The 230,686-nt window shown below is 47.9% G+C and carries 199 protein-coding genes and 4 riboswitches (1 of these 203 cut by a window edge); of the genes, 59 read left to right on the top strand and 140 right to left on the bottom strand.

Features of this window, described 5'->3' with window-relative positions; translation table 11 throughout:
- The 4 genes in view from ACM6JA_RS31040 to ACM6JA_RS31025 are tightly spaced (at most 6 nt apart) and all read right to left on the bottom strand, a layout consistent with a single transcriptional unit that may run on beyond the window.
- On the bottom strand, positions 1-756 hold the 5' portion of the coding sequence (locus ACM6JA_RS31040; protein WP_414855505.1) for a carbohydrate ABC transporter permease. The gene continues 201 nt to the left of window position 1, outside the view; only the first 756 of its 957 coding nucleotides appear in the window; the start codon lies at positions 754-756; its stop codon lies beyond the left edge, outside the window.
- Positions 756-1,823, bottom strand: coding sequence for an ABC transporter ATP-binding protein (locus ACM6JA_RS31035; RefSeq protein ID WP_007720513.1), 1,068 nt, complete (start codon positions 1,821-1,823; stop codon positions 756-758). Before ACM6JA_RS31035 ends, ACM6JA_RS31040 begins: the two co-directional genes overlap by 1 nt.
- Positions 1,824-1,829: 6 nt before the next feature.
- The gene (locus ACM6JA_RS31030; protein WP_414855504.1) at positions 1,830-2,492 is read right to left on the bottom strand and encodes an HAD family hydrolase; all 663 of its coding nucleotides are present in this window, start codon (positions 2,490-2,492) and stop codon (positions 1,830-1,832) included.
- Positions 2,470-3,069, bottom strand: a complete 600-nt coding sequence (locus ACM6JA_RS31025; RefSeq protein ID WP_007720024.1) for a glycerol-3-phosphate responsive antiterminator — start codon at positions 3,067-3,069, stop codon at positions 2,470-2,472. The genes ACM6JA_RS31030 and ACM6JA_RS31025 overlap by 23 nt, the downstream gene beginning before the upstream one ends.
- Positions 3,070-3,367: 298 nt before the next feature.
- On the opposite strand from ACM6JA_RS31025, the gene ACM6JA_RS31020 reads away from it, so the two are divergent.
- Positions 3,368-5,092, top strand: coding sequence for a SulP family inorganic anion transporter (locus ACM6JA_RS31020; RefSeq protein ID WP_414855503.1), 1,725 nt, complete (start codon positions 3,368-3,370; stop codon positions 5,090-5,092).
- A gap of 24 nt (positions 5,093-5,116) precedes the next feature.
- On the top strand, positions 5,117-5,443 hold the full coding sequence (locus tag ACM6JA_RS31015; RefSeq protein ID WP_414855502.1) for an ArsR/SmtB family transcription factor: 327 nt from the start codon (positions 5,117-5,119) through the stop codon (positions 5,441-5,443).
- 343 nt (positions 5,444-5,786) lie between these two features.
- Here the strand turns inward: ACM6JA_RS31015 and ACM6JA_RS31010 are convergent, their stop codons facing one another.
- The 7 genes from ACM6JA_RS31010 to ACM6JA_RS30980 form a co-directional block, all read right to left on the bottom strand.
- Positions 5,787-6,512 carry a nucleoside phosphorylase gene (locus ACM6JA_RS31010; RefSeq protein WP_414855501.1) on the bottom strand — a complete coding sequence of 242 codons (726 nt, stop codon included), beginning with the start codon at positions 6,510-6,512 and terminating at the stop codon, positions 5,787-5,789.
- Between the two features lies 1 nt (position 6,513).
- Entirely contained in the window at positions 6,514-7,179 is a 666-nt protein-coding gene (locus tag ACM6JA_RS31005; RefSeq protein WP_414855500.1) for a sulfite oxidase-like oxidoreductase, read from the bottom strand.
- A gap of 41 nt (positions 7,180-7,220) precedes the next feature.
- Positions 7,221-8,135, bottom strand: a complete 915-nt coding sequence (locus ACM6JA_RS31000; protein ID WP_414855499.1) for an ABC transporter permease — start codon at positions 8,133-8,135, stop codon at positions 7,221-7,223.
- Complete coding sequence (locus tag ACM6JA_RS30995) at positions 8,122-9,192, bottom strand: ABC transporter permease (RefSeq protein ID WP_414855498.1); 1,071 nt, start codon at positions 9,190-9,192, stop codon at positions 8,122-8,124. The genes ACM6JA_RS31000 and ACM6JA_RS30995 overlap by 14 nt, the downstream gene beginning before the upstream one ends.
- Complete coding sequence (locus ACM6JA_RS30990; protein WP_414855497.1) at positions 9,167-10,696, bottom strand: ABC transporter ATP-binding protein; 1,530 nt, start codon at positions 10,694-10,696, stop codon at positions 9,167-9,169. The genes ACM6JA_RS30995 and ACM6JA_RS30990 overlap by 26 nt, the downstream gene beginning before the upstream one ends.
- Before the next feature lie 138 nt (positions 10,697-10,834).
- Positions 10,835-11,863: a BMP family lipoprotein gene (locus ACM6JA_RS30985; protein WP_015893739.1), complete on the bottom strand. Its 1,029-nt coding sequence runs from the start codon at positions 11,861-11,863 to the stop codon at positions 10,835-10,837.
- Positions 11,864-12,063: 200 nt separating this feature from the next.
- Positions 12,064-12,186, bottom strand: a riboswitch (SAM riboswitch).
- Positions 12,187-12,461: 275 nt separating this feature from the next.
- Positions 12,462-13,937, bottom strand: coding sequence for a methyl-accepting chemotaxis protein (locus ACM6JA_RS30980; RefSeq protein WP_414855496.1), 1,476 nt, complete (start codon positions 13,935-13,937; stop codon positions 12,462-12,464).
- Between the two features lie 155 nt (positions 13,938-14,092).
- On the opposite strand from ACM6JA_RS30980, the gene ACM6JA_RS30975 reads away from it, so the two are divergent.
- Positions 14,093-14,710, top strand: a complete 618-nt coding sequence (locus ACM6JA_RS30975) for a DUF3298 and DUF4163 domain-containing protein (protein ID WP_017252478.1) — start codon at positions 14,093-14,095, stop codon at positions 14,708-14,710.
- A gap of 201 nt (positions 14,711-14,911) precedes the next feature.
- Positions 14,912-15,325 (top strand): MarR family winged helix-turn-helix transcriptional regulator, encoded by a 414-nt coding sequence (locus ACM6JA_RS30970; RefSeq protein ID WP_414855495.1) that lies wholly within the window; start codon positions 14,912-14,914, stop codon positions 15,323-15,325.
- A 50-nt stretch (positions 15,326-15,375) separates the two neighbouring features.
- On the opposite strand, the gene ACM6JA_RS30965 is transcribed toward ACM6JA_RS30970, so the two are convergent.
- From ACM6JA_RS30965 to ACM6JA_RS30955, 3 genes are all read right to left on the bottom strand, one after another.
- On the bottom strand, positions 15,376-15,651 hold the full coding sequence (locus tag ACM6JA_RS30965; RefSeq protein ID WP_414855494.1) for a hypothetical protein: 276 nt from the start codon (positions 15,649-15,651) through the stop codon (positions 15,376-15,378).
- Positions 15,626-15,976, bottom strand: a complete 351-nt coding sequence (locus ACM6JA_RS30960) for a hypothetical protein (protein WP_414855493.1) — start codon at positions 15,974-15,976, stop codon at positions 15,626-15,628. The genes ACM6JA_RS30965 and ACM6JA_RS30960 overlap by 26 nt, the downstream gene beginning before the upstream one ends.
- Before the next feature lie 173 nt (positions 15,977-16,149).
- Positions 16,150-17,583, bottom strand: a complete 1,434-nt coding sequence (locus tag ACM6JA_RS30955; RefSeq protein WP_414855492.1) for an NAD(P)/FAD-dependent oxidoreductase — start codon at positions 17,581-17,583, stop codon at positions 16,150-16,152.
- Between the two features lie 52 nt (positions 17,584-17,635).
- A riboswitch (purine riboswitch) is annotated at positions 17,636-17,735 on the bottom strand.
- A 292-nt stretch (positions 17,736-18,027) separates the two neighbouring features.
- Between ACM6JA_RS30955 and ACM6JA_RS30950 the strand changes: the two genes are divergently transcribed.
- Together ACM6JA_RS30950 and ACM6JA_RS30945 are read left to right on the top strand one after the other, a co-directional pair.
- Positions 18,028-19,215 (top strand): amino acid deaminase/aldolase, encoded by a 1,188-nt coding sequence (locus ACM6JA_RS30950; protein WP_414855490.1) that lies wholly within the window; start codon positions 18,028-18,030, stop codon positions 19,213-19,215.
- Positions 19,203-20,519 carry a D-arabinono-1,4-lactone oxidase gene (locus ACM6JA_RS30945; RefSeq protein WP_414855489.1) on the top strand — a complete coding sequence of 439 codons (1,317 nt, stop codon included), beginning with the start codon at positions 19,203-19,205 and terminating at the stop codon, positions 20,517-20,519. The genes ACM6JA_RS30950 and ACM6JA_RS30945 overlap by 13 nt, the downstream gene beginning before the upstream one ends.
- Before the next feature lie 64 nt (positions 20,520-20,583).
- Here ACM6JA_RS30945 and ACM6JA_RS30940 read toward each other — a convergent pair whose 3' ends face one another.
- Both ACM6JA_RS30940 and ACM6JA_RS30935 read right to left on the bottom strand, forming a co-directional pair.
- Entirely contained in the window at positions 20,584-21,993 is a 1,410-nt protein-coding gene (locus ACM6JA_RS30940; RefSeq protein WP_414855488.1) for an amino acid permease, read from the bottom strand.
- A gap of 72 nt (positions 21,994-22,065) precedes the next feature.
- Complete coding sequence (locus tag ACM6JA_RS30935; protein ID WP_414855487.1) at positions 22,066-22,830, bottom strand: dimethylarginine dimethylaminohydrolase family protein; 765 nt, start codon at positions 22,828-22,830, stop codon at positions 22,066-22,068.
- A gap of 352 nt (positions 22,831-23,182) precedes the next feature.
- On the opposite strand from ACM6JA_RS30935, the gene ACM6JA_RS30930 reads away from it, so the two are divergent.
- From ACM6JA_RS30930 to ACM6JA_RS30910, 5 genes are all read left to right on the top strand, one after another.
- Positions 23,183-23,923 (top strand): IclR family transcriptional regulator, encoded by a 741-nt coding sequence (locus ACM6JA_RS30930; protein WP_414855486.1) that lies wholly within the window; start codon positions 23,183-23,185, stop codon positions 23,921-23,923.
- Positions 23,924-23,981: 58 nt separating this feature from the next.
- Positions 23,982-25,619, top strand: coding sequence for a M20/M25/M40 family metallo-hydrolase (locus tag ACM6JA_RS30925; protein ID WP_414855485.1), 1,638 nt, complete (start codon positions 23,982-23,984; stop codon positions 25,617-25,619).
- Positions 25,620-25,713: 94 nt separating this feature from the next.
- Positions 25,714-26,097, top strand: coding sequence for an OsmC family protein (locus tag ACM6JA_RS30920; RefSeq protein WP_414855484.1), 384 nt, complete (start codon positions 25,714-25,716; stop codon positions 26,095-26,097).
- Positions 26,094-27,740 (top strand): helix-turn-helix domain-containing protein, encoded by a 1,647-nt coding sequence (locus ACM6JA_RS30915; RefSeq protein WP_414855483.1) that lies wholly within the window; start codon positions 26,094-26,096, stop codon positions 27,738-27,740. The genes ACM6JA_RS30920 and ACM6JA_RS30915 overlap by 4 nt, the downstream gene beginning before the upstream one ends.
- 67 nt (positions 27,741-27,807) lie before the next feature.
- The gene (locus ACM6JA_RS30910) at positions 27,808-28,782 is read left to right on the top strand and encodes an ABC transporter substrate-binding protein (RefSeq protein ID WP_414855482.1); all 975 of its coding nucleotides are present in this window, start codon (positions 27,808-27,810) and stop codon (positions 28,780-28,782) included.
- Positions 28,783-29,124: 342 nt separating this feature from the next.
- On the opposite strand, the gene ACM6JA_RS30905 is transcribed toward ACM6JA_RS30910, so the two are convergent.
- Entirely contained in the window at positions 29,125-30,474 is a 1,350-nt protein-coding gene (locus tag ACM6JA_RS30905) for a uracil-xanthine permease family protein (RefSeq protein ID WP_048035203.1), read from the bottom strand.
- A 205-nt stretch (positions 30,475-30,679) separates the two neighbouring features.
- Here ACM6JA_RS30905 and ACM6JA_RS30900 point away from each other — a divergent pair, with 205 nt between their 5' ends.
- The gene (locus ACM6JA_RS30900; protein ID WP_414855481.1) at positions 30,680-31,660 is read left to right on the top strand and encodes a Rieske 2Fe-2S domain-containing protein; all 981 of its coding nucleotides are present in this window, start codon (positions 30,680-30,682) and stop codon (positions 31,658-31,660) included.
- 79 nt (positions 31,661-31,739) lie between these two features.
- Here the strand turns inward: ACM6JA_RS30900 and cls are convergent, their stop codons facing one another.
- A complete protein-coding gene (gene cls / locus ACM6JA_RS30895; protein ID WP_414855529.1) occupies positions 31,740-33,188 on the bottom strand; it encodes a cardiolipin synthase in 1,449 nt (482 codons plus the stop codon).
- Between the two features lie 82 nt (positions 33,189-33,270).
- Complete coding sequence (locus ACM6JA_RS30890; protein ID WP_414855480.1) at positions 33,271-34,215, bottom strand: aminopeptidase; 945 nt, start codon at positions 34,213-34,215, stop codon at positions 33,271-33,273.
- 290 nt (positions 34,216-34,505) lie between these two features.
- Between ACM6JA_RS30890 and ACM6JA_RS30885 the strand changes: the two genes are divergently transcribed.
- The gene (locus tag ACM6JA_RS30885) at positions 34,506-35,789 is read left to right on the top strand and encodes a haloacid dehalogenase-like hydrolase (RefSeq protein WP_414855479.1); all 1,284 of its coding nucleotides are present in this window, start codon (positions 34,506-34,508) and stop codon (positions 35,787-35,789) included.
- Between the two features lie 38 nt (positions 35,790-35,827).
- On the opposite strand, the gene ACM6JA_RS30880 is transcribed toward ACM6JA_RS30885, so the two are convergent.
- The 8 genes from ACM6JA_RS30880 to ACM6JA_RS30845 form a co-directional block, all read right to left on the bottom strand.
- Positions 35,828-37,294, bottom strand: coding sequence for a DUF4179 domain-containing protein (locus ACM6JA_RS30880; RefSeq protein WP_414855478.1), 1,467 nt, complete (start codon positions 37,292-37,294; stop codon positions 35,828-35,830).
- On the bottom strand, positions 37,287-37,859 hold the full coding sequence (locus tag ACM6JA_RS30875) for an RNA polymerase sigma factor (RefSeq protein ID WP_414855477.1): 573 nt from the start codon (positions 37,857-37,859) through the stop codon (positions 37,287-37,289). Before ACM6JA_RS30875 ends, ACM6JA_RS30880 begins: the two co-directional genes overlap by 8 nt.
- A gap of 146 nt (positions 37,860-38,005) precedes the next feature.
- Positions 38,006-38,413 carry a hypothetical protein gene (locus tag ACM6JA_RS30870; protein ID WP_414855476.1) on the bottom strand — a complete coding sequence of 136 codons (408 nt, stop codon included), beginning with the start codon at positions 38,411-38,413 and terminating at the stop codon, positions 38,006-38,008.
- Between the two features lie 346 nt (positions 38,414-38,759).
- Positions 38,760-39,725 (bottom strand): hypothetical protein, encoded by a 966-nt coding sequence (locus ACM6JA_RS30865; protein WP_414855475.1) that lies wholly within the window; start codon positions 39,723-39,725, stop codon positions 38,760-38,762.
- Positions 39,726-40,420: 695 nt separating this feature from the next.
- Positions 40,421-40,885 carry a hypothetical protein gene (locus ACM6JA_RS30860; RefSeq protein ID WP_414855474.1) on the bottom strand — a complete coding sequence of 155 codons (465 nt, stop codon included), beginning with the start codon at positions 40,883-40,885 and terminating at the stop codon, positions 40,421-40,423.
- Between the two features lie 321 nt (positions 40,886-41,206).
- Complete coding sequence (locus ACM6JA_RS30855) at positions 41,207-41,935, bottom strand: hypothetical protein (RefSeq protein ID WP_414855473.1); 729 nt, start codon at positions 41,933-41,935, stop codon at positions 41,207-41,209.
- Positions 41,936-41,988: 53 nt separating this feature from the next.
- The gene (locus ACM6JA_RS30850) at positions 41,989-42,447 is read right to left on the bottom strand and encodes a hypothetical protein (RefSeq protein WP_414855472.1); all 459 of its coding nucleotides are present in this window, start codon (positions 42,445-42,447) and stop codon (positions 41,989-41,991) included.
- A 70-nt stretch (positions 42,448-42,517) separates the two neighbouring features.
- Positions 42,518-42,922 carry a hypothetical protein gene (locus ACM6JA_RS30845; protein WP_414855471.1) on the bottom strand — a complete coding sequence of 135 codons (405 nt, stop codon included), beginning with the start codon at positions 42,920-42,922 and terminating at the stop codon, positions 42,518-42,520.
- Between the two features lie 389 nt (positions 42,923-43,311).
- Between ACM6JA_RS30845 and ACM6JA_RS30840 the strand changes: the two genes are divergently transcribed.
- Positions 43,312-44,265 (top strand): hypothetical protein, encoded by a 954-nt coding sequence (locus ACM6JA_RS30840; RefSeq protein ID WP_414855470.1) that lies wholly within the window; start codon positions 43,312-43,314, stop codon positions 44,263-44,265.
- 115 nt (positions 44,266-44,380) lie between these two features.
- On the opposite strand, the gene ACM6JA_RS30835 is transcribed toward ACM6JA_RS30840, so the two are convergent.
- The 24 genes from ACM6JA_RS30835 to eutL form a co-directional block, all read right to left on the bottom strand.
- Positions 44,381-44,890 (bottom strand): DUF4309 domain-containing protein, encoded by a 510-nt coding sequence (locus ACM6JA_RS30835; protein WP_414855469.1) that lies wholly within the window; start codon positions 44,888-44,890, stop codon positions 44,381-44,383.
- 420 nt (positions 44,891-45,310) lie between these two features.
- Entirely contained in the window at positions 45,311-45,763 is a 453-nt protein-coding gene (locus ACM6JA_RS30830; RefSeq protein WP_414855468.1) for a hypothetical protein, read from the bottom strand.
- 387 nt (positions 45,764-46,150) lie between these two features.
- Positions 46,151-46,654, bottom strand: a complete 504-nt coding sequence (locus ACM6JA_RS30825) for an SMI1/KNR4 family protein (protein ID WP_414855467.1) — start codon at positions 46,652-46,654, stop codon at positions 46,151-46,153.
- A gap of 718 nt (positions 46,655-47,372) precedes the next feature.
- Positions 47,373-47,954 carry a hypothetical protein gene (locus ACM6JA_RS30820; protein WP_414855466.1) on the bottom strand — a complete coding sequence of 194 codons (582 nt, stop codon included), beginning with the start codon at positions 47,952-47,954 and terminating at the stop codon, positions 47,373-47,375.
- 96 nt (positions 47,955-48,050) lie between these two features.
- On the bottom strand, positions 48,051-48,353 hold the full coding sequence (locus tag ACM6JA_RS30815; protein ID WP_414855465.1) for an aspartyl-phosphate phosphatase Spo0E family protein: 303 nt from the start codon (positions 48,351-48,353) through the stop codon (positions 48,051-48,053).
- A 255-nt stretch (positions 48,354-48,608) separates the two neighbouring features.
- Positions 48,609-49,940: a helix-turn-helix domain-containing protein gene (locus ACM6JA_RS30810; RefSeq protein ID WP_414855464.1), complete on the bottom strand. Its 1,332-nt coding sequence runs from the start codon at positions 49,938-49,940 to the stop codon at positions 48,609-48,611.
- A 220-nt stretch (positions 49,941-50,160) separates the two neighbouring features.
- The gene (locus tag ACM6JA_RS30805) at positions 50,161-50,448 is read right to left on the bottom strand and encodes an aspartyl-phosphate phosphatase Spo0E family protein (RefSeq protein ID WP_414855463.1); all 288 of its coding nucleotides are present in this window, start codon (positions 50,446-50,448) and stop codon (positions 50,161-50,163) included.
- 253 nt (positions 50,449-50,701) lie between these two features.
- Positions 50,702-52,072 carry a helix-turn-helix domain-containing protein gene (locus ACM6JA_RS30800; RefSeq protein WP_414855462.1) on the bottom strand — a complete coding sequence of 457 codons (1,371 nt, stop codon included), beginning with the start codon at positions 52,070-52,072 and terminating at the stop codon, positions 50,702-50,704.
- Between the two features lie 196 nt (positions 52,073-52,268).
- Entirely contained in the window at positions 52,269-53,186 is a 918-nt protein-coding gene (locus ACM6JA_RS30795; protein WP_414855461.1) for an acetamidase/formamidase family protein, read from the bottom strand.
- Between the two features lie 140 nt (positions 53,187-53,326).
- A complete protein-coding gene (mdh, locus tag ACM6JA_RS30790) occupies positions 53,327-54,268 on the bottom strand; it encodes a malate dehydrogenase (protein WP_015893779.1) in 942 nt (313 codons plus the stop codon).
- 20 nt (positions 54,269-54,288) lie between these two features.
- Positions 54,289-55,212, bottom strand: coding sequence for an ethanolamine ammonia-lyase subunit EutC (gene eutC, locus ACM6JA_RS30785; protein ID WP_414855460.1), 924 nt, complete (start codon positions 55,210-55,212; stop codon positions 54,289-54,291).
- A 20-nt stretch (positions 55,213-55,232) separates the two neighbouring features.
- Positions 55,233-56,594, bottom strand: coding sequence for an ethanolamine ammonia-lyase subunit EutB (locus ACM6JA_RS30780; RefSeq protein ID WP_007720091.1), 1,362 nt, complete (start codon positions 56,592-56,594; stop codon positions 55,233-55,235).
- A gap of 20 nt (positions 56,595-56,614) precedes the next feature.
- Complete coding sequence (locus tag ACM6JA_RS30775) at positions 56,615-58,075, bottom strand: ethanolamine ammonia-lyase reactivating factor EutA (RefSeq protein WP_414855459.1); 1,461 nt, start codon at positions 58,073-58,075, stop codon at positions 56,615-56,617.
- A gap of 142 nt (positions 58,076-58,217) precedes the next feature.
- Positions 58,218-58,808 carry an ANTAR domain-containing response regulator gene (locus ACM6JA_RS30770; protein ID WP_414855458.1) on the bottom strand — a complete coding sequence of 197 codons (591 nt, stop codon included), beginning with the start codon at positions 58,806-58,808 and terminating at the stop codon, positions 58,218-58,220.
- Positions 58,780-60,240 carry a sensor histidine kinase gene (locus ACM6JA_RS30765; protein ID WP_173603967.1) on the bottom strand — a complete coding sequence of 487 codons (1,461 nt, stop codon included), beginning with the start codon at positions 60,238-60,240 and terminating at the stop codon, positions 58,780-58,782. The genes ACM6JA_RS30770 and ACM6JA_RS30765 overlap by 29 nt, the downstream gene beginning before the upstream one ends.
- A gap of 93 nt (positions 60,241-60,333) precedes the next feature.
- A complete protein-coding gene (locus ACM6JA_RS30760) occupies positions 60,334-60,777 on the bottom strand; it encodes a EutP/PduV family microcompartment system protein (RefSeq protein ID WP_173619836.1) in 444 nt (147 codons plus the stop codon).
- Complete coding sequence (gene eutS / locus ACM6JA_RS30755; protein WP_007720097.1) at positions 60,774-61,115, bottom strand: ethanolamine utilization microcompartment protein EutS; 342 nt, start codon at positions 61,113-61,115, stop codon at positions 60,774-60,776. Before eutS ends, ACM6JA_RS30760 begins: the two co-directional genes overlap by 4 nt.
- Positions 61,116-61,117: 2 nt before the next feature.
- The gene (locus ACM6JA_RS30750; protein ID WP_007720099.1) at positions 61,118-61,405 is read right to left on the bottom strand and encodes a EutN/CcmL family microcompartment protein; all 288 of its coding nucleotides are present in this window, start codon (positions 61,403-61,405) and stop codon (positions 61,118-61,120) included.
- Positions 61,406-61,409: 4 nt separating this feature from the next.
- Positions 61,410-62,243 (bottom strand): hypothetical protein, encoded by an 834-nt coding sequence (locus tag ACM6JA_RS30745; RefSeq protein WP_414855457.1) that lies wholly within the window; start codon positions 62,241-62,243, stop codon positions 61,410-61,412.
- Positions 62,244-62,258: 15 nt separating this feature from the next.
- Positions 62,259-63,035, bottom strand: a complete 777-nt coding sequence (gene pduL, locus ACM6JA_RS30740; RefSeq protein WP_414855456.1) for a phosphate propanoyltransferase — start codon at positions 63,033-63,035, stop codon at positions 62,259-62,261.
- Between the two features lie 9 nt (positions 63,036-63,044).
- Positions 63,045-63,332, bottom strand: a complete 288-nt coding sequence (gene eutM, locus ACM6JA_RS30735) for an ethanolamine utilization microcompartment protein EutM (protein ID WP_007720104.1) — start codon at positions 63,330-63,332, stop codon at positions 63,045-63,047.
- A 49-nt stretch (positions 63,333-63,381) separates the two neighbouring features.
- Positions 63,382-64,875, bottom strand: a complete 1,494-nt coding sequence (locus tag ACM6JA_RS30730; protein WP_414855455.1) for an acetaldehyde dehydrogenase (acetylating) — start codon at positions 64,873-64,875, stop codon at positions 63,382-63,384.
- A complete protein-coding gene (locus tag ACM6JA_RS30725) occupies positions 64,875-65,360 on the bottom strand; it encodes a BMC domain-containing protein (RefSeq protein ID WP_289675068.1) in 486 nt (161 codons plus the stop codon). The genes ACM6JA_RS30730 and ACM6JA_RS30725 overlap by 1 nt, the downstream gene beginning before the upstream one ends.
- 35 nt (positions 65,361-65,395) lie before the next feature.
- A complete protein-coding gene (eutL, locus tag ACM6JA_RS30720; protein WP_173603969.1) occupies positions 65,396-66,046 on the bottom strand; it encodes an ethanolamine utilization microcompartment protein EutL in 651 nt (216 codons plus the stop codon).
- A gap of 331 nt (positions 66,047-66,377) precedes the next feature.
- On the opposite strand from eutL, the gene ACM6JA_RS30715 reads away from it, so the two are divergent.
- From ACM6JA_RS30715 to ACM6JA_RS30705, 3 genes are all read left to right on the top strand, one after another.
- A complete protein-coding gene (locus ACM6JA_RS30715; protein ID WP_414855454.1) occupies positions 66,378-67,073 on the top strand; it encodes a hypothetical protein in 696 nt (231 codons plus the stop codon).
- A gap of 206 nt (positions 67,074-67,279) precedes the next feature.
- Positions 67,280-67,957 (top strand): response regulator transcription factor, encoded by a 678-nt coding sequence (locus ACM6JA_RS30710; protein WP_414855453.1) that lies wholly within the window; start codon positions 67,280-67,282, stop codon positions 67,955-67,957.
- Positions 67,947-69,503 carry a sensor histidine kinase gene (locus ACM6JA_RS30705; RefSeq protein WP_234125896.1) on the top strand — a complete coding sequence of 519 codons (1,557 nt, stop codon included), beginning with the start codon at positions 67,947-67,949 and terminating at the stop codon, positions 69,501-69,503. The genes ACM6JA_RS30710 and ACM6JA_RS30705 overlap by 11 nt, the downstream gene beginning before the upstream one ends.
- A 46-nt stretch (positions 69,504-69,549) precedes the next feature.
- Here the strand turns inward: ACM6JA_RS30705 and ACM6JA_RS30700 are convergent, their stop codons facing one another.
- Positions 69,550-70,446 carry a LysR family transcriptional regulator gene (locus ACM6JA_RS30700; RefSeq protein WP_015893794.1) on the bottom strand — a complete coding sequence of 299 codons (897 nt, stop codon included), beginning with the start codon at positions 70,444-70,446 and terminating at the stop codon, positions 69,550-69,552.
- Positions 70,447-70,574: 128 nt separating this feature from the next.
- On the opposite strand from ACM6JA_RS30700, the gene ACM6JA_RS30695 reads away from it, so the two are divergent.
- Positions 70,575-71,642, top strand: a complete 1,068-nt coding sequence (locus ACM6JA_RS30695) for a YeiH family protein (protein WP_414855452.1) — start codon at positions 70,575-70,577, stop codon at positions 71,640-71,642.
- Positions 71,643-71,779: 137 nt separating this feature from the next.
- Entirely contained in the window at positions 71,780-73,456 is a 1,677-nt protein-coding gene (locus tag ACM6JA_RS30690) for a sulfatase-like hydrolase/transferase (RefSeq protein ID WP_414855451.1), read from the top strand.
- Between the two features lie 66 nt (positions 73,457-73,522).
- On the opposite strand, the gene ACM6JA_RS30685 is transcribed toward ACM6JA_RS30690, so the two are convergent.
- From ACM6JA_RS30685 to ACM6JA_RS30590, 20 genes are all read right to left on the bottom strand, one after another.
- On the bottom strand, positions 73,523-73,780 hold the full coding sequence (locus tag ACM6JA_RS30685) for an HPr family phosphocarrier protein (protein WP_414855450.1): 258 nt from the start codon (positions 73,778-73,780) through the stop codon (positions 73,523-73,525).
- Positions 73,781-73,798: 18 nt separating this feature from the next.
- On the bottom strand, positions 73,799-75,520 hold the full coding sequence (gene ptsP, locus ACM6JA_RS30680; protein ID WP_414855449.1) for a phosphoenolpyruvate--protein phosphotransferase: 1,722 nt from the start codon (positions 75,518-75,520) through the stop codon (positions 73,799-73,801).
- A 17-nt stretch (positions 75,521-75,537) separates the two neighbouring features.
- Complete coding sequence (locus ACM6JA_RS30675; protein ID WP_414855448.1) at positions 75,538-76,698, bottom strand: mannitol-1-phosphate 5-dehydrogenase; 1,161 nt, start codon at positions 76,696-76,698, stop codon at positions 75,538-75,540.
- A gap of 6 nt (positions 76,699-76,704) precedes the next feature.
- Positions 76,705-77,139, bottom strand: coding sequence for a PTS sugar transporter subunit IIA (locus ACM6JA_RS30670; RefSeq protein WP_007724990.1), 435 nt, complete (start codon positions 77,137-77,139; stop codon positions 76,705-76,707).
- On the bottom strand, positions 77,136-79,241 hold the full coding sequence (locus ACM6JA_RS30665; protein ID WP_414855447.1) for a BglG family transcription antiterminator: 2,106 nt from the start codon (positions 79,239-79,241) through the stop codon (positions 77,136-77,138). Before ACM6JA_RS30665 ends, ACM6JA_RS30670 begins: the two co-directional genes overlap by 4 nt.
- A 63-nt stretch (positions 79,242-79,304) precedes the next feature.
- Entirely contained in the window at positions 79,305-80,735 is a 1,431-nt protein-coding gene (locus ACM6JA_RS30660; protein WP_414855446.1) for a PTS mannitol transporter subunit IICB, read from the bottom strand.
- A 190-nt stretch (positions 80,736-80,925) separates the two neighbouring features.
- The gene (locus ACM6JA_RS30655; protein ID WP_007724997.1) at positions 80,926-81,249 is read right to left on the bottom strand and encodes a PepSY domain-containing protein; all 324 of its coding nucleotides are present in this window, start codon (positions 81,247-81,249) and stop codon (positions 80,926-80,928) included.
- Between the two features lie 150 nt (positions 81,250-81,399).
- Positions 81,400-82,962 (bottom strand): DEAD/DEAH box helicase, encoded by a 1,563-nt coding sequence (locus tag ACM6JA_RS30650; RefSeq protein WP_173619853.1) that lies wholly within the window; start codon positions 82,960-82,962, stop codon positions 81,400-81,402.
- Positions 82,963-83,216: 254 nt separating this feature from the next.
- On the bottom strand, positions 83,217-84,074 hold the full coding sequence (locus ACM6JA_RS30645; RefSeq protein ID WP_414855445.1) for a transporter substrate-binding domain-containing protein: 858 nt from the start codon (positions 84,072-84,074) through the stop codon (positions 83,217-83,219).
- Positions 84,075-84,191: 117 nt separating this feature from the next.
- Positions 84,192-86,165 carry a methyl-accepting chemotaxis protein gene (locus ACM6JA_RS30640; RefSeq protein WP_414855444.1) on the bottom strand — a complete coding sequence of 658 codons (1,974 nt, stop codon included), beginning with the start codon at positions 86,163-86,165 and terminating at the stop codon, positions 84,192-84,194.
- Between the two features lie 72 nt (positions 86,166-86,237).
- Positions 86,238-86,338: riboswitch (cyclic di-GMP riboswitch) on the bottom strand.
- A gap of 138 nt (positions 86,339-86,476) precedes the next feature.
- A complete protein-coding gene (locus tag ACM6JA_RS30635) occupies positions 86,477-88,105 on the bottom strand; it encodes a formate--tetrahydrofolate ligase (RefSeq protein ID WP_414855443.1) in 1,629 nt (542 codons plus the stop codon).
- Positions 88,106-88,252: 147 nt separating this feature from the next.
- The gene (locus tag ACM6JA_RS30630; protein WP_414855442.1) at positions 88,253-89,617 is read right to left on the bottom strand and encodes an FAD-binding oxidoreductase; all 1,365 of its coding nucleotides are present in this window, start codon (positions 89,615-89,617) and stop codon (positions 88,253-88,255) included.
- 16 nt (positions 89,618-89,633) lie between these two features.
- A complete protein-coding gene (locus ACM6JA_RS30625) occupies positions 89,634-90,908 on the bottom strand; it encodes a TRAP transporter large permease (RefSeq protein ID WP_414855441.1) in 1,275 nt (424 codons plus the stop codon).
- Positions 90,909-90,915: 7 nt separating this feature from the next.
- Positions 90,916-91,383 (bottom strand): TRAP transporter small permease, encoded by a 468-nt coding sequence (locus ACM6JA_RS30620; protein WP_414855440.1) that lies wholly within the window; start codon positions 91,381-91,383, stop codon positions 90,916-90,918.
- Positions 91,384-91,447: 64 nt separating this feature from the next.
- A complete protein-coding gene (locus tag ACM6JA_RS30615; RefSeq protein ID WP_414855439.1) occupies positions 91,448-92,503 on the bottom strand; it encodes a TRAP transporter substrate-binding protein in 1,056 nt (351 codons plus the stop codon).
- Between the two features lie 59 nt (positions 92,504-92,562).
- Entirely contained in the window at positions 92,563-93,333 is a 771-nt protein-coding gene (locus ACM6JA_RS30610) for an SDR family oxidoreductase (RefSeq protein WP_414855438.1), read from the bottom strand.
- On the bottom strand, positions 93,330-94,754 hold the full coding sequence (locus ACM6JA_RS30605) for an aldehyde dehydrogenase family protein (RefSeq protein ID WP_414855437.1): 1,425 nt from the start codon (positions 94,752-94,754) through the stop codon (positions 93,330-93,332). Before ACM6JA_RS30605 ends, ACM6JA_RS30610 begins: the two co-directional genes overlap by 4 nt.
- A gap of 20 nt (positions 94,755-94,774) precedes the next feature.
- Entirely contained in the window at positions 94,775-95,851 is a 1,077-nt protein-coding gene (locus ACM6JA_RS30600) for a tartrate dehydrogenase (protein WP_414855436.1), read from the bottom strand.
- A gap of 34 nt (positions 95,852-95,885) precedes the next feature.
- A complete protein-coding gene (locus ACM6JA_RS30595; protein ID WP_414855435.1) occupies positions 95,886-96,026 on the bottom strand; it encodes a hypothetical protein in 141 nt (46 codons plus the stop codon).
- Between the two features lie 43 nt (positions 96,027-96,069).
- Positions 96,070-97,803, bottom strand: a complete 1,734-nt coding sequence (locus tag ACM6JA_RS30590; RefSeq protein ID WP_414855528.1) for a sigma-54-dependent Fis family transcriptional regulator — start codon at positions 97,801-97,803, stop codon at positions 96,070-96,072.
- 244 nt (positions 97,804-98,047) lie between these two features.
- Here ACM6JA_RS30590 and adh point away from each other — a divergent pair, with 244 nt between their 5' ends.
- Positions 98,048-99,568 (top strand): aldehyde dehydrogenase, encoded by a 1,521-nt coding sequence (gene adh, locus ACM6JA_RS30585; protein ID WP_414855434.1) that lies wholly within the window; start codon positions 98,048-98,050, stop codon positions 99,566-99,568.
- A gap of 3 nt (positions 99,569-99,571) precedes the next feature.
- Positions 99,572-99,922, top strand: a complete 351-nt coding sequence (locus ACM6JA_RS30580; protein WP_017252554.1) for a DUF779 domain-containing protein — start codon at positions 99,572-99,574, stop codon at positions 99,920-99,922.
- Between the two features lie 58 nt (positions 99,923-99,980).
- Here the strand turns inward: ACM6JA_RS30580 and ACM6JA_RS30575 are convergent, their stop codons facing one another.
- Both ACM6JA_RS30575 and ACM6JA_RS30570 read right to left on the bottom strand, forming a co-directional pair.
- Positions 99,981-101,774, bottom strand: coding sequence for a DEAD/DEAH box helicase (locus tag ACM6JA_RS30575; RefSeq protein ID WP_414855433.1), 1,794 nt, complete (start codon positions 101,772-101,774; stop codon positions 99,981-99,983).
- An 18-nt stretch (positions 101,775-101,792) separates the two neighbouring features.
- Positions 101,793-102,413 carry a class I SAM-dependent methyltransferase gene (locus tag ACM6JA_RS30570; RefSeq protein ID WP_414855432.1) on the bottom strand — a complete coding sequence of 207 codons (621 nt, stop codon included), beginning with the start codon at positions 102,411-102,413 and terminating at the stop codon, positions 101,793-101,795.
- A gap of 174 nt (positions 102,414-102,587) precedes the next feature.
- Here ACM6JA_RS30570 and ACM6JA_RS30565 point away from each other — a divergent pair, with 174 nt between their 5' ends.
- Entirely contained in the window at positions 102,588-103,280 is a 693-nt protein-coding gene (locus tag ACM6JA_RS30565; protein WP_390306199.1) for a response regulator transcription factor, read from the top strand.
- Entirely contained in the window at positions 103,258-105,429 is a 2,172-nt protein-coding gene (locus ACM6JA_RS30560; protein ID WP_414855431.1) for a histidine kinase dimerization/phospho-acceptor domain-containing protein, read from the top strand. The genes ACM6JA_RS30565 and ACM6JA_RS30560 overlap by 23 nt, the downstream gene beginning before the upstream one ends.
- A gap of 69 nt (positions 105,430-105,498) precedes the next feature.
- Here ACM6JA_RS30560 and ACM6JA_RS30555 read toward each other — a convergent pair whose 3' ends face one another.
- The 9 genes from ACM6JA_RS30555 to ACM6JA_RS30515 form a co-directional block, all read right to left on the bottom strand.
- On the bottom strand, positions 105,499-105,762 hold the full coding sequence (locus tag ACM6JA_RS30555; RefSeq protein WP_007724557.1) for an HPr family phosphocarrier protein: 264 nt from the start codon (positions 105,760-105,762) through the stop codon (positions 105,499-105,501).
- Positions 105,763-105,790: 28 nt separating this feature from the next.
- Complete coding sequence (locus ACM6JA_RS30550; RefSeq protein ID WP_414855430.1) at positions 105,791-106,630, bottom strand: Cof-type HAD-IIB family hydrolase; 840 nt, start codon at positions 106,628-106,630, stop codon at positions 105,791-105,793.
- A 13-nt stretch (positions 106,631-106,643) separates the two neighbouring features.
- Complete coding sequence (locus tag ACM6JA_RS30545; RefSeq protein WP_414855429.1) at positions 106,644-107,966, bottom strand: 6-phospho-beta-glucosidase; 1,323 nt, start codon at positions 107,964-107,966, stop codon at positions 106,644-106,646.
- On the bottom strand, positions 107,963-108,289 hold the full coding sequence (locus ACM6JA_RS30540) for a PTS lactose/cellobiose transporter subunit IIA (RefSeq protein ID WP_039960970.1): 327 nt from the start codon (positions 108,287-108,289) through the stop codon (positions 107,963-107,965). The genes ACM6JA_RS30545 and ACM6JA_RS30540 overlap by 4 nt, the downstream gene beginning before the upstream one ends.
- A gap of 12 nt (positions 108,290-108,301) precedes the next feature.
- Positions 108,302-109,048: a chitin disaccharide deacetylase gene (gene chbG / locus ACM6JA_RS30535; protein WP_414855428.1), complete on the bottom strand. Its 747-nt coding sequence runs from the start codon at positions 109,046-109,048 to the stop codon at positions 108,302-108,304.
- Positions 109,049-109,069: 21 nt separating this feature from the next.
- On the bottom strand, positions 109,070-110,413 hold the full coding sequence (gene celB, locus ACM6JA_RS30530; protein ID WP_414855427.1) for a PTS cellobiose transporter subunit IIC: 1,344 nt from the start codon (positions 110,411-110,413) through the stop codon (positions 109,070-109,072).
- Positions 110,414-110,426: 13 nt separating this feature from the next.
- Positions 110,427-110,729 carry a PTS sugar transporter subunit IIB gene (locus ACM6JA_RS30525; RefSeq protein WP_007724569.1) on the bottom strand — a complete coding sequence of 101 codons (303 nt, stop codon included), beginning with the start codon at positions 110,727-110,729 and terminating at the stop codon, positions 110,427-110,429.
- Between the two features lie 208 nt (positions 110,730-110,937).
- Positions 110,938-113,616, bottom strand: coding sequence for a sigma 54-interacting transcriptional regulator (locus tag ACM6JA_RS30520; RefSeq protein WP_414855426.1), 2,679 nt, complete (start codon positions 113,614-113,616; stop codon positions 110,938-110,940).
- 175 nt (positions 113,617-113,791) lie between these two features.
- On the bottom strand, positions 113,792-115,537 hold the full coding sequence (locus ACM6JA_RS30515) for a methyl-accepting chemotaxis protein (RefSeq protein ID WP_414855425.1): 1,746 nt from the start codon (positions 115,535-115,537) through the stop codon (positions 113,792-113,794).
- A 227-nt stretch (positions 115,538-115,764) separates the two neighbouring features.
- On the opposite strand from ACM6JA_RS30515, the gene ACM6JA_RS30510 reads away from it, so the two are divergent.
- The 4 genes from ACM6JA_RS30510 (at position 115,765) to lplT (ending at position 121,211) form a co-directional block, all read left to right on the top strand.
- Entirely contained in the window at positions 115,765-117,144 is a 1,380-nt protein-coding gene (locus ACM6JA_RS30510) for a HAMP domain-containing sensor histidine kinase (RefSeq protein ID WP_414855424.1), read from the top strand.
- Positions 117,145-117,163: 19 nt separating this feature from the next.
- Positions 117,164-117,802 carry a response regulator gene (locus ACM6JA_RS30505; RefSeq protein ID WP_414855423.1) on the top strand — a complete coding sequence of 213 codons (639 nt, stop codon included), beginning with the start codon at positions 117,164-117,166 and terminating at the stop codon, positions 117,800-117,802.
- Between the two features lie 108 nt (positions 117,803-117,910).
- Positions 117,911-120,019 (top strand): AMP-binding protein, encoded by a 2,109-nt coding sequence (locus ACM6JA_RS30500; protein ID WP_414855422.1) that lies wholly within the window; start codon positions 117,911-117,913, stop codon positions 120,017-120,019.
- 1 nt (position 120,020) lies between these two features.
- On the top strand, positions 120,021-121,211 hold the full coding sequence (lplT, locus tag ACM6JA_RS30495; RefSeq protein WP_414855421.1) for a lysophospholipid transporter LplT: 1,191 nt from the start codon (positions 120,021-120,023) through the stop codon (positions 121,209-121,211).
- 69 nt (positions 121,212-121,280) lie between these two features.
- Here the strand turns inward: lplT and ACM6JA_RS30490 are convergent, their stop codons facing one another.
- From ACM6JA_RS30490 to ACM6JA_RS30465, 6 genes are all read right to left on the bottom strand, one after another.
- The gene (locus tag ACM6JA_RS30490) at positions 121,281-123,224 is read right to left on the bottom strand and encodes a bifunctional metallophosphatase/5'-nucleotidase (RefSeq protein WP_414855527.1); all 1,944 of its coding nucleotides are present in this window, start codon (positions 123,222-123,224) and stop codon (positions 121,281-121,283) included.
- Between the two features lie 198 nt (positions 123,225-123,422).
- Positions 123,423-125,198 carry a DNA helicase RecQ gene (gene recQ, locus ACM6JA_RS30485; RefSeq protein ID WP_414855420.1) on the bottom strand — a complete coding sequence of 592 codons (1,776 nt, stop codon included), beginning with the start codon at positions 125,196-125,198 and terminating at the stop codon, positions 123,423-123,425.
- Between the two features lie 398 nt (positions 125,199-125,596).
- The gene (locus tag ACM6JA_RS30480) at positions 125,597-126,142 is read right to left on the bottom strand and encodes a VanZ family protein (protein WP_414855419.1); all 546 of its coding nucleotides are present in this window, start codon (positions 126,140-126,142) and stop codon (positions 125,597-125,599) included.
- Positions 126,135-126,320 carry a hypothetical protein gene (locus tag ACM6JA_RS30475; protein ID WP_414855418.1) on the bottom strand — a complete coding sequence of 62 codons (186 nt, stop codon included), beginning with the start codon at positions 126,318-126,320 and terminating at the stop codon, positions 126,135-126,137. Before ACM6JA_RS30475 ends, ACM6JA_RS30480 begins: the two co-directional genes overlap by 8 nt.
- Positions 126,321-126,434: 114 nt before the next feature.
- A complete protein-coding gene (locus tag ACM6JA_RS30470; protein WP_414855417.1) occupies positions 126,435-127,544 on the bottom strand; it encodes a sensor histidine kinase in 1,110 nt (369 codons plus the stop codon).
- The gene (locus tag ACM6JA_RS30465; RefSeq protein WP_414855416.1) at positions 127,534-128,223 is read right to left on the bottom strand and encodes a response regulator transcription factor; all 690 of its coding nucleotides are present in this window, start codon (positions 128,221-128,223) and stop codon (positions 127,534-127,536) included. The genes ACM6JA_RS30470 and ACM6JA_RS30465 overlap by 11 nt, the downstream gene beginning before the upstream one ends.
- 199 nt (positions 128,224-128,422) lie before the next feature.
- Here ACM6JA_RS30465 and ACM6JA_RS30460 point away from each other — a divergent pair, with 199 nt between their 5' ends.
- Positions 128,423-129,190 carry an SDR family oxidoreductase gene (locus tag ACM6JA_RS30460; RefSeq protein ID WP_414855415.1) on the top strand — a complete coding sequence of 256 codons (768 nt, stop codon included), beginning with the start codon at positions 128,423-128,425 and terminating at the stop codon, positions 129,188-129,190.
- 63 nt (positions 129,191-129,253) lie between these two features.
- Here the strand turns inward: ACM6JA_RS30460 and fumC are convergent, their stop codons facing one another.
- From fumC to ACM6JA_RS30435, 5 genes are all read right to left on the bottom strand, one after another.
- Positions 129,254-130,642 carry a class II fumarate hydratase gene (gene fumC, locus ACM6JA_RS30455; protein ID WP_414855414.1) on the bottom strand — a complete coding sequence of 463 codons (1,389 nt, stop codon included), beginning with the start codon at positions 130,640-130,642 and terminating at the stop codon, positions 129,254-129,256.
- A 614-nt stretch (positions 130,643-131,256) separates the two neighbouring features.
- Positions 131,257-131,952 (bottom strand): MgtC/SapB family protein, encoded by a 696-nt coding sequence (locus tag ACM6JA_RS30450; RefSeq protein ID WP_414855413.1) that lies wholly within the window; start codon positions 131,950-131,952, stop codon positions 131,257-131,259.
- Between the two features lie 155 nt (positions 131,953-132,107).
- Entirely contained in the window at positions 132,108-133,463 is a 1,356-nt protein-coding gene (locus ACM6JA_RS30445) for an MATE family efflux transporter (RefSeq protein ID WP_414855412.1), read from the bottom strand.
- A gap of 168 nt (positions 133,464-133,631) precedes the next feature.
- Positions 133,632-135,116, bottom strand: coding sequence for a lytic polysaccharide monooxygenase (locus ACM6JA_RS30440; RefSeq protein ID WP_414855411.1), 1,485 nt, complete (start codon positions 135,114-135,116; stop codon positions 133,632-133,634).
- A 329-nt stretch (positions 135,117-135,445) separates the two neighbouring features.
- Positions 135,446-135,613 (bottom strand): hypothetical protein, encoded by a 168-nt coding sequence (locus tag ACM6JA_RS30435; protein ID WP_414855410.1) that lies wholly within the window; start codon positions 135,611-135,613, stop codon positions 135,446-135,448.
- A 112-nt stretch (positions 135,614-135,725) separates the two neighbouring features.
- Between ACM6JA_RS30435 and ACM6JA_RS30430 the strand changes: the two genes are divergently transcribed.
- Both ACM6JA_RS30430 and ACM6JA_RS30425 read left to right on the top strand, forming a co-directional pair.
- Complete coding sequence (locus ACM6JA_RS30430) at positions 135,726-136,898, top strand: hypothetical protein (RefSeq protein WP_414855409.1); 1,173 nt, start codon at positions 135,726-135,728, stop codon at positions 136,896-136,898.
- 82 nt (positions 136,899-136,980) lie between these two features.
- Complete coding sequence (locus ACM6JA_RS30425; RefSeq protein ID WP_414855408.1) at positions 136,981-137,595, top strand: hypothetical protein; 615 nt, start codon at positions 136,981-136,983, stop codon at positions 137,593-137,595.
- 550 nt (positions 137,596-138,145) lie between these two features.
- On the opposite strand, the gene ACM6JA_RS30420 is transcribed toward ACM6JA_RS30425, so the two are convergent.
- The 7 genes from ACM6JA_RS30420 to ACM6JA_RS30390 all read right to left on the bottom strand — a co-directional run bounded on the left by ACM6JA_RS30420 (position 138,146) and on the right by ACM6JA_RS30390 (position 145,338).
- Complete coding sequence (locus ACM6JA_RS30420) at positions 138,146-139,855, bottom strand: adenine deaminase (RefSeq protein ID WP_414855407.1); 1,710 nt, start codon at positions 139,853-139,855, stop codon at positions 138,146-138,148.
- An 18-nt stretch (positions 139,856-139,873) separates the two neighbouring features.
- Positions 139,874-140,935, bottom strand: coding sequence for an ABC transporter ATP-binding protein (locus ACM6JA_RS30415; protein WP_414855406.1), 1,062 nt, complete (start codon positions 140,933-140,935; stop codon positions 139,874-139,876).
- A 15-nt stretch (positions 140,936-140,950) separates the two neighbouring features.
- Complete coding sequence (locus ACM6JA_RS30410; protein ID WP_017252586.1) at positions 140,951-141,739, bottom strand: ABC transporter permease; 789 nt, start codon at positions 141,737-141,739, stop codon at positions 140,951-140,953.
- A 5-nt stretch (positions 141,740-141,744) separates the two neighbouring features.
- Entirely contained in the window at positions 141,745-142,566 is an 822-nt protein-coding gene (locus ACM6JA_RS30405; RefSeq protein ID WP_414855405.1) for an ABC transporter permease, read from the bottom strand.
- Positions 142,567-142,592: 26 nt separating this feature from the next.
- Positions 142,593-143,522, bottom strand: coding sequence for a nucleoside hydrolase (locus tag ACM6JA_RS30400; RefSeq protein WP_007724618.1), 930 nt, complete (start codon positions 143,520-143,522; stop codon positions 142,593-142,595).
- 188 nt (positions 143,523-143,710) lie between these two features.
- Complete coding sequence (locus ACM6JA_RS30395; protein ID WP_414855404.1) at positions 143,711-144,784, bottom strand: ABC transporter substrate-binding protein; 1,074 nt, start codon at positions 144,782-144,784, stop codon at positions 143,711-143,713.
- A gap of 197 nt (positions 144,785-144,981) precedes the next feature.
- A complete protein-coding gene (locus tag ACM6JA_RS30390; protein ID WP_015893853.1) occupies positions 144,982-145,338 on the bottom strand; it encodes a hypothetical protein in 357 nt (118 codons plus the stop codon).
- Positions 145,339-145,558: 220 nt separating this feature from the next.
- A riboswitch (SAM riboswitch) is annotated at positions 145,559-145,661 on the top strand.
- A 101-nt stretch (positions 145,662-145,762) separates the two neighbouring features.
- Between ACM6JA_RS30390 and ACM6JA_RS30385 the strand changes: the two genes are divergently transcribed.
- The 7 genes from ACM6JA_RS30385 to ACM6JA_RS30355 all read left to right on the top strand — a co-directional run bounded on the left by ACM6JA_RS30385 (position 145,763) and on the right by ACM6JA_RS30355 (position 151,103).
- Entirely contained in the window at positions 145,763-146,593 is an 831-nt protein-coding gene (locus ACM6JA_RS30385) for a MetQ/NlpA family ABC transporter substrate-binding protein (RefSeq protein ID WP_414855403.1), read from the top strand.
- Positions 146,594-146,635: 42 nt separating this feature from the next.
- Positions 146,636-147,673, top strand: coding sequence for a methionine ABC transporter ATP-binding protein (locus tag ACM6JA_RS30380; protein ID WP_007724631.1), 1,038 nt, complete (start codon positions 146,636-146,638; stop codon positions 147,671-147,673).
- Positions 147,673-148,335: a methionine ABC transporter permease gene (locus tag ACM6JA_RS30375; protein WP_414855402.1), complete on the top strand. Its 663-nt coding sequence runs from the start codon at positions 147,673-147,675 to the stop codon at positions 148,333-148,335. The genes ACM6JA_RS30380 and ACM6JA_RS30375 overlap by 1 nt, the downstream gene beginning before the upstream one ends.
- A gap of 149 nt (positions 148,336-148,484) precedes the next feature.
- Complete coding sequence (locus ACM6JA_RS30370) at positions 148,485-148,919, top strand: hypothetical protein (protein ID WP_007724637.1); 435 nt, start codon at positions 148,485-148,487, stop codon at positions 148,917-148,919.
- Entirely contained in the window at positions 148,907-149,200 is a 294-nt protein-coding gene (locus ACM6JA_RS30365; protein WP_414855401.1) for a YxcD family protein, read from the top strand. The genes ACM6JA_RS30370 and ACM6JA_RS30365 overlap by 13 nt, the downstream gene beginning before the upstream one ends.
- 177 nt (positions 149,201-149,377) lie before the next feature.
- Positions 149,378-150,241 carry an ABC transporter ATP-binding protein gene (locus ACM6JA_RS30360; protein WP_414855400.1) on the top strand — a complete coding sequence of 288 codons (864 nt, stop codon included), beginning with the start codon at positions 149,378-149,380 and terminating at the stop codon, positions 150,239-150,241.
- A gap of 205 nt (positions 150,242-150,446) precedes the next feature.
- On the top strand, positions 150,447-151,103 hold the full coding sequence (locus tag ACM6JA_RS30355; protein ID WP_173619899.1) for a DJ-1/PfpI family protein: 657 nt from the start codon (positions 150,447-150,449) through the stop codon (positions 151,101-151,103).
- An 85-nt stretch (positions 151,104-151,188) separates the two neighbouring features.
- Here the strand turns inward: ACM6JA_RS30355 and ACM6JA_RS30350 are convergent, their stop codons facing one another.
- From ACM6JA_RS30350 to ACM6JA_RS30330, 5 genes are all read right to left on the bottom strand, one after another.
- Positions 151,189-152,178 (bottom strand): siderophore ABC transporter substrate-binding protein, encoded by a 990-nt coding sequence (locus tag ACM6JA_RS30350; protein WP_007724648.1) that lies wholly within the window; start codon positions 152,176-152,178, stop codon positions 151,189-151,191.
- A 104-nt stretch (positions 152,179-152,282) separates the two neighbouring features.
- On the bottom strand, positions 152,283-153,041 hold the full coding sequence (locus tag ACM6JA_RS30345; protein WP_414855399.1) for an ABC transporter ATP-binding protein: 759 nt from the start codon (positions 153,039-153,041) through the stop codon (positions 152,283-152,285).
- A complete protein-coding gene (locus ACM6JA_RS30340) occupies positions 153,038-153,979 on the bottom strand; it encodes an iron chelate uptake ABC transporter family permease subunit (RefSeq protein WP_007724652.1) in 942 nt (313 codons plus the stop codon). Before ACM6JA_RS30340 ends, ACM6JA_RS30345 begins: the two co-directional genes overlap by 4 nt.
- Positions 153,976-154,929, bottom strand: a complete 954-nt coding sequence (locus ACM6JA_RS30335; RefSeq protein ID WP_007724654.1) for an ABC transporter permease — start codon at positions 154,927-154,929, stop codon at positions 153,976-153,978. Before ACM6JA_RS30335 ends, ACM6JA_RS30340 begins: the two co-directional genes overlap by 4 nt.
- Positions 154,930-155,178: 249 nt before the next feature.
- Positions 155,179-155,934: a DUF4097 family beta strand repeat-containing protein gene (locus ACM6JA_RS30330; protein ID WP_414855398.1), complete on the bottom strand. Its 756-nt coding sequence runs from the start codon at positions 155,932-155,934 to the stop codon at positions 155,179-155,181.
- Between the two features lie 198 nt (positions 155,935-156,132).
- Between ACM6JA_RS30330 and ACM6JA_RS30325 the strand changes: the two genes are divergently transcribed.
- From ACM6JA_RS30325 to ACM6JA_RS30315, 3 genes are all read left to right on the top strand, one after another.
- Positions 156,133-156,807, top strand: a complete 675-nt coding sequence (locus ACM6JA_RS30325; RefSeq protein ID WP_414855397.1) for a Crp/Fnr family transcriptional regulator — start codon at positions 156,133-156,135, stop codon at positions 156,805-156,807.
- Positions 156,808-156,982: 175 nt separating this feature from the next.
- Positions 156,983-157,150: a carboxymuconolactone decarboxylase family protein gene (locus ACM6JA_RS30320; protein ID WP_414855526.1), complete on the top strand. Its 168-nt coding sequence runs from the start codon at positions 156,983-156,985 to the stop codon at positions 157,148-157,150.
- A gap of 196 nt (positions 157,151-157,346) precedes the next feature.
- Positions 157,347-157,703 (top strand): response regulator, encoded by a 357-nt coding sequence (locus ACM6JA_RS30315; protein WP_007724662.1) that lies wholly within the window; start codon positions 157,347-157,349, stop codon positions 157,701-157,703.
- A gap of 235 nt (positions 157,704-157,938) precedes the next feature.
- Here ACM6JA_RS30315 and ACM6JA_RS30310 read toward each other — a convergent pair whose 3' ends face one another.
- A complete protein-coding gene (locus tag ACM6JA_RS30310; protein WP_414855396.1) occupies positions 157,939-163,848 on the bottom strand; it encodes an AAA family ATPase in 5,910 nt (1,969 codons plus the stop codon).
- Between the two features lie 131 nt (positions 163,849-163,979).
- Between ACM6JA_RS30310 and ACM6JA_RS30305 the strand changes: the two genes are divergently transcribed.
- Positions 163,980-164,606 (top strand): cupin domain-containing protein, encoded by a 627-nt coding sequence (locus ACM6JA_RS30305; protein ID WP_414855395.1) that lies wholly within the window; start codon positions 163,980-163,982, stop codon positions 164,604-164,606.
- 107 nt (positions 164,607-164,713) lie between these two features.
- Here the strand turns inward: ACM6JA_RS30305 and ACM6JA_RS30300 are convergent, their stop codons facing one another.
- The 9 genes from ACM6JA_RS30300 to ACM6JA_RS30260 all read right to left on the bottom strand — a co-directional run bounded on the left by ACM6JA_RS30300 (position 164,714) and on the right by ACM6JA_RS30260 (position 180,286).
- Positions 164,714-165,448: an MBL fold metallo-hydrolase gene (locus ACM6JA_RS30300; protein ID WP_414855394.1), complete on the bottom strand. Its 735-nt coding sequence runs from the start codon at positions 165,446-165,448 to the stop codon at positions 164,714-164,716.
- A gap of 201 nt (positions 165,449-165,649) precedes the next feature.
- Entirely contained in the window at positions 165,650-168,148 is a 2,499-nt protein-coding gene (locus ACM6JA_RS30295) for a hypothetical protein (RefSeq protein WP_414855393.1), read from the bottom strand.
- Complete coding sequence (locus ACM6JA_RS30290) at positions 168,148-169,413, bottom strand: TRAFAC clade GTPase domain-containing protein (protein WP_414855392.1); 1,266 nt, start codon at positions 169,411-169,413, stop codon at positions 168,148-168,150. Before ACM6JA_RS30290 ends, ACM6JA_RS30295 begins: the two co-directional genes overlap by 1 nt.
- A 13-nt stretch (positions 169,414-169,426) precedes the next feature.
- The gene (locus ACM6JA_RS30285) at positions 169,427-170,062 is read right to left on the bottom strand and encodes a hypothetical protein (protein WP_047070094.1); all 636 of its coding nucleotides are present in this window, start codon (positions 170,060-170,062) and stop codon (positions 169,427-169,429) included.
- Positions 170,063-170,079: 17 nt separating this feature from the next.
- Positions 170,080-171,354 carry a vWA domain-containing protein gene (locus ACM6JA_RS30280; protein WP_414855391.1) on the bottom strand — a complete coding sequence of 425 codons (1,275 nt, stop codon included), beginning with the start codon at positions 171,352-171,354 and terminating at the stop codon, positions 170,080-170,082.
- Positions 171,351-173,699 (bottom strand): hypothetical protein, encoded by a 2,349-nt coding sequence (locus ACM6JA_RS30275; RefSeq protein WP_414855390.1) that lies wholly within the window; start codon positions 173,697-173,699, stop codon positions 171,351-171,353. The genes ACM6JA_RS30280 and ACM6JA_RS30275 overlap by 4 nt, the downstream gene beginning before the upstream one ends.
- 162 nt (positions 173,700-173,861) lie before the next feature.
- Complete coding sequence (locus ACM6JA_RS30270; RefSeq protein WP_414855389.1) at positions 173,862-174,971, bottom strand: RNA-guided endonuclease InsQ/TnpB family protein; 1,110 nt, start codon at positions 174,969-174,971, stop codon at positions 173,862-173,864.
- A gap of 118 nt (positions 174,972-175,089) precedes the next feature.
- Positions 175,090-178,479 (bottom strand): tubulin-like doman-containing protein, encoded by a 3,390-nt coding sequence (locus ACM6JA_RS30265; protein ID WP_414855388.1) that lies wholly within the window; start codon positions 178,477-178,479, stop codon positions 175,090-175,092.
- A gap of 13 nt (positions 178,480-178,492) precedes the next feature.
- Entirely contained in the window at positions 178,493-180,286 is a 1,794-nt protein-coding gene (locus ACM6JA_RS30260) for a vWA domain-containing protein (RefSeq protein WP_414855387.1), read from the bottom strand.
- Between the two features lie 197 nt (positions 180,287-180,483).
- On the opposite strand from ACM6JA_RS30260, the gene ACM6JA_RS30255 reads away from it, so the two are divergent.
- The 6 genes from ACM6JA_RS30255 to ACM6JA_RS30230 all read left to right on the top strand — a co-directional run bounded on the left by ACM6JA_RS30255 (position 180,484) and on the right by ACM6JA_RS30230 (position 190,112).
- Positions 180,484-180,633, top strand: a complete 150-nt coding sequence (locus ACM6JA_RS30255) for a hypothetical protein (protein WP_007724683.1) — start codon at positions 180,484-180,486, stop codon at positions 180,631-180,633.
- Positions 180,630-181,565: a hypothetical protein gene (locus tag ACM6JA_RS30250; protein ID WP_414855386.1), complete on the top strand. Its 936-nt coding sequence runs from the start codon at positions 180,630-180,632 to the stop codon at positions 181,563-181,565. Before ACM6JA_RS30255 ends, ACM6JA_RS30250 begins: the two co-directional genes overlap by 4 nt.
- 14 nt (positions 181,566-181,579) lie before the next feature.
- Positions 181,580-183,343 carry an SH3 domain-containing protein gene (locus ACM6JA_RS30245; RefSeq protein ID WP_414855385.1) on the top strand — a complete coding sequence of 588 codons (1,764 nt, stop codon included), beginning with the start codon at positions 181,580-181,582 and terminating at the stop codon, positions 183,341-183,343.
- Positions 183,344-183,493: 150 nt separating this feature from the next.
- Positions 183,494-184,126: a LysE family translocator gene (locus tag ACM6JA_RS30240; RefSeq protein ID WP_414855384.1), complete on the top strand. Its 633-nt coding sequence runs from the start codon at positions 183,494-183,496 to the stop codon at positions 184,124-184,126.
- 282 nt (positions 184,127-184,408) lie between these two features.
- Positions 184,409-185,026 (top strand): class D sortase, encoded by a 618-nt coding sequence (locus tag ACM6JA_RS30235; RefSeq protein ID WP_414855525.1) that lies wholly within the window; start codon positions 184,409-184,411, stop codon positions 185,024-185,026.
- Positions 185,027-185,081: 55 nt separating this feature from the next.
- A complete protein-coding gene (locus ACM6JA_RS30230) occupies positions 185,082-190,112 on the top strand; it encodes a collagen binding domain-containing protein (RefSeq protein ID WP_414855383.1) in 5,031 nt (1,676 codons plus the stop codon).
- 53 nt (positions 190,113-190,165) lie between these two features.
- Here the strand turns inward: ACM6JA_RS30230 and ACM6JA_RS30225 are convergent, their stop codons facing one another.
- Positions 190,166-191,116, bottom strand: a complete 951-nt coding sequence (locus ACM6JA_RS30225; protein ID WP_414855382.1) for a lipase/acyltransferase domain-containing protein — start codon at positions 191,114-191,116, stop codon at positions 190,166-190,168.
- A 218-nt stretch (positions 191,117-191,334) separates the two neighbouring features.
- On the opposite strand from ACM6JA_RS30225, the gene ACM6JA_RS30220 reads away from it, so the two are divergent.
- A complete protein-coding gene (locus ACM6JA_RS30220; RefSeq protein WP_414855381.1) occupies positions 191,335-192,957 on the top strand; it encodes a family 10 glycosylhydrolase in 1,623 nt (540 codons plus the stop codon).
- A 69-nt stretch (positions 192,958-193,026) separates the two neighbouring features.
- On the opposite strand, the gene ACM6JA_RS30215 is transcribed toward ACM6JA_RS30220, so the two are convergent.
- From ACM6JA_RS30215 to ACM6JA_RS30195, 5 genes are all read right to left on the bottom strand, one after another.
- Positions 193,027-193,992 carry an iron-hydroxamate ABC transporter substrate-binding protein gene (locus ACM6JA_RS30215; protein WP_414855524.1) on the bottom strand — a complete coding sequence of 322 codons (966 nt, stop codon included), beginning with the start codon at positions 193,990-193,992 and terminating at the stop codon, positions 193,027-193,029.
- Positions 193,993-194,248: 256 nt separating this feature from the next.
- Positions 194,249-194,653: a hypothetical protein gene (locus ACM6JA_RS30210; protein ID WP_414855380.1), complete on the bottom strand. Its 405-nt coding sequence runs from the start codon at positions 194,651-194,653 to the stop codon at positions 194,249-194,251.
- A 201-nt stretch (positions 194,654-194,854) separates the two neighbouring features.
- Entirely contained in the window at positions 194,855-195,703 is an 849-nt protein-coding gene (locus ACM6JA_RS30205; RefSeq protein ID WP_414855379.1) for a hypothetical protein, read from the bottom strand.
- A 55-nt stretch (positions 195,704-195,758) separates the two neighbouring features.
- On the bottom strand, positions 195,759-196,346 hold the full coding sequence (locus tag ACM6JA_RS30200; RefSeq protein ID WP_414855378.1) for an RNA polymerase sigma factor: 588 nt from the start codon (positions 196,344-196,346) through the stop codon (positions 195,759-195,761).
- Positions 196,347-196,446: 100 nt separating this feature from the next.
- Complete coding sequence (locus ACM6JA_RS30195; RefSeq protein WP_414855376.1) at positions 196,447-197,544, bottom strand: nitric oxide synthase oxygenase; 1,098 nt, start codon at positions 197,542-197,544, stop codon at positions 196,447-196,449.
- 242 nt (positions 197,545-197,786) lie between these two features.
- On the opposite strand from ACM6JA_RS30195, the gene ACM6JA_RS30190 reads away from it, so the two are divergent.
- A complete protein-coding gene (locus tag ACM6JA_RS30190; protein ID WP_414855375.1) occupies positions 197,787-198,644 on the top strand; it encodes an S-layer homology domain-containing protein in 858 nt (285 codons plus the stop codon).
- 121 nt (positions 198,645-198,765) lie between these two features.
- Here the strand turns inward: ACM6JA_RS30190 and ACM6JA_RS30185 are convergent, their stop codons facing one another.
- From ACM6JA_RS30185 to ACM6JA_RS30150, 8 genes are all read right to left on the bottom strand, one after another.
- On the bottom strand, positions 198,766-199,332 hold the full coding sequence (locus tag ACM6JA_RS30185) for a glycerol-3-phosphate responsive antiterminator (RefSeq protein ID WP_414855374.1): 567 nt from the start codon (positions 199,330-199,332) through the stop codon (positions 198,766-198,768).
- Position 199,333: 1 nt separating this feature from the next.
- Complete coding sequence (locus ACM6JA_RS30180; protein ID WP_414855523.1) at positions 199,334-200,155, bottom strand: sugar phosphate isomerase/epimerase family protein; 822 nt, start codon at positions 200,153-200,155, stop codon at positions 199,334-199,336.
- A gap of 18 nt (positions 200,156-200,173) precedes the next feature.
- A complete protein-coding gene (locus ACM6JA_RS30175; protein ID WP_414855373.1) occupies positions 200,174-200,977 on the bottom strand; it encodes a carbohydrate ABC transporter permease in 804 nt (267 codons plus the stop codon).
- Between the two features lie 13 nt (positions 200,978-200,990).
- Positions 200,991-201,878 carry a carbohydrate ABC transporter permease gene (locus ACM6JA_RS30170; RefSeq protein ID WP_414855372.1) on the bottom strand — a complete coding sequence of 296 codons (888 nt, stop codon included), beginning with the start codon at positions 201,876-201,878 and terminating at the stop codon, positions 200,991-200,993.
- 27 nt (positions 201,879-201,905) lie between these two features.
- Entirely contained in the window at positions 201,906-203,222 is a 1,317-nt protein-coding gene (locus ACM6JA_RS30165) for an ABC transporter substrate-binding protein (RefSeq protein WP_414855371.1), read from the bottom strand.
- Between the two features lie 25 nt (positions 203,223-203,247).
- The gene (locus ACM6JA_RS30160; protein WP_414855370.1) at positions 203,248-204,348 is read right to left on the bottom strand and encodes an ABC transporter ATP-binding protein; all 1,101 of its coding nucleotides are present in this window, start codon (positions 204,346-204,348) and stop codon (positions 203,248-203,250) included.
- 61 nt (positions 204,349-204,409) lie between these two features.
- Positions 204,410-206,488 carry a glycerophosphodiester phosphodiesterase family protein gene (locus tag ACM6JA_RS30155; RefSeq protein WP_414855369.1) on the bottom strand — a complete coding sequence of 693 codons (2,079 nt, stop codon included), beginning with the start codon at positions 206,486-206,488 and terminating at the stop codon, positions 204,410-204,412.
- A 21-nt stretch (positions 206,489-206,509) separates the two neighbouring features.
- Complete coding sequence (locus ACM6JA_RS30150) at positions 206,510-207,298, bottom strand: HAD-IIA family hydrolase (RefSeq protein ID WP_414855368.1); 789 nt, start codon at positions 207,296-207,298, stop codon at positions 206,510-206,512.
- Between the two features lie 370 nt (positions 207,299-207,668).
- Here ACM6JA_RS30150 and efeO point away from each other — a divergent pair, with 370 nt between their 5' ends.
- From efeO to ACM6JA_RS30110, 8 genes are all read left to right on the top strand, one after another.
- Entirely contained in the window at positions 207,669-208,574 is a 906-nt protein-coding gene (gene efeO, locus ACM6JA_RS30145; RefSeq protein ID WP_414855367.1) for an iron uptake system protein EfeO, read from the top strand.
- Positions 208,575-208,578: 4 nt separating this feature from the next.
- Positions 208,579-209,856: an iron uptake transporter deferrochelatase/peroxidase subunit gene (efeB, locus tag ACM6JA_RS30140; protein WP_414855366.1), complete on the top strand. Its 1,278-nt coding sequence runs from the start codon at positions 208,579-208,581 to the stop codon at positions 209,854-209,856.
- A gap of 27 nt (positions 209,857-209,883) precedes the next feature.
- Positions 209,884-211,668, top strand: coding sequence for an FTR1 family iron permease (locus tag ACM6JA_RS30135; RefSeq protein ID WP_414855365.1), 1,785 nt, complete (start codon positions 209,884-209,886; stop codon positions 211,666-211,668).
- 222 nt (positions 211,669-211,890) lie between these two features.
- Positions 211,891-212,820, top strand: a complete 930-nt coding sequence (locus ACM6JA_RS30130) for a decaprenyl-phosphate phosphoribosyltransferase (protein ID WP_007717841.1) — start codon at positions 211,891-211,893, stop codon at positions 212,818-212,820.
- Positions 212,821-212,884: 64 nt separating this feature from the next.
- A complete protein-coding gene (locus tag ACM6JA_RS30125; protein ID WP_414855364.1) occupies positions 212,885-213,241 on the top strand; it encodes an SMR family transporter in 357 nt (118 codons plus the stop codon).
- A 23-nt stretch (positions 213,242-213,264) separates the two neighbouring features.
- Complete coding sequence (locus tag ACM6JA_RS30120) at positions 213,265-213,705, top strand: divergent PAP2 family protein (RefSeq protein ID WP_414855363.1); 441 nt, start codon at positions 213,265-213,267, stop codon at positions 213,703-213,705.
- A gap of 27 nt (positions 213,706-213,732) precedes the next feature.
- Positions 213,733-215,421 carry a hypothetical protein gene (locus ACM6JA_RS30115; protein ID WP_414855362.1) on the top strand — a complete coding sequence of 563 codons (1,689 nt, stop codon included), beginning with the start codon at positions 213,733-213,735 and terminating at the stop codon, positions 215,419-215,421.
- A 178-nt stretch (positions 215,422-215,599) separates the two neighbouring features.
- Positions 215,600-216,067, top strand: coding sequence for an OsmC family protein (locus ACM6JA_RS30110; protein ID WP_173621327.1), 468 nt, complete (start codon positions 215,600-215,602; stop codon positions 216,065-216,067).
- 42 nt (positions 216,068-216,109) lie between these two features.
- Here the strand turns inward: ACM6JA_RS30110 and ACM6JA_RS30105 are convergent, their stop codons facing one another.
- The 9 genes from ACM6JA_RS30105 to ACM6JA_RS30065 form a co-directional block, all read right to left on the bottom strand.
- On the bottom strand, positions 216,110-216,943 hold the full coding sequence (locus ACM6JA_RS30105; RefSeq protein ID WP_414855361.1) for an undecaprenyl-diphosphate phosphatase: 834 nt from the start codon (positions 216,941-216,943) through the stop codon (positions 216,110-216,112).
- 443 nt (positions 216,944-217,386) lie between these two features.
- A complete protein-coding gene (locus ACM6JA_RS30100; protein WP_414855360.1) occupies positions 217,387-218,451 on the bottom strand; it encodes a glycosyl hydrolase family 18 protein in 1,065 nt (354 codons plus the stop codon).
- Positions 218,452-218,478: 27 nt separating this feature from the next.
- A complete protein-coding gene (locus ACM6JA_RS30095; protein WP_414855359.1) occupies positions 218,479-220,239 on the bottom strand; it encodes a polysaccharide deacetylase family protein in 1,761 nt (586 codons plus the stop codon).
- A 36-nt stretch (positions 220,240-220,275) separates the two neighbouring features.
- Positions 220,276-222,159, bottom strand: coding sequence for a glycosyltransferase (locus tag ACM6JA_RS30090; RefSeq protein WP_414855358.1), 1,884 nt, complete (start codon positions 222,157-222,159; stop codon positions 220,276-220,278).
- A 26-nt stretch (positions 222,160-222,185) separates the two neighbouring features.
- Positions 222,186-223,499, bottom strand: a complete 1,314-nt coding sequence (locus ACM6JA_RS30085; RefSeq protein WP_414855357.1) for a nucleotide sugar dehydrogenase — start codon at positions 223,497-223,499, stop codon at positions 222,186-222,188.
- A gap of 33 nt (positions 223,500-223,532) precedes the next feature.
- A complete protein-coding gene (locus ACM6JA_RS30080; RefSeq protein WP_414855356.1) occupies positions 223,533-224,987 on the bottom strand; it encodes a polysaccharide deacetylase family protein in 1,455 nt (484 codons plus the stop codon).
- Positions 224,988-225,248: 261 nt separating this feature from the next.
- Positions 225,249-226,673: an aldehyde dehydrogenase family protein gene (locus tag ACM6JA_RS30075; protein ID WP_414855355.1), complete on the bottom strand. Its 1,425-nt coding sequence runs from the start codon at positions 226,671-226,673 to the stop codon at positions 225,249-225,251.
- A gap of 26 nt (positions 226,674-226,699) precedes the next feature.
- Positions 226,700-228,049 carry a 4-aminobutyrate--2-oxoglutarate transaminase gene (gene gabT, locus ACM6JA_RS30070; RefSeq protein WP_007717871.1) on the bottom strand — a complete coding sequence of 450 codons (1,350 nt, stop codon included), beginning with the start codon at positions 228,047-228,049 and terminating at the stop codon, positions 226,700-226,702.
- Positions 228,050-228,251: 202 nt separating this feature from the next.
- Positions 228,252-229,655, bottom strand: a complete 1,404-nt coding sequence (locus ACM6JA_RS30065; RefSeq protein WP_414855354.1) for a sigma-54 interaction domain-containing protein — start codon at positions 229,653-229,655, stop codon at positions 228,252-228,254.
- Positions 229,656-229,790: 135 nt separating this feature from the next.
- Between ACM6JA_RS30065 and ACM6JA_RS30060 the strand changes: the two genes are divergently transcribed.
- Both ACM6JA_RS30060 and ACM6JA_RS30055 read left to right on the top strand, forming a co-directional pair.
- Complete coding sequence (locus ACM6JA_RS30060) at positions 229,791-229,937, top strand: hypothetical protein (protein WP_414855353.1); 147 nt, start codon at positions 229,791-229,793, stop codon at positions 229,935-229,937.
- Between the two features lie 25 nt (positions 229,938-229,962).
- Positions 229,963-230,370, top strand: coding sequence for a hypothetical protein (locus ACM6JA_RS30055; RefSeq protein WP_414855352.1), 408 nt, complete (start codon positions 229,963-229,965; stop codon positions 230,368-230,370).
- A 77-nt stretch (positions 230,371-230,447) separates the two neighbouring features.
- Here the strand turns inward: ACM6JA_RS30055 and ACM6JA_RS30050 are convergent.
- Positions 230,448-230,686: hypothetical protein (locus ACM6JA_RS30050; RefSeq protein WP_414855351.1), on the bottom strand; the 239-nt coding region annotated here is incomplete at its 5' end.

Genomic DNA, 230,686 nt, shown 5'->3' with positions numbered 1-230,686 from the left:
TTGAAAGGATGAGATCGTATTGATAATGAGCAAAAAGAAAATCGTCGGCGACAGCATCGGTATGGTAATCCGCCTCAGTGTTCGCCACCACGGTGATTGATCGAGCGCTGCTGCCTCGTATATATCGCCCGGGATGCTTTGCAAGCCTGCGATGAAAATGAGCGTGTTATAGCCGACACCTTTCCAAATGCTCACGATAATCAGTGACAACAAGGAGCTTTTCGGGTCAGTCAGCCACGTATACGCAGGCAATCCGACCGCTTCCAGTCCTGCGTTCAATAGGCCAAACTGCGGGTCCATCAGCCACATCCACAGCATCGAGACAGATACCAGCGAAATGATGTGAGGACTGAAGACAGTCGCCTGAATAATGCCGTAAACCTTCGCCTTTTTGTTCAGCCATAGTGCGAGCAGGAAGGATAGCGTCAGGCCGATCCCCACTGTCGCAATGGTAAAGACCGCAGTATTTCCCAATACTTGATGAAAATCTCCGTCTACCATCAAGTCCTGATAGTTTTGCAAGCCTACCCATTCCATTTGCTCCAAATTGATCAATGACCAGTCCTGAAAGCTCAAATAGATGATCGAGCCAATCGGGTAAAAGAAGAACAGGACAAAGCAAATCAATGCGGGTGCCAGATACAAGTACGGTCGCAGTCGGGATGAGAGCTCAGACCATGCAAATGCCGACGGACGCACTTCTGTTTTCGACTGGCTTACACCCGGCAACTCCTGTACAGTTGCCGCTTTTCGCATCAGCTATCCCCTCCTGCACGTGTCGATACAGGCTCTCGTCCACTCATGCGACCCACTCGTTTTCCGCTTCCTTTTTCGAACACATATATGTACTCCCACGGTACAGTGACAGTGACTGAGGAGCCGACCTGCATCGCTACCTCCGAGTCCGCTTTGACGATGACCCTGCCTTTTTCCGTCTCTACATGAAGGAGCGTGTCTGAGCCAAGAATTTCCCTGGATACGACCTGACCTCGTGCATTCCACATCTCTTCGCTCGTAATGGCAGAGACAGCAGAAGGCAACAACACTGCTTTTTCCGGGCGGAATCCCCATACGTGCTCGCTCTTGCCCTCCGCAGAAACAATGTTCATCGGCGGAGAACCGATAAATTGGGCAACAAACAGATTTTCCGGCTCCTGATACAAATCCATCGGGGTCGCTACTTGCATAATGTGTCCGTCATTCATGACGACGATCTGATCGCCCATGGTCATCGCCTCTACCTGATCATGTGTCACGTAGATGAAAGTACTACCGAGCTGCTTGTGCAGGCTGGTCAATTCCACACGCATCTGATTTCGCAGCTTCGCATCGAGATTGGAGAGCGGCTCGTCCATCAGGAAGACCTTTGGCTTTTTCACCATAGCCCGAGCGAGTGCAACACGTTGCCTTTGACCACCGGAGAGCTGAGAAGGCTTGCGTTTGAGATAATCGGATAGCCCGACGATTTCCGCGATCTCCTCTACCAGCACCTGACATTCCTTTTTCGATGTTCCACGGTTTCTCAAGCCATAGGCGATATTGTCATACACGTTCATTGTTGGGTAGAGGGCGTAATTTTGAAAAACCATCGCAATATCACGCTTGCCAGGTGGCAATTGGTTCACCGTTTGATCACCGATCATGATTTTGCCGTCCGTCACTGTTTCCAAGCCAGCGATCATCCTGAGTGTGGTTGATTTCCCACAGCCGGACGGACCTACCAGAACCGTAAAGGAGCCGTCTGGAATGACCAAATCCAATCCTTTGACCACGCTTTGATTCTGAAAGGCTTTCGTTACCTGCTCCAACACCACACGTGCCATCTGTTTTTATTTCCCTCCTTGTGCTTTTGCGGCCAGCATTTCCGTAACAAATGCCTCGAAATCGGCGTAGCGGTAATCTGGAGAAGCGTAGAGCCATTTCTCTTGTCCATACCACTCCAGCACGACAGATTGCACACCCGCTCCTACCGCAGCCAGTACATCGTAGCGACTGTCACCAATCATCATGGCTTGCTCGGGACTTTTGCCTAGCGCTCCCAACGCTTTTTGTACAGGCTCAGCCGACGGCTTGCCTCGTGATACATCATCGACGGTGACGATTGCCTCAAACAGATGCTCAATCCCCGCCATCTCCAGACCAGCCAATGTAAACTCCCGTTGCTTGTTCGTGACGATCGCCATCGTAAAGCCCGCCGCCTTCAGCTTTTCCAACCCTTCGCGAACAAACGGAAACAGTTTGACGTGTTCTTCATGATGCTCCCGTACATAGGCGAAGTATCTCTGCAGCACTTCCTTTTTGTCAGGGACACCTGCTGCTGTAGCAACTGCCGCCAAAAAATCATCAAACGATTCGCCAAAACGCGCGAGCAACTCTTCCCTGCTAAAATGTCCCGGTGCGTACTGCTCAGCCGTAAAAGCAACGGCATCCACGACCGCATCCCGACTGTCCAGCAAGGTCCCGTCCAAATCAAATAACAACGCTTGAATCAAGGTTCTTACACTCCTTCCACAGCAGGGGACTTCCGACTGAAACAGCTGTCGCTCCATGCTTTAATACTTCCTCCATCTGTTCCCGCTTGCGAATCAGCCCGCCAGAAATGATCGGGGTATCGATAACACTTCTGAATTCTTCGATAAACTCCGGCAGCAAACCAGGCATCAGCTCAACAGCGTCAGGCTGTGTTTCCTGCAAGGAGGTTAGGCCTGATTTAATCGAGTCGCTATCGACCAAAAACAAACGCTGAATCGTCAGCAGGCCTTGCTTTTTCGCTAGCTTGACCAGTGTGTTGCGCGTAGTGACGATCCCGTCTGGCTTGACGTAATGCGCCAGAAATGCGATGCCTTCCCGGTCATGGCTGATTCCGCCAATCCGCTCCAAATGAAGAAATACAGGGATATTTTTCGACTTGAAATAATCCACGTAGCCTTTGATCACACCAATGTTGCCAATCGAGAGTACCGCAGCACTCAAATTTGCCTCTGCCGCTTTTTCCAGGTGCTTCGCTTCTTTTACGGAAGCGATCAGCTTGTACTGTGCCAGTCTTGCATGAAATTGTTCCTGGTTCACTCGCTTTAAGCCTCCTTATGCCCAAGACAAAAAACCCTGCGACATGACAATGCCAAAGAACTCTCGATGAAAGTGCTTGGAAAGGCTGTCGGGGGTTTCTCCATGGCTCCAACCGAAGGGATGTGTTCACTTGTTACTTTGAATAGTACTGTACGAGCGTTAAGGAATCTTGAAGCGAATGTTAATAAACGGAAAAGTTCATGTAAGGATGGAATTGACGGAACGGAAGAGCGGATGTATGATCCATCTATATTCAAATAATCAAATATTCGAAAATACGAAAAGAAGGGTTGCAATCATGAAGTGGGCGCCAAGATTCGAAGGCTACGATCTCGTTTCCTTTCGAAAAGACTGTGTATCAGGGTTAATCGTCGGCATTATCGCGATACCATTGGGGATGGCATTTGCTATCGCCTCCGGAGTAAAGCCTGAGTACGGGATTTACACGACCATTATCGCCGGCATATTGATTTCTCTCTTTGGCGGTTCCCGCTACCAAATCGGAGGACCTACTGGCGCTTTTATCCCGATATTATTTGCAATCGTCATGCAATACGGTTATGCAGACTTGCTCCTCGCTGGATTCATGGCTGGGATTCTCCTTGTTCTCATGGGGATTCTACGGCTGGGCGGGCTGATCAAATTCATTCCGCGCCCCGTCATCATCGGATTCACTTCGGGGATTGCCGTTATCATCTTTTCCGGTCAAATTGCCAACTTTCTCGGTCTGGAGCAGTTGCAAAGACATGAGGATTTTTTGTCCAACATGTGGGAAATCGTCCTTCATCTAAACACGATTAATCTATACAGCGTAGCCATTGCGATTTTGAGTCTCGCCCTTATTTTGGTGACTCCCCGATTCTTCCGTAGCATACCGGCCTCTCTCGTTGGACTCGTAGTCTCTAGTGTCGTTTCCGTCCTCTTTTTGGAAGGAAAGGTAGCGACGATTGGCTCTACCTTTGGAGAGATACCGAGTACATTACCCGGCTTTCATTTTCCTGAAATCACATGGGACCGTGTCCAAAAGTTACTGAGTCCAGCTCTAATCATTGCTATACTAGGAGCGATAGAGTCTTTATTGTCAGCTGTCGTCGCCGATGGAATGACACGCAGTCGCCACAACAGCAACCGGGAATTAATCGGCCAAGGAATTGCCAACATCGTGACTCCGTTATTTGGGGGAATTCCGGCTACTGGCGCGATTGCGAGAACAGCCACTAACATTCGAACCGGGGCAACCTCCCCCATGTCTGGCATCATTCATGGTCTGGTTGTTTTGCTCATCCTCGTGCTGTTCGCCCCTTACGCCTCGCATATTCCATTGGCGAGTATGGCGCCGATCTTGATGCTGGTTGCCTGGAATATGAGTGAGCGCAAGGAATTTGCCCACATGCTAAAAGCGAAGACGAGCGATTCTCTTGTGCTGGTGCTCACCTTCCTTTTGACCGTTTTCACCAATTTAACCGTCGCCATTGAAGTGGGATTGGTGCTGTCTATTCTGTTATTTGTCAAACGAACGCGCGATAGCTTGCGGGTAGCTCAGGTGCTGCCTGATCCCTCTTCCAAAAACGACAAGGTCATGCCTCATATGGTTACCGAGGGGCACGATTGCCCGCAAATCAGCATCTACACGATTGAGGGTCCACTGTTTTTCGGGGATGCCGACTTGTTTGAAAGCTCCCTCATGCAAACCCTTCAGCGACATCCAAAGGTATTGCTACTGCGGATGGGAAAAGTCCCCCTGATGGACATGACCGGGGAAGCGAATTTGTCCCGGATTGTGAAACAATGTATGGACCAAGGGACAACGGTCCTTATTTCAGGAATCCAATCTGGCCCCAAGAAAATCTTGCAGCGTACGGGGCTATATGGCCTCGTAGGCGAAGCTCACTTTTTTACTCATACTGGAGACGCGATAGCGTATGCCCTCAGTCTACTGGATACCGGGAAGTGCCTGGGATGCAAGCATTTTGCCTTCCGCGAATGCGCGCGCCTGTCCGCTCCTACTGACACTTCCACATGATGTTACGATCGGAGGAACCTATCATTGAATTTGGAACTACAGCAATTTAAAGCGAATTTTTTCAAGGCGTTGGGACATCACCTGCGAATTCGGATTCTGGAGCTGCTGGCGGAAGGGGATAAGAATGTAAACGAGCTTCAGACACTCATCGGGAGTGAAGGCTCCGCTGTTTCCCAACAGCTGGCCATTTTGCGGAATAACAATATCGTGTACGGAACGAAGGACGGAAACAAAGTCACGTACTCGCTGCGTGATCCGATGATTATTGAACTGTTGAGTGTGGCCAGACAAATTTTTAACAATCACTTGATTGATACGATTTCTATGCTGGATCGGTTTAACGAGGAATAATCGCTTTGGTTTGAGTCAACATAGGGGAGGAGAAGAAAAAGCACAGGTCTCTTCGACTCTGACACGCCAGCAAGGGGGATTCACTGGCCGTCTACACTGCAAAAAGGGGACCGTCGAGCCAAAGCCACCCTACGGGCGGAAGCTTCTCAAGGAAGAAGTGTTCGACAAGCGTGGTCCCCTTTTTGCAGTTCCGACTGGGGTGGCGTTGTCAAGGTCTACGAGCCCTGTGCTTTTTCTTCTCGCCAGCTTTGTTGGTTTATCGATGCCTTTTAAAACCTTTTAAAACTTAACCGCTATTACAAAAAAGCCCAGGACCTTTGAAACGTCCTGGGCCTACCTATTGTTACTGGGAAACGGTAATGACTGCATCCAATGCGATCAACGCTTCGGCTTCAATGGCTTTTGCCATCACATCGGTGTGCGGGTTATACGATTCGATTAAGTCTGCATCTGCATACCCGTCAATCGCCAAAATAGAGCCTGCCTTCATACCGCGAAGCGCCGCAATCACGAACAGGGCGGTGTTTTCCATCTCGACTGCCAAAACGCCTGCTTTTTGGTACAGCTTGTGCGGGAACTCCAACACTCCACTGTAAAAGACATCAAGTGTCAGCGTGATTCCTTCGAATACCTTCAAGTCTGATGCATTTGCTCCTACTGCTTGTACAAGCGCCTCAACGACATGGCGATTGGCAACAGCCGGGAATCCCGCCGGAACCAACTGACTGGTCAAGCCGTCTTGGCGAACCGCTGCGGAGCTGATGACGAGGCTGCCTGTCTCGATTTCCTTTTGGTATGACCCGGCAGTTCCTACACGAATGATGACCTGAACGTCGCCCTTCGCCAGCTCCTCGAAGCATACGGCTGCTCCGGGGGCGCCTACACCATGGCTCACTACCGCTACCTCTACGCCTTTCCAAGTACCCGCATAGCTGTGATACTCGCGGTTTTCCCCGATTTGACGCTGATCGTCGAGTTTCGAAGCAATCAAGGCTGCCCGTTTTGGATCACCGCACACGATGACACGCTTTGGCAGTTGTTCTGGATCTACTTTTAGATTCGTCAACATCTCAATCGAACTCCTTTTTCTCCCACTCATCCTCTGGTATCGGCAACGCTTCACCGGAGAACCGCTCTTCACGAAACGGGTCTGCGATCAGGTGAAAACCATTTTGCTCCCAGAAGCCGGGCTTGTTTTCCGTCATAAATTCAATTCCTCTGATCCACTTCACGCTTTTCCAGAAATACAGATGAGGAACAACCAGGCGAAGCGGCCAACCGTGCTTGTCCGTCAGTCGCTCTCCATCAAAGGAGTGAGCCAGCAGCACATCATCACGCTCCAGATCAGCGAGCGGCACATTGGCGGTATAGTCGTGATCACCGTGCAGCATGACGAAGTTCGCTCGCGGAGTCACACCAATTGCTTGCAAAAAATCACGAAAACGCACGCCTGTAAACGCATTGTCAAAACGGGACCAGCGCGTCACGCAGTGAATGTCGCTCGTCACTGTCACCTGTGGCATCGCCATGATCTTTTCGTAGGTGAGCGTCACTTCCCGGTCTACCTCACCGAAAACACGCAGTGTCCATTCGTTCATGTCATACACCGGCACGTCTCCCTCATGCAAAATGGGAAAGCGCTCTGTCAGGATTTGTCCTGGCGGAAGTCGTCTGGCGAGTCCCGGTCCCACTGGGGCGGGTACTTTCATTTTTTTGATCCGATCTGCCTTGTTCATATCGCATTTCCCCCTGTCTACGCTGTCTATATGGCCTGTGTTTAACGGGTGCTTTGCTGATTGTCGCTACCGATCTGACTCTTGTTCTTCAAGAAGAACATTGCCGCAATCGTCAGCACGTATGGCAGCATGGCCGTAAATTGCGTCGGAAGCGAAAAGCCCTGCAAACGAATACTAAGGGCATCCATCAACCCGAACAAAAAGCTCGAAGCCAAAATACCGAGTGGATGCGACTGCCCCATCATCATCGCTACCAATGCGATAAAGCCCCGGCCAGCCGTCATACCTTCTGTAAACATCGTGACTTGCCCCAGTGAAAGCTGTGCCCCTGCAATCCCGCACAAGGCGCCACTCATCACAATCGCCAGCACCTGAAGTCCCGTCACTTTCAGACCGAGACTGCGTGCCGCAACGGGATTCAGACCAACTGCGAGGACGCGGAAGCCCGTAACCGTCCGATAAAAGAACACATACAACAGAATCGCAGCCAAAAAGGCAAAATACACGAGCGGCGAATGACCAGAGACAATGCCTCCGATGACCGGAATATCGTGAATGAAAGGAATCTCGACGGTTGGCAAGCCAGCCATATCCTTATCGTAAAACGCTCCTTTGACACCGAAGATCGCCCGTAGTGCAAATGTGGTCAACCCTAGCGCGAGAAAGTTAATCGCCACACCGACAACGATTTCATTCGCCCTAAGCTTGATTGTCATGTACGCGAATAAGAGCGAAAAGACAACGCTGACCAGCGCTGCAATCAAAACGGCCAGAAAGAGATTACCGGTAAAATGATTGCCGACAATCGCGGAAAAGGCACCGACCAGTACCAATCCCTCCAAGCCAACATTAAAAATTCCGACACGTGCGCAGAGCGCTCCACCCAAAGCTGCCAACAAAATCGGCGTGACCATCCGAATGGTAGAACTGAGGAGGGACCAATCAAAGAGCTCCATGCGATTCCCCTCCTTTTGCCTTCCGCTTTTTCCACCAGTCGTAGCTGAACTTGGCGGAGATGAACAAAATCAATACGGCTTGTATAACACTTGCCAACTCCAGCGGCACATCCGTATTGCGCTCTACACCCATGGCTCCGGTCTGAAAAGCAGCAAGCAGGATCGAAGTCACAATGATGCCAAGCGGGTGGGAGTTCGCAAGCAGAGCTGCCATCAGGCCCGTCCAGGCGAACCCAGGTACAGTCAGGGCACCGTCAACAAAACGATAGTGCGCCCCCATTACCTCAACGGTTCCCGCCAAGCCAGCCAATCCACCACTGGCAAACATCCCGGTAAGCATTACCCGAATCCGATTAATTCCCCCGTATTGGGCAAACAGCGAGTTTTGACCCAGCATCTTCACTTCATAGCCAAAAGGCGTAAAACGAAGGACCCAGAACAACAAGAGCGCTGCAACGATCGCAAACAAAAACCCTGCATGCACGCTCATTCCCGCAAACAGCTTCGGAAGCCAAGCGCTTTTCTCCAGCATGACGGTCTGTGCCAGTGCCGCAGAACCCGAGCGATCCCGAAATGGCTCTGTCACGAGATAGCTCGCAAACAATACCGCAATATAGTTAAAGAGCAACGTAGAGATGAGCAACGGAATGCGAAAGCGTGCTTCCATAAAGCCCGGCAACAACGCCCAGAAGCCGCCGACCGCCATTCCTGCGAAAATACCCGCCACAATTTTGATCATTCCTGGCGCTGGCAAATAGATCGCGACTAACGCAGCACTGACAGCACCCAGCACCATTTGCCCTTCTGCCCCCAGGTTGAATACCCCTGCCCGAAATGCGAGGGAAAGACCCAAGGCAATCAGCATGATAGGCGTGGCTCTCGCTAAGGTAGACGTTAAGAAATAAAAACTGCCAAAGGCCCCTTTCCACATTTCCTGGTAGGTGCCCAAGATCGATTCGCCAACTGCAGCAATGACCAGCGCCCCGGTCAACAAACCGATGACGACAGCCAATAACGGCTGAACCAATGACTTAGATAGCTCTTTGATTGCTGCCATGAATGCTTCCTCCCGCCATGATCACGCTGATTTTTTCTTCGGTTGCCTCCAGGCGTGAAAGCTCTCCAGCGATTCTCCCTTTATACATGACCAAAATCCTGTCAGACAAGGCGAGAATTTCGGACAACTCGGAGGAGACGAGCAAGATCCCGTCTCCCTGATTGCGCTTTTCGATCAGCGCCTGATGGATGTACTCCATGGCACCAATATCCACCCCTCGCGTAGGCTCAGCCGCAATCAAAAACGGGGTTTCCTGTCCCAGCTCCCTTGCTACGATCAGCTTTTGCAAGTTTCCACCTGACAGATTCCCTGCCAGCTCCTGCAATTGTCGGGAGCCTGTCTTGATGGCGAACTGCTCAACCCAGCCTGTTACGACTTGGCGGAATTTCTCCCGCAAAACAACGCCGCGACGGTTGTAAGCAGGCTTTCGCTGATAGCCCATCAACGCATTTTCCTCGACGCTTGAGAGTTTGGCCGTTCCCCACAAGTAGCGATCCTCCGGAATATGCGCCAAGCCGGCATCCCGAATGGTAGCTACTGATTTGTTCGTCACATCCTTGCCGCCTAACCGCACCGTGCCCTCCTGTGCCGCTCGCAAGCCGCTGATCGCTTGCAGCAGCTCGGATTGACCATTCCCGGAAACACCTGCGATTCCTACGATTTCCCCGTGGTGCACGGTAAAGCTGACTTGATCAAGCAGTGTCTGCTTTTCTCGAACCGTGAGATTCTCCACCTGCAACAAAGGGCCTTTATCCAGAGGAACTCGCTCAGCTAGCTCCTGCAATTCACGTCCGACCATCAGTCTGGCTAAATCGTCCGCATTGGTTTCTGTACGGGATACCGTTCCCGTCACTTTTCCTCCGCGCAGTACCGTAATACGATCAGCTACCTCCATGACCTCCTGCAACTTATGTGTAATCAAAATGACGCTCTTGCCGCTCTCCGCCAGGTTTCGAATCGTTTGCAGCAGGTCGCGTACCTCCAGCGGAGTAAGTACAGCGGTCGGCTCGTCCAGCACGATAATATCCGCTCCCTGATACAGGACCTTCAGAATCTCGACCCGTTGCTGTTCCCCAATCGAGCAATTCTCTACCTTGGCCTGCGGATGAATCGGAATGCGATACTGCTCACTAAGCACACGCACCTTGTCCTCCGCGTCATTTCTTTTGAAAAAACCTGCTTGATTCGGCTCGTATCCGATCACGATATTTTCAGTCACACTGAATTCTCCGAAGAGCATAAAGTGCTGGTGAACCATCCCGATTCCATTTCGAATCGCGTCCTCTGGTCCGCGAAAAACAACTGGCTTGCCGTTTAACACGATCTCTCCCGACGTCGGTTGCTCCATCCCGTACAGCATCCGCATCAGTGTCGTTTTGCCCGCTCCATTTTCCCCGACAATCGAGTGGACTTCTCCTGCTGCCAGTGAGAACGACACCTTGTCGTTGGCGGTAAAATCTCCGTACTTCTTGGTCATGGCCCTCATTTCCAAGCGATCGGTCATTCCCACTCCCTCATTTCTGTACGTCCTTTTATGAAAATGGAAGACCGACTACACAGCCGTAGTCGGTCACATCCATCACTGTGCACAAGCTATAAATAACCGTTCAAAAAGTTGGCTTTTCAGCACCGAGCTGCCTTTTTAGAACTGGTCTGGTACTTTGCGAGTGCCCGCTACAATCTCATCGTTGATCGCTTTCACTTTATCCACCACTTCTTGTCCAATAAAAGCGTTCAGCGGCGTTTTGCTTTCGTGCGTGACATAGGTTACGCCAACACCTTTTTCTTTCAAGCCGTACGCAACAACACCTGGTTTGAACGTTCCTTCTACAAAGGTCTTCACCGTTTCATATGCTGCCGCGTCAGTCCCTTTCAATTGGGACAGAACAATATGCTCTGGATCAATCGTCGTACGGTCAACGTCCTGACCTGCTGTGAAGAAGCCTTTTTCCTTCGCTGCTTCGAAAACGCCGAGGTCGCCTACTGCTGCTGCACCGTTAATGAAGTCAGCGCCTTTGGAAGCTTGGAGCAACGCCAATTCCTTCGCTTTTGCCGGGTCAGTGAAGCTACCTACATAGTTGACCATCAGCTCTGCTTTTGGATTCGTCGCTTTCAAGCCCTCTCCGAAGCCAACTGTCCATTTTTTCAACTGCGGAATATCAAGAGCGACAACCATACCTACTTTGTTCGTTTTCGTTGCCAGACCTGCTGCTGCTCCCACCAGGTAAGCCGCTTCCTGCTCGCGGAAGGTAACACTACGAACGTTTGGCAAATCCACTACAGTATCAATAATCGCAAAATTACGATCAGGATTTTCGGTAGCTACTTTTTTCAATGCATCCTCTGATGTAAAGGAAGAAGTGATGATCAAATCATAATTTTCTGCAACAGCCACGCGCAGATTTTCTTCAATCGCTCCATGGTCCGTAGATTCAATCGTTTTCACTTCTGCGCCCAGCTCTTGTGCGGCTTTCTTTGCACCCTCATCCATTTGTTGGAAGAACGGATTCACACCGATTTTCTCGGGCAAAATCAAGGCAATTCGCTTTTTGGCCGCGCCCTCTTGTCCTGCTGCTTGTCCTCCTGGCTGATCTGCAGGTGCGCTTGTGCCAGTCGAGCACCCTGTTGCCAATACTGCGAATGTCGTTAATGCCAGCAATAACTTCTTCATGATGTATCTCTCCCTATCCGAACTTTACGTTTTTCTTTATCCTATTAGGTAATGTACGGCTTTTTACCCATTTTTTCAATACTATTTACGAATATTCTCTTATAAAATTAATTTATCGTTCGTTTATTTCCTCCTTCCTTTTACAAATACAACAAAAAAACTCTTCCCGGAGGAAGAGTTTGCGTACGTAGCCGTTCTCTTCCTCATCTGTCAAAACCATGGTACAGGTTTTGCAGGAATTGGCACCTTTCTGTTCATGCATAGACATGATCAGTGGTTGCCGGGCATCATCGGGCCAGTCCCTCCGCCGCTCTTGATAAGGTAGGTGAATATATTTAGTTACAATGGAATTCATTCTAGCAGAACGGTTCAAAAATGCAATTCTTTTTTCTCAATTCCAAACACTTCTATAAGTAAATAAAAGTTTAAAAAGTCGTCTTTTCAGCACCGAGAAATTGGCGAGAACCTGAAGAAGGAGGAGCGGAGTGTAGGAGACCTACATGAGCACCGGACTTCGAAGGTGAACGTCAATTTCGATGCCGAATCAGCTTTCAGAACTACTTCGTGATCAAAAGACGACTTTTTAAACAACCTCTAACTAATTTACGTGAAAGGTTTGCTGGAGACGATGAGACAATGTATTCAGCTCGCCCAGCTCTTCCGTAATCTCACGCACTTTTTGATGCTGGTTTTCTGCTGTCGCAAACAGCTCTTCTAAGTTGGCTACGGATTCCTCGGTTACGGCTGTAATGGTCGACATCTCGATGGCAACTTCGCCGGAACGCACTTTTACCCGGTCCATGCTGGAGCTTACTTGATCAGCTGCTTCCAGGAAGGCCATCATCCCGGCACGCACTGCTTCGATGGAGGCCACTGTTTTCACGGCCAGCTCTTGGCCTTTTGCAACAGACGTTTCCCCATTGCTCATATGCTGCACCGCATTCTCACTTTCCTGATGGAGAGATTTCAGAATGTCGGTAATTTCCTGCGTAGCTGTCGCGCTTTGTTCCGCCAGCTTGCGTACCTCATCCGCTACAACAGCAAATCCACGTCCATGCTCGCCTGCACGAGCCGATTCAATCGCCGCATTCAGCGCCAAAAGATTCGTTTGTGTCGCGATCTGATTAATAGCGCCGACAATTTCCTCTACGCGATTCGCCTGACGATTGAGCTGGTGAATCGTAGAGGCTGCTACATTAACTGCCTGCACAATTTGCTCCATCTGCGAGGACAGCTCGTTCATCATCTGAACGCTTTCTGTCAGACGACGGTTGTTTTGTTGCGATTCCGTTTTCATTGAGTTGGTCTGTGTTGTGACTGCCTCGATTTCCTGGTCGATGGATTGAACCTCTTCTTCGATCTTCACCGTAGAATTCGCCTGCGATTCCATACCTGTGGCGACTTCCTTAAAGGCTACCATCATTTCATCTGTATTGCGCTTCGTACCTTCCGCATGCTCATGCACATGATCGCTTGTACGATCCAGCTGCTCCGTCATTTGCTGGATGTTCAAAAGCATTTCTCCCAGACGGCGCTCCTTCTCTTCCGCTTCCTGCCTTGCGTCATCAGCTTTTCGCAAGGAGGCTTGTCCGGCGAGACACAGATACGTGACGGCTCCCATCATCATGAGAATCGTGACAATACGCATAAGCAAATTGAGCTCTGAAAAATCACCCTCGAAAATCTCGTAGGTTCCTGTGTAGAACCCAATAACCGTAACAATGATTTGGGTAATTCCCGCTGTTACGACTAGCTTCCAATCCAAGTAGGCTGCCAAAAAGCCCATGACGATAAAGGCGAGGAAGGTAACCTCCTGGTAATCGGTAAAGTGATCGAATGAAATCGCATAAAACATGAGTCCAATTGCTACCAGATAACGAATCACATGACTATCTTTGCGAATGAAATAATACGGCGAAACAATTAGAGTGACCAGCAATCCCAAGGACGTCACTTTCCAGAAGTTCACATCCACTTGGTAGGCAATGAGTCCCGCCATCCACAAATGATTCCATAGGATAAAAATCATAAAGCCTTCTTTGTCAGTCAAGGTATTGCGAATCAGTTGAATCATAACCGCCCCCCGTTTCCTTTTTACTTATGTATCGGATTCTTTCCCCATTATATAGCCAAACCTTTGCCAAATTTGTGAAAAAAGTAAGAACAGCCAAAAACAATTTCGAATAGGCTATTACACAACTCTCACGTACAGGAGGCAAACGGAGAAAAGTGGAACTCAATCAATTGCCAGCTACTGTGCTGACACGGACGATTAGCCGTCCGAACACCACGATTTACTATCCCCAATTGGCAGGCCTAGCCAACCAACAAGCGGAAAAAGATATCAACCGGGCGATTTATCAAACGGTTCAAGGCTTAATTCACGAGCAACAACGGGTCCAGGTACCGGGAAATACAGAAATGCAAGGAAGCTACGAAATCAAGACAAACGAACGCGGTATTTTCAGCGTCGTGTTGAGCAACTACGCCTACACACCACAAATGGCTCACGGCATGACCTTCCTCGGGTCGATCACCGCAGATATCCAAACAGGCAAGCTGTATACGCTGCGTGAATTATTCAAGCCAGGAAGCGATTACGTCAAGGTAATTTCCGAAAACATCAAGCGTCAAATCAAAGAAAGAAGCATCCCCACACTCAATGGCTTTACTTCGATTAAGCCCGATCAGGATTATTACCTCGCCGACAAAGCACTGGTCATCTACTTCCAGTTGTACGAAATTACGCCTTACTACGTCGGTTTCCCCATGTTCCCCATTTCGGTCTATGAACTGGAACCGCTCATCAATGAAAAAGGACCACTGAGCATCTTGTCCGCAGATTAATCCTCCACCGTATTTTTCAGCCAGGTGAGTGTCTTCTTCCATGACACTCGCCTGGTTCTATTTGTGTCAGAAAATCCATTATTTCGCCATCGAATAAACGTTTACTTATATGTACGAAACTGCTAGTATGTTATTGTACATATTTACTTAAGCAATAAAGTGTACGATATATCGGACCAGCTTTCCTGGAGGTATATACTCATGCAATATTATGGTCATCGAATTAGCCAAACCGCAAGAATATTCAGTAAATCGTTAAATGGGACTATGTCTCCCATGGGATTATACAGTTCGCAATGGGGTATTATCCTTTGCTTGCATTATCGCGAATCGCTCACCCAGGTTCAATTGAGTAACTACCTGAATGTGGAAGCGCCGACGATTACCCGGACACTCACCCGATTGGAAGAGATGGGCTGGATTATTCGCTCAGAGGGCGATGACAAGCGTGAGCGCTATGTGTCCTTGTCCCCGCAAGCAGTCGAACGGTTCCCGGAATGGCTGGAGGCTGCCAAAGAGCAAGAAGAGCTGGCACTCCGCGGCCTTGACGAAGCAGAACTCGCTATTTTTAACCGCGTATTGAAGAAAATGAACGATAATTTGCAGCCATCGTAGCAAGTAAAAAATGACTTCTCCCAAAAGCAGTTTGGTGAAGTCATTTTTTGTTAACCATTTTTCCTTGTGCTATGGATGATGGTGTTGAGCTCTTGTTCCAATTGAATCAGTTCAATCTGTATCTGTTGCTTTTGCAATTGTTTTTTCTGTTGCAGCACTTGTTTTTTCAAATCGTTTGATTCCTTGTCATTTGCCTCGTTCGCTGTAGAAGTATCCTGGTCCGGTTCCACCTGTCCAGTCGAGCCTATCGCAGCTAGGAAGGCACCCAGAACTGCAATCCACCCGCCTACCGCTACCAGCTCATTCGCCAGATTTTTTTCGATCATCCTTCTTCCCTCCGTTTTTGGATGGATTCTCCTGTAAATTCTTCTTTATATCTTGAACACTTTCTCGTAATTGGGAAATTTGCTGTTCAATTCGTTTAAACTGCATATCTTCATCGTTGTCATTGCCATTTTTGTTTTTCCCATTGATTTGCTTGTTTAATTGGATGAGGGGCTGTATCGACTTCTCATTGTTGTTGTTGCAGGCAGGCTTGTGACTTAATCTGGTTGTTTTATCAATGGCGAGTATGACAAAGCCAATCGAAATAATCCAAAGTGCTATTACAGCGGTATCATCATCATCACAAAAAAACATAGATACCTCCATGCCAACAAAAAGTCGTGGTTTGATTATTGGCCCTTCTATACAATACGCTTCTGCCTAATTCCTCGTGACATCGGGACCATCACTTTCCTGATGTTGTTCTGTCATGAAAAAAAAAGCTCCCCACCAAGCACAAGCGTGCCCGGCAAGAAGCCTATTTGTTATGATCGTATTCGTTATTGCATGCGCTTCGCGATATTGCGAGCCATCCAGACCCCAGCAGCTCCCGCCTGTGCCAGACCACGCGTAATTCCGGCACCATCCCCGCCACAGAATAATCCCTTGATTTCTGTTTCGAATTCCTCCGTCAGTTTTGGACGTGCCGAGTAGAATTTCGCTTCTACTCCGTAGAACAAAGTGTGCTCGGAAGCGATTCCTGGCGTTACCTTGTCCAATGCTTCCACCATCTCGATCAAACTTTTCATCGTATTGTAAGGCAACACGAGTCCCAAGTCACCCGGTACCGCTTCCTTCAGAGTAGGCTCCAGGAAGCCTTCCTTAATGCGCGACTCTGTAGAACGGCGACCGCGCAAAATATCGCCGTACTTTTGCACGATGACCCCACCGTTTGACAGATCATTCGCTCGCTTGCAAATTTCTCTCGCGTACTCATTCGGCTTGTCAAACGGCTCTGTAAATGTATGAGATACCAAGAGCGCAAAGTTCGTATTCATCGAGCCCAGCGCTGGGTCTTTGTAAGAGTGCCCGTTTGCCGCCATCACTCCACTGTGGTTTTCCACGACCACGTGACCGGATGGATTGCTGCAAAACGTCCGTACACGCGTTCCGACAGATGTATTGAAAATGAATTTTCCTTCGTACAAGTGCTCATTGATTTCGCGCATGACGACATCGGACGTCTCCACACGTACGCCTACGTCGACTTGATTGTTGTACATTTTCAGGCGGCGCTTTTTCAGGATATTCGTCAACCATGCGGAGCCATCGCGGCCCGGTCCGATTACCACGTAATCAGCTTCATACTCTTGGCCGTTTTTCAAGACGACACCTTTTACCTGATGTCCGTCTGCTTCTTTCACCGTAATGATGTCCTCGACCTCTGTCTTGAACATCATGTCGATATGCTTCTTCAAATGCTCGAAGATCGACTGGAGAATCTCCAGGTTTTGCTCCGTTCCCAAGTGACGCACCTGCGCTCGCAACAGCTTGAGTCCTGCTGCATAGCCACGCTGCTCGATGCTCTTGATCGTCTCGGTGGTCGGGTCCGTAATCGATTGGGTAGCTCCATGCTCCAAATTGATTTCATCCACGTATTTGATCAGCCCAAGTACAGTGGAAGGGCTGAGATAATCTGTCATCCAACCGCCAAATTCGGTGGTGATGTTAAATTTACCATCGCTATAGGCGCCTGCTCCACCAAAACCACTGGTAATCGAACAGGCCGGCAAACAGCCTGCGAATTCTTTTTTTCCTGCTGGCGGCGGGCAGAGCTTGATCTTTTCTTCCAAGATCGGACAGCGTCTGCTATAGATGTCATGCCCTTTATCAATCAACAGCACCTTGGCATTCGGTGCTTTTCGCATTACCTCGTAGCATGTAAAAATCCCTGCTGGTCCTGCTCCTACAACGATCACATCATACTTGTTCATTTCGTTCCCTCCCCAAAAAAACGCAAAAAATTCCCGGCCGACGAATAGGGTATACCAAACCTGCCCTATTCGTAGCCGGGAATTTACGGTTCCCTGTAGAGACCCTCAAACCATATTTCTGAGGATATACGAATACAAATCACTATTTCATTCGTCAAGCCTGTGTTGTTCTTCACAACAATATGTATCGTAGCTTATAAGGTGAATCAAGTCAACTGAAAACAACCTATTTATTCGTATTTTAAAGTTGTTTTTATCATAAACACGCCTTTACAATTCGTAAATGCACCAGAATCCGAACATTAAAAAACGAACATTCGTTATTTCTGTTCATTCCCCTCATTTGTCAGGAAGGAATCAAACACAAACGAATAGAACAGATAGAATTTTATGAAATATTTACAGTTCTTCAAATCCGAATTCAAAAAAGGATGAGGCCTGTACATGCGGGATTATCGCTATTATCAGTCTGCCTTTGCCGGTGTTCCCAAGCCGTTCGCTTTCGTCGACCTAGATCTGCTGGAGGAAAATGCGGAGCAAATCAGTTTGCAAAGCAATGGAAAACCCGTTCGAATCGCGAGCAAGTCGATCCGAAGCGTTGCCATTCTCAAACATGTATTGCAGTTGGACGATTGCTTTCGTGGTCTCATGTGCTATTCCGCTCCTGAGGTGCTTCACCTGTGCGAAGCAGGCTTCGATGACCTGCTACTCGGCTATCCGCTCTGGGAAAAAAGCTGGCTTTTGTCAATCGCCTCTGAGATTAAGAATGGACGCTCCATTACTTTGATGATCGACTCTCTCCCACATGTCGAACAACTCGAACAAATCGCCCGGGAAACGGGAACCAGACTGCCGATCTGTCTCGATATCGACATGTCGTCTGATGTGTTGGGGCTGCATTTCGGCGTCTGGCGCTCCCCTCTTCGCTCTCTCGAGGCGTCGCTCTCCCTTGCCAAGCGCGTTGCTTCCTCCGATCATCTCTACCTAGATGGTGTCATGGGGTACGAGGCTCAAATTGCTGGCGTAGGGGATCGATACCCTCGTCAATTCCTGAAAAACAGCATCATTCGCCTCCTCAAGCAATATTCCGTGAAAGAAGTGGCTGCTCGACGTGCCACACTGGTGCATGCCATTTGCGAGCTAGGCATTTCTCTCCGCTTCGTAAACGGTGGAGGAACGGGCAGCTTGCACTTGACCGGGAAAGAAGACGCCATTACAGAGGTTACAGCAGGCTCCGGATTTTTTTCGCCTGGACTCTTTGACTACTTTCAAGATTTTCGGTTTCATCCTGCTGCAGGATTTGCTCTGGAGATTATTCGCAAGCCCACAGAGCATATCTACACATGTGCCGGCGGGGGCTACATCGCCTCTGGTTCTGCTGGGCGTGACAGACTCCCCAAGCCTTTCTTGCCAGCGGGAGCGAAACTGTTCCCCAACGAAGGAGCAGGTGAAGTACAGACACCGATCCACTATCAAGGCATGGAAACGCTAGAGCTGGGAGACCCGATCTTTTTTCGCCATGCCAAAGCAGGAGAGCTCTGCGAACGTTTTACCCGGCTGTATTGCATCTCTGGCGGGAAAATCATCGAGGAAGTGACCACCTATCGGGGGGATGGATTATGCTCACTGTAAAGAAGCACGCGAATCACTGGACCAATTGGACAGGAAATGTACAAAGCCAACCGAAGCAAGTTGCGATGCCAGGGTCCGTGGATGAGGTCGTGCAGCTTGTCCTTGCTTGTAAGAAGGCAGGTACACGGATTCGAGTCGTCGGCTCCGGTCATTCCTTCACTCGGCTCGTCCAGACAGAAGACTGCTTGCTATCCTTGGATCATCTCCAAGGAATCGTCAGTGTAGACCCGGCCTCTGATACCGTTGAAGTCTGGGCAGGCACCAAGCTCAAGACACTCGGACACCTCCTGCATCAAGCGGGCTACTCTCAAGAAAACCTCGGAGACATTAACGCCCAGTCCATTGCAGGGGCCGTCAGCACCGGGACACATGGCACAGGCATTCATTTTGGCAGCATCTCCACGCAAGTCGTCGGGCTGACAGTCGTGACCGCATCCGGGGAGGTTTTGGAAGTATCCGAGCAATCTCGTCCGGAGCTGTTCAAAGCCATGCAAGTCTCTCTCGGTCTCTTGGGCATCATCGTACGCGTCAAGCTTCGTGTCCTCCCAGCCTATCGCCTGCGCTACCAAAGCCGTCGCATGCAGCTAGAGGAGTGCCTGTCCTCTCTGGAGACGTTTAAAACCGAGCATCGGCATTTTGAATTTTTTATCTTCCCGTATTCGGACACCGTTCAAGTGAAATTCATGAACGAGACCCACGATCCCCCTAGCGGCAATCAACGATGGAGCTATTTGAAAAAAATGGTCGTGGAAAATGGGCTGTTTTGGCTCTTGTCCGAGAGCTGCCGATTGCGCCCTTCTCTCACCAAAAGCGTCAGCAGGCTGTCCGCCCAAAGCGTTCCCTCTGTCCATGAGAGCGGCTACAGCCATCAGCTTTTCGCCACTCCTCGCCTTGTGCGTTTTTACGAAATGGAATACTGCTTACCTGCTGAGCATATGGGCGATGCCATACGGGAGCTGCGTAAGGCGATTGAGCAGGAACGCTTTGCCGTTCATTTCCCGCTCGAATGCCGGTACGTCAAAAAGGATGACATCTGGCTCAGTCCCGCCTATGAGCGTGATAGTGCCTTCATTGCCGTCCACATGTACAAAGGCATGCCGTACGAAGCGTATTTTGCCCGGATGGAGGAAATTTTCGCCCGATATGGCGGACGTCCACACTGGGGGAAAATGCACAGCATGACCGCCGCGCAGCTTCATCAGGTCTATCCGCGCTTGCCCGATTTCCTCACCATTCGCTCTGAGCTCGACCCTGACGGCTTGTTCGTGAACCCGTATTTAGCCGAGCTGTTCGGCATCTCCTGAAGACTACAAAAATGCCCCGACCATTTCATCATGGCAGGGGCATTTTTCTATTGAGCAGGACGGCTTAGCCTTGCGTTGGGAAATTCGGTTTATGCGCCTTTTTGCGTCCATAGCGCACATAATAGAAGGTATAGAACAGCACCAACGCGCCAATTCCGTAGAAGAGTCCAATTCGCTGTGTCGGGTCAAACGCCGGGAAGATAAGAATGAATGTGCAAAGAGCCAGACACAAGAGCGGCATCACCGGATAAAACGGTGCTACGAACTGCAAATCTTCTATTTTTCCACCCTCTCGCAAGTATTGACGACGGAAATTAAATTGAGAGAGAGCAATCCCCATCCACGTGAAGGTGACCGCAATACCGGATACAGACATGAGCAGCACGTATACCGTATCCGCTGCAACCACGCTGGTTAACAGGGACAGAAGTGAAAACGCCAGCGTCGCCAAGAGTGCGTTCAAGGGCACTTTACGCTTGGTCAACTTTCCAAAAACAGGATGGGCCATGTTGCTATGGGAAAGGGACCACAACAAACGAGTGGCTGCGTACAAGCATGAGTTGCCGACAGACAACAGCGCCGTCAAGATGACGAAGTTCATGATATCCGCTGCAAAAGGAATCCCCACTGCATCAAATACCGTCACAAACGGACTTTCCAAGAGCCCCAGCTCGCTTGAGGGAAAGAGGGCGGACAAGATCGTGACCGACGCCACATAGAACACGAGAATGCGAAACACAATGTTGCGGATCGCCCGCGGAATGGTCTTTTGCGGGTCTTCTGCTTCCCCGGCTGCAATTCCGATCAATTCAGAGCCTTGATAAGAGAATACGACGTTCATCATCGTCACAAAGACAATCGCAATGCCAAACGGGAATAGTCCCCCATCTGCCGAGAAGTTGGAGAGAAACGGAGCGGGCCTTCCTTCCATACTGACAATACCGAATATAGCACCTAGTCCGACAATAATAAAAATAAGAACGGCTAATACTTTAATTCCGGCAAACCAGTACTCGGTTTCTGCAAACCCTTTTGTCGTCAGCGCATTGAAGGTAAAGAGCAAAACGATAAAGAGCGCGCACCAAATCCAGATCGGTGTATCCGGGAACCACCGTTGCATGACCATGCCCGCGGCAGTAAACTCTACCCCGGCCGTTGTAGCTGACCCTAGCCAATACATCCATCCCAGTGTAAACCCGCTCGCTGGACCAATATACTTGCTGGCGTAGGCTTGGAAAGAACCTGTTACTGGCATCTTTACAGAAAGCTCACCTAGGCACGTCATGACCAAATACAGCAAAATCCCGCCGATGATATAGGCGACAAGCGCTCCGCCTGGTCCAGCCTGATTGATCGTGAAGCCAGCGTTGAGGAAGAGCCCTGTCCCGATCACGCCACCTAACGACAGCATAAACAGGTGGCGACTTTTCATGGAACGTTCTAGCTGTGTATCTCTTTCATTCCCAGTGTTCATATGATTCCTCTCTTTCACCAGCTTTTTAAGAGGTCTATCAGAGGTCTATAAAAGAAGAGAGAACTGCCTGCACTAGAAACGCAGGGACAGGCAGCTCAATCCTCCATCTTGTTTGCGGAATTCAGACATATCCAGCTCAATCACATGGTAGCCAGCGTCAGTGATTTGCTTTTTCGTGCTATCAAAGCCCTTTGGAATAATGACGTAGTCGTTGATATGGATGCAGTTCGCAGAGTACTCGACTTCTTTTTCCACGATCAGATGCTTGTATTGGCTAAACACTTCAGAATCGATGAACTCCCCAGCCAGAACCAGCAAGTCATTGCCAAGGTAGGCGATTCCTGTTTTCAGGTGGAAAAACTCTTTCAAAGGAACAATGGTGACTTCATATCCGTATTTGGAGAGAATCTCGCGGAACTGGATGGCTCCTTCTTCATTGGTGCGTGTCGACAGACCGACATAGAAATGGTTGTCTACCTGCATCACGTCTCCACCATCGAGGAAGCCAGGGGCCTGAATATATTCAATCGTGTCATAAAAACGAGGAAGCACCAATTTCATATCCTCAATTTCACCATTGCGGCTTTCTGCACCGGGATTGGTGATGACGGCGCACTTTTCCGTGAGGACAGCTGTATCTTCCACAAACGTAGAATCCGGGAAACGCTCGTCCGCTTCCAGAACGGTTACATCCAGTCCTGTCTGTTTCAGCGCTTCTACATAAGCGGCATGCTGTTTGAGAGCAAGTTCAAAATCAGGTGAACCCAAATCAGAAGTCGTCAAACCATTTACATAACTCTTTCCCGGTTTTCTTACAATCGCACGTGAAAATTCCATGATGATAGATCTCCCTTCTGTTTTCGAATCTTGCTTTTGTCTATCAGTGGGCGACGGAGAAGCGAGCATGTAAACGCTTCCTCATCTGCTGCTTTTGCTTGTTCATCGCCACCATGTTGCATTCATTTTCCTCTGAGCAATCACTCAGAAAAATTCCGCATTGTGGAATTGCTTCTGCAATACAAAATTACACTCTTAATGTAAAATAGTTTCAAATTTTTTGTCAATGAATTTTTATCTAGTCTGAATTATATTGATTCGGCTGAAAAATTCTGATAGATTGAGGTCATATTAAGCTGGCGTGACATTCAACGAGCAGTCACTATGCAACAAAGCCAGGAGGTAACCCACGTTGGTACAATCGATTGACCGGGCAATGAGCATCATCTCCGTCCTGGTATCAGATCCAAACAAGCAGCATTGGTCCATCTCGGAAATTGCTGAACAAACGAACCTGCCACTGAGTACGGTACACCGTTTAATAAGCAGCCTCATCAAGCATGGACTCATCCTCCAGGTTCCTGAGAACAAGCAGTACAAGGTCGGCTATACGTGGATGGAAATCGGGCTGCGCATCCTGGACAAGATGGATATGCGCGCTGTCGCCCGAACTGTCATGGAGCGATTGGCGGCAGATGTACGAGAAACTGTCTATCTGAACATTCCACAGGGCTCTCATGCCATCGTACTCGAACGAGTGGAAGGTCCCATGTCTGTCAGAAGCATGGATAATCTGGGCGAGCGTATTCCGCTACATATCGGTGCGGCAAACAAAACGATTCTCGCCAGCATGAATCTGACCGAAGCAGAGCAAATCGTGACCGGTTTAATCCCGGATGTAGAAAAACGCCTTGAGCTGTTAGAACGACTGCCAGAAATCAGACAAAACGGCTATGCAGTCAGCTACGGTGAGAAAACCGAGGGCACCGCATCCATTGCCGCTCCTATCTTCGGTGTCAACCAAAAGGTCGTGGGTGCTTTGAGTATCGGCGTTCCGAGCTATCGGATCAACGAGCAGCTCTTGTCCTCACTCATTGAACAAGCCCAACAAAGTGCCAAAGAAATTTCCCACAAGATCGGTGCCTTACCTTAATTTTTTTGCCCACTAACCGGAAATGGTTTTCACTATACGGAAAACGGAGGCGTTTTTTATGCAAAAATGGCAAACAAAAGAGCAACTCGTTGATCTCTTGTGCAATTTGGTAAGCATCCCAAGCATTACAGGATCATCTGCCGAGAAGGACTTGCCTGGCTACGTCGTCGATCAGTTGCGTACCTTGCCTTATTATCAAGCCAATCCCGATCATGTGCGTGCGAATCCGACTGGAGACGGGCGCCATTTTGTCACTGCTCTGGTCAAAAAAGAAGGTGTACGGGACACCGTCATTCTCGTCAGCCATTTTGATGTGGTCGATGTCGAGGATTACGGCGCCTGGATGAAGCATGCTTTTGATCCGAAGACCCTCACTCCTCTCTTCCAACAAAACCAAGCGGATATGCCAGCCGACGTTCAACAGGATATCCGCACCGGCAACTGGCTGTTTGGCCGTGGCACCATGGATATGAAATGCGGACTGACGCTGCACATGTCGATGATTGAGCAAGCGATTGCTGGAGAGTTCGACGGCAACATTTTGCTTCTGACAGTCCCTGACGAAGAAGTGAATTCTGTCGGGATGCGAGCAGCAGTCCCAGCGCTTTTGAAAATCGCCGAAGAGTTCGACTTGAGCTACACGACCGTGCTCAACTCCGAGCCGATGTTTACCCGCTATCCGGGGGATACGAATACGTACTTGTACACAGGCTCCATTGGAAAAGTGCTGCCAGGCTTCCTCTGCTACGGCAAAGAAACCCATGTCGGCGAGCCTTTTGCTGGGTTAAACGGCAATTACATGGCCTCGCAAATGACATGTGAGCTCGAGCTGAACACATCTTTTTGCGAGGTCGTCGAGGGGGAAGCATCTCCTCCACCGACGAACCTGATTCAAAAGGATCTGAAAAAAGAGTACTCTGTGCAAATTCCGCACCGTGCTGTGACGCTGTTCAACCTGTTCCTGTTGGAGAAGCAGATGGAAGATGTTGTAGAGCCGCTGCTGGAATCGGCAAGAAATGTCGCAGAGCGCATGAAGCAAAACTACCTCAAGCACGCGAGCCAGTTTGCCAACTTCGCGCCGTTTAGCCCACGTGATCTGTCCATTTCCGTCATGACTTACGAAGAACTGTACGCCTACGCGAAGAAAACGTACGGGGAAGAAAAGCTGCGTCAGCTGGAAACAGATGTGATCGCCAACCGCGGCGACAAGGACGACCGCGATACCACGATCGAGCTGGTGGATCAATTAGCGATTCTGTGCAAAGAACTATCGCCGATGATGATTTTGTTCTTCGCACCACCGTTTTACCCGGCAGTCAGCTCGCGCAATCATCCTCTGATCCAGCAAACGATGGAAGAGATGAAAGCATACGCGAGAGATCAGCACCAGGTCAATTTAGTCAAACAAAACTACTTTGGCGGAATCTCTGATTTAAGCTACGTCGGACTTCAATATCCGGCGGCATCCATGAAGCCTTTGGTAGCGAACATGCCTTTGTGGGACAACGGCTACTCCATTCCGCTTCAGGAGCTCGAAGCTTTTGATGTACCTGTCATGAACCTCGGTCCAGTCGGACGTGACGCCCATCAGTGGACAGAGCGTCTGGACGTCGACTATGCATTCGATACGTTAAAAGACATGCTTCCTCGTTGCATCCAGTCTCTCTTGCAAAATGGGAAAGCAGTGAAGGAATAGCAAAAGAGAAAAGGTTCCTGTACCGATAGATTACTGTCGCGCGGGAGCCTTTTTCCTTATAATGAAGAAAAACCATTTCAAGGGAGGGCTACGCATGGAATTTCAAGCGAAAGAAAATGGCTTTGTCACTCAACTGTCCTACGGTGAGCTGCACGTATCAGGTGATGAACAGTATGGCTTTCGCCCCTACCAGCTCTTGGTCTCTTCCATCGCTGTTTGCAGTGGCGGTGTTTTGCGAAAAGTATTGGACAAGATGAGAATGCCGTGCACGGATATGAAAGTAACAGCAGATGTTCAGCGAAATGAGGCAGAGGCAAATCGAATTGAAAAAATTCACCTCCACTTCATCATTACGGGTGAAAATATGAAAGAAGAAAAAGTGCAAAAAGCCATTGAAGCCGCGAGCAAAAACTGCCCGATGGTCCAATCCGTCAAGGGAAGCATCGTCGTAACCGAGTCCTTCGAATTGGTATCATGATAGGAAATACAGTGCTAACGCCCACTCCTTTGTTTCTACTTCAAGACATACAGCAGGTCACCTTGTCACCGACAGAAGCATGGACGTTTTCCGGCGGATCTACCCATGCCGTGCTCATCGTGACAAAAGGATCGGGCCGGATACTGAACGAGTCGGATCAAGCCACTCTACTAGATGGAAGCGTGCTCGTCCTTTCTCGAGAATCTGCGAGGCAAGTAAGCGCTGATTCTCGAGAGCCACTCCGTCTCCTCGTATTCTATTTTGACGCTCTGCAACAGCAAGATCAGGTCACCAACGTCTACAGCCCGAGTCTTTCCTGGCATCTTGACCACAGCTCCTGTTTATTTCACCAGGTTGATCACGGTACGGAGCTTGCCCTCACACTGTATGCCCATCGACAAGCCAGTGATTCGTTGGAAGCTTTTCAAAATCAAATTCGCTTTCAGCAATTGCTGCACCTGATTTGGAGCCATGCAGAACGGCAGGCTGCCGTAGAAACGTCAAGAGTTGTCGATCAGACGATTTCTTACATTCATACGAATTATGCGGAGCCAATCACCTTAGATGATTTGGCGAATCGAGCTGGCCTTACCCCTCGGTATTACACCGAAGTCTTCAAGAAAAGGGTCGGAAAAAGCCCGATCGAATATTTGACGAGCTGCAGGATGGAGCATGCCAAGACGTTTCTGCGAGAATCGAATAAACGATTGCGCGAGGTAGCACGCCTGGTCGGGTATGCCGATGAGTTTTACTTCAGCAGACGCTTTAAACAGCAGGTAGGCGTGTCGCCGACTGTCTTTGTACGTATGAATCAGAAGCAAATGGCACCCGTCACCTTCCACTATGCCGAGTATTTATTGGCACTCGGAATCAGACCGATTGGCGCTCCGGAAGAGCAGGTCACTTATTTACGCGAGCAATTACGGATAAAAGAAGCAGATGAGATTGTCAGCCTGCCCGAGAACACACCAGACTTGATCAAACCATTGCAACCGACGTTTATTTTGACCGAATCGACAGGGGATAGCACTGCTTTCTCCAAGATTGCACCTACTCTTGCCCTTCCGTGGCTTGCGCAAGATGTATTTGGTCATTTGAACATGCTAGCCGATGTGCTTGGCATGAAAGACCAGGCGCACATGTGGCTCAAGCAGCATGAACAGAAGGTTTTGAAGGCGAAGCGATGCATCGACGCTCATATTCAGAAGGATGAAACATTCTTGATCCTCAATGTGCGTCCACAGAGCCTATTGGCATACGGTGCCCGAAATATCGGGCATGTGCTATACAAATCCTTGAAGCTGACGCCACCCAAAAGGATTCAAGAAGAGTTAACACGTAACCCCAATTTCTGGGCGACCACAATCAGCAAGGATCAATTAAGCCAGTACGCAGCAGATTGGCTGTTCGTTCATATTTTTGATGATGATCTCTCACGGGCACACTTCCTAGAGTTGATGAAACAGGATGTATGGCAACGAATTCCTGCTGTACAAAAAGGGCAAGTGGTCATTCTCAACCCGATTTGGTTTTCGTATGATCCCCTCTCCCTCGACATCCAGCTGGAAGAGGCCGTCCAAATTTTGACCCATTCAAACACCGCCACATTGTCCAAAGAAAACCGGAATATTCTCCATGGATGAAAAGAGTGCGTTCAGGGTAAGATGGACTCTATTAATGAGAATCATTTTCATTCATGGAGGATATACGATGAAACGATTACGCATACGAGCTTGGCTACCCGGATTGATGATTCTTTCCTTGTTCTTGCTCACGGCATGCAGCCAGACAGCCAGCCCCAATCCATCGGCACCTGCACAAGAGAGTAAAAGCAGCGAGACTCGTGTCCTGAAGCACGCAAAAGGCGAATCGACCATTCCTGTGAAACCTCAGCGCGTCGTAGCCCTGCAATATTTGGGTCCCATGCTTGCCATTGGTGTGAAACCAATCGGTGCGTTGAAGGGCCATATGGAAGGTCCGGACTTGGAGCCACTGGTCAGTGGAATTGAAGTCGTGGGAGATTATGATGCCTATAATCTGGAGAAAATCCTCGAGTTGCAGCCTGACTTGATCCTCACCGGTACCGAAGTCGAGCAACAAGTATATGAAAAGCTGACGAAGATTGCGCCTGTCGTGGCGATCGACTTCGATCAATATGATGTCTACGGGCATGTACAAAAGGTAGCAGAAGCGCTAGGCCGCGAGGAAGAAGGAAAGGCTTGGGAGCAGAAGTATAAAGCAAAGGTTGAAGAAGCACGTAAGCTGGTCCACGCTAAGGTCGGGAAGGACGAGACCGTCGCAGCGTTGAACGTCCGTGCGAAAACGATCAAAATGTACGGTGCTCGCAACATGGGCCATGTTTTGTACAACGATCTTCAGCTGACTCCACCGCCACTCATTAAGAGCGAGATCGATAAAGACCCGCTGTTCTGGTCAAAAGACGTGTCTATGGAGCTTTTACCGGAGTATGCAGCCGACCATATTTTCCTGATGCTGTTCCCTGGGGAAGACGCCGCTCAGTATTTAAAAGAAATCGAGCAAAGCAGTCTGTGGAAGAACTTACCCGCTGTCAAAAACAATCATGTTTACGTAGTCGATGTGGATAGATGGCTTGGCTATGAACCGATTCTGATTGAAAAGCAGCTGGATGAAGCTGTGCAGGATTTGACTGGAACGAAGAAATAATAAGAAGATCTGTGAAGGGCATTCTGGTTTGGGTCAACATAGTGGTGGAGAAGAAAAAGCACAGTTCTCTTCGACTCTGACACGCCCGCAAGGGGGGATTGACTGTCCGTCTCCACTTCAAGAAGGGAACCGTCGAGCCAAAGCCACCCTACGGGCGGAAGTTTCTCAAGGAAGAAGTGTTTGACAAGCGGGTCCCCTTTTTGAAGTTCCGACTGGGTAGGCGTTGTCAAGGTCTACGAGCTCTGTGCTTTTTCTTCTCACCAGCTTTATTGGCTTATCGATACATCCGACGATTATGAGAACAAACAGCCCGTCAGCTTAGTGTGCCGGGCTGTTTGTTTATTAGTTACTGACAGGCTGTTGCTGTGGAACCTTCGCTCTGTTCTTTTTTCCCTCTGGAATGAGCAGATTCAAAAGAACCGTTGCCAAGGCCCCTACTGTAATGCCTGACGATAAAATGTAGTTCACGAAATCAGGTACTCCTGCGAGCGCATCTTTTGGCAGGACCGTTACCGCCATTGTCAGCAGGATCGGCAAACCGATGACCATCATTGTCCGATCATCAATCGTAATGTTTTGAATGACTTTGATTCCATTGGCCACAATCGCTACACACACGATCCCAAAAATTCCGTTGATGACTGGCTCCGGTATACAGGTAATCGCCGCCGACAGCTTCGGCACCAACCCAAGGGCAATCAAGATCAATCCTCCGGCCATAATCGCCATCCGGCTTCCTACTCCTGTCACCGCAATCAACCCAGCATTGGAGGAATAGCCAGTCGTAGGTGTACCTCCGAACAATGCCCCGACAAAGCACCCCAAGCCTTCACCGACAGCACCGCGATTCAGTCGCTCCTCCGTCAATTCACTGTTCGTTACCGTAGAGACGACGAACCAAGTCCCTGTTGTTTCAATCATAATAATCAAATAAACAAAAAGCATCGTCAAAACAGCACTGAGATCAAATACAGGGGCCCCGTACGGAAACAGCTTCGGCATGGACAGCCACGGTGCTTGTCCAACCGGACTAAAATCTACCGTTCCAAAAAAAGCAGCAGTGACCGTTCCGACGAAAATCGCAATCAGGACAGATACAAGTCTAAAAAACGCCCCCGCAACCTTTGCTCTTGTGCCAAGCAGCATACAGATGACAAGCACACCAGCAGAAACAGCGGCAATTAAAATGTTGGTCCAAATATTTCCCGGGGAGTGATAAATGTTTCCCATCCCTGTTGGCATCAAGGCAATGCCCACGATGATGATCACCGTCCCGCCGACTAGCGGTGGAATGAATTTGCGAACCGCTTTGGCAAACCACTTCAATGGATAACCCATCAGGGCCACAAACAACGCTCCAGGAATCATGCTACCAATCATCGCACCCATCCCCAGCTTACTGCCGATCGCAGCCAACGCACCGATGGGTACATAGGAAGGGCCTTGCACAACAGGCAAACGCAATCCAAATCCAGTCTGGATCAACGTCCCGATACCCGTCGCGAGAAAACACATTTGAATAAAGAAAGAAGTGCTTGAAGCGTCCATGGTCAGCAGCCCAGCAATAATAATAGGAGCAATGTACAAGTCCATAGCCAACACATGCTGCAAACCAAGTAAAAACGCCTTGCCCACACTGATTTTGTCATCGACGCCCACAACAAGCTGATTGCTTTCGCGATGTTGTTCCACTTTCAAAAGGCCTCCCTAGTGGTATTTTAGCTAATTACGAACGATATAAATGGGATTATAACGGATAATTACGTTTTTAGGCAACTATTCACGTAATAAATAGGTGATACCACTTTGTAATGTTCGTGTTTTCTGTTGACTTCCCTTCTAGTCTCCCGCTACAATGGGTGAATAACCGAAGTATCGACAAAGGAGTGTCTCATCAATGATCGTGCAAGATACCGTGCTGCGTAATGAGTGGATCGTCGCCTGTCGTTCGGTGGATGTGCAAGACCGCCCAATCCAGGTCACCATTATGGGCGAGCGGGTCGTCCTCTTCCGCAACGAAGAAGGAATCCATGCGTTTAAAGACCTCTGTATTCACAGAGGCGCTGCCCTGTCTCTGGGCTGTGTCCGAGATGGAAAACTGGTCTGTCCGTATCACGGATGGGAATATGAAGCATCCGGAGCCTGTGTAACAATCCCTCAGTTGCCTGCCGATCAAGCCATTCCAGGCAAGGCGCGCGCTGTATTATACGGCTGTGCAGAGCGCTATGGATTCGTGTGGGTAAATCTCGCCAACCAATCTCCTGAGTTTTTTGCCCTGCCGGAATTTGAGGATCATCATTTTCGAAATGTCATTTGGGGGCCACAGACAGTAACAGCCAAGCCTCCACGCATCGTAGAGAACTTTTTGGATGTCGGCCATCTGGCTGTCGTTCATGAGGGTTTTTTGGGTGTCGAAACACACATGGAAATCGGGGATTACCGCGTTCACCGCGATGAGAACGGTGTTATTCGCACGGATGAGATCAAGATTTTTCAGCCTGACCCGGACGGTACTGGTCAAGCGAAGCACGTCTATTACACATACGAAATCCTCCGTCCACTCACGGTAAAATTTACGAAACGCGATGCAGAAAACGGCAATCTGATGACTATTTTGCTTACTGTGATGCCACTGGATGAAGCGCGAAGCGTAGCTTATGGTGTACTTTCTTTTAATTATGAGACGAACCTTTCCGATGAGGAAATCATTAGCTTCCAAAACCTCATCTTCGCTCAAGATAAACCGATCGTGGAAAATCAAAAGCCTGAGGACCTGCCACTTGATCTACAAGTAGAGCTGTCCTTAAAATACGACCGCGCGAGCATCGCTTACCGTCAATACTTGACGGAGATGGGTGTTACGCACGGGACGGTATAAAGAGTAAACAGAAAGGACCTGCCAGCCCGTGTTTGTTCACATAGGCTAACAGGTCCTCTTTTGCTTTCCTGTCCCGCTATTATAAAAGTGGAGACAACAACCGCGTCAACGATTCCAGCAAACGCAAACGCAGTGGTCGGTTCACATACTCTCCCAATGTCATTTCCCGGCAATCAGCCAGATCGGAGACAAACAGTTCCTCCAGCTCCTCTGCCATTTGCGAATCGTACATAAACGCATTCGTCTCGAAATTCAGCTTGAAGCTGCGAATATCGACATTGGCCGTTCCGACAGACGACAACTGAGTATCGACCACAATGGCTTTGGCGTGCATGAAGCCTTTTTCGTACAGGTAGCAGCGCACACCGCTCTTTAACAAATCGCCGAGATAAGAGTGAGTCGCCCAGAATACCAACAAATGATCTGGCCTTCCCGGGACCATCACCCGTACATCTACCCCAGACATTGCCGCCATTTTTAGTGCGGTCAGCATACTTTCATCGGGAACGAAATACGGCGTCTGCAAGTAAATCTTCTTCCGAGCCTTGTAAATCATCTTCAAAAAAGCATGCTTAATTTGCTCTTTTTCCGAGTTTGGCCCGCTCGATACGATTTGAACGCCAATCGTGCCCTCGGCCTCATGAATTTCCGGAAAATACGCAAGTGACTCATGCATTCTTTTCGGTGCAGACAAATTCCAGTCCAGGAAAAAGCGTGCTTGCAGCATGTACACCGCTCTACCCTCTATCAGCAAATGGGTGTCACGCCAATATCCCAGCTTCTTATCCTTGCCCAAGTATTCATCCCCGATGTTGAAGCCTCCGATATAGCCAATCTTGCCATCAATAATCGTCAGCTTGCGATGATTCCTGAAGTTGACCCGAAAATTCAGGAACGGAATCTTCGCCGGGAAAAAGGAGGCGACTTCTCCCCCTGCTTCTACCAGTGGGCGCAGAAACCGGGATGAGACACCAGAAGAACCTACTGCATCATAGAGCAATCGAACCTCGACGCCCTCCTGTGCCTTCTTCGTCAACAGTTGAATGAGCTGTTTCCCTAAATCATCGTCATTCAAAATATAGTACAGCAAATGTATATGCTCTCGTGCTTCCTCCATCTGTTTGAACATGAGGTTGAACAGACTATGGCCTTCCTTAAAAACCTGAATGGTATTATCCTGCGTATAGTACGCTCCATCACTTACCACGTTCATGAAAATCATGTCGCGGTGTCTCTCCATCTCAGGGTCGTTCACCTGCAGTTCACCATGGGCAAGCAACTGCTTTTGTCTATCGACCGCAGCTCGAAAATGAGAAAATTCCCCTTCCTTGAGCCGATAAAGCTTTTTCTTACTTAGCTTATGTCCAAAAATCAGGTAAACGATAAACCCGATGCCCGGCAAAAACAACAAAACCATCAACCAGGCCCAGGTTGCCGCAATGTTTCGCCTCTCCATGAAAATAAGAACGGCAGCCAAAATCAGGTTACCTATTGTAATAATCGCAAATATTTTTTCAGACATTGCCATCACACCACATCCACCTCTAGGATTTCTCCCATATTACAACATTTACTATCGGGATTCATCCTTCCTATCCATCTAGTTTGTCCTATGTTGCCAATAGTTTTCCACTCTTCATGATACATTTGTCGTCCAAATACACATCCGGCTCCTTGACAACCAGATCAATATGTACCCCCGCGACAATCGTCCCGCCAAACGTGTTGTTGCTACCAAAGGCTACGTGAATCGTTCCGTATACCTTCTCGTCCTCTAACACAACTCCCGTGATACGCGCCTTATCATTCGTTCCGATTCCGAATTCACCCAGCATCCGACCATCTTCGTCTCCAAGCATTTGCAGGAGGCGTTCAGCCGCCGTTCCTTCTGCCTCTGTGATCCGACCATTTTGGACCGTCAGCAGCAGGGGCGAATCAATTTTTCCGATACCCGCGATGGAGCCATCGACGAGGATTTGTCCCTCTGCTGTCCCTTCCAGTGGGGCAATATACGCTTCCCCGGAAGGCAAATTGCCCGATTCTCCCGGATTGACGTACATACCTGTACTCGGCACCCCATTGCGATCTGCGACGGAAAACGTCAGTGACTTGCCCGCTTTTTCGATTCGCACGGTACTTGCTCGGGTCAGCATCTCGGTCACGCGCTCGGTGAGTGCCTTTACTTGTGTATAGTCAGCGGAAATCGCTCCCGCAAGGAACATGTCTTCCGTAATAGCTGGCATGGTAGCCAGTCTTGTACCATTTGCTGCTGCTTCTTTTCGTGCTTTTGTATGCGTCAAAGAGTGTTGCGTCACACATACCACCACATCTGCGCTCTTCATCGCCGCTGCAACAGCCGCAGGAGGCTCTTGACCAGACTTTTCTCGCTCCTTCATAACCATCAGCATCGCTTCTGCCCCGAGCTGTTTACCCGCTTCCCACAGCGCCTCACCGATGTCCCGCTTCCGCTCGTCGGCCACCACCAAAAATGTCTCATTCGCTTTCAACGCCAAGCAATTCACCAAAATAGCTTTGCTGGATTCTATCAATGTCATGCCTCATCATCCTTCTCATCTATCTTATGGTTTAGATTATATCCACTTTTTTCTTGCAAACTTCTGTCTTCGCTAGATTGGATCGTTAGTCCTGCCCTTATTATGTTTATCGGAATCTTCTTGCTTTTACTGTTAAATTTAGTATGATTAGAATACAAATGAAAACGCTTAAGACAATGAGGTCTTCTACCCGCGCTTTATTAATAGGCGCGGGGAAGGCCTTTTTCTTTTGAAAAAATGATAACGTTTTCATTTGGGAGATCGAGAAAAAGAAAAAGGGGATGACAACCATGTCACACAGAAAAGCACAACCCAAAACGTGGTGGCTGACACTGCTGATGATCGTCGCTCTACTCGCGATGCAGATGCCAGCATTGGCCAAAGACACCAACGTGCAGATGCTCGACAAGGGGAAATGGGCACCTGCAACTTATCAAGCCGTCCATGAATTGATTGAGAAAAACGGCATCAAGAGTGCCTCCTACAATGCCAAAAAGAAGCCGTATGCCGTTTTTGACTGGGACAATACGAGCATCATGCATGACACAGAGGAAGCGCTGTTTGTTTACCAGATCAACCATTTGGCTTACAAGCTCACACCAGAAGAATTCGGGAAGGTCATCCGCACGAATGTACCAGAGGGACCGTTTTCCGACTCGTATAAAAATGTCGACGGCAAGCCTGTCACACTCGATGCCATCGCGACTGATCTCGTAGCCGACTACACGTACTTATATCAAAATTATCAAGGTCTTAAAGGAACAAAGTCGCTGGAGGAAGTAACAGCAACAGAGCAATTCGCAGATTTTAAAGCCAAACTATTTTTCTTATATGAAGCGATCAACGATACCCACAGCAACACGATTGGCTATCCATGGATCCTCTACCTCTTCACGAACATGACAGTGGAAGAAGTGCAAAAATTGGCGGAAGCATCCAATGATCACAGCCTAGGCATGGCGATTGAAAAAGTAAGCTGGACGAGCCCGAAATCGTTGGCAGGCAAAGCAGGCGTAGTGAAAGCCTCTCATACAACGGGTCTGCGTCTCACTTCCGAAGTCGCAAACCTGATGAACACGCTGCGTGCCAATGGCATCGACGTGTATGTCGTGAGTGCCTCCTTGGAGGATGTCGTTCGTGTCTTTGCCACTCTCCCGAAATATGGCTACAATCTCCCATCGGAGAACATCATCGGCATGCGTCTGAAAACAGAAAACGGACGGATCACGAATGTGTACCAGCCTGACTACCCGATCACGGTAGCCCACGGCAAGACGGAAGTGATCCAGGATGTATTGGTGAAAAAGTATGGTCATGGGCCTATCTTCATCGCTGGCGATAGCAACGGTGATTTCGAGATGATGACAGAGCTGGATAGCGTGCAGCTCGTGCTCGTCGTGAACCGCGTCAAGGGCGGCAAAATTGGGCAGCAAATTACCAAAGGTGCCGAACAGATGGGTAAAGGCAACCCTACGGTAGTCCTGCAAGGACGAGATGAGAATACAGGCATGTGGATTCCGAATGAAGCAACGATCCGACTCGGGCAGAAAGAGCCGCAGTTGGTCGCGAAATAAACAGGAAAAACCGCCCCGTACAAAGGGCGGTTTTATCTTTATGGATGGGTAACTGGAATTCGCCACTCTAGCGGATATTTTTTCTGAACAGCATCCAGTCGTAGCGTTATCTTCTCCGGGAGCTTGGTTATTTCGTATCCTTCCGAGTTTCTGCTGTCCTCCAGCAGAAATTTGTACGTGACTCGCTCGCGTCCTGACTGGTCAACGGGTCCCGTGGATTGAGAACTCCTTCTAGCTTCGTAGGTGGTCCCCTGCCCGTCTTGCGCTACCCACCAAGGCAAATAAATATCGGAAATATCTTTGGATAGTACCTCGACTTCCATTTCTATTTGCTGTTTTTCCGAATATTTATCTTTTGCCAGCTGAACGCCTTTCACCGTGAAGATATCTTCTCCCACTTGTTTGATTACGGGCTTCTTGTTCAACTCATCTGGCTTGAAGGTGACACTCATATCATACGGTATTGCCTTGTGGAAGCTGTTTATGACAAGCGTCTTTGCTTTGCCTTTTGGCAACGGATCGTCGTCCATGATCCAGCGGAAATGCCCATAGCGATCAATGGAATGAGATCTTTCTTTGCGCCTTTCCTTCCCCTTGCTGCCATCTGCCCCCTCGTAGTAATATCCCAGCATATATTGCTGATACGGAAGAAATGGAGCATAATCAGGGTTCGTCGTCTTTCCGGTTAGCTTTTTTGCTTCTTGTTCCAATTGTTTTTTGGACGCCTCTGTCCATTGTGTTTCCAACTCAATTCGGGTGGTCGTTGGCGTGTTGACGATCTGATGTAAGGTCATCTTCAATCCATGCTTCGTCACTTGCGTTTGATTGACAGGCAACACAGTAGTTGCAGCCGTTGTTTTTGCCATCGTGATCGGAACTTGCAGCTTCCAGTTTCCTTTTATATCGCCTATTTCATCAAAATGCATCGACAACGTTTTCGGAAGGGGCTCTTGTCCTTTTTTACCAAGGATAAACCGGATGAATCCGACATTGTCTTCAAAGCTTGTTCCCCAATCGTCAGAGATGACCGCCCCTTTGGCATCCAGCAATTCAACGGCATTGAATTGAGAGTTACTTGCTGTCTTCCATTCAGGGCCGAGCTGCTTGCCATCCGACTGTTTAATCATTAAAGCTACTATTACCTGCACCGGATCAGCAATGATTTCCTTTACCTCCAAGGTAATCCCCTGATCCGTAACAGAAAGATTAGATGTTTCGGAGAAGCCTTGTCTCGCCGCCTGTTGCAGTCCTTCGTCGTTGAACACACCTTGTGCAAAGATCGATTTGACATAGGCCGCAAATGTTGGGGACACTTGCATGGTTCCGAGCAGCCCGAGTACGACAGCGGAAGCTATGCCGATGGAAGCCCATCTTTTGCTTCGGTAAAACGGACGCCTTCTCACTTGCAGTCCGTCATTCTTGCTTGGCATTTGAAAACTCGGCGTCTCGACAGCTCCCGCTACTTTCCTAAGCGTCTCTTGGATTTGCCGCTCCTCGTTAGTCATGAGTCATTGCCCCTTCCCGCAAAAAATCAGATGGAATGCATTCCTTGTCCAATTGCTGCGCAATCAGCTTCCTCGCCTTGTGCATCCGCGATTTGACCGTTCCCTCGAAGGAGCCCGTAATTTTGGCGATCTCCGACACGCTGAAGCCCTCATAATAGTAAAGAATAATAACCGCGCGATGCTCCGCCTTCATGCTGCGAATCGCCTGCCATATTTGCCGCTGTTCCTCCAGCTTGATCACGTTATCCAGTGGCGTTAGCGCCTCTTCCGGGATCATCTCTTCGTATTCCACAGCAGGCTTTTGCTTGCGTACCAGATTCAGAGCCCGAAACGTAATGATCCGGTATAGCCAATTGCGAAAGGCCACTCCCCGTTTTTTATCGAGTCGGTCTATGTGCTGATACGCTTCGATGAGCCCTTCCTGAACGGCGTCCTGTGCCAGATGCTTGTCATGAATGATCAAGTACGCTGTCCGGTATGCCATCGCCAGATAGGGCTTGACCAATTGTTCGAAAGCTTCAGGCTCGTTCTCTTGGCATTTGGCAATCAACTCCCACTCATCCACAGCGTTCCCTCCCCTCGTTTTTTCTCTACTGTATATTCACGAGAACGCGGAGTTTGGTTCACGTTACTTAGGCGAAAAAATAATGAACATAGAAAAACCCGTCCCCTGAATAGAAACGGGTGAATACTATTACAAGCACTTTCCACCTAAAGGCTAAGTTTCATTTTTTCCTCAACGTCTATTACGTCCCACTCATAAAACGAAGATTTCTGTAAGGTGAACAGGAGATTTCCTGCATACACTTTTCGAATTCTATTATCTTCTTCGTAATCTATCATTAGAAACTCTGCGATTAGCTGTATATGATCTCCAGTTCCTTCTACTTGTCTAACTGAAATTTCGGGTGATTTTAGATTATTCTTAGCGGCAATTTCAAAATAGGAGCGAATTAATTCAATTTGCTCTTGTTCCATTTGCACGTGGTTTTGTGTGCCATTTGCTATATTGTCTATAACGGTCCTTACTGCATTTTCTGGAGAGTATATCGTTTTTAGAATAAACCATCCTGCAATAAATATTATTAAAATAGCGATGACTATCCCTATTTTTTTCACTTCCATTCCTCCTCTATAATAGGGGCCAAGAAGATAAAGAGACTAAGCCCATAATGAAGTTGTATACTTTAGTAATATTAGATGTGATTTAACGGTAACCGATTATCAAATCCTATATTTTACGTGGACAAAAAGAGAGCTCTTGGTATAGAGCTCTCAAGTAGTTTGAGGAAGTCCCTTTTTCAAAAAAGGATTTTGAGTATGGGATAAAAATATATTCTTGTTATCCTCATTTAACGCCTTAGAAGCTATTCTAGAATGAATTCTGGTCTGTTCGTAAAATTCAGAGTGATGATTTATCTATATAGATTTAAAACTGACACATACCAGCTTCTTTTACAAAATTTCAATAATCCAATTCTCCTTCTTCATTCCAGTCAGATCTGTGGTACTCGTACCGAAGGAAATCACGTGCTGGCCTTGCCCTATCTGGATCCAGTGAATACTGATACATTGCTATCTCTTGAATATCATAATCATCATTAAAGTCTTCTGTAAATGCCCATTCTATCGGTAAGTATCCATCACTATCGGGGAAATAATGTTGTGTTACAGTATTCAGAATTCTGTTATTGCTGTCGTAACTTATTTGTTCATGTGACCAATACCATTCTCGTTGAAATGTTTCATAATAATCTTCCCAAGCACCATCATGGTAAACTTGCCCCATTTTAGTTACAACTCTATAGTAAGAAATTGCATCGCCTTTCCCTTTGTTCCCTTCTCTCAAATCGTCAAGCACAGCACCAGTAAATAATTCTGCGATTGGATTAGAGAAAATCAGACCACTACCAAAATCAAGAGCTTTTGAATAATACTCTGTTGTGAAGGTACTCCAATAGTTTCTGGAAGTTGAATCGAATTCTTCTCCTTTTTCCATACGTTCAAATTCTACATCAATCCGAACGTCTCCTTCTTCTGGTCTCGCAGCCAAGGGGCTAACTGACTGATCTCTCAATTCCTCAGATTGATTCTGAGTTATACTCGCTTTGATTTTTTGACCTATTTCCGAATCTTTAAATTTAGGACGATAATACTTTACTAAATGTCTATTTCCGTCTTCATCTGTATATTCCTCTGTAGTTAGTAAAGTGGAACCGCTGAGAACATTCCCTAATATTTCGTCTTTATCGATGGTATCACTTTGTTTTCCATATTTCTGAATTGTTTCTCTATCAGTCAACTCTCTTTCAAAAACGCCAGGTCTAACCTCTTGAAATTGTTTAGTGTGATCTTCTTTTCCTTGTACAGTGACATTTGTTGTTGCAAATAATAAGGTTCCAAGAAGCAATAGAGACAATTTCTTTACCACAACAAAACCTCCATTTTACCGTATTATTTGAAAGGCCTTGCTTACCTACTAAATCGATCATTTCCCGTCGTAGCTGTTCAACTCTTTCTTCCAATCTAGGTATCAACCTACTTCCTTTACCATGAACTAGATCGTACACATGCTTTTAATGGCACCTGTGGCTCCGCTTTTTAGATATGTTCTTAGATTTCTACTGCTTCATGGAATATCATCACCTCCCTCCTTATTTTGAAATTATTTACAAATATAACCATAAAATGATATGCAGGTTTTTACCAACTGCAAAAAATGGAATAAAAAAATATCCTGGCAGAGAATGTTTCATCAATGTACGATATATTAGGATGCTAGCCACCTAACTCGTTTTGGTTCCCTATTGGCTTATTCATATTCCCTAACCATCCAAACAACGCTATGTATGTAAGAGCCTCGTCATGTCGATTTAACAAATCCGCTAGAGAAAGACAGTATATCCTTTCTTCAATTCTCTCTCTATCCGCCCTTTAACTCATAAATAGCCATCTGATATCGAAACCTAAGATGTCGATCCAATCCAATTGCTTCTGTAAATTGATCGAAATTACCATTAGAAAAGCAATAGGAGGTCATATGTAACTGTGCTGGAAACAAAAAAAGACGCGAAAAATCGCGTCCTTAACGCAGGCTTCTTGTTACCTTGTTGGATATGCCCCCTATTAAACCATTGGATACATGACGAAAACGGTACTGAAATATTGATTCCTTAGACTATCCTCTTGTATTATTGGGTCCAAATTTTTAAATTCTTCTGTTTCTAAATCTTCTTCATTTAAGACACCATCTCGCCAAAAACCTAAACCTATCTCAGGAAAAGCGTACCTGTCGCCCCACTTTGCACCTTCATCCCGCGTATAATTTGATATCTTATCGATTTTTTCCGCTAATTGTGTCGCCTTTGTATGAACCACATCGATACCGTAAACAAAACAACTGAATCCTCCGCTAATATTGTGTGTATCTATGGGAACTTCGATGAAACTCACTTTGTTCTCCTCATACTGTATCAAAAATGTCACATATTTCAGCGGCCATTCTTGCTCATGAGCCTTTACTTCTTCCCTAGTCATTCCTAACTTTATGGGGCCAACCCCTATTCCCGGCTCTACGATAATGTCCTCCATCACAATCCCTCCGCCACACTTTTATTTCGAACTTGATACAAAACTTTTCCAATACGCTAGATAACCATTCACAACTTTTTAGTAATAGCCAAAAAACTCCCATACCAACAACTAAAGCGAAATCTAGCGGGCTCGGGCTGAGTATACTCTCGATATAGTTTATACACTTTAGTGATTAGCAGTATGTCACTAAAAAACCTCCACTATGTAATTGCAACGAAAATAGGGAGCACCTAAGCTCCCGGTTTCCTTTGTAATTATCCGTGATCTCCTTTTTCTATCTCCTTCGTAATGATATTGCGGTTGAGAGACTTTGGCGAGCTAATTGGGAGAGGATAGAATGAGATGTTCAACTTCGTTTCTAAGTTCAGAAATATTCTGCCCTGAATAATTTTCTTGGAGGAAATAAAGATTACCATGCTGATCTATTGTCTCTGGAGAAACTTGTGAAACCAGAGTGTTCTCACTATTAATTTTAATCTTTCCTTGAACTGACCCTACTATGTTATAGACGTCATCGTCATCTTCTGTTAAGAAAACAAAATATGTATTTCCTTCTTTCATAGGAATACTTCCTCCAATCCCTACCGTTATTATTCCAGGATCACCAAGATCATCATTCAATTCATATCCTGGCTTTCCTGAGAAATATTTGGCCACCTCTCTTTCATCGAATTCCCCTCCAGTTTCCAGTACAGATACTGTATCATCTATCTCTACATCACCTTTATAGACTTTCGTTAATCTTAATTCAGAGACTGTATACACATCTAGTCTTTCATAATTAGGGTTACTTTTTTGAGAAATAACTTCAGCTTCTGCTATGATATCTGCATTTTCAGCTAGACCCTCCACGTCAGTGAATGTCTCGGTAAACATTGCTTCACCAGAAACGATTCTATAATCTGTATCACTGGAATAAAGGAAATTCTGTTTTTTTAAGTCACCTATATAGTAAACAGCAAGTCCTGCAATTGTTATTAAGCCAATAGTAGCTAGTACTACTTTTTTCGTAGATTTAAAAATCGTTAGTGCTCCCCTTTCAACCAAATGTTAAATCAGTAGTAGAGATACATGGCTAACTAGAAGCAATTTCGAGATTATTATTGCAACTCGTATTCCCATGACCCATTGTCATACTTGATTTTGAAGGACAAGGTTTCCCCATCTTGTCTATTGAACGCGAAATATCCTTCATTTAAATTTTCATCCAAAAGAATAACCGGAAGGGTATCTCCCTTTTTGGTATATTTCTGCATGATCTCGTCCTGGATTTCAATGAATGCATCCTTCTCGTCTACTGAACGTTCATCTATTATTTTATCCATTAATGGGGCTCTTTTGGAGAATCTGTTATAAATCCACTCTTTCCCATTTTCGTCAGTCAAAGCTTGCATTGGTGCAAGTTCATCTGAATTCACTTCGATTCCCAATGAATGAAGAGTTACCAAGTGATTTCCTTTCTTGTATTGCTCAATATCTTCACTTGCATATAAATTACTTCCAACAAAAACGGCACCGACTAAAAAAAGACCAGAAAGAATTACATTTCTTTTTTTCATACTCTTACCTCCTACGTCTTTTTATTCAGGGCAATCGGCTTCGGAAACTCGTTCTGAGAGCGCTGTTGTACTATCTTGTATTTTCAATTACTACTTTCCATTGATTATTTTCTTTAACAACTGGAAGAGTTATATCTTCCGAAACATGTTCGTTCGAATAATGAAACGTAACACTCATTTTTTCATCTTCAATCTTTTCTACCGATACGGTATCCATATCTATATCTATCTTTTGAGTACCAAAACTTTCGTACACTTTCTGTTTGTCTTTATCATTATCAAAGCGCTCATCAATTGTGTATTCAACCATAGTTGGAGCGTCACCGTTCTCAAGAGCTTCCAAATAGATTTGAACCGTTTCTTTTACTTCATTTTCCTCATTAACCGAAGCGTAAGTGTTGGAAGTCCAAATACCGCCAGTTACCACAATAGCCCCAAGCAGTAGGATTGCAGCAACTTTAGCAGACTTTTTCATGCTCTTACCTCCCAATCAATTAATGTGTTTACCTGTATATAATTACATGTTTTACCATCTCAATAAATGGTACTAAAGAACCACTGTCACCGAAAGCCGCTTACACCGCTTATCATTGTAAATCCGCGTTTGGCTGGATGCACCCCATGTCCATCAAGCTAAGAACCTGCATTTTGGAATCAAGTGATGAACTCTCTTACTTTCATGAATAGTCGATTTGCATACATGCCGCTTGATGGGCATGGGTCTGCTCACGATATAAAAAAAATAAGATATGAACCGAACCTTTTTCCACTAAAGAGGCAATATAGTGTGTAAGCTGCTTATTCAGAGAACAAATAGAACAATCCGATTCACATTATTTACAACAAAAAAGGAGCGAAGTAATTATGAAAAAACGATTAATTGGTGGAATCGTTGCTACTGCGATTTTGATTCCAGCTGCAGCATTTGCGGCTTCTGCCGTGATTGACATGCCTACTAGAACACCGATGACTACTGAACAAGTCAAGGTGGATGAGGTTGGCAAATCAACGCTTGAGAAGCTGTATCTCGCATATCCTGAAACAAAATCGTTTGAGATTATCGATGCAAGCAACGTTCAAGGTGATGTATCCAAAGGGAAAAATGTAACCAACGTGAAACAAACAAGCATCGTACTACAGGAAAAAGGAGGAACCGGCAAAAAGATTACCCTCCATACAAACGGTAGTACGGATGAGATTGAACACGTGATTCAAGAGAATTGGGAGCCTAAGGAGAAGTCACTCATTACTTTAACCGATCAGGAAATCAAGGCGAAGGTAAATGATCTTATTGATAAAATGTATGGCAACGTCGAAACGTACGAGGTTGCTATAGAGCAAATGGAGAATCCAAACCAAAAAACATGGATGTTGAATTACACCAATGAGATGTTCCAAGAACCGGTCTACCAGGTTTTTGTTCAGGACAATACCATTAGTCTTACTAAGATCGTAGGTATTCCTACAGCTCCTGATACACCTTCAAACATGAAAGTAGAAGGCCTATTCTCTTTCAATGGTAAGCCTGATTATACTGCTGATAACTTTTTAAACGATGAAAAACTGTTTGCTTTACTAAAAATCAGCCCGACAGAATTAAAACAAGAATTAGCAAAAGGTAAAACTGTTGTGGAGATTGCAGCATCTAAAAATGTCACGAAACAACAAGTGATTGATGTGATTGCAGAAACACAGGCTAGAGGACAACTTCAAGGTGATGGAGTACCGATCACCGAGCAATCACTGAAAGAAATGATGAAAGCAATTGAACCAAAATTATTGCCAGTCATTGAACACAAAACGGAAACGGAATGGTAGAAAAACATAGTCAACTGGGGTACACAAGTAAAAGAGAAGAGGCGGGAGAACCGTCTCTTCTCTTTTATGGACTAATTTTTCAGAATTCAGGCCACAATAAGCCAGATATTCCGGCTTATTGGACTCGAAGGGTAACATACTTTACTGGACTTTCTTTTGAATCAAACGTAAATCTTAGTAGGTTTCCATTGTTCTCATATTCCAATATAAACGTATGATCACCTGAGTCATCCATAAACTCTCTAGAGGGTTCTCCTAAGGTTTTTTTGATTTCCTCAGGTTTTCCAGTCATTCCCACAGTCTTTGGTTCGGCGTTCATTAGGACGACTTTACTCGTATCCTTTACTTCATCAATTGAATTAGCATAGTCTTCGAATTGTAAATCAAAACCCTCATAATATACTGTGAATCCATACTCAGAATTTCCGCTCTTGACGGGGGTTCCGATTTTATCCAGAACCTCTTTCTTTGTTGCCCCAATGCCTATTAAGACACCTTCTAATTGCCCATTTTTTACTTTCTCCAAAGTGTCCGATTGAGCAGAATTAACAGGAATATCTTCAGTTTTTTCAGATATATTGGAGCAGCCAAATAAAGTTATTGAGCTAAGAACTACAACAAGCAAAGCATTACGACATATTTTAGGCAGATCAACCACACTCCTCATAAAACTTACATTTGTCAGTGGTAGGATCAACGATTGATTACGATTAGAAATGCAATAGGAACAACTATTAAGATTAAGAGGGTCGAAATTAAATCATTTTTTATGGGCTTTTTCTATTTAGCACTTTCATACGTCTTCATTCCATAAAAAAACGCTGGAGAAAGGCCAAGTAGGATGGCGAAATTCGTATGCACAGACATTATTAAAACTACTGAAACTAGAATACCTGTAAAAAGAACTAAATATTTATACACCATATCACCCCATTTTAATCGTTTGATAGAAACGTGCATAAAATTAAGGTGCGAAAACAATTTATTCAACGCTACTTTAAATTATGGGAAGCTATCAACTGGTTCCTAGCCATTGTTGCTTTTATTATTGAGCCACATACTTTAAGTAAATAGTTTCGGTGTGATCTATACCTTCCTCATCAGTCCAAGCAATTTTGAAAACAGGATAGTCACCAAAAAACGATTTTACTTCTTTGTCCGTTACTCCATTCTTAAAATCATTTTTAGTGCTATCCGTGTTAGGTACATCTTGAAAGATGATGATATAACCCTCTTTAAGATTAGGGGTTTGAACACTACCTGTTTGTTGACTTGTTTGGGTTAATTCAGAAATAAATTGAAGCTTCTTAACATCACCATTTCCTAAATACTTAATTTTACCTACAAAGCGTGCACCATTTTCTTTATCGTGGAAAATTTCAGTAACTCCATTCCAATTGTCAGTAGCTCCTTCGTACTTGTAGGACCATTCCTTTTCGGAACAAGCACCGAGTAAAAGAAGTGGGAGAATCAGAAATACTAGTATCGTTTTTTTCAAATGTAAACCTCCTATCTCAAATCAAAATATTAATCCCTCATCTCATCTTCCTGTATTTCAGGATCCAATTCTTTAAACTCCTCTGAGTGAAAATATTCCTCGTTACGTACATGGCTTTTCCAAAAGGATAGCCCCCATTCAGGGAAAGTGTAGGAGAAGCCAAGAGATGCATCGTTATCTCGAATATATGGTGAAATCTTATCAAGCTCCTCTACAAGCTTACTAGCTTTTGTATTAAATACATCAATTTCTTTAAAGAGACATATATAATATTCTTTTACTGTATCTGTGATGTGTAAATGAGTAACCCTCCTATCAAGGTTCGCATTCTGCGGAAAACATTGGGACGTTCTTCATAAAAACAGACGCGCTTTCTCGCGTCTGTGGCTATTCTTCGTAAGGTGGAATCCAGAATTCCTTCCCCTTATGCTCGATGAGCTTATCCAGCCATTCTGTAAATGTCAGGTCAATGTCGATGGGATTATCAGGGTCCATCGATTCGATCCATGTGAGGTAGCCGTTTCCACTACCTAGTCGGTCTTGATCCACGCATATACAGCCTAAAGAGTGACTGCTCCATGCGATAGGATAGTAAGGGTGATCTATGCTGTATCCTTTCCAGTATTCAATAACATTGTGAGGGTCTAATATTGTGAACAGACTGCTGCCAAATTCAAAATCTCGAAATAATACGGCTCTGCTGTACTGACATAAGTAGGTCACATAATCCTCTGGTAGCTCAAACGACTTTAGCTTCTTTATCTCAGCGTCAGAGTCAGTAGACATTTGAAAAACAAACTCAAACTCCCCACCGATAATATGCAAATCCCCGTTCAATTGTTCTCTTCTTCCCTTGATCTTGTTTAAAATGCGGTCAAAAGAATTACTCACGCAGTATTCACACCCTTTCTAATGAAAATACGGACTACCGCCACACAGGAGGTAGTCCATTTTTCTCAATTCTTACGGTAACTATTCCACCAGTCAGTTACTTCCTTATGCAGCAGAATGTAATCGTTTTTTCTATCCTTTTTGAGAAGAGGGATCAGGTTGTCGAAATCATTTGATCCATAGTATTCTAGCGGAATCATATGATGGATCGCAACTTCGCTCCAGCTGAAATATTGAGGGGCGGTTTACAAGGTTAAAAAGTTCTAGACACAAAAATAGCCGGTTAGGCTGTAGTGTTAACCCGCTAACTAGAAGCAAATTCATTGCTTAAACCACCCGCTGACCTGATGCCCAAAGTGTGGGGAATCTGTTCACATTTTCGTGTGATCAAAGTATGGTGCATAAGGAGCTAAAATAAAAAGTACAAAATTGTAGTGACTACATACAATTGCCATACTTTTATTTTGAACTTGATACAAAACTTCTCCAATACGCCAGATAACCATTCACAACATTTTAGTAACAGCAAGAAAACTCCCATACCGACAACTAAGGCGAAATCTAGTGGGGTAAGTATATTCTCGATAAAGTTATACACTTTCGTGATTACAAGGAAAAGCACAAAGACGAGAAATGAATAGTATGTCACAAAAGATACCTCCACTATGTAATCTCAACGAAAACAGGGAGCACTTAAGCTCCCCTTTGAAGTTATCAGCTATCTTCTTTTTCTGTCCACTTCGTAATATTGGACATCTAAAGTTCTCCTATAAGTATCATCTTTATAGTGGACGATGGTGTCGTAATAGATATCCCATTTGCCGTCTGGAACTCGCCATTGCCACGCTCCAACGTAAGTATCTTTTATTGTTGAATCTGCCCAACCACTCAATCTAGAAAATACCCATGAAAATGGCGCCGTTTTCGGACTCTTAGACGCCAAAAAAGCAATAATAATATGTGCGGCTTCTCGTGCAGCTTGATTATTATAGCTATGATACATAGGCCCTATAACTATTTCTGACCCAGGACCTCCTGGATCGACTTTATCAGAACCAACTTTCTGTGCGCTATTCTTCGTATTTATATGAAGTGCTTTAAACATTGATGCTAATTGTTCATCACTTAAAGGAACGTTTCCTCTAAATGTTACTCCTTGATAATCATATACGTATTCATTTTCATATTCACTTGATGTACTTGCTGTAGGAGAATTTAAAGCAAAAGCACTTACTGGTAAAGCTGAAGCAGATAATAGTACTGTCGAAAGGACTGAAACTGTTATTTTCCGAGCTAACAATTAGATCACTCACCTTCACTTGGAATATTATACAGAAAATAATAATAAATGTAAATTTTGCATCTTTTTATCTTGTAAGTTTCTTCTCTTTTCATCTTAAGATCGCATCATCTTTGATTGAATTACCTGAATGTATTGATCCAACTGCTGACTTAATTCCACGACTTCATCATCCAAGAAATCATTCTTCTCTAAATACAACTGCACCAGTTGTCCGCGCAATTTTTCCACAATGTTTTTCAAATGATCAATATCGTGATAGGTTACTCCTTCTCGATCTAGAGGTAGCGTGATACATTTACTTATAGGAGCTGTAACTGCTCCTCCTGCGAGCGTTCCTTTAACCTGTCGAAGGGGGGGAACGCCCCTTTTAAATGCAATTGCTGCTATAAGACTCACCCTACTTCCTTTACCACCGGATTAATCGCTTGGTTTTAGTGGCACCAGTGGCTCCTCTTTTTAGAGATATTCTTAGATTTCTATTGCTTCATGGAATATCTTCATCTCACACCTCCTTCATTTTGAGATTTATTACATAATTAACCATAAGTTGATATGCGAGTTTTCACCAACTGCAAAAAATAGAATAAAAAAACATCCTGCCAAAGGATGTTTCATCAATCTACGATATATTCACAATGACCTAACAGTATACTAGCAACCTAATTTGTTTTGGTTACCTATTTGCTTATTCAAATTCCCTAACCATCCAAACAGTGCTATGTATGTAAGGGTTTCGTCGTGTCGATTCATCAAATCCGCTAGAGAAAGACAATATATCGTTTCTTCAATTCCTCTCTCCATCCTTCCCTTACCGAACTCATATAAAGCCATCTGATATCGAAACCGCAGATGTCGATCCAATCCAATTGCTTCTGTAAATTGATCGAAACTAGCAATTTGGGAGGCAAAACGCTCTAAAATCTCATCCACGCAAAAATGGTAGGTGTTAGCGGATTTCATAATAGCATTTAAACCAGCAAGAACTTCATTATTGGGAAGACTATCGAGATAGTCTGCATACTCTTCAATGATGCTAGTATTGCCAGACAACACCTCCAATGTGTAGGAGTTCGCCTTTGCCCATACTTTGAATCTTTCTACCTCTTTACGTCCGTCTTCATCAAGTAATTCAAACCATCCTAAATCAGCGTAAACTTGCACATACTTCTTCGCCTCTTCATACAGTCCTTGCATTTCCAGTGTTGCGCCTTTATATAAATGTCCCATTCCATAATAATAGACAAGATGGCGCTCTGTTTTCAGGGGTTCCCCTTTTTTGTTTCTTTTCAACCTCTCCAATTCATGTATGGAAACAGTTTCTGCCAGAAGGCGTAACTCGTCACCATACTCCCCAGATTTGTTCCACTTTTGCAAAGCATAACAAACCCGTGCTAATTGGAATAAAGCATCGAGTTGGTAGTTTTCAGGAAGCCGATTGCGATATGGAGAAAACCGAATCACACTCTCCCAATTTTCTTCTGAATTTGTCCCAAGTACAGCACGAAATAACCGATACTGACTCATCACGAAGTGGTCAGAATAGCTATCTTTTTCATTCTGAATCACATATTCATAAAAGGGCACCGACTCTTTCAGTTGCCCTTTCTCATATAGCTGTTCTGCAAGGGCAAACAGAATCGAGATGTTTTTCGGATTCTCCATCATTTGGGGGACAGTAGCTTCTATGCAATCCTTTCGCCCAACCTCCACGCATCGAATCAAGTATGGTATTAATCGGGGGCGCGATATTCTCCCCTCTGATATACATTCTTCCGAGTATAATTCATACAACCAACCCGAATCGTGACCAAACACCTTGGCTAGCGCGTCTAACTGACCAATGGTGATTGCACGCGGCGGATTTCCATTTAGAATCTCACTCAAACTCCCGGGGTTAATGCCAGTTAATTCACCCAGCTTGCTTAATGTATAACCGTGCTTTCTCCGGCATTTTTCAATTTCTGACCGTAGCGACAGATGCATTGTCCCTTGCAGCCCCCTATAAAGGATCTTCCTCTCTATTATTTCCTAATTTTACTATTTTGTTTTTTAAAAAATGCGCTACAAGACCTTCCTATCAATTCGTCATCCAGTTCGGAACTTTAACTCAGATTTGTCTAGAGTCGGCAAATACCTAGATAATAGGTTAATGGAAGGGTTTTTTGGAGGCCTTGAGGTGTTAGAAGAACTGACCTGATCCTTACTATTCCGTTTTCAATCTGGTTTGTGCAATGACAATATATTTATCCAATTGTTGGCTTACAGCCAAAACCTTATCATGTGAGAGACCATACTTTCCTGCCAATTCCATCATTTCCCACCTTAGCTGTTCGATTCTATTATCCAACTCCAAGTGGCAACCGATTTCCTTTACCATGCCCCGGATCGTACACTTACTTTTAGGGGCTGATGCTGCGCCTCTTTTGGGGGAGTTTCCAGGGTGAAAAGAAACATCCCTATCTAAAATATTTGCGATAGCAGTAATATCCAACGCCCCCTCTCTTTTACAATTTATTACATATAATTACTATACAGGGATGTGCAGAAATTCACCGACTAAGAAAAATTGAATAGAAAAAAACATCCCTCCGATGGGATGTTTTTTGGGGTACTATCTATTTAACCACCTATTCCATGACCATAATTAGCGACTACTACACCGTTTCCTATCTTTGCTGGTTCACTTACAACATTGACACCCAAACCCAAAACGAGAGCAAGTGAGAGTAAAATCCCCTTCATCACTATACAGCTCCTTTCGTAAGGATAGTTTGATACTTGCCTTTCTGTTGATCAGACGCATATTGCAGATGCATCCAAAACAACGCTGTACATTTTTTGAAGTTATCGTAATCTTTCATGGTATCAGACAAGCTAAGGCATCGAAGCGTTTCATTAAGCCCCTCTGCATACTTCCCTCTATTAAACAAGTAATTCGCCATTTCATTCCGAAACTGAATATGTTCACTCATGCCGATAGCGTCCAGACGATCCTCAAAACGATCAATTTTTTCTGCAAACTGTTCAAATACCGAATCGATCGAAAAACCGTATTGATTGGCTGCACTCACAATCGTTACTAAACCTGAAAGGACCTCATTCGGATGATCAGAAAGGAAATGAATATAATCAGGGATGGCATCACTATTTCCCATTAAGATGTTCAGCGTGTACAAATTAGCTGTCGCCCATGATCGAAATTTCTGCACTTCGATTTGACCAATTTCGTCCAGGAGTTCAAACCAGCTTAAATCAGCGTATCCATCAACATATCGCTTCGCTTCTTCGTACATCTCCTGTTTTTCTAATGCTATACTTTTAATGAGAAATGCTTGTCCATAGTACACAACCAAATGACGTTCAGATGAAAGCATTTCACTGGCCTTGTTGCTTCTTCGTCTACGCAACTCATCCTCATAGATAATAGTAGCCAATTCCCTTAATTCATCGGCATATTTATCCATTTCTCTCCATTTGTGGATAGTATAACAAACATTCGCTAATTGTAGTAGTGCATCTAACTGGTTATTTTCCGGTAGGCGCCTTCTATACGGATCAAATCGAATGACAGCCTTCCAATTTTCTTCAGAATTCGTACCTTGCACTACTACTCGAAAAAGTCTGTACTGACTCATCACAAATTGGTTAGAGTAACTATCTTTTTCGTTTTCAATCACGTATTCATAGAAAGGTACTGACTGTTTCTGTTTTCCTTCCTCATATAGCTGCTCTGCTACGGCAAAGAGGGTCGAGATATTCTTTGGATTCTCCAACAATTTAGGAACAACCTCTTCTATGCAATCCTGCCGCCCAAACTCTGCACATCGAATCAAATAAGGTATCAACCGAGGGCGCGATATTCTCCCCTCTGATATACATTCTTCCGTATACAATTCGTACAACCAACCTGGCTCGCGACCAAACACCGCAGCGAGCGCGTCTAATTGACCAATGGTCATAGCCCGCGGTGGATTTCCGTTCAGAATCTCGCTTAAACTCCCATGGTTGATGCCCGTTAATTCACCCAATTTACTCAAGGTATAGCCGCACTCTCTACGGTGTCTTTCAATTTCTGACCGCAGCGACCAGTGCATTGTCCCTTGCAGCCCCCCCATAAAGAATCAACCCCTAATTTTTTCCTTAATTTTACAATAAAATATATTTTTTTGAAAGATTTTTCTTTACAATTTTTAACATTTCGGCAATCTAGTTCGTCACTCTTCGCACAATTCCTCCAATGTCTTACAGGTGTTTACACTTCGTGACAATTACACCTAGGGCTATCCGTCCCCTCTTAATCGATTGAGCGGACTAGGATTTGCGAACAGGTAAATATGCTTTTGGAATTTTACAGACGACACTGTAAGCGGGATTGAACACGTTGGCCACCTCATATTCGACGACTTGGCCGAGCAGCAGGCTTGCTTCATTTACCGAGAGCCCATAGTCTTCGACTAGCAAGGAGAGCATTTCAGTCGTTGCGTGCTGAAGCGCTTGTTCGAGCGGTCTGGCGTTGCCGATGCAAGACAAGTGAGTATCGGACTCCACCCTAGGCCATTTTATCGTCTTGCCCTTATGCACACGGACGGAAAAACGGACGTCTAACGATATTTCTATACCCGTGCCGACAATTTCGCCGCATCCCTGTGCCGCATGTCCATCGCCAAGATGAAAAAGCGCGCCTTCCGCAAACACTGGAAAGTAGACAGAGACACCGGCAACTAACGCTTTGTAGTCCATATTACCGCCGTAATTGCCGCTTGTCGCCGTTGATATGGCCTGATCTCGGGAAGGGGCTACGCCGAAACAGCCGAGAAACGGACGAATCGGCAGGTTCAGGTATTCTAAACCGGGTGTCGGCTTCTCTAACCGCGTTATACCCTGCGCAGCATCCACCTGCCAACGGACGATTTCCAGAGTGGGCAATGTTGTAGCTGTCAGCGGATCGACTACGTTAGGCGCAAGCACATTGGCTGTCCATCCCCAGTCCCGGTTTGGCGTCATCGATTCCAGCTTAACCTCCAAAACATCACCGGGTTGTGCGCCTTCCACGTAGAAGGGACCCGTCATCGGATTTCCTCTGGGGGCAACACTTTCTCCCATGTGATCCCATCCTCTTGCATCGATGGTAGAGGTGATAACCGTGTCGCCGTCGTTTATAACCAGCGCCGGTTCATAAGAGCCAATATTGTTGTAATACCGTTGCGGTTGAAACGTATGTATGGCCATTTCATTCACTGCCTTTCCTGGAATGTTTACAGTTAAATATCCGAATATTTAATCTACAACAATTCTCAGTATGGAGGATAGTGTATTGTAAAAAAAGCTCCGCCAAAACATCTGGCGAAGCTTTCATTTTAAACTCGTGCTTATGGCATAGCTACTTTCATAACCGCACGAACGGAATCTGCGGATTTATCCAATGCTGCCTTCTCAGCAGCAGTCAGATCCAGCTCGATGACTTGCTCGATACCGTTTCCACCCAAGAGAGTTGGTACGCCCAGGTAGATATCGTTGTAGCCATACTCGCCTTGGAGTAAAGCGATGGATGGCAGGATGCGCTTCTGGTCTTTCAAGATCGCTTCTGCCATTTCTACCAGAGCTGCCGCAGGCGCATAGTAAGCGGAACCGTTACCCAAGAGAGCTACGATTTCGCCGCCGCCTTTGCGTGTACGCTCTACGATAGCATCCAGACGATCTTGTGGGATCAATTTTTCGAGTGGGATACCGCCAGCGTAGGAGTAACGCAAGAGTGGTACCATGTCGTCACCGTGACCGCCCAATACGAAGCCTGTTACGTCATTTACGGATACATTCAGTTCCATCGCTACGAACGTACGGAAGCGAGCTGTATCGAGTACGCCGGATTGACCGATTACGCGGTGTTTCGGGAAGCCGGACGTTTTGTAGAATGTATAGGTCATCGCATCTACCGGGTTGGACAGGATGAGTACGATGGAGTTTGGTGCATATGTTTTCACTTGCTCAGCAACCGAGCGCATGATGGCTGCATTCGTTGCTACCAAGTCGTCACGGGACATACCTGGCTTGCGAGCAATCCCTGCTGTAATGATTACGATATCGGAGCCTTCGATGTCTTTGTAGTCAGAAGTACCTGTAATGCTAGCATCGAAGCCGAGAACTGGGGAAGCTTCCATCATGTCGAGTGCTTTCCCCTTCGTTGGGTTTTCCAATTGAGGGATATCGACCAAAACGATGTCAGCCAGCTCTTTTTGCGCCATGATGAACGCAGTTGTCGCTCCTGTAAAACCACTACCGATGACCGCTACTTTTTTTCTGCGAAATGTCATGCTGAATCCTCCTCGTCATGTTACAAGACTAGTTTCACACCACTTGCTTTTTGCTCCAGCATTTTGGAGAGGATTGTCCCGATGTGGGCACCCGCCTCAACCGGAGAAGTACCTTGACGATGAATATTCGAGATCACTGTACGCTCTGATTCTACCATACCTTTGCGTGGACGGTAGCACATGTATGCACTCATGGAATGCGCCGTAACCAATCCTGGACGTTCTCCGATCAAGAGCACCAATACTTCTGGCTCCAAGATCTCGCCGACGTGATCCATGCTGGCTACGCGTCCGCCCTTGATAAAAAACGGAGTGCCGCAGGTCAGTCCGTAGCTTTTCAGAGAGTCCATCAGGGATGGAAGTACGTCTTTCAGGTTCGCATCCACCGCAGCAGCACTCAAGCCGTCTGAAACGACGATTTGTACCTGTGGTTTCTTTTGACCGCGCTCTTGCAGCAAGCGCACGCCTTCCTCGGTGAGGATACGCCCCATATCCGGACGCTTCAAATAGTTTTCGGTGTTGTCATACTGTGTTTCCACTGTGAACAAGGAGTACTGATCGAGTACGGCTTGGCTGACTTCACCGTATACAGCATCGACAGCCGCAGCATGGTCGCGACGCAATTCGAGCATCGTTTTGGTCAAAGGTCTCACACCTGTACGCCAAACTCCGATGCGCGCTGGCGTGCTGGACAGCAGTTCATCCAAGCCTTCCTTGTACTTCGGATTCGGTACATGTGTGGTTCTCTCTGGTTCTGTTGATGGAGCAGGCTGCTCGTTCACTACAGTAGCTGGAGCCGTCGTTGCACTCGCTACTGGCTCCGACCTCAGTTGAATCAAGCCTGTCTCTGCTTTCGGTGACGGAGCTTGTTCTGTGGCCTCACCCAGCTTCTTTTGCAGCTCTGCTACTACTTTATCTACCAAGAAATCTAATTGTTGTTCCATCCTTCTTTCACCTCCTGATCTTACATGAAGATTGTCGGATCGCCTGCTTTTGCAGTCAGCCTACCGTTTTCCATGATGCCCATTTTCTCCAGCCATTTTTCAAAATCAGGAGCAGGTCGCAGTCCCATTACTTCACGGAATGCCGCAATATCATGGAAGCTCGTCGATTGATAGTTGAGCATGACATCGTCAGCCATCGCTACGCCGATGACAAAGTTAACGCCTGCCGACGAGAGCAAAATGCCGAGATTGTCCATGTCGTTTTGATCGACCTTCATGTGGTTCGTGTAGCATACGTCACAGCCCATCGGCAAACCGTGCATTTTGCCCATGTAATGGTCTTCCAGTCCAGCACGGATAACTTGACGGCTGTCGTACAAATACTCAGGTCCAATGAAACCAACTACCGTGTTCACGATAAACGGATTGTACTTGCGAGCAAGTCCGTAGCAGCGCGCTTCCATTGTTACCTGGTCCATGCCGTGATGCGCCTCGGCAGACAGCTCAGAGCCTTGGCCTGTCTCGAAATACCAGAAGTTCGGCCCGTAGGAAGTGCCTTGTTTGCGCATCAGCTCATCTGCTTCATCCAACAGTGCTACATCAATACCAAATGCATTGTTTCCTTTTTCACTACCCGCCAAACTTTGGAAAATCAAGTCTGCTGGTGCCCCATTACGGATGGCACGCATTTGCGTGGATACGTGTGCCAATACGCAATTTTGCGTCGGGATATCAAACTTGGTCATCACGTCTTTGGTCATGTTCAAAATATCCTTGACGCTGTCCGCTGTATCGATAACCGGGTTGATCCCGATTACCGCATCGCCGATTCCGTAGCTCAATCCTTCGTACAGGGATGCTTTGATGCCTTGTACGTTATCGGATGGATGGTTCGGCTGTACACGAGAAGCCAATACGCCCTTATGACCGATTGCCGTGTTGGCATGCGTCACAACTTTAATCTTGGACGCAGCCGTGATCAAGTCCAGGTTGCTCATGAGCTTGGCAGTCGCTGCAATCATCTCACTGGACAAGCCGCGGCTGATTCGCTTGAGTTCATTATCGCCAGCTTGATGGCTCAAAATGTACTCGCGCAGCTCAGCTACACTCCAGTTTTTGATTTCGCTGTAAATCTTTTCGTTGATGCCTTCTTCGATCACACGCGATACTTCGTCTTCTTCTGCCGGAACCATCGGATTGTTGCGGATATCCGCCAATGTCAGATCAGCCAAAACTTGCTTGGCAGCTACACGTTCCCGGGAATCAGCAGCGGCGATACCAGCCAGCTGGTCGCCTGATTTATCTTCATTAGCCTTCGCGAAAATCTCTTTCAAATCGCGAAATTGATAGGTCTGTCCAAGCACAGTCGTTTTCGTGTTCATCACGTCCACCCCTTCTTACGTTACGGCCTTTCATCAAACGCGAGTGTTTTGACGACGACGGGAATGATCGTTCCCGAGATCGGCTCACCCAGATCGATGTAATCGCCGTATTCCACACGCACCTGATCGATGCAAATGATTTCCGGTGCCCCTTTGCAACGCAGCGCCAAGGCCTGCCCGAGCGCTTTCGCCATATCTGTTTCACAGATCACGACCATGGTTTGACTCTCGGGGAAAGTGGCCCGGTATTGCTCCGACAGCTCCTGGGACAGCGTCTGCAGCAGAGCGTACGAGCAGTACCCGATGCCGGAGATCGCGAGTGCGAAAGGAATCCCTGTCGTTTTTTCAAACAGACGCTCACCCAGTTGGTAGATCGAAGCCACTTCCTGTCGCAGTCGTGCGGCATCTGCCAATTGTTCCTCGGTAAGCTCCAGCTTGAGAATCGGAATATTTTTGATCGGCAACAGCTCCGGCTTGATATGCACGGTTGAACCACTAATCTCCGTGCTCTGCATCCCCGCGCCAATTACCGTTGCCCGTACCGTTTGATCCGGGTCTAGCCACTGTACCGGATACGTTCCTTTTTCGCGCTCCTGCTGGAGTACATATCCGAGTAACGGGCCAAAATCGCCATATCGGCTCGCATCCGAAATATTTCTGACGGGAGGTCCACTCATGAGCAGACCCACACCACCTGAGACAGTCAATTCAGCAACAGGGATGGAATCGCGCAAATGCGGTCCCACTACGAGCAAACCTGATACTTGGCGCTCTTTGCCCGTCAAATAATCGAGCATGCTGCGTCCCAGCTGTTCGGCAACCTCAGTGAGCTGCGCGAATCCGATTTCCTGCCCGACTTGAATATACAGTCCTTTTGCCGACAGCCATTGTTGAATGTTCGGCGACACGTATTGAACGACACCCTGCGGACTGAGACGGATCAGTCTTCCTCCGACATGGAACGTAACCGTCGCAATCGCTCTGCCACGTTGGAAGTAGGCTGCATTCGCTGTTCCTCCGCCAATATCGACATTGACGATCACACCTTGTATGGCTTGCGAGCGTTTTTCTGCGCCAGCGCCCTTGCCCGCCAGCACGCCTTCGAGGTCAGCACCTGCTGTCGCAACCACGAAATCCCCGGAGCGTTCAGCCAGCAGATGAACGATATGCTGTGCGTTCTTTTTACTGGCTGTTTCTCCGGTAATGATGACCGCCCCGGACTTGATTTGAGACAAGCTGATTTGTGCCTTGTCGTACTCGGCTGCAAGAATCGATCCGATTCCGTCAGCGTCGATTTCATCAAATCCGATGAGCGGTGTGGAATGTACTTCACTCGCATACAGCAATTGTCGCTCCACGATCTGATAACGCGGCAGCGAAAACGTGCTCGACATGCGACCTAATCGCAATCGGCTTACGATCATTTTGGTCGTGCTTGTTCCCACATCGATCCCGACGCTTTGGATCCATTGTTCGTCCATATGAACCTCCTTGAACCATTGGCGTGTCAGACGGGCCTTACGAAAAAACGCTTGAACAGCCGGATCCTCGCTTCCGGTCTGATTCAAGCGCCTTTGCTCTCTTCGTATCTACTTGTCACTGCTTTTTATGGTAACGTCAGTACTAGCCTTGCATAAAAATGGCCTGCTCGCCCGACAAAATTTCCTCTGCCAGCTTCACAAGCGGCATGCGCCGTTGCATGCTTACTTGCTGCATCCATTTGTAAGCCGCATCCTCTTCCAAGGATAGGGTACTCATTAGCTTTCCTTTTGCCTTTTCCACTGCCTTGCGATCCTCGATCTTTTGTTTCAGATCATTTATATCCTTCTTCAGCGAAACGACTTTTTCCTTTTGACTGAGTGCGATTTCTACTGCGGGAATCAAGTCATCCTCCGACACCGGCTTCACCAAGTAAGCCGTCACACCCGCTTTTCTGGCATCCTGGACGAGTTCCTTTTGGCTGTAAGCCGTCAAAAGAAGAATGGAACTGTCTGAAAAGGAACGAATGATACTGCTTGCCTTGATTCCATTCAAGACAGGCATTTTCACATCCATGATAATCAGATCGGGCTTGTGACGATGGGCCAGTGAGACTGCCTCTTCTCCGTTTTTCGCCTCGGCAACCACTAAATACCCTTCATTTTCGAGCATCTCGCGCAAATCCATGCGAATAATCGGCTCGTCATCAACCACCATAATCTTCGGCTGTGTCATCTTCATCCTCCTTTTGGATCGGATAGAGTATGGTAACCTCTGTTCCGTTCCCAGTGTTGCGGAAATGCATCGTGCCTTCGAGGTCTTCCCTGACCAGCGTATCGACAATCTTCAGGCCGAGATGGCCCTTTTTGTGGATTTGCTCCATGTCCTCGATGCCTACTCCGTCATCTGTCACAGACAGACTAACGAAGTCTTCCTTGGCGACGAGTGCAATAGAGATTTTCCCTTCTTGCTGCTCATGAAAACCATGAATCATGCAATTTTGAATCAGCTCGGTGACGATTAAGGCAAACGATGTTGCTTTATTGGACGGCAGATACACTGACTCGCCCGTCACCACAACGTGTATAGCTTGCTCAGAACGTCTCATCGAAGAGACGATTATTTTCGATATTTTGGTTAAAATTTCTTTGAAGTCAATCTGCTCCAGACCATCCTGTGCCAAGTATTCGTGAATAATGGCGATGCTGTTGATGCGATTGATGCTTTCCCGGTATACCTTTTCAATCTCGTTGGACTGCGAACGCCGCATTTGCAGACGCAGCAGGCTAGAGATGGTTTGCAAATTGTTTTTGACCCGGTGGTGAATCTCTTTGATCACCGCGGATTTGATCATTAATTGCTTTTCTTTTTCCCGAATGTCCGATATATCTCGCAGGAGAATGAATCCCCCAATGATGTCTTGTTTGCGGACGGACGAAACCGCTTTCATCATGATAAAATGTTTGCCTTTTGACAGCTCCTCCTGAATATAACCCCCGTTGCGTACAAAATTCTCCGGGGAAACTCTCCAGGAAAAAATACGTTCAATGCTCTCTCCCTTTTCCGGCCGTTCAAAGCCAATCAAGGAGAGCAGCTTGTGGGCACGGCCATTGGCGTACGTGATAACCCCACTCTGATCAAACAAAATCATGCCCTCGTGCAAAAGCGACGAAATGGGCAGATCAGGCACAGCGAACTGGATGAGCGTCTCGCTTAAATGCTCCGTTGTTTCCTTGAGCATTTCGACGTTCTTTTCCTGTTCCACCTGTTTGGATATATCTTGTTCAGTTATCAAGGTCCCGATTGTTTTTCCAGCTGCATTCGTGATGGGTACGACACTTTGTCGCATCACGACCTGCTCCTGTGAAACCCCACGTGAACCGATGACGGGCTTGCCTGTAGTCAGACAATACATAACAGCCGGCTCATTAATCGCCGTCGCCAAATGCCCTACGACCGATCCACTGTACATAGAGCGTGCCGTACTCGGTGCAGCTTGTGCGACTACCATCGCAGCGCTCCGATCTACCGTCGGACAATCGATAAACATGTCCGCTTGAGACAGATCAGCAAAAATCTGGAGCTTGGAAGCCAGATCCTCCACAATCCGAATGTCGTCATCACTCAACGTCGTGGACGCTTTGCACACTTCTCGTATTGATTGCATGTGAACCTCTTTTCACCTGCTAGGAGTTGATATGACCTCATTTTCTCACAGACACGCTACGGCGGAAAGGGGTGTAATACTGGTTAATCTCGCTTACTCGTTTACAATTTCTTGCAAATAAGCTCGCAATTCTGATACTCCCTCACTCGTGAGCGAGGAGGTCCGGAAAATTCTCGCATTGCCGAGTGATTGACGCAGGAATTGTTCTGCTCTCTCCACATTTGCGTCAGGATGATCCATTTTGGTAATGACCCCGATGCACGATTGCGGAAACCCTTGTGAAAAGCCAGGAGGGAAATAATTGCGTTCCCGCGTAGCATCCTGCACCATCACAATGACCTTCGCCTCAAGAGAGGTAGCCATAAGCGTGCGGTAAAACATCGGGTTTTCGCTGTACTCACCCGGAGTGTCAATCGCCCAGTCCCGATATTCGAGCGCTTGTGTCTTCCGGGCAGGCTGTTCGTCATTGAACAGCGCCCGCACCAGAGAAGACTTTCCTGCTTCGATTGCACCGATAATCATTACACGGCCGGTCATGATTTCGTCACCAGCGCCGGTGTAAACCGCAGTTTTTCGCTCAGCACCTGATTGACCGCTTCGACTGCCATCTCAACAGCGGATACATCTCCTACGACAATCAGTGAACCTGTAAAACGATCGAGAAACCCAAGCTCGACGCCAGCAGCCTTTGTCGCAATATCCGCGGCAATAATGGCTGTTTCGGTAGGCGTCAAAGTCAAAATGCCGATCGCACCGGCCTCATTGATACCTAGCTTGGTATAGAGCATTGGGTCAGGGTTTGCGATTACATGAGCCAACGTGACCTGTTTCCCTGGTACGAATTCCTGGATGACTCGTGAACGTTCCTGTTCCATTCCTATTCCTCTCTTCCTGCGGCACCCGGCACCTCAAACGAATCCACAATGCCTACGATGATCGCATCGATCGGCACACTGGTGCCGGAGAAAAGGATTCGGGCAGGCGTCCCACGAGAGACGATAACCTGCTCCCCGATTCCCGCACCGATCCTGTCTGCTGCGATAACGGTTTGACCGCCTTCTTCGCCACGCCAATCAATCGGCTGAACCACCATGAGCTTGAGATTTTCCATACCTGCTTCTTTTTGCGTGGCCCAGACGCTGCCGATCACTTTTCCCAAAAACATGCGATCACCCTTTTCCTAAATAGCTGACCGTAATGCCCCGTTCTCTCATGCTGTCATAAGCAAGCGGAGAAACAATTGCACCTTTTTTCACGATCAAAGTCGTATCGCGAAGCTCAGGCTGAGATCTGATCCAATCCGCTGTCAACAGCTTCCCGGAAAAGACGGCTTCTTGCTCATCCAAAGGTGTCAATGTTGGTTGTTCTGTCTTGGTAGTAGTCTCCACTTTTTGTAACTGAGACTTCAGCTTAGAAACTACGCGATCAGCCAGACGGCGTTGCTCTGCAAACTCCACACCCAGTTCTTTCATGCCCTCAACGTGACGGTTGAACAGCTTTTCATAAGCAGGTGTCAGTGTCAATGTTTGCAGGGTACGACGGTCTGCACGCTTGATCCCTGGTACATCGGAACCAGCGATGACGAATTTACCTGTCACCAATGCGGAAAAGACGATCTCCGCTTTGATTGTTCCTTTTAGACCGGAAGCAATTCTCGCTGCATTATCCAAATCGATTTCAGGAATCACGATACCGACATAATCTTTCGGCACTTCCAATGGGGCAGGAGCGTACTCATCTGCTGTAAGAATTTTGCCTGCTCCCCCACATTCGATCTTGTGCATTCCCAACCAAGAAGAGGTTTCTCCGTCCAGGAAGAGAATGTCATGGCAGATCCCGTGGTTTTTCAGTTGGATAAAATGATCCTGAAACGCCTCATGAGCCTGGCTGTCGCAAAAAACGTACAGGACACGAGGCGCTGTGCTCGCTGTGCTTTGCTTTTCTGTATTCATCGATTGCAAAATTTCTTTTGTAATCGACGCCACCATTTCTCTGATGTCCATCAAGCTCAACCTCCGTTAGCCGGAGTAAAATTGCCCGTTCTTGCCGATCACTTTTACCCGGTCGCCCGTTTTCAAATTAGCGGCATTTCCTTCATCCGTATCAACGTGGAAATCAAGTGCAAACTGCGGATGTACACGAACGACTACATCTGGATAGATGATAGGACGATCGCTTTGCGTCGCCAGGATCAGCGTATCGCCATCCTTCACTTGATATTGCTCGGCATCTGCAGGAGACATATGAACGTGGCTCTTCGCTACGATTACGCCTTTGTCCATCACAACTGTCCCTTTTGCCGTTACTAGTACCATACCTGGTGTTCCTTCAATATCTCCAGACATACGCACAGGGGCATGAACACCTACTGCAAAGCCGTCTGTTCTGGAAATTTCCACTTGTGTCGCGCCACGAGCTGGTCCCAAAACGCGAACCCCGTTGATGCTGCCTTTTGGTCCCACGATGGTGACTGTTTCTTGGCAAGCAAACTGGCCCGGTTGCGACAAATCACGCATTGGCGTCAATTGATGTCCGGCTCCGAAAAGCTTCTCGACATCTGCTTGCGACAAATGAATGTGACGGTTAGATACGCCCAAAGGAATTTCTCGCACTGCCTCGGCAGCTTGATTGGTGGAAGGCTGCTGGTTCTGATCAACTTGTTTCACTTGAATCCCTCTTCCTTTCAAGAAATCTGCCGCTGCTGGTGTTATTTTATCCCCTTTCTCAACGAGAAAGGGGTTTGGAATACCTGACTTATGCATCGCTCTCAAGGATGCTTCTGTAATCACTGCCATAGGGATTTATTATCCTTCGAGTTTAGGCAGGATCAATTCAATGTCTCCATGAGGGCGTGGAATTACGTGAATAGATACGAGCTCTCCTACTTTTTCAGCAGCAGCGGCGCCTGCGTCTGTGGAAGCTTTTACTGCACCTACGTCACCACGTACCATAACAGTCACGAGACCGCCACCTACGTGTACTTTACCGATCAGTTTTACGTTCGCTGCTTTTACCATTGCGTCAGCAGCTTCAACTGCTCCTACCAAACCTTTTGTTTCTACCATTCCCAATGCGGACATTTCTCCAGCCATTTTCATTTCCTCCTTAATTATATCTCCAAAATTTTAGTGTTTTACGACATTAAGACGTCATTTCTGTTAACACGGATTTGATGATGTTTTTGATCTCATCGCGGCTCAAGCCAACATTCATGGAAGAGACAGCCTGTAGGACAGCTTCTTCCGCTTGTGTCGCAGGAGCTTGTGGTGCTGGCGTTGATTGTGGCATTTCTTTGATGCCAAACGCAACACGCTTGATGTTGAACATATGCTTCGCACCGATGTTATCGGAAGTGATGTTGCCCCCTAAAGAACCGCATCCAAGTGTAAACGCTGGTTGTACGCCAGTCGTTGCACCAATTCCTCCGAAGGTCGTACCCGTATTTACTGGAATTCTAGATGCTGGCATTGCTTGACCATACGCTGCGATGACATTGTCATCCTGGGCGTGAATACCCGCTGTATGTCCAAGACCACCATGCTCCAGCAATTCGCGGCAACGGGCAAACGCTTCGCTGTCGCCTTGAACCGTGTAGAGGGCAAGGACCGGAGCCAGTTTTTCAACGGACATCGGATATGCTTTACCTACATTGTTCTCCTCCGCAACCAGGACACGCGTATCAGCAGGGATGGTAATACCCGCCATTTGAGCGATCACATGCGGAGAGCGGCCAACGATCTTCGCGTTCAGCGAGCCGTTTATCGTGACGATGGCAGCTACCTTTTCCTTTTCTTGCTCGTTCAGGAAGTAGGCGCCTTCACGCTTCAGGGCAGCAATCAATTGGTGTTTGGTGGATTCCTCCACTACCAATGCTTGCTCAGAAGCGCAGATCGTACCATAGTCAAACGTCTTGCTCTGCACGATGCGCTTGGCAGCAGCAGCAAAGTCAGCACTGTGGTGGATGTAGACCGGAACGTTACCAGGTCCCACACCGTATGCAGGCTTACCGGAGCTGTACGCTGCGCGTACCATCGGCGTTCCGCCAGTTGCGAGAATCAAATTGGTCAGCTTGTGCTTCATCAATTCGTTTGTCGCTGGAAGCGTAGGCTTGGTAACGCAATGGATCAAGCCTTCTGGTGCTCCAGCCGCTACTGCCGCCTGTGCCATCAGTCGCGCTGCTTCCAGCGTGCACTTGGCTGCCGACGGATGCGGGCTGAAGACAATCGCATTTCTCGCCTTGAGGGAGACCATCGATTTATAGATAACCGTGGACGTCGGATTGGTGGAAGGCACGATACCAGCAACGATTCCGAATGGCTGCGCCACTTCCCACACTTTGTTCTCTTCGTCCTTACGGATGATGCCAACCGTTTTTACATCTTTCACAGATGCGTACACATCTTGAGCAGCAAACAGGTTTTTCATCCGTTTGTCCGCGATGTTACCAAAGCCTGTTTCTTCTACAGCCATAGCTGCGAGTCGATCTGCATGCTCCACGCCTGCTTTGGACAAGGCTTCGATGATTCTATCGACTTGTTCTTGGCTGTAAGTAGCGAACTTGGCCTGTGCTTCCTTCGCTTGTGCGAGGTAGGTACGCACTTCCTGTATGGAATACAGATCAGCGTCGAGTGTCATTAGGCTTTGTCACCTCCGCCTTGTTTCTCTTCCAACAGACGAATGAGATCTTCTTTCTTCGCCATGTTGATTTCGTTCGTTGTCAGCGGGAAGTCCGCATACGAACGAGCCATCTTGCGCAGATCATTGATAGACTGATCTTGCAATTTGGTCGCTGGCACTTGGGCCGGCTCTGCCTTGACCTCTTCTTTTGCTTCCGGTTTCAGCAGGTTTTTAAGCATTTTTGGTACATTTTCGTCAGGACGTGGAATCACGTGTGAGTGCAGCAATCTTCCAACACGTCTCGCAGCGTCAGCGCCAGCATCTACTGCTGCCTGTACGGACGAGACATCTCCGATTACATACACGGTAACGATTCCTGCGTCCGCGCCTTCATAAGAGACAACTTTGACGTCAGCTGCTTTGGCAGCAGCGTCTGCGGCAGCGATGAGAGCAGGCAAGCCCAATGTCTCGATCATGCCGAGTGAATATGACGTAGCGCGCATTTACATTACCTCCCCTTCAAGAGGGAAATTCCCTATTATCGTTTGACAGGCTGTTGGGCGACACTTCTTACGGCATCGGCAAAAGCATCGGCGGCTGCCGTGCATGCCGACTGGCTGCCAGTGAGTAGCGCTCCCCCAAAGTTCGTTTCTGTTGGTGGACCAAAAAATTGAACCATTTCTACATCTGCAGCCTTGAGGGCGGCATCAATACCATACATGGCTTCCAGCGGTGGTGCGATCAAGTAGGCAAGCGGTTCACCTTCTCTGATACCCGCCAGTTGGGACAAATAGCTGCCCGTCCGCGACACAACATGGGCGTAATACGCATGCGTCCCTTCATCATTCAAAGAGTAAAAGCATGCTCCGCTCTCCATAAATGCAACGGCTGCATCCAGTCCGCTCTGCACCTCCGATGGCGTCGCGCCTCCGATCATCCCGATGAACTCGCCGGACAACGGTCCAGACGCATGGCCTGAGCCTGCATAAAACGACTTGGCATACACAACTTCTACCGCTGCACTTTTGGTCGCTTCGTCAATGGCTGTATACCCCACATCGTCAATCGTTGAGGTCAAAAGCCCCAGACTTCGGATATGAGAAGGCAGGTTCAGCTTCTCCGCAAATTGAGGATCGACATTGGGAATCAGTCGGATCGCAAGCGGCGTCGCTCGAATTGGTTTTTCCATGCGTGTCACTCCTTTCAAGACAACATCCCTGATCAAAAGCAAAAAAAGGTGCCTAAACACGAAAAAATAAGCCGTGTTCAAGGGCACCTTTGCCTTTTGATTATTCACTTGTGGGTCGAAGATTACACGCGATTTACGTGCTCTTTTACCTGTCTCTAATGTAGAACAAGGCAGGGAAAAATGCAAGCGTTTTCGGCATTCCGTCACTTTTCCATATTCCGGTCATATTACGGACACAAGCCCCCATTATCTTTGAGTTGTAGCCGAGACGGGCAAGCCCATCAAACAAGGCTCACCACTCATTTACAGAACCCCAAGGAGGAATTTTACAATGAAAAAGAAAATGGCAATGACAGTTATGGCTTTGGCAGTATCTGCAATGGCAGGTTCCGCGTTTGCGGCAAATGAACCAGCAAAAACGACTGGTTCTTCTGCTCCACTGAAAATGGTGAACACAGATGGTACAGATGCTCTTCTAAAACCGATTTTTAGTCTGGAGGAAATGGCGAAAGAAAAAGGCATCTCCGCAGAAGAGTTGATCGAGCAGCTTGAAAAAGAAGGAAAACTGACGAAAGCAACAGCTACCAGCAACCCAGACGGCACCATTCAGGGCTTCGCAGTCATTTCTCTCGATCCTGAAAACAAGGACGGCGGAGCATTCATCGCCCTGGACCCTGCTATGAATCTGGAAGAAATGGCGAAAGAAAAGGGCATCTCCGTAGAAGAGTTGATCGAGCAGCTTAAAGAAGAAGGCAAACTGGCAACGAATGTTTCCACGACAACAACTATCAATCTGGAAGAAGTAGCGAAAGAAAAAGGCATCACTGTGGAAGAATTGCTCAAGCAGCTTGAAAAAGAAGGCAAGATGACCACTGGTGAAGCAGCTTTCTTTACTCACCCTGCAATCAGTTTGGAGCAAATGGCAAAAGAAAAGGGCATCTCCGTGGAAGAGTTGATCAAACAGTTCGAAAAAGAAGGCAAGATCACAAAAGGTACAACAATCTCAGTACCTGCCATCAAAAAATAAACGTTGCCTTTCAAGCACACACGAAAACCTCTGACGGGAAACTGCCAGAGGTTTAGTTATGCCCTTCGCCATTTAACGGACACATAACTCCATTATGCTAAACAACTGAACAAGAACATTTTTACAAATGATGTAAGTCAAAATGATGTCTATCATTGCTATGATAATTACAAATTGACTTGAGATAGATAGGGAGGTGTTTCTTCGTGAAACGAATTCTACTCATCGAGGATGAAATGCCGATTGCCCGACTTGTTCAGGTCTACCTGGAACGGGCTGGCTATGAGGTAAAATGGAATGAGGGTGATCACGAGGCAATCCCGACTTTTTTCTCCTGGAAACCGGATCTTGTCCTGCTTGACCTGATGCTGCCCGATCATGACGGCTTGGATATACTCGATCAGATTCGCCAATACGGCAGCTGCCCTGTCATTATCATCACGGCGCGCGGTACCGTACCAGACAAGCTCCAAGGGCTAGCACAAGGTGCAGATGATTACATCGCCAAGCCATTTGATCCAGAAGAAGTGCTCGCACGTGTACAAGCTGTGCTCCGCCGTTCCTCTTATATCTCCGAAGCAGATACGATCAGACTCGGGACACTTTCCATAGATGTTACTGCCCAAAATGCCTTGATCGGGAAAACACCCCTTGCCTTGATGCCACGGGATTGGCAGCTGCTCGTTTTCCTGGCGCGACATCCGAACCAATGCTTTAGCCGCGATCAATTACTGGATCAAGTGTGGGGAATGGATTTTGAAGGAGGGGATCGTTCTGTGGATACCGCTGTGAAACGTTTGCGTAAAAGCTTGTTGCCTTGGCCGACTTCCGAAGGGGAGATTAGCACAATCAGAGGAATGGGGTACAGCCTACGTGTTTACTAAACGATTCTCTGCCAACAGGACTGCCGTGCCGCTCTTGCGCTACTGGACGTGGCGCTATGCCTTGATTTTATCGATCATTCTTTTTGGTATCGGCTTTTTTGGCATCTATTGGATTAACAAAGCAGCTACAGAACAACAGTTTCAAGTATTGGAAGCAAGAACAGAGTTGCTCGCTGATTCGTATACCAAGGTGTTGCTTGCCAAGGACACCTCGACTTCTTCTGTAAAGATAGAGGATTTGGCACAAACAACTGTAGGTATCTCCAATCAGGCTGTCACTGCTGTGACTGGCCCTGCGTCTCCGGCTATTCCTGACACCGCAACACCCGCAGCCACTACCGCCATGATCGCATTTCGAGTCATGCCGACTGTTCCAAGTGATCACGTGGTACAGATTTACGATGATGCAGGCAAGACGTTCAAGAAGGAAATGGTGAATCAGACGATGACCGCTACCATTGCGCAGTTGCCTACTCCTGCCCAACCGGTGGACAAAACGAAAGAAATACGGGAGGTTGTTGCCACAAAGGGAGCTACCTGGCTGCGTGTGGGTGTCCCTTACTATGAACACAATACAGTCGCAGGCACCTATTACGTCAGTACCCCCCTTAACAATGATTTGGTTCACACTTATATCACGATCATGGTTTCCATCGGAATCATCACTTTGTGCGGTTGGGCCATCGTCTATGTCCTGTCTCGCTCGTTAACACAGCCCCTGCGGCAGTTGGCAATAGCGGCAGAGCAAATATCCAGCGGAAATTATACGCCTTCCTTGCCCAATTCCTCCAAAATCAAAGAAGCAGAAATCAGTCAGCTGGTTCATTCCTTTGACGAAATGGCGAAACGGCTTGGACAATTAGAGCGGATGCGCACCGACCTTTTGGCTGGTGTGTCCCATGAGCTACGTACCCCTGTCACCTCGATCCGCGGGATGATTCAAGCGGTCAAAGACGGCGTAGTGAAAGGTGCAGATGCGGATGAATTCATGCAAATCAGCATGGACGAAGCCAAGCGACTCCAGACAATGGTCAATGACCTGCTCGATTTTTCCTCCATGGAAGCAGGTGAGGTATTCGCCGAGAAGCAGTCCATACAGATCGACAGCACATTGGATCAGATAGTCGCACAGGTGCAAGCCTTGCCCTCATTTGCCAACGTATCTGTGACAGTTAATCCGACTGGACAAGATACTGTATGGATCGGTGATGAATCACATGTCAAACAAATTTTGCTCAATTTATTGGGGAACAGTGCTGCCGCAAATGCAACGCAAATCAACATCGGCGTCCATAATCCGAGTGACTTCCTCTCCATCGATATAACCGACAATGGAAAGGGAATTCCTGAGTCAGAGGTTCCCTTCATTTTCGAACGGTACTATCGCGGAGATAGCAAACGGAAAAAGAAGCAAGGCCTGGGGCTGGGCTTGACGATCTCCCGCCTATTGGCAAAAACACACGGCGGCAATGTCGAATTGGTTCAAACATCTCCAGAAGGAACAACCTTTCGACTTACACTCGCCCATCCAGACTCGTCCGCATGAAAATGAACAGAGGAAGCAGCACTGATGAATCGTGCCGCTTCCTCTTTTACGTATGGGCCCCCTCCGGCACATGTGTGCGGATGAGATCCATGAAGATGTCCAATGCTTTGGTATGAAACTCTTCAGACTTCGTGACAAGCGAAAAATCACGGGTAACCGGTGTCCCCGTCACCTTCAATGTACAGAGCGTGCCAAGCTTGCGTTCTTTGCGAATGGCCCAATAAGAAAGCAGGCTGATTCCCAAGCCAGCCTCCACTGACTCCTTGATCACCTGTGTACTGCCGAACTCCATTCGCTTGTGCGGTGTGAATTGCAGTTGGCGAAACATTTTTTCAGCCGCTTCCCTCGTGCCTGACCCTTCTTCCCGTACAATCCACGTTTCCTTCATCAGCTCGTCAATACTGACCTCCGACTGCCCGGCCAATCGATGCTCTGGGGAAGCAATCAAATACATACGATCATCAGCAAACGGCTCTACGCACATTTTTTCGTCCACATACTCGCCCTCAACAATCCCGACGTCGAGTTGTCGCTTCGCCACCAGTTCAGCAATGACGGTGGAATTGTGGATCGTAATCGTGGGGGTAATCATTGGGTAATACTGACGAAGACGGGCAATGACGTGAGGCAGCACATACTCTCCATACGTGTAGCTGGCGCCAATCGTCAAATGCCCGCTCGGTGTATTCATCAAATCATCCACAAGGCTCTGCATCCGCGTATACAAGCCCAAGATCTCTCGAGCGTGATGATAGACAATCTCCCCGGCTTTATTCAAGCGAACATATTTGTTGCTTCGCTCCAGGAGCTTTGTCCCTATCGTGCGCTCGAGCGCATGAATATACTGACTAACGGCAGGCTGCGTCATGTGGAGCTCTTCTGCAGCTCGGGAAAAGTTTTGTCTGTCTGCAACGGTCACGAACACAAGCAAATGCTGATCCAACTGCCTTCACTCTCCTTTCCACCACTAATCATTCATTTCACTTATGATCATTATCGCAATGATTTATTTTTCTTATTATAGCAGTTGCCGTATGCTGAGTTTGTAAAACTTTTCGAGGAGTGATGGCAATGGCAACTCAGATCAAAAGCAGCGTGCCATTGAATGAAAGCAATGCCAGCGTACAGCCCGCAAAAAACAACGAAAGCAAACCTGCATCCTTCTCGCTGTGGATAGCTGGAATCGCTTTTACTTTTTTCATCGCCCTGACAGGCTACGGCTTAGCAAAAATACCTGGCTTTCAACAGGTCGGCCCTCTCGCCTGTTCGATCCTGATCGCGGTCGCGTACCGGCATTTTCGTGGATATCCGGAGGCATTGCGATCAGGGATTCAATTTTCCGCCAAACGTTTACTTCGTCTGGCTATTATTTTGTACGGGCTCAAGCTCAATATCGACGTCGTCTTGAATCAAGGTCTCGGACTTCTCGTCTATGACGCTGGTGTCATTATTTTTGCCATTGTGGTTACGATGCTGATAGCCAAATGGTTAAAAGCAGACCCTTCCCTCTCCCTCATGCTCGGAGTCGGTACAGGTGTCTGTGGAGCAGCAGCCATTGCAGCCGTCTCCCCTATCGTTGCTGCCAAGGATGAGGATACCGCTATTGGGGTAGGAATGATCGCACTCGTCGGAACCTTATTTGCTGTTTCCTACACGATCCTTCGTCCATTCCTTCCCCTGTCCGCGGTCGAATACGGCATGTGGTCAGGAATTAGTCTGCACGAGATTGCCCATGTCGCATTGGCTGCTGCACCAGCGGGTCAAGATGGGCTAGCCATTGCACTGCTGGCAAAATTGGGGCGTGTGCTCCTGTTGGTCCCGCTCTGTTTTATCCTGATGGTTTGGATGAAACGCTCCGGGAAATTACAAAGTGGCACCAAGATTGAATTCCCTTGGTTCCTGATCGGCTTCCTCGCCATGAGTGTTTTTGGAAGCTACGTTCTCGGCACATCCATTCCTGTCTCAGAAGCGTTCCATAATGGTGTCGCCAATGTCACAACCTTTGTGCTCACCATGGCTATGGTCGGGCTTGGCCTCAATGTCGATCTGCGTGCATTGCGAACAAAAGCGGCGCGCCCACTGATTGCCATGAGTATTACCTCGATTCTTTTGTCGGTACTCTCCTTTGTATTGGTATAAATAGCTGTGGATAACCAAACATCCGAATTCGAACTCGCCGATTTCTTGATAATCGGCGAGTTTTTTTTGTGGATAAGGACAAACTTTATCCCCATATGTTGATAAAGATGTGTACATCTTTGCCGAGGGGGATCTATATGTCGAGAAAATGGTTGAGGAGACGACCGAACATCTTATTCATCATTGTGGACCAGGAACGCTTTCCCCCTGTTTATGAAGAGCCTGCGATACGTACATGGAGTGAGGATACACTCCACGCCCATGCTTTTTTGCGAGAGCATGGGTTGGAGTTCAAGCGTCACTACGTCGGCTCCACAGGCTGTTGCCCTAGCAGAGCTACCTTGTTCACCGGTCAGTATCCCTCTTTGCACGGCGTCACCCAGACCAGCGGCGTCGCTAAACGATCTCCCGACAGCGACATGTTCTGGCTCGATCGCAATACCGTCCCGACGATGGGAAATTATTTTCGCCAAGCGGGGTATCGGTGTTTCTATAAAGGCAAGTGGCATATATCCGATGCCGACATCTGGGTACCGGGCACCCACTTTCCTATCCCCAGCTATACCCCTATAACGGGAGTTCCTGATCCAGATAAAGAGCGCTTATACTTGCTTGCTGATCGGCTGGACGGCTATGGCTTTTCCAGTTGGATAGGGCCTGAACCGCATGGAATAGCGCCGCATAACTCCGGTTCGTCCGCAGCCATTGGAGTAAATGGTCGTGATGTGGTATACAGCAGCGAAGTCATAGAACTGCTCCATGCACTGGACCTGGAAAAAAACTCCGTTGAAAGTTACCATCCTTGGCTGATCGTGGCGTCTTTCGTCAATCCACATGATATCGCGATCTATGGAGATATCTCTGCTGGCACACCGTTTTTTCGCTTCCATGTGGATAAGTCTGTTCCCGCTGTTGCCCCGCCCCCTACTCAGCATGAATCACTTGCGACAAAACCGCGCTGCCAAGCGAGTTATCGGGAGGTATATCCACAAGCGTTCCAGCCCATTTCAGACCAAGCCCATTATCGAAGACTGTACTATCAGCTCCAGAAAAACGCCGATCGGGAAGTGATGCGTGTTCTTGAAGCACTCGCCTCCTGCTCGTTTTATCCCGAGACACTCGTCGTGTTCACATCCGATCACGGCGAGTTGTTGGGTGCTCACGGCAATCTGCATCAAAAATGGTACTGTGCCTATGAAGAGGCGATTCACGTTCCCCTCATTATCCACAACCCACTCCTTTTTCCACACGCAACCTCCACAGAGCTGTTAACCAGTCATGTGGATATTCTTCCGACACTACTCGGGATGGCTGGAGCAGACACAGATAGGCTTGGTGAGGAACTCACCTATACACATAGCGAGGTACGCCCTCTTGTCGGTCGTGATCTTACTCCCATCATCTTGTCCCATGATACGGAATCTATCTCCAGCGAGCCGATCTACTTCATGACGGACGACGATGTGACAAAAGGACAGCATCAAGTGAGCGTGCAGCATCAACCCTATGACTCTGTCATCCCTCCGAATCGGATTGAAACTGTCCTCGCCTACATGTATTCCGCCGGGCACAGCGCTTTATGGAAATACTCCCGCTATTTTACTGAGGATGTATACAACCCCACGATGACTGATTACGAATTGTACAATCTCACGACCGATCCTTTGGAAACACGGAATTTGGTAATCCCCCTCTACAGAACCACACACTCGGAGCGCGTCCGCCTGAAAATGGAGTTGCTTTTAGAAGAACAACGAATCCAAAAACGACTGACACCCTTTTCGCACCCTTTTGCACACCTTCTGTCTACGTGAACTTCCCGGAACAACAGAAAAGCCCCTCAATTTTTGAGGGGCTTTTCGTCTATCCTTTTCTCTTCACTATTCCTGTGCGGTCAATGCTTTTTCCAATGCTGCCATCGCTTCTTGTTCATCGACACCATCCGTGATCAGGGTAATTTCTTCCCCTTTTCCAATCGCTGCTGCCATAATACCCATGATGCTCTTGCCATTTACATTTTTCTCATTTTTGATGATTTTAATTTCGCTGGAAAATGACGTGGCCACCTTCACAAAGTTCGCAGCAGGACGTGCATGCAGGCCGTGTGCCAATTGAACCACTATTTTTTTCTCTACCATTCTGATACGCCTCCTTCGCTACACTCTCTCAAGCCATTCCTTCACGAACGCCTCTACTTGCGCAGAAGTGCTCATCTGTAAGATCGCATCAATCTGTTTCGCTGCGTCCTCCACGCTCAAACGACTCAGCAGTTGGCGCGCAGGCAAAATGCTCCCTGCACTCATACTAAATTCATCCAGACCCATGCCCAATAGAATCGGGATCGCGATTGGATCGCCCGCCATTTCCCCGCACATGCCGACCCATTTGTTCTGCGCGTGCCCTGCTTTAATGACGTTGTGCAGCAAGCGCAAAACGGCAGGGTGGTAAGGCTGGTAGAGATACGCGACCTTCTCGTTCATACGGTCGGCTGCCATTGTGTATTGAATTAAATCATTGGTTCCAATGCTGAAAAAGTCAACTTCGCGTGCAAATTGATCGGCCATCAGTGCCGCAGCAGGGATCTCAATCATGATACCCACTTCGAACTGATCGGATACTACAATTCCGCGATCTACCAATGATTTTTTCTCTTCCTCCAAAATCGCTTTCGCCTGGCGGAACTCCTCCAGTGTCGCAATCATCGGAAACATGATTTTCAAATTACCGTGTACACTTGCGCGCAATAGAGCACGCAGCTGCGTACGAAACAGTTCTTGGTTGTCGAGACACAACCGGATGGCGCGATGTCCAAGAAACGGGTTCATTTCTTCTGGCAGAGCCAAGTAAGAGAGATGCTTGTCCCCGCCAATGTCCAATGTGCGAATAACCACTGGGCGGTCGCCCATATGCTCCAGCACGTGCTTGTACGCAATGTATTGCTCATCTTCCGTCGGAAAATCATTGCGTCCCATGTACAGAAATTCAGTGCGGAACAGCCCGACACCTTCAGCACCATTGGCGTTTGCCCCAGCGACATCTTCAGGACTTCCGATATTGGCGGCAAGCTCGACATGATGATTGTCCAACGAGAACGTTTTATTGTTCACAAGCTTCGCCAGTTCGGCTTTTTGCGCTTCGTAATCCGCCTGCTTGCGTTTGTAGACAGCGATCTCCTCTTCACTCGGGTCGATAATCGCGATCCCTTCATGCCCATCGAGAATGATGAGCGTCGCGGGCTGAACTGCACGAGTAATCCCTTGTGTTCCGACAACAGCAGGAATCTCCAGAGAACGTGCCATAATCGCAGAATGCGAGGTTCGTCCACCAATATCCGTGACGAAACCTTTGACATAGCGACGGTCTAATTGGGCCGTATCGGAGGGCGTCAAATCATCCGCTACAATGATTACTTCCTCTGTCAGCTCACCAAGTCCTGCAAACGGTACCCCGAGCAAGTAAGAAAGTACGCGTTTGGTCACGTCACGAATATCTGCTGCTCTCTCCCGCATGTATTCGTTGTCCATTTGCTCGAAAAGTCCGATGAATGCTTGCGCGACATCATTCAAGGCACTTTCAGCGTTTGTCTTTTCGTTTGAGATTTTATCTTTGACGGTATCGACCAGTTCCGGGTCTTCCAAGACGAGCAGGTGAGCTTTGAAAATGTCTGCATGATCCGTCCCCATCTCCCGCTCCACGCGCAGAACGATGTCCTCCAAATCATTTTTTGCTCGAGCCAACGCCTCATGAAAGCGTTGGATTTCACTCGCCGGATCTTCAATCGCTACGGTATTGATCTGTAAATCGGGCGTTGTCAGTAAAAACGCCTTGCCAATGGCTATACCTGCTGAAGCTTTTACACCTGTGATCTTTTGGGACATCGTAACACCAGCCTCTCTCAATGGCTACCTGACCATTCCTTCAATCTGCGTGCCTGTGCGCGCACGATCTCCTCAAGAGGATGACCTGCCGGAATGCCGGTACAATTGTGTAATGTATTTTCCCATCCAAACTCTTTCAGGCTTGCTTGTATCCGTGCGGACTCCGCATCCTCGGGATAGTCGAATGCCAGTGCCGCTGCAATGACCAGACCTAAATACTCTGGATTCATTCCTTTTTCCATGCATTGCAGCGCTGGTCCGACCAAACGATCATGCTGCGACAGCTTGCGGATCGGCGAACGTGCCACCCTGACGATATCGTCCGACAGCAGTGGATTGGCGTATCTGCCGAGGATTTTTTCTACATACTGCCCATGAACTTGCGGGTCAAATCCGTACTTGGCAGCAAGCAGTGCACCTGTCTCCTGAAGAGCCCCGCGTGTCGCCTGAACAATCCGGTTGTCTCGCATCGCTTCATCAATCGTTTTCATCCCCAACTGATACCCCAGGTACGCGATGACCGCATGACCTGTGTTGACGGTAAACAGCTTTCTTTCGATGTACGGCGCAAGATCCTCCACATAGGTAACGCCCTCAATGGACGGGACTTCTCCAACCATCTGCGACGAATCTACCACCCATTCGAAAAACGGTTCAACCATCACCAGAAGCTTGTCATCATGCTGCTGCAAAGGAACAATCCGGTCTACAGCTGCATTGGGGAATCCGATCCATTGTGCTGCCTCTGCTTGAACCGATTCCGTCAGATACTCATACACATGCTCTTTCAGTTTCTCGCTGCCGCCAATCATGTTTTCGCATGCAATCACATTCAGTGGCTTCGCATAAACAGAAAGTCTCCGGGTAATGCCGGCTGCGATGGCCCCTGCAATGTGCGGAAGAATGTTAGGACCAACTGCCGTCGTAACCAAATCGGCAGTTGCGATCGCTTCAGCTACCGCCGTTACATCCTGACCATTTATCGCTCGAACTCCTTCCACGACCGACTCCGGTTTTCCTGTTGTTGCTAGTTGCACGCGATACATTTTTCGCTCATTCAGCTCATCGACCAAAGCCGCATTGACATCCACAAACACAATTTCATAGCCAGCCTTTTGTAACAGTTGCCCGATAAAGCCTCGCCCAATGTTCCCTGCTCCAAAATGTACAGCTAGCATAGGGGATTACACCTCCTCGGAGAACATCGTGATGATTTCTTCCGCCGAAGCCGCGTTTACAATCCGCTTGACGTTTTCCTCCTCGGAGCAAAGAATTGCGATGTTCGAGAGCACCTCCAGATGCTCGTCTCCAACAGCAGCAATGCCTACCAGCAAGTAAGCTGTATTTCCTTCTCCAAAATCTACGCCCTCCGGAACCTGAATGATGGAGATCCCAGTGGATTGAATCTCTGCCTTGGATTCGTTCGTTCCATGCGGGATGGCTACGCCGCTTCCGATGTATGTGGTCGCCAACTGCTCGCGCTCTTGCATTTTCTCTAGATACGCCTCCGTTACGTGGCCTGCACGCACAAGCAATTGTCCTGCCAGTCTGATCGCTTCTTCTTTATTGGCTACCTTTGCATTCAACATGATTTTTTCTGCTGTCAGTATGTTTTTCATTTCGTTCTCTCCAATCCTATCTTTTTGAGGCAAAACGCATACATGTTGCCTGCTATATAATCAGCGATTTGCTGTGTTTCTCCTGTTTTCAAAACCGCTTGCATTTCTTCTTCAATCAAAAGGGAGCTGATCTCACTGAGTACTTCCAGCCCTTCCTTCGGCACTTCTTTCGGCCCTAAAAGTAGCAGAAGCATGTCAATGGATATCACTTCTTCATCCATCGAGCGAAGAAGGACGGGCTCTCGCAATTGGTGAAACGTAAAGGACGCCTTGTTCACTGCTTCATTTCTTCCGTGAAAAAGAGCCAAGGATGTTCCCGGAATCCCCAAACCGCCGAGCTTTTCCCGCTCGATCAACTGCTTGACTACCGGTTCGACCTCCTCGATCGTTCCACGCTCTTTCAGCCCCTTGCCGATTTGGCTCAAAAGCTGGGCGATGTCCTGTTCACGGTTATCCCATCTCATTCCCCATAGCCCATCGTAAAGCTCATTGGCATACGCAGCGTAGTATTGCATGGCCCTTAGTTGTTCGATGGATTGCTGTCCTGCCGGAACCAGCTGACTTTTCTCCTGATGAGATCGTTTCTGACTCGTCGTGTGCAACTGATATTTAATTTTTTGGATGTCGTCTGGCGGAAGCAGCGGGCTGACAACGACATATTCCGCTGGATCGAGCGACAATGGAAGGGTGGAAATGACCAAGTCATATTCCGTTGCTGGAACCTCTTCCAAATCGAACATGGACAGATTTTTCAAGCTGACGATTTCCGGTATTTCTTTTTTGATGCGCGTTGCCAAAATCTTGGAGGAGCCGATTCCGCTGGAGCACACCACCAATGCCCGGTACCACTGCTGCTCATGGCGCGTTCTCTCCAATGCCGCACCAAGATGCATCACCAGGTACCCGATCTCTTCATCTGGAACCTGTAGCTCTGGCAAAATCGTATGGACTGCTTCACTTGTTACGGTAAATAGCTCAGGATAGTTTTGCTTGATCTGCTCGAGAATCGGATTGCGAATCTCCATCTTCCGCTGTAATCGGTACAATGCTGGCTCCAAATGCGTCAACAGACCATGGAACAGCGAGGCGTCATTGCCAAGCGGTATGTCCAAGCGTTCTTCGCAGGCTTGAATGAAGCGTTTCGTAATGACCATGAGCTCTGTATTTTCCGGCCATACCTGGTCATCCGGGGAATGCCGCAGCTTGGCCCCCCGCAAATGCATCGTAATATAGCCGATCTCATCTGCTGGAATCTCCATTTGGAAAATCTGCTTCAGCCGATCCATGATGTTGCTGGCAATTTCGTATTCGGGAGTTCCAATCAATTCACTGAGGGTATTCTCGTCAAAATGAATGCCTTCCCCTTTTTCAATCCGTTCCATGGCCAATGCCAAATGCGTGACCAATCCGAGATAGGCGCTGTCTGCCAAAGGATAGGGAAGCTCCTCGTCCAGATGGCTCAATGCATTCTCGACCTTGATCAGCTTTTCCCGGTCAATCAAGCCAAGCAGCCGTTCTGATATCGAATCGATGTCTCGCAGTGCCTTGTTTTGAATATTTTCTTTGATAATCCCAATCAGCTCGTGATCGTCCAGATGCTCGGCAATCAGTCTGCTGATAGCCCGTCGCTTGGATGACTCTGTACCTTGCAGCTCTACGCCGTACCCTCTTTTTCGCAAGAGTGACAGATCGTAACGAGCAAGCATGGTCTCCAAATCATCCAGATCATGGCTGATGGTCGCTGTCGTCACTTTCAAATCGATCGCCAGCGAAATCAGCTTGACTGGCTCCGATGCTTCCAGGAGCGCGCACAGGATGATGGCCTTACGTTCCTGCACGGTGTACTCCTTCGTCATGTGATGCAGGACAGACATTCTGAGCGCACGCTTTTGCTCGTCAGCCCCCACCACTTCAAGCCCTGAACCTGTTTTTCTAACTAACTCCAGTTCAAATTCGTCAAACAAGGAAGCCAGCGCATCCAATTCTCGGTGAACGGTACGGCCGCTTACACCAATCTGTTCGGCGATCGAACCCACGGTAACTCCTTTTTGTTCCTTCAATAAAATCTCGATAATAGATCGCTGTCGAGAGGATACATGCATGTCTTCGTTCCCTCCTCAACGCCAAAGAGGGAAGACGCTAGCTCTCACTAGCGTTGATTCCCTTTACCCCAGGCGTTTGACCAACTTGTCATACTCGGGACTATTCAAGAAATTTTCAATGGAGATATGCTCGGCAGAAGGCGCTTTAACCTGCGCTCTTTCTGTTAGAGACTTGTGCGTAATGACGATATCAGCGTCACCTGGAATATCGTTGATCGCCGTATTGATGACCGTAATCTCAGTCAGGCCCGCATCCTTGAACTTTTTGCGCAAGGACGCCGCTCCCATCGCACTGGAGCCCATTCCCGCATCGCAAGAGAAGACGACTTTCTTCAGGTCAGCAGCAGCTACCTCATGCTTCACTGGAGCTTCTACCACTTCTTGTTCCTGCGCTTTTTTGCCTTTCATCTCTTGCATTTTTCCGGTCGCTTTTTCCAGTTCATCTTCGTCTGTCTTCGCGCTCATTTTCAAGAGAGCAGACGCGATGAGGAAGGACACGACAGTCGCTGCCAACACACCAGCTAGTACCGGTAGCAATCCACCACGCGGTGCCATTGCAATCAAGGCGAAGATACTACCTGGAGACGGTGGCGCCACCAAGCCTGCACCAAGCAGCGTGAAGGTAAACACACCAGCCATCCCGCCACCAATAGCCGCCAGAATCAGACGAGGATTCATCAGCACATACGGGAAGTAAATTTCGTGGATACCCCCGAAGAAGTGAATGATGACAGCACCCGGCGCCGATTGCTTGGCACTGCCTCTGCCAGCAAGCCAGTATGCCAACAATATTCCCAGACCTGGCCCCGGATTGGATTCAAGCAGGAAGAAAATCGATTGCCCCATCTTCGCCGCTTCATCCAGACCGATCGGGCTCAAAATACCGTGGTTAATCGCATTATTCAGGAACAGAATCTTCGCTGGCTCGATGAAAATGCTGGCAAGCGGCAGCAATCCTGCACCTACAATGACTTCTACACCCGCTGCAAGCGCCTTGCTCAAGCCTACAACGACAGGCCCAATTGCTTGGAAAGCCAAAAGCGTCAGTAACCCGCCAACAATACCCGCGGAAAAGTTATTCACTAGCATTTCAAAGCCGGAACGAATTTTTCCTTCGAACAACTGGTCCACTTTTTTCATGACCCAGCCGCCCAAAGGACCCATGATCATGGCTCCCAGGAACATCGGGATGTCTGCACCTACGACAACTCCCATCGTAGCGACGGCACCTACGACCCCACCTCGAACATCATGGACCATCTTCCCGCCGGTATAACCGATCAGCAATGGCAGTAAATACGTAATCATCGGTCCAACCAGTTTGGCCAAATTTTCGTTAGGCAGCCAACCTGTTGGGATGAATAAAGCGGTAATCAATCCCCAAGCGATGAAAGCACCGATATTTGGCATCACCATCGCACTCAAGAACCGTCCAAACTTTTGTACCGAGACCCGTATTCCACCCGAAGAGTTTTTTGTTTCCACGCTCTCCATACTGCACCCTCCTTTACCCCTATTTATGAGATGTTGACATGATTAAAATGATAATGTGTACACCTCAAATATAAAGCGTTTTCATAGGAGGTAACAACAAAATCAAAGCGCGAATTTGTCTGACTCGTTGTTGCCAAAACTTAATTGCCCATAGGAAAAAGACCTCTGCCCAGTTGCAGAAGCCTTCTCCTTACAAATTTTCCGATTCAACCTTGATCACTTTTCCGGTCTTCACATCGACATCGATCTCAAACACCTGATTTTGCTCGGTGAGAATAATAATTTCATACGCGAGAACACCTTCGTCTTTTTCCAATTCAACATGGACAACCCGCCCTTTTACCTGCTGCAAGGCGATTCGTATGGCGTCCTCTTTGGTAATGTCTGTTGGCTCGATAATCGCAGAAATCTCCTTCGCTTGATCAAGGGAATGTCCAGTTGCATGAACCGACATCCCCCCACCCAATACGGCGAGCCAAATACCAGCCCACTTTCCAATGGCTGTTTTCCTCATGCGTGCACTCTCTCCCTGCGCGAAAAATCCGTGCCAAAACACTCCTAGTTTGTCACAGATCACCCTAAATATTCGCAGGCAGGTCAACATGAAAAAAAGACCGATGCGCACAAGTGCACACCAGTCTTTGCTTACAATACCGCTCGATTCTTAGCTGCGTGGTGAACGAGATTCGCCACTGCGTGGACGGGAGTCACCGCTGCGTGGACGAGAGTCACCGCTGCGTGGACGAGAGTCACCACTGCGTGGACGAGAGTCACCACTGCGCGGACGAGAGTCACCACTGCGTGGACGAGAGTCGCCATTGCGTGGGCGAGATGGACGCTTTCCACCAAAACCGGAACCGGAACCGAAGCCACCTTTTCCTTTTGGAGGTAGCTTTTTCTTACCTACACGAAGAGGAGCCTCTTCTGTCAGGCGAACAGGAGTCATATCTGGTTCTTTGGTCAACAGCTTGAGTGCTGCGGATACGAGTGTTACGGAATCGACATCCTCCAGCAATTGCTCTGCCAGCGTTTTATAAGGAGACAGATCGTCTCTTCCAGATGCTTCGAGAATTTTGTCTACCGTCATCTTTTGTTGACCTTCCAAAGCCTCAGCCATCGAAGGAACCGCACGGCGCTCCATGCGACGGTTCGTTGTACGCTCAATCAGACGCAGATGGTCGATTTCACGGGAAGTCACAAACGTGATTGCCAGACCTGTTTTACCAGCACGTCCCGTTCTACCGATACGGTGAACGTAGCTCTCGGAGTCTTGTGGAATATCAAAGTTAAATACATGCGTTACACCGCTGATGTCCAAGCCACGTGCAGCCACGTCAGTCGCTACCAGCACTTCGATCGTACCTTCCTTGAACTTGCGGAGCACGCTGTCGCGTTTCGCTTGGTTCAAGTCACCGTGGATACCTTCTGCACCATAACCGCGCTTGGTCAGGGCTTCGGACAGCTCATCAACTCTGCGCTTGGTTCTACCGAAAATGATAGCCAGCTCAGGGGAGTGAATATCCAGCAAACGGCACAGTACATCGAACTTCTGCTTTTCAGCTACTTCCATGTATTCCTGTGCAATGTTTGGCACGGTTACTTCTTTTGCTTTCACTTGAATTATGGTTGGTTCGTTCATGAACTGTTGCGCAATTTCCTGGATCGCTCTCGGCATCGTAGCAGAGAACAACAGCGTTTGACGATTGTCTGGAACCTCTTTCAAGATTTCCTTGATGTCGTCGATGAAACCCATGTTCAGCATTTCATCCGCTTCATCCAAAATAACAACCTCAATGGCATCCAGACGAATGGTTTTTCTTCTCATGTGGTCCATGAAACGACCAGGTGTTGCTACGATGATTTGTGGACGTTTTTTCAACGCTTTGATTTGACGCGTGATGTCTTGACCACCATAGATTGGCAGAGCAGAGATGTTTTTAAATTGGGCAATTTTATTAATCTCTTCTGCAACCTGAACAGCCAGCTCACGTGTTGGAGTCAAAACAACCCCTTGAATATTTCCGCTTGTTTCATCCAAGCGTTCAATCAGTGGAATACCAAATGCAGCAGTTTTACCAGTACCTGTTTGTGCCTGACCGATCAGGTCACGACCTTGCAGTGCTACAGGAACCGTTTGATCCTGAATCGCTGTAGCCTCTTCGAAGCCCATGTTGCTCAACGCTCTAACAATGGAGTGATGTAAGCCAAAATCATTAAAAGTCGCCAATGAATGTCAGTCTCCTTTATCAATACCTTCATCTATAAAATTCTCAAAAAAAAGGGCACTATTCCTTACGATCCGGAACATGCCCTTTTATCCCCGATTGTACGTAGCACCCTAAAGAACATAGCTGTAATCGTACCATGCAATGACTGAAAAAGCAAACTGCATATATACCCAAATTGCCTGATTTTTTTGCTGATTACATCCTGTAAAGATAACAAAGCAGCCCAGGATCAGGCTGCTTGTCTGTCATTGGATTATTTTACCCATTTCTTGTAAAGCTCATCAAACATTCCTTGCAGTTTCATCTCGTCCATCCACAGATCCAGGTAGTTAGCGAAGATGGTGTCTCCGCGATGGATCATGTACGCTTTTTCACTCTTCGTGAACGGATTGTCGGTCAGAGCTGGATACAGGCGGGAATCTGCTTTGGAATACACAATCGCTTCCAGCGTATCTGTGATCATCACATCGTACTTACCGCTTGCTACCAGACCAGGAATGTCGAGGTTGTTTTGTTCAACTGTTACAGTTGCTTTTGTCAGATGTTCACGAACGAATTTTTCGTTGGTGCCACCTGGATTCACACCAATGCGCACCTCTGGCTTGTTGATGTCTGCTACACTCTTGTACTTGTCTTTGTCTTCTGCACGAATGAGCGGAGCTTTACCGAACATAATATAAGGATCGCTCATGTGTGCTTTTTTCTGGCGGTCTGTGTTGCGCGTAACGCCTCCAACAGCAATATCGAATTTATTTGCCAAGAGATCGTCCATCAGTGTCGGCCAAGAGGTTTGGACAAAACGCGCCTCTACTCCCAGGCTTTTTGCGAATTCTTTCATCGCATCGATATCGTAACCTTCGAATTGGTTTGTTTTTGGATTCAAATATGTAAACGGTTTGTAGTCCCCCGGAGTACCTACGAGGATGTAGCCTCTCGCGATGATTTCATCCAAACGGGATTCAAACTTCTTCGCTTGCGGTTTTTTAGCAGTTTCAGCAGCTACGGTTGTGACAGGCTTAACCGCTGTTGCGGCAAAAGCACCTGTTCCTGATGTCATGAGCATTGTTGCAGCGAGTGTGCTCGCCAAGATTGTTTTTGTAAATTTTTTCATCTGGTTTCTCCTCCTGTTAAACGGTAATGAATTTAGTAATCAGAAACAAACTCCATCATCCCTTAATGGCATCCCCCCTTTCAAAAAAAGAGGACTTACAACCTGTTGAGCTGCCTCCTACACAGTAAACCTGCCGATTCCTTGCTGTAATTCTTCTGCCACTGCATTCAAACGCTCGACAGACTGGCCAATTTCCTGGATGGCTTGAAGCTGCTCTTCGGTTGCCTTTGCCACTGTTTGCGCGTCGAGTGAAGCATGTTTTGCAATGCTATGCATTTCATCTACAGAAGCACTCACCTGTTGGGAGCCTGCTGACATTTGTTCAGATGCTGCGGATACTTCCAAAATGTGCGCGGCAACGTTACGAGAAGATTCCAAAATATGCCCGAAGATTTCGCGAACCTCTTCGACCAGTTGAATACCTTGCTGTGCGTTTTGGTTGCCCGCGGTCATGACCTCTACCGCATGATGCGTATCCTGCTGGATTTCCCCGATCAGCATCGCAATTTTGGATGCGGATTCTTCGGATTGGTTCGCCAGTTTTTTCACCTCTCCGGCAACGACAGCAAACCCACGTCCATGCTCGCCGGCACGTGCTGCCTCAATCGAAGCGTTCAAGGCAAGCAAATTGATTTGCGAGGTCAACTGACTGATCGTATCGAGAATGCCTTCGATTTCTTTGGAACGATTGTTGAGCTGCTCGATGGCTACTGTCGCCTTCGATGTTCCCTCGCCAATGCTTCCCATCTGGCGAACTGCCTGCTCTACCACAGCAGTTCCTTGTTCTGCCTGCTCTGTTGCTATCTGGGCAGCCTCTGAAACATGTGCAGACGTCTCCGCGATTTTCACGATGCCTGCTGCCATGTCATTCATAGACAATGCAACATCCTGCGAGCTGGTGGCCTGCGCCTCTGCTCCCTCAGAAATCTGTGCAATAGACAAGCCGATTTGGTTGATGTTTTCCGTCGCTTGTTTAATGCCTTCGGATACTTCCTGACTAAACCGCTGTACTTGATCAGACGACAGAGTTACGTCTTCGATCAAATTTTTCAAGTGCGATACCGTCTGGTTAAAGTCACGTGACAGAACTGCAATCTCATCTTTTCCATCAACCGTTACGGTCTCTTTCAGGTTCCCCTGCGCCACTACATTTACTGCGTGATTCAGACGCTCAATTGGTTTCACCATGCGTACAGCCAAGAAATAAACGAGGACAACCCCAATCACCAATACGATGAGGGAAATAACCATCAATCGGGCTGACAGTTGATCGACAGGTGCATGCAGCTCCGCTACGGGTGCAGTGATGTATACGCCCCAGTTCAAACTGGTAGGAGAATAGGAAGCAAATCGCTCTGTATTCTCGTATTTATATTGGGCGATTCCATGATTCCCTTGCCTGATATCTTCAAAAGCAGTCTGAAGCTCAAGAATACCCATGTCGAGAATCGATTCCTTCAGAATGTACTCGCTATTCGGATGATAAATAAATGTTCCTGTTTTGCTTACTAAAAAGGCGTAACCAAATTGGCCAAATTTCTCTTCGGACACCTTTTTTTGGATTTCATTGATAGGAATAGTAGAACCGATATAACCGTATTGACGATTGTCCTTCATCAATGGAACGACAAGGGTCACGATGTTATTCCCTGTCCGCTTCGAAATGACTGGCTCGGAGACAACAACCTTCCCTTCCCCTTTACTAGCTTCCTTAATATGCGGACGATCCGAGATGTCGGTCACTTCTCCCATGAAATTGATCACTTTCTTACCGCTTAAGTCATGCGAAAAGAAGAACGTCTCAAACTCGGGGTTTTTCTTTTGGGCTTCTTGAATGAGTTTCAGGTCGTATTCGACATTTTGATCAGCCGACATCAACCCTCCGATCGTACTTACAATCTCAATTTTTTCTTGAAAGAAACCATCGATACGAATCGAGAGATTGCTAGCTGACAACTCAGCTTCTTTGTCCAGACTGTCTGCTAAAAGATTGGAAGCACTCCAATAGCTTGCACCGCAAACCGTACCCAAACTAATAACCAACAGCAGGCACAAAACGATAATTAGCTTATTCTTCAAACTATTTTTCATACCGAATCACTTCTCCCTTCTCTTTTTTCAACAAAAAAAAGACTGCCCACCGACAGTCCGTCATGACTACGGTATGGCAACCCGGCTGTCCTAGCTGCGAAAGTCATTTGACTTCCGACCTTAGACCCGTGGCTTTGCGTCCCTGCCTTTCAGCAGGTTTGCCTTTGTCATTCTTTGTTGTTTTTTCAATTAAAGTCCACATTTTTTCAATCTCACCTTTCATTTCCCATAACTTTCCGCCAATAAACCTCAAAATGGAAAAAAAGCTGACAACCTTTTACAGTTGTCAGCTTTTTGTCAAACTTTTTTGATTAGCTTAATCCGATCACTTGCCCATCCTCGTCTACATATAACGATTCCGCAGCTGGCTTTTTCGGGAGGCCTGGCATCGTAACCAAGCTACCGGTCAGTGCGACGATAAAACCAGCTCCTGCTGATATGCGCACTTCACTCACTTGGATCGTGAAGTCAACAGGTGCCCCCAACAGATCAGCGCGATCAGTAAAGGAGTACGGTGTTTTCGCCATGCACACAGGCAGATGGGACATGCCCATTTCTTCTACCTTTTGCATCGTTTTCAATGCAAGCGGCGAAAAGACAACCCCTGATCCACGGTATACTTCTTTCACGACTGTCTCAATCTTGTCTTTAATGCTGAGGTCTTCCTCATACAAGAATCGGAAGGACGAAGGCTGCCCTGCTGCACGAGTCACTTTTTCAGCCAACTCGACACCGCCTGCTCCTCCTTCTGCCCACACTTTGGACAGCGCCGCTTCGGCTCCGGCCGCTTGGCACAGCGCAATTACGGCATCGACCTCTGCCTGGGTATCCGTCGCAAAATGATTGATAGCCACCACTGCTGGCACACCGAACTTCTGCAGGTTTTCCAGATGGCGCTTGACGTTTTCGAAGCCTTTTTCCAGAGCAGACAAGTTCTCCACTGCGAGGTCAGGTACTTTTACCCCGCCGTTGTATTTCAACGAACGAACCGTAATGACCACGACAGCAGCCGATGGAGTCAGACCTGCTTTTCTACACTTGATGTCAAAGAACTTCTCCGCTCCCAGATCCGCACCAAAGCCCGCCTCTGTTACGACGTAATCCGCCAGCTTCAAGGCCATCTTGGTTCCGATCACGCTGCTGCACCCATGCGCGATATTGGCAAAAGGTCCACCGTGAATAATGACCGGAGTTCCCTCGATTGTCTGTACGAGATTGGGCTTGATCGCTTCCTTCAAGAGAACGCACATCGCATCGACCGCGTTGATTTCTTCTGCCCGTACTGGCTGATCATCGAAATCGTAGCCAATAATGATATGGTTCAACCGCTCGCGCAAGTCTGCTAGATTCTCACTCAAACATAAAATCGCCATGATTTCCGACGCGGTCGTAATCATGAAGCCATCCTCACGCGTCATTCCATTTCCGTCACCCAGACCAACAACGATGTTACGCAGTGCGCGGTCGTTCATGTCCATTGCCCGTTTCCAGACGATTTTCTTTGGATTGAGCCCACGCGCATTCCCATGGAAAATATGATTGTCGATCATCGCTGCCAACAAGTTATGTGCAGCTGTAATCGCATGAATGTCCCCTGTAAAATGCAGGTTAATTTCATCAGCCGGGAGAATTTGTGCTTGGCCACTTCCAGTTGCTCCTCCTTTGATCCCCATGCAAGGACCCAAGGACGGCTCGCGAAGCGCTGCCATTGTTTTCTTCCCGAGAAAATTTAATGCTTGTGACAGACCAATCGTCGTGAGCGTCTTGCCTGCTCCCGCCGGGTTTGGGTTCATCGCTGTAACAAGAATCAGTTTGCCATCAGGGCGATCCTTCACTTGCTCCCATAGCTCATCTGATAGTTTGGCCTTATACTTTCCGTATAGCTCCAAATGCTGTTCTTCGATACCTGCAATCTTGGCAATTTCAACAATAGACTTCATGCTTGCCTCCCTGCCACACCAGAATGTAATGCACCAGTTTCCAATCTTCTACATTCTGCATTTTTCCTTTTTCTCCTCTCCTCTTCGACACATTACGCAAAAGAAAAAGCCCACATTCCGACAAACGTTCAGAATGTAGGCTCTCTGTTATTTCCCGAAAATTTTTCCCGGATTCAAAATGCCGTTCGGGTCCATCACTTGTCTCATAGCTTGCATGACATCCAGTGCTTCTCCGTGTTCCTTGCGCTGGTATTTGATTTTCCCGACACCCACACCATGTTCTCCGGTGCAGGTTCCTCCCCGACTCAATGCGTATTCCACCAGATGGGCATTTACTTCCTCAGCACGCGCCACTTCTTCGGGGTCATTCAGGTCGATCATCAGGATAGCGTGATAGTTCCCATCCCCGACATGCCCTGCAATCGCTCCATCCAGCCCAGCGCGATCAATGGCTTGCCGTGCGTCCACAACTGCTCCTGCCAGCTCGGAAATCGGCAAGCAAACATCTGTCACCATCAGCTTTTTCCCAGGTGATTTGTGTAGGAAGGCATACGCCAGGTTATGACGAGCATCCCAGAGCTGCGTCCGCGCCTTCGAATCTGTTTCAAAAAGAAACTGCGTGCAGCCATGTCCATCGGCGATGTTCTGCGCAAAGTCGATATCATACGCGAGCCCTTGTTCACTGCCGTGGAACTCGATAAACAGCGTCGGTGCTTCCGGGTAGCTCGTTTCTTTGTACAGATTCACTTGTTGGATAGAACGTTCATCAACCAGCTCGATTCGCGCTACTTGAATACCCGCTCCGAGAATATCCACGACGGTATCGACGGCATCCTGCACGGAAGGGAAGCTGGCACGCGCCGCCGTTGTCGCCTCAGGGATACCGTAAACACGCAAGGTCAGCTCTGTGAATACACCAAGCGTTCCCTCCGACCCGACAAACAGCCCAGTAAGATGGTAGCCTGAGGAGGATTTGGCTGTCATGCTCCCTGTACGGATTATACGTCCGTCCGCCGTCACCACTTCCAGATCGCGCACCTGATCACGCATCACGCCATAGCGGACAGAGGTTGTTCCGCTAGCGTTTGTAGCAGCCATCCCACCCAGAGTGGCGTCCGCGCCAGGATCGACGGAGAAAAACAAACCGTGCTTTTTCAATTCTTTATTGAGCTGAGTGCGCGTCACACCGGGCTGGACTCTCACGAGGAAATCCTTCGGTCGCACCTCCAGCACTTGGTTCATCAAGGAAAAATCCATGCTAATTCCGCCCGCATAAGGAATCGCGTGGCCTTCCAGACTGGTCCCCATGCCAAACGGCGTTACCGCAATGCGCTTTTCGTTGGCCAGCTTCATGATTTGACTGACTTCCTCTGCCGTCTGCGGAAATACGACCACATCCGGAAGATGCGGGGTATGATACGACTCATCATGACTGTGGTGCTCCAGTACAGTGGGGTTGGTCGATACTCGTTCTTCCCCCAGCAATCCCACTAACGCTTGCTTGTAATCCACGTTGGTTCCCCCTCCGTTACTTGCTCAAGTTGACAAGGAATAAGCTGATTTCAGGAATGTAGGTGATGAGCATCAAGTCGACGATCATGATGACCAAAAACGGGATCACCGCTCGCTCAATCTCCGTATTCTGGAGCTTCGCAATATTTCCTGCTACCAACAAATTGATCCCAACCGGTGGAGTCAGCATACCGATAGCGGAGTTGACGACCATGATCACCCCGAATAGCACCGGATCAATGCCCAAAGAATTCGTGATCGGAAGCAGGATCGGCGTCAGGAGAATGATCGTAACCGCCGTTTCCATGAACGTCCCCAAAATGAGCAGTAAGATGTTAATAATGAGCAACGTGATGATCGTGCTGTCGGTAATCCCCAGCATGAATTGCGCAATTTCCTGCGGGATGTTTTCCCTCGTCATCAGATAACCAAATGCATTGGCGGTCGCAATAATAAGCATGATGACAGCGGTCATGCTGGCAGAGCCCGCGAATATTTCCCCCAAGTCCTTCCACTTGATCTCCCGGTAGACGAAAAGACCGACAACCAGACCGTAAATCACGGCTACCACTGCTGCTTCTGTCGGAGTAAAGATGGCTCCGTATATACCGCCAAGGATAATGATCGGCATGAGGATCGCCAAAATGGAGTCCTTGAATGCCTCCCATATCTCTTTTGGGGTATGCTTCTCTCCACCACCCCAGCCGTTTTTCTTACTGATCCAATACGAGTACAGGATCAGCGAGATCGCTACGAGAATCCCCGGCCCGATCCCCGCAATAAACAAGTCGCTAATCGAGGCACTCGCTGCTACCCCGTACAAAACCATTGGCACGCTTGGAGGAATCATGACACCGATCGTTCCGCCTGTTGCATGCAAGGCCGCAGAAAACCGGACATTATACCCTTTTTTGACCATGTGCGGGATCAAAATTCCCCCTACGGCTGCCGTTGTCGCAGCAGAAGAACCCGATATCGCTGCAAAAAAAGTACAACCCATGACCGCCACGATAGCCAATCCTCCCGGCAGGTTCCCGACAATCGTATTCGCAAAACGAATCAGCCTAGCCGAGATTCCGCCTGTTTCCATCAGCTTTCCTGCCAAGAGGAAGAACGGGATCGCCATCAGTGGGAAGGAATCTGTCCCGTTGAACATTTTCTGAATGACAACCAGAAGAGGGATGTTTCCCTCCAGCATAAACACGACAACGACAGATAACCCCAGTGCCACCCCAATCGGTACGTTCAGGATCAGGAGCACCAACAGTGTTACAAACAAAATCGTACCCACAATCTGGTCACTCCTTCCCGGTAATGTCTTTCCATGTCACATGGATCACGTTCATGATGAGTAAGGCACCGCTGATCGGAATCACCATGTATACATAGCCCATGGGAAGGAGCAGAGTGGGTGAGGTTTGTGTCATGCTTCTCGCAGATAGCACGTAGCCTTGCTGAACCATGACGAGAAAGAAAAGCAGACTACACAAAGCGGCAATAACCAGCACCACCTTGTTCATGCGAGGCGACAAGTACTTTTGAATGTATTCCGTACCGATGTGTGCTTTGATCGACATCGCGTACGCTGATCCCAGAAACGTGATCCAGATTAGCAAATACCGAGCCAATTCCTCCGTCCATGCCAAGGGCTGGTCGAGCAAAAAACGGAAAAGCACCTGCAGGAAGACAGCGATCACCATAATAGCCAGAAGGGCAATGATGAAAAAACGAAGGATGCTGTTTATTTTGGAAACAAGGTTGCCCACACACAATCTCCTTTCGCAGGAAAAAGGGGAGAAAAGCCAGAGTCGCTCGTCTCCCTTCTGCCGTTTATTTTGTATTTACAATTTGATCCACCAGCTCTTTGCCAAACTGCCCGGAAAACTTGTCATAGACAGGCTTCATCGCATCGCGGAAAGCTTGTTTATCCACGTCCTCGGTAATGACTACACCTTTTGCTTTAATATTGGAAATGGCCTCTTCTTCCATCTTGATCATCAACTCGCGCTCGTACTGACCCGCTTTTTTGGCTTCCTCGGCAAGAAGTTGCTGGACATCTACCGGGAGCTTATCCCATACAGGCTTGCTGAATAAGATCATCGCCGCTGAGTAGACATGCCCGGTCAAGGCCATTTGTGTTTGCTTGGATTCATATAGCTTGTAGGTCTGTGCGACAATCGCCGGATTTTCCTGGGCATCGACGACTCCTTGTTGCAGCGCCGTCAGCGCCTCTGTCCAAGCCATTGGGGTCGGCTTCGCTCCCAATGCTTCGAATGCAGCCAGATGAATCGGGTTTTCCTGCGTGCGTATCTTCAACCCTGCCACATCTTCCGGCTTCTTGATCACCTTCGAACCGTTCGTAATATGGCGGAAGCCGTTTTCAGCCCAAGCCAGCCCGACCAGATTGGCGTTTTCCAAATCCTTGAGGATGTCCTGCCCGACTTGTCCGTCGAGTACCTTGTACGCCTGCTCACGGCTATCAAACAAGAACGGGAGATCCAGCACGCCCAGCTTTGGATGGAAGTTCATTACGGGCGCAGTCGAGGTAATCGACATATCCGCCGTTCCAAAGGTCAGCGCCTCTGTCAATTCACGCTCCGCTCCTAGCTGGCTCAGCGGATACACTTCGATTTTCACTTTTCCATTCGAGCGCTTGTCGACATCCTCGGCCATTTTTTTCAATGCCAAATGGTATGGATGATCTTCCGTCAGTGAATGCCCTGCTTTGAATACATAGCTTTGACCGTCACTTTTCGGCGCTTCAGTCCCCCCAGCTTGTCCCGCAGGCGGAGCAGTCTGTTGACCGCCTCCTCCTCCGCACGCCGCCAGAAATAAAGACAATGACATGATGCTCGCTAGCACGAAGCTCCCCTTCTTCCGAAACATGCGATAGTACCCCCTGTTGATTCTTTTTTTAAAATAATATGAAAATTTAGTTCATTTTACTAGATGCCTCTTCCACCGTCTACATTCATGACCTCGCCCGTGACAATTTTGGATAGATCAGAAGCCAAATAGAGAGCCGCCTGCGCGATATCCTCCGGTTGAATCAACATTCCCAATGGAACACTGCTGATGAAAATATCTTTTTTCAAGGCCTCTACTTCCGCTTCATCACCATTGATAAACTTACCCAACATCGGTGTCTCTGCCGGCCCTGGATTGATGACATTGACCCGGATTTGAAAAGGAGCGAGCTCAATCGCCAGTGCCTTGCTCAACATGATAGCGGCCCCTTTGGACGCGCAGTACGCATTCAGCCCCGGACGGGCTCTGATCCCGGCAATCGAAGCGATATTGATGATGATGCCTTTCCCCTTCTCCTTCATGTGGGGAACCGCATGCCTTGTCGTCAAAAAGATCGACTTCGTGTTCACAGACATGATGCGATCCCACTGCTCCAAGGTCAGCTCCTCTATGGGGGTAAACGCTTGGGGAACACCCGCGCAGTTGACCAGGACATCGATCGAGCCGTACACTTCGAGCGTTTCCTTCACGAGTGCAGCAACGCTAGTATCGTCTGCCACATCCGTTTGCACCGCATGACCTTTTCCTTGTGGCAGCTCTTGAGCGACCACTACTGCCGCCTCCTTGTTCAAATCAGCCAGGATGACGTTGGCTCCCTCGTCCGCAAAAAGTTTCGCAATGGCCTTGCCCATTCCTGACGCGGCCCCTGTTACAATCGCCGTTTTTCCTTGCAAAAGTTGCCCGCTCATAGGTTGATCACCACCATCCGCTCTTCCGTCATCTCTTCGACTGCGTAACGCGGACCTTCCTTACCCAGTCCGCTGTTTTTGATTCCGCCGTATGGCATGACGTCATTCCGATAGGTCGATACGTCGTTGATCACCACGCCACCGTATTCCAGTACGCGTGCCGCTTTCATTGCGACGTTCAAATCACGGGTAAAAATCCCCGCCTGCAAGCCGTACTCCGAATCATTGGCTTGTGTAAAAGCATCTTCAAGATCACTGTACGGAATGATCGTGACGACGGGCGCGAACACTTCCCGGCAAACCACCTTCATCTCTGGTCTTGTATCCACCAACACAGCGGGATAGAAGAGTGCCCCTTCCCGTTTGACAGGCATAAGCGATCTGGCTCCTTGGCTAATCGCTTCCTGTACCCATTCCTCTGTACGGCTCGCCTCTTTTTCACTGATCATCGGGCCGACATCCGTGTCCGGATCTTCCGGGTTCCCTACCTTCAACTGATGGACATGCGAGATATACAAGTCACTGAACGCCTGCATAACCGATTCATGCACGTAAATGCGCTGGACAGCAATGCATGCCTGACCAGCATTGTGAAAGCTGCGGGCGGCCGTTTGACGGGCTGCCAGCTCCAAATCTGCATCGAGGTGCACGATATTGGGAGAATTGTTGCCCAGCTCCAGCGCAACGGGACGCATGCCACTTCGCTCCTTGATGCGGCGACCGACTTCTCCTGACCCGGTAAAGGTGTACATGGCGATGCGCTCTTCATCCAGCAGCCATTCCCCTACCTGACTGCCTGCCCCCGTCACGATATTTACATAGCCTTTTGGCAAGCCCGCTTCCTCCAGAATCTCCACCAACAGAAAGGTTGCGATAGGCGTGACTGTAGCTGGCTTAACCACCAGCGTATTTCCTGCGGCTAGCGCTGGCGCGATCTTGTGCGTGCTGAGCAGCAAGGGATAGTTAAACGGCGTAATAGCACCGATTACTCCCTTTGGCACCCGAATGGTAAAGCCCAGACGGTTTTCCGAGCCTTCTGTCGCTTGGAGTGGAATCATTTCCCCGTGAATTTTCTTGGCTTCCTCTGCCGACAAGCGCAGTGTATTGATCGTCCGATCCAGCTCGTTCATCGCGTCCTTGCGCGTTTTGCCCACTTCGCGAATCAAGGATCGCTCCATCTCGTCCCGGCGTTCCTCCATTAGCTCAGAGGCTTTCAGCAAGATTTTGTATCGTTGAAAAGGAGTTAATTTGTCCGCCTTAAACGTCTCCCACGCAGCTTCTACCGCTTCTGTTACATGCTGCTGACAGGTCTTGGCAATATGCGCGATGCACTCGCCCGTGTACTTGTGAAGGACGGGAATGTAGCTCTCGGTTTTCACCCATTCTCCGCCGATGTACAAATCATACGATCTCGCTTCCATGTCCTCTTCCTCCCTTATATTTATCTCGTTGTTTGATAGATGTGGCGAACGATTTCGTCTCCCAATTCTTTTGTTGTCGCCGTCCCCCCAAGATCAGGAGTGAGCACCTTGCCATCTTGCAACACGTTTTCGATAGCGTTCATGATGACAGCACTGAGCTCTGGCAGATCGAGATGATCCATCATCATGGCGAGGCTCCATACTTGTGCGATTGGATTGGCGATTCCTTTCCCCGCGATATCTGGCGCAGAGCCGTGAATGGGCTCAAACATCGATGGATACGTACATTCCGGATTGATGTTCGCGGAAGGAGCCAAACCCAAACCTCCGACGATCGCCGCCCCGAGATCGGTCAAAATGTCTCCAAACAAGTTGCTCGCGACAACGACGTCAAACGTTTCTGGTCGCGTGATGAAATACGCAGCAAGTGCGTCGATATGATACAGATTGGTCTGGATACCTGGGTATTCCTGACTGACTTCCTTGACGATCTCATCCCAAAACGGCATGGAATGGTTGATGCCGTTGGACTTCGTTGCCGCGGTTACGCTCTTTTTCGAACGTTTTTCCGCCAGTGCGTAAGCGTATTTAAGGATGCGCTCTGTGCCGTACCGGGTAAATACGTTGTTTTGCACCGCCATTTCGTACGGTGTCCCCTGGTGCATGCGCCCGCCCATATTGGAGTACTCACCCTCTGTATTCTCCCGCACCACGACGAAATCGAGATCGGCATGCCCCTTATAGCGAAGAGGGCTTTCCAGACCTTTGAGCAGCTTGACCGGGCGAAGGTTCACATACTGCTGGAATGCCCGCCGAATCGGCAAGATCAACTCCCATACAGAGACATGGTCTGGAACCTCGGGCGCACCAATTGCACCAAGCAGAATCAAATCATAGTCTTTTAAAATATGGAGTCCATTCTCCGGCATCATTTTGCCGTGCTGGAGATAGTAGCTACAATTCCAATCCATGACATCACGAGCAAACCGAATGCCGCCGTGACTCTCTTCTATGGCTCCCAACACCTTTAGGCCTTCTTCCATGACCTCGGGACCGATTCCGTCTCCTGGAATTACTGCAATGGAATAGTGAAGCAACAGTCTCCCTCCTAAAAATCTAAATTTTTCGACTTTACGCAACACTATTCACTTGCATGATTAATGCCAAGCTGCGTATCGGCACCCTGACCGGATAAAAGTCTTCTATCCGTTCCTCTCCATGCCTCACTCGTCTGGTCACATTGCAAAACAACGCAACAAAATGTTGCAACACGCATTGCAACATTTGTTCACGCCAAGCTATCCCGTTTCGTCCATTATGACTCTTCTTGATGGATCGGAGCTCCAATCTGGTATTCTTCTATTTTGCGGTATAGGGTATTTCGACCGATTTGCAGCATTTTGGCCGCCTTGCTGACATTACCGCCACTTTTTTCGAGTGCCTTTTTGATCGCTTTTCTCTCTGTTTCACGCAACGAAGGAATGGCATGATCCAAAGTCTCAGGCGAATCGGCTTCTATCAATCCCTCCAGCTGGATGTGATCGCAATCAATGGTGTCCTCCTCTGCCAAAAACACCGCTTGAATCAGCACTCCTTGCAGTTCCCGGATATTGCCCGGCCACGAATAAGCACACAGCTTATCCTTTGCCTCGGTGGTTAGTATGTACGGTTGTTCTGTGTCGATTTGCTGCAATAGATGCTCCGCCACCTGGATGATATCACTGCGCTTTTTCAATGACGGCAAATGAATGGAGACCCCTTTGAGCCGGTAGTACAGGTCAGCCCGAAAACGTCCCGCCTTGATCTCCTCTGACAGGTTTCGATGCGTAGCGGCAATGATCCGTGCATAAATAGGGCGGGATTGATTGCTCCCCACTGGGGTGACGACCTTTTCCTGCAAAACGCGCAGAAGTGCCGCTTGCGCACGTAAAGACATATCCCCGATCTCATCCAAAAAGATCGTGCCCTTTTTCGCCGCTTCAAACTTTCCGATTCTTCCTTCCCGATGTGCCCCTGTGAATGACCCACTTTCATATCCAAATAATTCACTCTCGATCAAATTTTCTGGAATCGAACTGCAGTTCACTGCGATAAAAGGCTCATGCGCGCGCGGACCTGTCTCATGGACCATTTGAGCGAACAGCTCTTTTCCCGTACCGCTTTCCCCCAAAATGATCACAGGAAAATCTACCTGCGCTGCCTTTTGTCCGAGCATCTTTGCCTGCATGAAGAGCGGGCATGAACCAGCTAGACGCGGAAACGGCTTCAGCTGTTCTTTGGGTGCCGCAGACCAAAAACGCGGCCGATGATCTTTCACATTACGGCCAGCACGCTCTTGCTCCGCACTTACTCTAGTTCCCAAGGCTTCCTTTCCGAGCTGCTGCTGCGCGGCCTCATTTAGACCCACGATACGCTCGTCCCGATCCAAACCGACGAGTGCCAGCTTTTCTCGACCATCTCCTCGGCGTGATAGAGTTGGTATGGCAATCACGCGCTCCGCATCTCCTAACAAAAAGCGGTTTTGGAGAGCCTCTGCGATCATGCAAGCAATTGTTAGGGCAAACGGATGGGAATATTCTTTACGCGTACTAATGTCAATGATGCCCAACAGCTCACCCGCAGGTGAAAATATAGGTGCCGCTGAGCATGTAAGAAAGCGATTTTCCAAGAAGTAGTGTTGCTCTCCCTGTACCTGAATCGGCTGTTGTGCGATCAGTGCTGTCCCAATCGCATTAGTTCCTTTGTAGTCTTCTGTCCAGTTCGCTCCGATTTGCAGCTGTACTTTTTGTGCCTGGTTGGCGAAGACTGGGTCCCCGATCGTTTGAATAATATTTCCTTCCCGGTCAGACAAGAGTGCGATGTGCTCTGTCGATAACAAAAAGGGAGCAAGCTTGTTAAAAAGCGGGAGACTTTCGCGAATCAGAGGGTGATTATCCTGAATGATTTCTTTGATTCGTCGGGCAGAAATGATTTGATCATTGGCCTTCTCCGTAACCTTGAGGTTCGATTCCTGACAGCGCTTCCAAGATTGCTGAACAATCGTCGACAACACGATTCCCTCCCCCAAAAATCATTCCTTCCCAGTATAACATGAGAGTCTTTGCTATAGAAAAACCAGTCGAACCACGAGCACATTTGTCCCAATACGGAACACGACATGGTCCATTATGGAACAATTTCTACCCTCATCCGCTCAAGAAAACGCTGTCATTTCGAGCTTTTTCACGTTGGTACGAGACTTGCTTTTAGAGAGGGCTGTAAAGAAATATGTGATAAATGAGGAGGCGCTCGCAATGATCTATGCTCAGCCCGGCCAAGCTGGTTCCAAGGTGACTTTCAAAAATCGTTATGAAAACTACATCGGGGGTAATTGGGTTCCGCCAGTAAAAGGTGAGTATTTCGAAAACGTATCACCTGTAACAGGCAAGGTCTTTTGCGAGGTAGCCCGTTCAACAGCCGAAGATATTGAGCTGGCACTGGACGCTGCCCATGAGGCAAAAGACGCGTGGGGTCGTACCTCTGTTGCACAGCGCGCGAATATTTTGTTAAAAATCGCGGATCGGATGGAAGCAAATCTGGAGATGCTGGCCAACGCAGAGACGTGGGAAAACGGCAAGCCCGTTCGTGAAACACTCGCGGCCGACATCCCACTGGCGATTGATCATTTCCGTTACTTCGCCGGAGCGATCCGCGCTCAAGAAAGTACACTCGGTGAAATCGATAACGATACCGTCGCTTATCATTTCCATGAGCCACTCGGTGTCGTTGGTCAAATTATTCCGTGGAACTTCCCGCTCCTCATGGCTACATGGAAGCTGGCTCCAGCCTTGGCTGCGGGCAACTGCGTCGTCCTCAAGCCTGCGGAGCAAACACCTGCATCCATCATGGTGCTGATGGAGCTGATCGGCGACCTGCTCCCTCCTGGCGTCATCAACGTCGTGAACGGCTTCGGTCTGGAAGCGGGTAAACCTCTCGCTTCAAGCAACCGCATCGCGAAAATTGCCTTTACGGGCGAAACGACGACAGGGCGTTTGATCATGCAATACGCTTCCCAAAATATCATTCCAGTGACGCTGGAGCTCGGTGGAAAATCGCCAAACATCTTCTTCCCGGATGTGGCTGCAAAAGACGATGCCTTCTTTAACAAAGCGATTGAAGGATTCGTACTGTTTGCGCTCAACCAAGGCGAGGTTTGCACATGCCCATCCCGCGCACTCATTCACGAAAGCATTTACGACCAATTCATGGAGCGTGCCCTGCAACGCGTAGCCAATATCAAGCAAGGAAATCCGCTCGATACAGATACGATGATCGGCGCACAGGCTTCCTTGGAGCAGGTAGAAAAAATCCTCTCCTACCTGGATATCGGCAAACAAGAAGGAGCCGAATGCCTGATTGGTGGCGCTCGTGCACAGCTTACAGGTGATCTCGAGGGCGGCTACTACATCCAGCCAACTGTCTTTAAAGGCCACAACAAGATGCGCGTCTTCCAGGAAGAAATCTTCGGTCCGGTCGTCTCCGTAACGACATTCAAGGATACAGATGAAGCGCTCGCCATGGCAAATGATACGCTGTACGGCTTGGGTGCTGGTGTATGGACACGCGACACGAACACAGCCTACCGCATGGGCCGCGAAATCCAGGCTGGTCGCGTATGGACCAACTGCTACCATGCTTACCCGGCTCACGCAGCGTTTGGCGGCTACAAAATGTCCGGTATCGGCCGCGAGACACACAAAATGATGCTGTCTCACTACCAACAAACGAAAAACCTGCTGGTCAGCTACAGCGATCAAGCCCTGGGCTTCTTTTGATCAATGAGCCAGCCAGAAAAAGTGCTCGCGACAGATGCTGCACTGGCATTAATTGAACGGCTTCGCGCCAAACACGGTGACCTGATGTTTCACCAGTCAGGGGGCTGCTGCGATGGCAGCTCCCCCATGTGTTACCCGCTCGGAGAATTTCTCGTGGGTGAGCAGGACGTCCTGTTGGGCGAGATCGGTGGCTGCCCGTTCTACATGGGCAAAGCGCAGTATGAGTATTGGAAGCATACGCAGCTCATCATTGACGTCGTGAATGGGCGGGGCGGAATGTTTTCGCTGGAAGGACCCGAGGGGGTACGCTTCCTCACACGTTCACGGGTATTTCCAGACATGGAACCGGAATAAAGGAAAGACCGCTCCTGCCTTTTTGCTGGCTGGAACGGTCTTTTTTTTGCTGGGATGACTATCTCGATTTTTTGCGAGAGGTACGATTTGCAGGAGCATTGCTTGCTCGATTGCCTTGTTTTGCATTCGAGCGTGCTGAGCCGCGTTGAGCAGCTACTGGCTTGCCCTTGGAATTGCTCGACTTTCGTTCGAAGCCACCTGTTGCTCGGTTACCGTCCTTTGGTTTACGCTCAAAGCCACCTGTTGTTGCTCGGTTACCATCCTTTGGTTTACGCTCAAAGCCACCTGTTGTTGCTCGGTTACCGTCCTTCGGTTTACGCTCAAAGCCACCTGTTGTTGCTCGGTTACCATCCTTTGGTTTACGCTCAAAGCCACCTGTTGTTGCTCGGTTACCGTCCTTTGGTTTGTACTCAAAGCCACCTGTTGTCGCTCGGTTACCGTCCTTTGGTTTACGCTCGAACCCGCCTGCTGTACGGTCTCTGCCTTTCGCCTTGGTCTCAAAGCGACCTTCTACGCGTTCACGTTTCCCTGAATTACGCTCAGAACTGCCACCCTTAGATTGACGTCGTCCATCTCCATCACGACGCTCCCTAGAGCCTTGCTGTCTTCCCTCAGCGGACTTTCCTTTCCCTCTGGCCTCTCTGCCCTGCTTGTCCCCGCGCCGATCTGCTTTCTCGGCTCGCTCCCTCTCAGGCTTTTGCTTTTTCTGATCGCCCGACTCTCCGCGATCCATTTCACGCCGCTCCAGAGACAGATTGATCCCTTCTTCAATCTCCCTGAGCTGCCCCCAATCCTTCGCCGCTACCAAGGTAAAAGCGGTCCCTTTTTCCTTGGCTCGCCCCGTTCTGCCGATCCGGTGTATATAGCTGTCCACATCTTCCGGAATGTCGTAATTGAAAACGTGCGTGACTCCCTCGACATCAAGCCCGCGCGCTGCCACATCCGTTGCAACCAAGTACTGAATCCTGGCCTCGCGGAATCTCTTCATGACATCCTCGCGCTTCGCCTGTGACAAATCGCCGTGCAGCTCGTCAGACATATAATCGAGACCTTGCAGTTCTGCATTTAACTTACTGGCTCTGCGCTTTGTTCGGCAAAAGATCACCGCCAGAAACGGCCGTTGTTCATCCAGCAGACTGCACAGCGTAGCTTGCTTCGCACGATCTGTGGTCTCCACTGCAACTTGGCGAATATCATCTAACGTAATTCGCTTGCCCTGCACTTTGATGTTTTCCGGATTTTGCATAAAGCGCTTCGCAAGAGATTGCACCTGTTCCGACATGGTGGCCGAAAACAGCAGGGTCTGTTTTTCAAAAGGCGTATTTGCCATAATATCTTCTACCTCAGGCAAAAAACCCATATGAAGCATTTGATCCGCCTCATCCAGGACAAACATCGAAACTTGCGATAAATCAATCGTCCCTCTTCTCAGATGATCCAGCAAACGTCCCGGTGTCGCGATGACCACATGTATTTTTCCTTTCAGCTTTCTCAGTTGCTGATTGACATCTTGTCCACCATAAACCGCGAGTACTTGGATGTCTTCCAGCTTTTCCGTCAGCTTCTTTACCTCTGCCGTAATTTGCAAGGCAAGCTCCCGCGTAGGGGTAAGAATCAACGCCTGAACATGCGCCGCTTGTGGATCCGCTTTTTCCAAGATCGGCAGGACAAATGCGAGTGTCTTCCCGGTTCCCGTCTGTGCTTGCGCGATTACATCTTTTCCTTCCAGCACAACAGGAATTGCTTTTTCCTGAATCGGTGTTGGCTCGGTAATCCCGTTTGCTTGCAGAGCACCTATTAGTTCCTTATGTATTCCCAATCTCCAAAAATCAGTCAGTTTCGCCATCTCCATTCATAAATCGATCCGTTATTATTTCGTACATACTGCCATGCCGATAAAGTATCGTACGCCATCGCGAGGTATTTTTTCAAACGTAACGCCTCTCTGATAGTACATATCCACGTCAGAATAGCGCACAAACAGCTCCGTGAACTCTTCCGGCGTCAGCTGATGAACATGGAAGGGCTCACTCGTCTGCATGCCCCGCCCTCTGCCAAATGGACTGGACAGCACCAGCGTACCACCTGGTTTCAGCATCCGATACAAGTTATCCATAAACAGCAAATCGTCTGCGACATGCTCAATCGTCTCAAAGCTCAAAATCGTATCAAACAACCCCAATTGCTCGGGAAGCGCCGGATCAAGCGCGTCACCCTGCTGATACGTAATCTTTTGGTGGTTGTATTCCCGATTGGCGTAAAATATCGTCGCCTCATCGTTGTCGACACCGATCAGTTCTGTCAGCTCTCGTTTTCGATCCTTTGCGATCATATGACATCCGTAGCCGGTACCGCAAGCGATATCCAGCACTCGACCTTTTACATAAGGTGCGGCAAAATAATATCTGGCTATATGTTCCAGTAGCATGCCGTTCGTAGGTTTTAACAGGTTGGGGATAATTCTCTCCCCTGTCCATTCCAGCAAAGCCATCACCAATTTTCTCGTATTCTTCCTCACATCTTACCTTATTTATCGGCTTGATCCTATCAGCTAGCATTTCCTGAACGTGGTTTATTAAGAAATTTGTAAGACATTTCATTACTGTTTTGTTAGAGCTGGGCGTTAAGATAGTACCATGAATGCATTCATAAGGTGGGACGAATCATGACCAAATATCAAGTCCTCGTAGTCGACGACGAGGAGGAAATCCGCGACGCAATCGAAATCTATCTCAAAAATGAATCCATGACCGTATTCAAGGCTAGCAATGGACAGGAAGCGCTGGACGTACTGGAACGCGAAGATATCCAGCTCATCCTGATGGACATCATGATGCCAAAAATGGACGGAATGACCGCCACCTTTCAAATTCGCCAGAAGAAAAACATCCCGATCATCATGCTGTCTGCCAAGTCAGAGGATACCGATAAAATTCTCGGGCTCAACATCGGTGCCGATGACTATGTGACGAAGCCTTTTAATCCCTTGGAGCTCATCGCCAGGGTCAAATCTCAGTTAAGACGTTTTACCAATCTGGGAAGCGCTCAAATGACAGAGGATGAGATTCAGGTACGCGGCTTGACCTTGAACAAAAGCACCAAAAATGTAGCAATTGACGGTAACGAGGTCAGGCTGACGGCTACCGAATACAAGATCCTGGAGCTGTTGATGGAAAACAAGGGCCGCGTTTTTTCGATTGAGGAAATTTATGAACGAGTCTGGAGAGAGCCTTATATGAACGCGGAAAACACGGTGGCTGTCCACGTGAGACGCATTCGGGAAAAAATAGAGATCAACCCGAAGGAACCTAAATATTTGAAGGTGGTATGGGGAATTGGATACAAAATCGAAAAATAAACGCTTTGCGGTGCCCGTGCTCATTGTTATGATCGTGAGTATTTCGCTTGCTCTCCTAACGATGGCCGATCTGTACCATAAACGCGAGAATCTCCAAGAGGATAATTACTTTCAAAGCCCAGGCTTCAATCGTGAATTAGAGACATTTGCTGAGCTGGTGAAAAAGGTTCATGTAGATTATGCAGACTACACTCCAGGAAAGCTGGACGAGAAGACAGCGAATGAGCTCAAGAAAGAGCATGAGGACAATCTCAAATCCATCCAGAAGGATAACGCAGAGGAATTCTCGTCACGAATACGTCAAGCCACGGAAGATGGAAATACAGACGAAGTCAACAGACTAAAAGTCGAACAAAAAAACAGGCTGCAAGAACAAACCGCTCATGAAGTAACGAGTTGGCAAGAACGAGTGAAGCAAGCTATCGCTGATAAGGATACCGCATACGAGGAACAAAAAAACAGCCTTACACTGCGGTCCGGTTCCTACAGATACTATGTCACCGATAAGAAGAACGACAGAGTTTACACCAATCTTGGTCATTACCCTTCTGACGATGAACTGAATCGACATGCTCGCTTCTGGATCAATATCCCGGACACCTCCCCCAATCCGCATGGAGCTGTCGAAAACATCAGTCGCACTTATCAACTAAACGAATTGAGCGGAATCTTTTATGTTCCATATTCCCCGGATGGATATAGTCAGGTCCACGCAGATGCGCTTTATTACGATTCCATTCGGGATCGATTGATTGCCGAGTTTGTCCTGCTCGGGGGCACTCTGCTCATCCTTGCACTCTGCTACTGGTATTTGCCAGCCAACAAAGCGTTGGAAGTACCACTTGTAGCCAAAAGCCTGGCCCTGTTCCGCCTGATTCCGCTGGATATCCGGGTGGCGCTATTGTTCGTACTTGGAATGATATATTTGGTCATGTTAGCAAGCGTGCGCTTTTTCTTCTTACCGGTTGATGGTGATCATTTCTTCACCCTTGCGTTCGTTTCGTTGTTTACCGCTTACCTGCTTCTACAATTCATGGAGGCATGGCTTATGTACAACCAACCTGAGAGATTTACGCAGCAGTGGCAGAAGAGTATCTTCTCCAGACAACGTGTTCTTCTTCAAGAAAGCTATGCCAATCGCGGCATGTTCTTTAAAGTATCCACGTTGTTCATCCTGACTGTCATGTTCGGGATGAGTATCGTTTTCGGATTCGTCGCGCTTATTGAAAGGTCTGGTGGCTTACTGATTCTCAGCTTTTTGTATGGCATGTTCTACATGGTCGTCGTTTTCCCATACACCCTACGCCGTTTGGGACTGATGAATCGCATCATGCACGGTGCCTCTGAAATGGCTGGAGGCAATCTGAACGCTACGATTCAGAAGGTACAAAGAGGAAAATTATCTGATCTCGCGCACTCTCTGAACAACATCACAAAGGGACTCAAGCACGCGATGGAAGAGCAGATGAAGAGCGAGCGCATGAAATCCGAATTGATCACTAATGTTTCTCATGATTTAAAAACACCGCTGACGTCGATTATCAACTACGTTACCCTGCTCAAGCAGGAAGATTTGACACCTGAGGAACGCAAGAGCTACGTCGATGTCTTGGATCGCAAAGCAGATCGACTGCGCGTCCTCATCGATGACCTGTTTGACGCAGCCAAAATGTCCAGCGGCGCGGTGGAACTGAATATCGAGCAAGTGAATGTAGCCTCCCTGCTCAACCAATCCATCGCTGAATTCAGTGACAAAATCGACCAATCGACGCTCACTTTCCGCGTAACGACGGAACAGCCGAAGATCGTCGCTCCTCTGGATGGCAAGAAAACATGGCGTGTATTTGAAAATCTGATCGGCAACGCCCTGAAGTATTCCATGCCGAATACGCGCGTCCTGATCCATTTGGCAGAGACACAGGATGAGGTCATCCTGACGTTCAAAAATGTCTCCGCCTATGAAATCGACTTTGATGCACAGGAACTGTTTGAACGGTTCAAACGCGCTGACCAATCCCGACATACCGAAGGCTCTGGCCTCGGCTTGGCTATCGCAAAAAGCATCGTAGAATTGCAAGGTGGCAGGCTGTCGATCGATATTGATGGCGATTACTTCAAAGTCATCGTCGTATTCCGCAAACACGCGTAAGGAAAGGATCAAAGAGAAAAGCCAGTGCCCGATCATCCGGCACTGGCTTTATTACGTGGCTTCACCCTGTTAGATGGCAAAGTTCCTTTCAAATAGGGACTCAATACTGGCAGCCACCTCTTGCTCGTCGGCACCCTCCACCTCAAACATAATTTCATCTCCGGTCTTTGCCCCCAGAGCCATTACGCTGAGGATGCTTTTGCCATTTGCCTGCTTGTCATTGTAGATCATCTTGACTGACGAGCTGTATTGATTGAGCAGGTTCACCAAGACAGAAGCAGGGCGAGCATGGAGACCTCCACTCACGGCTACTTCCAGATTCATACGGATCAATTTCACGCCTCCCTTCCTGTCTGAATGCTTACAGAAAAAACTTCTCGATGACTTCTGCCACCCCATGCCGATCATTCGTTTCCGTGACATGCCGAGCCAGCTGTTTCAGATCATTAGGAGCATTTCCCATCGCCACACCCATTCCGGCGAATCGGAGCATCTCTGCATCATTGTAATTGTCGCCTACAGCAACGATCTCGTCAGGCTGAATCGCAAGCTTCTCACTCACTATCGCAAGACCACTTGCCTTGGAGATGCCCACAGGCAATATTTCCAAATTATTCGCGCCTGATGCCGTCACGCGAACCCCCGAAAGCTCGGCTTTCTCCAGCTCTTGTCTTGCTGCCAACAGACGCTTCTCGTCACCCGTGACGAATATTTTTGGAGCACACACTTCCTGTTTACGAACGTATCCGGCTATCAAACGCGAAGCCTGGATTTTGAGCGGGTATTGATTTTTCCAGAGCTGGCGCAGTGTCCAGGCATTTAACAGCGGAAACAAGTCCGTCCACTTCCACGTGCGATTCGTGACAGCATAAGCCTCATGCAGCAGCATGACATCCAAGCCATGCGATACGAGTATATCTGTAATCCTCGCCGCTATCTCATACGGAATACGCTGTACGTATAGCACCTGATCCGTCTTGGGATCTGCGACATATGCGCCATCATGGGAAACAAGTGGTGTGCTGATCTGGAACTGCTGCGCCAACGATTTTGCCGATGGGTATGCCCTGCCGGTTGCCAGTGTGACGTGGACTCCTTGCTTCACTAACTGGGTAATGGCCCGCTCTGTTACTTTGGATAAGGTATGGTTCGACATCAAAATCGTTCCGTCCACATCCAAGGCGAGGAGTTTGTATTTCACACGAGTCCCATCCTTATGTGACGGGCTCGAAAAACTGGGGCAGATACTCCTTGTGCGCCTCCAGCATCTCATCGAGTATTTTTTTGGCGATCACATCAGACGGCACCAGCGGGTTAATATTCATCGCCAATAGCGCCTTATGGTAATCACCCGTTACAGCTGCCTCAGCTGCCACTCGCTCAAACGACTTGATTTGCTGTACGAGGCCACGCACGGGAACAGGTAAATCACCAACAGCCAAAGGAATCGGTCCTTCTCTTGTAATAACGCAATTCACTTCGACTGCCGAATCATCTGGAATGCTGGCAATCGCTCCATTGTTGCGAACATTTACCGTCTGGATATCGCGCTTGTCGTTGTAAATGGAGTAGATCAAATTGCAGGCAGCCTCACTGTAATAGGCACCGCCACGCTTCTCCAACTGCGGAGGCTTGATATCTAAGTCCGGGTCTTCGTAGAGTGCGAATAGCTCCGCTTCCACCTGCTTGACCACTTCAGCCCGCGTACCCTTCTGCTCCGCTTCTTCCAGCTCGTGCTCAAGCATCGTACGGGTCTGATAGTAGTAACGATGATACGGGCACGGGAGAATCCCCAATGCTTTGATGAAATCTTTATCCCAACCAAGGTCCAAAATGTTTTGCATCGTAATACCTGATTGGTCGCCCGTTATCTTATCGATTACCTGGGAAATGACGTTTTCCCCATCCAGGTACACACCCAGTCCGAAGATCATATGATTCAATCCGGCAAAATCAATATGAACCCGTGATTGCTCGACGCCTAAAACAGTGGCAACACCCATTTTCATCCCGATGGGAACATTGCATAGTCCAATGACCTTTTTGCGGTTGGTATACCGTAGCACTGCCTCTGTGACCATACCAGCCGGATTCGTGAAGTTAATCAGCCAAGCATCTGGACATAGCTCTTCCATGTCACGACAAATGTCCATAATGACCGGAATGGTACGCAAGCCTTTGAACAAGCCGCCGGGACCATTGGTTTCCTGACCGATTACTCCGTATTTCAAAGGAATACGCTCATCCTTGATCCGCGCTTCCAAGAGACCCACGCGCATTTGTGTTGTAACAAAATCTGCGCCCGCAAGTGCTTTCCGCCGATCCATCGTCAAATGGATCTCGATAGGCACCCCTGCCTTCTCTACCATCCTTTTTGCCAGGGCACCTACTGTTTGCAGCTTTTTCTCGCCCTCCGGAATATCCACCAGCCACAACTCTCGGACGGGCAACTCATCGTAGCGCTTGATGAAGCCTTCCACCAGCTCAGGTGTATAGCTAGACCCTCCACCGATCGTTACAATTTTGATTCCGCTCATACTCCTGCCTCCTTGCCTTCATGGATTTGGCTGTACAGCTCTACAAACTCCGTAGCCAAATCCTTGACTGTTATCGCGTTCATCAAATGATCCTGGGCGTGAATCAAGAGCATGCTGATCTCAGTCTTTTCGCCCGCTATCTCCTTTTGGATCAGTGCCGTTTGATTTTGGTGTGCACGACCGAGCTCTTCTCCTGCACGCTTCAACGCATCCTCTGCGCCTGACAAGTCTCTATTTTTTGCCAGAGCGATCGCTTCCATTGCCAGACTCCGCGCGTTTCCTCCGTGAAGTATTAGTTGAAAAATAACGTCTGTATGGTCCAAATCTATCTCCACCTATCCAAGTTCGCTAAAAGTCACGAGCTGTATTTTTTGATCACGAATGTATTGCTTTAACTCTGCTGCTGTTAAGATTTTCAATTCTGTGGTTCGTTGCTTTGCGTATGAACTGCCTGTCAGTACCGCTTCGTCCAAATAAGCAGGGTGCGTCATGATCTCAACTACAGGATAATCTGCCATATCCTCTACGATCCTGACGAAGGATTGTACGGTTAGGTCGTCTCCATAAAAATGATGAGAAAAGCCTTCTGTCGTCAAAACACTCGACTGGTCTCGCTGCTCCTCCGTCCCAGACATCCACGGATAGCGAACTGGCACTCTATATCCCTCTGCCAGCTTCAGAACAATTGGCAAAACGGCTGGATGTGCATGCACGTGGTGGTGGCTGTCGATATGCGTCAGCTTGAGCCCCGACGCCACGAACACCTCCAATTGAGCCCGCAGCTCCCGCTCGATCTCCTCCGGTGCAGCAGAAATCAAATGATCTTGCCCGCGTCGAAAACGCCCCTCTCCATCCGTTAGCGATGGTACATCCTGACTAACTGGCGATCCGCATGTGAGTACCAGATGAATGCCTACTCCGAGCGTTGGATGTTCTTTGGCCAGCCCTACAGCGTGCTCGAACCCCTCCATATTGACCATCAAGGTCGCAGAAGTAACGACTCCTTCCCGATGTGCTTCGACGATGCCCAGATTGACGCCTTTGGAATACCCAAAATCGTCTGCATTCACAATCAGTTTCATAGATAGCCTCTCCTCTAGCGATTACATAGTCACAGCTGTATCGGAAGCAGTACCAGCTTTTTCTTCACTTACCTTTTGTTTATCCCACAAGCGGAAGAACGGATAGTAGATCGCGAGCGAGATGAGGAAGTTCACCGCTTGAAGAACCATTCCCGATACTTTTCCGCCTGTAGCCAAATATCCGCTGACAAATAATGGTGTCGTCCACGGAACAGATACTCCGCTTGGCTTTGCTACCCATCCGAGCGACATCGCAAAATAGCTGATAATGACCAATATGACAGGGGTAATCACAAACGGAATAATCAAGAGCGGGTTCATGACGATCGGCATTCCGAAGATGACCGGTTCATTGATGTTAAACAAACCAGGTCCGATCGAGAGTCTACCGATGTTTTTCATCTGTTTGCTTCGTGCCATGAATACCATCAGGACAACGAGAGCCAAAGTGGCACCTGATCCCCCTGCATATATCCACATGTCAAAAAATTGCGTGGTGACGACGTTCGGCAATTCACCGTTTGGATTTGCTTGAAACGCCGCTCTGTTCTGGTCCATCAGTGTCAGCCAGATTGGACTCATAATGCCACCGACTATCGCCGCACCATGCAAACCAACTGCCCAGAGCACATGAATAAGCAACACACATATGATGGCGCCAATCAAGCTGCTGCCGACCACACTCAATGGTCCGACAAGCAAATCTTTTACAATATTATGAATACTCTCGAAGGAGGTGTTTTCCAGAAGAATACGAATCAGCCAGACAACGATAAGCACTGCACCCGCAGGGATCAATGCCACAAACGAACGAGAAACGGCAGGGGGAACTCCGGGTGGCATGGAGATGACGATTTTCATTTGGATAATTTTGCGGTAAATCTCGGTTCCTAAAATCGCCAATATCATGGCTACAAACAATCCCTGGCTACCCATCAGCGTGAGAGGAATGACTCCGCCAACTTCTTGGGCTGCACTCGCTCCTTCCGGGGTGAACATGATTTTATACGGAGTAGCGAGCAAGAAGGAAGCGACAGAAATCGCTCCAGCCGACAGCGGATCGACCTTGTATTTCTCTGCTAGTCGGTAGGCGACGCCAAAACTGACAATCAATCCCATGACGTCAAAAGTAGCGCCTACCGGATACAGCAGCTTCGTCCGCCATTTTTCGCCGAAAATACCGCCCATGAATTCGTCGTAACCAGGTATCGGTATGAAGCCAATGATGAGGAACAGTGAACCAATGATCAACAAAGGCAAAGTAAGGATAATTCCGTCACGAATGGCCTGCAGATGCTTTTGTTCCGCCATTTTTCCTGCTATCGGCATCATGCGGTTTTCCATAAATGAAACAAATCCGCCCATACGCATCCCCCTCCTACTGTTTTAGACGAAGTGCAAATTCAAGCACGTTTTTCCCGTTCAACGTTCCGTAATCAACGGTACTGATCACGTCTACAGGAATTCCTCTGGATGCCCCTTCTTTTTTCATCTCTGTCAGCTTGTAACGAACTTGTGGCCCCAACAAGAGCACTGCTGCTTGATCAATATGATTTTTCACGTCATCTGCGGAAACTGCCCATATTTTAGCGTCCAACCCTTTTTCTCTGGCAGCCTCCTCCATTTTTTGAACCAGCAAGCTTGTCGACATACCCGCTGCGCAACACAATAAAATATTCATTGATTGTACCCCCTCCTCTCGACGAGTGATGCCTTATTGTAAGAGCAAGTTACGTGCCAAAACACCAAAAAATGTATGCGCTTACCGAAAAAACCGCATGGGTAGGCATATTTCGCGACCTCATCGCCTGTCATCCCCATTAGTGTTTTTATGTAAGCGCTGTAGTGTTTGATTTTGAATATGGAAAAGACAAAAAATAAAACACTGGTTACGCCAGTGTTTTATTGTGTATGAAGAAATTCATGATAAAACAAACGTCGTCTTCGCTGATCACTACCTCATACTTGTCTTCCAGCGGCAATAATTCATGTCGGATTAAGCTGTACAGCTTGCGGTTCTCCAGCAAAAAACTGTCTTTTTGAATATACGCCACTGATTGCGTCCCTGCTTTCAAGCGATCAACCAGGCAGCAGATGTGCAAATAGGCCCCAATTCGCGTGTCAAAAACCAAAGAATTGTTCAGTCGCTCCTCCATACGGCCGACACACATCCTCACATCAGCGAGAATATCTTGTCCGTCTACCATTTGCAGGTGCTCCCCCAGCGACTCTTGCATCTTCAGGTAGGCCTCTTCCAGATCGATCACTTTCTGGATATCAGACATCGCCTCTCCGTTCAAAACATCGTCCATGCTATGGTGGCGCAACTCGCGGTCGAGAATGTAATTGCTCACCACGAAGAGAATTTTTCTCTCCTCCTTGATTTTTCGAAGCTGACTGCGGGCCTGTGCCTTATCGATCAGTTGCAGCGGCACGAACTCCAGCAGGTTATCATCGTACCTGAGCCTCGATTCCAGTAGTTTTTTTAAGAACAAGGCACTGCCTTCCCCAGAAAGGCAGGCTGCGACGATTGTCAGCGCCGGAACATGCTTTTGCGCCTGCTCTTTCGGCTGCTCCTCCCGCTGGTAGAGTGAAATGCCCAAGACATCTCGGTAAACATCCTCCAGTGAATGACCGAGCATCGCCTTTCGAGTGGCCTCAATCACATGTGGCGTGCTGACCATCGGAATGACTTTGACCGGAATGCCCATCTCCCGCTCGATGATCTCGCCAAAGCCGAGCAGCGACCCCATATCAACGAGCAACAGCAGCCCAGCCTTGCTCCCGATCTCTCTGGCTACTTTTAGTGCTTTTTCCAAAACACTCATGGAATCTTCTTCGAGCGGCAGGTCGATGGCTCTCGCATATTGTGTGACCAGTAATCGGTTTGTCACATCCACCATCGCTGTCGCACCGCCGTTGCCGTGCGTAATCACGAGCACCCCGATTGTTTCCCGTTCTTCCTCCATGCTGACATCGTCGAGTACGAAAAACATGGTCAAATATCCAGCCTCACCAATCGGCAGATCCATGAGTATCGCTTCTTCTATCATGCGCACGCACTCTAGCGCCACAGCAAACTCTTTCTTGTATTTGATTCGCACATGGTTGATTTGCGGATTTACGATCTGTTTGCCTTGTGCGAGGCGCTCCTTCGATGTCTGAATATGCAGCGCGAGACCAAAGATCACCTTCTGGCTCAAAATCTTCTCCAGCTTGGCCTCTGCGAAGCGAACGATCTCTTCCACGAGGTGAATGATGAACGGGTCGATAATCCGGGCCATGTCGCCCTTATTCACTCGTTGATGGACGCCTTTGATAAAGGTCGTAAAGTAATTCTCGATGTCAAACTCCAATTCTTCTTCACTCACACCGAGGTTTTGCAGTTCATATATTTTTTGCTCGATTTTTTCATAGACACTGTCCGTCGTATCCCCTGTTTCTCGTCCGATCCAGATGCCCTCTTTTGATGGCTGCACGACAAAGCAATTGTGCTCCGTCCCAATGATTTCGTCTAGCTCCTGCTTGTAATCCTTCACCAAAAGCAGCCCTTGCTTCACATGATGCGGCAGGTCCTGAACCGAAACGTGCAGCTGATTCTTTTTTAACGAAATGAATTCGGCATAAGCGCTGGCGCAGGTGAGCTGAATATCCGTTTTTAACTGTCCAATGTTATTCGGGCAGTGATAGCACAAGAATGCCTGCACAGCATTGGCTGATATCTGAATCTCTCTCCCCAACCGAAAAGCCTCTTCTTGAAAAATCTCCATCGTAATACTAAAGCGCTCTTCCAAGCCACGCTCAACCAAAGAGGGCAGCTTGATGACCATGGGAATACGCCTCATAAACGTTTTTAAGAGACTCGACTCCGGATTTTCTGTCGTGGCCATCACAATCTGGACGTAGGCCGTCCGCTCCATCTCTGTTTCCCCTACGCGGCGGAATATGCCCTTATCCATAAAGGTAAAAAAGATTTCCTGTCCTTCCGCTGGCAGCCGATGCACTTCATCGAGAAAAAGAATGCCACCGTCTGCCTTTTCCACTAGTCCTTTGCGGTCCATCTCCGCTCCGGTGTACGCCCCTTTTTTGACTCCGAACAATTGACTGATTAAGAGCTGCGGGTTATTAGCATAATCAGCGCAGTTAAAAATCACGAAAGGAGCATGCTTATCCAGGCGTCCAATATCAACGGCAAATTCGTGAATCATCCCTGCAAACCACGATTTGCCCACGCCGGTTTCCCCCAAAATCAAGCAATGCATCCCTCGCGGCGGATACAAAACGGCCGCCTTTGCCTGCTCAATACGCGTGATCAAGCTCTTGTTGGTTTTCGCCAGCCTGTCCAGCGACGTCTCCGCCAAATAGAGCGAATCGTTTCCTTGCTTGGCAAAAAACAGCGTCGGACGCCCTTCTTCCTTCTCGATTCGGCCTTCCTTCCACAAACGGTTCAAATCACTGCTCACATTCGCTCGACTCAAACCAAGCCGCTCAGCTAACTCTGAAGCGCTTACTTTTTTATCAGGACCAGCGTCTACTAACGTCTGGAATATTAAGTCTAATCGTTTCACTCTATCACCCACCGTTGAATAGATAGAAAGTCACGAAATGCACAACCAATCCTTTTCAATTCCACGAATATTTGGAAAAACCTGCTTTCCTATGAATATGATGGGCATATATACGTCCTTGTAAAAAAGGCCAATCTTGTCGTAAACCAAGATCAGCCTTCCATTTCCTTACTTTTTACACATTGACTTGTTGAATCGCTTGTCTCATGTCCAACGTATTGTCATTCATCGAACTGGACGCCTCGTGCACTTGCTTCATCATTTCTAGGTTCTGATTCGTTAGCATTCGAATTTGATTCGTTTGTTCGGTGACTCGGCTTGCAATCTGTGCAATGCTGTTGACAGTAGCCGCCACTTCTTCTGACCCCGCGGACAGCTCCTCCGTTGTAGCCGATACTTCTTGCACCTGTTCACTGACGAGTCGGAATGCCTGGACTGCATGCAGGAAGGATTGTTCTGCTTTGAAAGAAAGACCGACACCCGTTTCGATTTCTCGTGCCACGTTTTCCATTTCCTCACTGATCTTCTCTGACTCCCTGCAAATTCTGTCTAGCAGAGCTGCAATTTGATGCACGGACGTTGCAGAGGCGTCCGCCAGCTTGCTCACCTCTTTGGCCACCACTGTAAAGCCTAGACCGTGCTCTCCCGCTCTAGCCGCTTCAATCGAAGCATTCAGGGCCAAAATCTTGGTTTGCTCGGTGAACCCGCGAATCGTACCAAGTACGTTTTCAATCTGATTGGAATCGTGCTTCAATTGCATAGCAATGTCCAATGTCTGTGCAGCCGAAGCTGAAATATCTTTCATTTGGCTATTCATTCTTTTCATCGCGAAATCGCCAGAATGAGCCATCTCGAGAGCATGGACAGAAGCATCCGATACGGTTGCAGATGACTCTGCAATTCGGCTTATTCCCACCGTAATTTCTTCGATGGCAGTGGCACTGTCGGCTGCACTTTTCATCTGCGAATTGGCACCCTCGTATATCGCCTTTACATTTTCATTCACGTGCTGGCCCATCTCGAGCAAATGATCTGCACTATTGGCTAAATCCTTGGACGATACAACCAACTGATCAGAGGTCTTCTCCATATTGACAACCAAGCCACGAACACGGCTATGCAAGTTTTCGGACATGGTGAGCATCGCCTTATAGACCGTGCCAATTTCGTCCTCGGAGCGAACAGGCTTTTCTCGCAAAATAGCCCCTGCTTTCGCCAAATCCCCCAATGCCATTTGCTCTGCACTCGCCCTCACCGTATGTAATGGCCCCAATGCTCGTTGCACAAACCAGACAATCGCTCCAATTGCCGCAAGCATGATGATAAGCATAAACACATACACAGGAGTGCTTTTCCAGATCACGTTCGTTACGAGCTGCTCATACACAGCGACATCCGTATCTATACCCAGTGCACCAATCACAGAACCGCTGGCGTCCTTTACCGGAGCATAGGCAGATATGTACGTTCCATACTCTGGATTTTCGATGATCGGAGAGCTTGCCTTTTGACCAGCCATAACTGCCTGAACAGCTGCAGGAGGCATATCTGTCACTTCATTGATTGGGGAAGCTGAAGGGTCATTTGGCGGGCGTCCATCAATCATAATTTTAGGAACCTGGTTCTCGTCAAACCGCACGAAATACACGTAGATGGCTCCAATTTGCGTTCGAAACACATCCAGCTCTTTACGCAACGACCAATAAAGCTCGGTCTCCTCTGGCTGCCTTAAAAATTCAGCGTATCGATCAGGATTCATTTGAGCCGCGTAGCTCTCCACAATACGCAAATTGTAGCTATCGATTCCATCCTCCACAGCGGATCTGGTCTGCACAACCTGTGTAGCAACACTCCCCGCCGCAAGTAAGATCAAAACGGCGATGATGACACACAAAATACGGACAATCAAATGCTTTTTCATGAATGATACCATCCGCTCGCTTCTCCCCCGTGCCTTATGATGAACAAATGATGACGCTTACTTTTAATTGCACGATTACCATCATAGGCGATTTCGAAGATTACGGATAGATATGTATATTCTGAATATAAACACCTGCACACTTGTCCATCCTTTAATTTTTCCGTGTCCTTTGACTTATGTACGATATAATAGATAAATAATGATTGACAGGAGATAGCAAATCCATGATGGTTTTCATCTTGTTTACCATATGGGCATTAGGTCTGTTCGTACTGTTCACAGACCCGAAACGAACGTCGATCCGCTGGGCTTGTGCGACTGCCTTTGTTGGGGCTGGGGGCTTTATCTCAGGCGTGATTGACGAGACGATCATGCCCTATTTTGCAGATTACCTGGCCGCAAAGCCCGGAACCACGAACACCCTGATATTGGTAAGCCGCATCTCTTCTTTTCTTTGCCAAGTGGGTTTGCCCTACACGTTTCTCATGTTTGCTGTACACTCAACTGAATTTTTGTCTCGCAGAGTAAAGCTGACGATACAATACACCGCTCTCATCCTGCCGTTTGGGATGCTTTGGATTACACCCGTTTATCCCGAGCTGCTTTTTAACTACTGGATTATGGTGGCATGGGTGATTCCGTTTTTTCTGTTCTCCTGTACGCTGCTTGTCGTGCAGTACATGCGAGAAAAAGACCCACTCGTGAAAAAGAACAGCTTTTTCACGAACGTACTCATCATCATTCCGTTGTTTTTCGTCTTTATTTTCATCTACATCATGCGTATCCAGAACGATTACGAGGCTTGGCGCTACAACATGCTCGTAGTCACGATCCAGTTTATCCTGATCGTTGCCATCAGCTTGAAATACGGCTTCCTTGGCGTCCGTCTCCGCGTAGAAAAAAGACGTCTGGACAGTACCTTGCGCGCCTTGACTTCCGGTGCCCAAATCATTAACCATACGATCAAAAATGAAGTAGGCAAAATCTCGCTGTATGCCGATCGTATCGAGACATATGCGGATGAAACCAACCAGCCGTCACTAAAAGAAGACGCGCTTGTCCTGATGCAATCCTCGCAGCATATGCTGGACATGATGAATCGGATTCAAAACCAGCTGCGGGACGTCGAGCTGCGCGAAGAACCATGTGACCCCGGCCAAATTATCGGGCAAGTCACACAAAATCTGACGCCCTATATCTTGAAACAACAGGTAGAAATCGTAAGTGAATTGGACGAAACACTTCGCTTGTATGGCGATGGAGTACAACTGCGCGAAGTCATCACCAACTTGTGCATGAATGCGCTGGAAGCCATGAAGTCGGGCGGCAAGCTTCATCTTCAGCTATTTTTGTCCCACAAGCATCTCATCATCACTGTCGCGGACACAGGCACAGGCATTACCAAAGAGAACCTGCCTCATGTACTCGATCCTTTTTTCTCGACAAAAAGGACAGGACAAAACTTTGGTCTTGGACTCTCCTACTGCTACAATGTCATGCAAAAGCATCAGGGCCAATTGGAAATCTACAGTGAGCAAGGCAAAGGAACCACCGTTTTCCTGTTCTTCCCGAAAAAGCGCGTCATCATAACCGACTCTGAATAGCGAAAGGACGCTCACAAACATGAATCCAATCAGGGTATTTTTAGTAGAGGACGACCCCGTCTGGCGCAAAGGTCTCATTGACTTCCTGAACAAAGAACCGGATCTCACTGTAGTAGGGGAAGCCGGGTTCAAAGCAGAAGCAATCGAGCGCTTTTTGCCTGCCAAAGCGGATGTCATCTTAATGGACATTAACTTGACTGAGAACAATCTGGACGGAATCGAGACGGCAATCGAATTCATGGCACTCCAAGCTGATAGTAAAATCATCATGCTCACCTCTCTGACAGACGAGGCAGTGATCGTGGAATCCTTCTCAGCGGGTGCCGTCAATTACATCAGCAAATCGAACTTCAAGGAAATACCCGACGCCATCCGTGCTGCTCACAACAGCCAATCTGCCATTCACCCTACGGCAGCTGCGGCACTGCGTAACGAATTTTTGCGTTTGAAAAACGATGAAAATCAAAAGCTGTTATCTCCCGCAGAAAGGGACATCCTACAACTAATCCACCAAGGTCATACGCAGACGCAGATTGAACAATCTCTCCACATCACGAAGCGTACGATCAAAAATCACATCAACCGAATCCTCAAAAAAATGGGCGTCAAAACAAGCAAAGAAGCGGCCGCAAAAGCCAGCCAAAAAAAGCTATTCTAGGTCTTATTACCAGGTACCAATGAATGTTGGTACTTTTTTTACATGCTCCACTCCTTACAATGAAAGCTATAGAACAACGCAATTATCACTTGTAAAGGTGTGGTCCACATGGCCCTTATTTATTCTTTCTTAAAAACGATATTGATGTTATGGTTCCGTCCTCGTGTGCTTGGACTCTCCAAAATCGACTTGTCGAAGCCATCTCTTATCACTCCCAATCACGTCTCCTTGCTAGATGCGGTACTCCTATCCTTTTGCTTGCCAAAAGAAGCGACCTTTGTCGTCAACACGGAGATCGCCAAGCGGTTTGCGTTTTTCCTTCGCTTCCGCAAGCATATCGCGATCGATCCGCTCAACCCGTACTCCATCCGCCATATGCTCCGCGTCCTCCGCAACGGACATACGCTGGTGATTTTTCCAGAAGGTCGGATCACTACGACGGGCGGTATCATGAAAATCTACAGCGGTGTCGGCTATCTCGCTCTACGTACCGGCGTAACGGTTTACCCGATCATCATTAAAGGCCTGGAACGTTCGATCTTCTCGTATTTGAAAGGGAAGCTGAAGCTCTCCTGGTTCCCGGATGTGACCATAACAGTAGGCACTCCGTTCACTATCGAGCGCGACCAAAACCTGTCGATGCGCGAACAAAAAGCCACGGCCAATGATCGTATTCTGCGTATTCTCCAAGAAGGCTTGTTCGAGAGCCAGATGAAGCAAAACGTGAATCTGTTTGATGAAGTTCTCGAAGCAGCTCGCCTGAATGGTGCAAAAATGGAAATCGCCAAGGACTTGACGTCAGCGATCGACTACAAGACCTTGTTAATCGGCAGCTACTTACTCGGCAACAAATTGCAGCCAATGCTCTTGGGAAAACCGGTTGTCGGTGTATTTCTTCCCAATTCAGTAGGTCATCTCGTAACGTTACTATCGTTGTTCCGCATCGGAGCCACGCCAGCCATTCTGAACTTTTCACTTGGCATTCGTTCGCTACTGGATTGCTGTGAGACTGCTCATATCGATACGATCCTGACCTCGCGTGTATTCATTGAAAAAGGGAAGCTGGAGCACATCATCGCAGGTCTTTCACCGAGCATGAAAATTATTTATCTCGAGGATTTGAAAGCATCCGCGACTGCTTTTGACAAAGTGTCCGCACTCTTCTCTTATTTGCGGAAGAAAAAAGCTTCAGCGGCTAAGAACGAGCTGATCCTCTTCACCTCCGGTAGTGAGAGCAAGCCAAAAGGTGTCATCCTGACGCATACGAATCTGTACGCAAACATCCAACAAGTGACCAGCGTGATCGATATCACGAGTCGCGACAAGTTTTTCAATGCACTGCCGATGTTCCACAGCTTCGGACTAACTGTAGGAACGCTTGTACCAGTCGTCAAAGGAATTCCAGTCTATCTGTACCCAAGTCCGTTGCATTACAAGGCGATTTCGGAATTGGTCTATGATCAAAACGCAACGATTCTCTTCGGAACCTCGACCTTTATGGCTGGTTACGGACGTATGGCCCACCCTTACAACTTCTACTCCCTGCGCTACGTATTTGCAGGAGCAGAAAAACTGAAGGACGATGTGCGCAAGCTGTGGATGGAAAAGTTCGGTGTACGGATTTTTGAAGGCTATGGGGCAACGGAAACAGCACCGATCCTGTCGCTCAACACGCCGCTGGCTAACAAACCAGGAACCGTCGGTCGTTTGATGCCAGGAATGTCCGCCAAACTGGAAGCAGTAGAAGGAATCGATGCTGGCGGAGAGCTTTTGGTGAAGGGTCCAAACGTCATGAAGGGTTATATGATTCACGGAAAAGGCTTTGTTCCCGCTGAGGAATGGTACCACACAGGTGATTTGGTTACAGCTGACAAGGACGGCTTTCTCAGCATCCAATCCCGTCTGAAGCGCTTCGCCAAAATCGGCGGCGAGATGGTTTCGCTCAATCTGGTTGAAGAACTGGCTATGCAATGCTTCGGACACTCTGGTTTTGCTGCGATCACAGTGAATGATCAGCGAAAAGGTGAGCGTGTCCTGCTTTTTACCACAGATGAATCGGTTCAGCTGAGCCAATTACGCGCGTATTTGACGGAAAAACAATACTCGCCACTACTCATACCAGGTACGATGCAAGTAATCAAAGCTCTACCACTTCTCGGTAGCGGCAAAACGGATTATGTCAGTCTGAAACAGCTGGCCGAAACGGGAGGAAAATGATGTGAACATACGATTAAAACCACTACAAGCCCTGTACTTCACTCAATTTCTATCGGCCTTTGCCGACAACATGATTTTGTTTGTCATCGCGAATCTGCTTCGGGAGAACGGTTTTTCTCCCGCGATGCTTGCACTCGTATCCATTTCATTCTTTCTTCCTTACGTCTTTCTCGCTCCACTGGTTGGGCCTTTTGCCGACAAGCATGCCAAGTCTTTCGTGCTGGTGATCGGCAACCTGATTAAAGCGCTTGGTGTCGTCCTGCTGTTTTTCATTGACCAGTCGAGCATCTTGATGCTGATGTTGTGTTACTTCACAGTAGGAGTCGGAGCGGTCGTGTATTCTCCGGCAAAGTATGGAATCTTGCCGGAGCTGACTCGAAATGAAGATGAACTGTTTCATGCGAATGCACGCATCGAAGCCTATACGATCTTTGCGATTTTGACAGGAATCGGTGGTGGTGGAGCCATCGCGAACATGACAGCGCCGCTTATCTCGTCAGGAATTTGTCTGCTGATCTATTTGCTGTCGCTTGGTATGACTTTCTTCATTCCTCGTATGAGAGGGGATGCATCCATTCGCTATGGGGCAGAAGCACGACGCTTTTTCATCGACTTCCAGCACCTGATGAATCGCCCAGAAACGAGCTTTGCCCTGATTGGAACCGGAGCGTTCTGGATGTCCTCTGCTGTCCTGCGCGTGGCCGTTCTGGCCTGGATTCCCCTCGCGCTTGGGATTAACCCGGAGAGCTTCTCTGTATCGCTGATTCTGGCAACGACATCCATCGGAATTATTGCCGGAGCTTTTCTCGCTCCCAAGCTCATTCCTTTGTCTCATTTCACTCGATCGCTGACTTATGGATTCGGAATGTTTCTCATCATCGTGCTATTCCCTTGGACGAACATCACCTTTGTTGCCATCTGTCTATTGCTTCTCGTCGGATTCATGGGTGGCGTGTTCATTATCCCGATGAATACGGTCTTGCAGGACGAAGGCAAGCGGATGGTCGGTTCAGGAAAAACGATTGCGATTCAGAACTTCATCGAGAATCTGCTAATGGCAGTAGGCTCCGGCATTTACTACCTGATCACCTATATCGGCATCTCCGTCTCCGGTGCGATTGTTGGTCAAGGGTTGCTGTTGCTCGGCTTCCTGTTGTACTTGGTGAAGTATCGCAGAAGAATCGTTCGTTGACAGATTGGCGTCATAGAAAAAGAAAAAGCCGTGACTACTCGCGTCACGGCTTTCTTGCGTTCATCTCTGTTATTTCTTTTGCTGCGTTTTGGTTGTCGGTGTGACCGATTTTTCCGCAGCCTTTCTCGCTTCGTTCAACTGATGATAAAATTCACCTTTTGTTTTGATTGTCGCGAACTTCGCTGCATCGGCTTTTGCTTTTGCTGACAGCTCGGTGATTTCTTCTTTGGTTACCGCGTCCTTGATGTTGATGGAAGCGATATTGGTGTATTTGCCATCTGCCGTTTTCGGAACGCTCAGAATGCCTGCATTGATCAGCTCTACTACGTCCTTGCGTTCAGGTGCAGTGGTGTCCACACCTGTAATCTTCCAGTTGTTTTGTACTTTTGGATCGTAAACGCCCTTTTTCACTTCTTTCAGGTACGCAATAGCACGGTTGCGGATCGTTCCACCCGTTTCACCAAACGCACTGTTGTCTTTGGAAGACCACAGCTGTTCGAACTTGCGTCCTTCCAATGCGCCACCTTTTGCCTGCAAAGCTTCCATCCGGTATGAGTTCATTCCGAGCTTCAAGGTATCTTCAGCCTTGATCGGTGTCTCATCGAGCTTGCGCAGGTTCGTGATGCGACTGCCGTATGGCTTGGTCAGGTCGATTTCGTATTTCACGCCACCGAAGAAATCGTTGGTGCTGTATTTGGAAGCGCGGCGTTTTGGATCAAAGCTAACTGTCACATCACCAGGGCGCGTGGAATTGAAGTAACCCACAGCCCATTCCATGTAGTCTTTCAAGTCTTTTCCGGCTACTTTGTAAACGGTAATCTCGCCACCCGCGTATTGGTAGTTGTAGGCGATATCCTTTTTCTTGATCGGACCTACGTCCAGCTTTGCTTTGTCGTTGTCGATCTGGTGAGCAACCACATCTGCTTTGCTATAGTAGAGCATCACTTCATGGAAAAAGTCGGATAGCAGCGTCTCCTGAATTTGTACCGTCGGGATGCCCTCGACCTCGTTTTTCGGTACCAGGTTCATGCCTTTGAGCTCTGCTACGACGATGTTGGCATCTGCACGTGCGAACTCATGGAAAGGCTTGAGCTTGGTCTCCAGCGCTGCATCGGATACCGCTGGTGTGCCATCTGCGCCTTTTACAGGGACCGCAGTCGCTTCCTTGTTAGTCAGCACGACCTTGCCGTCTTTCTTTTCGAAAGTCAGGTCAATGCGAGAGAGATGCGTACCGTATTTGTCTGGCTCTGTGATGAGGACGCCGTTGATCTCTTCCTTTTTCACAAGCTTGTGCATGTGACCTGCAAAAATCGCAGTCAGTTCTGGAACGGCGTTTGCGATATCTGCTACGCCCGTACCCGGAATACCGTTTTCATTCTCGATGCCCATGTGCATGAGACCGATCATGACGTCTACTTTGCCTTCCAGCTCTTTTACGGCTTTCTTGGTTTCTTCTACCGGATTTTTGATCACGAGGCCATCCAGATGATCGGTCCCTTTTTCGAAATCGGTAATCATCGGCGTGTTCATCCCAATGACGCCGATTTTTACACCGCCACGCTCAATGATCGTGTACGCAGGCAAGAAACGCTCGCCATTTTCCTTGTAAATGTTCCCTGCCAAAACAGAGCCTTTGTATTGGCTGCTGACCTTGTCCAATACATCGAGTCCAAAATTAAATTCATGATTGCCAAAAGCCCACGCGTCATAGTTCATTTCGTTCATCGCGACCATGATAGGAGACTGCGGTTGGTCGTTGAAAAGCTCTGCCGAGTTGTCTTGGATCGAATCGCCTGCATCCAGCAACACAGTGTTCGGATTTTCTTTGCGAATCTCTTTAATCATCGTGAACAACTGCGTCATGCTGCCATTTGGATTCGGACCATCCAGAGCATAATCCCACGGCATGAATCGTCCGTGAATGTCAGATGTACCCAGCAGCGTAATTTTGGTAGGTGTTTCTGCGGCCTTTACCGGTGCGGCGATCCCCATCATCGCACTGCCAAGCACCATGGATGTAAGTGCTACACTTAATAAGCCCTTCGCTAGTTTTTTCATGTTTTCCCCTCTGTCTCTCTTAATCTGTCAGTGCCCTCAATGTTGTTGCTCTTATTGTCCTCCTGTTCTATTTTGTATGAAAATTCTGGTTTGCTATCTAACTATAGCAGGCATATGAAAGGAAAAATAGCAAAAAAAGCCGTGACGTAAATGTCACGACTTGATCGCTACATAGTTCTGCAAACACTCCAAAAAGAGTTCTCCGTACTTCTCGAATTTCGCGTCGCCTACTCCTTTGATCTGGAGCATGGCCTGTTTGTCAGTCGGACAAACACTGCTCATTTCCTTCAAGGTACTGTCTGGGAAAATCACGTACGGCGGTACTTTTTGTCGCGTCGAGATTTCCTTGCGCAATGCACGTAGATGCTCGAACAACTCGTCATCCTCTGTCAGTTGCACAGGACGTATCGCTATTTTTTGCACGACGCGCTCTTCGCCCCGCAGAACAGGCAATGCCCGCTCCCCCAGCTTTACGATTGGATATTGGCTCTCCGTCACTTGCAAATAGCCTTCGGCAATGAGGAGCTGGATCAAGTCTGCGATCTCTTTTTCCTTGTATTCCTTCATCAGACCGTACGTAGGCAACTGATCGAAGGAAAACTGGGTAACCTTTTTATTCTTGGAGCCTTTGAGTACCTGCGCGACGAGTGCGGCACCGAAGCGCTCTCTCATACGTTTGACGCAGGAGAAAATCTTCTGCGCTTCGAGCGTAATATCGGACAGCTCAGTCTCATCGGTGCAGTTCGCACATCGTCCACATACGGCAGCATCTGTTTCGCCGAAGTATTGCACGATGTTTTGCTGCAAGCAGCGCGGCGTCCGGCAATAGTCGATCATCGCGTACAGCTTTTTGTACTCAAGCTCCTTGCGCTCGTCCAGCAGTTGATTCTGCTCGATGAAAAACGTTTGTGTCTGGATATCCTGTGGCTGAAACAGTAGAATACACTCACTTGGCTCCCCATCGCGTCCCGCACGGCCTGCTTCTTGGTAATACGCCTCCAGGTTTTTCGGCATGTTGTAATGAATGACGTAGCGCACATTGGACTTGTCGATGCCCATACCAAATGCGTTGGTCGCGATCATCGTCCGGACATCATCGTACAGAAATGCCTCCTGGTTGGCCGCACGCTCCTCTTCCGTCAGTCCTGCATGGTATTTGGTCACAGCAAAGCCACGCTTGTCCAAATCTGCATGCAAGGCGTCCACGTCTTTTCTCGTTGCCGCATAAATAATGCCCGCCTGCTGCTTATTCGCCCGCAAGTACGCCTGAATGAATTCTCGACGGTTCTCCCCCTTGCGTACAGACAAGATGAGATTGTCTCTGCCAAACCCTGTGATAAAAAGGCGCTCGTCCTGTAATTGTAGCTGTAGCTTGATGTCCTCTGTTACTTCCGGAGTCGCTGTCGCCGTCAAGGCTGCGACGAGCGGGCGCTGTGGCAAAGATTGAAGAAAACGAGCAATCGCCAAATAACTCGGACGGAAATCGTGCCCCCACTGCGAGACGCAATGCGCTTCGTCCACTGCTATAAACGAAATCGGTACATCCTGAATCAGGTTTTGGAACGCCTCGGATTCCAAACGCTCTGGAGCGATATACAACAGCTTGTACTCTCCTCGAGCTGCCATACGCAGTCGATCGCGAACCTCGCTATAATCCAGTGAGCTGTTAATTTGGGTGGCGGGAATGCCCATGCTGACTAGCACGTCGACCTGATCCTTCATCAGCGAGATGAGTGGGGAGATCACGATGGTTACGCCGTCCTGGAGCATCGCTGGGACTTGATAACAGATGGATTTCCCGCCACCTGTGGGCATGATGCCTACGGTGTCATGTCCAGCTAACAGGCTCGTGATGATTTTTTTCTGGCCTTCTCGAAATGATTCGTAGCCAAAGTACTTTCGTAAAATCTCTTGCGCTTTATCTAACAAAGAGAATCACCTTCTCTTTCGACGGATTTTCAATGGTTTCTATTAGTGTAAACATAGGCATTGGGACAAAACAAGGGGGGACTGGTTTGTTTGGGTCAACATGGTGGAGGAGAAGAAAAAGCACAGTTCTCTTCGACTCTGACACGCCAGCATGGGGGATTGACTGGCCGTCTCCACTTAAAAAAGGGGACCGTCGAGCCAAAGCCACCCTACGGGCGGAAGTTTCTCAAGGGAGATGTGTTCGACAAGCGTGGTCCCCTTTTTAAGTTCTGACTGGGTAGGCGTTGTCAAGGTCTGCTAGCCCTGTGCTTTTTCTTCTCACCAGCTTTGGTCGTTCATCGATACCTCTGATACTATCAAATATCAAAAAAGCACCACATGGGTGCTTAATATGTAGCCTATGAAGTTACCGAATAGATGAATCGCTTTTTCTGTATTACCCAAATGAACAAGTACACGATATACCCGAATATCCCGCCCGCTGTATTCAGGAGCAAATCATCGACATCAAACGTTCCTACATTCATCACGAGCTGTGTCAACTCTACACCGAGGCTTAACATCAGGGATAGCAGGATGACTCTGAACAGGGAACCGGCTTTTTTCGGAAACAGGAGTGGCAGCAGAAATCCTAGCGGCATGAAGGCGATCACGTTGCCTACGAAGTTCACCGCACTATGCCAGCTTTGGTTATATCGAATGGCTTTGACATAGTTCTCGATTTCATGAAGGGGCACCAAATTGCTCCGGTAGCGCAACCGCTCCACAATCACAGACGGATCGCTCCAAATGATTTTCCACTGATCTAATAGCAAGCTGATATCCAAACTGCCGAATTTAAACAGCAGTACCTTCACGATGAGAAACAAGTAAAGGGCAAACACTGCATAACCAGCAATAGCAAGCAGTTCTGTCGGTCTCTCCATTTTTTGCACGTTATCCATTGTTAAACCCTCTCTCCATCAGAATCGCTGCCTGTGCATCGACCTTCTCGTATGTTTTTTCCGTTAGCGCAATGGGTCCTTGGAATTTCCAATCTGCTTCTACTGAGTCTGAATCCCGCAAAAGCGTCAACCCGACGAATATAGTCAGCATGAGCACAGCCCATGTTGTTTTCCTCATAAAAAAAGCCCTCCTACATCTGCAAAAACAAAGGCTGTAACCTTCATGCAGTCAGGATAGACTTTTCGATTAAAATTAACGGAAACGAAAGGTAAAGAAAAAGTAAAGCTTTTCTCAAAGGCTTGAAATTGTATGTGGGAGCCAAACTGTGAAGGTCGTCCATTCCTTTGTGCTTTCGACGGAAATGCTGCCTTGGTGCAGGTCGATGATGCTTTTGGCGATAGCGAGACCGAGACCCGAACCTCCTGTCTCTTTCGAACGTGAGCCCTCCACCCGAAAAAAGCGTTCAAACAAGCTCGGCACATATTCAGCCGGGATCGGCGCTCCGTTATTGGCGACAGAAATCGCGATACCTTCTCCTTGATAGAAAACGCGAATGACAATTTCCGTACCATCGCGTCCATATTTCACGGCGTTGGAAATAAGATTTTCCAGAACCCGAACGAGCTTGTCTGTATCTCCTGCCATTTCAATTTTTTGATCAGGCGTATCTACGACTAAACGCAGCCCTGCCTCATTCGCTACGAGTCGAAAGCCTACCGATACTTGCTCAACCAGCTCTACCAGGTCAAACTCCGTTCGGTTTAAATACGCCCCGCGATTGCGGACCTTCGTGTACTCAAACAAATCATTGACGAGCACATTCATCTGCTTGGCCTTCTCGTAGGCGATATGGGCGTAATGCTTGAGCTTCTCGTCGTCCTTGTATTTGTTCTGCTCAATCAGTCCCAGGTAGCCAATAATGGAGGTCAACGGCGTTCGCAGATCATGGGAAACGTTTGTAATCAATTCATCCTTCGATTGTTCCAGCCGCCGCTCCTCCTCCATCGCATCCAAGGCGCTTTTGACCAGAGCATGGATGCTATCGACTACTTGGCCCAAGCTGCCGTTCGGACGAATGGAAATCTGGTGATGATAATTGCCTTTCGCAATGAAATGCAGTTCGTTTATGATTTGCTCCATCTGCTTTTGTTCCAGGTACTTGCGGATACGAATGACAGACCACGCTACAAACATACCCGTCGCGATTAAAATAATCGGGATTTTAAAGGAATTGATATCGAAATTGACCCGCAGCTTCCAGATGTAATCTCTGATTTGCGGGATGTTGTAAAAATAGTTGTTAGCGAGAAAAGCAGCCAACTGAAAAACAGCGTAGATGATCATGAGGCCAAGCAGCAAATCGAAAAGGATGCGGATAAAATCCTTGGCTCTAAGCTTCAATTTTATAGCCGACCCCCCAGACCGTCTGTATCACCTTTTCGCCATTGGTCGCCTTCTCCAGTTTTTCCCGCAGGTTGCTGATGTGAACCATCACCGTCTTGTAGGAAACGAAATTCTCCATTTTCCAGCAACGGTCAAAAATTTCTTCCGAGCTGAATACTCGATTCGGATGGCTTGCCAGAAGATGCAGGACGGAAAATTCCAATGCCGTCAGCTTGATCGGGGTGCCTTCTTTTGTCTGAACGAAGTGACTTTGCTTGTCGATAATCAATGGCCCCGCCTCAATCACATGATCCTGTTTGCTTGGCTGCGTGTAGTTTGACCGTCGCAGGAGAGACTTGACCCGCGCAATCACTTCCAGCGGATTAAACGGCTTCGCCACGTAATCGTCTGCGCCCGTCATCAAGCCCAGGATTTTGTCCATATCATTCGTTTTGGCACTCGCCATCAGAATGGGGATGGTCGAGTTTTTTCGTATTCGCTTGGTAACTTCCAGCCCATCCAGATTCGGCATCATCACATCCAGAATGACGAGATCGATGGGCTTCTGCTCCAGCCTCTCCATCGCTTCCAGACCGTCAAAAGCCTTTTCGATCTCATACCCTTCGTTGCTCAAATATATCGCCATCAGCTCTACAATCTCTTTGTCGTCATCTACAATCAAAATCCTCACGGACAAACACCTCCGAACTCGTGCATGGTAGATATAGATAGCATCACTATAACAAGAATTGTTAAAGAAAAGGTAAAGCAAGTAATTGTTCTCTAACATTATCGCCATTCCGTTCACGAGACCAACAGAGCGAATGAGAGAGCAATATTTCAAACATCCCCTTGTGTTATAACTAACTTGAATTTCAATCAAGGGAGATGAAACCATGAGTAATTTAAAAGGGAAAATTGCATTGGTAACCGGAGCAAGCCGTGGGATTGGTCGTGGTATCGCATTACGTCTGGCACAGGATGGCGCATTGGTCGTCGTACACTATGGAAGACGACAAGAAGAAGCAGAAGCAGTCGTACATGAGATTGAACGAACGGGAGGCCAAGCATTCGCAATCGGTGCGGATTTGCGCACCCTTGACGGCATTCGCGATTTATTTGCGACATTGGACGAAGCACTGCAGAAACGTACAGGAGATCATCATTTTGACATTCTCGTCAATAACGCTGGGATCGGACAAATCTTAACGTTGGAAGAGGCTACCGAGGAATCGTTTGACGAGGTCATGAACATCAATGTCAAAGCGCCGTTTTTTATGATCCAACAAGCATTGCCCCGCTTAAGAAAGGAAGGCCGAATCATCAATCTCTCATCCTTTGTGACTCGTGCAGCTTCCCCAAGTGTGTTCACTTATAGTATATCGAAGGGAGCTGTTAACACACTAACGCTAGCTCTGGCTAAACAACTGGGGAGCCGTCACATTACGGTAAACGCGATCCTGCCTGGCATTATTAACACGGAGATGAATGCTGGCACGTTGCAAAATAATCCGGATGGGCAGAAGTACGCCGCTGGACTTTCCACCTTCAACAGATGGGGAGAGCCTGGTGATGTAGCGGATATTGCCGCCTTTCTCGCTTCCTCGGACAGCCGTTGGGTAACCGGTCAATTGATTGATGCTAGTGGCGGATCGCATCTGTAATGGTTCTCAAAAAAATAACCGATGGCCACAATCACGGGACCATCGGTTTTGTTTATAAAGATACTATTCTTTTGGATGAATCATTTGTTCAGGACGCACGACTTGATCGAATTGCTCTTCGGTCAGCAAATTGCTCTTGATCGCCGCTTCCTTAAGTGTGATGCCTTCTTTGTGAGCCAGCTTCGCAACTGCTGCCGCATTTTCATAGCCGATATGCGGGTTCAGTGCCGTCACCAGCATCAGCGAGTTGTTCAGGTTTTCTTTGATCACGGTCAGATCTGGCTCGATACCTACTGCGCAATTGTCATTGAAGGACTTCATAGCGTCTGCCAACAATCTTGCGGATTGCAGGAAATTGTAGATAATCACTGGCTTGAATACGTTCAATTCGAAGTTCCCTTGGCTTGCGGCAAAGCCAATGGCAGCATCGTTGCCCATCACTTGGCATACGACCATCGTCATCGCTTCGCTTTGGGTCGGATTTACCTTCCCTGGCATGATGGAGCTGCCTGGCTCGTTCGCCGGAATGATAAGTTCACCGATTCCGCAACGTGGGCCGCTCGCCAGCCATCTCACGTCGTTGGCGATTTTCATCAGATCCGCAGCCAGTGCTTTCAGGGCACCATGTACATGAACGAGCTCGTCATGGCTGGTCAGCGCGTGGAACTTGTTTTCTGCGGTCACGAATTGGTGGTTGGTTTCCTTGCTGATTTCTGCTGCGACCATTTCACCGAAGCGCGGGTGCGCATTGATGCCTGTTCCTACCGCTGTACCGCCAATCGCCAGCTCACGCAGGTACTCATTGCTCTCCTTGATCATCTTTTTCGATTTTTCCAGCATGCGTACCCAACCGCTGAATTCTTGGCCCAGCGTCAGCGGAGTCGCGTCCTGCAAATGCGTACGACCGATTTTGATGATATCCATATAGGCTTCGCTTTTTTCTTTCAGCGTTGCTTGTAACAGCTTAATTGCAGGCAGTACTTGCTCCTCGATAGCGACCAGTCCAGCCATGTGCATCGCTGTCGGGAATGTATCATTGGAGCTCTGCGATTTATTCACATCATCGTTGGCGTGGATGCGAGTCGAGCTGCCCTTCTCTTGCAGCAATTGGTTCGCGCGATGAGCAATGACTTCGTTGACGTTCATGTTGGATTGCGTGCCGCTGCCAGTTTGCCAGACAACCAGTGGGAAATGCTCATTCCATTTTCCTTGGATCACTTCATCTGCTGCCGCCACAATCGCTTCTGACTTTTCATTGTCGAGCTTGCCCAGCTTTTGATTCGCCAGAGCAGCGCTTTTTTTTAAGATGGCAAACATGCGAATCAGTGGAAGCGGCATTTTTTCTTCGCCGATTTCAAAGTTTTGGAAGCTGCGTTGTGTTTGGGCGCCCCACAGCTTATCCGCCGGAACCTTGATTTCTCCAATCGTGTCCTTTTCAATTCTGAATTCCATTTCGCATCCTCCTCAATATCGAACATTTTACTTATGTCAAAAAGGAAATGAAGCAGTTCTTCTCCATTAAAATGATAATGATTTTCATTCTTGTTATCAAGAGAGGAAGTGTTTTTTCTGGAAAAATGAAAAATAATGTTGCCCTCAAACGGTTGGGGTCAGGGGAAGCCCTGCCACATGTCTTCCAGTCGCCTGTATCCTCACTTTGTTCGGGCGGTCTCCTTCCAGACATGTGACAGTGCTTTCGCATCGATTGAGTGTAGGAGGAGCTTTTACAACGTTTTGTAAGTGATTCAGGGAGACTTCATGAGCACCCTTTCAAGAAGTAAACAAAAAGCCGCGTAGAAGAAGCGCATTTCCAGTCCAAGCGCCTCTGGAGCCCGACCCAGCGCAGGGAAAAATGGCGGGGAATTTCAGCTTCACTTATGAAATCCTTCTTCGAAACATCTACGTTTGAAGCGCTCCCGCCATTTTTTCCGGAGCAGACAGTCTTCACCCTCAGCAGGGCGGAGGCCGAAGCGTAGACTGGAAATGCGCTTCTTCCCTCACGACAGCCCCTTGAAATGAAAAAGACGAAAGCCACATCATGGCCTCCGTCTTCTATTATTCCTTTTTTATCTGCTTTCTACTTCTACGGAAACGACATGATCTACCGCTTTCAGGAGACTGTATATATCCGTCGTATACGTATTTTCCGACGCCGTAATCATCATTTCCAGCCTTTGCAGATTATTGTCCAAGTCTTTGACCTTCACCCGCTTCACTTGCAGTTCGAGGTGCTTAATCTGCTTGAAAACCAAATCCAAATCGCCCCCGCCTTCGACCACAATCTTGATCGACAAATCTCTTTGTCTAAGCGATTCTGGACCAATCAAGCGAAGAAGGATCGGGAACAAATTAATCGCCAAAATAATGAGGATCGTCGCGGTCACTGCCTCAAAATAAAATCCTGCTCCTACTGCAATCCCAAGTCCAGAAGCTGCCCAGACCATCGATGCTGTGGTCAAACCCGAAATGACATCATTACTCCGGCGTAGAATAACACCAGCCCCAAGGAAACCTACACCGCTCACAATTTGAGCAGCCAAGCGCAGCGGGTCCATATTCGTGTGTCCAGGCACGGAGAACCGATGCACGGATTCAATCGAGACAATCGTAATGAGACAGCTCGCAACCGAAATAACCATGCTGGTTTTTACACCCAGCGGCTTGTGCTTGAGCTGCCGATCCATACCAATCATCAAGCCTAGAAATAGTGCAACTCCTAGTTTTAGCAAAAAATCATACGTCGTGAATACCGAGAGTGACATGAGTCTCTCCCCCCATCTGCATTGATGTCAGGTTATCTTCCATCGTCTATGATAAGAAGTATATCTGGTCTTTCCCCTAGTGTAAACGGGGCTTTCATTCTTCATGCAAAAAGCGGAAAACCCCCACATTAGGGATTTTCCGCTTATCTGTTTCCTTATGAATGGCTGCGAATCATGCGTTTCTGTAACGACAGCAGACGTCCAAAAAGGAAGATGGCACCAGCAGCCAATCCCGTAATCAGACCAATCCAGTATCCGAATGCTGCAAGCGAAGTGAATTTCGCCAGAATGTATCCCAAAGGCAAGCCAATCACCCAATAAGATATCAGCGCAACGATAAAGGTAATGGTCACATCCTTATACCCGCGCAGTACCCCTTGAATAGGAGCCGCGACGGCATCAGAGATCAGGAAGAGGATCGAGTACATCAAGAAATGCTGGGCAAGCTCCAACACCTCGATGTCGGTCGTATAAAAACCAGCCACCTGCTTGCTAAACATCAGCAAGCTGATTCCGAACAAAAGGGCGATACCAAGCGCGATACCTATCCCCAAATAACTGTACTGCTTCGCGTCCCGGAACCTTTTGGCTCCAACCTCAAAGCCGACGACAATCGTCAACGCCATGGATATGCTCAATGGCACCATGTACAGGAATGAAGCGAAGTTCATCGCGGCCTGATGCGCCGCAATCGTAATCGTGCTGTATTCACTCATGAACAAAGTGACGGCCGCAAAAATGCTAACCTCGCAAAAGATCGAAAATCCGATGGGAAGCCCCAGCTTCAGCAGCTCTTTCCATGCTTTCGTCGAGATCCGATGAAAGTGGGAGAACAAACCGAACTCAACGAATGGATGTACACGATTCACGACAAACAGAGTAATCAGCAAAATACACCAGTACGTTATGCCAGACGCAAGCCCGGCACCGATTCCACCCAGTCGAGGCAAACCAAAGTTACCAAAGATAAGAGCGTAGTTCAGCAAGACATTAATCGGCAACGAAAGCAGGGTAATGAACATCGTTACCCGTGTCTGTCCTAATGCGTCGATAAAGCAACGGAACACCGTATAAAGAAACATCGGAATAATTCCAATAGCGATTGCATGCAGGAAGCCGCGAGCAATCGTGCGCACCTCAGGCTCCAATTGCATCCAGTTCAGGATCGGATCAAGCACCACACCACCGACGATGATGACACCGACCGCAATCCCCACACTCAAATACAAGGCCTGCATGACCGTGTAAGGCACCTGATTTTGTTTCCCTGCCCCAACCATCTGCGCAACCATCGGCATGACAGCCATCAGAATCCCCGTCAAGCCTGCTTGAACAGGTGTCCATAGACTAGCCCCAATCGCTACCCCCGCCAAATCTGTCGGACTGGCATGTCCAGACATGATGGTATCAGCGAACGTCATCGAAAACAGCGCCAGTTGTGATATCAAGATCGGAAGCAAAACAGCCAAAAACTGTCGCCATTTTTCTTTTAGCGAATAGGTTTCATTCATTTTTCATTTCCTTCTAACCTTATAAGATGGGCAAACAATCTCGCATCAACTGTGGTCGGAGACTGTTTATCGTTCAAATTATAAGTATATCAAAACAAGTAGGAATCAGCAAAATAGTGGCTGCATTTACACAACAAAGCCCAGGCAGTTCACCCGGGCTTTGCAACATTATTCAGCCAGCTTCCATACATCGGCTTTCCCTGGCTCTTCGCCTTTGGTCCACCATTTTGCTTCATAAACCTTGTCTCCGTAGTTCACTTGCGCTCCGCCATCATACGCTTTGTCGGAATCCCACGACAGTACGACATCGCTCACCAGTTTCCACGCATCGGAACGGTCTGGCTGTTCACCAGTAACCCACCATTTTGCTACGAATTCCATTCCATCATACAAGACGCGGTTGCCCTGTACATACACAGCAGAGGAATCCCACTCAGCAATTTCACCTGGTACTTCAGGCTTTTTCTCCGTTGTGCTTGCAGCAAAAGGTGCGCTCTCTTCGGAGATATTTCCTGCAGCATCAACTGCCTTGATCGTATACGTATAAGATGTTCCTGCCGTTAATCCTTTATCGACAAAGGAAGGCCGCTCAACTGTTCCTACGTGGGAGCCATCACGGTAAATCTCATATTTCACCACACCAACATTGTCTCGGGAAGGACTCCACATGAGGTCGATTTCTGTCTCCGTTGGATGGTGAGTCATGATTCCTGCTGGTGCCGCCGGTGCTTCTGTATCCACGATATCTTCTGCTTTTGTGCGAACGGTTAGTGCTTTGCTAGCGTTAGACTCTTTCCCTTTGCCATCGACTGCCACAACGGTGTAGCTATAAGCCGTAGCAGGCGTCAAATCTTTGTCCGTGTATGCTGTTTCTTTGGTAGATGCGATTAATTTGCCATCGCGATACACGTCGTACTGCTTGATTCCGTCAGTTGCCACGGATTTTGTCCAGCCAAGCTCAATGCTTGTAGCTGTTTGTGATACAGAAGTCACATTGCCTGGAACGGTAGGCTTTTCTACGATACCTGTTCCATTGTTAATCAAATTCACGTCAATTGCTTGGTAAAAGGCCATGCCCGTATCGGCAATTTCCCAAACACCCAAAATAATGTGGTAACCGCTACGATCTGTCGGTACATTGCACGAATGCGTTACCGTGAATGGCGGTCTTTTCCCTCCGTCCTGGAACGAGCAGAACAGTTCCAGATCCGCTCGGGCAAGCGGTTTGTTAGGATTCCAATCTTTTTTCGTGATGTAATATTTCCACTCCGCTGTACTATGCGGGGCTGTTAGATTCCAAGTAAACGCATTTTGTCCACCCTGCAAGGTAACCTTGGTCCAGCGATCTGCTGTTTGTGTGTAAAGCTCAGGATAGCGGCCTGCACCGGTAAATTCACCATCGGCAGGACCTGATTGCGGGAACGAACCGATTCCCTCCACGCTTTGCGGTTCATACTGGATTTGACCGCAGCCTGTGTTTTGCCCCGTCTTACACAAGTAAGAGCGACTCGCTGGTGATTCGATGTACCCGTGAGCTGAGGCCTTCTCAGCGAACACGAGAGTAGCTGCGCCCGCCACCAGCATCATTGCCAGCATGAACAAAAGCGACAGCCCTTTACTGAACAGTTTGTTTCTCAACCCTACGTTATCCATTTATTTATCTCCTCTTTTCTGGATTAGGATCGAATACCATGTTACAGAAAATTTTTCCAGTATTACAGATTCTGAATACCTAAACCAAAACCTACCAAATACCTGAATTCCAGTAAGGAAATAGGAGATTATTCAGGAGTGTATACCTATGCATGAAAATTTATATGCATCTTTCGGGACTATTAGATCAATCATTAGAAAAAAGTCAGGGCATACCTCTGTTGATTAGCTATGAAGTATGGATCACTGTTTTTCATCTGTACGAATTAACTACTCTTTGGAAAACCTTTTATTCAAACTGACCCTTCCTAAATTCCATTTTGTAAAAATCATTTCTCTTTTTTCTTCAAATGATCTATTTCCTTTTTTAATTGACTAATTTGTGCCTGTAGATCATCGGTTGAATTATTATTTTTTTCGAATATCTTCTTGAAAAAACTTGCTAGTACCAACACAATGCCAATTATCATTATTCCTGTTAATAATAAGATCTCCATATTAGAACCCCCACTTAATTAATAATTATTTAACATATATACTTTGACAAACATCACCATAAATTGGTAGTATATGGTTAGTTTACAACATTTTAGATTTGGAGTGATTTTTTTGAAAATAAAAACATTACTAACTAGTGCGTTATCTTTTCTGTTATTGGCAAGTTCGTTGGCTTCTCCAGTGTATGCCGGAACTCCAGGTGATGGAGATTACGATAAAAAGAGTAGGTCCGTAGGTGGTGCTACGGCCACTCTTGTGCATGACACTGTCTATAGTGGTTCTGAATGCGGTATGACTGCTAAAGCTGTATATACCGGCACTGCAAATAAAAAAATGGACGCCATGGGTTTTAGCTATGAAGTATATAGTTTATTTGATCAAGAAAATCCATACGACAGCGATGCAGCTAGTGATTCTGACACTTCACGAATAAGTGCTGTTTCCAAAAAAACTGATGGTTTTTGGAAATCAGAAGCAGATTTTGATTATGCAAAAGGTGGGTCAACATGGTCTCCTTTTTCAAGAATATATAATTGTGCAGAGAACCCAGGTGTCAGAGCAAAGTCTCTAGAGTCAGATCAAATTCCTCAACCTCCTTCAAACGATAATATTGATTATTTTATCAATCTTGTAGAAAATTACCAAGAACAAACAAAATCTAACAAAAAACGTTCTTTATCTAAATCAGAAAAAACAGATGAACAGGACATAGTAGAACTATTTTTCCGCGATCAGGAACAAAAGTTAAAAGAATACAATGTAAAGCTATCCGATATTGAGATTGATGGACAACCAAAAGATTTAACAAATATAAAAGACTTTGAAGACCAAGTTACAGGTATTCAATTCGATAATACCAATGAATCAAAATTAATTAAGGTTATCCACTTTAAAGAAATTGAAGCAACTACTGACGAAAAAACATTTTCGGTCTTACCGTATGCATTTATCGATCAGACAAACAATCGAGTAGACTCAGGTTTTATTACAGAAGAAATTACTAAAGAAAATACTGAAGAAGAAGAAGAAGAGGAAGAAGAAAATCCCAATTTAAAACTATCAAAGATACCTTCAAAAGCACGCACCGGCGCTTATATTAACTTTGATATGTTTGATGACAAACCAACTAATCAAAAGTACTATTATAGTAAAAATAACGATTGGTGGTATGAAAAGGATTTAGCTGGACATGGTGATACTGTTTGGAAATTAAAACATCGTGGCTCAAAAGAATATTGGTCATTTACTGCCGCTGGGAAAATTATCAGATACAAAGGTAATTAAAATATGAATTGAAATATAAAAATGAAGTGTCCTTTTTAAATTGGAGACTTCATTTTTATATTAAAAAGGAGACTAAAATTGGATGCAACAAATGTCTGTTCTTGCAAAAGAGGAATTTAAAATACTAAAAAACCACTTTACAGATTTTGACATAATCAACCGCTTTAGTTCAGGAAAATACATATCATTAATAGATAGATATCCTCGCAAGTTAACTTACGAGGAGGCCAAAAACACTTCTCTTTCCTATTCTAAAGATTGGCCACGTTCTTCAAATTTAAAACATGAATACTTACTTAATGAACAAAAATATTTACTTTTGCTGAAAATGGCTTATGAACATAACGATAAAGAATGCGTGTATGTATTCTGTAAAGATTTTATGCACCCTGAAATAAGATGGATAGACTATCTGGATCAAGAAGATAAAGATCTAGCGAGGAACATTATTTCGTTTATTAAAGATAACAGGCAGGAAATATTGAAAGTTTCCGATTTCGACATTTTAACAATACTAACAAAAATGAATTTAAGAGAAGCCATTTATTGCAATTTCTTTTTTGATAAAACTAAATCTGTCCTTATAGGATATTATGAAATGATATTTTTACTATATTGTAATGCTGAAAACACACTAAACGAATATAAAAAAATGGCTACGACATGCAATTTATTTACTAGAACTCCCAACACATAATACTGCTTGAATCTGTAAAATATTCTGTGTAAACTCTCAACCTCTAAACTACTATGAGTCTTAGAAAGGTTCGGAAATTTTTATAATTTCAAAAGAGCAGATCAAGCAGTGGCTCAAAGAGAACCTCATGAAGTCTAGAAAAAAGTTATATTTCCCGCAGACGATGCCCTTCTAAAGATATATCTCGTACCCATGGATGTTACGAAAATGGACGGAACGAGTCCACAATTTGGATAGCTTCTAGGATCGCGTACGACCACACATCTATTAACCAATAAAAGAAAGGCTTCATCCCCGGGACATCTTTTTTCTAAACCAACGCTTCAAGGGTTTGCTTCACCTTACACCATTGACCCTATTGGTTCCAAAAAAATGTCCTAATTAGGTGGATGAAACCTTTTCATAAATTTAGGTTGATTTTCTCATAAATAGTGATAATAACCCAAAAATTCGTAAATAACCCTTCATAATAGTTGTCATTAAAACAAGCTACTTAATTATGATTGATCTCCTCAGTAAGTAGCTTGTTAGGTACTTATTCAATTGTTGTTTACATCAACAGCAACGGAACTATTTTCCCGTCATTTACATCGATCAACCCCAGATCCGTCAGCTTCAAGGCTGGACTGACCGGTAAGGAATGCGTGCTGATCGACATGATCGGGTTGTAGTGATCGTAACCGAGCGACTCCATGGCACGGCGAAGTTGTTCGACTTCCTTTGCAGTTTTTTCCAATGGTTTCTCTGTCAAAATGCCTCCGACCGGCAAATGAAGGCTCGCGATCACCTTGCCATCCTCGACCACGTAAAAGCCGCCCTGGTTGCGGATGACTTCGTTGGCTGCGACCATCATATCGTGCGGATTGTGTCCGACAACCAAGAGATTGTGGTTGTCATGCGAATAGCTGGTGGCTACCGCCCCTCGCTTGATCGTATCTCCGCTGATCAAGCCATAGCCGCGGTTACCGTTTTTGCCATAGCGTTCAAAGACGGCGATCAAGCCGTACGGGCTCTCCTCCCACAAGAGTTGTCTTTCGCGCACCTCAGCGATTCCACGGTGATCCTCTGTAAAAGTAGAACCGTTTTGAACGAGCATGACCCGACATGGATAACGATTGTCCGGCACATCTACTGTGACGTGGAAGTCTTGCTCTGTAAGTGGCGATAGCTTGATGCTCTCATAAAAGTGCGCAGGAAACTGCTTTTCTTTGACCACTTGTCGGTACTCTTCCTTGACGTCGTAAGCTTTCTTCCCATTTTTATAGACGCGTTCGATCTTGAGTTCATGCAGATCAGACACCAACAGGAAATCCGCTATTTTACCAGGAGCAATCGCCCCTCGATCCGTCATGTTCATACGTCTGGCTGGGGTAAATGTACTCGCGTAGATCGCGCGCTCTGGTTGCATGCCCATTTGAATGGCTTTTTTCACGATATGGTTCAAATGTCCACGATTGACCAAAGAATCGGTCATCACATCATCCGTCACAAAACAAAAATGCTCAGAAACATCTTCCTTTACAAAAAAGTCCATGACTTCATCCGTCATCGATTTTTCTTGAATCTCCAGAAACATGCCGGCTGCAATTCTCGCTTCCATGCCCTCACGCGTCTGGTGCGTATGATCGGAGTCCACTCCCGCATAAATGACGCGATGCAGGTCCAAATCAAGCAATTTCGGGACGTGCCCCTCGATGACGAGCTTCGGATACGTCTTGCGGATATGCTCCAGGATACGATTCGTCTTGCAGTCAGGGTCCTTGATGATATCTACGTAATTCATGATTTCGCCGAGGCAAATAATCTCTTCAGAACGCAAGAGCTCGTCCATGTCTGCAATCTCGACAGACCCACCTGTCGTTTCCATCGAGGTAGCCGGTACGGAGCTCGGGATCGCGTACAGCATATCAACGACACAATCACGGCTCGCACGAATCATCTCTTTGATCCCTTCGATTCCGAACACATTGGCCATCTCATGCGGCTCCGGTACGATCGTCGTCACTCCGTTTTGAATCAAACCAAAGGAAAATGTCTCAGGCGTCACCATCGTGCTCTCAATATGCAAGTGAATATCGACCAGACCAGGAATCATGTAGCGGCCCTGTCCGTCCACGATCTCGGCAGCTTCAAATGTTTCCGTACTCCGCTCCCCAATATAGTAGAATCGTCCATCCAAAACAGCGACGTTTCCGTTGATGAACTTTTTAAAATAGCTATTAAACACTTGGACGTCTTGAATCAACAAATCGACCTTCACGAAAATAACCTCCTGTCTTTAGTCCACGAGTATCACTTTGTCTTTTGGAAACAGCAGATTGACGTTCAGGCCAGTCTTGTACGGCGTCTCCATTTCCTGATTGACCGTGAAGTCGCCCAACTCTGTTTCCACGACATATTGATAGCTGCGTCCCAAAAACGTGCTTACCTTTACCGTCCCGCGCAGACGGTTCATTCCCGACTCGGTGCTCTCTTCTGTCGTCACGAGGAGGTCATCTGGTCGCATTGCGCATTTTTTGCCGGATGGATTCGCCGTGCCCGGATTTTTGGACGCGGTAAAATGGTGGTCACCGACACGCAGGCCAATTTCTCCGTTCTGCTCGGTGCGCTCTGCAAAGTCGATGAAGTTGGTAAAACCGATAAAGCTAGCGATAAACTCCGTCTTCGGATATTTGAAAATCGTGGCTGGATCGTCGAGCTGCTCGATCACACCCTTGTTCATGATCGCCACCTGATCCGAGATGGAGAAGCACTCCTCCTGGTCATGCGATACGTACACAGTCGTAATTCCCAGCTCCTGCTGAATGCGACGGATTTCTACGCGCATGTTGATCCGCAGGTTGGCATCGAGGTTACTGAGCGGCTCATCGAACAGCAGCAGGTCAGGCTGAATCACCAGTGCCCGAGCAATCGCCACGCGCTGTCTTTGACCACCGGACAACTCCTTCGGGAAACGCTTTTCATAGCCGCCGAGACTCACGACTTCGAGAATTTGCTGCACCCGGGTCTTTACCTCTGTTTCATTGACCTTGCGCAGGCGCAAACCGAATGCCACGTTATCGAAAACAGAAAGGTGTGGAAACAGCGCATAGCTCTGAAACACAAACCCGAAGTTGCGCTTGTTGACCGGAACGCGCGTATAATCTTTTCCGTCAAACATGAAACGGCCATCTTTTGCTTCCAGAAAACCTGCAATCAGTCGGAGTGTCGTCGTCTTTCCGCAACCGCTCGGACCGAGCAAAGAGATGAGCTGTCCTTTTTCGATATTGAGATTGAAGTTTTGCAAAATATATTGATTGTCATAGGCAACCGATACGTTTTCCAGCGTGAGCAATGCCATGAGTTGATGCCTCCGTTATCGTTTTGTAAAGTAGGAAAGCCCCATCAGACGTTCAATGATGAACATGAGAATAGCCGTAAGAATCATGAGCAGCACGGAAATCGCGGCGATCGTTGGATCGAAGTTGTTTTCTACGTACGTCAGCATCTGGATCGGCAGCGTGCTTACCCCTGGTCCTGTCATGAAAACAGAGATATCTACGTTGTTGAACGACTCCAGAAAAGCGATCAGAATCGCAGCAATAATCCCGGAGCGAATATTCGGCAAGACGACTTTGAAAAAGGTTTCGAGACGACCTGCCCCAAGGCTTAAAGCTGCTTCTTCAATGGCGAAGTCAAAGTTGGACAAGGAAGATGCAATGACGCGAATGATAAACGGAAGCATCAGCACCGTATGACCGACGAGAAGTCCCGCATAAATCGGCAAATTGTACACGACAATGACGTATTTCAGCATGGCAAAGCCCATCACGATACCCGGAATCAGGACAGGTGAGATGAAAATGCCATTCAAAATGCCCTTGCCACGAAAATCAAAGCGACTGAGCGCATAGGCTGCTGGAATCCCCAACAAGAGCGCCAAGAGATTCCCCAGCAAGGAAACGAACATCGACGTCTTGAATGTAGTCATGAACATTTCTACATTGAAAATGTTTTCGTACCACCGCCAGGAAAAGCCCTCCGGCGGAAACTTCAAGACGCTCCCCGGCTCAAACGACGTAAAAGAAATGATAATGAGCGGCCCTAGCAAAAACAGAAAGACGAGAGAGGTAAACAGGGCCAACCCGCGATTTTTCTCCTGCATAGCTTCTACCCCTTCGGATTTAATTTCGTCGCCAGCTTGTTCATGAAATAGATGACGACAAATGTAATGACAATCATGATCGTGGCAATGACGGATGCCAAATGCCAGTCATTGAGCGTAATCGCATTTTGATACAGGAACGTGGAGATGACCCGCTGTTTTCCACCTAGCAGGGCAGGCGTGGTGTAGGCGGTCAAGCTTCCGACAAACACTAGAATGCTACCAATGATGAGTCCGGGTACACTAAGTGGCACAATGACCTTCCAGAAGGCAGTCAACTTGGAAGCACCCAAACTTTCCGCCGCCTTCAGCAAATCTGGATCGATGTTTTCCATCACCCCTACCAGCGTAATAATGATCAGCGGCAGGAACAGATGAATCAAACCAATCATCATCGCAGTCGGCGTATATAATATTTCCAACGGCTTATCGATGAGCCCGATTGCAAGCAGCGAGCTGTTCAATAAGCCCTTTTTTCCGAGAATAATCATCCAAGAGAACGACCGCACGACAGAGCTAGTCAGCAAAGGAAAAATCGCCAATGCCAGCAAGATACCCTTTTTGCGTGGGCCCAGCTTGGAAATGTAGTACGCGGCAGGAAAACCAATCAGAACACACGCAATCGTCGTGACCAGACTGACCTGTAGCGTTGTCAGCATAATTTTCAGGAAGTACGCGTCGGTAAGAAATTGCAGATAGCCTTGAATCGTAAAGCTACCATCTTGATAAAGGGTGGATGCAATCGTCATCACGATTGGAATGACCATGAACAGCGTCAAAAACAGCACACCCGGCAACAGCAATAAATAAAGACCCGTTTTTCTCATCTGATTAACTCCTGTTCACGGTATCGTCAGGCTTTCAATGCGCCGATAAAACGCGCAAAGAACGCATCTGCATCTACGTCCAGACAGACGTTTATGTTCGGTTCTTTTTTCAGGCGGTTTTGAAAGTCGCAAACCGTTTGCCCATCACACAGCTCACTTCTCGTTTCGATATCTACATACAGCTTCTGCGTCTTCACCAGCTTGGGATCGAGTGCGACTGCGACAGCCAATGGATCATGCATGGCGCACGCATAGACGCCATTTCGCCCGAAATAGCGATGGAGGTAATCAGACGTACTCTGTCTTACGTACTCGCCCATCGGTGTATCTCCTAGCTCGCGAATATGTTCCTCGTTCAGCAGCACTCTTCGCGTCACATCCAGTCCAACCAGCGTCAATTGTGGGAATCCGGCATGAAACACAACCTTCGCTGCCTCTGGATCGACGTACATGTTATACTCCGCAACCGGCGTCACATTGCCATGCTCGCGGACCACTCCACCCATGAAAATGACTTCCTTGACGTGCTGGACAAGCTCTGGGCATTTTTTGACTGCCAGTGCCAAATTGGTCAGCGGCCCCGTCATGATCAGTGTAATCTCTCCGGAATGCGCGAGTACGTTTTCCACGATGAAATCAGGAGCAAAGCCAGCAGTCGGTTCCTTGTAAATCGGAACTCCGGCAAGGGCACCTCCCAAGCCATCTTCACCATGTACAGCGTGCTCGAAAAACAACGGCCGCAGCAGAGGTTCAGATGCTCCACAGACAACAGGGATTTGCTCGCCGACTTGTAAGAAATCGAGAATTTTGCATGTGTTTTCTGTGGCTTTTCGTAGCGACACGTTGCCATTCACCGTAGTGATGCCAACCAGATCAAATTGCCCGCTCTTCACAGCGAGAATAATGCCAAGTGCATCATCAATGCCCGTATCCACGTCAAGAATGATCTTTTGCACGAGTGGTCCTCCTCACGTTCATTCCTAATAAGAAAACTTCTATCGAAGCCTATTCAACGTGGAGCGACCGCGTTTTAGCGGAATGTTTTCATGCGCTCCGGAATTTATTTTATAAATTCCTATACGTTGAAAAACGAGGGTATATCCGAAATTGTCTATACCCTCGCCCTTTGTTTTTCTATCGTTCGTTATTGCGTGATTTCACGATTCCAACGGTCAATCCATGCTTTGGAGTGCTCGTTAACGAATTTCATGTCCAGCATACGCAGCTTGCTTACGGTTTCTTCCCCGTACGTTACGCCTTTTGCTTCTTCTTCTGTCAGTTGAACAGACTTGTTTACAGGGGAATCGATTTTTGCTTTTGCTGTTTTTTCCTGAACTTCCTTGCTCAGCTGGTAGTTGATGAATTCTTCAGCCAGTGCTTTGTTTTTCGAGCCTTTTACGATGTTAACCGTATTCATGACCGCATATCCGCCGCTTGCAGGTTGTACGAAAACAGCTTCTGGAACAGCGGCTTTGATGTCTTTGAAGTACATTTCCATGATCGGTCCTACGCCGATTTCTTCTTGACCAAACATGTTCACGTATTCGGAAGTCTTATCGTAGAACTTCACTACACTTTGGTTGACTTCTTTCATTTTCGCGAAGGCTTGATCCTCGTTAAATTCCTTGCTGCCCGCGACCGCAGAAGCACTGTCGAGAACCATCGGGCCAGTTGTGGACGTAATGCTTGGCAGTGTCAGCTTGCCCGTCAGCTCTGGGTTCCACAGGTCTTTCCAATCCTTGATCTCTGTTTTCACGAGCTTTGGATTGTAGGCAATCCCGAATTGACCAATCGTGTAAGCTGGACCGTACTCCTCGCCCAGTGGTGCTTTGGCGATGTCGTAGATTTGATCCATGTTCGGGATGCGGCTGCGGTCGATTTTTTCAAATGCGCCACTCTCAATCCCTTGCTGTGCATAGTAGTCAGAGAGGTAGATCAAGTCTACATCGGAGCTTCCTTGGCGAATTTTGTTCAGACGCTCTGCGTTGTTCCCGATTTCCAGGACAATTTTCACGTTATGTTCTTTTTCAAACGGCTCATATACTTCTTTGCGGAAAAAGTCTTCGGAAAAGCCCCATGTGGAGATGACCAGCTTTTGTGGCTCACCCTTGGCTTCGCCGCCAGCTCCTCCCGCTTGTGGTTGATCATTGCTGCCACAGCCAGCGAGAGCCAGTGACATCATAGAAAAAGACAGGATTCCAGCAAGTAATTTTTTCATCGTAATTCTCCTCCAGTTGGGTTCATTTGATGACAAAATATGGTGATACAATAAAAAGAAAAGTACCCTTGATTAGAACGTATCATTCTAAACAAGAGCACTTTTCTTCGTAAACAAAGAGAAGTGACACCCGTTTTTACGCAAAGTCTACGGTCTCCCCTTAAGATAGATCAAAAGAGAAAATCCGAACGATTGCGTCAGGTATTCAGTTCTGATTCAGCTAAAATAACATTTGTGATCGCCCACTGTGTAGGCGCATCATAGTCCCGCAGCACGGCTTCCAACGGCAACCCCATCTCTTCTTCCAATCGCTCTCGCAGTCTCTTCTTATAAAGAAGGGACATCCGAAAATCGACTTCGAGCTTGAGGGCCGGTGCTTCTCCTTCCAACGCTTGTGAGCGCGGAGAGCGGCGATGCTTGGCTTGGAACGTAATCATCTGATTTTCAATCGTGACTCGGAGCAGAGTCGTTCCAAATCCGAACAACTCTTTTGCTATCTCATTATAGATGGCAGACAGCTTTTTTCTGGTTTCATTGGAGTCCACTAGAGTCATGTCATCACCTGCGATAGCTGGTATCGGGTTCATTCGCTCTCATTATACAAATGATTTTCCGATTCTTCAATAGAATATTCGTATTTAGATCAATTTCACATTTTTCCACCAAGTCATTCGTTTGCAAAAACAGTTGACACCTAAAAAATCAGTCGTTATAATCCAACTATCCAAATAAGAATTAACAACAATGTTTGGAATGATAATTTCATAGCACATTCTCTTATGAAGAGAGGTTGAGGGACTGGCCCTACGACACCTCGGCAACCTATCGCAAACGATACGGTGCCAAATCCAGCGGAATTTATTCCGACAGATAAGAGAGGTATTGTTGCAGTGTGGATACATACTCGCAGTTTTCGCCTCTTCTGTCGGAAGAGGCTTTTTCTATTCCATCTTACATCCAGAGAAAAGGGGTATTTTCATGAAAAAGACTGGTCTACTGCTCACTGCACTACTGCTCGCTGCATCGCTCGTAACGGCTTGCGGCGGTAAACAAGAAGCTGCACCTGCTAACGGCGGCACTGCTGCTGAACAAACCTCACTCAAGGTAGGCGTCACTGGCGGCCCGCACGAAGAGATTCTCAACAAAGTAAAAGAAGTCGCAAAAGGCAAAGGGCTCGACGTCGAAGTCGTCGTTTTCAACGATTACGTACAGCCGAACCAAGCTCTCGATAAAGGAAATCTCGATGTAAACAGCTTCCAAACCATCCCGTTCTTGGCGAAGTTCAATCAAGATCACAAAACAAAGATCGTCGAGGTCGGAAAAACCGTGACGTACCCGATGGGTCTGTACTCCACCAAGCATAAAAAAGTCGAGGACATCCCTGCTGGCGGCGTTGTCGGCATTCAAAACGACCCGACCAACCGAGCACGTGCCCTGCTGCTCTATCAGGCAGCTGGTTTGATTAAGCTCAAAGATGGCGTGGGTGACAACGCAACACCACTGGACATCGTAGAAAATCCAAAAAATTTGCAATTCAAAGAGCTGGAGGCTGCTTTCCTGGCACGCTCGCTGAAGAACGTAGAAGTCGCTTCGATTAATACGAACTTCGCAATGGAAGCTGGCTACTCCCCGCAAAAAGATGCAATCTTCGCTGAGACGGCTGACTCTCCCTATGTAAACATTTTGGCAGTCAACGAAACCAACAAAAACAACCCTGCTGTCAAAAAGCTGGTGGACATCTACCGCTCGGAAGAAGTAAAAAAATTCATCGACGAACGTTTTGAAGGAGCTGTACTGCCGTCCTGGTAAGATCGACGCCAGGAACATCAAGAACAACAAGGAGAACTCGTTATGATACAGCTAACCGATATTCATAAGTCGTATCAAGTAGGAAACAAGCAGGTAGAAGCATTGAAGGGCGTATCCCTGCAGGTGGAAAAAGGGCAAATCTACGGGGTTATCGGCTTTAGCGGAGCGGGGAAAAGTACCCTGCTCCGTACCATCAACCTGTTGGAGAAGCCGACTAGCGGTTCTGTGATCGTCAATGGCCAGAACATGCTGACCCTCAAGGAAAAAGAACTGCGGCAAGCTCGCAAAAAGATCGGGATTATTTTTCAACACTTCAACCTGCTCTCTTCCTATAATGTCTTTGACAATGTCGCGGAAATCTTGCGGATGAATCGCGTCCCCAAAGATGTCATTAAGCGCAAGGTAGAAGACCTTCTCGGCTTGGTTGGCTTGTCTGATAAAGCAAACGCTTATCCTTCTCAGCTATCCGGTGGACAAAAGCAACGGGTGGGCATCGCTCGTGCGCTTGCGACTGATCCGGAAATCCTGCTCTGTGACGAAGCGACTTCCGCTCTCGACCCGCAGACGACCGAATCGATTCTGGAGCTGTTGCTCGACATCAATCGAAAGTTTAACCTGACCATCGTGCTGATTACGCATGAAATGCAGGTCATCAAAAAAATCTGCGACCAGGTAGCCATCATGGAAAATGGCGTCGTCATCGAGCAAGGCTCTGTTCTGGATGTTTTCAGCAATCCGCAAGAGCAAACGACCCGTAATTTTATCAAAACGGTTTTCGACGATCAGGTACCACAGGAGATTTTGTCCAAGATAAAAGAAACCGGACCCGTTTCCAAAATTGTTCGCGTTGCCTTTCGCGGTGATGCCGCTCTCGATCCTGTTCTCGGTACCTTGTCCGCACGTTTTCCGATCAGTACGAATCTGTTGTACGGCTCGATTACAACCATTAAGGGAACGGCGCTTGGCATTTTGCTTTTGCACATTTCTGGTGAAGATCAGGCCATTCAGGATGGCATTCGCTACTTGCGCGAATCCGTCTACCGCGTAGATATTGTGTCACCAGAGGAGGTGCGGAGCTAATGGAGCGTCTGATTGAAATGATTCCGGTATTCGGGCAATCTCTGCAAGAGACTGTCATCATGGTTGGAATTTCGTTGTTCATTGCGACGTTGATCGGGATTCCGCTCGGGATTTTATTGGTCATCACACAGGCGAATCACCTTTTCCCGAACAGAATCATCTATCACACCCTGAATACGATCATCAACATTGTGCGTTCGTTGCCTTTTATTATCCTGATGGTTGCGATCATTCCTTTTACGGAGTTGATCGTGGGTACTTCGATTGGGATTGAAGGAGCAATTGTGCCGCTCATCGTCTATACCTCGCCTTACATCTCACGCCTGATGGAAACGGCCCTGCATGACGTAGATCGTGGCGTTATCGAAGCGTATCAGGCGATGGGCGCATCCCGGACGCAGATTATTTTTCGAATCATGCTGCGCGAAGCACGGCCTGGCATCGTCCTATGCCTGACAATCGCAACCATCGGTTTGATTGGGGCTACTGCTATGGCTGGGGCAGTCGGTGCCGGCGGACTCGGCGATCTCGCCTTGCGCTACGGCTACCAGCAATGGGACATCGAAGTCATGATCATTACCGTCATTATCCTCGTCGTCTTGGTCCAGCTCATTCAATCGTTGGGTAACTGGGCAGCCCGAAAACTGAAAAAGAGTGCGTAAATCGAAGAACCCCTGACGAGATCGCTTGTCAGGGGCTTTTTTGTAGGTATTTAGACCGATCGTCACTGAAAGTTCGTTGGAATTCCGCTCGATATTCATGTAAACTTATATATACAAGTCATTTAAATGAGAGGGGCTACTCAAATAACATGAAAAAACTCATCATGATGTTGGTTGCCGTAATGCTCGTACTCGCTCCAGCCGGAGGATTCATTGATCATGCCGACGCGAAAGGCTATAAGTCCGGGAAAAAATCTTTCAATTCTAATACGGCTCCTACGAACACGCAAACGCCTAACAAAGCAGATACGAATGTAAATGCTTCAACAAATAAAGGTACAACAACAACTCCTGCTGCTACAGCAAGCAAAAGCGGCGGATTCATGAAAGGTCTCATGATTGGTGGTCTGGCCGGTTTGCTGTTCGGATCCCTGTTCGGTGACATGGGTATCCTGGGCTCCATCCTTGGCTTCATGATCAACCTGATGGCGATCCTCGCTGTGATTATCCTGATCCGCAAAGTGATCGTCTACTTCAAAAACAAGCGTGAGAAAGAACAGGAACTGAACGCATGGAAAAGATAACATTTTCCGAACAAGATATCATTAATGCGATCTGTATTCACGCAGCTTACAAAAAACAATTGCAGCCACAAGACATCTCCGTCGAGCTGATGTGGGACGAAGAATATGGCTTCTCTGCTGAAGTACACTGGATGGAGCGCCAGCAAGTCTTCATCGAGATGAATATGATTGAAGCGATTCGCTACTACCTGGAGACCCAGATGCAGCGCAACCCTTATTCTGCCGGTATCGAGCTGGTATTGGACGACGAACAAGGGATTATCGCTCATATCACCTACTAACACTGGATAATCATTTGTTAACCCAAGGCCAATTTGTTCACGCATGTGAGCAGGTTGGCTTTTTACATATTGAATTTGACCTCGTTCCGTTATATACTTTAACTTAGTGAAAATGATTATCATTACTACATTTACTTATACAGGTACATATTTTGTTTAAAAAGGAGTTGGCCCATTGTGGAGCGCTTATACACGCAAAAGCTGGACATCGGATACGGTGAGCTTTCCATTGTCAAAGACTTGAACATCAGCATTCCTTCTGGAAAAATCACTGCCCTGGTCGGTGCAAATGGTTCTGGTAAATCGACGATCCTCAAAACTCTCGCCCGGATTATGAAACCAACCGGCGGACAAGTATTTTTGGACGGAAAATCGATCCACCAGCAATCGACCAAGGAAGTCGCCAAGCAACTGGCGATTTTGCCGCAAAACCCAACCGCACCCGATGGCTTGACCGTGTCTGAGCTCGTTACGTATGGCCGCTTCCCCCATCAAAAAGGCTTCGGCTCTTTGACCAAGGAAGACAAGGAGATCGTAAACTGGGCTATCTCCATGACCGGCATGGTCGATTTCCATGATCGTCCGGTTGACCAGCTATCCGGTGGTCAGCGCCAGCGCGCCTGGATTGCGATGGCACTGGCGCAAGGAACAGACATCCTGTTCCTGGATGAGCCTACGACATTCCTGGATATGGCTCACCAGCTGGAGGTTCTCAAGCTTCTGCAAAAGCTGAATGACGAAGAAAATCGTACGATCGTCATGGTCGTCCACGATCTGAACCATGCAACCCGTTATGCACAGCACATGGTTGCAATCTCTCGCGGTACCGTTGTCGCTGAGGGAAGCCCTGTTGAAGTCATGACGCCTGAGATGCTGCGTAAGGTATTCAACATCGAAGCAGACATCCTGATTGATCCTCGCACGGGTGTACCGCTCTGCCTCCCTTATGAGCTGTCTCATGCTGTGGATCAAAAGCAACCAAACGAAAACAAGACCCAACCTGTTTACACGGAAGAGCGCAAGCTGGTTGGAGCCAGATAATTGTTAGAATCCGCTAGCAAAAAGCCGGTTTTCACCATGTTTTACGGTGTAACCGGCTTTTTGCTATACCTACTGTTTATCTCTTTTCGTTACAAGGGATTAGAAAACCTTACAGTTAGTCACAATCCCGACATACATATACCCCATATACGTATGTTAGTATTTGTTTGCAAGAAAAATATCCCATTTCAAAGGAGAGATCATCATGAAGGTTGCCATCTTGCTTTTCGACGGCATCACCGCATTAGATGCAATTGGTCCATACGATGTATTCGCTGCTACGCTGAAATGTGAAGTGAAGTTTGTCGCTAAGAAAAAGGGGTTAATCAAGCTTGACTCCAATATGGGTTATTTACATGCCGATTACAGTTTTTCTGAAGTTACTTCCGCTGATATTCTTGTTGTTCCCGGTTGCAGTCCGCCCAATTATAAAACCCCTATGAATGACGAAGAAACCCTACAGTGGATTCGCCACATACATGAAACAACGAAATGGACTACGTCTGTTTGCAATGGCTCTCTGATCTTGAGCGCCGCAGGCTTGTTACAAGGAGCCGTAGCCACCACTCATTGGGGTTCCTTCGAACTACTCCAATCTCTTGGAACCACTCCAACAGAGGAAAGAGTCGTTCGTCAGGGCAAAATCGTTACAGCGGCCGGCGTTTCCTCTGGTATCGACATGGCACTCCAATTAGTTGCATGGGAATTGGGAGAAGATATGAGTAAAGGAGTCCAGTTGATTTTGGAATACGATCCCCAGCCGCCGTTTGACTCGGGTTCACCAAAGAAGGCACCTGCTTTATTGGTAGAACAAATAAGAGGGATGTTACAGGAGTTTGCAAAACGGGAGCCCCGGGTATAAATCAGCACGCTCTAAAAAATGAAAAGGCGACAGCCAAGGGAATGTCTTACTCCCTTCGGCTGTCGCCACTTTCTTTTCTAGCCTCTTACCATTTAACTTCTTTCAGAACTTCTTCTGCCATGCCAGCGGTAGATACCAATCCGCCACCAGACAAGTACCAGTTGCTGGAATCGAGGTAAATGATGTTGCCAGTTTTGAATGCTTTCGTGTTCTTAATCAGGTCGTTTTCTACAGTTTGCTGTGTAGAAGTAGACACTTCTTTATTCTTGGAAATCGCGTTGCCACGATCAATTACGAACAGGTAGTCTGGATCTTTTTCTGCGATATATTCAAAGGAAACGCTTTGACCATGGTTTTCTACAGAAATGTTTTTGTCTACAGGCGTAAATCCGAATTCACCGTGCAGGATACCAAAACGGGAACCAGCGCCATAAGCGTTCAACTTGCCTTCGTTAACCATAACAATCAGAGCAGTCTTGCCGCTTGCAGTTGCTTTTGCATTCAATTCCTTGATAGATGCATCGATTTTGCCCAGCTCTTCTTCTACTTGTGCTTCTTTACCAAAGACGGTACCCAATGTTTTCATGTTCTCTTTGAAAGATTCCATGTACTTCGCATTGTCTACACCCATGAAGATGGTTGGAGCAATTTTGTTCAGTTCTTCGTAAGCATCTTGTTGACGACCAGAAATGAAGATGACATCTGGTTTCATTGCATTGATTTTTTCAAAGTCTGGCTCTTTCAAACCACCAACATTTGTGTATTTCGCATCTTTGAACTTTTCCAGGTATGCAGGAATGCTGGAAGACTGTGCAACACCCGCTACTTCGATACCCAATTTGTCCAAGGAATCCAGAACACCGTAGTCAAATGCTACAACGGTTTTTGGATTCTTTTTCAGTTTTGCTTCACCCAATTTATGCTTGATCGTAACTTCTTCGGATGTTTGTGCAGCTTCAGGTGCTTTGGTTGCGTCCGCTGCAGGTGTTGCAGGAGCGGCGTTATTGGAGCCGCATGCAGCTGTGAATACAGCCAACAGTACTGCCATAAACAGCATGAGTAATTTTTTGTTCACTTCTCTCACCTCTATATAGAATGTAAAAGTATATAAAATTATTGATAGCTTGCTGATGAAACCCCCGGCAGACCATCAAAATTTTAACGATAGGAAGATGGAGCTTACGCGAAATAGACACAGATTTTATTTTCTTCAATGTCTTCAATATGGATATCCATGTCATAGACATCTTTCAAGATCGGTCGTGTTATGATCTCGTCAGTAGTGCCTTCCTTCACGACCTTGCCGTCCTTGAGAGCGACGATATAATCCGAATAGACGGAAGCGAAGTTGATATCGTGAATGACAATGACAACCGTTTTGCCCCTTTCGTCTACCAGACGTCGCAGCACTTTCATGATCTGGACGGAATGCTTCATATCCAAATTGTTGAGCGGCTCATCCAAGAGGACGTATTCCGTATTTTGAGCGACAACCATCGCGATGTAAGCGCGTTGACGCTGACCGCCACTCAACTGGTCGAGGTACTTGTGTTGAATGTCCGTGAGCTCCAAATATTGGATAGCCTCGTCTACATACTTCCAATCCTCTTTTGTCAAATTGCCTTGTGAATACGGGAAGCGACCAAAGCTGACCAGCTCACGAATCGTCAAGCGCACCGTAATGTGGTTCGATTGCTTGAGAATCGAGATTTTCTTTGCCAGCTCACTGCTCTTTGTCTGCCCAATCTCGTGACCCTCAATGAAAACCTCGCCTTGATCCTTGGTCAATAGGCGACTAATCATCGACAGCAGCGTACTCTTTCCGGCCCCATTGGGTCCGATAAAAGACGTGATTTTCCCCTTGGCAATCTTCACAGAGACATTTTCCACGACATTTTTGCTACCATACTGTTTTGTGACATTCCGGACTTCTATCACGCTTTATTCTCCTTTAACAGAAGATAGATGAAGTAAACCCCACCAATAAAGTTGACGATGACACTGAGCGTCGTGGAGAACGCAAGTACACGCTCCACAATCAACAAACCGCCAACCAGTGCAATCACACTGATTAAAGCCGAGCCCACCAGCAAGTATTTATGCTGATAGGTTTTCATAAACTGATGGGCGAGATTCGCTACCAGCAGTCCAAGGAAGGTAATCGGTCCAACGAGCGCTGTCGCGATCGACACGAGAATGGCAATAACAACGAGGAACCGCTTAATGACAAAATCGTACGGAATCCCCAAATTGATCGCCTGGTCCCGACCGAGTGATAACACATCCAAGTACTTGATGTATCGCCAGAAGTAAATCATGATTGCGATGACCAGAACAAAGCTCGTGATCAACAGGTCTGTTTTTACATTGTTGAAGCTGGCGAACATTCGGTCTTGCACAACCAGAAACTCATTCGGATCAATCAACACTTGCATGAACGTGGACAAACTGCTGAACAATGTGCCCAAGATCAATCCGACGAGGAGCAGGAAGTAAATATTTTGCCCTTCCCTCTTAAACAGGAATTTGTAGAGCAAGCCTGCGAAAAGCACCATCCCACCTGTCGAGATCAGAAAGTTTACGTTGTTGTTCATCAAGGTGAAATGGGTGGAGCCAAACACAAAGATCACAAATGTTTGGATGAACATATAGAGCGAATCGAGGCCGATGATGCTAGGCGTCAAGATTCGGTTGTTCGTGATGGTCTGGAAGATCATCGTAGAGAAGGCGATGATGCAACCGGTTAAAATGATGGCAAGAATTTTCTTAGCCCGCCGAGGAAGGACATAATCCCAGTTGCCACCGGCGTCAATCATCATAAAAATGGCTATCAAAGCAATGGCCACAATCGACAGGGCACCTATCTTCGCTTTCATTGTTCATATGCCTTTCTTCTCATGAGTAAGTACACGAATATCCCGCTGCCTATGACCCCAACCATCAAGCCGATGGAAATCTCGTATGGGAAAATGATGAGGCGTCCCAGGATATCACAAGCAAGTACAAACACCGCGCCAAGCAAAGCGGTATGAGATAAGCTTTTTTTCAGGTTATCTCCCAGGTAGATCGTAACCAGATTGGGAATGATCAGCCCCAAAAACGGGATTGTCCCTACTGTGAGAATAACTACCGAGGTCACACAAGCGACAATGACCAGTCCAATGTTGACGACATGCTTGTAGTTCAACCCGAGGTTGATGGCGAACTCTTCACCCATTCCGGCAATGGTGAACTTGTTCGCATACAAGTAAGCGATAATCACCAGCGGAATGCTTATGTATAAAAGCTCGTAGCTGCCTTTCATTATGGTGGAGAAATCTCCATGCAACCAAGCAGACATGTTTTGCATCAGGTCATGCTTATAAGCGAAAAACGTCGTGATGGATCCGACGATGTTTCCAAACATCAGTCCCACTAACGGGATGAAAATGGAGTCTTTAAATTTGATTCTTTCAAGAATCTTCATAAAGACAAAGGTTCCAAAGAGAGCAAATGCAAAAGCAACGAGCAGCCTCACCCAAGAGCTCGCATCAGCGAACACCAACAGTGAAACCAATATTCCGAATCGAACGGAATCCTCTGTCCCGGCTGTCGTCGGAGAAACGAACTTGTTTCGGGTCAGCTGTTGCATGATCAATCCGGCGATACTCATGCTGACCCCTGCGATGATAATGCTGATCAAACGCGGAATCCTGCTAATCCACAGCACTTGCACTTTGTCATCTGTGAGATTGAACAGATCCCACGGAGATATATCTTTCACGCCAATAAAAAGTGAAACGAACGATAGCAAAATAAGTGCTACAACCAAATATCTCTTTTTCATCGCGTCCCTACTCTTCTTACTTTTTCATGGAGTAATGTTCCGTATTGACTCGAGTATTTACGAGAGAGAATAATTCTCATGATCATTAATAAAGAGATTCATTCTCAATTAGAACTACCTTTGTTATATTAGCACTTCTTTATCGGAAGGGAAAGCTTTTTTTCATTAGTCGGCTAATTTTTTCCTCAACCTGTCAAAATACCGACAAGAACAAGAAAACCGCCAGGGCAAAAACCCTGACGGTCATGATTATTTGGATGTGTACGAGCCTGTTACGTTTTGAACGAATCGATCTCCGCTCCCGTCATTCTCAATCAGTACATTTCCTTCGACTGTATCAATGACAACATCGCCGCTTTGGTCCGATATCGTAATATCACCTTTATGCTTCCTAATATACATATCACCGGATTGATCGTGAATCGCTACGTTTCCACCCGTATTTTCCATGACGATATCACCTGAATCGTCTTCGATCAGTTTGAGGGCCGACGCGTCCTGGATCTTGATATCACCGGACTGGTCACGAATCTCTACCTCTCCGTTCGTATTCGTTAATCGAATATCACCAGAGTCATCCTCAATCGTGAGCTTTCCTGTTAGATTCGTCATGTCAATATCTCCTGATCCATCGGTAAGGGCTATCGGCAGCTGGGCAGGAACGATTACCGTTAGCGTCATGTCCACATAGTTAAAACCGATATCTGTGTTCACTTCGGATCGTAGAGTTGCGGTATTCCCATCCTTCTCAAGGGTAATGATGATTTCTTCGGGTTTGACATTTTTCGATTTGATATCAGCCTCTACATGAATCACGGTTGCTTTTTCATCACCTTTGACGATCAAATCTCCCGAATCCGTAACAATATTCAACGCCTCGATGGACTCCGCAGGCAATTCAAGCTGCCTTTTTTCTTCTTCAATCTTGATCACATTATCGTTGATCGTGCATCCGGCCAAGCCAATTCCCACAGCGATTAAACCTATTCCTATCCACTGTTTCATTTGTTTCCCCTCGATACTGGTTATTTTTACAAGATAAGTTCTATAACATCGTATCAAAACAGCGTAGAAGAGAAATCAGGCTACAGCGTTGTTCTCTCGTCAGTCTGCAGACGGATATTCCATTGTAGAGATCGCGTCTTTTCCCTACACTACAAGTAAGAATATTTCCCCAATCAGGTTGTCTCGGAGGGTAAAACAATGGACTTGAATCAAATCCAACTTGTTACGGATGCTTTTCCGTGCTTTTCCCTTGTTCCAGAAGCCGCATGGCGCCATCCTGACATAACAGTGGAACGCTTTTCTCCCCAGCTTACGATGCAGCAGGGTCATCTGTTTGCCCACGCCGCTTTTGTATTGTCAGGCAAAGTCCGCATCTATATCATCAGTGAGTCAGGACGTGAGGTTACGTTATATCGGGTACAACGCGGGGGAGTCTGCGTCCTCATGATGGCAAGTATTTTAGGTGAGACGGGCTATGAAGCGTCCGCACAGCTAGAAGAGGAAACCGAGCTGCTGCTTTTGCCTGTAGATGTCTTCAAAGAATGGATGGATCGCTATAAGGACTTGCGTCAATTTATTTACCGAAACATGATCAATCGAATGGTCTCCGTCACGTCTCTGGTCGAAGATATCGCCTTTAAACCGATCAACGCCCGTATCGCCGAACTATTGCTCCGTCGTACCACGGATTCTCGCAATCACCTATCCATCACCCATGAAGCGATTGCCATTGAACTCGGGACTGCCAGAGAAGTAATCAGCCGGTCACTCAAGGAGTTTGAGAAAGCCGGGTGGCTTCAGTTAGGACGAGGTCGAATCGCTGCTATTCACCGTGATGCTCTCCAGGAAAGACTTTTTCTTGGTGAATGGTGAGTTTGGTGAGTAAGTTACAGAAGCAAACATCTTCTCTCTCTACAATGAAGTTGTAGCGACTACCCATGAAATGGAGAGGATGTTTCATGTCAAAAGCACGTTTGTATTATGAATCAGCAAATTTGTCGCATATCCCTGAATTGATGAAATTGGCCCCTGAGGCTGCCCTTATTGCATCGATGTTCACGTCAAAAAGTATAAAGAACAGGGCGGCACTATGGAGGAAATTATGGAGGCTCTACTCGTTGCCGCAGTGACACGTTCCGGTGCCATCTTAAGTCATGGGGTCAATGCCTTGCTCGCCTATCGTGATGCTCCTGGTAAGCCAGATTGCTTTTGTTAACCCAAATATATCACTCATATGGAAAATAAAACAAACGAATCCAGTTTCATCACGAGCTGGAATTCGTTTGTTTTTTCGTATGTTCATCCACACTTTTTATAATCAAATGATTGCTACATTTTTCCTATCAGTGTTATGGTAAAAGTAGACTACTTACTTACTAAGAATAACTAACCGTTTCGAAATAGGAGGTTTTATGGCTCGTATACTGATAGCAGACGACTCCCTTGTAGTACGAGATTACATGAAAATCATTTTGGAACGGGCGGGCCATCAAGTCATTGCAGAAGCAACGAATGGATTGGACGCCTATCAAAAGTATGCGGCCCACCTCCCCGACGTGGTGACGATGGATATCAATATGCCAGGAATGAATGGCATAGATACCGTCAAAAAAATCATCGGCACCTTCCCCGACGCCAACATCATTATGGTCAGCACCAACGGATTAAAGCCGCTCGTTTTTGAAGCAATCAACGCTGGAGCGCGCCATTATATTCTTAAACCGATCGATGAAGAACGACTTTTGGCTTCCATTACGAATTCTCTTTAGTCGATCAAACAAAAAAACTGAGGCACAGTCGCCTCAGTCAGGCTGTCGAGAAACCCCCAGTCTGGATTTCTCGGATTAAGATGAAAAATTTTGACCTTCTAGATTCGCTTCTAAGGCGTTTTACGAAGGTGGGGAGACATATTTGTACCCCCTAAAATGGCACAGAAAGTCCCCTTTTTTGCGAAAGGGGACTTTCTCAACACTCTGACTGAGGCACAGTCGCCTCAGTTTTTTTCTATGGTTCTAGTGGGATTCGGAAGGTAAAGCGGGTGCCCTCTCCTTCTTGGGTATGGACCTGAAGGGTTCCGCCCAACTGCTCAACCTCTTGCTTGACAATGGACAGGCCAATTCCTCTGCCCGATACGAGACTCGCATTGTCTTGCACCTTGACATGCTCCGCCAATGCCAACTTTAGCTTTTCCATATCTCCGCCCCGCCCATCATCACGAATCATGACGCACAGGAAAGTATCCTCTTGCCAAATGCGGCATTTAATCTTGCCGCTGCGTTCTTTTCCGCATGCCAATCGTTCTTGCTCTTCTTCCATTCCATGATCGATCGCATTGTTGAATACGTGAACCAGGCTCCTCGCAAAATTCTCGAATCGCTCCGGATCGACCAGTACTTCTTCTGCATCCCATTCGACCGGATCGATAGTCTTATTCAGACGGATGGCAAGCTCACTTACATAGTCTTCATACCGGGACAACATGTCCTTCATCGGACGATAGCGAAGCTTGCGAATGCGGTGGAGCAGCTCCTGCTGAGCTTCCCCCTGTACCAGACTGGTGATCTCATACTCGAAGCTTTCCCATCGCTCTTTTGCAATCGAGTACACATGCTCGTTATGATCGAGGAACCCGACCCCGAGCTTGTGCTGCATGATCGACAAATCTTGTTGCATCGCTGCTTGAACCTCTGCGAATGACTGCTGGGCGCGCACATCCTCGTCGGACAGGCGTTCTTCGGACTTTGCCCATTGAATCAACCACGACTCCAAATCATGCAGCTTTTGCGGTGTATGAATCAAGTGTAATTGGCTGAAGTCACCTTTAAATTGATGAATCTGAGCGACCAATTTGAATAGTTTCTCGGACTCCGCTATCTCTTCTCCGAGGACCCGCTTCCACCCATCCTCAAAGAAAGCGTCAAAAGCTCGCAGCACCTTTTGGAAGAGCGGGAGACTAATCGCTACCGTTACGACCATATTCAACCTTTGCCATTCTCGCTCCATCTTGGATTTGAGCGCCCTCTGCTCACTCATATCAGTCAGGATCAGCATCAAGCCCTCAGGTGAATCTCGCCGATCTTCATAAATCGGCTTACATGCCAGCTTCAACGGCATTTGATTGATCTGGATTTCCGTAGGAAATAGGCTGAGATACAGCTCTTTTTGCCCTTGGTCTTTTGCTTCAAAGTACTTTTCCAAAAGGGATTCAATAAACATGCTATCCTCTGAACGATCTGGGTAAAGTAGCTCGGCGACCGATACCCCAGCCAGTTCTCGGCCAAAAATCCGTAGACATTCCCGACTGTATTCGGAATGGATTAGCAGGTTTTTGGAAAAAGAAAGGAAGCCTTGTCCCGCATTGTTTAACAGATTTTTATTCGCCTGTAAAAGTGCCTGAATCTCATTGGTACGCTCTGTCACAATCTTTTCCAAGGATTGATTCCATTGCTCCAATTGATGATACAGTCTCGCATTTTCAATAAAGATTGCAATTTGCGAGAAGATCAGTCTGAGCGGCTCTGAGCGTTTTTCGTTGAACACATGTGTGGTCTCGTTGTTCTCCAAATAAATGACACCGATCATTTTTCCTTGCTGCCATAGCGGGGAGCATAGAATCGATTTCGGCGTGTGCTTCGCAATGTACGTATCGCGGAAAAAGACACCTTCAACAGAAGCATTGTGGAGCACCAGCATCTCTTCTGTACGAATGGTGTAATTCACAACGGCGACAGAGAGCATCCCGCTATGCTCATACGGGACAGACTGCATGATCTCCACGTCCAAATCGACAGAGCCTGCCGCTTCGATGAGCCAGTCACCATCTTTTTTCAGCAAGAGGATTCCTTTCTCTGCACCTGCATTGCTCATCACCGTGCGCAGCATCGTCGCCAACAGCATTTCCAAACGGAGCTCGCTAGCAATCGTTTGCGACGCCTTGATGACACTCATTAAATCGACGAGGTCTGCTGTCTGGTCAGTCGTGGCAATCTCGGCGGAAGCCCCCAAGCTTCTTACCCGTTGCAAAAGATAAGGGTACCGTTCCCCAATCTCTCGTGCCTTGGCGACCGCTCCCCATAGCATGTAAACCTCGTGCGCCTCCGTCATGTATGCCTTCGCAATCGTTTCGAGACCAAGTGCCAAGTAATGCTGGGCGGCCAATTCATTTGCCATTGCCTCGTTTTGCAAGAATACATCCTTTTTGGCGAGTTGAACCGCCTGTTCATAAAAAGGACCCGCTTCTTGTTTATTCTCTGTGACACGGAGCCACTCGGCATGCATCAGCAACCACTTGTGCTGAAAATTTTCCGGGCATTCCTTTGCCCACGTCTTCATCTTTTTGATATTTGCTGTGATTTTTTTCCCATACTTCGATTTTTCCTGTCGATTGGCGTTCTCATAGAGCCCTGTTAATGCCAGTGTTTGCATAAAAACTTGCTGGCTGACAAGAACTTGTCCGCTTACTGAATCAATCCATTGCTCCGCTTCAGCCAGCAGCTCGGCAGCCTCCAAGTGGTTCCCGTACACGAGATGAACCATCGATTTATAGTAGTGGTACATGTACCGTTTGTAGCTGTTTCCTTCTTTTTGCAGGTTGCTTACATAGGCCACTTCGTCAAATCCATCATGGCAAAACGCCGTTCGTTCATCGTCGGACCACCGTGTAAAAGTATGCAGCGCCTGGCGCAATAACAGGAGCCGATCATCGTGATCAACGACCTTGATTTGTTGAATCATATCGCTGTATTCCTCGATTTGCTGCTCCAATTCTTCCACTGGCACACCGCAATAGAGCATGGCCTCCAAAAGCCCATGGGCATTGTAGGCAGCATAAATGTTGCCGCCGCCGTCCAAGCCGAGCTGAATCGCCTTTTTCAGGAGAGGGATGTTCGTCCGCGCATGCTCGCACCAGTGATTGATCAGTAGGGCAAACGCGCCATACGCCTTCGTCATGGCGATCGGATCGGCGAAGCTGTCTGCTACACGGCAAGCCAATTGCCCAAATTCGTAAGCCTCTCGATAATTTCCGAATTGAGCAGCTTGTACGATCCCGTAACCGGTATAACCGTTCGCCGAGGCGACCGTGTTTCCGTGCACAAGCGACAGATGAAGGGCACGCAAAATCGTTAAAGCAAACCAATTGAGATTGACATAGTAAGCAGATGGCCCGGCGTAGCTGATGATGCTCATCGCCATCTGATAATTTTCATCGGGAACATCCGGCAAATACAGCAGCTCATCTATTTTTCTGCCTTTGAGGCGGCGCTTGATATGAAACATTTCCATAATGATATCGAGCTTGCCAGGCTTTTTCGGAATCGGTACGCCCAATAACCCCAAGGCTTCGCTTGCGATCTCCATGACACGCGGAAATTCAGCCAATCGCGTATACATGCGAATTTCCATTTCCAAAATGCGTACTCGTTCCCGATCTGTTTTGGCATGCTGCATCCCGCGTTCAAACAATTGTTTTGCCTCATCCAATTGGTTACAGAGGTACGTCGTCTCCGCAGACAACGCACACAGCTCCATGGTCAGATCATGATTGTGCTTCCAACCCTCTTCCCCCACCAGCTCGAGACCGCGTTGAAAATACTGCAAGGCCGACTCAAATGCCGCAGAGGATTTCGCTTTTTGTCCAGCGAGCAAATGACAGTGCGCTACATGCATGCGCTCCGCTTGATCCTCCAGTATCTCTTTGCCCCGATACATATGATCGCAAATTTCGAACAGGAAGCCAGATTCGCTTCCTTGGGACATTTCCCACATCATTCTGCCCAGCTTGACGTGAATCTGTCCGCGCTCTGCCTCTGCTAGCAACGAATAGGCGGCCTGTTGAATGCGATCATGCACAAAACGGAAACGAATCCTCATCTGAGACGCCACTTCTTCCTCCACGAGCGCAGCGTATGTCAGATATTCCGCTCCTTCAATCGGATAGATGAGACCTTCCTCAATCGCAGGCGATATATGCTGGATGGCTTCTGACTCCGTTTGATTCCGTGACTTGGCTATCAAATGAAGCAAAAAAGAGTTACCCAGACAAGCCGCATAACCGAGCTGCTGCTGAGTGGAATCAGGCAATCTTCTCATCTTTTCTACGAGAAAATCGGCCACATTTTCCGTAGTACCCAGCTTCTCGATTTCGGCCAAATCCCATTGCCAGTTCCGCTCTTCTCTCCCATACCACAACAAGTTCCGATCATACAGCGTTTTAATGAATTCTCTTACATAAAACGGATTCCCAGCGGTTTTTTGCATGATAATCGTAACCAGCGGCTTCGTCATATCCGGATCACTATGCAACGCATCCGCTAGCATCGCATTGAATTCGGGTTCTCGAAGCGGCAATAACGTGAATTGGCGCAAGATGCGGCTCTTGATGCCTGTCTCTGTCAAAATGGCAATCAATGGATTCATCGTACTGCCATCATGCTCACGATAAGCGCAAATCAACAGAAAATGACTGATCTGCATATCCGCAACCAACTCTCGAATCAGGAAAAGCGAAGAAGAATCCGCCCACTGCAAATCATCCAGGAACAAGACGAGTGGATGGTCTGGTCGCGCCCAAATCCGAATAAAGCGTTGCATCACCCATTGAAAGCGATTTTTTGCTTCTGCTGCAGGCAGCTCAGGTACGACAGGCTGTTTGCCGATCACTGCCTCAAGCTGTGGAATGACATCCACGATCACTTGACCAAGTCCTTGCATAGCGTCGAGTATCATCTCTCGCCAAGCGAGCAGCTCGCGTTCGTGGCCTGCCAAGAGCTGTTTGATCAAATCCTGAAAGATTTGAATGATGGCCGAATACGGAACGGCCTGATTATATTGGTCGAACTTTCCTGAAACAAAACGTCCCCGGCCTCTCAAAAACGCTTTTTGCGCTTCCAGCACGAGAGCAGATTTACCCACGCCTGCAGAGCCACTGAGGAGAACCATCCTCGTAGCTCCGTTCGTGACTTGCTCAAATGCATCGATGAGCATCTGGATTTCTTGCTCACGTCCATACAGCCTCTCTGGAATCCGCAAGTGATCAGCACGGTCTTCTAAAGCAAGCGGAAAAGGCGTAATCAAACCGTTTTGTTCAAGCTGGTCATAGCAGCGCTGCAGGTCTGCCAGCAAGCCAGACATGCTAAAGTAGCGATCCTCTGTATTTTTCGACAGACACTTCATCACAATGTCCGATAGAATCTCTGGAACGGATGGTTTTACACTGGAGGGAGCGAGCGGCTTTCTCGCCATATGAGCATGTATGAGTTCAAGCATATCCGAAGTTAAAAAGGGCAGCTTTCCAGTCAATAACTCGTAGAGCGTGACACCAAAAGAATAAATATCGGAGCGGTAATCGACGGTGCGATTCATTCTCCCCGTCTGCTCCGGCGAGACGTAGCGAAGATTCCCCTTCCATTCCTTTGGATTCATCACACTTTGGTATTCTTGGTGGCATTTCGTCGCCAATCCAAAGCTAACAAGCTTTACCTCATAGGTTTCAGGATGAACCAGGATATGATCGGGATTTACATCCTTATGAATGATTCCGTGCTGATGGATTTCCTTCAAACAAGAAGCCATGCGGACCGCAATGAAGAGCATCTCCTTCAGTGACAGTCCTTTCATTTTCATAAGCAAGGAGAGCGACACTCCCCCGAAATCTTCCGTAATCATTACCGTCTCACGGTTGTGATTAACGAGTTCGATGATCGTTTCCACTGCATGGGATTCCAACGATTGAAGAATGCGATATTCATGCTTCAGTTTCCACAGAGATTCCTTATGGGAAGGCCCTTCCATCGGCACTTTGAATAAGACAGGGAGATTGTCGTTATTTCTGTAACCCCGATAAATTCCCAATTTTGAATGAGTGGAAAGAAACTCTGCCACCCTATACCCTGGAACCACGATCATGCCGCTCATACTATCCACTCCATCTTTAGGTAGAACATCCTATCTTTTTAATTGTTGCCCCGGAACAAATAATCTATATTTAATCTATATTCTGTCTTAATATAATCTCTTTTTACTATTTTTCAAGGAGGTATATAGTTTTGTCAAATCTAAGTCGCAGTGTAAGTAACCCGCACAATAATGAAGTGGTTACCTTTCTGAAAACGACGGAAGAAACGAATGGCGAATATTTGTTATTCCGTACCGATCTTCCACCGGATAACGGGATTTTTCTACACTATCATACAAGACTTGTCGAAACCTTTGAAGGTGTAATTGGAAATTTAGAGGTAACCATTGATGGAAAAAAAGTAATCCTGAAGCCGGGAGAGAAGCTAACCATTCCGACAGACAAGGTTCATGGGTTCCACAATCCCTCTAACGAATTCGTCAGCTTCGATGTCGAAATCCGACCGGCAGGTACTTTTGAAGCGTTTGTCCGCTGCGGATACGGGCTCGATACAGACGGGCGCAGCTTTTATTTGCCGTTTATCAAGCAATATATCCCGAAAAATATCCTCCTCTTGGGAACGATCTTTCAGATGGGGCAATTTTACCTCCCAATCATTCCGCGCTTCCTGCAAAAAGGCATGTTTGCTGTATTCGCTATGCTGGCTCGTTGGACAGGCTCAGATAAGTCGCTGGAAAAATACTACAAAACCTCTCCAACTGCACCAGTCTCCCATTCCGAAATCGAGCAAACAGCGCAAAAGACGTTGCAAGGATAAAATGGGAAAGACACCATAGGGATTACTCCAGCTTGGTGTCCTCCACGCTTCTTATATCCACATATTCCAACCTGGATTCATTATTTTATCGTGTAAGCTCAACTACTTCACCGTATCAGAGCGTGAACCTGCTCTTGTACGTTGTTTTGGCACATGCCTCCATGATAACAAATGATGCTATTAATTTCCAAGTTATTGAATTTTTTTAATGAGTTTACTGCCATTTCCATATCGAGAGTGTTTTGCGGAATCGGTCCTCGTAGTGCTTCGTTCATGTACACCATAGCATCGCCTGCTATCAAGGTTTTGCTATCTTCTACATAAAGGCTGATATGCCCCGGCGTATGTCCGGGAGTATGAATGATGCGAATTCCCCCACAATACGGCAGAATCTCTGCGTCTGCCAGTGTCTTGTGCACCATTGCCTTTGGCGGATTTTCGCAAAGCCATTTCAAGTGCTCGCGTTCCTTTTCAGGCAACATCGCAAGTAAAGGGGCCATGCTTTTGGGGTTTGCTTTGAGGAGAGGGCGTGTGCCTTCAATGTAGGGCTGATCTAGCTCATGCGCGTATATTTCAACCTGTCCGCCAAGCTCACGAACGATTTCTGGAAGACTGCCAATATGATCAATGTCCTGATGTGTCAAAATGATAGCCTGTAAACGCTCAGGTGGTATGCCAGCACGGCTCATCTCCTGACGAATGGTCTCCCATGAACCAGGCATTCCTGTATCTACTAATACCGCTCGATCATCATCCCAAAGCAAGGTGGGATATATCACCATCGGCTTGCCAAATGCCTCTCCTTGTAACGGAATCATTTTTACACCTGTGTTAGCTTTCATACCCTATTCCTCCCCACATCATTTCTTCGCACAACTACTTTTTATCACGGAGTGAGGAGCTTTTTCAACAGAAAAATATTTTATTATATCACAAATAAAAATATTTTTCAACATATTTTTAAGGCATCTTCTTGTACAAAAAAGACCCCCGAAATACGCGGTCGCTCCTACCAGAGCAGACCGCGTTGGCGTTTTATTAACTTAGGGTGTCGTTGTCTGAACAGACTGCCCACCCGTTGATGCATCTTGGCTTTGCTCCCCAAGAATGCTACGGACAGGTTGGATGTCAGGCTCGTCCACCATCAACCGATAAACCGGTACGAACACAGCTGGTGGGCGGATCGGTTCAGGCTGCGTTTCAGGTGGCTGCACGTGCGTACTCGTACCTCCCCAAACCATATAGCCTCCCCACGCTCCGGCACCTAGCAAGACAACTGCGCTGGATATCACCGTAGCTTTGTGCCGAAACAGTTTCACGAGCGGATTGGCTGTTTCGTTGCGTACCTCGTCCAAAAGCTTGCGGAAATCAGCATTTCGGATCGCATACCACCGTTTTCTCCATTCTTTATCCCGTAATCTCTTGCCCTTCTCCTCAAGGAAAAAGGCCTTCAATGCTTGTCTGTATGCAGGCAGCAAATACTTCCCTTCGAAAAACATCCGCTGGCTCATCGTCCATTGGATAAAGGACAGCGTAACGGCTTCCCCACCATTTTGCTGAACATACTCCAGCAATTCTGCAAAATGGAAGCCTTCCTGACCAAAATGATCTTCTCGGTAAAAGACGAGCGGCACCTGCGGGAACTCGTCAGCATGGAGCGGTTTACTCAGCATATTCTGGATCATTCTTTGCTGCACGGAAATCGCTTCCCGATCCCATTTTCGGAAAAACTCTGCCGGGTGTGGCGTGTTTCTCTCTTCATGCAGCTTCGCTAGATTGATGAGCATTTCTTGCTTGTGGCGACTCTCCATATCCAGCGTTCCGAAAAAGCTCTGTGGCTTCTCCTCTAAAAGGGCGATGAGAACTTGGAAATCATCCTTGGATAGCGTGTCTAGCGCTACGAGCTTCATCAAGGACTTGTCCAGCTCATCCAGCAGCTCATCGGCATAACTGCGTGCTCCATCGATGCTTTCAAAGAACTGGTGGATGGTAATGGCAGCAGCGAGCTTTTGGCGTTCACGCGTAAATAGACGCAGAACTTTCTCGGTCGTGGTAGAAACAAAAACAGCATTGCGCATAGCTTGCGGTTCTGTTTCCGTCCAAAACCGGATTTCCTTTAGCATCTGGTCCAAACTGGCCACGGCAGCTACCCGCTCGGTCATATAATCCTCAAAGAGCGGCTTCACCAACTGTGGATACCCGAAAATCGTCCGCATCATGAAGCCAAACAGCTCCCGGTTGCTGGACAAATGCTTGTACACCTCTGCCACGTAGCTGCTCTGTCTCGAGGTCTTGGCCTTCATCAACACGTCCATCAAGAAGCGGATCAAATCCATTTGCAGGCGTTCCTGCCTGGTGACACGGTAGGATTCAATCATTTGCTTGATCGTCTCGCCGTCAGGCAGTTGTTTGGACGAAAGCGCCTCTACCTCGATCCGCATCAGCATTTCCTGAATCTCGATCAACCGTTTCTTGCGGGTCAAGCTGCTATGCCCCAAATAGCTGTTCAACGCCTGCCAAACGCCCGCCCGCTTGCTCTCATACACGGACGTTCGTCCCTTTTCAATCAAATACAGTGCGCACAGCTCATAATACGTGCGAAGGTTCAAGGCCAGTGCATGATCTGCTCCAGCCAGCACTTCCTCACAAAATTCGTGGAACGCATCCAGAATCCGTGGCTCATTCACATACTCCCAGGCAAAGTCGAGGTATTCGTGTCCTCCGTCCTGCAAATCGACGTTCTGAACGCGACCAAGGGAGAAGTCGAACAAAAAGTCTTTGTCGCTGTGCCCCCCGCCTGGGCGTATGCTTCCTTTTTCCACGAACGTGACGTGGATATGCTTCTTGCTCTGCGGCTCGTTGCTAAAAGTGAGAAAACCAAAGTGTCTGCGCATTTCATAAGGCAGACAACTGTACAAAATCTCCAACAATTGAGCAGCACTCTTGGATGAGACACTAATATCCACATCTAGGCTAATGAACACCTTCTTTTTCGCTGCGAGCGAGGACATCACCGCAAAAAGAAGCTGTTTGAATAAACGCTCATCGACGCCCAATTGACCAAGCAGCTGTTTTCGGTCTTGCGACAAGCCTTTTTCTGAAGGGATGTCATCGACGGTAGGAAGCTCCTTACCCGCTGCATCGTCGTGGCGATCTGCAAACGTGCGTACTCCGAAGATCTTGCCCGGATTCTTGATAAACTCATCTCGACGCTCTACCGGAATGACATAGTTGTGGCTGAAAAACGTATTGCGCTGCCCGGTAAAGTCCGCTCCGACAAATACACTTCTACCGAGAACCATCTCTCCTGATTCGGCCTGGAAGCTGACGAGCGCCTCCGGAAAGAGCGCCAGATTACTTTCCGCCCGCTCTTGAAGCTGTCGCGGCGCATCGTACACGCAAAACGGATGGAGCGTCTTCTTGATGAATTGGTTATCCAGCCCTGGCGTTTTGGCGACAGTATCGTATCCTTCGTTCGAACGGAAAACCCCTTGTCGCCCGCGGGTGTAGTACTGCTGCAAAATGGGCTGACGGTTGCTCACTACCGCTCCCTCCCCTCGATGTAATCAAGCTGGTGCATCAACCAAATAAACGGTTCATCGACGCGAATCGGCGTTACGACACCACTCACCCTTTGATTGACGGGATTGCTCCCCAGCGCAGATACAGCGAAATAGGCCGTATTCGTAAAGTAAACATCTAGCGCGTCTTTAAACGGTCTATCCACCTTTTCGATGAATCGGCGAATTTCCCCATCGATGTTCTCAAATTCAGTTGTATTCAAATATTGTTCATGGACGAAATTGCGGAAAACGTTGCTGTTGGACTTGATGTATTCGCCGTCGTCTTCCTTGATCAGATGTAGCATGTCGCTCTTCGTCAGTACGACAGCCGTCGGGATATGTGTCTTGCTCTGCTCCTGATAGCCGATGAAGTTCTCGAACAACGTAATGACGACCTCACGCGGCTCGTCGTACCTTGCTGTGAATTCCCCTGGCTCATCTCCTGCTTGGAGCATGACCCGATCGCGAATTGTCTTGATTTGCAGCGGATCGACCAGGAACAGGATGCCAGACGAGTTTTTCACATGCGCCGCATATAGCTCCAAATACTCGCGGTCGACCATTCCCTCGCCTGCTACGTCGAAAAACACCAGGATCAACGGTGCCTTGTCGCTATCCTTGAAAATGAACTGGAAGATGAACGGCTCCTGACGCTTTTCTTTTTGCGTGGAATCAAGCAGCTGTCCGCGTTCAAACAAGGGTGCCTCATAGTTCTCCCGGAACTTGCGGCTAATCTGCGCATTGAGCGGCATACACGCTGCATCGAAATGATTCGCAGTCGTGTTCTGCAAGGTATGAATCAATGAGGTCATGTAAACGGACTTCCCTACTTGGGACGCCCCGACAATCGAAATAATGTTGCTCGGCGCTTTACCCGCTGTAATCGGCAGCTCGTTGTGGCATTTCGGGCATAATCTGCGCTTGGAAACCATACCATATCGGTCGGTCACACCTGCGAGGACGTTATCGACGTACAAATGGTTTTCCTCCGGGATGGATTCCGGATCGATCACCGCTTCCAGCTCGTCGATGGCATCGAGTCCGAATTTATCCCGATGCGCATTGAGAATCTCATCCTCCTGCAACGCGTAGTCTTCGTCGTCCTGGCGATAATGTGTAGCACGAAAGACAACTTTGTCCGGTCCGTATTTGGCGAAGCAGTACGGGCAGACAATATCGTAAAAAGGAAGCCGCTCCTTGACCTGCGGCTTCTTTTCAAACATGTTTTTCAAAAACGACAGCATGGCGCATCCCCTCCTATTCAGGAATCAGTTCGTACATTTCTCCGTATTTTTTCCCGTCCGTAAAAAACAGGCGGACGACGTCTTTTTTCCTGACCTCAATCTCCGGCATCAGATTGACTCCGGGCTCGAGATCACGAATGAAATTGTATCGGGTACCATCATCCTTGTGAGCGGGAGGAGAGCCTTCTTTTTTGACGTAGCAGAGTACGTCCCGCGCGATCGGAATCTCTGAAAAAATGCGAATCTGCAACGATTGATGCTTACTAAACCAGCTTCCGCCCCGTTTGAACGAGTAGTAGATTTTGGCCTTTCCTGTGCTGACATGGATCACATGGGCATCCCCGTCTGGCATGAGCAGAATCGGCTTGCCATTTTCCAATCGGCAAGGAAAGATGCGGTATGTGTACCGGCCGATGCCGTCTGTTTTTTCCCGCAGCCCTTTGTGGACTTTGTATTCCTCTCGGGTGTACAGCTTGAACTGTCGATCATCCAGCTCGTTTACGTCAAAAGGGGCGCCAAACTGCGACTTGTGCACGTACACGCATGGAATATCCTGCGCCCAATGCCAATTGAGCACGTATTCGCTCCCTTGATGCTGGCAGGTGACGTCCTTGATGAAGGTTTCTGTTGTTTCCTCCCGATTAATCATGATTCATCATGCTCCCTTTACTCAAACCGCTTGCTGCTTTGGTTCCCGGCGTCCAACGCACGAGGGCTTTGTCTGTTGTTCAGTCTGCGCTTTGCAAAAGACGATCCGCCACTCGTAGAAGCTGGCACAAAGAGAGTGAACAATGTCAGGATGACAGCGAGCAAGGAACACGCCAGCAAACGTACAACCATATCGAGCAAGTCGATTGACGACAGTCCCATTTCCAAAACGAGTCCAGCTAACAGTCCTGATACCGCCCCGCCAATCGTGAAGCTTTTGGCCAGATGGCGATTGTCAAAAATCAGACCCAGCGCCAAGCCGAGCAAAGCACCGAGGATCAGAACACTGACCACACGGGTGATGGCGTAAAACATGCTTTCTTCTGTCGCTCCTGTCCGCTCAGAAACAATATTGCGGTCTGTTCGGCTCATATCGTAAATCTGACCAAAGATTCCTGTCATTTGATCAGCGTGTTCGACATTGAAGTAGCTGCCGCCAGTCTCAGCAGCGATCTTTTGTAGCAACGCCGTTCCATCTGCATCGATTTGGCTCATGCCTACCGTATGGACAATCACTTGGTTTTGCTTGTAGGGCGCAAGTGCGGCAGGGATATCCAGATCACTATAGCCGTCAGACATCAGCACGACCGTACTGTTCGCCATCTGATTGGCTTGCAGCTGGTCCAGCCCCGCTTGCAGAGCCAGGTCGATCCGGGTGCCTCCATCCGTTCGCGGATATTGGAGCAGCTTCTTCACAACCTCATCCTTCACCGACTGGCTATTCAGCTCGGTGAGGGGTTGCAGCACATTCGTTTGATCGTGAAACGTAACCACTGCTATGTTCATGTCACTGTCCATGCGCCGCACCATGTCAGCTGCTGCTTTGAACAATTGGTTATCCGGGTCAGACGACTGCATGCTGCCTGACGTATCCAGAACCATGACAATATTGTTGGCCCCACTGGCCTGTTGAAACGATGACCCGTACAGCAGCTGAAGCAAGAGCGCCACTACGCCCACCATCAAAAACGTGCTGGGCACGAGCATTTTCCAGGAAAAGCCCAGATAGCGCTGCTTCCAGCCAACTCCATTCAGTCGTGGCGAGATCATTTCCGCAATGAGGCACATCAGTCCTACGAAAAAGGCATATTGACCAAAATAAAGTCCCATTAACAACCATTGCGGTATTTCTCCGGACAGCTTGCCGAGCATGACTTCCCCGACCAAAAATCCGATCACGCCACCTACCAGACTACAAACTAGCATGAGTAAGCTTACCCTTCTCTGACTCATGACGACTCATCTCCTCCCACGCGGCGAAAGACAAACCCGCTGTCCTCATAGGAAGCATGGTATTTCTTGTTATTGCGGTAAAACATCAACTCTTCCATGCCGAATCCACCCATCAGGTTCATTTTTTCTATCCCGCTTTTTTGTTCCTCGTGGATGCAGCCCAGCTTGTAGGTTCGTGTGCTCTCATCCTTGTGCAGCGCATACTGGACGAAGTCGTTGTGAATATCGGCAAACAAATACTTCTCCTCGTAGCGATGCTTTTGCAAGAAATGGAACACTTCGATGTGAACCGCTGCGCGCTCTTCCAGCACCAATGCCAGATCGAGGAACAAATCCTCCTTCGTCAGCACGGTTCGGTTATCGTAAGCAGCCCCGACGTTGGCACGCGCAAGCAGCTCCGCCTCAAAAGATAAAGCAAATGGCGCACGGGTGAGAATCTCATTCCGGCAAAACAGACACAGCCTCTCCACGAGTCCAGCGAGTCGATTCCCGCTGAGCAGAGCGCCGCTGCCGATATATCGTTGTTCCATGTAAAAATCACTGCCGCGTGAAGCTTCCAATGACCGGATCGTTTCATGGACGACCGATTCGTAATATTCGTCCACGTTTTTGCCCAAGTAGTCAGTCGCTTCTCGAACGCTCGTCTGGGCAATTTCCCGCAGTTGCTTATGCAAGGCTTCCAGCTGCTCGACTTGCTCACCTAACTGCCGGTGAATCTGCTCTGCCTGTTTCTCATAGCTCACAAGGATTGAGAGCATCATCTCCCAATCCAGCAGCTCCAGCTTTTTGCCATAAACAGCGTCCAGCAAATGACGAATGAAGGTCCGCACACGCTCCTTATCCCGTGTGAAAAACCCTCCTACGCGTATGTCCTGCCGATCCACTCGCTCTTGGTAGAGATCGACCAGCTCGGCTTTAATCTGTTCAACCTGTCGAGATGTCTCGCGAATTCCTGTACGCAGCTCATCCAGCAGGTTTGCTCCATTGGCGTGTTCGGCTGTAAGATAGTAAGCCGCATACAGCCCAAGCCGTTCATCCTCGATGACTGCTTTCTGAATCAAATCAGCCAAGGAGTCCTGAGACAGCATGTGCTCCAGACGTTTACGCGCCCCGGAAACGATATTCGCCTCAAAAAAGGCTTGGCTGCTGCCGTCAAACAAAGCCAGCTCCGCTTCACGCATATTCATACTGCAAAGCTCGCTGTAGCTAATGCCAGAGGTCATAAGCCCCGTCATTTCCTCCAGAATATGATCCTCCGGGAGAATGCCAGCCAATTTTCGCTGCAAATCATGCGCCGTCAATCCGAGTTTTTCTCTCGCTTTTGTTTTCGGCAAAACCTCGCCGTCCTGGAGTCGCTCCCAATAGCGGTCAAATACGGCGGACAGCACCGTCAGCGCAATTGCATGAGTCGGTCGCTTTACTTTGGATAGGCCAGCAGACGCGAACTTGGTATGCCCGTGATCGACCGTGATGCTGCGCATAAATTGCAGCTTGTTATAGCCATCATTGCTTTCATGGAACTCCGACTCTACCTTTTTGTTGTTCAAAAGCACCAGCTTGCTGATCAGCTCGTAATTTTCCTGCATGCCGCCTTCGATAAACAAGCCATGCTCTGTCTTGTCACTCAATAGGTACGCCAGCGAAAATAACGGTGCGTTCACATGCTCCACAGGCAGTTTCACGAGATCCTCCGTTACCAAGAGATTCGCTCGATAGCTGTAGTCGCTCCGCTGATAGCGATTGACCTCTTCCAAAAAGCTGACCGAGAGCGCTGTCGAGAACCCGAATGCTTCCCCGTTGTTCTTTTCCTGTAGTAGGACGTACAGGTCGACTGATACGTTTTTAAACAGCTCGTTGAGGTAGCCCTTGAGAAGCAGCGTCAGCTCTGGCAAAAGGACCGTGGCAGGGTCATCTGCCCTTGCCACGACAGCAATATGGACTTGCTGAAAAGCAGTGAACAACTTGCCCATTTCCGCTACCCGCACGCTTGCCAGCTTCATCACCTTGTTCAGTTCCATGGTGACAGCTTCATCGAGTAAAAAACGCTCGTGGATCGAAGTACGCATCTTTTTCTTGTCGGCATCTGCCTGCGGCAAGCGGCAGCCGATTACTTGCGGATGCTCCCACGTTTTGTCCTGATACGCATGGACATAAAGAACACCGTGACCATTTTGCCAATTGCGCTCGTTGTGGGCACGAACAGCTTGCAGTGCCTCTACGCTCTTATCCCCGAGAAAAAGGAAGAGCACGGGGTTTTGAATGCTTCGCTGTCCGTTTCCGCTATCCAGTTGTCTTTCCAATTCCGTAACGTATTGGGTCGCGAACTCTCCTATCAAATCCCTCATGCTTCCGTTGCCAAAAGATTGTAACAGTCTACACATCCTTTGTTTGCTTCCTGCTTCATTGTGTCTGCTTTTGCCGAAGCTACTTGCATTTTTTATGACACTCCTCAGGCGTAAATTCCGGTACAACGAACCGTACATATTAGCAGTGACTTGTAGATGTTATCATGCTAATTTAGCTAAATTGATAGATGCATTAAGGTCTCTATCTATTTCAAGCCCACAATCACATTTGAATACTCGATCTGACAGTTTTAGGTCTCTGTTTATTTGACCACAATCAGAGCAGGTCTTCGATGAGGAATACCACTTATCTGCTTCCATGAAACGAATACCATGTCTTTCGCACTTATACCGCAATTGTCGTTTAAACTCATGCAATTTCTGTTGTGCGATAGCTTTGGACAAATGGCGATTCTTCATCATGCCGGTAATATTCAATATCTCCATCACTACAGTGCCAGGTTTGGTTTTCACAATAGCATTTGTAGCTTGATGGAGGTGATTTGTACGGATATTTGTTAGCCTTCGGTGGAGCAAACGAATGGATTTTTCCACTTTTACAATGTTGCACGTTTTGACAAAACGGTTTCCCTCCCTGTTCATCTCGTATTTGCGAGAGACGTTACGTTGCAACCTCCGTAAACGTCTCTCTGCTTTCTTTATTGCTTGTGTCTTGTTGATATTTTTAAAGGTCATACCATTAGAGCAAACTGCAAGCTTCTTCACACCTACATCGATGCCAATGACTTCATTTGTTAGAGTAGGCTTTACTCCATCTTGTTCAATGCCAACAGATAGATACCAGTACTTACCGTCAAATGATATTCGAGGATTGCTATACTTTGTATCCATCGGAATTTGTTCTGAAGTAGAAACCCACCCTACTTTCAAAAGGAAGACGAGATCTTTCTTCACCTTCAACTTCACGAGGTCATTGTAAAATGAAGGCTTTGTATGTTTACGACTTTTAAATCTAGGTATGTCAGCTTGTTTCTTGAAGAACTTCTGATAAGCATCACAAGCATCTTTGACTGCTTGCTTGGTTATATCATTGGAAACATCGTATAACCAAGCAAATTCCTTTGACTGTTTCACCTGTGTTAGTTCTTTACGAAGACTTCGATCAGATAAAAACTTACCACCGTTTCGGTAGTTTTCTTCCTGCCTAGCAAGCGTCCAATTATAAGCCCAACGAGATGTTCCTGCTGATTTCCATAACTGATTTTCTTGTTTGGGAGTGGGTTTCAATCTAACTTTCATTGCAAGTATCATTTATATCACCATCACAAGACAAAACTTATGATTTAGTTTCACTCTCTAAAATCTGCAAAGCATTAGACTGTACTCCGAATATAGTAATAGATATGGAAAATAGGACCAACACCGTCAACTATTGCAGCGTCTTGCGCATATCGTTTACTTTTGACCAAACCTTTTTGTAGAACTGGAACAGCTCTTCACCGTTTACGTATTCGTCGCGGTCGTATTCCAGATCGTTTTTCGTTTCTTGGAAAGCAGATGCGATTTCATCGAGTTTTGCCAGCAGTTGCTGCGTATCCTCTGCTGAGGTCATCGCGTCACTGCGTTTTGCAGCCTTGCGCTGGATGGTTGCCATGCTCTTGTGATCCAATGCGCGGTATTTTTCATAGATAGCGAATTCGAAGTGTTTGTTGACCTTCATCAGGTTGATGAATGGCTCCCACGCATCTTCTTCCTCATCTTTGTCGTAGACGTAGAGCGCACCGCGCTTGCAAATCGTCCCTGTGTAAAGGGCTTCGATGAATCGGGTCACCAGCTCTTCTTCGTCCTTGATGGCACCTACGATCTGCTCCAACTCCTGGATTTTGGCCTCGATTTCTTCGTATTTGCGCACTTCTTGTTCGATCAGGCGAATCTGCTCTGGATAGCGAATCAGGTTTTCTTTTGCCATCTCTTCATTGATACTGCCGAACACATCACGTGTTGATTCTTGCTCTAAACCATCTCTCATAAAGCCTTTGAGCTCTACCAATGCACGCTTAATCTCGCCTGGGCTCAGCTTGGATGCGTCGCCTTGAGCTTGGTGCTTGGCTAAGAAAGCAGCCATGGAGAAGGACTTCGTCACGATGCTTTCATAGCGGTTGCTCGTCTTGCTGTCGCTGCCTTTTTCGCGGATAGCTCCGAAACGCACTGCACGATCAAACAGTTCGCGTACTTTGGCGTTGTAAGCTTTGATTCGCCCGTTTTGGTACGTATCTCCCCACGATTTTTCCGGAATCGGTGATGGGAGGTACGCCCAGTTGTTCTTTTCGGTTTGAACGAGGTGGCGTCCGATACCCTCTCTGTCCAGAATTGTACGTTCGTAGCTTTCCTCGTAGACCTTCAGCGGTGTGTAAGCGAACAGCGGAACACCGTTTTTCGTATTCAGCCAGAAGATGCGGTTTTTGACTTCGCTTTCTTTGACCGTGAAGCGCGAGCCGCTAATCGCGGTATCTTGATAGTTTTTAATCCCCTTCAAAATCGATGGTGCTTTCAGCGGCACGGATACAAAGCCCCAGGAAGGGAAGTGCATATTGCCGAGATTGTTGCTCAGATGGAAGACCGGAATCGCCTCTTCATCCAGCTTGCTCGCAATCTTGCGCTCTACGATGCGATCGAGTGTCTCATCCTGACCGTATTTGATCACGAGGAATTCTTCCATCGACTTGGTGATTACCTCACCGAACTTCTCCGAGAGGAATTCGGAAATCGAACTGATGATATCCAGCTCCTGCTCTTTGACCCACTGATCGGAGTGTCGCAGCAGCTCGCTGGTGAAATCGCGGATCAGGTCATCCGCATCTTTTTGCTCCAGGATGTTGCTGACTACTTTGGAGATATCCGGCACACTGACGATGTTCCAGTAGTATGTCTTGTTGCCAGTGCGGTCGCTCTCTTCACCGCCGTTGATCAGAATGTCGCCGTTTTGCTCGAAAATTTGGTTGAGTGCGTTCAAAATCTCAGTAAATACGTTATAGATGCGGTTGTTTTCTGCATTCAACAAACGGTGCAGCTCTTCGTAGAATTCGATCATTTGCTCTAGCTTTTCCTGATCAGCCAGGAGCTGGTATTCGTTGATCTTCGTTTCGATGTAGCTGTTTTTCTTCTTCTCCTTGGAGATGAAAGCACTGCGGGCATCGCCCAGCTTTTCATTCGCATTCTCTCGCGCGCCCTCGATCTCACGCGGGTAGCTCTCCAAATTCGCCTTGAGGCTCTCAATGTAGGAGAGGATCATTTTCATCAGGCAATAGCCTTTGTCCGAATGAATCAGACGGGACGCATAGAATGGTCCTTGCTGCGGGTGCAGGAATACTCGCGTGATCATTTCGCCAAAAACAGAGATCATGTCGCCTGGCATCTGCTTTTTGGACTTAATGTACGCTTCGCGCGCTTTGGCGAGATAGCCTTGCTCCAGTTCGTGGTCGATGCTCACGACTTGCTGAGTGATCACGTTGCTGTAGTTCAGACGCTCACTATTTTCATAGCCTGGCAACGGTTCAGGAACGCGCTCCTCGAACTTGCGGGAAATCGAGTCGATGTCGATTCCCAGCTTGCGGGCGAATTTCTCCGTATCTTCTTGCGTTGGTGCTACCGTGAACATTTTTTCCATCTTTTTAAACAAGCGATAGGCCAAGTATGTTGTCATCTCTTCGATCGGCAAGACAGCAGAAGAAGCACCGATGACGTTGTATTGGTAGTTCGCTGCGTACGCTTTTGGCATCTGGTTGATGTTCGTACGGATGTTGCTGATATAGTCGTGGATCGCAAACTCTTCACCCGAGCGTTTTTCTTCGCTCGCCATGAAGTTCGTAATGTTCTCCGCGGTTACGTTCATGCAGTAATCGTAGGCGTTTTCCAATGCTTTGCCTTCGAGATTGGTCGCAGAAATCAAATGACACAGGTTGAATGGCGGCATTGGCGATTGGACGGTGAGCACGTTGCCGTATTGCTGGCGGAAACGCTCATTGCGCTCGTCTGCATTCATCCAGTAGTCGAGCTCTTTTAATGCCGCGTAGCCGTTTTTCATGATGTAGTCGCGTGTGTGCGAGCTGAGGCTCTTGTTCGACAGGTTGACGTCAGGCGTGAACAGGTAGCCCAGCGTATTCACCTTGTCTACCCCCGCACTGCCGAAGTCGCGCTCCAAAATGCCCCGTACGATATAGGCGATGTCGAGGAAGCAACCACTTCCCGTTCCCCCGGACAAACCGCTTAAGAGGAATACGGTCAGCTTTTTGTTCGTGCCCTCGCATAGCATCTTGACCTTTTTCTCAATCGTTTGGACGACTTGCGTAATTTTCGTAAAGAGAAGTAGGCGACCCGCCTGGCGTACACCCGATGCTCCGCTGATTCCGTCCGTAATTGTCAGTTCTGGCGAGAGCCAGTCGGTGATGTACGGCTCGAGAATGCTGCGATTCTGCAACACACCGCCGATCTCAGGATTGGACAGGAGTACGAACTCCGTCACTGGATCGAGTCCGATTCCCTTGTACTTTTTGTTGCGGTCATGCTCATTCGTTTCAAACGCGATAAATTCAATATTGTCCGGCTTTTCCTTGCGCTTCTTGGAAAGCTGGTCTACCGGCAGCTTGAAGCGTCTGTTCACTTGGTATTTCAGGCGCAAAAGCGCATCAATTCCTGTACCGCCAAGACCGATGACGAGCATCGGGTTATCGATTGTATCTACGCGAATCTTGTCACTGACGATTCCTCCGCCGAGGGATACGTCCAATTGTTGAATGTGTTCTCTCACAACTGCTTTCATAATTGACTCACTCCTAGACGATGTAATCTACATATAAGGACTTGTTCACATTCGTTAACGAAATTTTGATGCGATCGTTTTTCTTCAGCTCTTTGCCTTTGCTTGCATCGAGTACACGTCCAGCCTTTTCGATTCGGCAGTTCGAACGGTTTTCGATGATCAGTGTATCGTTTTTCCCTGGTAAAAAGATGACTTTCTCTGTCTCCGCAAACTCAGGGGCGAGCTGCAAGAGTTGGTGCAGCTTCACTTTTCCTTTGAACGCGTTCAGTTTCTTGTACTGCGGATTGGACTTTTCCCCTGTATCCTCATCCACGATCTCGATGGCGATTTGGCCCGCGAAGCCCTTGTTCGCCTTGCGATAGATCGACAGTGCGTACAAGCCTGCACCGATCAACAGGATGAAAACCACGGTACCTCCTACTACGGTCATCCATGGAAATGGTTTCGATTCTGCCGCAGGATCAGTAGTTGTGTTCGGCTTGCTCGCTCCAGAACCTGCCGTTTGGGAAGCATCTACAACGAGAGGTTTTGTCTCCCGGTAAAAACTGGTGTCTTCTGCCTTGATTTTTATTTCGTACGTATGGTCAGCCGGGATTGTAAAGCTGCCTTCGAACCCGCTGCCCGTATTGTTCAGGACGACCTCATTCGTCTTATTGTCCTTCTTGTCATTGACGATCAGCGTCGCCTTCATCTGCTTGTACAGATCAGGACTCGCTACCTTCTGTCCGTTTGAAACAAGTGCAGCCTTGATTGGTACGACATCGCCAGCCTTGAAGCTCTTGGCTGTGACTGGCTCCATCTCCAATTGCAGATCGTAGTTGAAGATGAGGTTAATATCGATTTTTTCCTTCGGGGCACCTTTTACCTGTAACTTCCAACCACCCTGCTGTGGCTTGACCAGCTTGATCATCGTGTACGCATTGGACTTCGACAGTCTGACCTGGTTGGAAGGGATTTGTACTTCCTTGCCCGCTGGGTCATACAGCTTCACTTCCACTGCTTTTTGCGACATGATCGAGATGTTGGCTTCCATGACGCTGCCATTCGGGATTGGGATCGGAATCTCCTGAGCCTGACCGTTTGCGACGAAGCTTTTAACCGGGACAACCTTCAGCTTCAGGTGATTCGCAAAGATTTCGCTCAAAATTTGCGGGAGCTTGTCCGCTGTGCTCGTTTCGAAAAATTTACCATTTGTCTCCGCAGCAATCTGCTGTAGTGTCGTGCGGTTAAGCTGACCGTCTGCATTCAAGCCAATCGTGTAAATCGGATAGCCTTTGTCTTTGGCCTCTTTTACTGCTTGCTGCAGCTCTTGATCAGACTGTGTTTGGGTACGGCTTGATGCTTTGTTCAAATAGTTGTTTCCGTCTGCCAACAACACGATAATCGGCGCATTGTTTGGATTGCGTCCTGCATCAAGGATTTTTACTGCTTCCGTTACCCCGACAGCGATATCGGTGTAGGCTCCTTTTTGCAGACTGTCGATGAAGGCTTTGATATCGTTCTTGTCTTCTTCGGAATTAATCTCAAGCAGTGCTTTTTCCCGCTCGATCTTGTCGGTATAGGCGACGACACCGATTTTGTTCGCTTGGATCGACGTCATGTCGACGAACATTTTCATCGCTTCGTTGCTGACTTTGTTCTTATCGCTCTGGGTCATGGAGTTGCTGACGTCCACGACCAGGACAGCGTCCATATTGTTTCCGCTCGTTTGCGCAAAGCCTGGATGAGTGACGGAGAGGACACTGACCAAGAGCAGGGCAAGACATGCTACGTATCGACATAACATTCGGAATCGTATTATTTTCATAAGAGCTCCTTTTCTTATTCGTTACAAAGAATTTGTGAAGTGTTGCAAAGGAAGTAAGACTATGACACTATTACCACTAGATTCAAGAAATAGAAGACAAATGAATAAAAAGTACTAGAATGATTGCCCCTTACTCGTAATACGATACGACATGATTCTTTGTTACAGATTTCGACAACTTCGTTAGGAGAAATTTTATGTTAACTTACTTTCTGTTGTTTGCGGCTTTTTTGCTGCTAGCGGTCCGATTCCTCAAGCTGCTGCGACTGAAACGGCGCAATCTCTCCAACGCCGAAATCGACCAGCATCTTCATGCCTTACTGAATGAGAAGAGGGATTCACCATGAGAAAACGAATCGGCGTCCAATTTCGAAAAACCCGTAAAACCACTCATACGTATGAAAGAATTCAAGCGTGCACGCGATGCCATACGTACCACGTCCTGTGGGAGTCGCATTGTGAGACCTGCGGGAGAGCCTACACCCCGATCCGCCAGGTTTCCCACGGTGTGACGCGCCGCTATGTGCAGACGCGCTTTTTGCTCTTGGGCTTGTTCGTCTGTCTTGCTGTCCTTTCTGCGGAGACCCTTTTGCAATTAGCTCTCGCAGGAGGTATTGGCTGTCTGTTGTTCGTCCTGTTTTTCGTGATACAGAAAAAATACGGCACCCACGAAAGAGACATACAATTTCAACACTTTTTAACGAGGGAAATGGAGACGCTCAAGAAGTCACTCCTCCGTCATTTGGAAGAAGTGGGCAACGACGTCAAAGAAGGACATCTAAAGGAAGCTTATGAAAAAACGAGAGAGATCGGGCATTTCATCGATTCCGATACGATCAAGATACGCAAGATCATGTTCCTCAATCATTACGTCCTGCGCAAAGACATGGAGCTGGAGCTCGAAACGCTCATTCCGTCTATGTACGACAAGGACTTCATGGAATATGTGCGCGAAGTCATCAAGGTCCAGCCTTCGCTCGTCAAAAAATCCGTGCTTACTTATGTTAGACGTTATAAAAATCAAATATTGTTGCTGGAAAACGGGGATCAGCTCATCGGTCAAGTGGCAGGTGCAGCGCTCCGCATGAAGTCTTATGTGGACGAGTATCAGGATCTGATTATCGAATTTATCGATTTTTTGCCTCGCGAGCGCCTTCTGCGATTGGCAAAAATGGTACAAACCCATAAGGATGAAGGTTGGGAACAACTATATCATTCTACCAAAAACAGGGTGGATACGCATTACGCGTTTGACCCGGATTTCAAAGGCTTACTGTGAAGGAGGAGCCTTTTATGTTGCCTATCTCTCCCTATCATAGGTCCCTCTGGGTCCGTAATATTTTTCTCGGACTCTTTGCCTTGGGTCTGATCGCCGTTCTGTTCAAGCTCGGATTCGGGTACAAGCAGATTACATTGTATAAACAGGCAAAGGCGTTTTATGAACAAAAGAACTTGCTGCAAGCCGAGGAAACCTTTTCTCGTGCGCATGATATGGCTGTTCTGTCCTACGGGGATGACGAATGGAATTCCATCATGTTCCAACTGACTGCTATCCGCACCGAGCTGGAAGGGCTTCACCAGTATTCACGTTCTGCCATTTCGGAGAAGAAGGTCGCAGAAGTCGGTGCAGTCTATGAACAATACAAAGCAGTCAAACAGAAATACCAGAATCAAAAGGACGTACCGGCGATGTTTTTCCAGCAATTGTCCGCTCATTTGGGTATGGATAAGAGCTTTTCCGATTATTACTTGAATGCCTTGCAAACAGCCAAGGCGCAGGCACAATCGAATCTCGAAAAGGAAAACTATCAGGACGAATCTTTCATCGAAACACTCCTTGCCATTCCAGATGAATACTACGGCGGCAAAAAGAAGAAGCAGGCTGAGCTCTCGTCCTTGTTCCAGAACTATGAAAAGACAAAGCTGCGGGCGCTGATTGCTTCGGCTCCTTTTGAAGAAGTCATCACCAAAACGGCTACAAGCATACGCCATTACGAAAAACTGGGTATCGAGACAGATTGGTTAGTGGGTCAGTTGGAAAAGTATGCGCTAGCTGAAATAAAGGAAGTCATTCGATCGAAGGATTTGAGTGCCTTCGTTGACATGGCAGCCGCCTATCGAAAAATTGAGGATGTGCTGTCCAGTGATTCACCTGTCCTCGATTCGATCACCCGCTATCTGGAAGGCAAGCTCAAGCAGGCAGAACAATACATCAAGTCGTTCGAGTTCACCAAAGCGCGTGAATTGTACGAACAGTTGAATCCGCTCCAGGATACGGCTACACTCCTGTCCGATCTAGAAAAGCTCTGGTTGGAATACGATCCAACACGTTTATTGCAATTGAGATATCCAGACAGAACGTTCACCGATATGCTCTCCGGCACAGATCGCTGGGGAGCACAGCTTTACGCATTTGGACTCTCTGAGGCAGATCAACGTCTTTACTTCGCAGCGAAAATGCCAAATGACTCGCTCCTCTATCTGGATCAGTCGCTGGATGTGGACATGAAATCGGCTAAGGCGAAGATCGACGATACTCTCGGGAGTAAAGAAAAGCCTGTGATTATCGTGAGTGCTTCCGGCAAGGAACGTGCTAACGCCTACACGGCACTGTCTCCGAATTTGACAAAAGAGACTCTTGAAAAACGCTTTTCGGTCGAGGCGGATGAACTCAGTGTAGAAGACTCCGAGCATCTGATTATGAAAAATCCGGTAGGCAAAGGGGAAAACGAAATCGCTTTGTTCAAGCTCGAGGACAATGGCTTGGCTTACATTGAAAAGCTAGCTGACCTGGATGAAAGTTCCGAAGAAACCACCGAGGGAACTGAGTCAGGAGAAACGACTTCCCCTGCCGACGAGTCGACAGAAGCGACGAATCAAACTCCCCCTGCCACTCAAAAAATCGATGTTTTTGCAGGTCCCGGTGAAGAATACGAGAAGATCGGTCAAATAGTAGCAGATGGTTCCTTCCAAGTCATCGCAGATCTGAATGGCTGGTACCAGATTGTGTTTGATGGAAAAGAAGGCTGGATACGCGCTACCGATTCAACGCCGTAATCAGTCTGCGAAAATTGAGCTCCCCTCGCGATCATGACGCTCCTTTTTGATCTGCGTCAGGAGCTTTTTCTCATTTTTTCACATTGCGTTAGGTGTCAGATTATTCTATAATCTATTTTTATTTTATAGATAGGTAAGGAGTGAGAAGCGATGTTTGGAATCGTTCATTATGAAGCATTTCTGATGACCGCAATCATGTTGAACCTGATACCCGGCTCAGACACGATGTACATCATCACCCGCAGCATTTCGCAAGGAAAACAGGCAGGTATTCTTTCGGTTCTCGGCATTTTGACAGGCTCACTCATTCACACACTCTTGGCTGCCTTCGGCTTGTCGCTCCTTTTGGCGCAATCCATCGTGCTTTTTAACATCGTCAAAATATTGGGGGTCGCCTATCTCGTCTATTTGGGCATTCGGATGCTGATGACGAAGGAATCACCAGCTTTTGATTCAGCCGATTCCAAGAAGCTGAAGGGTGAAAAGGTCTATCTGCAAGCAATCCTGACAAGTGTCACGAATCCAAAGGTCGCCCTGTTTTTCATCGCCTTCCTCCCGCAATTTGTGAGTGCGACGGAAGCCGGACCTCTCCCTTTCCTTATTCTTGGCCTTACTTTTACCGTTACAGGTGGCATCTGGTGTAGTCTCCTCGCCTTGTTTGCTTCCTTCGCTACGCAAAAATTGCGCAATAATCAGAGGTTCTCTGTCATTCTCAACAAGCTGACGGGGATTGTTTTTATCGGGATGGGGTTGAATCTGTTGCGGGCGAAAGCGAATCCTTAGCTCCACCATCGATGCAAACGGGAACGTCTTAGTTGGATTTGTTTCGAAAAGCGTTGCCTATTAACAATAAAATAAGGACCAAAAAAGCCAGTCAGGAGATTCTTTCTCCTCTGGCTTTTTTCATGTTCAGAAATTGTTTAGGTCGAAAGATTATGATATCTCTAGGCATTTTTTCACAATTGGAACGAATGCCCTTGCCGAAAAAAGTTTAGTGTAAATAAAAATCAGGACAAGGGGGGAAAGATGAATTGAGTTAACGGTGCGAAAAGGGAGTTGAAGAATGTGCGAGTGCTGTTAAGTGCTGGGTTTATCCTGGCAGGCTTATTCCTCCTTTTCTATCCTCAATGGGAAACGGCGGTATCTGCACAAAAGCAAGAACAGCTCATCGAAGCGTTCGAACAACTGAGCGACGTCAGCGAGCAAATAGAAACGGCTGCATTCGAGGACCCACCAGCTCCTCAGATACAAGAGCCGCTCGCTATGTTGGAAGGTGCCAGAGGCGTGATTCGGATTCCCAAAATTGATCTGGAAATGATGATTTTTGAAGGCGCGGACAAGCATGCCTTGAGTAAAGGGGTTGGCCTGATCGAGCCAGACAAGGAATTCGGTGTGAACAATGTTGGACTGGCAGGCCATCGCGGGATTACTCACGGTAAGCAATTCAATCGCTTGGACGAACTAGCACCTAACGATGAGATTGAGATCAAGACCAAAACGGCGACCTACCAATTCGTTGTCGTGAAAGCCTTTGTCGTAGATCGTACACAAGTAGAAGTTCTAGAGGATCAAAAGAAGCCATTGATCACTTTGGTCACATGCACCCCTGTTGGAGCAAAAGATCCGAAGGACAGACTGATCGTTCAAGCTGAATGGAAACAAACGACTTCATCTCAGCCCTAACACTTCCTACCGAAAGACGGAATGAGCTAGTTTTTATTTAGTACAGGAGGAGCATATGCAAAGGAAATCTTGGATCGTTGTGGTGGCACTTTTGCTCATCATCCAAAACTTTTTCAGTTTCACGACAACCTCGTATGCGCAAACACAAGGTGAGGTTGTCGTAGGCAATAGTGGGGAGCCAGGCACGGGCAACCCTACTGATCCGGTCACAGGAACTCCTACCGATCCGGTCACAGGAACTCCTACCGATCCGGGCACTGGAACTCCTACTGATCCAGGCACTGGAACTCCTACTGATCCAGGCACTGGAACTCCTACTGATCCAGGCACTGGAACTCCTACTGATCCAGGCACAGGAACTCCTACTGATCCAGGCACTGGAACTCCTACTGATCCAGGCACTGGAACTCCTACTGATCCAGGCACTGGAACTCCTACTGATCCGGGCACTGGAACTCCTACCGATCCGGGCACTGGAACTCCTACCGATCCGGGCACAGGAACTCCTACCGATCCGGGCACAGGAACTCCTACTGATCCGGGCACAGGAACTCCTACTGATCCGGGCACAGGAACTCCTACCGATCCGGGCACAGGAACTCCTACTGATCCGGGCACAGGAACTCCTACTGATCCAGGCACAGGAACTCCTACCGATCCGGGCACTGGAACTCCTACCGATCCGGGCACAGGAACTCCGACTACGCCACCTGTTGAACCACCAGTTCCTCTACCAGAGGTACCGGTACCAGTTCCAGACCCTGAAGACAACATCATCAAAGACAACATCATCACCAGCGTAGTCATGAAGGACAAAGACGGAAACAACATTGAAGACATCCGCCCCGATCAGGGCTCGCGTGTTCAAGTTGATTTCACCTGGCAAATCCCTGCTGGACATCCTTACTCTGAAGGTGCCACCTTTACCTTCCCTCTCCCAGATAAGTTTAGGACCGATCGCATTTTGACCGGAGATCTGAACGGAGGCTACGGCACCTATGAAGTGACAACAGACGGCACCGGAACCGGCACCGTCACCTTCACTTTCAGTGATGCCATCAATGAAGGCGCTGAGATCATTGACGGAACATTCTATGTGTGGCGGGAATTCGATGAGAAAAAGTTTGAGGGTGGCACGAGACAGGAGATCGATTTCAAATTCGATGGCATCGCCCCGATCTCTGTCCATTTCAAAGGCAAAAACAACAATGAAATCGACAAGAACGGAAAAGCAAACAAGGGCATGAATCCTAGCTATCTCGACTGGACCGTCGATTTTAACCTAAGTGAAAATCCGATTAAAGGCGCTATCTTTACGGATGAGCTTCCAAGCGGTCTGGATATCGACATGAGCTCGATTAAGGTCTTCCCATTAGAAGTTCAGTTGAATGGCTCTGTTAATCCAAAGGCTGAGGTAACCACCTTCACTCCTGAGAAATTGACAGAAGGAAACGGGTTCAAAATTAACTTTGGCGACATCGACAGTGCTTATCGCGTCGCGTACAAGACCAACGTCACCGGTACGACAGATACAACCTACACGAATAAAGCCACTGTCACAGGAACGAACCTTCCAAAGGATTTAATCGATTCCGCGAATGTCTCTGTCCGATTCAGCCAGCCTTTGAACAAAAAGGCGATTAACTACGATTACAACAAACAAACGATCACCTGGGCTATTCAGTACAACTACAATGAAAAACTGATCAAGCAAAGCGATGCGTGGCTCGAGGATCGCTTCGATACGAGCCATCAAGAGCTCGTGAATGATTCCTTTACCGTTCATAAAATGACCATTGGTGACAACGGAAACGGAACAAAAGACGGGGCTGCCATCACAGAGTACAACGTAACCCCATCGGCCACCGGCTTCCGCTTGGAGTTTGACCATGACGTGTCGGCTGCTTACGAAATCACCTACCAAACCAAAGCCAAAAATCGGGTCCACCAAGACAGCTACCTCGTGAAAAATGAAGTAGAGATCTATGATGGAACCAAAAAAGATGCATCCAGAGAGATCAATCAAGCAATCTTCTGGAAAAACGCCAAAAAAGAAAAAGTGAACTACCTGGATAAAACGATCGAATGGACGCTTAGTCTAAACGACGACAATCAGGTGATGGATGAAGTCGTCATTACCGACAGTTTTGCGGGTCAAGGGCTGACTCTTCTTCCTGACAAAGTAAAGATCCACGATTGGTCAAAGGATTTGGAAGAAGGTCCTGACAAAGACTACAGCATCTCTCCGAATCCAAAATACGAAGAAGGATTCAAGATTACCTTCCAAAAACCAGTCACAAAAGGTCTAGTCATTACGTACCTGACGAAATTCGATCCTACTTCCAAGGACCGTCCATCCGTGTACAAAAACATGGCTGAACTGAATTGGAAGGAAAACGGGAAAGCACAAGACCCTATCACGAAATCCGCTACTGTTAAACCAGACAACTACACCAGCAATAACGGCAACAAAACAGGTAAATACGACGCCCGCACAAAAGAAATCACGTGGACAATCGATGTGAACTATAACCTTCACAAGATTAACAACGCGATCATCCGGGATTTTTATACCGGAGAACAAACTTTTGTGAAGGACTCGTTACGAGTGCATAAGTTGCTGCTTACAGGTGGAGCAGACGGCGTGAAAGTGGTCGAAGGACCAGTTGTTCCTATCAAATTCGATCCATTAACCAACGGTTTTGAACTGCATCTTGGCCAGATCGACTCGGCCTATCGCATCACGTACACAACCAGTTTGGCTGATCTGCCTGTCGGAGAAGTGTACGAAAACAATGCCACTCTGCATGATAGTGACATAACAGGCACTCCACTCTATAAAGGCAAGACGACCGTCAGACCGACATACGGTGGGCAATACGTACTCAAAGCAGGCGTACAAGGTACAGGAGCAGATTCAGAGTATGCAACATGGACAGTAAGAATCAATCCGAGCCAGTCTCATATTTCGGCAGGTGCTGTATTGACCGATACACTGTCCAGCAATCAAATTCTGATGAAAGACTCCTTCAAACTCTTTACGACAATCGTCTCTGAATCCGGTGCTCTGGCTATCGGAAAAGAAATGACCTCCGAGGACTACACGTTAGAAGTAGTCGGCAACACCTTTAAACTGACTTTCAAAAACGATCTGCACACTGCCTACATCCTGGAGTACCGTTCCTTTATCAATGCTGATAATGGAGAGATCATCAAAAACGAAGCCTCTTTTGCAGGGAAAACAGTTGTAGGTAAAGGTAAAGACGGACAAGAGGGTATCAAAGTCAGCTTGTCCGGTGCTGGTGGCGGAGCCGGCACACCTGGTAAAGGCGACTTGAAAATCGTCAAAACAGACGCCGATACAAAAAAAGCATTGGCAGGCGCCACGTTTGGTCTGTACGACAAGGCAGGGAAAACCTTGCTGGAAACAGTCGTGACCGATGAAAATGGCATAGCCACCTTCAAAGGCTACAAATTTAAAGCGTACAAGCTAAAAGAACTATCCGCTCCTGTTGGCTACGTCATCGCAGACGAGTACAGAAACGGAAAAGACATTACGTTAAAGGCTCCTGCAGGTGCTGACCCAGCTGTTCCAGTTACAATCGAAATGACCATAGACAACAAGCTGCTCCGTCAAGGATTTGAGTTAACCAAAGTTGACGCGGAGAATGCTGGCAAAACGCTGGAAGGCGCTGTCTTCAATCTACAGGTTGAAAAGGGCGGAGCATACGAAACGATCACTGAGCTGACAACCGGCTCTGATGGAAAAGTCTCCAAAGGCGATCTGGCTGAAGGAAACTATCAGCTAGTCGAAACGAAAGCTCCGAAGGGATACAAATTGGATGCGACTCCTATTTCATTCAAAATCGCCTCCAACCAGACAGAAATTGTGACCCTTACGAAAAAGAACGCCAAAAATATCGGGTCTGTTCAATTGCTGAAAGTGGACCACTACACCAAAGAGCCACTTCCTGGCGTAACCTTTGAGCTTCAAGATGCTGACGGGAAAGTACTGAAAAGTGGACTCACAACGGATAAGGACGGTATCCTTCTCCTCGAGAACCTGAAAGCAGGATTCTACCAGCTCGTGGAAACAAAAGCTCTTGCTGATTATGAGCTGGCTGATCCACTGAAATTCGAAGTGACAGATGAAGGCACGACCTCTCTCACGTTGACCAACAGATTGAACCCAGGATCTGTGAAACTGACCAAAGTTAGAACGGGATACCCAAACCATAAGCTCAAAGGAGCCGAATTTACGCTCCGCGATGAAAATGGTAAGGTAGCCAAAGACATGAACGGTCAGGAGCTTACAGAGCTGACTACAGATGGCAACGGAGAGCTGATTGTCGAAGGCCTGAATCCAGGCAAGTATGAGTTTATCGAGACGAAGGCACCTGCTGGTTATGTAAAAAGCAGCAAGCCAATCGAGTTCGAGATTAAAAGAAACCAAGTAGCTGGCGACCATGTGCTGGTGACGGTCGAAAATGACGTGACCTCCGGTGGTGGCGGCGGTGGTGGCGGTGGAGGCGGAAATCCTGAGCCAAAACCTGAACCGAAGCCTGAACCAAAGCCAGAGCCTAAGCCTGAGCCTGAGCCTAAACCAGAACCTAAGCCAGAGCCTAAACCGGAAAAGCCAGAGAAACCGGATAAACCAGATAAACCAGATAAACCTAGCAAACCGGACCAACCTGGCAACCCAGACCAACCTGGCAAACCGGACCAACCTGGCAACCCAGACCAACCTGGCAAACCGGACCAACCTGGTAACCCAGATCAACCTGGTAACCCAGATCAACCTGGTAACCCAGATCAACCTGGCACTCCTGATGCAAACAACAACAACAACAACACTACGAACCCCAACACTTCAGGAGAGTTGAATCAAACAGGAAATACGACCAAACCGAACGATTCTGGAGCTGCCAATAACTCCAACGTCTTGGAAACCAACAACGAATCTCCATCTACAGGTAAAGTTTTGCCTCAGACTGGAGAACAGGCTAACCCACTCCCAATCGTTGCAGGTATCGTTTCGATCTTGATCGGTATTTCGATCATGTATCGCAGAAACAAGAAAGCGTAGCTCATCTAAAGGACCAAGTCCAGGGATTTTCCCGGCTTGGTCCTCTTTTTTCCCTACTCTAGCAATTGCCGGAGAAGCGGTTCACTTTTATACAAAATCTCCAGATGTGTCGCCTCTACGTAATAACGCTCACCTTCCAGCGCGAATACACTGTTTGCCATGACACTCCCATCCCCAGCGTCACTATTGATCGAACCCACTACTCTGCCATCGACCCATTTATCGGGAGACAGCGAAGGGACTGTTCGCAGGTAATGAATCGTTTCGTGTCCGATGCCAGCTACCAGCGTGACGCGAATATTGCGGGCCGCGATAATCCCCATCGTTGCGTTCAAGTAGTCCATGTATTGATTTTTCACGACTATCTGTTCATAAGGTACGAAGGCTTCTACCCCCTGTTTTTTCTCCAGCAAATAATCGCCATATGCTGCTGACGGGGTGAGATCAAGGAGACTGGGAAAGTGTCTGTGAATAGCTTGTATACGATGAAAAGGGATGCTTTGCTCCAAATAGGCCAGATATACGTTCATGTATAGCTCCACGACATTTCTTTTGGCAGAAACCGAGCGCGGCAGCTTCCCTCCTGCCCAATAGCTGTAGGCGACAGGCGATCCTGCGTTGGGAGTCGCAAAAATGAGCAGCTGATCCACATCGTTTTGATAAAATTCGCTCTGGACATAGGCTCTAGCAACAAGGCCCCCCATGCTATGGCAAATGAGATTGACATAAGGGGAACCTGTCGTTTGCTTCGCTCGCTCGATGACAGGCAGCAAAAAGCGCTCGGCTGAAATATCTATCTGCCTTCGCCAATCATAAAAGGCTACAAACAATTGTTCATTGAGGGGGTAACCCATTTTTCCAAGCAAACGGATAAATGGCTCGTAAGCCGTTCGGGCAAACCCGAAGCCCCAGTCACCAGTACCCGGAATAATTTGATCACTCATCGACCCAAACAGCCCCGGAACAAAAACAATCGGTGCCTTTGGCGCAAGAAAAGAACTCATGCTTGCACTCCTTTCCCTCTCTTTTGTCCCATGACCAGAAGGAAAACAACTTATGCTTTTGCCTATGCCAGAGCAGCTTGGGTGGTTCCCTTGCTTCGATGAGTCTCGTCATTTTTTGCCGAAACTTCCCACTTGAGCGAAACAAAGCGATATAATAAAGCGTCTAACGAATTGGCTAATGTATTAAGCAAATCTATCTTGTCGGAGGATTGGCAAAAATGAAAGTACGCAAGTGGTTTATGCTTTTGCTAATGTTCGTACTATGTATTCCAACGATGGGGATATCCGTGCAGGCCGCGCAGACATCCTCTGGCATCAGCATCTATTTGGACGGGCAACAAATCAAAAGTGACGTCGCTCCGTACATTATTCCAAAAGCAAACGTAACGATGGTCCCTATGCGAGTGATCGGCGAAAATCTGGGAGCCGAAGTAAATTGGGAGCCAAAGTCTCAAACCGCAACGATCAGCAAGCAAGATACCTTGTTGTCCATGACGGCTAATCAGAAGAACGCTCTCGTGAACAACAACAGCATCCCACTCGATGCTTCCGTTCAGAACAAACAAGGAAGAATCATGGTCCCGCTGCGTTTTGTCTCTGAGCAGTTGGGCCTTGCGGTAAAATGGGAAGACAAAACAAGAACCATTCGCCTGCAAAGCGGCAACGTCGCTACCATGACTCCGCCACCACAGGATGTATTGAGTGAAACTGGCGGAATGGAACCCGGCACACCTGTCGTGACAAACGGAGATTTGCGTGGGGTATGGATATCTACGGTCTACAACTTGGACTGGCCATCTTCCGGTTCTTACGCAAACCCAGCGAAACAGCAACAAGAATACATACAACTGCTCGATGAGCTGCAAGCCATGGGAATGAACGCTGTTTTCGTGCAAGTGCGTCCATCTGGAGATGCTCTGTATCCGTCTACACTCACTCCATGGTCGAGATTTTTGACGGGAACTCCAGGGAAAGATCCTGGCTACGACCCGCTTGCCTTTATGGTAGAAGAAACGCATAGACGTGGGATGCAATTCCATGCTTGGTTCAACCCGTTCCGCGCCACTACGGATGCAAAAACAGACCAATTGCCAGCGAATCACGTGATCAAGCAGCACCCTGACTGGATTGTGAATGCCAACAAAAAGCTGTACATCAATCCGGGTGTTCCGGCGGCACGTCAGCAAATTATCAATGAAGTAATGGAAGTCGTGCAGCGCTACGACATCGATGGTGTCCATCTGGATGATTATTTCTATCCTTCCAATGTCGCCTTTGCAGACGATGCAGCATTCAAGGCTTACAACAGCAAAAAAATCGTGTCCAAAGCAGACTGGCGCCGCGATAATATCAATCAGTTTGTTCAACAATTGAATCAGTCCATCAAGAGCGTCAAGCCTCACGTTCAATTCGGGATCAGTCCATTCGGTGTATGGCGCAACAGCAACGTCGATCCGACTGGCTCCGATACAAAAGCTGGCGTTACTGCTTATGACCACATGTTTGCCGATGTGCGCACGTGGATTCAACAAGGATGGATCGATTATGTGACTCCGCAAATTTATTGGAGCTTTTCCTTCGCCCCTGCCCAATACGACAAGCTCGTTACTTGGTGGGCAAACGAAGTACAAGGGACGAACGTCAAGCTCTACGTCGGTCATTCCCCTTACAAGCTGGGAACGGCTGAGGCAGGCTGGCAGAGTGCCCAGGAGATTATCAACCAGTTGAATTACAACGCGATGGTTCCTCAGGTTCAGGGCAGCATTTTCTTTAGTGCCAAGGACTTGCGGAAAAACCCATTAGGACTGCTCCCAGCTCTTAGCAGTTATTACAACCGCTAGATAAATAAAAAAACCCCCGAATACTCGTAGCAGAGCAAACTTGCTACATGTGTTTCGGGGGTTTTTCTTCTACGTTAATTTTTCTACAATGAACTTGAGTTGCGCTTCCAAGGAGATCGGGTCATTAAAATAGGAGCCTTTCTGATCAACCTGAAAAACCTGGTTATTTTTTACTGCCGACAAGCCTTTCCAAACGTTTGTACTGTATACACTCTCCGGATTGGCATCATCTCCAGACCATGCACTGGTAAAAATGTAGTCTCCCGCAAAGTCCGGCAGTGTTTCAAGTGAGACCTCCGCCCAGCCGGTATTGCTATCAATGGTTTCTTTTTGTACGGCATTCGGAGCCTTCAACTGGAATTCGCCGTAAAGGATGTCTCCACCCCTTCCGAAGTTGTGCCCAAACGCATAGATCCCCTTGGCGTATGGCTGCAGAATCGAAACGGTTTTATCTCCTACCGCTGCTTGCACCTTGGGTTTTGCCTCAGTTATTTTCTTGTCCCATTCGGCAATCCACTCATTCGCCTTGTCTTCTCTTCCTGTCATTTTGCCAAACTCCCGCAGTTCTTCGCGAATTGACTTCTTACCGTATGGAATCACTACCGTTGGAGCTATTTTGGTGAACTGCTCAATATTCTGATCCCCTTCAAACACAATAAGTAAATCAGGATTCATCTCCAGTACTTTTTCTAGCGATGTTCCGTCGCCCACGCTTTCGATACCATCCAGCTTCCCTTTAAAATACGGGTTTCCCATAGCATGGTCCGTGATACCGATAGGCTTGATCCCCAGTGTCAGAAAATGTCCAACATAGCTGTCTGCAAGTATCACAGCCCTTTTTGGGTCCTTAGGAATTCTCACTGTGCCATTAAATGCCTGGTAGGTGATATATTCATTATTACTCTCGTTACTCGAACTTTCCTGCGCAGGTTGAGCAGTTGGATTGGCTCGTGTCTGTTCGCAGGCCGATAACATGCTGATTATGACCATAATAAGGGCTGCCATTATGATCTTATCTAAGCCTGATTTTCTCATTCTCAAGAGAACCTCTCCTTCAATGATACTTGAAATTGATAATCATTCTCGTGAATTTTAGCATAAAGAGCTTGCCCTGCCCATCTTTTTCGTTCTCCGAGATACCCTTTACAATCCGTCAAAAAAAATGCCGCGAAGCATGTTCGCGACATTGGTAGCTATGTTTATTCATTTTGGGGGTGAGGACCCTTATTTTTATTCACATAAGGGGAGTTGAGACTTTGAATGGTGAGTCGTGCCACAGTACCTTACCAACTTATTGGGTTACTTTGTGAAGACCGAACAGCATGAGGACATCATTATCGCTGGTCTCATACTCTTTCACTTCACCTTTAAAGGAGGTTTCTTTGACAACAATCTTGCTGCCTGTCGCATTTGGTTTCATTTCAATCATATATGAAGATAGATTAAGATCATCTGCCTTGATACCTAACTTCTCGGAGAGATCTTTAACCGTAGCCTTGTGCTCACCTAGCTGACTGTCTTTAATGGTTACTGACTGGCCATCCTTAGAAAAAACGAATGCAATCGTTAGGTCTAGGTTACTTTTTTCCGCTACGTTTACTTTTGCATCTGCTGTTGTGGTTGCATACGGTATAACAGTACCAATCACCCCTGTAAGTAACAAAGCTGATGCAGTTGTCATCCATTTCTTTTTCATTGGTCTCGCTCCTTTTCATTTCCTTTTTTATGTGCAAGTAAATCTCTTCTTGCTAAATCTAGGGTAAGAGGAAATGTTAAACAAAATATTGGGGTAAAACTAAAATTTTCCTTAACTCATCGTGCATTCTCAGTTCTCTGAGATACACTTCACAATTCGCCACAAAAAATGCCGCGAAACATGTTCGCGACATTGGTAGCTTTATTTTTTCGGCATCATGGCATTTACAAACTCACTGATGTTTCCTTTACTCAATACATCACCAGTAGCGACTACTTCATACTGCATCTTCTTTCCAGCGTATTCCATGATCCAGACGATGTTCTTGTCAACCCCGTCTTTACTAGCTTCTTCTGTATACAGCACTTCGATTTGCCCTACTTTAATTATCTCTTTTTGCTGTTCATCCTGATTTATTACATAAGTTGTACTGTCTTCTACATCTTCATAATTGGAGATGTTCAAATTTATATAGTTTTTCCCAGACTTATATGTCGCATATAGCGTGTCCAGCTCATTTGTCCATTCCAATGGCTGAATAACATATTCCTTTTTCTCTTGCTCTGCCTTTTTGTACAAAGCTTCCTTGTCATACTCTCTCTTGATGTCAAATGTGAGGCTGGCATCCTCAAAGGAATAACCCCCTGGCAATATCTCAGGCACAAATATCTGCCCTCCCACTTTCTTGTGTAGATCAGCCAAATTGGCAAATTCAAATGCTCTATAGAGCGTTGCAACCGCTTTTTGGGGATTGTGGACGGCAATGTAAACGGCTGCGGCAGTTCCAGGCTCCATGCTTCTAGTAATTTCCGAACGTTTATCTTGATATTTCTTTGTTTCAGGATCTAACTCCTTGACAACTTTTTGTTTTTCCGGGATTTGGGAGATATCTTTCTGCTGATAAATAACTTCGCCTTTTTCATCCTTCAACTGATAGAACTGGACAGCAGCATAGCCCGATGAAATACTTGCGATCAAACCAATAGCGACTAATATGCTCACCTTGTACTTCACAAAAAATCTCTCCTTCTCTCGTTTGATTTTTGTCATTACTTGATGGTTAATATCAATCTCCTGCGGGATGCGCGGGTCGTTGAACAGGTCCTTAATACTCTCGTGCGATTTGTTTCGACTCATCGTGAGCTGACCCTCCCTTCCCTAAAGGAGAATAAGCGGATCGGAACTTCGATGCCGTACGCTCGAATTTTTTGCGCAGACTCGCAGTGTTTTTGTTCATGATCAAGGAAATTTCCTCGTACGTCTTTTCTTCCACGCCTCGCAGCAAGAGAAGCGTTCTTTCCTCTACCGAGAGTGTCTGCATGGCAAGAAATACATCCTCACTGAAATAAATATTTTCAATATGCCGCTCGATGTCTGATTGAGACTCTTTGTCCTGCATCAAAAATGGCAACAATTTTGTCCATTTCCTTTTTCTGATGAGATCGATGCAGTGGTGATAGGCTATTTTATAAAGCCAAGCTGCGAACGGCATAATTGGACTGTATTTTTTCAAGTTGCGATAAGCCTTGAAGAAGACCTCCTGTGTGGCATCTTCCGCTTCGCATCGATTCCCCAAGATGTGATAGCAGTAGTGAAATATCGGGGTTTGGTAGCTTTTCATAATGATAGCGTAGCGGTCATCCTCACCCTGAATGATCTCACCCACGAGTTCTTCTATCTGTTTCGTGTCCACTCTCTCCCTCCTTCCAACTGGTATAACGCACCATATCACCCTGTATGTGACATCGCACGCAAAAAAATGCCGCGAAGCATGTTCGCGACATTTGAAGACCTTATTTTTTGCCGAGTGCAGGCTTTTCCTGGTAAAAGAAATTCGGCGTATGGTTTGTGTTATCGTACAGACTGTGGAAAATGTGTGTAGCTGTTCCGGAGATCGGTGGAACCAGCCATGTCCAGTCACCAGTAACGGGTCGACCACATTTCTCTTCTCTTTCCTCAAATCGCTTGAATTGCTGGCTCGCGGTATGGTGATCGACAATCGATACTCCTTTTTCCTTGAAGGAATGCAGGACGGCTACGTTCAGCTCGATGAGCGCTTTGTCTCTCCAAAGTGTCGCTTCCTTGCTCGTATCGAGCCCCATGACCTCTGCGACCTTTGGCAGCATGTTGTATCGCTCTTGGTCAGCGAAATTGCGCGCACCAATCTCCGTTCCCATGTACCAACCGTTAAAAGGCGCGGCCAAATAGTCGATACCGCCAATCTCCATGCGCATATTCGAAACAATAGGAACCCCATACCATTGCAATTCCATATCAGCAAAGCCCGGCAAATCGGGATGCACAATCGGTACCTCCAAGACCAGCTCCTGAGGAATCTCAAAAAACTGCGGCGTCCGATCTCCAATTTGCACGACAAGCGGCAAAACGTCGTAGTTTGTGCCTTTCCCTTGCCATCCCAAGCTCTCACATAGCTTCGTCAGCGAAAGCGAAACTGGATCACCCAATACGCCGTGCTCTGTCTCGTATCCCGCGTAGCGAATTAGCTGGTCATTCCAGATGCGCATGGGAGCTCTGCCTGCTACAGCAGGTGCAAAAACCGTGATGGTCGGGCGAATTTTCCCGTCATTGGTGGCAAAGTCTATGTGTCGGAGCATGGCCTGCGCCATCTCTTCTTCTGTTTCGACGTGCCGCTCATCTATCACAAGTAACGATTCCCAAAAGAATCGCCCAATACATCGATTGCTATTGCGCCAGGCCATTTTTGCTCCGTGCCGAAGCTCCTCAGCCGTATGCTCATAGTATCCCTGCTGATGAACCAGCTGTCGTACTTCTTGTAGCCGTTGCTCGGTTTCGTCCGTTGTCTTGTCCAGTTCACGATAGCATGTCCGGATAAATTGCTCTGCCGCTTCCATCAATTGAATGGGTTCCATATTACCCTCTTTTCACGCTGAAGGGTGTCACTTCGCTGTTATTTTCTTCATCGTAGATTTTTGTTACCTACATTATAAAATTACTCGGGCTTGATTACCAATCATGTAGGCATATGGACACATATCTGTAAGAATCACTTACGGAAAAGCTCTCCTAGTTCAAAAGTTGTAACGTCACAGTAATTTCGCCGATGAAATAAATAAGGATTACCCAGAGTAGGTAAAGAAAGGTAGGAAGCGATATGAAACGCCTCATCCTCTTATTAGCACTTATTATTGGACTAACGACCTTTCAGCAACCTGTAGCACTAGCAGCACCAGCATTTAAAGATGTCGATCCCAAGCAATATGGCTGGGCAATGGACGCTATCTCCTTCATGGTAGACAATGGGGTCGTCAGCGGCTATCCCGACGGAAGCTTTCAGCCGGGAAGATGGGTGGACAAAGCTGAAATGACGGTGATGATCTATCGCCTGTTTGATCGTCACAGACCTTACGATCCTAATGATGACTATTACGTCCCGGATTTTAATATTACGCACTTTGCCGATGTACCAAAAAACCACTGGGCCTACCGGGAAATCAGTTCAATCGTGACAATAGAATGGTGGAACGCAGTTTTTCCTTCATCAAACGGCTACTACTTCTATCCAGACGCCAAGTTAAATCGTATCGGTACAGTTAACGTCCTCCCTGTATTATTTCTTGAGCAGCTTGACGAAACAGACGACAATTCTGTTTTTAAGATCATTTCTACCTTGCGAGATATTCCAGTCATCGTTACCCCCGATACGGATTTACCATCCAAAGATGATTTTCTCTCAGATGGTCGCTTCGATGATGATGGAAAAAACCAAACGAACACGCTTTTTCCCCTCATTGTCAAGAAAAAAGGAGACGTATACCGCTTCTATGACTCCTACAGCGTATACACAGCTTACAACATCGCCCTCTTGCAACAAAGAGGAGTCATGACTGCATGGAATGGCGAATTCGAGCCTAACGAAATGCTAACACGCGCAGAAGCAGTAACGATTTTGTACAGAATGTATATGAGCATGAAGGAATCAGGCTATGTAGACTTACACTCGAGCAAATAGAAGACCAAACTTGTTACTCCCATAAAAACACCTACTCAGCCCACCTCCACTTCCTCAACCGGCATGGAGGTGTTTTTATGTAGACGAAAAAAGACAGGTGCTTTCACACCCGTCCTTTCTCCTAAACAGTCATATGATTCCACATCTCCGACTTACTCAACGAAACAGCATCCGCTCCACCCTTCAACGCTTCGTTGACCTGTTCCATATTCCAAATCAACCCGCCCAAAATAATCGGCTGCGACAAATGCTCCTTGATATACGAAATAATAGAAGGCGCTATCCCCGGCATGATTTCAATCGCATCTGGCTGGTTTTCCAAGACGTTTTTGATGGTCGTCGTGAGAGAAGTTGAATCGATCAAAAAGACTCGCTGGATCGTCAGCATCCCTTCCTTTTTGGCCGCGCGAATCATTGGTCCCTTGGTAGTGACAATGCCCGTTGGTTGGATATAGGTCGACAAGAAACGAAAAGCCTCCTTGTCATTGGACAAGCCATTCATGAGGTCTGTGTGCAAAAAAATCGGCTTGCTCGACTGACGGATGGTTTCGGCTTCCTCCATCAGCTTGGTCAGCTTTCCGTACATCAAAAGGATCGCGCAAGCTCGGGACGCCATTGCCTCTCCCAAGCGATCCTGTTCGGTTGCCGCAATAACCCGATTTGTTTTCAAAATCGTTTGCATGTCCATGTTATTCGCCTCCTGCCCTCAGTAGCCGTTCAACACTTACCTCAGCGCAGCCAAGCTGCTTGGTCTCTACAACCCAATGACCCGCGAATCCATTGTCTTTTAAAAGTGACAGGATAGATGCGAACGGAATCGTTCCGTCACCCACTGCCAAATGGTCGTCCAGCTTGCCAAAGTTATCACTCAGGTGAAGAGCAGACAAATGAGGAAGTACCTCCTGCAATGCATCGATCGCATATCCCGGACGAATCAAATGGGCATGGCCCACGTCGTACACGATTCCCACGCGAGAGGATTGTACGTGACGGCATATACGCACGAGATCCTCGACGTTCCACCCCAGCACTTTTGGATACGGGGGAACATTCTCGACCGTCAGTATGGTTCTACTCTCTGCGGACAGCTCGGAGGTCAACACCTGGAGTGCCTGACTCACATTTTCCACACCTCTGGCACGCTCTGTTTCCGCGAGTCGGTCCTCTACCTCCCCCGCATGCATCACGACATGGGTGCAGTCGAGAAAGCTGGCAATCTCCAGGCAGCGCTTCATCGTGTCCACTGTTTGATCCCGGATTGCCCCTGCGTCCGCCGCCAGATTGCAGCCGCTAATCGGCGCATGAATCGACCAGGCAATCCCTCTCTCGTCTCCCAGCTGCTTCAACTCTTTCAACTGCTCCCAGGACCAGTCCAAGAGGTCGGCATGATTCTCTTCACACATAATCTCGATGCCCTTCCAATCATGGTGCAAAAGCTGAAAGATAGCATTGCGCAAGGACAGATCAAATAACGCATAAGTGGATACGGCAAACGGGCTTTTGTCTCTCATCATTCATGACCCTCCCTCTTATTTCACGCCGGAGTGGATGAAGCTGTTGATAAACTGCCGCTGGAACAACAAAAATGCCAGCAACAACGGAAAAATCACCATGACTGTCGCTGCACTTACCTCGGCCCACTGCGCCCCCGTCTCAAACGATTGGGCAAAAATCGCCAGACCGACCGTCAACGGACGATTTTCTATGGAATTCGTAATAATCAGCGGCCACATGAAGTTGTTCCAATGGTAGCTCACCGAGACCAAACCAAACGCAATGTAGGTCGGCTTCGCTAACGGAACGTACACCCGCCACAGAATTTGGAACCAGGAGCAGCCCTCCATCCGTGCCGCCTCCTCCAGCTCGTTCGGGATTGTCTTGAAGGTTTGTCTCAACAGAAAGACCCCGAAGGCAGAAGCGAAGTACGGCAGCATAATGCCGATTTTGGTATCCAGCAAAGACAAGTCACGCAAGACGTTATAGTTGGGGAAAATCAAAATATCCGCCGGGACCATGAGCTGGACCAGGAACAGAACAAACAACACATCCTTTCCCCAAAATTGCAGCTTCGCAAAGGCATACGCTGCCAGTGTAGCCGTAATAATTTGCGCCACCAAAATACCAGTCACGATCAAAAAGGTATTGATGTAGTACTGATCGAAGGGCGCTGCGTCCCACACCTTCGCATAGTTATCGAGTGTAAAAGCTGCACTGAGCGACCACGAAGTCGCCAGCTCCCTCGGGCGAAAGGAAGTCCAGACCGCCCAGAGCAAAGGAAACAACCAGAGAACGGCCAAGCCGTACATTCCAACCGTTGTGATTTTGCGAAGCATCTGCCATCCCCCCTTAGTTGTAATGAATCTTTTTATCCATACCAAAAAACTGAAAAGCAGCGACTAACAGCAGCAGCACGACCATGACAATCGTCAATGCCGAAGCCATTCCTTGATCCCAGAATGAAAACGCCGTCTCGTATATGTAGTACAGCAAGAGATTGCTGGCATTATCCGGTCCGCCTTTGGTCATGATCACCAAATGGTCTACCAGCTTGAAAGAGTTAGTGAAGGCGATAATACTGACAAACATCGTCGTTGGCATGAGCAGCGGAAAGGTGATGCGGCGAAAAACCGTCCACGACGACGCCCCTTCCATGGAGGCGGATTCGTACAGCTCCTGCGAAATGTTTTGCAGCCCCGCCAAATAAAAGATCATGAAATAGCCCGCTTCCTTCCAAATGACCATGAAGATCATCGCCCACATCACATTTTTCTGATCGCCGAGCCAGTTCATGTCGCCTTTTCCGAACCACTCCATCACATGACTAAGCGCTCCGTACTCCGGTGTGTAAATAAACAGCCAGATGTTCGCCACTGCAATCATCGGAACAACTGTCGGGTAAAAATAAGCCGTGCGGATAAAACTCTTCCCTCGTAATGCCTTGTTGGCGAACAGAGCCATAGCTAGCGCGAGAGCCACACTCGTCGGCACCGTTCCGATGGCAAACCAGATATTATTGGTCAGCACCTTCCAAAACACTTCATCTTCCACCATTTGTTTATAATTATCTATCCCGTTAAAAAACGGCTCTGGAGAACCCAGATCCGCTTGATGAAAACTGAGTATGAACGTTTGTATAACCGGATAGAAGGTAAACAACAGCAGGAAGATGAGGGAGGGAAGGAGCAAGAGCCAGGCGTACATGTTCACTGTCCATTTTGCGCGTAGTTCCCCCATTGTCGCTCCCCCATTGCCTTGCTTGATTTATTTGTTGAACGGCGCCAGCATCTTGTCCGCTTCTTCCTGCGCTTTTTTTAATGCTTCCGCAGGCTCAGATTGACCAGTAATCACGGATTGCAGTGTGTCATTCAAGAGCTTTGTCACTTTGCCGTTATTGTGAGTAGACAGCTCAGCATGACCGTATTCCAGCTGGTCGCGAGCTACTGCTGCTGCTGGGAAGTCCTTGACGTATTGCTTCATAGTCTCTTCTTCGTATGCAGATTTGCGTGTAGCAACATAACCCGTATCGACGCTCCACTGAGCAGCGCGCTTAGGCTCGGTCATAAAGCGAATGAACTTCCATGCCGCTTCCTGTTTCTTTTCATCCGTTCCCTTGAACATGTAGAAGTTACCGCCACCTGTCGGGCTGCCGTAGTTCTTTTTCGCTGGCAAAAATGCTACGCCAAAATCAAACTTCGCGCTTTTCTTCACGTTCGTCAGGTTCCCTGTCGTGTGGAACATCATCGCCGCTTTGCCTTCCAAGAAATCAGAAGGTACTGTCGCCCACTCGTTGACGCCTTCAGGCATAACTTGATGCTTTTTGGACAAATCTACCCAAAATTGCAGAGCTTCTACATTTTCTGGCGTATCAAAAAACACTTTTTTCCCATCTTCGGACATCAAGTTCTTGCCGTTTTGCAGGGCCAGCGCTTGGAACATCCAATACGTGAAGCTCGAGGAAGGAATCTCGACGCCGTAGCGTCCGTCCTTTTTCAACTTGGCAGCGTACTGAACCAGCTCGTCCCATGATGTCGGTGGTTTTTCCGGATCAAGCCCGACTTCCTTGAACGCGTCCTTGTTGTAATAGAGCACGATGGTGCTGCGTTGGAATGGAATGCTGTATGTCTTGCCGTCTACTTGGGAATTCGCCAAAAAGCCTGGGAAGAAATCTTTTACGTATTCGCTGCCGCCATCCTTGGCAATAAAGTCGTCCAACGGAAGGATTGCATCCATGTCCATCATCGTATGTAGCTCAGTTGAGAGCATCACCGCGACATCGGGAGGAGTCTTGCCCTGTACAGCTGCCTGTACTTTTGTCGTCGTATCCTGATAGCTGCCCGTATACACTGGCTTGACTGTGATATCTGGGTTTTCTTTGTTAAATTCCTCTGCCATTCCGTCCACGATCTTGGTCAAAGGACCGCCAACCGCAACCGGATAATAGAAGGACAGCTCTGTTTTGCCTGACGAATTGGCTCCTTGCGCCGCGTTGTTCGTGGACGAAGAATTGCCACTGGAGCAACCCGTGATCAGACTCATACTCATGACGACCGCAAACAAGCTTTTGACAACTTTACGCATCACAGTACCTCTCCCTTTTCTTTTCTCAATTGGTCGTAACCGCTAGATTTTTTCCGGTTTCTCCATCAAACACGTTCACCTGAGCTGGATCAAAACGAACATGCATGGTTTCGCCTCTTTTACAGTGCCATTGCCCGTTCCATTTGGCCTTCCACAGCTTGTCTCCCACGGTGAATTCCACAATGGTCTCAGAACCGAGAATCTCTACTCCCTGCACGGTGACAGGAAACTGGCAGGAAGCATCCACAGATTGCCCTTCAAGGGCGGGCTGCAGTGACTCTGGACGCAGACCGAGAACGACCGGGGTCTGGTCCTTGATACCGTTAAACTTTGGAAGCGGCAAAAAATGCTGACCTGCCAGCTCAATCCCTGCCTGATCGCCTGCCCGCCAAATGGCAGGTACCGTATTCATCGGGGGTGCCCCCGTAAACTCCGCCACAAACAAATTCGCTGGATGGTTGTAGACGTCGAGCGGTTTTCCGACTTGCTGGACCTCGCCGTCGCGCAGGACCATCATGCGGTCTCCCATCGTCATCGCTTCCACCTGATCGTGTGTAACGTAAATCATCGTGATGCCCAGCTCTTGCTGCAAGCGACGGATTTCTGTGCGCATGTGCCCGCGCAGCTTGGCATCCAGATTGGATAACGGCTCGTCCATCAGGCAGATAGGGTGCTGACTGATGATAGCCCGTCCGAGTGCAACACGCTGTCGTTGTCCCCCGGATAATTCCTTCGGCTTGCGTTGCAAAAGATGCGCGATGCCCAACATCTCCGCTACACGCTCCAACCGCTTGCCCTGCACCGCTTTGTCTACTTTTCGAACCTGCAAACCAAACAAAATATTATCTTTTACCGTCAAATGCGGATAAAGTGCGTAATTTTGAAAGACCATGGAGATGTTTCGCCCGCTCGGAGGGACTTGATTCATCGGCATGCCGCCAATCAACAACTCTCCCGTGCTGATCTCCTCCAGCCCGGCAATCATGCGCAGTGTGGTTGATTTCCCACAACCAGAAGGCCCTACCAGCACGAAAAATTCTCCTGGTAGAATACGAGCACTCACTTCATTGACTACCTTCTGGCCCCCATACATCTTGGAAATGCGCCGCAATTCCACTTCAGCCACGACTTTCCCCCCTGAACCTCTCGCTGTTTTTTACGTATCACTCGACTATAACAATTGCTTACTAAGGTAATATTTGGGCATTGTAAAGTTTTTGCGCATAGTCCGTAATAATTCCCCCGACTCCAGCCTCGGTTGCCCGCTTCATATCTACTTCCTCGTTAACTGTATACACGGTCAAAATGATTCCCCGATGCTTGGCGAATCGGATTAGCTCTGGCGTGACAATCTGATGGTTGATATAGTATTGGGCATTCAGTTGAACCGCGTCTGTTATCTGCTTTTCGGCATACTGTTCCAGCTGTTCCTTTGGCTTGGTCCCGCTCAAGGTAAAGCCCAGTCCCAATTCCGGATTGAGCTTGGCAAAACGCTCCAATACTTCTGAGCTGAAGCTGCTGACAATCACATCTTCAACCATGTCGTGCTCCTTGATGACCTTCGCCATTTCCTTTTCGTACCCAATCCCCTTTGCTTCCAGAATGAGCACCGCTTTACCCTTGGCCGCTTCCAACAATTCATCCATGGTAGGAATGACAGCATCCGTAATCTCAGGCTGGTACCAGGAAGGATTTGCTGGGTCGAGCTTGTTCGCGTTCAATTCGCGCAGTTCCTTCAACGTGAAATCCTTTACCTTCCCTGTCCCGTTGGTGGTACGCTCCAGATCAAAATCGTGGATTAGGACAAGGTGGCCATCCTTTGTTTTGTGGACGTCTGTCTCGATGATCTCCACACCCAGCTCCATCGCTTCTTCAAAGGCGTACATCGTGTTTTCCGGCTTTAAGGAAGGGATACCTCGATGCGCCATGACCATCGGAGGTTGCGTGATGCTTTTCTCTGGGTACGCAGCAAGCAGCTCATGTACCTCTTTGGGATCGTGTGAGACAACCCCGGCCACACCCATCTCGATCATTTCACTCGCTTGGCTCTTGTTCGCCCGATCGATTCCCCACACGGACAACCCGCGATTGCGGAAGTAGCGAATGACCTCCTCCGTCATCGCAGTTTGCGAGAGAACGATCACATTGGAACGACTGCTCCTGGCTGAGCGTACGAGCTCCTTTTGCTTCTTTTCGTTCAGCTTGCCGTCGATATACACGAGGGCACCACGGTATTCATTGTTTTTCTCCCGCATCTCTTGGACGATTTCCGGTCGGGAAGACACAATGTGCACATCAGAGAGATTCTCTTTCTGGAGCAGGCGATCGACCTCCGCTACCAATTTCTTGTCCTCGATATGAATCACCGGGATCGCCTTGCCCTTGATCTGGTCCAGTACCTCGTCCAGCGATGTGCCGTCCTGGGTAACGACTCCGTTCTTCCCGGATTTTTTCACCGGAATAAAAATGGATGACGCTTCTGCTTCCAGAATCGCATCGATCTCGGACTTCTTGTCGTACATGGCAATCACCGTCGGCGGAAGGACAATTCCCGTCTCAGGTTCAGGGACAATCAGCACGTCGTCTTTCAGATCAGAGACTGGAATCTTGTCTTTTCGGGCATTCGGTCCAAACAACAACTCACCAGGGGTCGGCTTGGGCTGATCGACAAAATCTCTGGAAGCATCATTCGTATCCTTTTCCGTCAGGCGTTCCATCGAGTGTCCGCCAGCTACTCCCGGATGAGAGGTGACTCCCGGAACCTTCGCATCCATATACGCCATCGAATCCACCACATTGTACTCAGGATCCATCAGAATGACGTGGTCACCGCCATTCGCCAAATAAATGCTGCCTGTCGCCCAATCCGTCGGCAACAGCTCAGGGACGTCCTCCATGGAATCGAACAATTCAAAATCAGGCGTGACGTCGTGGCGTTCCACGATTCCGTCGGCATAGCGAGAAATGACAATCGTCTGGTAAGGCTCAATCATGGTGCCTTCCGGAAACGCATGCATCCCTTCATTTCCTCCACGCTTTTCCTCGTCGCCGATCATGTATCCACTCAAATCAATCGAATCGTTGGAGACATTGGTGATTTCGATAAACTCGCCTGTACTTTCATCAAAAAGGGGATCATTGACAACTTCTGTGATGAGCAAGGTTTTGCTCACCGCGCTTTGCGCCATCGCGGGCATACTGCCTGTCACCAGACTTGCTGCCATTAGTGACCACAACCACTTTTTGCTGCTCTTACCCAACTCCATCTCCCATGCCTCCTCGTTTTCCTACTCGACTTGCACCATGGCTTCCATCGTCGGAAGGATGTAATCTGGCTGAATCTCTGTGGCTTCCAGTTCGCGACTGGTCGTCACACCTGTCATTACCAGCGCCGTTTTCATGCCGCTGTTTTTCCCAAGTAAAACGTCTGTCTCCAAACGATCGCCCACCATGACGCATCTTTCTGGCTGCACTTGAAGCTGTTGAAAAACCTGATCGGCGTAGTACCGGGACGGCTTGCCAGTCATCGCCCAGACAGAGGCTCCACCAGCCGTTTCAATCGCTCTCGCCAACGCCCATGTATCAGGAATGGCACCCCCTGGCACCGGACATAACGGATCGGGGTTCGCTACGATCAGGTGGGCTCCATTTCGCACAGCGTCAGCAGCCTGTTGCAGCTTTTCATACGTAAATGCTCGGTCCATTCCGACCAATACATGCGTAGCTTCCTCCGCATCTTGCACCTGCTTTATATGAAAGCTCGCAATCTCTTCCTCCAAGGCAGGCTCTCCAACAATCAGGACACGCGCTTGCTCCGCATTCTCTTGAAGATACAATCCCGCCGCATAGGCAGCCGTCATGATTTCTTCCAGCTGAGCAGCCAATCCGAGCTTCTGGAGGCGAGTCTGACAAGCTGTTCTTGTCTGTACCGTCGTATTGGTCAAAAACATGATTTTTTTCTGCTTCTCCCGTAGCGCGGCAAGTGTCTTTTCCACCCCAGGAAGCAGTTCATTCCCGAGAAAAATCGTTCCATCCAAATCAAAAAAATACGCATCATACCTATCTGTATCTAGCAAATCCCCTGCTCGCTCCTTTCATTCGAGAACACAAAAAGCCCTCATACACGGCAATAGCACAAAGAAACAAACCGAACGAACGGTCTTTTTCGAATCTATTGCTGTATGAGGGCTTTCTCCACGTCTCGACCCACTTACAGACGTTATTCATTTGGTTGATAGCTCGATCATAACAAGTCATTGTTAAGGGATTGTTGAGCTACTTTTGGTTTTTTGTGAACAACGCCAAAACTAACCAGTGATCGGTGGCGAAAAAAAGATTGCAAACTGTCTAAGAAAGAGATAAATTCTTTGTGGATGATAATGATATTCATTATCGACATATAATCATATAATTATGCACTCATATTAGATGAAGGGATGTCTTTTCATGATTCAAAAATGGAGTTATCCACTCGCCGCAGTTGTTCTCGGCTCTTCCTTGCTCGCCGCTTGTGGAAACGCACAAACACAAACCGAAGAGAAAAAACCAGAAGCCGCTCAGCCTGACAAGCCTGCCGCTGCTGATCAGTCTGCGACAGCGAGCACTGCTTCTGCTTCTGCTCCTTCTCCTGAGCTGCAAGCCTCTATTGATCAATACCGAAAATGGGTCGTCGACCAAACCGACCAATTCGTAAAAGCAACAGAAAGCTTCACCACCGCCGTTAAAGCAGGCGATATGGAAAAAGCGAAAAAGGAGTATGCTCCAGCCCGTGCTTACTTTGAGAGAATCGAGCCTATCGCTGAATCTCTCGGCGATTTTGACCCATGGATCGATGCCCGCGAAGGCGATGTGCCTGATAACGAATGGCGCGGCTATCACAAATTGGAGAAAGCACTCTGGGAAACCAAATCGGTTGCTGACCAAGGAAAAGTGGCGGATCAACTGCTGCAAGATGTGAAGCAGCTCCGCGTGAAGGTAGAGAGCGTCGAAATCGATGTGCCTATGCTGGTAACGGGTGCGGTTGAGCTCTTGAACGAGGTATCGACGAGCAAGGTGACTGGTGAGGAAGAACGCTATTCCCATACGGACTTGTACGATTTCGCTGCGAACGTGGAAGGCGCTCACGAAATTTACAAAGTATTGAAGCCTGCTGTTACGGCTAAAGACTCTGCACTTGCAAATGAAATTGAAGCTCGCTTCGCTGATTTGGATAAAGCACTCGCACCATACCGTAAAGGCGACGGCTATGTGCTGTACACCGAGTTGAAGGAAGACCAGGTGAAAAAGCTGAGTCAGTCCCTCGATGCATTGGCTGAACCATTGTCCAAAATGGGTACGATCGTAGGAGGCTAACAAGATGAATGACAAGCATCTCGCAAACACCACAGCGAACAAATTCACACGTCGAGAAGCTCTGAAGTTGGCTGGTGTCGGAGGGATTGGACTGCTGTTGGGGGCGACTGGGGTCAATAGCCTTTTGCCCACTACTCCTAAAAATGAGCAGACAAGTGCCACTCCGACCGGTGCAGATGAGGTCATTCCCTTTTATGGCAAGCATCAGTCCGGGATCATTACACCTATGCAGGATTTTATCTGCATGGGTGCTTTTGATTTGACGACGACCTCGCTAGGGGATGTCCGCACCTTGTTTCAAAGCTGGACGCAGGCAGCAGCACGCATGACTGCCGGCAAAAACGTCGATGAGGAGAGCGATAACGCCCTTCTTCCTCCTGTCGATACGGGAGAAGCCATGGGCCTGCGCCCAATGAAATTGACGATGACATTTGGGCTTGGCGCTTCTTTCTTTGACGAGCGCTTTGGTCTTGCAGCCAAACGCCCAGCTCCCTTGGTCGATTTACCTCGCTTCAACAGCGATGAAATGCGAAAGGAATGGTCGGGTGGCGATATTGTCGTGCAAGTCTGTGCCAATGATCCACAGGTCGCCTTCCATGCCCTGCGGAATTTGGCCCGGATCGCTCGAGGCAAAGCTGTTCTCCACTGGCTACAGGAAGGCTTCCAGCGTACCAGCGCATCCGACCCGACTGGCTCCACACCACGGAATCTGATGGGCTTCAAGGATGGCACGAACAATCCGCCGGTGAACGACCCCGCTACCGCAAATGAAGTCGTCTGGGCTCACACTGCTGAAAGTCCCGCGTGGATGGCAGGCGGAAGCTACATGGTCATGCGTCGAATCCGCATGCGGATCGAGGTATGGGATCGCTCTTCCCTCACCGATCAAGAGAATACATTTGGTCGTCACCGGTTAACCGGAGCTCCTCTTGGCAAAGCAAATGAGTTCGACGAGCTGGAGCTGGATCGAAAGGATGCCAAGGGCAAACCGGTTATTCCTGTGGATTCCCATGTCGCCTTGGCCCATATGGAGGGCAAGGTAAAAATTCTGCGACGCGGTTACTCTTATTCGAGTGGAATGGATCTCAAGACTGGTCAGCTCGATGCTGGGCTTTTGTTCATTTGCTACAATCGTGATCCGCGCAAGCAATTCATCCCGATGCAACAAAAGCTCGCATCCGTCGACCTGCTCAATGAATATATCACCCATGTTGGCAGTGGTTTGTACGCCTGTCTTCCTGGTGCAAGTGAGGGCGGATACATCGGGGACACGCTATTTTAACCAACTACCTGGGATGGAGTGAACACCTTGAAACGCTATCTGTTTATCATTTGTACCTGCATGCTGCTATGGACATCTGCTCTGTCTGCCGCTGTAGCCGCGCCGCTGGTGCCAGAGCAGCTCAAGCAAATGATCGCCCTCTCTAGCGATGCCTTGATTAGTAGTGGAGATAACAACTGGGAAGAAGTAGCTAAAGCGATCAGCAGCATGAAGAGCATCTGGGAAGGCAATTCGGAAGAAACCTCCGCAGATGCACAAGCATTGACGCAAGCAATCGTGGAAGCAGAGCAAGCCCTTGCCCAAGCGAAAGCGAATCCTGACACTGCAAAAACAGCCATCTCCAATCTGGCAAAAGCAACGGACCGTTATGTCTCGTCCAAAGAAGAAGGCGGTCAGCCAAAAGAACGCGCACACAAGCAAATTGCGGCATTGCTACCGCTCTTGCAAAACAGCATGACAGCCATCACGGAAGGCGATCTGGCGAAAGCCAAGCAATCGTACAACAGCTTCGTCACTGGCTGGTACAAGGCAGAGGGTCTTGTTCGAGCGGAAAATGCCGCAATCTACGGGGATATGGAAATCAAAATCAGCAGTGCACGCATTGCCTTGAATACAGAACCACCAGACCCTAAAAAGAGCGCAGAGAAAGTACAGGCACTCATTACTACCGTGGACAATTATTTGTCAGGAAAAGCAGTCCAACAGGCCGCTGCCAATCCTTCTTCTGAGCAGCCCACCATCTCGACTCTACTGGAACTCCTTGCATCGGTAGAAACAGATATCGCCAATCAGGATGCAACCGCTGCTTCTGACAAAATGGAGACCTTTATCACCTCTTGGCCCTCTGTAGAAGGCGTGGTCATGACTAAATCGCAAGCTACCTACAGCAGTATCGAAGCCAAGATGGTCGCCGTCCCGACACTCATCCTGTCCAATCCCCCGCAATGGGAAAAGGCGACGGCTTATCTTGCGGAAATGAAGACAGAGCTGGCGCCATTTGCGACAGCATCCTCGTACACCGCTTGGGATGCGGGACTCATCTTGTTCCGCGAAGGACTGGAGGCTATCTTGATCATCGTCTCTCTGCTTACTGTCCTGAACAAGTCAGGTAATGCCGACAAGCGCAAATGGATCTGGTCTGGGTCCATTGCAGGGATCGTAGTTTCCGCCATTCTTGCCGTCATCCTCAGTTTCGTTTTCTCCAACCTCTCCACAGGCAACTCGCGAGAAACGATTGAGGGAGTAACCGGACTGATTGCCGTCTTCTTTATGGTAACGATCGGTGCCTGGTTGCATAAGAAGTCCAATTTGCAGGCATGGAATCAATTTGTCGAGAAATCTATCGGCTCTTCTTTGGCAAAAGGAGCTCTATGGTCACTCTCATTCACCGCCTTTCTCGCTGTCGCCCGCGAAGGGGCAGAAACGATTATCTTTTATATGGGGATGGCCGCTACGATCTCCATGACAGACCTGGCGATTGGCATTTTGAGCGCGCTTGTCGTCTTGGCCGTGATTGGCTTGGTCATCATCAAGCTCAGTGCACGCATTCCGGTGCGTCCGTTCTTTTTTGTAGCCAGCCTATTACTCTACTACATGGCGTTTAAATTCGTCGGCGTCAGCATCCACGCTTTGCAGGTGACGGGAAGCTTATCTGCACACAGCAGCGATTACTTGTTGTATGCACCGACTCTCGGCATTTACGCGAGCTGGGAAACGACGATCCCGCAATTGATCATACTCGTGATCGTTCTTTTCAATTTGTTCCTGTATTCGCGGAAAAAAGCAGCCACTCCGATTCCGCGGGTGAACTAAAAGAGTGAAAACCTGAAAAACGCAGCTCCTTCAGAAGGGCTGCGTTTTCTTGTAAACCCCGATATTATTTTTGGCAATCATTCTTTATCGCAAGTTCACATTTTTTCTGTTATCGTTAAATTTTTATGGGGAAGTTATGTTACCATATTACAGGTGTAACCTTCTTTTTACATTTTCCGTCATTAGAAGGTACAAGATTCGATATTAGGATAGGGGTTAGATATGGGGGCAACATCAAATTCTGTTAAAGTTGACGTCAAAACAACGCCACGCGTTCGACAAAATATGGTCTACCTTTTAGTGAAGCAGCTTCGTCCACATCAATGGACGAAAAACCTGCTTGTCTTTGCTGCCTTGCTATTTTCCTTGCACAAAGTAAGTCCAGATGTCATTGGAAAATCAGTGCTGGCCTTCCTGCTGTTTTGTTTTGTATCCGGCTGTGTCTACATCCTCAATGATTTTGTCGATATCAAAAATGACCGAAATCACCCGGAGAAACAGTTCCGGCCCATGGCTTCTGGTGCATTGCCGCCAGCGCTCGCATTAGCATTCGGTGCGTTTTTGCTCCTGGGTTCCCTTTTTAGTGCTTATTACTTTGACCGATTATTCGCGCTCGTACTGCTCGTTTACTTTGTGCTCAACGTCGCTTACTCGTTGAGGCTGAAGCATGTGGTCATTCTGGACGTCATGATTATTTCAGCCGGTTTTGTTTTGCGTGCCATCGGTGGAAGTCTGATGATCCAAACACCGTTCACCCCGTGGTTTTTGCTCTGTACGATGCTGCTCGCACTGTTCTTGGCCATCAGCAAACGTCGCCACGAGTTGATTTTGTTACAACAGGATAAGGGAACACATCGCAAAGTGCTCGACAGTTATTCCTCCGAATTGTTGAATCAGTTGAATACGATTGTTACGACCATGACGATCATCAGCTATTCCTTGTTCACTTTTACATCAGGACGCACGATTCACTTGATGTGGACCATTCCGCTCGTGATCTTTGGTATTTTCCGTTACCTGTATTTGATCACCGTCGCAGGCCAGGGCGGCAGTCCGGAAAAAGTTTTGTTGCAGGACAAGCCAATTCTCATTACGGTGTTCCTGTATGTCGTCATGGTGGCCGGGATTATTTACGTATTTGAATTTAAATAAGGAAGTTCAAAAGGTCGGCTTTTGAACTTGAATTTCCTTGCACAGATAGGTTGTGGATCAGGCTATGCCATCAATTGTTCTAATCATCATTTCCGTGGTCCTCAGTGCGTGTGGACAAGTCGCGATGAAGATGGGCGCATCCTCGCTCTCCAGCAACAGTGACATGCTGCTACTGAAGTTCCTGCACTATTTCACGAACCTGCCGATTATGGTGGGACTTGCGCTTTACGGACTTTCTGCGTTTATCTGGATTGCTGCGCTGGAAAAGGTGCAGCTCTCCTATGCTTATCCCATGGCAGCACTCGGATACGTGTTGGTAGCTGTGCTGTCCTTCTTGATTTTCAACGAACCGTTGTCCCTTACACGTATTGTCGGTCTGGCGATTATCGTCGTGGGCGTCGTCGTCATTTCCCAGTCGTAATCATCACGTAGAGGAGTTTTATCATGTTATATGCGGTAGCGTCGTTCATCGGCTGGCTTGTGTCCGGCATAACCAAATTTTTGATTAATTACCTCCGTTTTGGGTCCCGGGCCAAAGAAATGGTCGGGAACGGCGGGTTTCCCAGCACGCACACAACTGTCATGGTCACGACTGTGTTTCTGATAGGTTTGCAGGAGGGCTTTACTCATCCTGCATTCGGGCTGGGTGTGGCTGTGACGTTTATTGTGATCATCGATGCGACTGGATTACGCAGAGCGGTAGGAAAACATGCAGAGGCACTCAACAAGCTCGCAAAGGAACATCCGGACGTGTTTCCCGCCAAACCTTTGCGCGAAAGCATGGGACATACCAGATGGGAAATTGCCGGGGGTCTGGTGCTCGGGGTACTGCTTGCGACCGTATTGCATCTGCTGGCAGCGAACCTCCCTAACCTCATTGGCTAGTAGATTCGTAGACAGGAGATTATATTCATGAATAACCGTACAGCTACGTACTCGTTCCTGCTTGGGACGGCTTTGCTATTGTTTATGGCTACGATTGTGCTTAGCACATCGGTTTTATTTTTGTTCGGTGTATCCGTGACGGCCGTCAACTTTTGGATTGGCCTCGTTGCGGCTTTGGCTGCGATGGGCGGGATGGTGTCAGTCTTCGTAAGTTCACGTCGTCGGGCCTGGTTTTTCTCCCTGTTAGCTGGACTGGTGATTGTTTCAGGCATCAGCTACTCCATCAGTGCCAATACGTATGATCTCTCTTTTGACGGTCAAACGTATCATCAAGAAGCAATCGTGAAGATAACCAACGGCTGGAATCCGGTTCGTGACCAGCCCATCCTCAAGCCTTCTGGTTCAAAAGAAGTGGAGGAGATGGATAATAAAGAGGTTCTCTCAGCCTTTCACCTTTGGATCAATCATTACGCCAAAGGTCCTTGGATGCTCGATGCAGTCATGTATAAACTGACCGGTCAGATCGAGGTTAGCAAAATATTTAACCTGTTGTTGATTGCATCGTCCTTTTTCCTGACGCTCGCTGCCATCCGGACCGCTTTCCCAGAGAAAAAAGGGGCGGCGATTGCCTTCGCGCTACTCGCAGCGTTCAATCCCGCGGTGATCACGCAATCGACCTCCTTCTATATTGACGGACAGCTCGGCTCACTCGTGCTCATCATCTGCGCTCTCGGCTATCTGCTGTATAAGCGCTACCATGTGTGGACGCTACTAGCGCTATGCGCAACGCTCATGCTGCTGGCGCAGATCAAATTCACAGCATTGGGGTATGCTGGATTGCTCGGCTTGGCTATTCTCGTGCTCTTCTTTTTCTACGATCGCCGTCAGCACATCAAAAGCATGCTCGTGTGGCTTTCGATTAGTCTGGTTATCACGGTAGGGGTTGTCGGGTACAATCCGTATGTCACCAACACGCTAGCGAAGGGGCATCCGTTTTATCCGTTGGCGGGCAAAGGTGCCGTTGATATCATGACCTCGAACAGCCCGCATGGCTTCAAAGACAATACGAGCACAGAAAATCTGGCTATCTCCTTATTTTCTAAATCGGAGAACATCGCAACACCCCATAGCCCTACATGGAAGGTGCCATTTACGGTCACCTTGAAAGAGCTCGCAGTGTTCTACTCTCCTGACGTGCGTGTAGCCGGATTCGGGCCGCTTTTCGGAGGGGCTGTGATTGTCACATGCCTGATTCTCGTCGCCTTGCTTTTGGGGACTCATCGAAAAAAAGCGGCACCTTTCTTGTGGATCAGTCTGGCGCTCTTCGTGACCGTACTCATTAATCCGGAAAGCTGGTGGGCGCGCTATGTTCCGCAGCTCTGGTTGATTCCGCTCTTGATTGCGTTGGCAGTCTGGGATGTCCAGAAGGGCTTTTTCCGCCATGCGGGCAAGGTTCTGGTCGTCATTTTACTCGCCAATATGGTGATGGTAAATGCTTCTCATATCATTGGACAGTCTGGCGCCAATGCATTAGTTAAAAGGCAGCTTGAAGAGATTAAGGCGAGCAACAAAACGCTGGTCGTAGACTTTCACCATTTCAACGCAGTAAAAGTACGTCTGCAAGAAGCGGGCATTCCTTTCGTCGAGCAAAAGCTGGATAAAGGCGAAGAGGTCAAAGGATTTATGACTACGCGTGCCGTTTACCTGTTGAAATAAAACATAGAAGGGGCGTCTCTAAGTCGGGAAATCGACTTTTGAGACAGCCCCTTTTTATATCTAAGTGTGTGTAATGGACGAGACATCAGCTTGCACAAATGTAAAAATTTTCATAATGTTCATTGGGAAACTATGGTAGAGTTTACTTGTATTGATTATCCAGAAGGGAGTGTGCATCATGCCTGTTGAAACATTCAAAGCAACTGCACATCTACAGAAGGGAATGGTTGTGAAGGCCAGTTCCAGAAATTTCGAGATAACCATCGATGAACCGAAAAGCTTGGGAGGAACGGATACTGGGATGAATCCCGTTGAACTGGTACTCTCCGCATTAGGCGCATGCCAATCTATCGTTGCCAGAGTATATGCCAGAAAGTTTAACGTTCAACTCGACGATTTTTGGGTGGAAGTCGAAGGCGATCTCGATACAGATGGCTTCATGAACAAATCTGATGTTCGACGCGGGTATTCTGAAATCCGATACACCTTTCATATCAAAACGGATGCTCCTAGAGAGCAGGTAGAGTCTTTTGTGGAGTTTTTGGAACAGACATGCCCCGTTGGAGATACGATTGCGAATCCTGTCACTCTTAAATTAAACGGTATTGTTATTGAAAAGCCGAGTGAGCTAAAGGCAAATGATTAAAATAAGGCTCCCAATTGGGAGCCTTTGTCGTATTTTTGATTTTTACATAAACACAAAGTAAATGACCGCTGCCAGCACCAAGCGATAAATCGCAAACGGTGTCAGCTTGATGCGGTTAATCAGCTTCAAGAAGAAACGGATCGACAGAAGCGCGAACACAAACGCACTAATAAAACCGACGACGAAAAACGGAATGCTGTCCATCGTAATCGCATCCCAGCGCTTCAACAGCGACAAAAAGCTCGCGCCCGCCATGATCGGCACCGCCATAATAAACGTGAAGTCTGCCGCCGCCCGATGGCTCATGCCCAACAGTACGCCCCCCGAGATCGTGGAACCCGAACGGGAAAAGCCAGGCCACAGGGAGAAGCATTGAATAAGTCCGACCAGAAACGCTTGCTTGTACGTAATTTGGTCAACCGACTCGATCTTGGCACGCCTTGGTCTGAACCAATCCGCAGCCAACATGAGCAGAGCGCCCAGCACCAGACCGACTACCACGGTCTTCGTCGAGAACAAATACTCATCGATGTAGTCGTCAAACAGAACACCCAGAATCCCCGCAGGAATCAAACCAACAATGACCGTAGCCAAATTCAGCCGAGGTCCTGCCTGAACCTCACGCTTACCCACCAGTCTGTTGAGGCCGAGCAAGCTCATGAACCGATCCCACATCAGTACGACAACAGCTAGAATCGAGCCGAGCTGAATGACAATCTTGAAGGTGTTCGCCACTTCTGGTGAAAACATCTCCTTCGTTTGGAACAAAAAGTCATCCACGATGATCATGTGACCCGTAGAGGAAACAGGGGCAAACTCAGTCAAACCTTCTACTAGCCCCAGCACAATCGCGACAAAAGCTTCCCAGAGACCCAAAAATTCCACGCTCCTATGAATGATGTCCAAAATCAATATGTAGCAGCCGCCCTGTAAAAGAGCAGACTACTGCTTCTAGCATTATAACGTTCATCTCCGGTACAAAGTTACATCATGATAGAAAAACATTCTAGCAAATCCAGGATGGGTTGTCCCCACAGTGATAGCCATCTTGCTTTTCCATATTCATTTTTACCTTGCAAGATGTGAATCGAAAAGCCGCGCTGGAAGAAGCGAATTTCCAGTCAAGCGCCTCTGGAGCCCGACCCAGCTTCTGAATAAATGGCGGGGAATTTCAGCTTTTATTACATACAAAAACGCATCCGCGCTTTCAGGTTTGAAGCTCTCCCGTCATTTATTCAGAAGCGGACAGTCAATCACCACTTGCGGGGCGTAGGCCGATGCGTAGACTGGAAATTCGCTTCTTCCTTCCACTACAGCCCCTACCGATTCACATATTGCAAAGTCCCTTCCCCCATGTCACCTAGTCGCCAAAGTGCGATTTTCTCAATACCCGCTTTCTTGGCGACCGCAACCCATTGAGACAGCGTTTCTTCATCCGCATACCAAACCGTGTGCTTTTGTCCGTCTTCACCCATATAGTCGAAGTACAAACTGCCACTCGCTTTATCCCGCTTTGGCGGCTCAACACTGGACACAGCAAGGTCTGCTGCCTGTTTTTCCGTCACAGCCGTCACTTTTCCATCACTAGCCCAATCAAATCCGCCTACAGAGAGGGCCATGACTTTGTCACCCGGCACCTTTTTCATTCGATTGGCGAGCTGCTCAATAAATGCATGATCGGCTTTGGGACCTGGCTCTGTATTCGTACCGTACAAATTATAAGCCATCATGACGTAAGTAGGGCCCTTTGGCAATGCCAAGTCTTCAATCGGCGCGCGCGGCTCCAATACGATGCGAAGCGACTTTCCCTCCTGCTCCATATGCTGATACAAGGTATGGATAAAAGTAAGGAAGTTGTCCCAGTCTTTCTCGTCAATTCTCTCATAATCGATTTCTAAACCTTGAAAACCATTCTGGATCACGGCATTCTTGATCTCCATAATGTGCTTGGTACGGCTTGCATCAGTCGCCATAAGCCGGCTGACAATCGACGGGTCCTTTTGAACCTGCGTACCATCACTGTTAAGACGATCATTCACAATGGTCAAATCGAGATCGACATAGCTGCCCTGCTTCGATGCTTCCTTGATCGCAGGCATCGCCTTGGTCATGCGGTCAGTAAAATGCAGCTTGTCATTTTCATCAAAATACGCCGCGAAAACTTGCACACTGGACAAGCCATCCGTCATCCTGCGGAAATCCTCCAAACCGGATTCCCACTGCCAATCTACCACCCAGGCAGTCAATTCCGTTGTGTTGTTGGCTGCATCTACACTCTCCAAGCCATCGGTATCATTCCATTTCATCATGTACCACACGAGGGTGATACACACTATTATCAGAAGAACAGTCAAAATGATCGATCGTTTCTTGATGTTTGACACCTTACACTGATCCCCCTTGTTTCGGATTTAAAAGGTGTCGATGACCCAGTCCATTGTGGAAGAAAAAGCTATCTTGATCGAACTGACGACTCCTGCAAGCCCTGTCTGCACATTACTAAACAGCGTCTGCTGCTCACCATTCGGTTGGGCCAAGGACTCTATTTTTACGTCCGCAAACACCCCGTCATAAATATCGTCCTTTTTGTTCCCTTCACTATAGGCCGCTTCCAATGCAACACCACCACTACTAATGCTTGGGTCGATCTGTTGCTTATCCAAAAGCGGTGTCTTGTCCACGGAAACACTGAGACGGTCGCCTTGAACAGTCATTTCGAATGGACGCGTATTTTTAATGTTGATCGGGTATTTTTCCAGCTCGGGAGCACCAGACTCCCCTTGCTCTCTCGTATAAACAGAGGCACGGTCGAAGGTCAAATCCTCAGGATTCCAAATCACTTGGCTCAATTCCGTCTTGAAAAGCTCCTGAACTTCTCCTTTTTCCTTCTTCTGCTCGACGCGCAGCTCATTATCATGCAGAACGACCCGTACAAAGCTGCCTTTTTCCCGATCATAACGCAAATAAATGGACTGCTTGCCGATTACATTCCCTTCCAGCTTGGCAGAAAGCTTGATCTCCTTCTGGCTGTCACTGTTTTTTAAATATAACATGCCAGAGCCAGCAGCTGGAGAGGTCAGGACGATCTGATCCTCCATAAATTGCGCGGCGCCACCGAGACGATCCCACTCTTTGGCCTGCTCATCATCGCCGCGAGCGAAGCGAATCTTTTCGTCGGTGTCTTTTTGGATACGCATCAACAAATGATTCGTGTACCAGTAAGGCTCTGGCTGCACGCGGGTCAGGTCGTACAGATCACCCTCGCTGTCGTTGTAGGCGGTTCCTTCCCGGTTAAAGTGCATCGTAAAATACTTTTTGATATTCGCGTCGTTCGCATCCGCTACCAGGCGATTCATGCCGCCATACAGGGTGTTCGCATGCATGATCATATAGGCACCTGGGACAAAGCCCAATTGATCCATATATGTATCATTCATCAGCTTGTAGTCTTTGTTCATTCTCGCTTCCATCTTGCTTCTGTCTTCAATCGGGATCATATTGCTGTCACGGATAAAGTCCATCAAGTAGTGGTTATAGTAGCCCACCTTTGTTTTATTCGTTAATTCACTCTCATCCTTTACCCCGATGAAATTGCCCTGATCATCAAACACATTGATATACGTCAACCGATAGCCATTGGAACCGAGCTCCCAGAAGCCATTTTCCATCATTTTTTTCAAGTCTTCCGGCTGCAGGAATTTGTTCTCGCTGTTTCCCATTTTGTTGCCGTAAGACAATGCCGTTGCTTTAAAGTTGTACTTCTCCAAAAGCGGTTGGGCAAACAAGCTCGAATCGTTGCGGCCATCTTCAAAAACCAAAAACAGTGCCTTGTCAGGAAGTGGCTTCTTTTTCTTGTAAAAGTCCAAGATATCTTGTTGCGAGATCGTTTGATAGCCCTGGTCATACAACGCCTGCAGCTGCTCGTCCAATTGCTTCTTGGCTACTAATTTCGGTGTACCCGAACGACCTACGCCAAAATAGGAGATGGCGATAAAGCCTTTGTCATTCGTCCAGCTCGCTTTATTCGGCTCCTCGTACTTCTTCCAATCAAATACGGCATTATATAACATGACACCCAGAACGACTAAGATAGCGACCTGGATCAGCGTCTTGATGAATTTATTGCGATCTTTTTTCCGATAGTCCAAGACATCGCTCGTCGTTTTCCCCATAACTCCTGACACCCTCACTCCCTTTGTCTTTCCCTCTTAAAATGGCAGCCCAAAGCCTTTTTTGTTCTTCTTTCGGGCTTCTTTTTTCAATCTCGCTTCGACGTCCTGCGGTGTTTCTCGCGTACCCCAAGTAGATTTCCAGAATGTCACCCAAGCCACAGGCATCTGCCACAACAACACCAGCTCATAAAACACACAAAAGACAATCCCGAAAACCCATAGCTTGCTTCTACGGAAAAACAGATGGGCCAAGCTCATTAAGAGCGCCATCAACAGCAAGCCCATTAAAAACGTACCCGGGAAAATATGATAAACGAGCGGAACGTATCCGAGGTTGTACAGTACGATGACAGGAGCAGCGATAGGAACAATCAGACCAATGTAAAAGAAGATCGCCATAAAAGGCTCCTTGCGCCAAATAAAGCCGCTGGCACGCAAAGATTCCCTCAACCACGAACGCTTCCAGCGCATCTGCTGCTTCAAAAATACGTTCATGTCTGACGGCACAATCGTCGAGCAAATTGCAGAATCCTGATAGCCTGTCCGATGGGTTCGCAAAATAAAGTTGGTCATGCTTCGGTCATCGCCAAAAGTGGCGGGCTGCCCGAGAAACTTCTGATTCAGCCATGCTTCAGAATGCTGCAAAATCAATTCCTTGCGATAGCAAGACAACGGCCCAGACAAGCAAGTGACACTGTCAAACCACGACTCAGCCGCCTTCATGATGCGAAAAGCAATGTAGTAACGAACCGTTTGGAGCTTGGTGATCGCGTTGGTGAACTTGTTTTCCACATCCGTACGCCCTGCGACACCACCCATTTTCGGGTCTTGAAAAGGTTGTACGAGGTTGCGAATCGCAGTCGGTTCCAAAAAACTATCCGAATCAACGAAGACAACCAAATCGTGCTTGGCCATTTCCACACCTTTTACCAAAGCGACCCGTTTCCCGCCGTTTTCAGAAAGAATGTGCATCTTCACGCGTTCACGAGTCATATAGCGTTCGGCCTCGTTATGAATCATATCGATGACCTTTTGAATCTCTTCTGCTGATCGATCCGTCGAGCGGTCATCTACCACGATGACCTCCAGCTTATCAATCGGGTAGTTCTGATTCACACAACTCAAAATCGTCCGGTGAATCCACTGCTCTTCGTTGAAACACGGAATAATGATGCTCACACCTGGTGTATAGTCCGGATTGACGGGAACCTCCCGATAAAGAGCACCGAATAAATACCGTGTCAGCAAAAAGGCAGCGGCAATCAAGCTGTACAAATACAAGTACATGTTGTATTTGAAATAAATCACGCTCTCCGCGCGCATGAGTACGATAAACGCCGCAGCAAAAAACAGGGAAGCACTTGCGATATAAATCGCGTATCCCCAGCGCTTTTTGCGAAAATACTCGGTCAGCGGTTTGGAAAACTCGAAGGCGAGCATGAACTTCTGACGCCCGTCCTCTTCCTGCGTAAACCAGCGAACGACAGTTGCATCCAGCTTCACCGTTGACTCATAGCCTTCTGGCATTGTACCTGGCGGGATTGTGCAATGAATCATAAGCACTTGTCCCACCTGGATGTTTTCCATCTCTGAATCTAGTTCAACTAATAGGCCAGTCGAAGAAATGTCGACGGCTCTGGCCTTGACTCCATCCTTGACCCGCTGTTTCTTGGTCAATAGCGTCACCGGGAAATCCGCCATATAGCGCAGACTCAGCATCCGAATGCGATTCAAATATTCCGGGTCCTCCAGCTGTCCTTGCTCATTCGTATCTTTAGCACCACGTCGGTCCACTTGGACACGAATTTTCTCCGGGTCTGGCACATTCGATAGCACGCGTCTCTCCGTTTTGGAAACCGTCAGTACTTCTTCAATTTTCTCTTTCTTTTTAGGCTTTATTTTCTCTATCAACTGTTTCATCACTGTCGCTCTCTCCCCTCCACTGCCTACAAGCTCCAGTAATGAAATCCACTGTTTTCAAAGTCAGCTTTGGAATAAGTCTCTTTTATATCGATCATGATTTTTGCTTCATTCTTGCCGTACATCGCGGCAAAATCAGCGGCTTCCATCTGGGCAAAGGGAGCATGCGGTACCGCTACAACCACAATGTCCAAGTCGTGGAGAGCCTTCATCTCTGACAGCTCGATGCCGTATTCCTCATATGCCTCCTGAGGATTTACCATCGGGTCTACGACCAATGGGTTGATCCCGTACTCCCTCAGTTCCTCAATGATATCCGTCACCTTGGTATTTCTGATATCTGCGCAATTCTCTTTGTAGGACAGTCCGAGTATGCCAATCCGTACATCCTTGAGGTCGAGCTTCGAACGAACGGCCTTTTTGATAATTTGTTGAGCGACATATTTCCCCATGCCATCGTTAATGTGTCTAGCCGCCAAAATGACGCGGGAGCGATAGCCACTGTCTTCTGCTTTGTACGTTAAATAGTAAGGGTCGATACCGATGCAATGCCCGCCGACCAAGCCCGGTGAAAAAGGGAGGAAGTTCCACTTGGTTCCTGCCGCTTGCAATACTGCTTTCGTCGGAATATCCATCTGGTTGAACAGCATCGCCAGCTCATTCATAAACGCAATATTGACATCCCGCTGAGCATTTTCAATGACTTTCGCCGCTTCCGCTACCTTGATGCTTTCCGCTCGATAAACGCCTGCCTTGATCACGAGCTCGTAGACGCTTGCTACGATTCCCAATGTTTCTTCATCCATCCCCGATACGATCTTGACGATGTTTTCCAAACGATTTACCTTGTCTCCCGGGTTGATGCGTTCAGGTGAATAGCCGATCTTGAAGTCTACCCCACAACGCAAGCCTGATTCCGCCTCCAGGATCGGCAAGCAGACGTCTTCGGTTGCCCCTGGATAAACAGTTGATTCAAAGACAACGATTGCCCCTTTTCTCAACTGTCTGCCCACCATGCGGGATGCACTTTCTACATATTTCAAGTCGGGGACATTCCCACTTTTGACCGGAGTAGGCACTGCCACGATAAAAAATCGCGCTTCCTGCAATCTATTTTCATCTGATGTGAATTCAATAGCGGTGTCACTCGTCAGCTCCTGATCCACATCATTATCATGAAAGTGTCCCTTTTGATAGGCTGCTACTTTCTCCTGGTTTACATCGAACCCGATCACAGAAGCACGTTTGGACAGTGCCATCGCAATCGGCAAGCCTACGTACCCAAGACCGACGACAGCCATTTTTTCTTTTCTCTCTACAATCCCTTCGTACAAATTCATAAGCTGGCCCCCTCTCCCTGTTCTATTTTGGCTTTATTGGCCAAACATCTCTGTCATGGGTACAAGCGTGTATCCTTTGCTTCTAAGCTGATCAATTACGATTGGTAACGCCTCTATTGTGTGAATGTCATCGAGCATGTGCAGCAGAATCACGCTTCCGCTCCGCGTCTGCTCCATAACGGTTTTGACGATATCGTCCGCACTCCGTTTCTTGTCGTAATCGGATGGCGTCACATCATAAATCGTAATATCCTCGTAACCCGTCGCTGCAATCGCCTTGAGTGTCTGTTCGTCAAACGCCCCAGTTGGTGGTCTGAAATACATCGTCGGCTTCTGCTGAATCGCTTCGGTAATGATCTGATGGGCTTTGACAATCTCTTTTTGTAATTCTTCCGGCGCAATTTTAGTATTTACCGGATGAGAATAGGTGTGGTTGGCTACATCATGTCCCGCTTCCACAATCGCTCTCGCCAAGTTTGGATTTCGCTCTACACCATCTGCGCGAAGGAAAAATGAAGCCTTTACTCCTTTTTTGTCCAGGATATCGAGAATCTTCGTAACCGTTTGATCCGTACCCCAATCATCGAAGGACAAGGCGACCATCTTCTTGTCTGTTTCTTTTCGATAGATGAGATTTGGCTTGGACTCGTAATACGCCGTATTCATTTTTGCTGCATCAAAACCCGGAATTTCTTGCAACTGCTTTCGCTCCCCGCCCTGTGCAATCAACTCGTGCAATGGGACGAATCTGTAACCGACATCAGTAGCTGCCTCTGCGAGAAGACGGATGTTTTCTACGACAGACTTGTTCTCCTCTGTATCCATCGCGATGATGCCGCCGCGATTCATATATTTTCTTAAGTAATGAATTTTTTGCTCCTCCGTCTCTTTTTGCCAATTGTGCAGAAACAGACTGGCGGACACGACCGCTTCTTGTCCATTATGCGCAGCTACCAATCGAAGATCGTCGGAGTAATCGCCCGACTTCGTTCTGATATACCGCGGTGTTTTGTCGGTCTCTCTTTTGATAACCTCATTAGCCAATTTGATATCTTCGTACATTTTCTCGTAAGATTGACCCTGCAAATCTGACTGGTTTAACGTGTTATTTTCAATTTCGTGACCTCTGGCGACAATTTCTCGCGCAATGTCAGGCTCTTCCGCTACTCTCATTCCTGGCATGAAAAAAGCGGCCTTGATGTGGTACTTGTCCAACTCCTCGAGCAGTCTTTTCATCGTGTCCTTATCTGCCATCCCATTAAAAGTAAGGGCAAGCTGTCTTTGCGTCGTGTAGACCATAGACACTGCCTTGCTCTTTTCCCCTTGGTAACGCTCGATTTTTTCAGGTTTGGCTGGCGCTGGGCCGTTATCTGCACCGTTTTCTTTCCCCTGAAACGGTGAACAGCCTGCCAACAATGCCACGATCGCTACCAGGGAGATCCAGTGAAATAATCGGAACGCACTGGCCCCTTTCTTATGACTAATCATGATTGTCCCCTTTTCATGTAGAAATGCCCTTTACGCATAAAAAAACGACTATTTCATCTGCGCAACAAGTAAAGTGTAATCAAACACTCTTCCGCAAAAATGAACATAGTCTGCCACTACACGCTAGACTAACATAACCACCTATACCAAACAACTTTATGAAGCGGTTTCATTTATGACAATTTATGGAAATGAAAAAAATCGCCTTCAAGACGCTATTTTCAAAAAAAAGACGAGCCTCATCGGGCCCGTCATTCGCTGTTACAGTTTGATCGCGATTAATTTTAGTTCCGTTAATTCCTCGACCGCATACTTGATCCCTTCGCGGCCAAAGCCACTGTCTTTTACTCCGCCATACGGCATGTTGTCTACGCGGAACGTTGGAATGTCGTTGATCATCACGCCTCCGACCTCCAGTTCTTCCGCTGCACGCATAGCCGCGTGAATGTCACTCGTATAGATGCCTGCCTGCAAGCCGAATCGGGAGTCATTGACCGCCTCAATCGCTTCGTCCATCGTCTCAAACGGTGTAACGACTACGATTGGACCGAATACCTCTTGGCAGGAGACGGCAACATGTGCGCCCACATTCGTCAGAATCGTAGGAGCAAAGAGGTTGTCACTGACAGCCTTCCCGCCAGTAACTACATGTGCGCCTGCTTCTACTGCTTCCTGTACCCATGCCCCCATGCGTTCATGATCCTTGGCGGAGATCACGGAGGACATGTCTGTCTCTTCGTTCAGCGGATCACCCAGCACGAGCTTTTCTGTGCCCGTCTTAAACTTCTCCAGGAACTCTTCGTACTTGCTCTGGTGAATATAAACACGTTGCAGCGAGATACACACTTGACCGCTAAAAGAGAAGGCACCCGTCACGCAACGATCAATCAACGCTTGCGTGATTTCCACGTTGTGGTCGATGATTACTGCGGAGTTGGAGCCAAGCTCCAAGGTCACGCGCTTGAGTCCCGCTTTGTTTTTCATCGCGATTCCAACCGCAGGGCTTCCCGTAAAGGTGATCGCGGCAATTCGGCTGTCACTGACCAGCTTTTCGCCTACGACTGCGCCTTTTCCAGGTAAAATATTGAGCGCTCCTGCTGGCAATCCTGCCTCTGCGAAAATATCGGCCAAGATCAGCGAGCTAAGCGGAGTCTGACTCGCTGGCTTCAGTACGACGGTATTTCCTGCGGCAATGGCTGGCCCGACCTTGTGTGCTACGAGATTAAAAGGAAAGTTAAAAGGCGTGATCGCGCCGACTACGCCAATCGGCTTACGTACCGTAAAAGCAAGACGTCCTTCACCACCCGGTGCTGCATCGAGCGGCACGGTCTCTCCGTGTATGCGCTTCGCTTCTTCTGCTGCGAACTTGTAGGTCTGGATTGTCCGAGCGATTTCTACACGACCCGTGCGAATTGGCTTGGCGGCTTCCTGTGCGAGGATGACCGCCAGTTCCTCCTTGCGTGCTTCCATAATCGCAGCGGCACCCTCCAGTATCAAGGCGCGCTGACTGGCTGGCATTTTTGCCATGACTTTGGCTGTTGCTTTGGCCGCCTTGATTGCCTCGTCGACGTCATGATCGTCTGCCTGAGCGATTTCAGCCAGCAGCTCCCCAGAATAAGGGGAGTAGAGTGGTGCGTATTCTTTTGCTTCTTTCCATTGTCCGTTGATGTAGAGATGCTTTTTCATGAGTATGGAGAACCCCCTCGGGCGTTTTAGTTCGTCACGTATTGGCTTTTCAGAACATCCGTCATAATGTCCAGTGCCTCTTCCAATTGCTCGTCTGTAATAACCAGTGGAGACAGGAAGCGCAGCACGTTGCTGTGGACGCCAGCAGAAAGCACGATGACGCCAGACTCGTAGCAGCCTTTGGTCAAGCCAGCAACGAGCTCTTTCGCTGGTTGTTTGGTGGTTGGATCGATAAATTCTACGGCGCACATCGCACCCAGTCCGCGCACCTCTGCGATCACAGGGAACTCTGTTTGCAACGCGTGGAAATGCGCCTTGATCTTGTCCCCGATCACCTGCGCACGACCAGATAAGTCTTCGCGCTCCATTTTTTCAATGACTGCCAATGCCGCTACGCAGCCAAGCGGGCTTCCTCCATAGGTACCGCCGATCTCACCAGGGTTTGGAGCGTCCATGATTTCGGCGCGTCCCGTAACCGCAGAGATGGGCAAGCCTGCCGCGATTGATTTGGACATGGTGATGATATCTGGCTCGATACCGAAATGGGTAGAAGCAAACATGGCACCAGTACGACCGAAGCCTGTTTGAATCTCATCCGAAATGAAGAGGATTTGATGCTTTTTACAAATGTTATAGACACCTTGAACGAAGGACACAGGTGGAACGATAAAGCCGCCTTCTCCCTGAATCGGCTCCATAATCACGGCAGCCACTTCTTCCGGTGCAACCTCAGTCAAGAGGAAGTCCTCGAACTGACGTACGCAGAATTGCGCGTACTCATCATCTGTCATGGATTCTGGCTTGTTTAATGGATACGGGAATTGCGCTTTATACGTAGCTGGAGCGAATGGACCCATCTGGAATTTGTACGGCTTCACCTTGGAAGTCAGTGACATGCCGAGAAGCGTTCGACCATGGAAACCGCGGCTAAAGGAAATGATGCCTGGGCGTCCTGTGTATTTGCGGGCGATTTTTACCGCGTTCTCTACTGCTTCTGCCCCGCTGTTTGCGAGCATCGTCTTCTTTTCAAAGCTGCCTGGCGTGATTTGCGTCAGCTTCTCAGCCAAGGCCACATATGGCTCATACATCCCTACATGGAAGCAAGGATGAATGTATTTGTCCAGCTGTGCTTTTAATGCCTCAACTACTTCCGGCGGGCAGTGTCCGGCATTCAATGTACCGATTGCTCCGGCAAAATCGATGTACGTATTGCCATCTACATCCGTAACCAAGGCACCTGAAGCTGACTCTACAAAAACAGGGGTATTGTTGCCGACACCTTTTGGAACGAACTGCTTTCTTTTTTCAATCAGGGCCGCTCCCTTTGGACCTGGCACACCAGCAGCTACGTTTACAAATTGACGTTGTTTGGACATATCGTTTCCTCTCCTCGTTCGAGATGGTATTAGTTGTATGGCTTGCTTGTAAACTCAACCACGATATGTAGCAATACCTATGCCAAACGCTAGAGCTTGATGAAATCGCGTTTCCGGCACTACGATCACATCAAATTATTCAAAAATGAATCAAAACACCCGAATGCTCGATTCATTTTTGAATAAACGATTCATTTTTGAATTACCTGGAACGAATCCGATATTTTTGTAGCTTCCGGACGACAGATGGCTGGCTAATGCCGAGAAACTCCGCGATTTCTCCCGTGGTCCGGCAGTGCTCCGATGCATAGCGCAGCCATTTTTCCTCTACCTGCTCCAATGCTTCGCGAAGCGACATCTTGGAAGTAGCCAGACTCGGCTCCATAGCTGCCTGCTCTTCCCCTGCCAACTTGATTTCTGCGGGCAAATGCTGAGAAGCGATCACCTCTTCGTCCGCTGTGACCACCATTCTCTCCAAGACGTTCTCCAGCTCGCGCACATTGCCGGGCCACTCGTACTGCATCAAGGCATGTGTTGCTGCAGGGTCCAAACGCTTGGCCATTCCGTATCGTTCATTGAGCGAGCGCAGGACGCGCTTCAGGAGAGCCGCGATATCCTCTGACCGATTTCGTAACGGCGGGACGTGGATCGGGACAACATTCAGGCGAAAATACAAGTCCTGTCGGAACTTCCCTTCCTTCACCATCTTCTCTAAATCGCGATTGGTGGCGGCAATCAAACGAAAATCCACGTCGCGGTACTGTGTGCTCCCAACGCGTTGCAACCGTTTTTCTTGAATCACCTTCAACAGCTTGGCCTGCAAGGTTAGCGGCAGTTCCCCCAGCTCGTCCAAGAGGAGAGTCCCTTGGTTCGCCATCTCGATAATCCCTTGCTTACCCTGCTTGGCGGCTCCTGTAAACGAACCAGCCTCATAGCCAAACAGCTCGGATTCCAGCAAGCCCTCCGGGATCGAGCCACAGTTGATCTCCACGAATTGCCCACCCGCACGACGGCTATTGCGATGAATTTCTTTCGCGATGACATTTTTCCCGACACCCGATTCCCCGAGGATCAAGACAGTCGAATCGACAGCCGCAACTTTTTTGATGAGACGCTCAATGGCTTGCATCGGCTGGCTCACGGCCACGAAGCCCTCCTGGTGCTTTTCGCGCAGCTCCTCAATCTCGGTTTCAAACTGCTTGAGCTGCTCTGTCAGACCTTCGTAACGCCGTTTCAATTCCATAATTTCAGTCAGGTCATGGGAATAGCTGATGATCGAATGCATGCTGCCGTCCTCGTTCCAGACGGGAAACGCCGTCACCATCAGCTTTCGGCCGCCGGGTATTTCCTGCATGATCGTCTGCGGCACCTTGGCATCCATGACTTTTCGCGTGACAGATGGAGAAAAGACTTTCCTTTTTTCCAGCTCGATGACGTTTTTGCCCAAGAGCTCTTGCTTTCCAATGCCGTATATTTCATAGGACGAATCGCCAACCAGCCGGATGTAGCCCTCAGGGTCCGTGATTAACAAATGATCCCGAGATGTTTCAACAATGGCCTCCAGTACGCGGCTCATCCACTTCTCCGTGCTCTCTTCTCTCTTCATCTCTTCGCCGCCTCTCACACGCCGCTGTGTCCGACCTGTGTTTATTTTTTCATTATAGAAAACAGCAAGAACAACGACAACCTATGAAAAATATGTAAAAATAATGATAATAGCAAGCCTTGCGAGATGGAAAGGATGGTAAGAATGACGCCCACAGTCGGAGACATCTACTGTGTTTTTGTCGAGAAGCTGCAAAAGTACGCAGCTTGCCAGGTCACATCGGTAGAAGAACCTGGCACGAGTAAAGCCAATTCGCTCATCAGTATCCTCGAGCTGGACTGAAAAAGAAGTAAAAAATGGGCTAGATTTGTCCATCACCAAGCCACGCAAGCCCGAATGGCTGGCCAATAATTTGACCAATCCGTTTCGCGATTGGGATGGCAGGGAGCACATCTCAACAACCCACGCCAACAAGGCTGCCAGTCTCTATAAAAAAATGAACACCTCGATCAGTGCGCTTGAAAAACAATGCAGTGAAGACGCTACGAATGCGGAAGAAATACAAACTGCTTTGCGTGCATTGGTCAAAGAGTACACAGAGACTTTCAACAAAATGGATCGCCGGACTGGCTTTATTGAAACGGTTGAGCGTGAAGAAATTTTCGTTGTGCTCGACGAGCTGCTTCAGTCGGCAAAACGAAATTTGGCTACTGCAGGTGTGGAAGTAGATGTGGACGAGCTTTTTGCTATTTTTGATCAGACGCGTGATTTTTGAGTGAGAAAAAAAACGCCGCCTCTCCTACAGGAAGGCGGCTTTTTGTGCTTAGGTATTCTTTTTGATTACCCACGTACTCATGCAACTGCGGGAATTAATCTTCTCAGCTCATTCGTGCGTTTTCTGCCGGTTGTCAAATACCATTGCGATGTTTCTTCAACTCCACTTCTACCTTCGCAAGGTATTACAATGTACAGAACCTGAAAGCACCTACAGCACTTTTGTGTGTATTTCCCAATGAACAAAAGGAACGTAATTGTATCGTACTTATCATAAAAAAAGCCATCCCTTAAAGGAATGGCTTCTTCATTCATTC

It is taken from the genome of Brevibacillus sp. IT-7CA2, from assembly GCF_949767855.1.
Taxonomy (GTDB): domain Bacteria; phylum Bacillota; class Bacilli; order Brevibacillales; family Brevibacillaceae; genus Brevibacillus.
Note: the sequence above shows the minus strand (reverse complement) of the source record. Positions and strands in the feature narration are given on the sequence as shown.

Coding starts and splice junctions, on each gene's coding strand:
- ACM6JA_RS31035 (WP_007720513.1), bottom strand. CDS start 1,823: ATGGCACGTGTGGTGTTGGAGCAGGTAACGAAAGCCTTTCAGAATCAA.
- ACM6JA_RS31020 (WP_414855503.1), top strand. CDS start 3,368: ATGAAGTGGGCGCCAAGATTCGAAGGCTACGATCTCGTTTCCTTTCGA.
- ACM6JA_RS31010 (WP_414855501.1), bottom strand. CDS start 6,512: ATGTTGACGAATCTAAAAGTAGATCCAGAACAACTGCCAAAGCGTGTC.
- ACM6JA_RS31005 (WP_414855500.1), bottom strand. CDS start 7,179: ATGAACAAGGCAGATCGGATCAAAAAAATGAAAGTACCCGCCCCAGTG.
- ACM6JA_RS31000 (WP_414855499.1), bottom strand. CDS start 8,135: ATGGAGCTCTTTGATTGGTCCCTCCTCAGTTCTACCATTCGGATGGTC.
- ACM6JA_RS30995 (WP_414855498.1), bottom strand. CDS start 9,192: ATGGCAGCAATCAAAGAGCTATCTAAGTCATTGGTTCAGCCGTTATTG.
- ACM6JA_RS30990 (WP_414855497.1), bottom strand. CDS start 10,696: ATGACCGATCGCTTGGAAATGAGGGCCATGACCAAGAAGTACGGAGAT.
- ACM6JA_RS30985 (WP_015893739.1), bottom strand. CDS start 11,863: ATGAAGAAGTTATTGCTGGCATTAACGACATTCGCAGTATTGGCAACA.
- ACM6JA_RS30980 (WP_414855496.1), bottom strand. CDS start 13,937: ATGATTCAACTGATTCGCAATACCTTGACTGACAAAGAAGGCTTTATG.
- ACM6JA_RS30970 (WP_414855495.1), top strand. CDS start 14,912: ATGCAATATTATGGTCATCGAATTAGCCAAACCGCAAGAATATTCAGT.
- ACM6JA_RS30965 (WP_414855494.1), bottom strand. CDS start 15,651: ATGATCGAAAAAAATCTGGCGAATGAGCTGGTAGCGGTAGGCGGGTGG.
- ACM6JA_RS30960 (WP_414855493.1), bottom strand. CDS start 15,976: ATGGAGGTATCTATGTTTTTTTGTGATGATGATGATACCGCTGTAATA.
- ACM6JA_RS30955 (WP_414855492.1), bottom strand. CDS start 17,583: ATGAACAAGTATGATGTGATCGTTGTAGGAGCAGGACCAGCAGGGATT.
- ACM6JA_RS30950 (WP_414855490.1), top strand. CDS start 18,028: ATGCGGGATTATCGCTATTATCAGTCTGCCTTTGCCGGTGTTCCCAAG.
- ACM6JA_RS30945 (WP_414855489.1), top strand. CDS start 19,203: ATGCTCACTGTAAAGAAGCACGCGAATCACTGGACCAATTGGACAGGA.
- ACM6JA_RS30940 (WP_414855488.1), bottom strand. CDS start 21,993: ATGAACACTGGGAATGAAAGAGATACACAGCTAGAACGTTCCATGAAA.
- ACM6JA_RS30935 (WP_414855487.1), bottom strand. CDS start 22,830: ATGGAATTTTCACGTGCGATTGTAAGAAAACCGGGAAAGAGTTATGTA.
- ACM6JA_RS30925 (WP_414855485.1), top strand. CDS start 23,982: ATGCAAAAATGGCAAACAAAAGAGCAACTCGTTGATCTCTTGTGCAAT.
- ACM6JA_RS30920 (WP_414855484.1), top strand. CDS start 25,714: ATGGAATTTCAAGCGAAAGAAAATGGCTTTGTCACTCAACTGTCCTAC.
- ACM6JA_RS30915 (WP_414855483.1), top strand. CDS start 26,094: ATGATAGGAAATACAGTGCTAACGCCCACTCCTTTGTTTCTACTTCAA.
- ACM6JA_RS30910 (WP_414855482.1), top strand. CDS start 27,808: ATGAAACGATTACGCATACGAGCTTGGCTACCCGGATTGATGATTCTT.
- ACM6JA_RS30900 (WP_414855481.1), top strand. CDS start 30,680: ATGATCGTGCAAGATACCGTGCTGCGTAATGAGTGGATCGTCGCCTGT.
- cls (WP_414855529.1), bottom strand. CDS start 33,188: ATGGCAATGTCTGAAAAAATATTTGCGATTATTACAATAGGTAACCTG.
- ACM6JA_RS30890 (WP_414855480.1), bottom strand. CDS start 34,215: ATGACATTGATAGAATCCAGCAAAGCTATTTTGGTGAATTGCTTGGCG.
- ACM6JA_RS30885 (WP_414855479.1), top strand. CDS start 34,506: ATGTCACACAGAAAAGCACAACCCAAAACGTGGTGGCTGACACTGCTG.
- ACM6JA_RS30880 (WP_414855478.1), bottom strand. CDS start 37,294: ATGACTAACGAGGAGCGGCAAATCCAAGAGACGCTTAGGAAAGTAGCG.
- ACM6JA_RS30860 (WP_414855474.1), bottom strand. CDS start 40,885: ATGGAGGACATTATCGTAGAGCCGGGAATAGGGGTTGGCCCCATAAAG.
- ACM6JA_RS30850 (WP_414855472.1), bottom strand. CDS start 42,447: ATGAAAAAAAGAAATGTAATTCTTTCTGGTCTTTTTTTAGTCGGTGCC.
- ACM6JA_RS30845 (WP_414855471.1), bottom strand. CDS start 42,922: ATGAAAAAGTCTGCTAAAGTTGCTGCAATCCTACTGCTTGGGGCTATT.
- ACM6JA_RS30840 (WP_414855470.1), top strand. CDS start 43,312: ATGAAAAAACGATTAATTGGTGGAATCGTTGCTACTGCGATTTTGATT.
- ACM6JA_RS30810 (WP_414855464.1), bottom strand. CDS start 49,940: ATGCATCTGTCGCTACGGTCAGAAATTGAAAAATGCCGGAGAAAGCAC.
- ACM6JA_RS30800 (WP_414855462.1), bottom strand. CDS start 52,072: ATGGGGGGGCTGCAAGGGACAATGCACTGGTCGCTGCGGTCAGAAATT.
- ACM6JA_RS30795 (WP_414855461.1), bottom strand. CDS start 53,186: ATGGCCATACATACGTTTCAACCGCAACGGTATTACAACAATATTGGC.
- mdh (WP_015893779.1), bottom strand. CDS start 54,268: ATGACATTTCGCAGAAAAAAAGTAGCGGTCATCGGTAGTGGTTTTACA.
- eutC (WP_414855460.1), bottom strand. CDS start 55,212: ATGGAACAACAATTAGATTTCTTGGTAGATAAAGTAGTAGCAGAGCTG.
- ACM6JA_RS30780 (WP_007720091.1), bottom strand. CDS start 56,594: ATGAACACGAAAACGACTGTGCTTGGACAGACCTATCAATTTCGCGAT.
- ACM6JA_RS30775 (WP_414855459.1), bottom strand. CDS start 58,075: ATGGACGAACAATGGATCCAAAGCGTCGGGATCGATGTGGGAACAAGC.
- ACM6JA_RS30770 (WP_414855458.1), bottom strand. CDS start 58,808: ATGACACAGCCGAAGATTATGGTGGTTGATGACGAGCCGATTATTCGC.
- ACM6JA_RS30765 (WP_173603967.1), bottom strand. CDS start 60,240: ATGCAATCAATACGAGAAGTGTGCAAAGCGTCCACGACGTTGAGTGAT.
- ACM6JA_RS30760 (WP_173619836.1), bottom strand. CDS start 60,777: ATGACCGGCCGTGTAATGATTATCGGTGCAATCGAAGCAGGAAAGTCT.
- eutS (WP_007720097.1), bottom strand. CDS start 61,115: ATGGAACAGGAACGTTCACGAGTCATCCAGGAATTCGTACCAGGGAAA.
- ACM6JA_RS30750 (WP_007720099.1), bottom strand. CDS start 61,405: ATGTTTTTGGGAAAAGTGATCGGCAGCGTCTGGGCCACGCAAAAAGAA.
- ACM6JA_RS30745 (WP_414855457.1), bottom strand. CDS start 62,243: ATGGACATCAGAGAAATGGTGGCGTCGATTACAAAAGAAATTTTGCAA.
- pduL (WP_414855456.1), bottom strand. CDS start 63,035: ATGGCAGTGATTACAGAAGCATCCTTGAGAGCGATGCATAAGTCAGGT.
- eutM (WP_007720104.1), bottom strand. CDS start 63,332: ATGGCTGGAGAAATGTCCGCATTGGGAATGGTAGAAACAAAAGGTTTG.
- ACM6JA_RS30730 (WP_414855455.1), bottom strand. CDS start 64,875: ATGACACTCGACGCTGATCTGTATTCCATACAGGAAGTGCGTACCTAC.
- ACM6JA_RS30725 (WP_289675068.1), bottom strand. CDS start 65,360: ATGCGCGCTACGTCATATTCACTCGGCATGATCGAGACATTGGGCTTG.
- eutL (WP_173603969.1), bottom strand. CDS start 66,046: ATGGAAAAACCAATTCGAGCGACGCCGCTTGCGATCCGACTGATTCCC.
- ACM6JA_RS30715 (WP_414855454.1), top strand. CDS start 66,378: ATGAAAAAGAAAATGGCAATGACAGTTATGGCTTTGGCAGTATCTGCA.
- ACM6JA_RS30695 (WP_414855452.1), top strand. CDS start 70,575: ATGGCAACTCAGATCAAAAGCAGCGTGCCATTGAATGAAAGCAATGCC.
- ACM6JA_RS30690 (WP_414855451.1), top strand. CDS start 71,780: ATGTCGAGAAAATGGTTGAGGAGACGACCGAACATCTTATTCATCATT.
- ACM6JA_RS30685 (WP_414855450.1), bottom strand. CDS start 73,780: ATGGTAGAGAAAAAAATAGTGGTTCAATTGGCACACGGCCTGCATGCA.
- ptsP (WP_414855449.1), bottom strand. CDS start 75,520: ATGTCCCAAAAGATCACAGGTGTAAAAGCTTCAGCAGGTATAGCCATT.
- ACM6JA_RS30675 (WP_414855448.1), bottom strand. CDS start 76,698: ATGCTAGCTGTACATTTTGGAGCAGGGAACATTGGGCGAGGCTTTATC.
- ACM6JA_RS30670 (WP_007724990.1), bottom strand. CDS start 77,139: ATGAAAAACATACTGACAGCAGAAAAAATCATGTTGAATGCAAAGGTA.
- ACM6JA_RS30665 (WP_414855447.1), bottom strand. CDS start 79,241: ATGCATGTATCCTCTCGACAGCGATCTATTATCGAGATTTTATTGAAG.
- ACM6JA_RS30660 (WP_414855446.1), bottom strand. CDS start 80,735: ATGGAGAGCGTGGAAACAAAAAACTCTTCGGGTGGAATACGGGTCTCG.
- ACM6JA_RS30655 (WP_007724997.1), bottom strand. CDS start 81,249: ATGAGGAAAACAGCCATTGGAAAGTGGGCTGGTATTTGGCTCGCCGTA.
- ACM6JA_RS30645 (WP_414855445.1), bottom strand. CDS start 84,074: ATGAAAAAATTTACAAAAACAATCTTGGCGAGCACACTCGCTGCAACA.
- ACM6JA_RS30640 (WP_414855444.1), bottom strand. CDS start 86,165: ATGAAAAATAGTTTGAAGAATAAGCTAATTATCGTTTTGTGCCTGCTG.
- ACM6JA_RS30635 (WP_414855443.1), bottom strand. CDS start 88,105: ATGAAGTCTATTGTTGAAATTGCCAAGATTGCAGGTATCGAAGAACAG.
- ACM6JA_RS30615 (WP_414855439.1), bottom strand. CDS start 92,503: ATGTTTCGGAAGAAGGGGAGCTTCGTGCTAGCGAGCATCATGTCATTG.
- ACM6JA_RS30610 (WP_414855438.1), bottom strand. CDS start 93,333: ATGAGCGGGCAACTTTTGCAAGGAAAAACGGCGATTGTAACAGGGGCC.
- ACM6JA_RS30605 (WP_414855437.1), bottom strand. CDS start 94,754: ATGGAAGCGAGATCGTATGATTTGTACATCGGCGGAGAATGGGTGAAA.
- adh (WP_414855434.1), top strand. CDS start 98,048: ATGATCTATGCTCAGCCCGGCCAAGCTGGTTCCAAGGTGACTTTCAAA.
- ACM6JA_RS30580 (WP_017252554.1), top strand. CDS start 99,572: ATGAGCCAGCCAGAAAAAGTGCTCGCGACAGATGCTGCACTGGCATTA.
- ACM6JA_RS30575 (WP_414855433.1), bottom strand. CDS start 101,774: ATGGAGATGGCGAAACTGACTGATTTTTGGAGATTGGGAATACATAAG.
- ACM6JA_RS30570 (WP_414855432.1), bottom strand. CDS start 102,413: ATGGCTTTGCTGGAATGGACAGGGGAGAGAATTATCCCCAACCTGTTA.
- ACM6JA_RS30565 (WP_390306199.1), top strand. CDS start 102,588: ATGACCAAATATCAAGTCCTCGTAGTCGACGACGAGGAGGAAATCCGC.
- ACM6JA_RS30545 (WP_414855429.1), bottom strand. CDS start 107,966: ATGAGCGGAATCAAAATTGTAACGATCGGTGGAGGGTCTAGCTATACA.
- chbG (WP_414855428.1), bottom strand. CDS start 109,048: ATGAAACTGATTGTGAATGCAGACGATTTTGGGTATTCCAAAGGCGTC.
- celB (WP_414855427.1), bottom strand. CDS start 110,413: ATGGGCGGATTTGTTTCATTTATGGAAAACCGCATGATGCCGATAGCA.
- ACM6JA_RS30525 (WP_007724569.1), bottom strand. CDS start 110,729: ATGAATATTTTATTGTGTTGCGCAGCGGGTATGTCGACAAGCTTGCTG.
- ACM6JA_RS30515 (WP_414855425.1), bottom strand. CDS start 115,537: ATGAAAAAGCATTTGATTGTCCGTATTTTGTGTGTCATCATCGCCGTT.
- ACM6JA_RS30510 (WP_414855424.1), top strand. CDS start 115,765: ATGATGGTTTTCATCTTGTTTACCATATGGGCATTAGGTCTGTTCGTA.
- ACM6JA_RS30505 (WP_414855423.1), top strand. CDS start 117,164: ATGAATCCAATCAGGGTATTTTTAGTAGAGGACGACCCCGTCTGGCGC.
- ACM6JA_RS30500 (WP_414855422.1), top strand. CDS start 117,911: ATGGCCCTTATTTATTCTTTCTTAAAAACGATATTGATGTTATGGTTC.
- ACM6JA_RS30490 (WP_414855527.1), bottom strand. CDS start 123,224: ATGGTGCTTGGCAGTGCGATGATGGGGATCGCCGCACCGGTAAAGGCC.
- ACM6JA_RS30480 (WP_414855419.1), bottom strand. CDS start 126,142: ATGGATAACGTGCAAAAAATGGAGAGACCGACAGAACTGCTTGCTATT.
- ACM6JA_RS30475 (WP_414855418.1), bottom strand. CDS start 126,320: ATGAGGAAAACAACATGGGCTGTGCTCATGCTGACTATATTCGTCGGG.
- ACM6JA_RS30460 (WP_414855415.1), top strand. CDS start 128,423: ATGAGTAATTTAAAAGGGAAAATTGCATTGGTAACCGGAGCAAGCCGT.
- fumC (WP_414855414.1), bottom strand. CDS start 130,642: ATGGAATTCAGAATTGAAAAGGACACGATTGGAGAAATCAAGGTTCCG.
- ACM6JA_RS30450 (WP_414855413.1), bottom strand. CDS start 131,952: ATGTCACTCTCGGTATTCACGACGTATGATTTTTTGCTAAAACTAGGA.
- ACM6JA_RS30445 (WP_414855412.1), bottom strand. CDS start 133,463: ATGAATGAAACCTATTCGCTAAAAGAAAAATGGCGACAGTTTTTGGCT.
- ACM6JA_RS30440 (WP_414855411.1), bottom strand. CDS start 135,116: ATGGATAACGTAGGGTTGAGAAACAAACTGTTCAGTAAAGGGCTGTCG.
- ACM6JA_RS30435 (WP_414855410.1), bottom strand. CDS start 135,613: ATGGAGATCTTATTATTAACAGGAATAATGATAATTGGCATTGTGTTG.
- ACM6JA_RS30425 (WP_414855408.1), top strand. CDS start 136,981: ATGCAACAAATGTCTGTTCTTGCAAAAGAGGAATTTAAAATACTAAAA.
- ACM6JA_RS30415 (WP_414855406.1), bottom strand. CDS start 140,935: ATGGCATTGCTCACGCTGGAAAACGTATCGGTTGCCTATGACAATCAA.
- ACM6JA_RS30410 (WP_017252586.1), bottom strand. CDS start 141,739: ATGCAGGAGAAAAATCGCGGGTTGGCCCTGTTTACCTCTCTCGTCTTT.
- ACM6JA_RS30405 (WP_414855405.1), bottom strand. CDS start 142,566: ATGAGAAAAACGGGTCTTTATTTATTGCTGTTGCCGGGTGTGCTGTTT.
- ACM6JA_RS30395 (WP_414855404.1), bottom strand. CDS start 144,784: ATGAAAAAATTACTTGCTGGAATCCTGTCTTTTTCTATGATGTCACTG.
- ACM6JA_RS30390 (WP_015893853.1), bottom strand. CDS start 145,338: ATGACTCTAGTGGACTCCAATGAAACCAGAAAAAAGCTGTCTGCCATC.
- ACM6JA_RS30385 (WP_414855403.1), top strand. CDS start 145,763: ATGAAAAAGACTGGTCTACTGCTCACTGCACTACTGCTCGCTGCATCG.
- ACM6JA_RS30380 (WP_007724631.1), top strand. CDS start 146,636: ATGATACAGCTAACCGATATTCATAAGTCGTATCAAGTAGGAAACAAG.
- ACM6JA_RS30375 (WP_414855402.1), top strand. CDS start 147,673: ATGGAGCGTCTGATTGAAATGATTCCGGTATTCGGGCAATCTCTGCAA.
- ACM6JA_RS30370 (WP_007724637.1), top strand. CDS start 148,485: ATGAAAAAACTCATCATGATGTTGGTTGCCGTAATGCTCGTACTCGCT.
- ACM6JA_RS30365 (WP_414855401.1), top strand. CDS start 148,907: ATGGAAAAGATAACATTTTCCGAACAAGATATCATTAATGCGATCTGT.
- ACM6JA_RS30355 (WP_173619899.1), top strand. CDS start 150,447: ATGAAGGTTGCCATCTTGCTTTTCGACGGCATCACCGCATTAGATGCA.
- ACM6JA_RS30340 (WP_007724652.1), bottom strand. CDS start 153,979: ATGAAAGCGAAGATAGGTGCCCTGTCGATTGTGGCCATTGCTTTGATA.
- ACM6JA_RS30335 (WP_007724654.1), bottom strand. CDS start 154,929: ATGAAAAAGAGATATTTGGTTGTAGCACTTATTTTGCTATCGTTCGTT.
- ACM6JA_RS30330 (WP_414855398.1), bottom strand. CDS start 155,934: ATGAAACAGTGGATAGGAATAGGTTTAATCGCTGTGGGAATTGGCTTG.
- ACM6JA_RS30325 (WP_414855397.1), top strand. CDS start 156,133: ATGGACTTGAATCAAATCCAACTTGTTACGGATGCTTTTCCGTGCTTT.
- ACM6JA_RS30315 (WP_007724662.1), top strand. CDS start 157,347: ATGGCTCGTATACTGATAGCAGACGACTCCCTTGTAGTACGAGATTAC.
- ACM6JA_RS30310 (WP_414855396.1), bottom strand. CDS start 163,848: ATGAGCGGCATGATCGTGGTTCCAGGGTATAGGGTGGCAGAGTTTCTT.
- ACM6JA_RS30300 (WP_414855394.1), bottom strand. CDS start 165,448: ATGAAAGCTAACACAGGTGTAAAAATGATTCCGTTACAAGGAGAGGCA.
- ACM6JA_RS30290 (WP_414855392.1), bottom strand. CDS start 169,413: ATGCTGTCGTTTTTGAAAAACATGTTTGAAAAGAAGCCGCAGGTCAAG.
- ACM6JA_RS30285 (WP_047070094.1), bottom strand. CDS start 170,062: ATGATTAATCGGGAGGAAACAACAGAAACCTTCATCAAGGACGTCACC.
- ACM6JA_RS30280 (WP_414855391.1), bottom strand. CDS start 171,354: ATGAGTCAGAGAAGGGTAAGCTTACTCATGCTAGTTTGTAGTCTGGTA.
- ACM6JA_RS30275 (WP_414855390.1), bottom strand. CDS start 173,699: ATGAGGGATTTGATAGGAGAGTTCGCGACCCAATACGTTACGGAATTG.
- ACM6JA_RS30270 (WP_414855389.1), bottom strand. CDS start 174,971: ATGATACTTGCAATGAAAGTTAGATTGAAACCCACTCCCAAACAAGAA.
- ACM6JA_RS30265 (WP_414855388.1), bottom strand. CDS start 178,479: ATGAAAGCAGTTGTGAGAGAACACATTCAACAATTGGACGTATCCCTC.
- ACM6JA_RS30260 (WP_414855387.1), bottom strand. CDS start 180,286: ATGAAAATAATACGATTCCGAATGTTATGTCGATACGTAGCATGTCTT.
- ACM6JA_RS30255 (WP_007724683.1), top strand. CDS start 180,484: ATGTTAACTTACTTTCTGTTGTTTGCGGCTTTTTTGCTGCTAGCGGTC.
- ACM6JA_RS30250 (WP_414855386.1), top strand. CDS start 180,630: ATGAGAAAACGAATCGGCGTCCAATTTCGAAAAACCCGTAAAACCACT.
- ACM6JA_RS30245 (WP_414855385.1), top strand. CDS start 181,580: ATGTTGCCTATCTCTCCCTATCATAGGTCCCTCTGGGTCCGTAATATT.
- ACM6JA_RS30240 (WP_414855384.1), top strand. CDS start 183,494: ATGTTTGGAATCGTTCATTATGAAGCATTTCTGATGACCGCAATCATG.
- ACM6JA_RS30230 (WP_414855383.1), top strand. CDS start 185,082: ATGCAAAGGAAATCTTGGATCGTTGTGGTGGCACTTTTGCTCATCATC.
- ACM6JA_RS30225 (WP_414855382.1), bottom strand. CDS start 191,116: ATGAGTTCTTTTCTTGCGCCAAAGGCACCGATTGTTTTTGTTCCGGGG.
- ACM6JA_RS30220 (WP_414855381.1), top strand. CDS start 191,335: ATGAAAGTACGCAAGTGGTTTATGCTTTTGCTAATGTTCGTACTATGT.
- ACM6JA_RS30215 (WP_414855524.1), bottom strand. CDS start 193,992: ATGAGAAAATCAGGCTTAGATAAGATCATAATGGCAGCCCTTATTATG.
- ACM6JA_RS30210 (WP_414855380.1), bottom strand. CDS start 194,653: ATGAAAAAGAAATGGATGACAACTGCATCAGCTTTGTTACTTACAGGG.
- ACM6JA_RS30205 (WP_414855379.1), bottom strand. CDS start 195,703: ATGACAAAAATCAAACGAGAGAAGGAGAGATTTTTTGTGAAGTACAAG.
- ACM6JA_RS30195 (WP_414855376.1), bottom strand. CDS start 197,544: ATGGAACCCATTCAATTGATGGAAGCGGCAGAGCAATTTATCCGGACA.
- ACM6JA_RS30190 (WP_414855375.1), top strand. CDS start 197,787: ATGAAACGCCTCATCCTCTTATTAGCACTTATTATTGGACTAACGACC.
- ACM6JA_RS30185 (WP_414855374.1), bottom strand. CDS start 199,332: ATGGACATGCAAACGATTTTGAAAACAAATCGGGTTATTGCGGCAACC.
- ACM6JA_RS30180 (WP_414855523.1), bottom strand. CDS start 200,155: ATGAGAGACAAAAGCCCGTTTGCCGTATCCACTTATGCGTTATTTGAT.
- ACM6JA_RS30175 (WP_414855373.1), bottom strand. CDS start 200,977: ATGCTTCGCAAAATCACAACGGTTGGAATGTACGGCTTGGCCGTTCTC.
- ACM6JA_RS30170 (WP_414855372.1), bottom strand. CDS start 201,878: ATGGGGGAACTACGCGCAAAATGGACAGTGAACATGTACGCCTGGCTC.
- ACM6JA_RS30165 (WP_414855371.1), bottom strand. CDS start 203,222: ATGCGTAAAGTTGTCAAAAGCTTGTTTGCGGTCGTCATGAGTATGAGT.
- ACM6JA_RS30155 (WP_414855369.1), bottom strand. CDS start 206,488: ATGGAGTTGGGTAAGAGCAGCAAAAAGTGGTTGTGGTCACTAATGGCA.
- efeO (WP_414855367.1), top strand. CDS start 207,669: ATGATTCAAAAATGGAGTTATCCACTCGCCGCAGTTGTTCTCGGCTCT.
- efeB (WP_414855366.1), top strand. CDS start 208,579: ATGAATGACAAGCATCTCGCAAACACCACAGCGAACAAATTCACACGT.
- ACM6JA_RS30130 (WP_007717841.1), top strand. CDS start 211,891: ATGGGGGCAACATCAAATTCTGTTAAAGTTGACGTCAAAACAACGCCA.
- ACM6JA_RS30125 (WP_414855364.1), top strand. CDS start 212,885: ATGCCATCAATTGTTCTAATCATCATTTCCGTGGTCCTCAGTGCGTGT.
- ACM6JA_RS30120 (WP_414855363.1), top strand. CDS start 213,265: ATGTTATATGCGGTAGCGTCGTTCATCGGCTGGCTTGTGTCCGGCATA.
- ACM6JA_RS30115 (WP_414855362.1), top strand. CDS start 213,733: ATGAATAACCGTACAGCTACGTACTCGTTCCTGCTTGGGACGGCTTTG.
- ACM6JA_RS30110 (WP_173621327.1), top strand. CDS start 215,600: ATGCCTGTTGAAACATTCAAAGCAACTGCACATCTACAGAAGGGAATG.
- ACM6JA_RS30095 (WP_414855359.1), bottom strand. CDS start 220,239: ATGGGGAAAACGACGAGCGATGTCTTGGACTATCGGAAAAAAGATCGC.
- ACM6JA_RS30090 (WP_414855358.1), bottom strand. CDS start 222,159: ATGAAACAGTTGATAGAGAAAATAAAGCCTAAAAAGAAAGAGAAAATT.
- ACM6JA_RS30085 (WP_414855357.1), bottom strand. CDS start 223,499: ATGAATTTGTACGAAGGGATTGTAGAGAGAAAAGAAAAAATGGCTGTC.
- ACM6JA_RS30080 (WP_414855356.1), bottom strand. CDS start 224,987: ATGATTAGTCATAAGAAAGGGGCCAGTGCGTTCCGATTATTTCACTGG.
- ACM6JA_RS30075 (WP_414855355.1), bottom strand. CDS start 226,673: ATGAAAAAGCATCTCTACATCAACGGACAATGGAAAGAAGCAAAAGAA.
- gabT (WP_007717871.1), bottom strand. CDS start 228,049: ATGTCCAAACAACGTCAATTTGTAAACGTAGCTGCTGGTGTGCCAGGT.
- ACM6JA_RS30065 (WP_414855354.1), bottom strand. CDS start 229,655: ATGAAGAGAGAAGAGAGCACGGAGAAGTGGATGAGCCGCGTACTGGAG.
- ACM6JA_RS30060 (WP_414855353.1), top strand. CDS start 229,791: ATGGTAAGAATGACGCCCACAGTCGGAGACATCTACTGTGTTTTTGTC.